Raw genomic sequence first — 230686 nt, forward strand, 5'->3', positions numbered from 1 at the left:
GGCAGCCGCCGAGTCCGCCCATGGCCGCATCGAAGTTCGCGATCCCGAGATCGAGGGCGGCGATGACGTTGGCCATGCCGAAGTTGTAGGTGTCGTGGAGGTGGAGGTTGACCGGTTTGTCGGGGAAGGCGTCGAGAACCGCTGAGGTGTTGCGGCGGACCAGCGAGGGGTTGGCGTTGCCGATGGTGTCGGCCACCCCGACGCCGTGGGCTCCTGCGTCGACGAAGGGGCGGAGGACATCGACGAGGTGGCCCGCCTCGGTGATGCCGTCGAAGGGGCAGATGAAGCTCACGGCGGTCGTGATGTCGAAGCGCAGTCCCTGGTCACGGGCGAAGTTCGCGGCGTCCATGAGGCGGTCGGACGCCTCGGCGATGGAGGCATCGGAATTCGCCTTCGAGTGCCCTTCGGACGCGGAGAGGACGAGCTTGATGTTCTTCGCACCCGCATCGACGGCGCGCTGAGCGCCCTTGAGATTGAAGACGAGGGTATAGAAATCGACACCGTCGGCTTCGTGGGGAGACAGGCGGCGGAGGAGCTCGTCGGTGTCGGCCATCTGCGGGACCTTCTTCGGATTGACGAACGACCCGACTTCGATCTGGGTCAGTCCCGCCGCGATGAGCTTCTCGGCGAGCGCGACCTTGACCTCGGTGGGCACGATGGCCTTCTCGATCTGCAGACCGTCGCGCAGGGTGGTGTCGAGGATGTCGACGGTGGTGGGCCTGGCCATGGGACTCCTTCTCGCAGCTTCCCGGTGATCGGGACGAGTCTTCCGCCGTGCAGCGATGCGCGGCTGTTCCCATTGTTACTACAGGTCGGAGTCAGTGCGGTAGGCAACCTGCCCGGTATGTGAGAACACAAGCAGTATTGAGTGTTGCGGTTCCCGACTATCGGGACTCGATGCTCGCGCGGTTCAGCTCTTCGGTCGAAACCGCAGGACCGTATGCCCGGAGGCTAGCTCGCTGCGGCCGTCGGAGACGAGGTCGACGACCTCGGCGAGGCCGGCGAAGACGTAGGGGCCGTGCCCGGCGATCATGGGGTGGACGACGAACTCGTAGACGTCGATGAGCCCGAGCTCGGCGAGCCCCCGAGGCAGCGTCACTCCCCCGACGATGAGCCCGGTCTCCGATTCCTCCTTGAGTCGGCGGACGGTACCGGCGAGGTCACCACGGATGATCTCGGTGTTCCATTGGACGGTCTTCCGGGTGGAGGAGACGAGGTATTTGCGTGCCGGATCGATGGCGGCGACGAATGGGTCGAGGTCGTCCGGCGAGGGCGGGGACTGCGCCTGCTGCGCGGATTCAGACGGCTGTCGCCACGCGTCTTCCATCATCTCGTAGGTGGTCCGTCCGAAGATCAGACCGTCGGCGCGGGCGAGGTTGTCCGCGTGGTGCCGATGCAGCTCCTCGCTGATGAGCCCGACACGGTGGTCGCAGCAGCCGTCGACGGTGACGTTGATCGAGTACATGAGCTCACCCATGAGCCCAAGGGTAGACCTGTTCGACGGCCGCCGACAGGGTCAGTTCCCGCCGCCGTCAGTTATCTCAGTCCGCGTCGAGGCCGGCACCATCAGCATCACCCTGAGCGGCCGACTTCAGCCCCAACCACCCCAACACTTCCTCGGTGTGTTCGCCCAGGTCCGGCCCGAGGTGGTCGATGGAGATGGATTCGCCGCCGATGACCGGAGTGATGCCGGGGAAGGCGACGTCTTCGAGCATCTCCTCGCCGGTGGACACGTCGTGGTGCTGGATCATGCCGCGAGCGGTCAGTTGCTCGTCGGCGACGAGGTCCTCAGCGGTATAGATCGGGCCGGCTGGGACCCCGGCCTCCTCCAGGACCGCCACCACGTCCTCAACCGAGCGTTCGGCACACCACGCCCCGATCGCCTCGTCGAGTTCCTCACGCCGATCCCAGCGTCCGGCGTTCGTCTGCAGGTCGGCATCCTCGGCGAGGTCGGGACGGTCGATCGCTGCCATCAGCCGGCCGAAGATTCCGTCCCCATTGCCGGCGATGACCACGGATTTCCCGCCGGCGCAGAGGTAGCCGTTCGAGGGCGCGATGCCCTCCATCCGACCCCCGGTGCGGGTGCGGATCTCACCGAACGCGGAATAGTCGGGGACGAGAGATTCCATCACGGAGAACATCGCCTCGTTGAGCGCCACGTCCACGGTCCGCTCGGACAGAGGGCCCTCCCCTTCGAATCCGTGCGCGGACCCGACTACCGCCTCGGCGGCTCCGGCGATCTTCTGCCGCTGTCGGTCGAAGAGCATCATCACGGCGCCGAACGCGGCCTGCATTCCGGCGATCGAATCGCCGATCGAGATGCCCACGCGCACGGGTGGGCGGTCGGGGTCGCCGACGAGTTCGCGGAACCCGGAGTATCCTTCGGCCACGGCTGCGAATCCGGGGCGGGCGGACATCGGGCCGGTCTGCCCGAACGCGGAGATCCGCACGAGCACGAGGTCGGGGTTGGCGGCTTCGAGAACGTCCGGGCCGAGCCCCCACTTCTCGAGGGTTCCCGGGCGGAAGTTCTCCAGCAGGATGTCGCTGCGGCGGACGAGTTCGAGCACGGCTTCGCGGCCTTCGTCGCTGCGCAGGTCGAGCACGACGGACTTCTTGTTGCGGTTGATCGTGCGGTAGAGCATCGAGGTGTCGCCGGCTTTGAGCCGCCAATTGCGCAGCTCATCGCCGGTGCCGGGACGTTCGACCTTGATCACCTCGGCACCGAAATCGGCGAGCATCCGCCCGGCGGTGGGCGCGGCGATGTAATTGCCGAGTTCGAGGACTCGCACACCGGTGAGGGGAAGTCGGCGCGTGCTCATAACGATGCTCCTAGTCGTGCGTGGATCGCTGTGGCGGGCAGGTCGGTCCTCCTATGGTGCCAGGTGCGGACCGCCTCGGCGCACATATTCGCATCCCCAGATCGCCGACAGACCCACCTCGCCGAGGTTGCCCACCGTCGACCTGCACCGAAACCTACGCGCGTTGACCGAGGGACTCCGCCGGTGCGTGCGTGCGGTTCCGACCGACACCGGCGCGCACGGCTTCGCAGAACGCGACGACCACGATGTTGACGCCGAGGCCGATGATGCCTTCGCTGATCGCCCAGGGCAGGGGCAGCCAGAACGTGTATGCGATGACGACGATGAGTCCCGCGGCAAGGCCCGCGATGATCGAGTTGACGCTGAGGCGGCCGCGGAAGAAGAGAGCCGCGGCGATCGCCGGAGCCAGCTGGTCGAGGCCGGAGAACGTCAGCAGCAGCAGATTCGCGAGCAGATCCGGCATGACGATGGCCAGCAGCAGCGACAGTCCGGTGGCGACGACGACGATGATCTGCGTGGCCGTGAACTGGTGGCGTTCGGACTTGATGCGGAAGACGTTGCGCGAGGCGAGTGTCGAGATGCCGATGAGCAGCGCAGCCGAGGGCACCATGGCGGTGGTGATGCCGGCGACGGCGAGGATGCCGATGACCCAGTCGGGGAACATCTGCCCGGCGAGGTGGAGCAGCGCGGAGTCGGCGTCGGTGTTGCGTCCAAGGATGACGACGGCGACGTAGCCGACGATGAGGGGCAGGACGATGAAGGTGTTGTAGATCGGCAGCCACAGGTAGTTCTGCCGCAGGACCGCGGAGCTGCGGGCGGCGAGGATCGGCGGCCACATGTGCGGCAGGGTCACGAAGGCCACGCCGATGGCGCTGATCGCCATGTTCGAGATGTACCAGGGGATGCCGTATTCCTCGGTGCCGTGGACGGAGAGCAGGTCGGGCATGGTCGCGGCGACGGTGTCGAAGACGGTGGTGAAGCCGCCGGTGAAGTGGATGGGGATCGAGATGCAGACGACGAAGAGCATGACGAGCATGAGGGCGTCTTTGAAGTACGCGGTCGTGGCGACTCCGCGCAGTCCCGACCACAGGACGAAGGCGACGACGAGGATGAAGGCGATGACCATCGACCACACTCCGGTGGCGCGATCGCCGGTGACGAGTTGGACGATGAGTCCGAGCCCGGTGATCTGCAGCTGCAGATAGGGCAGCAGGAAGACGACTCCGCAGACGCCGGCGATGACGCCGAGGGTGCGTGAGGAATAGCTGTGCTCGAGGAAGTCGGCCTGTGTCAGGTGTCCGCGGGCCTTGGCCATCCGCCAGATCTTCGGGCCGATGAAGTAGAGGACGAGATAGCCCAGGGGAACGTAGGGCATCGAGTAGAAGGCCGCGGCGCCTCCGGAGACGACGAGTCCGGCGGTGCCGAGGAAGGTGAAGGTCGTGAAGGTCTCGCCGGCCTGGAGCAGCCAGGTGGTGGCGACGCCGAAGCGTCGGCCGCCGACGGTCCATTCGGAGAGGTCGGCATTCGGCTTCTTGCGGCCGATGAAGCCGAGGATCGCGACGAGGACGATGCCTGCGAGAGCGACGATTTCGACGGTGCTCATCTCAGTCCTCCCCTCCGTTGTCGCCGCGCTTTCGGGTCGGGGCAGTCGCGTCGGTCTCGGTGGCGTCGAGCTGTTCGGCCTCTTCGAGGGCGAGATCGTCGAGGTGGCTCTGTCGTTCCAGGTCGGGACGGGTCTTTTCGATGATGAGGAGGATTCCGGTGACGAGGAGGCTGCCGGGAATGCAGGTCCACCACAGGATGGCCGGCAGGCCGAGGAACAGGTGGGGACCGTTGAAGATCGGCAGCCACTGGAGGACGAAGGCGGCGATCACCGGGATGAGGCAGAGGATCACCCACGTCGTGACGCGACCTTTCGTGACCCGTTGTGGGTCGGTGTTGGCTGTGTTCATCGTGTCCCCCGCACTCGTTCGGCCGGTCGGCTGGGCCGGTCAGCTCGGCCGGTCTGGACGGCCGGCAGTCCGACCACCGTGGTTCAGACCACATCCATCTTCTCTCCACGACCGTGTCGAGATGGCCGCGAAATGCCGCTGAAGGCAAAGTCGCGTTGAGAAGTTGGGTTGGTTGAACAGCAGCTGTGGCTTTACCAGCAGGGCGGCCAGGAACAGGGTAGCCAGCAGGGTGGATTCGACCAGAACCGCTGACCCTCATCAGCACCAGGCTCTGACGTCATCACCCTGTCGTCGATCGAGCACACGAGCGGCGCACCGCCTCGGTGCGCCGCTCGTCGCATTCACCGCCCGCATTCGCGGGAGGGACGACTTTCACTCCGTGACGGTGACAACCTGCCGGTGCCGCCCGAGGCCCTCGATCTCGACCTCGACGACATCGCCGTCGGCCAAGTATGGGTACTTTCCGGACATCGCTACGCCTTGCGGGGTGCCGGTGAGGATGACGTCACCGGGCTCGAAGGCCATCGCCTGGCTGAGCTGATGGATGATCTCTCCGACGGAGAAGATCAGGTCGCTCGTTGATGAATCCTGCCTGACCTCACCATTGACCCAACTGCGCAGTCGCAGATCACCGGGGTCCACCTCGGCGGTGGGGCTGATCCACGGCCCCAACGGGGTGAACCCGGGCAGGTTCTTGCCCTTCGACCACTGTCCGCCGGACTCCTCGATCTGGAGGCGACGTTCGGACAGATCGTTGGCAAGCACGTAGCCGGCGACGTGGTCGAGCCCCTCCTCCGCCGAGGCGACTCTGTAGGCCCGCGCGCCGATGACCACTCCCAGCTCGACCTCCCAATCGGCCTTCGTGGCTGAAGGAGGCAGCTCGATCGCGTCGGTGGGCCCGGAGATCGTCGAAGGCATCTTGAAGAAGATGACGGGGCGTTCGGGCGGTTCGGCACCAGCTTCTCTGGCATGTGCGGCGTAGTTCATGCCCACGCACACGATCGCAGACGGCCTGGTCAGCGGTGCGCCGATGCGCATTTCTGCGGCTCCGTCGAGTTCTTCCAGCTCACCGGTGTCGAGTGCGTCCCGCACCCGAGCGATGCCTCCGGCGGCGAAGAATGCCGGGTCGATGTCGTCAGTCAGTGGGCGAAGGTCGAAGCAGACTCCGTCGTCGCGGACCACCGGAATCTCGTGTTCGGGCGGCCCCAAGCGCAGCAGTTCCATACGGTTCCTCTCTACTTTCAGTCGGCCACATCGTTGTGACCTGCGGCCACGCTAACGAGTTCTCGCGCTTCAGGGCGTCGTCGTTCAAATGTCGAGCATAAGCACTCTCGAACAGGCACAGGCCCCGGTTGCACCGACCAAGTTTGTGCAGCGTCTCCAGATTCATAGCTCAATGCTGGTCAAGAGCGGCATTCATCAAGTGCATGAGGGCAAGCCCGAGCGTGATAGTCGATTCGACACCAGCTTGTAGTCTCACCGTGCCCATTCCCCGGCTCGGCGCCGATCTTTACCCAGTTTACTCACTGGCACAGTAATGTACGCCCGGCTTCCTCATCTCCGTGCGCGGCGCTCAGCGAGTTCGCGCGCCATTTTCCGCTTTGACGGATTTGCCTCGGTCGATCCTACTGTTCCACCTGCAAGTGGTGGTGCACACGCAACTGTGATCTGCTCTGCCCGTCGTAGGGAGCGTAAACTCGGTATGTTCTGGGGACGGTCAGTCGACGCGGACCTCAATGAGGCGCAGCCCTGGACGCGGATAGAGCTCCGACAGGGCTACACCGAAGGCATCCGGACTTTCTACCCTCTGAGCCCTGGCACCGAATGACTCAGCAAAACGGACGAAGTCGGGATTCACGAGGTCTGTACCGACAGTCCGGTCGGGATATCGGCGCTCCTGGTGCTCCCGAATTGTGCCGAACCGGCCGTTATTGACAACGATGACGAGAACGTCAAGATCGTACCTCGTTATCGTCGCCAGCTCCTGACCGTTCATCAGCAGACAGCCGTCACCGGCAAAAGCGACTACCGGTCGGCCCTGAGATTCGAAAGCTGCGGCGATGGCTGCGGGAATCCCATATCCCATCGCACCAGATTCGGTCCCGAGCTGGGTGTTGTGCTCCCGGTATCGGCGATACCTCTGCGCCCAGGCCGTATAGTTGCCGGCACCCACCGTGAGGATGGCGTCTGAGGCGACATGTTGATCAAAGACTCGCATGAACCTCGCCGCGGCGGTGCCATCGGCAGCGAGTTTAGCCCTAGCCGCTACGCAGGATTCACGCATTTCAGCAAACCACCGTCGACGGCCTGTGTTTACTGCAAGGCTCACCGGTAACTGGGCGATGAACTGTGCCGCCGAGCTGACGAGCCGCAGGTCGACGCGATGCCCTCGCTCGAGGACTTCGGCGCTCGGATGGACGTGGACAATTCTGCCATCTATTACACTGCCTGCAGCCGACTCGTCCGAATATAAGTTCAAGCTGGCCGTCGAGAGTGCATCCGGCCGCGTACCGAGAAAGACAATCACATCTGCGCGGGAGACGCGCTGCTCCAGTCCGGGTGTCGTATTCAAGCCCAAAGTCCCGGCATAGACTGCGGATTCATTATCGATGAGGTCCTGGCTGCGCACGGTCGTCACGATTGGAATGGAGGACCGTTCGGCAAAGTTCTGCAACAGCTCACACGCGTTGTGATCCGCCTGCCTGCCAAGAACGATAATAGGGCGTTCCGCGGACTCGAGCATCGACACTACTTCGGCGAGCCCAGTCGGGTGAGGGCCCGGCTCGGGCGGAGATTCTATCGCGTAGACCGTGTCCTCGACTTCCGTCGTGAGTACATCCTCGGGCAGAACGACCACAATTGGCCCGGGCTCTCCGCTCATCGAAGTCAGCAAGGCGCGGGAGACGATTTCGCCGGCACGTTCGGGCCTATTGATCTCGAGAACCTCCTTGGCCACCGGAGCGAACATCGACTGATAATCGATCTCTTGAAAGGCCTCACGGCCCGCAACGTAGCGCGGCACCTGTCCTATGAAGAGGATCATCGGGCTCGCGTCCTGTCTGGCGACGTGGACCCCGATCGAGGCGTTCGTGGCACCTGGTCCCCGAGTAACCATGCACACCCCTGGTCGACCGCTGATCCGGCCGGACGCAGCGGCCATCATCGCAGCACCGCCTTCTTGACGGGCTACAATCATGTCGATGGAGTCCCGATGCTCGTAGAGTCCGTCGAGCACGCCGAGATAGCTTTCTCCCGGGACACCGAAGACGCGCGTAACCCCTCCGTACGCCAGTTGTTCGACGATGGCGTGTCCGGCCATCTTCCTTGTGTGGTCGCTCATGTTCTGCCCTCTCGTGCTTCCTCCTCGCCTTCTCTGCCATCGATCTCAGAGAAGACCCCACGTCTCGAGGATCCGTGCCACCCGCTGCCTGTTCTCTGGTGACAACCGAGCCCCAGGAGGACGAACGTCCGCGCGGCCGAGTCCTAACTGGCTCAGGGCCTCCTTGACGGCGCTGACATTGTCTGCGCTGCCCTGTTCTGCTCGTACCTGCTCGAATTCGCGAACGCTGTCCCAGATTTCCATCGCGGCGGGGAAGTCTCCTTCGCGCAGGGAATCCGACATCGTACGCGACAGTTCAGGCGCGATCGATGCCAACCCCGAAGTAAACCCGTGTGCTCCCATCGCCGCATAGCCCGGGGCCGCGGGTTCGGCCAGGCCGGCGATCCAGGTGATCCTCTCGATCCCCACCTCACGGGCAACTGTGCCGAACCGCACGGGATCCGGAACTGAATACTTCACACCCATGACGTTCGGACACGCTTCGATCAGCACATTGAAATCAGTTGCTTCGAGCAGAGGGTTGCGAACATACGGTACAACTCCCAGCTCGGGCACGGCCTCGGCGATGATCCGGTTGTATGCCACCCACCCTTGCCTCGAAACGTATGGGTGAACGGGTTGGTGGATCATAATCGCATGAGCGCCATGATCTCGTGCGAAATGCGCTTGCCTTATAGCCGTGTCAATGTCGAAACCGACCCCCGCCAACAAAAGTGAACCCTCGGCCATGGCTTCGACCGTGAGTGTAACTCCCTGCTGTATCTCGGCCTCAGTAAGGGTATAGAACTCGCTCGTGTTCCCGTTCGCAGTGAGTACGGAGATTCCGCCGTCGGTCAGACGCCCGACCACGGACCGGTGAGCGTTCGCATCGATGGCGTTCTCCGAGTTGAAAGGTGTCGGCACGATCGCCACCACATCGGCCAGTCTCTGCTTGATCTCATCCAGCGTCATCGCATACCTCATTTCCATTGATTTGGTTTCTCGCCACCGGATTTCGTCGGCGAGGTGTCTCAGTTTCCGACTACGGTCGATTCGACGGGCCAGCCCCGAGCACGCTCGCTTAAATTGACTCTCAGGCCGGGACGGACCGGAATGATCATCCGACTATCCTTAATCTCGAGTCGCTCATCGAAGATTGGCTCCAGCCAGTCGAAGTGTTCGACCCACGTCTCGCGTGGATAGCATGCAGCCAGATGGGCGTGGATCTCCATGACGAAATGCGGAGCGACGTCGAGGCTCGCCTCATCGGCGAACGTCATCACCTGCAGATACTGACTGATTCCGCCAAGTCGGGGCGCATTGGGCTGCACACTGTCACATGCCTTTGCAGTGATGAGTTCCTTGAGATCAGTAACCGTACTGAGCATCGAGCGGCTCCTCACTCCACGTCAGATCGAATGCATCGAGCACACTGCCCATTCGCAGTGCCGTAGTTCTATCCCATTGCTGATTCGCGTCGACCATCCGAGGAGTCTCCTCGATGCGCCCCCGAAAGGCTTCGATCTTCTTGACGTCCTTTCGACGATCCGGCAGGCCGACCTTGCACTCGATCCCGCCGATTCCCCGCTCGATTGACTGTGAGGCAGCGTGTTTCACCTCGTCGAAGGATGAGCCGAGATAACCAACGGAAGTCTTATATGTCCGCACTAAGTCGCAGTAGGAGCCCAAGAACTTTGCCAGCGGTAGGTTGGCGCGTTTGGACTTGAGATCATAGGACGCAATATCAATCGCAGCCAGAGCCTGGGTGGCCAGTCCGGACCTTTCAACCGAAACGCCAGCCAAGAGCACCTTAGAATAATACTTCGCAGTATCATTGGGGTCCTCGCTAGTTGCGACACCGGCAACTTCTTTGGTGTAAGCGTACTGGGCCGCACCTTCCGCCCTCAGGCTGTAGGTAAAACCCAGACCGGTGGGACCCTCATTCTTGGCGATCTCGGCAACGAGCAGGTCCACGTCCCGCAGCGGCTGTTGGCGCCCTGTGATCACTTTCCCATCCGAGATAGGCCCTTGAAGTGGAACGAGAATGGATGAAAGAGTGCTCGGCCCGACTGAATCCAACTGATATGACAACTAGACGACCTCCGGGTGTGGTGTGTTCTGCCGTGTTCCGTTGCTCGAATTCTCAACAGCTCAAGAGAAGATTCCAGGCAGCGTCGCGAATCCCTGCACCGCGGCAATCGCAACTGCAACGAAGACGATGATCAGTCCGATGTTCTCGAGCCACGAGTTCCTGTTGATCCCCATAATGTCCCTCCGGTTCATCATGAGCAGCATGCCCACGACGATGACGAGGAGCATCGGCGCGGTGAGGACATGGTTAACAACAGTGAGCACGACCAGACCAGGTGCCTGGGGAAGCGACCATAGCACTGCGAGCAACCCCCAGACGGTCATCACCTTGTAGTAAGGATCCTTGTTCAGAGGTTTCCCTGAGAAGCGCTTCGCTCGCTTCGGAGTGACCACATGCAGAGCTTCGACCGACATCTTTGACAACGCGAACAGTGAACTCGCCACCGTTGACCACGCAGCTCCGAGCAAGCCCAGGTAGAAGATGATGCCACCGATTGGGCCGATCGCGGTTTCCAGCGCCGAGGCGATGTCTGCCGCGGTCTCCACCCCACCCTTGCCGTGCAGGGTCTCAGCTCCGAGCGCCCAGATGGATCCTCCGAGGAAGAGGACAACGAAGATACCGAAGAGCAGGTCCCAGCGCTGTACCTTCCGGTGGGCGGGTGTGTTCCACCCCTTCTCCTCCATAAATTGCGGATAGAAGAGATTCGCCATTGAGCCGACCATGGCGAGGACCAAGCTCGCAACGATCAGTCCTGCATCGAAAATTCCCGACTGCTGGGGCAGCTCGAAGGCGAATCCGCGGATGAGTTCTCCGAAGTTCATCCCGACGAGTACGAGGCTGACTACGAAGCAGAGCACCATGACGGCGAGGATCACCTTGAAGATGTTCTCGAGCAGCGTGTATACACCCTTGACCGTAACTACAGCGACCGTGGCAATGCCGATGAGTGAGCCTACGAAGACCGGAATAGTGGGGACCAACCCGTTAATGGCCGTGCCCAAACCGCTGATGGTGAACGACATGAGCAGATGGGTGTAGATGAAGAATGCAATGAGGATAACCCACCCGAACGCCGGATGGGTGCGAGCCAGCCCGCGCACCAAGCTGGGATCCTTTTGCAGATTGAACAAAGGATACTTCGCGAGATTGTTGACGAATATGAAGCGGAAGATCAGCGCGATCGGTAGCACCCAGATGAGCGCATAACCATAGTTGCCGCCTGCGACGGAGTTGTCGACCATATCGCCCGTGCCGACCCAGGAAAGCGCGACGACGATTCCGGGCCCGAACGACAAAAGGAACCCGAAGAACGTCTTCGGGATCGGCGCGCTCACCGTACGCGACTCTCGTTCACTCACTGGCAGTTCGTGAGGCTGCGTCTCTTTGGATGCTGACATCGTTGTCCTTCTCATTCGACGTTGAAGAGGCTCATCCGAGCTGTGTGCGTGGTCACAATTAGAATATGGTATATCATATTGCATGTCCATACCTCCACTGAAACGAGATGTTCCATGACCGTCAATGTCGCCGTGCTGCCCGAGACCACACCACTCATCGATGAAGCCATCCGCTCGGCCGGAGCCACCCAGGTCGCCCTGTCCGATGCCCGAGCACTGATCTGGACCGGGTCGAACCAGAGCGGGTTCCCCGACCAACTGCCCGAGACCCTCGAATGGGTGCAGCTCAAATCGGCCGGAGTACAGCCGTGGATCACCTCCGGCACGGTCGACTTATCCCGCCGCTGGACCTCTGCCGTGGGGGCCTATTCCGAGGACGTTGCTGAGCACGCTCTCGCCCTCCTACTCGGCTCACTACGCCAGCTCACGGTGCACGCCAGGGCAAAGACATGGCTAAAGAGCGAAACCTGGAACACTGTCCGCTCTCTGCGGGGACGGACAGTCGCAATCATCGGGGCAGGCTCGATCGGCAGGGCAGTCATTCCGGCACTGTCGACCTTGGGTGCAAGTGTCATTGCTGTCAACCGTTCGGGACGACCAGTGGAAGGGGCGAGCAGAACAGTAGCAGCCGATGGCCTTGAATCTGCCCTGCTCGATGCGGACGACGCCATCCTGGCGGGCTCTTCCACAGAGGATACTCATCGGCTCATCGGAGCCGAACAACTCAGGGCTCTGGGCTCTCATTCCGACGGACGCACTCCCGGAGTTCTCATCAATGTTGCCCGCGGTGACCTCCTCGATACAGATGCCCTTATTGAGGCACTTCGATCGGGCACGATCGCAGGGGCTGGGCTCGACGTCTTCGACCCAGAGCCACTTGAGGATGGCAATCCGCTGTGGGACCTCGACACCGTGCTCCTTACCCCGCACATTGCCAACCCGAAGCACAGTATGGAACAGAGCTTCGCACGCCTTGTGGCCGAGAATCTGCGTCGTTTCACCGCAGATGAAGAGCTTCAAGCGCTGATCGACCTCGATCGCGGATACTGACCGCTCGCCTGCGGCTGGCGCTCTACTTGTAGTCACGCGATATCCTGGAGCCCTCAACGATCACCCGACATAGTCGTCACCCACGTTCACACACCCGAGTCATTGGAGGAGATGTGACCACCGCCCTCACTCCGCTGCCCGATGTCAAAAACAGGTCAGAAACGATCGCCCAGACAATCAGACAGCACATAATCTCCGGACACTTCCAACCGGAAGACACTCTGGTTGATCGGCGCATCGCCGAGGAACTCGGTGTGTCCAAGACCCCCGTCCGAGAGGCTCTGCTGCTGCTGCAACACACTGGCCTTGTGACGACCACACCGACACGCCGGATGAAGGTTGCTTCACTGACTCGGGATGATGTGTTCCATATCTTTCAGCAACGAGCATTGCTCGAGCCCTGGGCGGTCCTTCACTCCGAAATCACTTCCGAGGCAATCGTTGCAGCACGGGCGGCGTTGACGAACGCGACACAGGCTCGCACCAACGAGGACGGTGCTGGCGCGGCACTGGCGAACCGGGACTTCCATCATGCGTTGTACTCTCAATGCACGAACCCGTATATCGTCACCTCACTGGACGGACTCCAGGATCTGACGGCACTAGCCACCGCGTCGGTCATCTGGAACGACGACGACCGAGCCGAGACCGATCATGTGGGGCATGAGGTGATCCTCGATTCCGTAGCCGCCGGGCAGCTGGAAGAGGCCGCCAAAATGCTCGAAAAGCATATCTTCGCCTGGATAGGCCCACCGCTGAAACCGCGCAGCGCCTGAGTTGCGGGGGAGCAAGTCGCTGTGGCCGACTCCAAGCGATCACCAGACCGCCGCAAGTTACTGCTACTTCAGAAGTCCGATCCACTCGACGCCGAGCTGAACCAGAACGAACAGGCAGCAGGCAAGGATCGAGAGCGTGACGATCAGACTAATGTGCTCACTGCGCAGATGACGGTCGAGAGATCGACTCATCACCAGGCCGAGCAGGGCGGGAACGAGAAGCAGACCTGCGGTCATGAGAATCGAATTGTCCAGCCTCCCGGCAAGGAGGATTCCCAACAACGAGATGACAGCCCCGATCAAAGTCGTGGCGTTGATAGTGCCGCGCATGGTACTTGGCTTGGAGCCGCGGAAGGCCAGTGCGAGGAGTGGACCGCCCACTCCGCAGGAGGTCGCCATGAAACCGGAAAGCGATCCTATGCCGAGGCGTCGCGAACCCGAGACCTTCCTGAATACAGGGGCGCCCCTCGAAGTCAGCATGAGCACGGCCACCACGGCAAGAATGCCCGCGGCGAGAATTCGTACTCCGAATTCAGGCAACACTGCCAGGAACGCGGTCGCGGCGAGCGTCCCCGGAAGGCGACCAGCTGTCAACCATAGAAACGACGAAGTGTCGACATGATGACGCTCTCGCATCAGCGATAGAGCGATGATGGGAAGCGATATCAGCAGAGGAACGGCAGGCACAAGCTCAGAATGCAGAATTAGCATGACGGGGATGCTCACCACTCCGATGCCGAAGCCCAGCACCCCCTGGAGCACCGCACCAACGAATACGGCGGCAGCCAGAAGGACCAATTCCAGGAACGGATCCAACCGTCGTATCCCTTAGTGTTGCTCCTCCCGGTTGCCGAGTCGCTCGTACTCCTCCCGCAACTGAGGCCCAGCTGGGTAGGTGTCGCGCAAAGGACTTCCCTGTTCGACCTTGCTAAGTATGAACTGTTCGAGTTTCTCCTGGTCGAAGGCGTCAGCGGCGACTTCGGCGGCGAGATGGCGAGGCAGGCAGACCACGCCGTCTGTGTCACCAACGAGGACATCACCCGGATAGACTGGGACCTCACCACACCCGATAGGCGTCTGGGTCTCGAGGACATGGTGGATGAGCAGATTCGTTACAGGGGACTTCCCTGCTACGAAAATCGGCAGATCCAGCTCCCGGAAGTCACCGGAGTCTCGGATGGCCCCATCGGTGACAATGCCTTCGGCTCCGCGCACTTTGAGCCTAGTAGCGAGGATGTGCCCGAGCGCGGCCGCTTCGGTACGACCTCGGGCATCGATAATGAGCACCTCTCCGGCATCTACGCTTTCCACGCCACGGCGCTGAGGATGGTCGTAGTCGTCATAGACGGATAGATCGTCGAGGTCCTCCCTGGAGGGGATGCACCGCATCGTGAAGGCAGTACCGACCATTCGCTCACCGGATGACACGTACTCGGAGACACCATCAAGGTAGACGTTGCGGTACCCGCGTTTGAACATCTGCGTAGTCAGCGTCGCTGTGCTGACGCTCTTAAGCTTTGCCTTCACTTCGGCGGACAACGGACACTTGCCGTGTTCACCTTGAGCCGTGGGATCGTGCGCCTCAGCACGATTCACTGTTGTCATGATTGCTCCTTCGCCAAACTAGCTTTGGAATATCATATTCCAAACTCTAGAAACTTGCACACCGCGGATGCAGCAACCCCTCATTGAAGCTCACACAAAGTTCATATAGCTCTCCTTCGCCCGGCGGGGCACGACGACGACCGGGACCGGTGAGTGCTGGAGGATGCGCATCGCATGGCTGCCCAGCGACACCCGTTTGAGTGCGCCGAGTCCCGACGACCCGAGCATCATCACCTCCGGGTGCTCCCACTCGACGGCGGTGAGCGCCGAGGCCCAGTTCGCTCCGGTGCCTACGACGACATCGGTCTCGCCCGGCTTGATGTGCAGCTGCTCGATCGAGCACAGGATCTTGTCGGTGTCTCGCCGGACGACGTTCGTCCACTCGTCGATGACGCTCGACTCCATGTCGAAGGGGACGTTCGCGGACGCGACCACCCGCGAGCGCGGGGCAAACGATGCGATGCGGAACGGCACATCCGACTGCGCCGAGACCATGGCCGCGCCGAGGATGAGGTCCGCCGAGGTGGACGACCCCGAATACGCGGCCGTGATCCGCTTCAGCCGCGCCGCCTCGGGTGCGGTGAAACCGGCTGGGGCCAGCGCCACGGGCAGGCGTGCACTGTGGAGAAGTCCGTTCGAGACCGACCCGAGGCCGATCCGACCCTGACCGCCATCGGCGGCCGGACCGACGACGAGACGATAGGCCTCAGCCTTCTCGCACATCTCGAGCAGCCCGCGGCGCGATGAACGGGATTCGTGCAGCACGATCTCGGACTCGAGGTCTGCGGGAATGAGCTCACGCGCTTCATCGAGGGCCGCCTCGGCGATCTTCCGGAATCTCTTCGCGTACTGGCCCTCGAAGTGCACGGGGGCCATCGGGAAGGCGGAGGAGTCGACGGCGGTCGCGACGATCCGGCGCTCGTAGGTGCGGGCGAGGACGATGCCGAGCTCGATGGCGGCTCGGTTGTCCTGACCTGGTGCGATGCCGACGACGATGCTCATTTCTCTCCTCCTGTGGAGTCGGAATCGGTGGGGCCGGAATCGGTGGAGTCGGAACCGGGCGGCTGAGCAGAATCACTGCTCCCAACCCCGGGAGCACGCCCGACCCCACTGGGCCCCGCCTCGGCGAGCTGCTTGCCGAGGACGGAAGACTTGCGGCCGAAGACGAAGTAGAGGCCGAGGATGAAGGCGGTCCAGATGACGAAGACGACGATGGTGATCAGCTGCAGGCTCGAGATGATCCAGAAGCAGCCGATGATCGACAGGACCGGCAGGATGGGATAGAACGGGACCTTGAAGCCGCGCTCGAGGTTCGGTTCGCGCACGCGGAGGATGATCACGGCCAAGGACACAACGACGAAGGCGACGAGGGTGCCGATCGAGGTCATCTCGGCGAGGAAGTTCAGTGGGATGAACCCGGCGAGGATCGCGACGACGAGGCTCACGGCGATCGTGCCCTTGACCGGGGTGAGTGTGCGCGGATTGACCTCGCGGAAGAGCTTGGGCATCATTCCGTCGCCGGCCATCGTGAACAGGATGCGCGATTGGCCGTAGATGGAGACCAGGGTGACGGAGAAGATCGAGATCACGGCGCCGGCGGCGACGATCGTGCCGGGCCACTGGGAGCCGACGATGGACTCGAGGATGGCGGACAGGCCGGCCGTCTGGCCTTCGAACTTCTCCCACGGCTGGGCCGACAGGGCGGCGACGGCGACGAGGACGTAGACGGAGGTGACGATGATGAGGGCGGCGATGAGGGCTCTGGGCATCGTCTTCTTCGGGTTTTTCGTCTCATCGCCGGCGGTGGCCACGGCGTCCATGCCGACGTAGCTGAAGAAGATCAGACCGGAGCCGGCGACGACGCCGGAGATGCCGAAGGGTGCGAAATCGGCGAAGTTGTTCGAGTCCCAGCCGGTCACGCCGACGCAGATGAAGAAGATGAGGACGCCGATCTTCAGGCACACCATGATCGCGTTGACGACGATGGATTCGCCGGTGCCGCGCACCAGCAGGAAGCAGCACATCGCGAGGAGGAGGATCGCCGGCAGGTTGACGATGCCGCCCTCCTCGGGAGCGTAGGCCAGGGCGTGCGGGATCTGGAAGCCGAAGAGGTTGAACAGCAGCTGGTTGACGTACTGAGACCAGCCGACGGCGACCGCGGCACCGGCGACCCCGTATTCGAGGAGGAGGCAGGCGGCCACACCCATCGCCGGCAGCTCGCCGAGCGTGGCATAGGCGTAGGAGTACGAGGAGCCGGAGACGGGGACGGACCCGGCGAGCTCGGCATAGCAGATGACCGCGAGGCCGGCGACGACGCCGGCGATGACGAACGACCAGATCACGGCCGGCCCCGCCACGGGCACGGACTCGGAGAGGATGAAGAAGATGCCGGTGCCGATCGTCGACCCGACGCCGACCATCGTCAGCGAGAAGACGCCGATCGTGCGCTTGAGGTCGGTCTCGACGTCTTCCTTCTGCCTTGGGACCGGTTTGGTCCGAAACAGCTGCTGTCGCAGGGTGGGCATCATCGTCTCCAGACTTCTTCGTCCCATTCACCAGCCGACGACGACGCTCGCGCATCGGTTCGATGCACCTGCGGCTCGCCGCTATTGAGACCATACGACAAACTTCACGCTCGGAATCGTTCTCCGCGGGAATTCATCGGTTCGAAATCGGTCGTCATCCGCCGAGGTTGAGACGTGCTTGAGAGCATCACCTCAGGTGAGGACGCGGATAGTCCGCAACGGAAATTTTATTCACCATAATGGTTGAATAAGACTTCGACGTCGGCGTATCGTTGCGATCAACCAATTGGTTGAATATGAGTTTCGATGTGCAGGAGGCTTCATGGCCGATCAGCTGTCCAAGGTCTTCGCGGCGCTGGCCGATCCGACCAGACGTGACATGGTGGCCCGGCTCAGTCTCGCCGATGCGACGGTGAACGAGCTCGCCGAACCCTACCAGGTGAGCCTGCAGGCCGTGTCGAAACATCTCAAGGTGTTAGAGGACTCCGGACTGGTCTCCCGCACCCGCGACGCCCAACGCAGACCGGTCCACCTCGAAGACAATGTGTTCGATCTGATGACGAAATGGATCGAAAGGTACCGCCAGCAGGCAGAGGAACGCTACCAACGCCTCGATTCCGTCCTCGCACAGATGGACGCGGACGAGGTAACGGACGATTCGGACCCGGGCGCCGCCTCGGTGCGGGGACCCGAAGACGATTCACCCCAGTTAACCCATGGAAGATCACGCAAGGGAGCATGACATGACCACCACCGATACCGCAGCCGACTATTCGACGCTCAAGCTCGACGTCCCCGAGGGGGTGCAGACCGTCTCGATCACCCGCGACTTCGCGGCCACCCCCGATCAGGTATTCCGGGCCCACACCGACCCGGAACTCTTCGTCAAGTGGTGCGGGCCGGACACGATCACGAACACGATCCGCGAGTGGGACGCGACCACCGGCGGGAACTGGAGCTATGTCTCGACCGACGGCAACGGCGAGTACGGCTTCTTCGGTTCTTTCCACGAGGTGCGGGAAAACGAGCGCATCGTCCAGACCTTCACCTTCGAGGGCTTCCCGGACGCGGTCAACCTCGAAATCCTCACGCTCACCGACCTCGGCGACGGACGGACTCGCCTGACCTCGACCTCGATCTTCGATTCGGTCGAATCCCGCGACGGCATGGTCGCCTCGGGCATGGAGCACGGCATCGTCGAGGGCTACAACAAACTCGACCACCTCCTCGCCACCTCCTAGTTACTACCTGACGGCGGCCCAGCAACCTCGCGCGAAGTTGCTGGGCCGCCGTCAGGTGGTTCTGGAGGTGCTTCGGCTTGGCGGCGGAGTGAAGTTTGCGGACCCGAGCGGGCCTCCGTCGATCGTCGAGGCGAGCAACAATCTCTGACCGGCCGGAACTATGATTCGACGCGCTCGCGCACCACACCGTTCCTGGCGATGCAGAGGCACAGTTCGTTGATGCCGATGAGACAGACACCGGACCCTAGTAAGACCGCACCGGGAACAGTCATCGAAATGATCAGCAGCACGACTCCCACGGCAAAAAGCGGATAGCTCAAACCTGTGAGCAGAATGGACCGATGGGCAGGCTCCTGCACCGTGATGATCACCGACCTGAAATCGTGGATTGAACAATTATCTCCATCACCCTTCGACCGCTCGTATGCGATCAACGCCTAGGTGAGACCACTCAACAGTAGCCGGACAACCAATCGGCGTCTCTCCCCTAAAAGGATGAAATTCCTCGCCCAGAACTACCTGACGGCTGCCCAGCACCCTCGCGCGAGGTTGCTGGGCAGCCGTCAGGTAGTTCTGGGGGGTTCGGCGGACATCATGGCGAAGTAGGAGTCGCGGCTGCGGCGCACGTGCCGGGCCATCACCTCGGCGGCCTTCGCCTCCTGGCCGGCGTCGATGGCCGCCATGATTTCGCGGTGTTCGGGCCAGGCCTGGGGTCCGCGACGAGTGACGTTGAGCGAGTACAGCCACTCGATCTTGCCGGAGATCTGCCGCAGCAGGCTGATGAAGGACACGCTGCCGCTGAGTTCGGCGACGGCGAAGTGGAAACGCATGTTGAGGACTGCGAGGTCCTCGAACCGCTCCTGCCCGATGACGATGTCCCCAGCATCGAGGATATCGCTGATCTCCTTGCGCAGTTCCCGCCATTTCAGGTCAGGTGTGTCGCTGGCGTTGAGCTCGGACGCACGCTTGGCCGCGCGCTTCGCGGTCGCCGATTCGAGCACGATGCGGATCTCGAAGAGATCTTCGGCATCCTCGACCGGCGAGGGCGCGACGACCGAGCCGCTGTACTTCCGCGATTCGACCAGCCCTTCGGCCTCGAGGGATCGCAGAGCCTCGCGGATCGGAATCCGCGAGACTGCGTACTGTTCGGCCAGTGCGACCTCCCGCAGCTTGGTGCCGGGAGCATGGACACCGGTGATGATGTCGGCGCGGATCCGCGCACCGACGTCCCCGCTGCTCGACGGGGCTGAAGGCGGGGCAGGCTCAGACATTGAGGAGACCGGAACCGGGCACGGCCGTCAAGAGCTTCTGGGTGTAGTCGGCTGTCGGGTGGTCGATGACCTCCCTGGTCGCGCCGGCCTCGACGATCTCTCCGCTCTTCATCACTACAACATCGTCGGCCAAGTTCGCCACGACTGCAAGATCGTGGGTGATGAACAGGCAGCTCACACCCAGATCAGTCTGCAGGTTCCGCAGCAGGTCGAGGATCTGCTCCTGCACGAGAACATCGAGCGCAGAGACGGCTTCGTCGCAGATGAGGAGCTCAGGCTCACTGATGAGCGCCCGAGCGATCGCGATCCTCTGTCGCTGCCCACCGGAGAGATCAGCGGGGCGGCGGTCGCTCATCGACGTGGGCATCGCCACGTGGTCGAGCACCTCGGCGACCTTCTTCGTCCGTTCTGCGCGGGTGCCGATCTTGAAGACGTCGAGCGGCTCGCGGACGATCCTCTCGATGCTCCACATCGGATTGAGCGACGAGAAGGGGTCCTGGAACACGGGCTGGCTGAAGCGCCGCAGGATGCTGCGCTCCGACCTCGATGTCGCATCGACATTGCGTCCACCCGCGAGGACCGTGCCGCTGGTCGCCTTCTCCAGTCCGAGGACGATCTTCGCGATCGTTGACTTGCCCGAGCCGGATTCGCCGATGATTGCGGTCGTCTTCCCCCGCTCGGCGGTGAGGCTGACTCCCTTGAGGGCGTGGACCTCCCGCCCCCGCCCACGCAGTCTGTACACCTTGTGGAGGTCATCGATCTCGAGCACATTCGCCGAGGCGGCCGCACCGTCGGACTCGCCGACACCGTCAGGCTCCCGGACTCCGTCGCGATCGACGACGATGCTCGGCGCAGCCTTGACCAGCGCCTGCGTGTACTCGTCCTGCGGATCGCCGAGCACCTGTTCGGGTGCACCGCGCTCGACGACGCGTCCTTCGTTCATTACGAGGACTGTGTCGGTCCGTTCTCCCGCCACCCCGAGGTCGTGTGTGACGAACAGCAGAGACGTTCCGCGTTCGGTCACGAGTTCCTGGAGATGGTCGAGGATCTGCTTCTGCACCGTGACGTCAAGCGCTGACGTCGGCTCGTCGGCGATGATGAGGTCCGGATCCCCGGAGAGGGCGATGGCGATGAGCACGCGCTGTCGCATCCCGCCGGAGAACTCGTGTGGATAGGACCGCCGCCGCGTCTCCGCGTCGGGGATGCCTGCTTCGGTCATCAGCCGCACCACGGTTCGAGTCACTTCACGGGAATCCGACATTCCATAGGTGCGCAGAGCGTCGGCGATCTGATCGCCCACCCGCATGCTCGGGTTGAGGCTCGCCATCGGATCCTGCGGCACCAGCGCGATCGACCGGCCGCGCAGGGTCTGCAGGCGGGCACGGTCGGCATCGACGAGTTCTTCTCCGCGATAGCGCACCGACCCCGCGCTGACCATGCCGGACCCCGGCAGCAGACCGAGGATCGCGCCGATGGTCGTCGACTTTCCCGAGCCCGACTGCCCGACGAGGGCCAGCCTCTCCCCCGGTGCAAGCGTGAAGTTCACATCGTGGAGGACAGGAGCCCCATAGGAGACTTCGAGGCCGGAGACCTCGAGCACGAATTCCTCGCTCATCGCTCTCACCTTCCTGCCGCGTACCCTTGGGACCCGCGGGGGTTCGCGCCCGCCGTCAGACGCCCGGTGTCGGGATCTCTGGTGACACAGGAGAGTCGACCGAGGTCCCAGGATCCGGCGCGGGTCACCGCATGCCCACGGGCGATGAGCCCATCAATGACATCGTCGCCGAGGCGGTCCTCGACGACCGCTCCACCGGGCACCCAGGTGCGCGGCCAGAACGATCCGGCCAGGGCCGTCGTGTGCAGCGCGGGGGCATCGATGGCCTGCTGAGCGGTGTAACCGCCGACGAGGAGACGGAGGATGAGCAGGAGCTGCCACTGCTCCTGCTGGTCTCCGCCGGGCGAGCCGAGGGCGATGACGGGGCGCCCGTCCTTCGAGATCAGCGTCGGTGTCAGCGTCGTCCGCGGGCGCTTGCCAGGGGTCAACGCCGACGGTGAGGTCTCATCGAGCCACATCATCTGCAGCCGAGTGCCGAGGCAGAATCCGAGCTCCGGGACGGTCGGCGATGACTGCAGCCATCCGCCGGACGGGGTGGCCGAAATCATGTTGCCCCACCGGTCGACGACGTCGATATGGCAGGTGTCGCCGTTGTTCGTGCCGTTCTTCTGCACGGTCGGTTCGCCGATCCCTGCTTTGATGAGCTCGTCTTTGTCCGCCCCTTCTGGCACGAGTGGCGGCTGGAAGGCGGGCTCGGCCCCGTCGCGACCGGCGCCTGGACGGAAGTCGTGCGAGGCGTCGTCGGTGATGAGTTCGCGACGGCTTGCGGCATAGTCGTCGCTGAGCAGCCAATCAAGGTCGACGTCTCCGTCACCGTAGTAGGTGTCGCGGTCGGCCATGGCGAGTTTGAGTGCTTCGAGGATCGTGTGTGCGCCGATCTCGCTCGAGGGATCGAGCCGTTCGTCGTCGAATCCCTCGAGGATCTTCAGTGTCTGCAGCAGCGCGGGCCCCTGACCCCAGGCGCCGATCTTCGCGATCTGGTATCCGCGGAAGTCGATGGTCACCGGGTCGTCGAAATAGGCGTCGAAGCCCGCGATATCGTCAGCAGTGATGACTCCGGCGTGATCGTTCCCGGTCGCATGCCGGTGCGGGGTGGTGACGAAGCGAGCGATCGCCTCGGCGACGAATCCGGACTTCCACTCCTGCCGCGCGGCCTGGATGCGGGCCTCGCGGGTTTCGGCACCGTCTCCGGCGGCGATGAGCCGGCGCAGCACCTCGGCATAGGGACGGTTGAACACGAGGTCCCCGGCGCTCGGGATCTTCCCTCCCGGCATCCATTTCTCCGCCGAACTCGGCCAGTGGTCGGTGAAGAATTCGCGGACGCGCTCGATCGTCCCGACCACACGTGCGAGCACCGGGTGGCCGTTCTCGGCGTAGTCGATCGCGAAGTCGAGCACGTCGGCGAGTTCCCACGTGCCGTGATGTTCGAGCAGGTTGAGCCAGGAGTCGACCGCGCCGGGAACGGCGGCGGCGAGCGCCCCGGAACCGGGGACCATGTCGAGTCCTTCACCACGGTAGTGCTCGATCGTCGCTGCCGCGGGCGCAGGGCCCTGCCCCATCATCACCTGCGGGTGCGCCGGGTCATCGGCGGTCGCGAAGATGCCTGTCATGTCACCGCCCGGGCCGTTGAGGTGGGGTTCGACGACGTGGAGCAGGAACGCACCAGCGACCGCCGCATCGAAGGCGTTGCCGCCGCGCTCGAGGACCGCTTGGGAGGCCGCGGTGGCCAACCAGTGCGTCGAGGCGGCCATCCCGAAGTGCCCTTCGAGCGTGGGTCGGGTGGTGAAGACGGCGGGTGGGGTGTATGACACGTCAGTGTCCTTTCTTGGAGTTCGGATCGAGGGCGTCGCGCAGAGCGTCGCCGAAGAGGTTGAAGGCCAGGCAGATGAAGAGGATGGCCAGGCCGGGGAACAGTGCTGTCGAGGGTGCACGGAAGATGTACTGCTGGGCGTCGGAGAGCATGATCCCGAGACTCGGCGAGGGCGGCTGAATGCCGAGTCCGAGGAAGGAGAGCATCGATTCTCCGATCACTGCGGTCGGCAGGATCACCGTGGCCTGGACGATGACCGCCGAGGCGGCGTTGGGCAGGATGTGCATGCCCAGGATACGAGCCTTCGAGGCGTCGGTGGCGATCGCGGCCTTGACGAAGTCCGCAGACTTCAGCCGCATCGTCTCACCTCTCACCACCCGGATCATCGTGGGCACCTGCGAGATGCCCAAGGCGATCGCGGCATTGGAAAGGCTGGGCCCGGAGATCGCTGCCAGACCGACGGCGATGATGAGGAACGGGAACGCCAGAGTCACGTCGGTCAGCCGCGAGATGACAGAGTCGAGTCCCCGGAAATAGCCGGCCAGCAGGCCAAGAGGTGTGCCGACAACGACGGCGAGCGCCACGGCCAGCAGTCCCACCTGCAGGGAGGCGCGGACGCCGAAGGCGAGCCGCGAGAGAATGTCGCGGCCCAGGTCATCGGTGCCGAAGACATAGCCGATCGTGCCGGGAACCTGGAACGGTACTTCGAAGTTCGTCTGGGCGAAGCCGTAGGGGGCGATGAGCGGAGCGAAGATTCCGATGACGAGGACGATGACGACCATGACCGAGCCGATGATCCCCATCGGGGTCGACAGGATCGAGCGCAGCAGCCACAGTGCGCGATTGCTCGAGGCGTGGAACTCGGGGGCGAGTCCTTGGGTGTTCTTGTCCGTGTTGGTGACGATGGGTGTGCTCATGAGGCATCCTCGCTGACGCGGATCTGGGGGTTGATGACCGAGTAGAGGATGTCGACGGCCAGATTGATGAGAATGTAGGAGGCGGTGATGACGAGGACGACGGCTTGGATGACCGGATAGTCACGGGAGAAGACCGCGTCGAGCGTGAGTTTTCCGATGCCCGGCAGGGCGAAGATCCGCTCAGTGACGACCGCTCCGGAGATCAGCCCGCCCAGCTGCAGGCCGACGATGGTGACGAGGACGATGAGCGAATTACGCAGTCCGTAGCGGAAGAGCACTCGTGGGCGCGAGAGCCCTTTGGCCCTGGCCATCCGCACGTAGTCGGTCCCCATGGTCTCGATCATCGAGGCTCTCGTCTGACGGGTGATGACTGCGGCGAGGCTGGTGCCGAGGATCACCGCCGGCAGGGTGAGGTAGTAGATGCCGCGGATCGGATCGGAGAGGACATCGACATACCCTGAGGCGGGGAACCAGCCCAGGCTCACCGCCAGGGCAAGGATCGCCAGGAGTCCGAGCCAGAAGTTCGGCACCGAGAGTCCCAGCAGGGCGATGAAGTTGCTGCCGATCTCCGGCCATTTCCCTCGATAACGTTCGGCGAGCATGCCCAACGCGATACCGACGACCACGGCGACGACGATGGCGTAGAGAGCCAACCACAGAGTCACCGGCAACGTGGTCGCGATCATCGACGTGACCGGCAGCCCCGTGCGAGTGGAATCACCGAGGTCGCCGGTGACGATCGATCCGAGGAACTTGAGGAACTGGACGAGGAGAGGCTGGTCGAGGCCCAGGTCCGCGCGGATCGCATCAAGCCGTTCTGGAGTCGCCTCCTCGCCGGCCATAGCCAGAGCTGGGTCGCCGGGAAGGAGACGCACACCGAAGAAGATGACGATCCCCGAGAGAACGAATGTGATGACCGCGTGAAGGATCTTGGTGAGCACGAACCGGGTCATTGCTGCCCTCCGTTCTTGAGGAAGCCGGCTCCCGAGAGATGCACGACTCCGTCGGAGTAGACGTCGATGCCGGCGACATTCTCGGTATAGGCGGTGAGGTTCTTCTGTCGATAGAGGTAGATGATCGAGTTGATCTCTGCGATCCGCCGAGAAGCCTTGCCGTAGAGTTCGGCGCGGTCGCTTTCGTCGGTGGCTTCACTGGCCCGCGTGAGCATGTCGCTGAGTTCGTCATCATCGACCCCGGTGACGTTGTTCGCTGCGCCCGGGTAGTGGAAGGTGTAGAGATTGCCGTGCGGGTCGACGCGGCCGGACCATCCGAGCTGGAGCAGTTCGTAATCGCCGCGGTCCTGGGCATCAAGGAGGGCGGTGTACTCCATCGGCTGGACCTTGATGTCGAAGCCGGCTTCCTTGGTAGCCGCCTGCACCGCCTGGGCGAATCGAAGAGTGTCTTGGGTGTTCGAGACCTTCATGTTGACCTTCAGCGGCAGCTCGACCCCAGCATCCTCGAGGAGCTTTTTCGCTCCTTCGGGATCGTAGTCGACGCAGTCGTTGCTCGCATCCGTTGCGAAGGGGCTGTCGGGGGCGATACCGGAACAAGCCGGTGAGAACCATCCGTTGAAGACGGTGTTGACCAGGGCCTTGCGATCAATGGCCATCGACAATGCTCGACGTACCTTAGGGTCCTGCCCCAACGGTGTCTTGAAGTTTTCGGGGTTGTCTCCGAAGCCCATGTTGACCGTGAGCCCTTGGTAGCCGAGCGAATTCGACTGCAGGAGGCCGATGCCGGTCTCCTCGTCGAGGGCATCGACGTCCTGCGGGGAGATCGTGTCGGCGACCTGGACGTCGCCGGATCGGATATTAGCGGCGCGGATGTTCGCGTCCGTCATGATCTGGTAGGTGATCGAGTCGAGATGGACCTTGTCGGCATCATAGTAGTTGGGGTCTCGGACCACCTTGATCGATGTCTGGGCGATGCGCTTCTCAAATTTGAACGGCCCGACGCAGACAGGATTGTCCCCGAAGTCATCGCCCTCGTCTTTCAGAGCTTTCGGCGACATGATCATTCCGGCCCGGTCGGCGAGCGCCGCGGTGAAGGGGGCGAAGGGCTTCTCAAAGGTGACTTCGAGAGTGTGGTCATCGAGTGCGGTGACGTCGTCGATGGGCCCGAGTTCGGCTGCGCGAGAGGACTCTTCGAGATTGAGGCCGCGTTCGATGGTCGTCTTGACCGCCTCGGCGTCGAAGTCGGATCCGTCGGCGAACTTCACTCCGCCTTTCAGCGGAATTCTCACAGTCTTGCCGTCCTTGGAGATCGCCGGAAGCTTGGTCGCGAGCATCGGAGTGATCTCACCGTTCTCGTCGATGTCGTAGAGCTTCTGACACATCGTCTGCATGACGTACCGGGTGTAGAGCGACGAGGAGGTCGTCGGGTCGAGGCGATCCGGTTCAGAAGAGAGGGCCATGACGAGGTCACCTCCCTCTCTGAAATCTCCCGACTCCGCGCCCACCGACTTCACGTCGGTGCGGTCGGGCGGATCGTCCAAGGGTTGGACCGGAACGCATCCGGCCAGCAGAACAGCAGAGGCAAGCGCTGCAACCATCCGTATTTTCACACGCACTCCCATGAGGGCAACAGATCGATGAGGAATATTTGCATACAATCTATACGCTGTTTAGAGTTTTGTATACAAGTATTGTGAAATTTCTGAACGTTGGGATATCTCCATGACCCGCCGACTCGACTTGGCCATGCTGTTGCTGCTGACCTTCTCGACCGGGATGGTCGACGCGATCGGCTACCTCGGGTTCGACAAGGTGTTCACCGGGAACATGACCGGCAACGTCGTCATCCTCGGCATGGGTCTGACCGGCGCCGAAGGCATCCCCGTCCTCCGCCCCGCCCTCGCGCTCGTCTTCTTCATGGTCGGCGCCGCCCTGTCGGGCCGGATCCTCGGCGACATCGGCGAGGCCTGGCATCACCGGACGACCGTGATCTTCGGCAGCGTCGCCGCAGGCTGCGCGGCGCTGTCCCTCTACGTCGCGCTCGTGCCCGATCCCGAGATCGGAGTGGCCGGCACGATCTTCACCTCCGCGCTTTCGACCCTCATGGGCGCGCAGGCGGCGGCGGCCAGAAAGATGAAGATCGCCGACGTCACCACGGTGGTCGTGACCTCGACGATCGTCGGCCTCGCCTCGGATTCCCGTTTGGCCGGCGGCGACAGCGTCCGCTGGGTCCGCCGTCTGCTCGCCGTCGTCCTCATCCTCGTCGGTGCGCTGGCGGGAGCCGCGACGCTCATGCTCAATCAGTGGATCGGCATCGCCATCGTCGCCGTCATGATCGCGGTCGCGGCGGCCATCGGCCACCTCGGTGAGAAGAAGCGCACCCGCGCCGAGGCGGCCGAAGCCCTTCCGTCGAACGCCTGAGAAGTCCGCCCCTCCGACCCTTTTCCTCGAGACAACGCCGGAGAGCCGAGACCACTGTGCACACACAGTGGTCTCGGCTCTCGACCGTGGTCTCGACGCGGCAGAAGCCGAGCAGAGCGCGGCCCGGCAGATGCCGCGTCAGCCTCACCGCACCCCGAGTCTCTTCCACACGACGAGGATCGCCGCCACACTCAGCGCACCGGCCAGCAGCACCCAGTACGCCGGTGCCTTCGCATCACCGGTGACGCCGATGAGCCACGCGGCCACCAGCGGGGTCAGCCCGCCGAACACGGCGACTCCGACGTTGTAGCCCAGGGACAGCCCGGTCCCGCGCACCTCGGTGGGGAAGATGTCGCCCATGACGCTGGCCAGGGGCCCGTAGTAGGCGGCCTTGAGCAGCGAGAAGATGACGACCACGACGATGAGCACCGACAGCGCAGAGGCTGCGACGACCCAGGTGAAGAGCACCCAGGTGAGCACCATGACGGCGAGCGCCGCGGGAAGCATGAAGGTCAGCCGTCCGACCCTGTCGCAGAGGTATCCGGCGATCGGGGTGAACAGGAGCAGCACGAGTCCGGAGACGAGCGTCGCCCAGAATCCGGCGGAGCTCGTCATGCCCAGGTTGTCGACGGCATAGGTCGGGACATAGGTGATGAAGTAATTGAGGCAGGTCGACACGGCGATCGCGCCGATCGCCAGCAGCACTGCCAGTTTGTGGTGGCGCAGCACCCCGCCGATCGCCGCGGACTCCTTCGGCTTCTCCGCTTGAGCGGCGGCGAACTCCGGGGACTCAGGAACATGCCGGCGGATGTAGAGACCGACCGGGCCGACGAGGAGTCCGACGATGAACGGCAGGCGGAAGCCCCAGGTCTCGAGCTGCTCCTGCGTCAGCCCCGTCGTCACGGCCACCCCGATGACCGAGGCGAGGATCGTCGACATCGCCTGGGAGGTGAACTGCCAGCTCGCGGCGAATCCTCGGCGATCGGGCAGATGCTCGACCATGAGCGAGGTCGCCGAACCGAACTCCCCGCCCGCGGCGAAGCCCTGGATGAGCCTGGCCAGCAGGATGAGCAGCGGTGCGGCCAGCCCGATGACGTGCGCCGGAGGCATGAGCACGATCATCAGGGTGCCTGCGAACATCAGCCAGATCGTCAGCGTCAGCGCAGGTTTGCGCCCGCGCCGGTCGGCGAAACTGCCGAGCACGATCGCTCCGACCGGACGGATGAAGAACGACAGCGCGAACGTGCCCAACGCCAACATCACCGACACCGCGTGACTCTCCGAGGGGAAGAAGGCGACGGAGATGTAGACGGAGAAGTACGCGTAGACGGAGATGTCGTACCACTCGAGGGCGTTGCCGATCGAGGCGGCGGTGATGACCTTCCACGATTTCACCCGGGTCTGCGGTGTTCGGGTCGGCGATGGCTGTGTGGTCATGGCTGGGCTCCTTTGCCTGCTGTAATGGTGGTGCTCCCGGTGCCGGTCATTTCGAAGTGAACCAGTCGCCCGGGTGGGCTCGCATGTCCCAGAACATCCCGGTCATGATCTCGGCCCCCTGAGCGAGGATCGAGGTCAGCGCGTGTTCGTCGGGAGCGTGCTGATTGCAGCCGGGGTACGAGTGCGGGACCCACACTGTCGGCAGGCCGAGCACCTCGGCGAAGACGTCGTTGGGAATGGTCCCGCCGAGGTTCGGCTCGATCGCGGCTTCACCGCCGGTGGTCTCGGCGATGGAGGCCGCGGCCGCCGCGACGACAGGGGCGCTCGGGTCGAGGCGGGTGGCGGGCATGCAGTGCTCGAGTTCGACGTCGACTCCGCGGATCCCGCGCTCCCGCAGGAAGGACCGCACCCGTTCCTCGAAATCGTCGACGTCAGTGCCGACGACGAAGCGCAGCTGCAGGGTCGCCGAGGCGGTTCCCGGGATCGCGTTGACGACCTGTCCCGGATCGCCGGCGTCGAGGGCGAGGACCTCGAGGACGTTGAAGGCGAAGACCCTCTCCGCCGGGCTCAGCCCTGGCTCACCCCAGTCCGGGTCGACCTCCGGAGCTCCCTCTTCGTCGACATCGGGCAGCTTCGCGATGGCCTCGAGCACCGAGGCGGGAGGATCGTCCGGTCGCAGTGCGGGGATGCGGATGACGCCGTTGCCGTCGACGAGTTCGGTGATCGCAGCGGCGATGACGGTGGCGGGGTTGCGCAGCTTGCCGCCCCAGTTGCCGGAATGGTGGTTGCCCTCGCGTTCGTGGGCGACGAGCCTGAAGTTCAGCGCCCCGCGTGAGCCGAGGAAGAGCGTCGGGACGTCGGCGGCGATCCTCGGGCCGTCCGAGGCGAGGAAGAGATCGGCGGCCAGCTCGTCGCGGTGGGCGGCGGCGAAGGTGCGCAGTCCCTTCGATCCTGCCTCCTCGGCGGTCTCCATGAGGATCTTCACATTGAACCCGAGCACCGCCTCGGCGGGGTTGCCGTCGGCGGCGAGCACCGTGCGCAGCGCCAGCGAGTTCACGGTGTGCTGGCCCTTGTTGTCCGCGCTTCCCCGCCCATACAGCCGGTCCCCGTCTTGGGTGAGAATCCACGGGTCGAGTCCGGCGGACCACTGGGAGTCGTGGGCGAACTGCACGTCGCCGTGGCCGTAGAGGAGGACGGTCGGCAGGTCCGGGTTCTCGATGCGGGAGGCGATGAGCAGGGGATGCTCATCGGATTCCGGATTGTCGAAGATCCTCGAGTCGAACCCGAGAGACTCGAGTTCGGGCACGATCTCCTCGCCGAGGTAGGCGTGCGCGGCCGCCCCGTTTCCGGCGGCCTGGCTCTCGGTCCGCCGTGCGACCCTGGCCGCGAGCGTTACGAAGAAGGCCGAGCTGCGGGCGAATGCTCCTGCGGAATCGGTGAGGGCGCGTCGTCTGGCGGTGCTGTCTGCCGCTTCGTCGCGGCCGGTGTGAACGTCGGTCATGGGTTCCAGCATCGTTGAGGTGGGTCACTGTGACAGCCGATTCGTGTCCGTACCCGGGTGCGGATCCCGCACCGAGGCGGTGCATTTCCTGCACCACCGGCGTAGCCTGTGGTCACGTCCACCCAGGAGGACCGCACCGTGACCGATCTCCGCAGTCTGACCACGCTGCTCGCCGTCGTCGAATACGGCTCCATCCACCTGGCCGCCCGGGCTCTGTTCGTCTCCCATTCGACGGCGAGCCGCCAGATCCGGGCGCTCGAGGAGCATTTCGGCACGTCGCTGTTCGAGCGGTCGAGCTCCGGGGTCGTTCCGACTGCGCAATGCCTGGCGGTGGCCGATTTCGCTCGGCGCACAATCGCGGAGTCGGAGCTGCTCGCCGACTCCTTCGGCGAGTATTCGGGTGCCGTCGAGACCGTTTCGATCGTCACGAGCACCGGGCTGGGTCAGACCGTGGTCGCCGATGCCATCAACGAGGTCATGCGGACCACCGATCGGGTGCAGGTCACGATCATCGACCGCGGGTCGATCGAAGCGCTGCAGGTCCTGCGCAACCGCCAGGCCGATCTGTGTGTGAATTTCTCCGTCACCGGTCACGACTTCGCGTCGGTGCACGGGGTAAGGAAGGTCGATCAGGTCGAGGCGCAGAACTTCGCCGTCCTCGATGCGAACCATGCCCTCGCCAGCCGGTCGAGTCTGCACATCCGCGACATGGTCGACTATCCCGTCGGCGCCCTGCCTGCCGGCAACACCGCGCGGATGCGCATCGAACAGGCCGTCCGCGCACAGGGTCAGGTCTTCTCCCCCACACTCGAGGCCACCTGCCCGGTGCTCATGCTCCGCGCCCTGGCCGGGACCTCGATGATCGCGATGATGGCGGGTCGGTCGATTCCCTCCACCCTCGCCGAGGCGGGGTGCACCGCCGTTCCCGTCGAGGATCCCGACATCGAGGCTCGCTACATCCAGATCCTCGAGGCCGATCCGCGGAGGGACTCAGACGGCCTCGATCTCATGATCGATGCTCTCCGGAAGCACCTGCGCGGGTGACCGGCGTACGGCGATCCGACGAGTGGTCACCGCCTCTTGCCGCCCGAGGCAGCTGCGGCGTCGACTGCAGCCTCATGTTCCACATCATGGGTCCGAGAAGGCACGAGCACAGACCGCCGACGATAATCGGACCATGAGCAATGGTGCCGACTCTCCCCGACTGATACCGCCGACCTACCCTCTCAAGGCCCCGGGGGCTGACGTCATCCACGCAGGCCCGCGCCAGGATCCGCGCATCTTGTCCGTCCCGACCCGCTGCAACGAGCATGTGATCGAGCTGTCCGAGGGCACCGATCTGTTCGCCGCGCTCGGGCAGTCACTGACCGACTTCGCGGTCGAAGGTCTCGTCGCCGAGTTCGTCTCCGGCGAGTTCGGGCGCATCGACTACGTCCACCCCGCCTACGGGCCGGATGCCGACCACCCGATGTCCTTCACCGAGACGTTCACTCTCGACGGACCCGTCCGCCTGCGCCGGGCTTCGGCGACCGTCGGCTTCCGCGACGATGCTCCGTTCTGCCACATCCACGCCTCATGGACCGAATCCGACGGCACGATCCGCGGCGGTCACCTGCTGCCGGGCGCCCTGTCGGGACCCGAGGGCCTGACGATCCGCCTGTTCGCCGTCCCCGACGTCCGGCTGGTCAGCGAGGTCGATCCCGAGACCGGCTTCTCCGCCTTCGCACCGCATCCGCTCGAGGCGACGTCGACCTCCACCGAGGCGGAATCATCCGCGACCGCCATTCCCTCACCCCCGGCAGCGGCCGATGCCGTCGTCTCCCGTATTCGTCCCGGTGAGATCCTCGACGAGGCGGTCCTCACGGTCTGCCGAAACGCTGGCTTCGAATCCGCCGAGGTGGTCGCGAGCCTCGGCAGCACGACCGGTGCCGTGTTCGACGACACCACCGCCCCGTGGCCGGCCGTCGAGTTCACCCACCTGTCGGGTACTGTCACCGGTGCCCAGTCTCTGAACCCTCGGGTCACCCTCGCCGGCGAAGTCGTCGACATCGCCGGTGAGGTACACCATGGCGCACTCGCCCCCGCGGCGAACCCGGTCGCCGTGACCTTCGAACTCTTCATCCGCCGCACGATCTGAGACGCCCCCGCTGACCAGTGGCAACAGCCGTGACCAGTGCAGACAGACGCCCCGGCGCAGTCGGCACCGGGGCGTCTCCGCAGAGGCTCAGGCCTCGCTCACGACATCACGGCGCCGCCGTCGACCCGGAGGATCTGTCCCGTCGTGAACGCGGCGCCGTCACCGGCGAGGTAGGCGACCGCCTCGGCGATCTCTTCCGGCTGACCCATCCGGTCAAGCGCCTGACCTGAGGTGTCGTACGTCTGCCCGATTGTGAGGGCGGACTCGACGGGCCCGGGCGCGACCGAATTGCAGCGGATCCCCTGACGTCCGTACTCCTTGGCCACCCACTTCGTCAGCGCGATGATCCCGCCCTTGCTCGCCGCATACGCGGGCCCTGACCGGGCTCCGGCCTCACCGTCGGAGACCGCTCCGCCGTTGATGCCCGAGATCGACGAGATGTTGATGATCGATCCTGCCCCTGCCGAACTCATGTGCGGGTGGACGGCGGCCCTGATGAAGTTGAACGTCCCGCCGAGGTTGGTTTCGATGTCACGCTGCCACTGCTCGGCCGTGATCTCATCGATGCCGATGCGTGCGGCCGTGCCCGCATTGTTGACGAGCACATCGAGTCCCCCGAAGGTCTCGACGAACGACCCCACCGCGGCAGTCACCTCGGCGGCATCGCGGACGTCGAGTGAGAAGGCGGCGAACCGCTGGTCCGGGAACTGTTCGGCCAGGGCCGCAGCGGCATCTTCGGCACCCTTGAGGTCGACGATGCCGACCGAGGCACCACGCCGAGCCAACGCGGTGGCGATCGCCAGACCGATGCCCTGCGCGGCACCGGTGACCAGGGCAGTCTTGTTCGTGAGCAGATAGGGTTCCATGATTCTCCTTCGAATAGTGAGAGTGAAGCGTCGGCCGATCCCACCGGACCCGGCCGGCCGAGCCGGGCACGGTCATCCGCCTACCCGACTCCGAGCAGGTCGGGCAGCCAGTTCGAGATCGCCGGGATGTAGGTGATGAGCAGCAGTGCGATGATCGCGCAGATGAGGAACGGCATGATCCCGCGCACGACCTCCTCGAGCCTGACCTTCCCAATGCCCGCACCCACATAGAGATTGAGCCCGACCGGCGGCGTGAACAGGCCGATCGCGAGGTTGACGGTCATGAACACACCGATCGTCGTCATGTCCACGCCCACGCCGATGAGGATCGGCACGAGGATCGGAATGAACAGGTAAAACGCGCTGATCGCGTCGACGAAGGCGCCGACGATGAGCAGGATGATCGTGATCGCCGCGAGGATGAGGTACTTGTTGTCCGTCACGCCCAGCACAGCCGTCGAAATCCGATCGGCCACGCCTTCGACGGTGATGACGTAGGAGAAGAGGCTCGCCACCCCGACGATGAACATGATGACCGCGGTCGAGACCCCGGACTCGAGGAACACCTTCGGCAGGTCCTTCCAGCTCAGCTCCCGGTAGACGAACACACCGACCACCAGGGCGTACACGGATGCGACGGCTCCCGCCTCGGTGGGGGTGAAGATTCCGCCGTAGATCCCGCCGAGGATGATCACCGGGATGAGCAGACCGGGAATGGCCTTGACCAGCGCGGTCAGGACCTCGCCGAACCCGCCGTCGACGTCGACCGTGGCCGTCGGATCCACAGATCCGACGCCTGATCCGGTGGATCCGGAGCTCGCCGAGGCGGCCTTCCCATTCGTCGTCAGCAGCTGAGTCCTGCCCGCTGCCGCACCATCGCCCGAACCGGGCGTTCCGGACGAAGCGGAGCCTGCGACCGCCTCGGCGCCGGCCTTCGCCTTCACCGGCAGACCCGCGAGCTCACGCACCCGCGGGACGAAGAGGGCCGCGATGAAGAACGCGACGGCCATGATGATGCCGGGAACGATGCCGGCGATGAAGAGCCGGGAGATCGAGATCGACCCGAACTCGGCGGCGACGACGGCGAAGATGATGAACGCGATCGACGGGGGAACGACGATGCCCATCGATCCGGACGCCGCGACCAGGGACACCGCGTGCTTCTTCTGGTACCCGTTGCGCACGAGCGCGGGGATGAGGATCGCACCGATCGCGGCCACGGTCGCCGGCCCCGAACCCGAGATCGCGGAGAAGAAGAACGCGGAGATGATCGTCACCGCTGCCAGCCCATGGCTGAACCGGCCGAAGATGAGGAAGGCGAGATCGACGAGGCGCTGCGAGATGCCCGTGTACTGCATGACGATGCCGGCGAGGACGAAGAACGGGATCGCCAGCAGCGTGCCCGAACTCATCGACGGGAACATCACCGAAGGCACCACATCGAGGACCTGCACACCATCGGTGGTGACCAGGGTGACGACGGCGGACAGCCCGAGGGCGAAGGCGACGGGGATCCCGAGGCCGAGGAAGAGGAAGAAGCTGCCGAAGAGCAGGAGCGCGATCATTTCCGGCCTCCCTGGACATCGGAGGAGACATCGGACCGTACCCCGACCGAGAATTCGGACGCATCAATGGATGGAGCGGCCTCGCTCGCGAGCCGCTCGACGACCGCCTCGGCGGAGGTGTCCTCATTCAGGGAGGTCCGCAGGGCTTGGATGCTGCGCATGATCCCGAGCAGACCGGCCAGCGGGATGGACAGGGTGAACAGCCATTGCGGGATTCCCAGTGATGGGGTCGCACGGCCGCGGATCGCCTGCGCGATCGTCATCTCGCCGCCCCAGATGAGCAGGACGGCGAGGAAGATGACGATGAGCACGGTGCCGGAGATGAGCAGGATCCGACGGACCTGGCCCTTCGCGTTCTCGACGAGATAGGTGAACCCGAGGTGCGCGCCGAGGCGGATGCCGACGACCGCACCCATCATCGTCATGACGACGAGGAAATTGATGGTCAGCTCCTCGGAGAACGCCAGCGAGGCCTTGAAGATGTAGCGGGAGAGGACGTTGACGAAGGTGACGATCACGATCACCGCGAACGAGGCGATGACGACCCAATCCTCGAAGAATCTGATGGCTCTCATCTCACAGTCCTTTCGGGATGAATGCTGAGGACATGTCGGGGCCCCAGACCTTGCGGTACTTCGCGTAGATCGGTTCGAGCTTCGCGCGGAAGGCGTCCTTCTCTTCGTCGCTGAGCTCGTTGACCTCCATGCCGGAGTCCTCGAGTTCGGCGATGAGCTTCTGCTCGCCGTCGCGATTCTTCTTGATCTGGAAGTCGTTCGTCTGTCCGGCCAGACGGCTCACGAGTTCCTGATCCTCCTTCGTCAGCGAGTCGAAGAGATCCTTGTTGATGCCGAGGACGAGAGGGTCGTAGGAGTAGTTCCACAGCGTCAGGTACGGCTGGACCTCTTGGAGGTTCGAGGAGTAGATGACGTCGATCGGGTTCTCCTGCCCGTCGATCGCCCCCTGCTGGAGTGCGGTGAACACCTCGCCGAAGGGCATCGTCGTCGGGTTCGCGCCGAGCCCGCGGTAGAGGTCGGTGTACATGCCGAAGCCGGGGATGCGGAACTTCATGCCCTTCATGTCCTCGGGCGTGTGGATCGGCTTGTGTGTATTCGTCAGCTGTCGCATCCCGGATTCGCCGAAGCCGAGCAGGTGGACACCGCGTTCGGCGAGGTAGTCGGAGTAGACGTCCCCGCCCTTGCCGGCGAGCGCCTTCTGCCCGTCCTCGACGGAGTCGAAGACGAAAGGCGCGGTGACGGCACCGAAGCGCGGGTCGACGCCGGCGTAGATGATGGGCGAGTTGTAGGAGAAGTCCTTCGCCCCGTCCATGAGCTGTTCGACCCCTGCTGTCGCCTCCCCGGCGGAGAGCCGCTCATTGGCGAAGACCTTCATCGTGATCCGACCGTCGGTGGCCTCGTCGAGGTCCTTCGCGAACTTCTCCGCGGCGAGGTACCACGTGCTCGTCGAGCCCGTGGTCACCGTCATCTTCCACCGGTAGCGCTGCTTGCCGTCGTCCGTGGTGCCGAAGTTCGTTCCGCACCCGGCCATCAACAGGGCGCACACCATGAGCACGGCGAACCAGGCGAGCGTCGCCCTCTTCGTCTGCATTGTCGGCACCATTGCCTCCTTATTGTCGTTATTTCGCTGTCGTCACCGTGGTCGGCAGGATCATCTCCGCGCCGAGGCGGCCCGCAGGTCCGCATGCGAGCGTCCCTCCGCGCTGGCCGGGTCCTCCCTCGCCGAGGCGGCTGCCGCCATCCGTTCGAACTGTGCCCTCATCGTTTCGGCATCCCTGCGTAGTGGGTCAGTCCCCCGTCGACGGGGATGAGCGTGGAGTTGATGTAGGCCGATTCGGTCGAGGCGAGGAACACCGCGAGATCCGCGACGTCCTCGGGCCGGCCCATCTTCCCGGTCGGGGACTGGGCGTGACGGGCCGCGAGCATGTCGTCGACCGAGTCGTAGTGGCCGGAGATCGACCGGTGGATGAGCGGGGTCTCGATGAGCCCGGGCGCGATCGTGTTCGCGCGGATCCCCTCGGCTGCGTACTGTGCGCCGACGACCTTCGTCAGCTCGATCAGCCCTGCTTTCGAAGCCGCGTACGCCGGGTAGTCATAGCCCATGTAGCGCATGCCGCCGACCGAGGAGACCGTGATGATCGACCCAGTTGCGGCCGCACGCATATGCGGCAGGGCGTGCTTGATCGCGGAGAAGGCGCCGGTGAGGTTGATGTCCAACGCCCGGCGGAACCCGTCGGTGTCGAGAGTGTCGACTCCCCCGTTGACGACGATGCCGACGTTGTAATGGAGGACGGTCGGTGCGCCGAGGCGGTCCGCGCAATGGGCGAAGGCCGCGGCCAGCGAGTCTTCGTCACCGACATCGGCGATGACCGTGGTCAGCTGCGATTCCAGGTCGACTGCCATCTCACCGAGCACACGGGCAGCCTCGTCGAGGGCGTTCGGGTCCCGGTCGACGATGCAGACTCGGGCACCTTCGCGCAGGAACGCGGTGGCCGCGGCGAAGCCGTTGTTGACTTCCCCGTCCGGGGTGCCGCAGCCGATGGCCATGATCGTCGTGCCGGCCAGTCTGCCTGTTGCGCCGGCTCTGCTGCCGTTCGTGCTCATCGTGCGCTTCCCCGTCCCTGCGAGTGTTCGGTCTTGAGTTCCTTGCGCGCGATCTTGCCGTAGGCGGTGACCGGCATCTCCGCGACGAAGTGGATCTCCTTCGGCACCTTGTACGCGGCCAGCCCCGACTTGCACAGCGCGATCAGGCGTTCGCCCAGGTCACCGATGTTGCTCGCACGCGGGTTGATTCGCCCGTCCACGTCGCCCTCATCGTCACTGGCGGGGATCTCCGCATCTTCGTCGGTGCGGACCTCCGCGCGTTCGATGACGGCCACTCCGATCTCTCCCCACTGCGGGTCGGGCACACCGACGACCACGGCCTGGGCCACCTCGGCGTGGGTGAGGAGGAGCTCCTCGATCTCCCGGGGATACACGTTCGAACCGCCGGAGATGTACATATCGGACTTGCGGCCGGTGAGGAACAGGTAGCCGCGGTCGTCGAGGTAACCGACGTCGCCGGTGTGGAAGACGCCCCCGGCGAAGGATTCGGCGTTCGCGTCGGGTCGGCCGAGGTAGCCGGCGCACACGGTCGGCCCGACCACACAGACCTCGCCCTGCTCACCGGCGGGCAGCTCGCCGCCGGTCTCGTCGAGGATGACGATCTCGACCCCGGTGCGGGCACGACCGCAGGTGCCGATGCCCGCCTCGTCGACGGGAATCCGGCCGTGGTCCTCGGGACGGAGGATCGTGATCGCTCCGGTCACCTCGGCGAGGCCGAAGTACTGGACGAGGCAGGGCCCGAGGCGCTCGAGCGCGCGGGCCTGATCGGCGGCGAGCATCGGGGCCCCGGCGTAGATGACCCGCTCGAGGGTGTGGTCCTCGGGGCCGCGGCCGTCGGGGTAGCCGGCGGCGATGCGGTTGAGGATGGTCGGAACGGTGAAGGCGTTCGTGATGCCGTACGCGTCGATGGCCGGCCACAGCGACTCCACGCTGGGCTTGCCACCTGGGTGGATGATCGTCGGCGTGCCGCCGAAGACCTGCGCGAGCATGTGGATGCCCGCCCCATGGGACAGGGGCGCGAGCACCAGCGATGCCCCGGTCTCATCCTCATCGGGAAAGAGGTCGCAGCGGTGGTTGGCCAGCACCGCGCCGAGGTGGCGGTGCGTGAACGTCGCCGCCTTGGGCCGACCCGTGGAGCCGGAGGTGAAGAAGTACCAGCAGGGGTCGTCCTCCTCGACCGTCGAGTCGACGGGGGCAGGTGGGGTCTCCGCGTGAGTCTCCTCGTCCGCCTCCGCCGAGCCGACCACTTCCCGCCGAGACGCCCCCTTGTCAGGGGCGGTGTCGGCGCTGAGTGGTCGGCTCGGCGAGGTGTCGCCAGTGGGCAGTTCGCCGATCCACAGCACAGGGCCGGTGAACCCTTCGGCCTGCAGGGCGGTGACGAACTCGGTGTGGGCGCGGTCGGCGATGACGGCGGCGGGGGCCACCTCGGCGCTGATGCCGAGCAGCTCCTCGGTCGACAGGGCCGCATTGGGTGGGGCGATGACCCCGCCGGAGCGCAGAATCCCCCAGAAGGACTGGACCACCTCGGCGTGGTTGGCCGAGACGAGGAGGACGGTGTCGCGACGGCCCACGCCTCCGGCCTGCAGGGCGGCGGCAAGCGCTTCGGCGCGGTCGTCGAGTTCGGCCCAGGTCCAGCGCTGCCCGCGGTCATCGTCGACGACGGCGAGACGGTCGGGAATCCGCCGGGCGGTCTGCGTGAGGAAGTGGGAGACATTGACCCCGCGCCGAGGTGTGGGGGTGAAGTCCTTGGCCGGGGATGTCTGCGAGATGGCGCGCATCAGCGGACGCGCTCGAGGACGGAGGCGAAGTTCGACACTGCGGCACCGCCCATATTGAAGACTCCGGCGAGTTCCGGGGCTGCGATCTGGAGGCCGGGTGAGCGGCCGGTGAGCTGGGCCGCAGCAAGGGCGTGCATGGACACGCCCGTCGCGCCGATCGGGTGGCCTTTGGCCTTGAGTCCTCCGGAGGGATTGACCGGCAGGCGACCGTCGACCTCGGTGGCATCGTCGTCGACGAGTGTGTGGCCTTGACCGGGAGCGGCGAGTCCGAAGGCCTCGTATTCGAGGAGTTCGGCGATCGTGAAGCAATCGTGGGTCTCGAGCAGATCGAGGTCTCCGATGGTGATGCCCGCAGACGTCAGGGCCTGATCCATGGCTGCGCGGGCGCCTGCCATCTCGAGCGGGTCGCGCTTCGACAGCGGCATGATGTCGTTGGCATTGCCCATGCCGCGCCAGGTCACGGCCTGCGGGGCGGAGGCAGCGACGTCATCGGCGGCCATGACGAGGGCGACGGCGCCGTCGGAGACCATCGAGCAGTCGGTGCGGCGCAGGGGTTCGGCGACGAAGGGGTTCTTCTCCGACACGGTGTTGCAGAAGTCGAAGCCGAGGTCCTTCTGCATGTGCGCGAGCGGGTTGTGGGAGCCGTTGGCGTGATTCTTCGCGGCGATGCGGGCGAGGGTCTCGGAGTGGTCGCCGTAGCGGTCGAAATACTGTCGGGCGATTTCGCCGAAGACTCCGGCGAAGGATTTGAAGTGCTCTTCCTCTTCCCGATAGCTCGCGCTCAGCAGCACCTCGTTGACCTCATGCCCCGAGGCTTGGGTCATGCGTTCAGCGCCGATGACCAGGGCGGTGCGGTGGCGGCCGGCGGCGATGGAGTCATGAGCAGCGAAGACGGCGGTGGATCCGGTTGCGCAAGCGTTCTCGTGGCGATGGGCTGGGGTGAGTGCCAGGTCAGGGAACTCCGTGCCGGGCAGAGCTGCTTCGAAGCCTTGGCGGGAGAGTCCGTTGTTGTAGACGCCGACGTGAATGACGTCGATATCGGCGGGTTCGAGGCCTGCGTCCGTGATGGCGTCGCGGGCGACGTCGGCCATCATCTGTGGCAGCGGGGATTCGGATCGACCGAACTTGCCGTGGGACCAGCCGATGATCGCGGGCTGAGGCATGGACACTCCTTCGGGTACCTGGCTCGTGGGCGCCAATGTGACTTCCCTCGCAATACTCGCCGCACGTTCACATCCTGGTCAAAGAAAATCCACGATATGGAACATTGGTGATGTCGCTTCCCTACTTGGCGCTCCCGCGCACTTCTTCGAGACAACGACGGAGCGCCGAGACCCCTGTGGGTGCACAGTGGTCTCGGCGCTCAACCGTTGTTTCGGCGCTGAGGCGGCAACCTCACCCCTTCAGTCGCGTCATCTCCGGATCGAAGAGCGGCTCAGCGGTGACCGTCGCCGGCAGGCGCTTGCCCAGGTACTCGACCTCGACCGCGTCGCCGACCGACAGCGTATTCGGCAGCCACGCGTAGGCGATGGACTTCCCGATCGTGTACCCGTACGCGGCCGAGGTGACGTAGCCGTCTGCCTTCCCGCCGGAAACACCGTCCGAGGCATCCGCACCGCCTCCGTCGCCGGCACCGCCCGAAGCACCACCGACCACGTACACCGGCTCCTTGCCGAGCACCACGTCGGAGGGAACATCAAGAGTCAGACACGTGAGCTTCGTCGTCGCAGCCGCCGCCCGGGATTCCAAGGCAGCCTTGCCCGTGAAGTCATCGGTCTTCGACGCCTTGACCGCGAACCCGAGACCCGCCTGCACCGGCTCGTGCTCGCTGGTCATGTCCGTGCCGAAGGAGCGGAAGCCTTTCTCCAGTCGCATCGAGTTGAAGGCCTCGCGGCCGCCGGCGATGATGCCGAACTCCTGCCCGGCCTCCCACAGCACGTCCCACAGCTTCGACCCCAGGTCAGCGGAGGTGTAGATCTCCCATCCGAGCTCGCCGACATAGGACAGTCGCATCGCCGTCACGGGCACTCCACCGAGCACGGCAGGCTTTGTGCGGAAGTACTTGAGTCCCGCGTCGCTGAAGTCCTCGTTCGTGACCTTCGAAATGACATCCCGGGCGAGCGGACCCCACAGACCGATGCAGCATGTGCCCGGGGTCGTCTCCCGCACCGTCACCCACTTCGTTGGATCGGCCTCCGACTGATGCCTGGCCGCCCGCGAGACGTACGCGAAGTCGATGTTCGAGTTCGCGCCCACCTGGTAGGTCTGCTCGTCGAGGATCGCCACGGTGATATCGCTCGTGATGCCGCCGGTTTCGTCGAGCAGCAGCGTGTAGCTGACCGCTCCGGGCTTGCGCAGCATCGACGAGGTGGTCATCCCGTGCAGGAGTTCGCCGGCTCCCGGCCCGGTGACCTCGAAGCGCTTGAGCTGAGTCATGTCGAACATCGCCACCGAGGTGCGCGTCTTCCACGCCTCGGCCGCGGCGATCGGCGAGTGGAACTGATCCGACCATGCATCCCGTTCCGGAGCCGCCCATTCGGCGGGCATCTCGGACAGCAGAGATGCGTTCGCCTCGAACCAGTGCGGGCGCTCCCAGCCGTTGGTCTCGAGGAAGAACGCCCCGAGCTCCTCCTGCTGTCGACGGAACGGACTTGAGCGCAGATCACGCGGTGAGACCCGCGGCTGCAGCGGGTGAATAACGTCGTAGATCTCCACGAAGTTCTGCTGCGAGGTCTCGCTGACGTAGTCGGGGGTGGTCAGCGCGTCCTCGAACCGATTGAGGTCGATGCCCGACAGATCCGTCCGCGACCGTCCCTCGGCGATGAGCTCGGCCACCGCGCGGGCGATGCCGGCACCATGGGTCACCCACACCGCCTCGGCGACGAAGAACCCGTCGACCTGGCGGGACTGACCGACCAGCGAGCCGCCGTCGGGAGTGAAGGAGAAGATGCCGTTGAAGCCGCGTTGGATCTGCGTGCCCGCGAGTTCGGGCAGCAGCTCCTTCGTCGCCTCCCATTCGGGAGCGAAGTCCTCGGGCGTGAACTCGAGGCTCGAAGGCATCTTCTCGGACGTGATCTCGTCAGGATCGTATGTCGGCAGCTCGTCGAGGTCGACGGGCATCGGGCGGTGCGCGTAGGAGCCGATGCCGATCCGCTCGTCCCATTCGCGGTAGTAGAGGTCCTTGTCCTGGTAGCGCAGGATCGGTGCGTGAGCACCCGCAGGCAGCTCGTTCTTCCCGATCAGGGACGGTGCTTCGGTGGTCCAGGCGAACTGATGGCCCAGCGGCAGGAGCGGAATCGTCGTTCCGGCCATCTCCCCGATCTTCGGCCCCCAGAATCCGGCACAGGAGACGACGATGTCGGCATGGATCCGCTCCTCCCCGGCCATGACGGCGGTGACCTTGCCGCCCTTCGTCTCGATGTCGGTGACCGTGGTCCGATCCCGGAACTCGACGCCGGCGGCCCGCGCCCGCTCGATGACGAGCTGCGTGCCCTTCGCGGCCAGCGCGAGTCCGTCACCGGGAGTGAGCAGACCGCCGAGGACCAGGTCCCGGTTGAGCATCGGGAAGAGACGTGCGCACTCATCGGCGTCGATGATGTCCGCCTCGACCCCGTAGGACCGGTTCCATCCTGCCCGGCGGTGGAGATCCTGGAGACGCTCATCGGTCGTCGCGATCTCGAGTCCGCCCACGGGCAGGAAGGAGCCTCGTCCGTCCGCGTCCTTGAGCGAGGTGAGCTTCTCGATCGTGTACTGCGCGAACTCGGTCATCGACTTCGACCCGTTCGAGGAGAAGACGAGCCCCGGGGCGTGCGAGGTCGATCCGCCGGGGATGTTCAGCGGACCCTGCTCGATGACGAGCGTGTTCGTCCAGCCCAGCTGGGCGAGTTCGTCGGCGAGGTTGGCGCCGACGATGCCGGATCCGATGATGACCACTCGAGGTGTTGCGTTCGGCACTGGGTTCTCCTTGCGTGGTGGTGTTGAAATCTGTGGGTGGTGTGGTCGCACGGGTTGCACGCCCGCCGCCTCACGCGTCGATGACGAGGTCGGTCGTCGCCGTCGAGCAGCACGGCAGGAACTTGCCCGCGTCGATCTCTCGGGCGCGGATGCCGCCCTGGTGGTTCATGTCGACGTCGCCGTCGAGCTTGACGATCTTGCAGGACCCGCACATGCCCTCCTGGCAGTTCGCGGGGATCTTCACCCCCGCTTTCCGCGCGGTTTCGAGCACGTTCTCGCCCTCGCCGATGCGGACGTTGAGCCCCGAGCGCACGAACGCCATCGTGTGCTCGCCCTCCCCCACAGTAGGCAGGGTGGTCGGGTCGACGACGGCGGTTTCGTCATCTTCGTCCGACACCCCCGCCGAGGCGGCCGACCCGGTCCCAGCCGGATCCGCGGCCCCAGCGCCGGACGCTGACCCGGGCCCCACCTCGGCGAGGGGGTCGTCGACGTCGTCGAGCCCGACGACCTCGATCTCGACCTCGTCTTCGACGGGCACGACCGCCTCGGCGTCCACGGCCTCGGTCGGCGCACCGATCGCCTCGATCGGTCCATCGGCGTCGTAGTCGGGTTCGTAGATGTCCAGCGCAGGCGGCTGCGCCTCGTAGTACTCCTCGGTTGACGACGCGATCTCCTCGGCGATCTCGCCGGCGATGGCGACCTCTTCCGCGTATTCCGCGCGGATCTCGCGGTCGCCGGAGAAGAACTCCATGAACACCGAGGTGTCGTCGACGCCGACACCGCGCAGCAGCTCGGTCGCCGAATTGAGGTAGCCCTCCGGTCCGCAGGCGAAGACCTGACGGCCGTTCGCGTCCGGGACGAGTTCGTCGAGCAGCTCGGTCGAGAGCCGCCCGGTCCGCCCCGTCCATGTCGACTCCGCTTCCTGCTTCCGATCGCCGAGGCAGTAGATGACCTTGATCCGGAAATCCGCCTTCGCGAGGAAGTCGAGCTCCTCGGAGAAGGCGAACGCGTCCGGAGCCGAGCCGTGATAGAGGAGGACGACATCGGCCTGGCCCGGCAGCGAGTGCACGGTGCGGACCATCGACATCAGCGGAGTGATCCCCGCACCCGCCGCGAGCAGGAGGAACCGTGCACGGCGGTCGTAGTCGGCCAGGTGGAAGGCTCCGACGGGGCCGAGCATCTCCAGGATCGTGCCGGGACGGATGTTCTCATGCGCCCACGGCGAGACCTTCCCCTTGGGATCGCGTTTGATCGTGATCGAGAACGTCCACGGCTCGGTCGGAGCGCTCGAGATCGAGTAGCTGCGCGACACCGGTTCGGCCGTCGGACCGTCGACGGGGAAGTCGATGTTGATGTACTGCCCCGACCGGAACGCCAATGGTGCACCGTCCATGCGACGGAACACGAAGACCATCATTCCTCCCGCCTCGGGGATGGTCTCCACGCACTCGGCCGTAAACTCCTGCGGGTGCCACGGCCCCAGTGCGGTGGCGGCTCCGGCAGGACCCGCAGTGCTTGAGAGCACCCTGTTCCACGGCATCTCCAGGCCGCGGATGCGCTGGGCCAAGGGCAGTGAGGGCACTGCGGAGGATCTCATTCCACATGCTCCCGCATCCGCTGCACGTACCAGTTGATGAAGGCCTCGACCTGATATTCGCTCTTCATGTACGGACCCTGCTCATAGAACGGGCTCGCCGCCCCCTGCTGGCAGAGTTCGACGAAGGCCTTGTCCTGCAGGTTCGTCTGCTTCCACGTGTGGGTGAGCGTCTCGAGGTCGTAGTCAACACCCTCGACGGCGTCATCGGCGACAAGCCAGGTGGTGCGCACGAGCGTCTTGTTCGCGCTGATCGGGAACGCTCCGAAGGTGATGACGTGGTCGCTGAGCAGGTGGAACCACGAGTTCGGCTGCAGGTGCATCGAGCACCGGCCGAGGCGGAAGTCGGGCAGATCGCCCAGCAGCTTCTTCGACAGGCGATGTCCGTCGGCGGAGAAGGATTCCCCGTCGCCGTCGAGGGATTCGCGGGAGATGCGGATGCCGCCGACGCGGGTGTCGAGTTCCTCGAAGACCTCGTAGGGCAGTCCGTAGCGGCGGCACCGGTACTCCAGGGAGGCCTGGGCCTGCTGGTTGCGATCCCACACGTCCTCGAGATGGGGCGGGATGGTCTCGTCGGTCAGACCCCAGGTCGGGAACAGCGAACACGCGAGCTCCGGGTGCCCGTCGCAGTGGTAACACTCGCGATTGTTCTCCATCACGAGCTTCCAGTTGCCCTCTTCGACGATGTTCTGCTGGTAGGCGACCTTCGTCTTCGCGATCTCGTGCGGGGCGACATAGGGCTCGAAGATCTTCGCGGTCTCGTGGAAATCCGTCGGCGGTTCCTCAGCCAGACAGATGAAGACGAGTCCGGCAGAGATCTTGCCGTGGGCCCGCTTGAGCGAGTAGCAGGACTTGTCGAAGGTCATCTCCCCCGGCGCCGAGGCGTGGATGAGGACGCCTTCGGGCGAATAGGTCCACGAATGGTACCCGCAGACGAGGTTGCCCGTCGTGCCCTTGAGCTCCGTGAGCACGCGGGCGCCGCGATGGCGGCAGACGTTGTGGATGACGTTGACATCGCCGTCGTCGTTGCGCAGCACGATGATCGAGTACGGACCGTAGTCGAGCGTGACGTAGTCGCCGGGCTCGGGGATCTCGGCGATGCTGCAGGCGAAGACCCAGTGCTGTCCGAAGATCGCCTGCATGTCGAGGTTGAAGACGTTGTCATCGGTGTAGAACGGCGCCTCGAGTGAGAAGCCGTCGCGACGCGTGCCGAGTCGAGCCCGGAGCTCATCGAGACGCTCCTCGGTGAATCCCGCGGGGAAGCCCTTCTTCGTCGGCGCCAGATTGGTAACGGTCAACTGTCATCTCCCTTGCTGTCTGCCATTCGCGGCCTCATGGTGCTGCGACGCCGGTGCTGTGGCGCCGGTGCTTCGACGCCGGTGCTGCGGGGGTCGCCACAACCACCGCTTGCGGGCTTCGTGAGCTCGATCACGGATGACACATTAGCGAGCTTCATCCTGCAGGAAAAGCGCGAGATTCTGTTTCGTATCGTGCGGTATCACTGCATAATTGTCGTCATGATCGATCCGCGCCTGACCACGCTGCGCACCTTCGCCGAATGCGGCACCATCGCGGCCACGGCCGAGCTCACCGGATACTCCCCCTCGGCAGTGTCCGGACAGCTCCGGGACCTGCAGCAGTCGCTGGGAATGACCCTGCTCGTCAAAGACGGCCGCAGCCTTCGCCTGACGTCGACCGGCCGCTATCTGGTGCGTCGCTCCGATGCCCTCGCGGCGATGTGGGAGGACATTCGCGCCGGTGCGCTCAGTGCCGGGGATCAGGCCCCGAAGCATTTCGGCATCGGCGGCTTCTCGACCGCCTCGTCGAACCTCCTCGCTCCGCTCGCGGCGAACCTGCGCAGGAGCCACCCTGAGGTCAGCGTCCACGTGGTCGAGGCGAGCCCGACCCGCTGCTTCGAACTGCTCGTCGCCGAACGCATCGATCTGGCCGTCATCGTGTCCATGCAGGGACACGTGCAGGTCGAGGAGGACACGCGCTTCGAAAGTGTCGACCTCCTCGATGACCCGCTCGACGTCATGGTGCCCTCCGACCACCCGGTCGCCGGCCGGGAGTCGCTGACGCTGAGCGAACTCGCGGGAGAGGAGTGGATCACGGCGGGCCCGGGATCGCCCTATCACTCGCTCTTCATCGCTGCTTTCACGGCGGCGGGGGTGACACCATCGGTGGCGCACGAGTCAGCCGAGTGGGAGACATCGGCAGCGCTCGTCGGGGCGGGCATCGGAGTCAGCCTGTTGCCGCGACTCGCGAGCCTCGCCGGCGAGGACAACGTCAGCCGCGTTCGCCTGACAGGATCCGGTCGACTGAGCCGGAAGATCATCGCCGCCATGCGAGCCGGCAGCCGCAGATCCCCGCTGATCAGGGATTCCCTTCAACATCTGCGCACTACCTCGCAGTACATCCTCTCGACCCGCCTGCGCGAGGATTCCTGACGCGCGCCGCTGAATGATGCGAGCGAACGAATAGCGCTCTCCGGCAGAATTCCGACACAGTCGGAAGTCATTCTGACGAAGTGCTTGACAGAGTTCGTCGACGACGGCGAGACTGCATCTACGTCTGATAACAGACTGATATTTCAGGCGGGTCGTTCGGCTCGCCTGTGTCTCGGAACTCCCGCACACTCGCGCATATGGAGGCTCAACGATGAGCAACAAGGCAATCAGCTACGCAGGTCCCGGAAAGGTCGAGGTCATCGACACCGAGTACCCGGAATTCGTCCTCAAGGACGGACCCGGGGTCAATCCCGCCAACATCGGCCGCAAGGTCGACCACGGCGTCATCCTCAAGACCGTCGCCACGAACATCTGCGGCTCCGACCAGCACATGGTCCGGGGCCGCACGACTGCCCCAGAGGGTCTCGTGCTCGGCCACGAGATCACCGGCGAGGTCGTCGAAGTCGGTCGCGATGTCGAGTTCGTCAAGGTCGGCGACCTCGTCTCGGTGCCGTTCAACATCTCCTGCGGCCGCTGCCGCAACTGCAAGGAGGGCAAGACCGGGATCTGCCTCAACGTCAATCCCGACCGTCCGGGTTCGGCGTACGGCTACGTCGACATGGGCGGCTGGGTCGGCGGGCAGGCCGAGTACGTCCTCGTGCCCTACGCCGACTGGAACGTGCTGAAGTTCCCGGACAAGGATCAGGCGATGGAGAAGATCCTCGACCTCACGATGCTCTCGGACATCTTCCCCACCGGTTTCCACGGTGCGGTCAGCGCGGGTGTCGGTGTGGGGTCGACGGTCTACGTCGCCGGTGCGGGTCCGGTCGGAATCGCCGCGGCCACCTCGGCACTGCTGCTCGGTGCCGCCGCGGTCATCGTCGGTGACCTCAACGAGGACCGCCTGGCGCAGGCGCGCGGGTTCGGCTGTGAGACGGTCGACGTGTCGAAGGGCGACCCGAAGGATCAGATCGAGCAGATCCTCGGCGTGCCCGAGGTCGACTGCGGCATCGACGCCGTCGGCTTCGAGGCCCGCGGACATGGCAAGGACGCGAGTCACGAGGCCCCGGCTACGGTGCTCAACTCGCTCATGGACATCACGCGGGCCGGCGGCAGCCTCGGCATCCCCGGCCTCTATGTCACCGGCGACCCGGGTGCACCCGACGAGGCGGCCAAGGAAGGATCGCTGTCAATGCGCTTCGGCCTCGGCTTCGCGAAGTCGCATGTCTTCGTCACCGGCCAGTGCCCGGTGATGAAGTACAACCGCGGGCTCATGCAGGCGATCCTGCACGACAAGGTCTCGATCGCGAAGAACGTCAACGCCACTCCGATCCGCCTCGAGGACGCTCCGCAGGGCTACGCGGACTTCGATTCGGGGGTCGCGAAGAAGTTCGTCCTCGACCCGCACGGCCTCATCACCGCCTGAGTGGGAGGCACTGCCCCTCGCTGCGGGTGGACGCGACTCCTGCGGGTGGCTACAACGCCTGCGGGTGGCGTGTTTGGTCGATCCACCGTGATTTCCTCGCCGAAAACGCCGTGGAATGACCAGAGAACGTCTCCCACCAGCGAGGAGGCACGGCGCACTGAGCACAGCTGCGTCGAAACAACGGTGGAGCGTCGAGACAACACGGCACACTCAGTGGTCTCAGCGCTCCACCGTTGTTTCGACGGCAGAACCGTCAGCGCACAGACTCTTCAGCACCCTCAGCTGTGCGCAGCCTCGTCAGCCAGCCGCGCAAACGCCAGATGCGCGAGCGCCGCGGACTGATCGCCGAGCAGACCGTCGTCGAAGACCACCCGCGGTGAGTGGTTCGTCTCGGCATCGGGGTCGATGCCCTCGGGCGTGGCCCCGAGGAAGACGAACGTGCCCGGAACCTTCTGCAGCACGAACGAGAAGTCCTCGGATCCCATCCGCGGGTGCTCCATTTCGACGACCCGCTCGGCCCCGAACACCGAGCCCAACCGGTTGAGCACCACCGAGGTCTCGGCGGCGTTATTCACGGTCACGGGGAATCCGACTTGGAAGTCCACCTCGGCGGTGCAGCGGTGCGCCCGGGCGATGTTCTCGGCGATCTCGGTCACTCGCTCCTGCAGCAGAACCAGCGATTCGGCGGAGAGGAAGCGGATGGAGGCGGTGAGCTTCGCGGAATCCGGGATGACATTGCTGGCCTGCGCCGCTTCGAGCTGGGTGACCGAGACGACGACGGGATCGAAGATGTCGAAGGACCGGCCGGTCATCGTATTCAGCGCCAGCACCACCTCGGCGAGCGCGGGCACGGGGTCGCGGGTCGCCTGCGGTTGACTGCTGTGCCCGCCGGCGCCGTGGATGGTCAGACTCAGGTCGGCGAATCCGGCCATAAGCGGGCCGCCCTTCGTCGTGAAGCGGCCCCGCACATCGGCTTCGACATGGACGCCGTAGGCCGCGACGACAGGGACGCCCGCAGCCTCGAGCACGCCCTCGGCGATCATCGGTTCGGCACCGCCGTCGACCTCCTCGGCGGGTTGGAACATGAAGATGATCGAGCCTGGGATCTCCTCGCGGTGCGCGGCGAGCAGCCGGGCGGCGCCGACGAGCCCGGCCGTGTGCATATCGTGACCGCACGCGTGCATGTTCCCGTTCGTCGACGCGTACTCCAGCCCGGTGTCCTCGGCGACGGGCAGCGCGTCCATGTCCCCGCGCAGCAGCACTGCCGGTCCTGGCTTCCCGCCCTTGAGAACGGCCACCACCGAGGTCAGCGACTCACCCGTGGTGATCTCGAGTCCCAGCCCGGCGAGCTCATCGAGCACCGCCTGCTGAGTGAAGGGAAGATCGTAGCCGAGCTCGGGATTCGCGTGGAGCTTTCGACGCAGAGAGATGAGATCGCCGAGGTGGCTCTGAGCTTCGGTGCGGAAATCGGGGGTGGTCATGGGGCTCCTTGTTCGATGGTGGAGTCTGGTCGATACGGACCGGTCTCGATGGAATCTCACACCAATCTATGCCCGCGACGGTGAACAGTGCACGACCCCACCCTGCGCGGGGACCTCGTCCAGCTCTTCGCTGAGTCTCGTCACCCTCTATCGCAGTTCTCACCGGGCAAGTAGTGTTGATCACCCACGTCACTCAGCGAGGAGACCGACCGTGCGCATCATCATCACTCAGAACACCACTCTCGACGGGCGCGTCGAGATGCTCGACGACTGGTTCGATCCGCAGGCCCAGGACGAGGAGCTCACAGCCGAGCTCATGCGGCAGTCCGCGAACGAGGACGTGCTGCTCCTCGGCCGGCAGACGTTCGAGGACTTCCGCAGCTATTGGCCGAACGTCACCGATGACACCACCGGGGTTGCAGACCACCTGAATCAGGTCGACAAACGCGTCGTATCCTCGACGCTGACCGAACCGGGGTGGCAGAACACACAGATCATCAGCTCCGATCCGATGCAGGCGGTCGCGGAACTGCGCGAGCAGCCGGGTCGCGATGCCATCGTCACCGGCAGCATCACCCTGGCTCACGAACTCATCGCCGAGGGCCTGGTCGATGAGTATCGGATGTTCACCTACCCGGTGTGGCAGGGCCGCGGGCGCGGATACTTCCACGACGGAGCGCACTCGGCCAGGCCGCCTCGACTGCGGCTCATCGAGTCGAAGCCCTTCCCCAGCGGGATCGTGTATTCGGCCTACGAACCAAGTGCGTGACCAGCCCTCCCCCGAGGAGGTGCCCACTTCACGCCGTGCCGAACATGACCTTCCGGCCGTCCGGGTCCTCGACTGTGACGACGACGTCGTCAACGGCCACGAGCGGAGTTCCCGCGTTCTTGATCCGTTCGAGGAACTCATCCTGATCGGGGATCCGGAAGTACAGGTGGGTGAGATTCGATTCGGCCACGGGCGGGAACGCATAGTCGGCGAACGCCTCAGCCGAATGCAGGGCAACCTGCACCCCACCGGCCTCGACGACGAAATACGTGTATTCCTCGTCGCCCTCGGTCGTCAGCGGCAGACCCGCGATCTCACGATAGAAGGCGGCGGTCGCCTCGGCGTCGGTGCAGGTGAGGAACACCCCGCGGAACGTCGATTCCATGGCCAACTCCCTTCGCGGCGGATCGCACGGACCGTGTTCCGTGCAATTCCGGTAGCCGCAGTGTACCCGCCGAGGCTGACGCGAGTCAGTGCCCGATCGACGAATCCGAGACGAACAGATGGCACATCTGAACCTCGCCGTGCCGGCCTACCGCAATCACCCTTGCCACGGGCCACACATACTCCACACATTCTTCGGTGAATCGGCTCTGTTAGCCTGACAGGCTGATCCCGAAATCAGGAGTGATTGTGCGAACCAACCGGTGGTTGCTGGGCCTGGCCATGTCCGTGTCCGTCGTGGCTCTGGCCGCGTGCGGAAGTCAGGGCGACGAAGCGGAGCCCCAGGAGTCCTCGGCAGCCGCCGAGCAGTCCCCCGGTGCCGATGTCTCCGGGCAGGACGGGTCCGGGCAGGGCAAACCGAACACGAAGGACATCCCCAAGGTCGTCGCCGAGGTCAACGGTGAGAAGATCACGAAGGACGATTTCGTCCCCCTCTTCGAGACCCAGTACCAGCAGATGCAGATGCAGGCCCAGCAGTCGGGCCAGCCGGTCGATGAGAAGGATCTGAAGAAGCAGACGGCGGAGAACCTCGTGAGCACGAAGGTGCTCACGCAGGAGGCCGACAAGCGCGACATCTCGGTCTCCGACAAGGACATCGACAAGGCCCTCAAGGAATCCGCAAAGTCCGGGCAGATGAGCCAGAAGGACTTCCTCAAGTCCATGAAGGACCAGGGCATGGATGAGAAGAAGGTCCGCTCGGAGCTGTCGAACCAGCTGAAGATCGAAGGCCTCGTCGAGGACGAATACGGCGAGTTCAAGGTCAGCGGCGAAGAGATCGGCCAGGCCTACGAGCAGGCGAAGTCCCAGCAGGAGCAGATGGCGCAGCAGGGCGGACAGCAGCAGGAGATGCCCTCGATCGACGAGATGCGCCCCCAGCTGAAGGAACAGGTCAAGAGCCAGAAGTCCAACGAGGCGACTCAGAAGTACGCGAAGAAGCTGCGCAAGAAGGCCGACGTCACGATCCACCTCTGAGCCGCTGATTCCGTCCCAACGAGCGGAACTCTGCACCGTTTCTGCACAAATCGCTGAGTATTCCTCGCATTTTCTGTGAGTGCCATCTACTCTTTAGTGGAAATTGGTCGGTCCACCGCCGACCGCATCGTCCGTCCGCTCTCCGGTGTCGACGGTGACACGAGGTACAGACAGAAAAGGACTTCCCGTGGCTTCCATTCTCACGCGCTCGGCGATCGTCGCGCCGAAGAACTTCAACCGGTGGCTGATCCCGCCGGCCGCACTGGCCATCCACCTGTGCATCGGCCAGGTCTACGCCTTCAGCGTCTTCAAGATCCCCTTCATGTCCCACTTCGACGCCGGTGAAGTATCGATCGGCTGGATCTTCTCCATCGCGATCCTCATGCTCGGCATCTCCTCGGCGGTCTTCGGACCCTGGGTGGAGAAGAACGGCCCGCGGGCCTCGATGGTCGCGGCCGGAACCTGCTGGGTCGTCGGCTTCTTCATCGCCTCGCTCGGCATCGTCACCGGTCAGCTGTGGCTGGTCTACTTGGGCTACGGCGTCATCGGCGGCATCGGTCTGGGCATCGGCTACATCTCGCCGGTGTCGACCCTGATGAAGTGGTTCCCGGACCGTCCGGGCCTGGCCACGGGACTGGCGATCATGGGCTTCGGCGGCGGTGCGCTCATCGCCAGCCCGATGTCGAACCAGCTCATGGCCCTCTACGGCGGAGGCGCCGAACCCGAGAATCTCGTCGCCGGCCTGACCCCGACCTTCATCACCCTCGGCATCGTCTACGCCGTCGTCATCGCCGCCGGCGCCTTCGTCATCCGCGTCCCCCACCCCGAATGGGTCCCCAAGGGCTTCGACCCCTCGAAGGTGACGGCCAAGCCGATGCAGACGAAGGGCAACGTCTCGGTGCGCAACGCCATCCGCACCCCGCAGTTCTGGTTCCTCTGGGTCGTCCTGTTCCTCAACGTCACCGCGGGCATCGGCATCCTCGAGAACGCCGCCCCGATGATCCAGGCCTACTTCGGCATCACTGCGGCCGCCGCCGCAGGCTTCGTCGGCCTGCTCTCGATCGGCAACATGGGCGGGCGCTTCATCTGGTCGACGACCTCGGACTACCTGGGCCGGAAGAAGAACTACATGCTCTACCTCGGCGTCGGGGCGATCCTCTACCTCCTCGTCGCGTTCTTCGGCGGCGGATCGATCATCCTCTTCATCCTCGCCACGCTCATCATCATCTCCTTCTACGGCGGCGGGTTCGCCACCATCCCCGCCTACCTCAAGGACCTCTTCGGCGTGTACCAGGTCGGCGCCATCCACGGTGCGCTGCTGACCGCATGGTCGGCCGCCGGCGTCGCCGGTCCGCTCATCGTCAACTCCGTCGTCGAGGCCGGTGAGAAGGCCGGCAAGTCCGGACCCGAGCTCTACACACCCGGCATGTTCATCATGGTCGGCGCGCTGATCATCGGCTTCATCGCCAACGCTCTGGTCCGCCCGGTCAACGAGAAGTACTTCGAACGCGAAGAGGACGTCGCGGCCAAGCAGGCCGCCGCCCTCGAAGAAGACTGAAGGAAGGGTCTCCGACAATGAATGACTCCGCCCACATCGCCCACGTCCCCGACTCCGGCTCACCGCAGTCACCCGTCGGCGGCGCCTACAAAGCCGTCGGCACGACCCTGACCGTCGTCGTGGTCGGCGGCCTCGCCTGGGGACTTGTTCTCACCGTGGTCAAAGCCGTCGCGATCTTCACCGGCTGAGCTCGACCCGGAGCGGAACGCTCAGTCCGATTCCGACGCAGCAGGCGTGGCAGGACAAATTGCCGCGGCTGCTGCGTCGTTCTCCCTGAGCATGCCGAGCCGGCTGAGCATCCGGGCCGAGTCGCGCGGAAGATTCCCAGCCGCCGCGAACTCCCGACGACTCACCGCGGCTGCGAGGTCGAGCCGCACGTCCCGGTCGACGAGGGCGTCGATGAGGAACGCGAACCGTTGGAATGCTTCCTCCCCGATCGCCTCGGGCGCCGGCAGGTCGAGCAGCGTCAATCGCTCGAGCCCCGCGGCCATCACCATGAAATCAGCCGCGGATTGCGGGCTCTCGCAGAGCTGAGCGAACGTCGCTCTCGCCGAGGTGGGGCTGAGTTGATCACGTGCGCTCGGTTCCGACGGGGTGCGGCCGACCGTCCACGTGCCCGCGCCGAATCCTGAGGTATGCCGATCATCGCCGCGATGATCGCGTCCGGCGCCGATCTCGATGACCTCACACCGCCCCTCGATGAGTGCGATCGAGGGCAGGAACGTGTCATGGAAGAGTGGATTCGGCAGCAGCCGTTCCGGCGCATAGTTCGAGGTCAGCAGCATGAAGGTCGCCTGCTCACTCATCACCTCGAGGGTGGTGTGGAGCAGTTCCCCGTCGGCGACGTCATGGACGTGGAAGTCATCGAGGAGAATGGCCCGGTATCCGGTGACGACGGAGGCGATGAGCGCGGGCGTGCTCGGTACGGACATCGGCGACTCGGCATCACCGGAGCGGCCGGCGGCTCGGCCCGCGCCCGGGATCGCCGTCACCGACTGCCGCACCCGAAGAGCGATCGCGGCGTTGATATCGGCGAGGAATTCGTGACAGTGCAACCGGCGCTTGGGACCGGGAAGCCGCGCGAAGAGCAGCTCGGCGAGCCAGGTCTTTCCACGACCGACATCACCGTGGAGATAGATCCCGCCCGGCATCTCTGCGCACGCGGCCAGACGGTCGAGGACCTCGGCCTGCCCGGTGTCGAGGACGGCTCCCGCCGCGGCGGCTGAATCGACCACGCCGGCAACAAGATCGCTCGGCACCGGAACCCGACGCGATCGCCGCCTCCAATGCCCGGCCCACTCTGCCCTCGAATCGTCGAGGGGCCGAGCCAGCAGTCGGTCGATCGCGCGGGCGGCGGCTCCGCGAACGTCGTGTCGAATTCCCATCCCGATCCTCTATAGATGTAGAGTCGCTTGCACTCTATACCCATAGAGGACACGATGTCACCATGAACCCGAACACCACCCCCGAGAGTCGGCGCGACGCCATCGCCCGTGTCGTCATCTCCCTGGCCGCGACCGGTGGCGCCCGGGCGGTCACCCACTCAGCCGTCGACCGCCGCCTCGACCTGCCGAAAGGGTCGACCTCGTATTACTTCCGCACTCGAGCCGACCTCATCGGGGCCGGAGCCGAGTCCATGCGACACGCGTCGCACACCGAATTCTCGACCCTCGCCTCACGCCCGGACGCCGCCCCCGCCGAGGTGGTCCGCGACTATCTCGTCCACCTCACTACCGCACGCCCGGAGGAGATCAGGGCCCGACTCGCCCTCGCCCCCGAGCTCGAGCCAGGGGCCCTGAGCGGCCTCTTCTTCAGCCATGATTCGGCGACATCGCTCTTTGCCGACGCTGGCGCCGACCGACCCGAGCTCATGGCCACCGGACTCATCGACCTCCTCGAAGGCTTCCTCCTCCGCGCCGCCCTCAACTCCGCACCCTCCGCCTCGACCCTCGCGCTCGACGGCGAGGCGGTCCTCGCAGCGACGAACGCCTACCTGACCGGCGCCGCCCTCGCTCATTGAGGCACTCCGAGCCACACCTCTTGCCAACTATTAACTTAAGTGCTTAACTTACTCATATGGATCTCGCTCATGAACTTCACGACCTGGTCCGCACACTCGATCGGTGGGCGGAGCAGATGCTGCGTCCAGAGGGACTGACCTACAACCAGTACGTCGCTCTCGTCATCCTCGGTCAGCACCCCGGCATCACTGGACGCACGCTGTCGAAATCGCTCGGCGTCACCGAAGCGGCCGGGTCCGGAATCGTCAAGGCGCTGCTGGCCGAGGATCTCATCACCAACGCGGCAACACCGGGATCCGGCAATCGTCGGGAACTGCGCCTCACCTCGGCGGGGGAGGACAAGAGCGCACACTGCGCGCGACTGCTCGGACACTCCCTCGACGACAATGCCCGCGCGATCGGCATCGACCCGCAGGTCCTTGCTCAGACCATCCACGACCTCCACGACGAGGTCCGCACCATCCGCACTCCCAGTGCCTCTCAGTCCGCCGACGCGGCCCAGACTCAGGAGAACTCATGACCACCGTCCTCGCCATCGCCGCTCTCATCCTCGGGCTCGCCCGCCTCGGCGTGTTCATCGCCCTCCACCTCGTTCCCAGCGGTTACACGATCGTCGGCCATGCCGTCAGCGACTATGCCGTCGGACCCACCCGCCGCCTGAGCAGCACGATGACGTGGCTGACCGCCGCGTTCTGGGCCGTCCTCGCCGTCACCGTGGCGCTCGGCCTCCCCCACTGGCGAGACGTCACCGGAGTGACGATCGCCCTGGCTGCGCTCGCACTCATCTTCATCGCACTGCCGCTCGTTCCCACCGACATCGAGGGCGAGAAGCTCACGACGATCGGCCGCCTCCACTACCTCCTGGCCATCGCCTGGTTCGCCATCAGCTATGCGTGCATGGGCAACTTCACCAGGCTCTTCACTCAGTCCGGGCCCGCGTGGCTGGCGAGTGCGCTGAGCGTCATCGCGTGGATCGCTCTGGTCTCCCTGGTCGTGAGCGTCATCGTCCTCATCATCAAGAAGCTGCGCCCGAAGGTCTTCGGCATCTCCGAACGCATCTTCATCCTCGCCGTCAACCTCTTCTACATCGGAGTGGCCATCGGCATCGTCATCACGGTCGCCTGAACCGGCCCGCCCACTGCCGGGCCCGCCGACTGCCGGGCCTGCCTGCCCCCTGCCGGACCGACCGTCCCTCCCTGAGCCGGTCTCGTCTCTCTCAGCCTCCATCTCTCTCAGCCTGCGACTGACAAAGTCGAAGCTTCGCTCCAGCTGCGCCACAGCTTGGCCACAGCGTGCGGGTACTCAATAGGAATCACAGAGCACTTCCGCAGAATGGAGAAAGGCACAGACCATGAACGAGTCGAAGCGCACGCGGTCAGCACACGAAGCGACCGGCGCTGGGCACACCGGTGAGAACGCATACGGCACCGAGACGACGGCACCGGCCGTCACCCGATCCCGCCCCCGCAGGCGTCGACTCGCCCTGGCCGTGACCGGAGCGGCAGCGGCACTGGCGCTCGGCCTCGGAACGGCCGCCGGTCTGCCCGCCGTCGCAGCCACGCACACCCGCACGGTCGCGGCCGGCACCGCTCAATCAGCCATCCCCTTCACCGGTCAGCCCACCGACCCCAGCCAGGACGGCGGCAGCCAGACCGGCAACGGTCAGAACGGCACACAGTCGCCGAACCTCGGATCGGGAGGCGGCGAACAGGGAGGCGGCAGCCAGGGCGGATACTCCGGCGGAACCACCCCGGGCGGCGGCTCGCAGTCCCCCGACACCGGCCAGGGCAGCGACGGTTCGACCCAGCAGGACGCCACCCCGGCCAGTGAGAAGGAGTCCGCCGGCGTCGTCCTCATCGACACCCAGCTCGGCTACGAGAACGCCGAGGCGGCCGGCACCGGCATGGTGCTGAGCAAGGACGGTCTGGTGCTGACGAACAACCACGTCATCGCCGATTCCACGAAGATCGCGGTCACCGTGGCCACGACCGGCAAGACCTACGAGGCCAGCGTCGTCGGTTCGGACTCGTCGAAGGACGTCGCCGTGCTCAAGCTCAAAGACGCGTCGAACCTGCAGACGGCCACGATCGACGATGACGATGTCCAGGTCGGCGACGACATCACCGCCGTCGGCAATTCCGAGGGCGGCGGGCAGCTGCAGGCCGCCGACGGATCGGTCACCGACCTCGGCGCTTCGGTCACCACGACCGCACAGGGCACGGAGGATTCGGAGACGCTCAACGACATGATCCAAGTCCAGGCCGATATCGTCTCCGGCGATTCGGGTGGGGCACTGCTCGATGACGAGGGTGAGGTCGTCGGCATGAATACCGCGGCCTCGTCCGGAACCGCCCAGGTCACCGGCTACGCCATCCCGATCGAGACCGCGCTGACCACCGCCGAATCGATCGTCGCCGGCGAGCAGACGAGCACGAACACGCTCGGCTACCCGGCCTTCCTCGGCATCGGCGTCGGCCAGTCCGACCAGCAGAGCCAGTCAGGGCAGTCAGGGCAGTCTTCGCAGGGCGGCCAGGGCAGCCAGTCCGGCCAGGGAAGCGCGAACGGTCAGTACGGCCAGTCCGGTGCCTCCTCGCAGACCGAGGGTGCTGTCGTCGCCGGGGTCTATGAGGACACTCCCGCCGCCGAGGCCGGGCTGAGCGCCGGTGACACGATCACGAAGATCGGGTCGGCGCAGATCACCGACGGCACCGCTCTCTCCGAGGCCATCGCCGAACACAAGCCCGGCGACAAGGTGTCCCTGACCTGGACGGACGCCGACGGTCAGTCGCACACCGCGAAGGTGACTCTGACTGAGGGCCCCGCCGCCTGAGCCCTGCTCACACGGTCCGTTCCCGGCCCGCTTCCTCGACGCTTCGGCCCCCGCCTGCCCTCTCTGCAGGCGGGGGCCGAGTCGCGAAACGCGGATTGCCGTCGCGCTCCTGTTCGGACGTAGGATCGGTCCATGCCCGGACACGACGATCCCTCAGCATCGAAGCGCAGATCACGCTCCGAGGGTTCGCCTGCCCGCGAATCCGACGCTTCCCCCACGGATGCCACCCGCAACCTCACCGCATCCGACGGCGACGCAGTCGGGAGACGATCCCGCCTCGATTGGCCGACGATCCTGCGCAACATCGCCCTGGCGCTGGCGCTGCTGGCCGCAGTGTGGGCGGTCTTCAACGTGCGTCTGCCCTCGATCGATGTGCTTCAGGACGATATCGCGGCCGCCGGCTTCTGGGGCTTCGCCGTCTTCATCCTCATCTACGCCGTCGTCGCCGCCACCCCCATCCCGGTGACGATCATGGCCACCGCCGGCGGCCTCATCTACGGTCTGCCCTTCGGCACGCTGTGGTCGATGATCGGAGTCGTCCTCGGCTGCTGGGGCGGGTACTGGATCGCCCGAGCCCTCGGTCGGGACACGGTGATGAAGCTGCTCGGTTCGCATGCCGAATCCGTCGAGTCCCGGCTCACCGGCGGTGGATTCTATGCGGTGTGCGCCCTGCGCCTCATGCCCGGATTCCCCTATTGGCCGGTGAATTACGGCAGTGGAGCGCTCGGCATCGACAACCGCACGTTCCTCACCGCCACCGTCATCTCATCCCTGCCGGGTCAGCTCTCACTCGTCGCAGTCGGTGCGTTCATCGGTGACCCGACGATCTTCCACGGCGTCGCCGTCGGAATCTCGTGGGCGCTGGTCATCACTCTGACGATCATCACCGTGCGCCGATGGAAGCGCACTCGCGACGCCGAGGCAGGCGAGAAGTCAGAGACGGACTGAGCCTCATTCGAAGTTCGGTTTCCGCCGCTCCTGGAAAGCACGGAATCCTTCGGCGTAGTCAGGCGTCTGGCGGGCCGATTCCTGCAGCGCGGCCTCCTCGGCGAGCACCTCGGCGAGGCTCGGACGGTCATCGGCGAGCTTCTGCACGAACCCCTTCTCCATCGCGAAGGCCTCGGCGGGCCCCGACACGATCTTCGCAAGCTTCGCTTCGACGAACTCTGCCAGCTCCGCCGCCGGGACCGCGCGGGAGACGATCCCGGTCGCGGCCGACTCGGCGCCGGTCATGAAATCGCCGGTGACGATGAGGTCCATGGTCCGGTGGTAGCCCACCCGGTCGAGGAACACGTGGTGGGCACCGGAATCGAGCATCGCGCCGATCGCGGCGAACGGGGAGCCGAACTTCGCGTCATCGGCGGCGAAGATGATGTCGGCGGCCGCGGCGATGCCGAAGCCCAGCCCGAGCGCGGCCCCCTGGACCTGCGCGATGACGGGGATCGGCAGGGCCCGGATCGCCTGGAAGACGGGAGCGAAGGTCTCGGCGAGGAACGCGTGGGCGTCGTCGGTCTCGACGTCGATGTCCCCGATGTCGCGGCCGGAGCTGAAGACTGTGCCCTCACCGCGGATGAGGAGCACGCGGACGTTCGGGATCGCCTCGGCGACCTTCGCCACGGCCGCGGCGATGTCGCGGAGGTTGTCCGCGTCGAGGGCGTTGCGGGACTCCGGGCCGTCGAGGATGATCTCGGCGATCTGGCCGCGGTTCTTCAGCTGGATGTCGGTCATGGGTGCTCCTTTGCGTGTCCTGTCAGGCGTCGTGTCTCAGCGCAGCTTTCGGAATGTCACCAAGTGTAGAAGCCCTGCCCGGACTTCCGCCCGAGGTCCCCGGCCGCGACCTTGTCGCGCAGGATCTGCGGGGGTGCGAAACGGGGCCCGAGCTCTTCGGTCAGGTGCTCGGCGATGCCGAGGCGCACATCGAGGCCGACGATGTCCGTCGTCGTCAGCGGCCCGGCAGGGTGCCGGTAGCCCAGGGTCATGGCACGGTCGATGTCCTCAGCGCTGGCGACGCCGTCCTCGACCATCCGCATGGCCTCGAGCGCCAGGGCCACACCGAGGCGGGAGGACGCGAACCCGGGTGAGTCCTTGACCGTGATCGCCGTCTTCCCCAGTCCTGCCACCCATCCCCTGGCGACCTCGACGAGGCGGGTGTCGGTGTGAGTGCCGACGACGACCTCGACGAGTCCGGACACGGGAACCGGGTTGAAGAAGTGGAGTCCGATGAGGGCCTGCGGCCTCGGCAGTGCGGCGGCGAGTTCGTCGATCGACAGCGCCGAGGTGTTCGTGGCGATGCTCGCGGCCGGCGCGTACTTCGCGATTCCTCTGAGGATCTCCTGCTTGAGTTCGACGATCTCGGGCACGGCCTCGACGACGAGGAGAGCCTGGTCGAGCAGGGTCGGGTCGCGGACGACCTCGACGGTGCCGGGCACGTCGATGCCCTTGGATTTCGACTTCTCGATCGAGGCGGCGATGCGCTGCCTGGCCGCAGCCACGGTGTCCTCGGTGCTCTCGATGACGATGACGCGGGCGCCGGCGGTGGCGAAGGCGTGCGCAATGCCCGCACCCATCCGACCGCCGCCGTAGACGCCGACGGTCTCGGGCACGCGCGGGACCGCCTCGGTGGAGGTGGCTGCCGTATCGGTCTCGCTCATTCGGTGCTGCCTCTCTCATCGGTGCGGGGTTCGCGCTGCTGGTCCATCGCCTCGGTGGCCACGGCCTGGGCCTTCGCACGCTTCTTCGCCTCCCTCTTCTCCAGGAACGCGTCCATGCGGGCGTACTTCTCCTCGGTCTCGAAGAGCACTGCCTGGGCCACATTGTCGATGAGCGGATGAGCCTCGCGGGGAGCCTGGAACGCGGATTTGCTCAGTCGCACCGCCAAGGGCGCGAAGCTCGCGATCCGATCGGCCAGGGCATGGCCGGCGATTTCGAGGTCCTCGGGGTCGACGACATCGTTGAGCAGTCCGATGGCCTTGGCCTCTTCGGCCTGCAGGGTGCGACCGGCGAGCAGGATCTCCTTGGCCCGGGGTTCGCCGACGAGTTCGCGCAGACGCCACGCGGCACCGGCCGAGGCGATGATGCCGAGTCCGGGTTCGGGATTGCCGATCTTCGTCGACGGGGTGCCGATGCGGAAGTCAGAGGCGAACGCGAGTTCGGCCCCACCGCCCAAGGCATAGCCTTCGACGAGCGCGATGACGGGCATCGGCAGGTCGTGGATGCGAGAGAAGATCCTCGAATTGATGCCGGCCAGCGCCTCCTCCCGGCCCCGATTGCGCATCTGAGAGATGTCGGCCCCGGCGGCGAAGACACCGTCCGAACCGGTGATGATCGCGACCTTGGGTTCGGCCTCGAGCTCAGCACACACGGCGTGGAGGGCCTCGACCGTATTCAGATCGATGGCATTGCGCACTTCGGGCCGGTTGAGTCGGATGATCGTCCGATCCGAGCGGCGTTCGACGATGAGCGGGGAGGCCTCCATCGCCGAGGTGGTTCCGGCCATCCCGTCGCTCGCCGAGGTGGCTCCGCCGTTCGGTGCCGAACCGTCGCCCCGGTTCGGCGCGGCGTCCCCCGCGCTCATGCGCGCTCCAGCAGCAGTGCGGATCCCTGACCGACGCCGACACACATGGTCGCCAATCCCTTCTTGCTGCCAGCCTGTTCGAGGCGGTTGAGCAGGGTGAGGGTGATCCGGGTGCCCGAGCAGCCGAGCGGATGCCCGAGTGCGATGGCCCCGCCGAAGCCGTTGACGGTTTCCGGATCGAGGCCGAGGTCGCCGATGCACGCCAGCGACTGGGAGGCGAAGGCCTCGTTGAGTTCGACGGCCTCGAGGTCGTCGACGCTCCACCCGGTGCGCTCGAAGACCTTGCGGGTGGCGGGCACGGGCCCGATGCCCATGATGTCCGGGGAGACTCCGGCGTTGGCGCCGGCGACGACGCGGGCGCGAGGGCTGAGCCCATGCCGGTTCGCGTAGTCCTCGGACACGAGGATCGTCACAGCCGCCCCGTCGTTGAGGGAGGACGAGTTGCCGGCGGTGATGACTCCGCCTTCACCGTGGATCGGGCGCAGCTTCGCCAGCTTCTCCAGAGTCGAATCGCGCGGGCCTTCGTCGACAGCCACCTCGCCGATGGGAAGGATCTCGGGATCGAACTTCCCTTCACGCTGCGCGGCCAGAGCCTTCTGGTGCGAGTTGAACGCGAATTCGTCGAGGGCGTCACGAGTGAGCTTCCACTTCTCGGCGACGCGTTCGGCAGTCTGCGGCATCGACAGGGTCGTGTCCTCGTCGAAGGCGGGGTTCGTGAACCGCCACCCGATCGAGGTGTCCCAGCTCCGGCCCGGCTTCGACCACGCGCGGGAGGGCTTCTCACTCACCCACGGCGCACGGGTCATCGATTCGACTCCCCCGGCCACGACCACCTCGGCGTCTCCGGCGGCGATCATCGCCCGCGCGGTTGTGATCGCGGTCATCCCCGAGGCGCACAGGCGGTTGACGGTGAACCCAGGCACGGATTCGGGCAGCCCGGCCAGCAGCACGGCCATGCGGGCGATGTTGCGGTTGTCCTCGCCGGCCTGATTCGCCGAGCCGAGGATGACCTCGTCGATGTCGGACGGATCGATTCCGGACCGGTCGACGACGGCCTTCAGCGTCTGAGCCACGAGGTCGTCGGGCCGCTGATCGGCGAGAACTCCCCCATACCGACCGATCGGTGTGCGCAGTCCGTCAAGAATGAATGCCTCGGGCATGGTGCTCCTCATCTGCTGTGTGCCTCAAATGTCATGTGTGTTGACGGCCATTGTGCCGCATCGTCCGCGGGCACGGCCCGGGCGGTTCCCATGCGGACGAATGCTGTCCACACGGTCGCCGTCTCCGCACGGCCGCAGTGCCGACGGCTGCAGCCCGAACGACTGCAGCGCGGACGGCGCCCGGGGCCTGTCCCGCGCCGGGCTCACGAGTCGAAGTCGACCGTGACCTCGTCGCTGACGGGGAACGTCTGGCAGGTGAGGACGAAGTTCGCGGCCACCTCGGCGTCCTCGAGGGCGTAGTTGCGGACCATATTGACCTCGCCGCCGCAGATCTTCGCACGGCAGGTCCCGCACACTCCGCCCTTGCAGGCGAACGGCAGATCCGACCGGGATTCCTGCGCGGAATCGAGGATGGTCTTGGCCTGCGACATCGCCGAGGTGGTCCTGCGTCCGTCGAGCACGACCGTGACGTCGCTGGTGGCGCCCACAACGACCTTGTCCGCGTGGACGACCTCCGGCGGCGGTTCGTCGACGTAGAAGAGTTCGAAGTGGATGGCTTCCTTGGGCACGTCGAATTCGGCGAGGACTGTGCGGGCGTCGTTGAGCATGCCCAGGGGTCCGCACAGCCACACGTGGTCCATGCTGCCGATCGGGACGATCGCCGACAGCAGTTCGCGCAGCTTGTCCTCGTCGAGGCGGCCGGAGAAGAGTTCGACCTCGCGCGGTTCGCGGGAGAGCACGTGGACGAGATCGAGCTGCTGGCTGCGGGCGTCCTTGAGGTCGGCGAGCTCCTCGGCGAACATCACGGTGTTCGTCTTCCGGTTGCCGTAGAGCAGGGTGACCGAGGACTCCGGGTTGGACAGCACGGTCGAGGCGATCGAGAGCATCGGAGTGATGCCGGATCCGGCGGCGATGCACAGGTGGCGTCCGCCCTGGTCCGGGTCGGCGCGGAAGCTGCCCGAGGGCGGCTGCACCTCGATGACGTCACCGGGTCGGACCTCGTTGACCAGCCACAGGGAGAACAGTCCCTCGGGGACTTCGCGCACGCCGATGCGCGGGTCGGACCCGGCTGGGGCGCAGATCGAGTAGGTGCGGCGGTGCTCGGCACCGTCGATGACGCGACGCAGGGTCAGCGACTGTCCCGCGGCGAAGTCGAAGAGTTCGGCATACTCGGCGGGAACGTCGAAGGTCACGGCCGCGGAATCCTCGGTGAGGTGGTCGACGGACTTCACGGTCAGCGGGTAGAAGCGTGACCGCGACGAACCGTCGGGCTGGGTGGCGGCGGCCGCCTCGGCGGGGTACGTCCCGGCGGAACCGGGCGCCGCCTCGGCGGTCTGGTCGATCGTCTGGGTCATCAGATCTCCTTCACGTGGTCGAAGGGTTCGAGGCAGTCGAGGCACTGATACATGGCCTTGCACGCGGTCGGGCCGAATTCGGAGGACAGGCGCACGTTGTGCGAGCCGCAGAGCACGCAGGTCACGGCGCGGCGGGTGGGCATGAGGGTCAGGGCCACGGGTCCGTCGCGGCGGGGCGCGGTTCCGGGTGGGGAGATGCCGGCGTCCTTGAGGGCCTTCTTCCCGCGTTCGGTGATCCAGTCGCTCGTCCAGGCCGGGGTCAGGGACACACGCACCTCGGCGTCGGGGAATCCCGCGTCCTGCAGTTCGCGCTGCAGGTCATCGCGCATCGCCGCCATTGCCGGGCACCCCGAATACGTGGGGGTGATGGTGGTGACGACGTGGCCGTCCTCGACCTGCACGTCGCGGAGCACGCCGAGGTCGAGCAGCGTGAGCATCGGCATCTCCGGGTCGGTGACGCGTTCGGCGGCGGCCCAGGCGCGGTCGATCGCGTCGGCGGCGTCGGTTGTGTCGTCGCCGTCGATCGCGGTCGCGGGGGCCGCCTCGGTGAGGTCCGCCTCGGCGAGGGCGTCGGTCGCCTCGGTGAGGGTGTGGGTCTGGAGCATCGCGGTCACCACAGTCCCTCCGGGTGTTCGCGGGCGACGACCTGCATCTCGGCGAGCAGCTTCGACAGCGCTTCGGTGTGCAGTCCGTCGCGGCCCTTCTGACCGTGCACGCCGACTCCGGCGAGTCCTCCGCGTTCGGGACGGTCGATGCCGGCGGCGGCGAAGACCTGGTCGAGGATGACCGAGGCCTCGTCGGCCACCTCGGCGGGATCGATGCCGATGCCGGCATCGGCCACGGCGGCTTCGACCGGGTGTGTCTCGAAGAGTTCGGACCACAGCGGCCACAGTCCGTCGAGGGCCGTGACCAGGCGGGACCTGGACTCCTCGGTGCCGCGGGCCAGGGTGACGACCCACCGGCCGGCGAAGTCGCGGTGGTAGGACATCTCCTTGACGCCCTTCGCGGCGATCGCGGCGAGCACGGAGTCCCGGCTGGTCGTCAGGCGTTCGAAGATCGACAGGCGCCACGTCGAGTAGATGAGGATCTTCGCGACCGCCTCGGCGAAGTCGCCGTTGGGCACCTCGGCCAGGCGGACGTTGCGGAAGGCGAGGTCGTTGCGGAAGAACGCGAGCCGGTCCTCGTCCGGTACCGGTGAGCTCTCGGGCAGCTCGGGCACGAGTGCCGGATCGGCGGCCGCAGCGCGGGCGAGCAGGAGCCGCGACTGTCCGAGGAGGTCGAGCGCGATGTTCGCCAGCGCGATGTCCTCTTCGAGGTCGGGGGCGTTCGAGCACCATTCGGAGATGCGCTGGCTGAATACGAGCGCGTCATCGCCGAGCATGAGGCAGTACGCGCCGAGGTCGCTCGCATCGACGCCCTCGGGCACGGTCGTGTCGACGCCGGCCAGGGGGTCTTCGAAGTCGGTGCCGAAGGCCCAGTGGGCGTCGTTGACGAGCAGGCCCGAGTAGGCGTTGTCGTGTTCGTCGTGTTCGACGTTGGTGCCCGCCTCGTCGTGTTCGACGTTGACGGTGGGATCGTTCGCTGTCGCGTCGCCCCGGGCGGGCGTGTGTTCGGTCGTCATGGCTCGCCCCTCCTCACATGTGGGGGACATCGGCGGGGATGTCGTAGAAGGTCGGGTGGCGGTAGACCTTGTCGCCGCTGGGGGCGAACATCGGGTCCTTCTCGTCCGGGCTCGAGGCCGTGACGTCGGAGGAGCGCACGACCCAGATGCTCACACCTTCGTTGCGACGGGTGTAGACGTCACGTGCGTGGTGGAGCGCCATCTGATCGTCGGCGGCGTGGAGGGATCCGACGTGGACATGGTTGAGGCCGCGCTTGCCGCGGACGAAGACCTCGTAGAGCGGCCATTCGCCGCGGGTCGCGCTCGCCGAGGTGGCACTCGCGTTCGTCTCTGTTCCGTTCGCCGAGGTGGGGCCGGGGTTGGTCTCGGTCATTTCACTGCCTCCTCGGCGGTCTGGTTCTCTGCGAAGGCGAGCGCAGCCTCGCGCACCCACGCTCCCTCGTCCCACGCGCGCTTGCGGTGGGCGATTCGCTGAGTGTTGCAGGGGCCGTTGCCTTTGACGACGTCCCAGAACTCGTCCCAGTTAGGGGTCGAGAAGTCGTAGTGGCCGCGTTCCTCGTTCCACGTGAGGTTCTCGTCGGGGAAGGTCACGCCGAGGGCCTCGGCCTGCGGGACGGACATGTCGACGAACTTCTGACGCAGCTCGTCGTTCGTGTGGGTCTTGATGCCCCAGGCCATCGACTGCTCGGTGTTCGGGGAGTTGTCGTCGGGGGGTCCGAACATCATCAGCGCCGGCCACCAGAAGCGGTTGACCGATTCTTGGACCATCTCGCGCTGGGCGTCGGTCCCGCGCATCATCGTCATGAGCAGTTCGTAGCCCTGCCGCTGGTGGAAGGACTCCTCCTTGCAGATGCGGATCATCGCGCGACCATAGGGCCCGAACGAGGTCCGGCACAGCGGCACCTGGTTGCAGATCGCGGCCCCGTCGACGAGCCAGCCGATCGTGCCGACATCCGTGTAGGACAGCGTCGGGTAGTTGAAGATCGAGGAGTACTTCTGCTTGCCGGCGACGAGCTTCTCGGTGAGTTCGTTGCGGGTGGCCCCGAGCGTCTCTGTGGCGGAGTAGAGGTAGAGGCCGTGGCCGGCTTCGTCCTGAACCTTCGCCAATAGGATCGCCTTGCGGCGCAGCGACGGAGCGCGGGAGATCCAGTTGCCCTCGGGCTGCATGCCGATGATCTCCGAGTGCGCATGCTGCGCGACCTGCCGGATGAGCGTCTTGCGGTAGGCCTCGGGCATCCAGTCCCGGGGTTCGATTCGATCCTTCGCCTCGATCGTCGCGTCGAACTGCTCCTGCAGCTGCGCTTCGTCAAAGCGGCTGTCGTTCATCTGAGTTGTCATGACCACTCCACCCTTGGATGTGCCCTTGTCAGGACCTGGCACGGTCAGCGGCTGCCGACTCCACGTGCGGGTCGAACCCTGTAACGGAACCCTGTTACGAGCTTCGCCCCGAGGCATCCATTTACTGACCGTTTGTTCTGTATTGTTGTCACCAGTGTCGCACACCCCCGCCCCGGGTGCAATGCAACCGCCCGCGGAGCGAATTGTTCGGTCGATCCGCGGCGGCCTGAGCGCCCAGACCGCCGCGGATCAACCAGTAACTCGCACCCCGGCGCACCCACGCCGAGCCCCAACGCCGCGCACCCCGCCGCCACACACCGCCGCCTCTCCGAAACAACGGTGGAGCGCCGAGAGCCCGGTGCACACAGCGTGGTCTCGGCGCTCCACCGTTGTTTCGGCGCCCCGGACCGTGCCACCCCACGCCGACTTGACGATGCGTGCGGATCGCCGGGGCCGCGCTCGCCGGAACTTGACAGAGACGCCGATCACAACGATATTTATTGACCAGATGGTCGTTTATTCACCGGCGTCCTCCACCAGAGGCATCGCCGGGATCGTCCGCCGTCGTCCACGCGCCACGGTCGCCGCCCACAAGGATCCGGATCGCCCACCGTGGAACCGCCCGCCCAGCACGAGCAGAGGCTCAAGCACACAGCGACTCGAGGAGGAGCCGACCATGGGTCAACCCGCCCACGACACCACGACGACCTCGGAGCCGGATGCAAGCCCACCGGCAGGTGAGGAGCTCACCGGCGCGGCGGCGATGTTCGCCAACGATCGGGCGTCCCAGCACCTGGGCATCACCGTCGACGACCACGGACCCGGATGGGCACAGTGCTCGATGAGGGTCTCCGAGATCATGACCAACGGCCATGACATCACCCACGGCGGCTACATCTTCCTCTTCGCCGACACGACCTTCGCGATGGCCTGCAACTATCCCGGCTCGATCACGGTCGCCTCGGGCGGAGACATCGACTTCCTCAAGCCGACCCACCTCGGCGACGAACTCGTCGCCCGCGGACACGAGGTCATCAAGCAGGGACGCTCGGGCATCTACGACGTCACCGTCACCCGCGGCGATGAGATCATCGCGACCTACCGCGGCCGCTCCCGCACCCTCCCACCCCGCACGTGACCCCGGCAGCGGGCCTCGCCCCGACTGGCGGCAGACCCAGCCCGGCACGCAGCCGCGCCCCCAAAGTGACCCCCACCCCAGCCACCCGCTGACGAACCGGCACCGGCAACGGAGCCCCACCTCGGCGGTCATCGGATCCGACACCGGACGGATCCGTCACGAAGAAGAATTGCGCAAGGAGACGACAATGACTGACACCGACCTCGACGCCGGCGAACGGATGAGCCTGGACGAGCTGCGCGCCGATCAGCTCGCCAACCTCAAGGCCACGGTGACCTCCGTGTACGAGAACGTGCCGTTCTACCGGAAGGCCTTCGATGACCTCGATGTGACTCCGGCCGACATCACGAGTCTCGATGACATCGCGAAGCTGCCGTTCACGAACAAGCAGGATCTGCGCGACAACTACTCGTTCGGGCTCTTCGCGGTCCCGCGCGAGCAGGTCGCCAGGATCCATGCCTCCTCGGGCACGACGGGGCTGCCGACGGTCGTCGGGTACACGACGGGCGACCTCGATCGGTGGGGCAGCCTCATTGCCCGCTCCATCCTCGTCGCCGGGGGCAAGCGCGGGCAGATGATGCACAACGCATACGGGTACGGACTCTTCACGGGCGGCCTCGGCGTGCACGGCGCCGAGCGGCACGGATTCACCGTCGTCCCGATCTCCGGTGGTCAGACCCCTCGGCAGGTGCAGCTGATCCAGGACTTCAAACCCGATCTCATCACCGCCACCCCGACGTACCTGCTGACGATCCTCGACGAGTTCCGCAAACAGGGCATCGACCCGACGACCACGAGCCTGAAGACCGCGATCTGCGGTGCCGAGCCGTGGACGGACGAGATGCGCAGGGAGATCGAGCAGTCCTTCAACATCAACGCCGTCGACATCTACGGCCTCTCCGAGGTGATGGGGCCCGGCGTGGCCTGCGAGTCCGCCGAGACGAAGGACGGCCCGACGATCTGGGAGGACCACTTCTACCCGGAGATCGTCGACCCCTTCACCGGTGAGGTGCTGCCCGACGGCGAAGAGGGCGAACTCGTCTTCACCTCCCTGACGAAGGAGGCGCTGCCGATCATCCGCTACCGCACGCACGACCTGGCGACGCTGCTGCCGGGCACCGCGCGCCCGAACTTCCGCCGCATCTCGCGCATCACCGGACGCTCCGATGACCTCATGATCATCCGCGGCGTCAACGTCTACCCCGCGAACGTCGAATCCGTGCTCTTCGAGTTCACCGGGCTCAGCCCGCACTTCCAGCTCGTGCTCACGCGTCCCGGCCGGATGGACGAGATGACCATCGAGGTCGAATCCCGCGAGGGCATCGGCGCCGTCGAACTCGACGGCCTCGATCGCCTCGTCGCCGCGCGCGTCAAGGAGCGGCTGGGCGTCTCGTGCACCGTCGACATCAAGATGCCCGGCGACCTGCCGCGCTCGGTCGGCAAGCTCAAACGCATCATCGACCGCCGCGAAGGCGTCCGCTGAGGCGGGTCGGGATGATCACCGAGGCGGTGGGTCCGGGACGCTTCCCCCCGTGACCCGCATCACGGCGCTCGCCGAGGTGGCCGATTAGACTGATGCGCATGCCCGAATCGTCCACCCCCGAGCCGACCCCCGCCGAGGCGGCCGCCCCCAAGCGCTCCCGTCGCGGGCGTCCCGGCTACGACCGGGAGACGCTCATCAACAAGGCGACCGAGGTGTTCGTCGCGCGCGGATACGACGGCACCTCGATGGACACCGTCGCCCGCGAACTGGGCATCACGAAATCCGCGATCTACCACCACGTGAAGTCGAAGGAGGAGCTGCTGCGGTTGGCGATCAACCGCGGCATCGACGCCCTCGACTCTGCCGTCGAGATCGAGAGTCAGCGTGCGGGGATGGGTGCGCTCGAGCGCCTGCGCCTGGCCGTGCACGCCAGCGTCGTCATCCTCATCGAGTACCACCACTCGGTGACCCTGCTGCTGCGGGTACGCGGAAACTCGGCCGTCGAGCGGGAGGCCATCGAGGCCCGGCGCCGCATCGACGCGAAGATCCGCGCCCTCGTCGAGGCGGCCATCGCCGAGGGCGGCCTGCGCGCGGACTTCACTCCCGGTCTGGTCACCCGCCTGCTCTTCGGCATGGTCAACTCGATCACCGAGTGGTACCGCCCCGGTTACCCCATCGAGCCGAAGGTCATTGCCGACGCGGTCACATCGCTGGCATTCGAGGGCCTGGAGAGCTGAGCGCTCCGGCCTCCCTGTGGGCCGCCACCACCTCGGCGTAGGCTCCTGCGCTGGGCTTCGCGATCCGCTCGAAGGTCACCGGATCGACGCTGTGCAGACCCAGCTTGGGCCGGTAGCCGAAGATCCATTCGAAATTGTCCAGCAGCGTCCAGTGGCAGTACCCGAGCACGGGCACGCCCTCGGCCAGCACCTCTTCGAGCAGGGCCAGCGACGCCGGAATGAACTCGGCACGCTGCCTGTCATCGGCGGTCTGGATGCCGTGCTCGGTGACGAGCACCGGCACACCCGACCGGGCATGGGCGTAGCGGACGGCGCCGGCCAGGGAGGTCGGCGCGATGGCCGTGCCCATGCCGTTGATCTCGGCGTCTGCCGCGGGAGGGACGACACCCTCGGGCCCATGCACGATGCGCTCGTAGTTCTGCACGCCGATGAAATCGTCCTCGGCGGCGACCTCGAGCCAATGGTCGTACACGGCAGCCCGCTTGGCGTCGCGGTCGGCTTCGCCGCCGGGTAGGGCGTACTCATCGCTGATGGCGATGGAGACACCCACCGGCAGTTCGGGACGGATCTCCTTGATCGCCCGTTTGGCGGCTCGGTGCACCCGGGTGAATGCGGCCTCGAATTCGGCAATCTCCTCGGGCAGGACGACATTGGCCGAGCGATAGCGCTCGACACCCAGCGTCACACCAGCAGAGGCGAGCATCCTCCGCTTCCCGGCCTGCGCCTCGGGTGGGAGGACGAAGGCGAGCATCTGCTCGAGGTTGGGCTCATTGAGGGTCACGACTGCCTCGACGCGGTCCCCGAAGCGGCCGATCACCCGGGCGCAATGGGCGGCGAAGAGTTCGGGAGCGTCCTCGGCAAGCCAGGCGCCGCGGGCGGCGAACCACTGCGGTGCGGAGAAGTGGCTGAGCGTGATGATCGGAGCGATGCCCCGTGCCCTGGCACCGTCGACCATCGCCTCATAGTGGTCGAGGGCCGCCTCGTCGATGACACCGGGCTGCGGTTCGATGCGCGCCCATTCGACGGAGAAGCGGTAGGCATTGAGGCCCATTCCCGCCACGAGATCGAGATCCGTCTCCCACAGCTCATAGCTTCTGCAGGCCGCTCCGGCGGGTTCGACGAAGATCGTCTCCTCCACCGTCTCGAGGAAGGCGGTATCGCTGACCGTGTCGCCGCCTTCGTTCTGGTGCCCCGCGGAGGCGGCACCCCAGAGGAAGTCGGAGGGGAAATTCATCATATCTCAATCCTTGCCATTCGATTTCGTTCACTCATGTCGTTCTTCGTCAGCGCGCGCCGCGGACGAAGAGGATGACCAGACCGCCGATCATCGCGGACAGCGCTCCGGCGATGAACAGCGCCGCGAAGTTCTGCCCTCCGCCGGCACCCATGCTGATGGCCAGCAGGGCCGGAGCGACGGCCGCGACGATGGTGATCGGCAGGTTGTCTGCGATCTTGATGATCCCGATGTCCTTGGCCGGATTGGCCGGATCGGGCAGCACCTGGGTGGCGAGCACCAGCTCCACCGCGAAGTACACGCCCTGACCGAATCCGACCACCGTGCAGGCGACGAGGTAGAAGGCGAAGTTCGGGGCAAAAGCGGCGAGCACCAGTCCGATGCCGAGCACCACAGCCGCGACGAGGATGAAGGGACGGCGGACTCCCAGGCGATCGCTGAGCTTGCCGACGGCCGGAGCGACGAGCAGTGTGATTCCGGCATTGACGACGACGGTGAGCAGGATGAGGAAGCCGAGCTTCTGCGCCGGCACGTGCAGGCCCTGCAGCAGGTAGATCCCCTGGTAGGCATTGATCGCTGCGACCCCCGAGAAGACGAGCATGCGGCTGGTGAAGACCCACATGAAGTCCGGGAACCGAATCGGATTGACCCAGAAGATCCCCAGCGCAGCACGCAGAGAGAACGGAGGCTTGGGCAGGGAGCTCTCCGGGTCCCGCACCATGGCCGCCAGCAGCAGCATGCCGAGCACCGCGAGGGCGGTGGGCAGGCCGACCAGGGGCAGGATCGCATCGCCGAAGGGCGAGACCATCGCCATGCCGACCATGGCGCCCACGGGTGCGCCGAGGCTGATGAGAGCCATCACCGGACCGCGCCGGTCCTCGGGCAGCTGATCCGTGGCCAGGGCGGCAATGATGACATTGGCCGTGACGAAGCCGGCGGTGATGAGCAGATGCGCGACCACCAGCAACGCAACATCGTTGGCGAGGATGAGGAGGATGCCGCCGACGAGGTAGAACAGCGCGCCCAGCGCCAGATAGGGTCGGCGCCGGCCGAGAGCCGAACGCGAGCGATCACTGAGGGCGCCGATGATCGGGAAGGCCACGAGCGTGAAGACTCCGGTCACCGCGGCCGAGATGGAAAGGATCGTCGTTGCGCCACCTGCATCGATCGAGTTGGCCTTGAGAGTCATCGTCAGCAGCGCCGCCGTCATCTGCCCGGCCCCGGCTCCGATGATGGCGAGGAGGATGAAGAACGTCAGCCCCCGCCGAGGTGCGGGCATGCGGCCGGCTGCCGGCTCTGTCACCTCTGCTGGCAGCGGAAAGCTGGCTCCGCTGGCCGAGAATGCAGTGCTGCTGAGAGGTTCGGCCGCGCGTGCGACCACTTTGTCCGAGTCGAGATCCATATCCGTTGGGCTTCCTTGCCATGGTGGGTGGAAAACTGCCGGGCCTCGTCGGGCGAGACCTGAGGTGACGCTAGCACGAAAACTTTATGGCCTCAATGTTTTTAATCCGCCCAGTCACCCGCAATCTTGAGGACGAGAATTTCGCAGCGCTTTGACCTGCGACTATTCGCATCTCGCCGGCTGCGAAAACTGAAGCCTTTCACATTTTCATTCCGCGGCCTGATAGCGTACCGGCATGGCAGGTCCACGTGGGGAGTACCGAAAGACGGCAGCGAGGCGGGAGCAGATCCTCGACGCCGCCTTCACCGTCTTCTCCACCTCCGGCTATTCCTCCAGCTCGCTCAGCGAGATCGCACGGCTGGTGGGCATCTCCCAGACCGGAGTGCTCCACCACTTCAGCGGCGGCAAGATCGCTCTGCTGCGCGCCGTGCTCGACCGCCGAGACCGGATCGCCGAGAGCATCCTCAACGACCAGCACGGCACCGATTTCCTCCGCAGCCTGCTCGAGATCTCGCGGCAGCAGTACCGCCAACGCGGCGTCGTGCAGCTCTACCGCATCCTCTCCGCCGAATCGACGAATCCGGAGCATCCGGCTCACGGGTACTTCAAGGACCGCATCCACCGCATCTGCGATGCGGTCACCGTCGCCTTCCAGGAGGTCGCCGCGGACGGCGGACTCAAGCCGGGTGTCGATCCGCGGGCGGCCGCGATCAGCACCCTGGCGATCACCGAGGGCATCGAACTGCTGTGGCTCAACGGAGTCGAGGTCGACCTCGTCGAGGACGTCCGCACGCACATGGAGGGCTATCTCCTCGCTCCGCTGTGAGCACCACCGCTTGAGCACCACCCTTTGAACGCCACCGCCAGTTCTGCGCGAATCCACCTGTTCCAGGAGCCACCATGACCTTTGCACCGCCCCGTGTCGACCCCGTCGTCATCGAGCATCACCGCAGCGCCCTCGGCATCGGCGAGAACGCGCCGCGACTCTCGTGGACCACGCAGACGAGCCGGCCGGGCTGGCGCCAGGCCGCCTACGAGATCGAGATCGGCGGCCAACGCTCGTTCTCCACCGGCCGTGTCGATTCCGCGGACCAGGTCCTCGTCCCCTGGCCGGATCTCCCCCTGCGCAGTCGCGAGCGCTGCACGGTGCGGGTTCGCGTCTGGGGGCACGGCGAGGATGTCGCCAGCGAGTGGAGCGAGGAGACGCCCCTCGAGGCCGGACTGCTCGATCCGCAGCTGTGGACGGCCGCAATGATCAGCCCGCCTGTGCCGCGGGCAGGAGAGGGCGGCGAACCGGCGATGCTCCTGCGCGCCGAGTTCAGCGTCCCCGATTCGATCGCCAGCGCCCGGATCCGCGCCACCGCTCTGGGCGTGATGACCCTGCGCCTCAACGGCCGCGCGGTCGGCGACGACGTCCTCCACCCGGGATGGACCAGCTACGCCTCGCGCCTGCGGTACCGCACCTGGGACGTCACCGACAACGTGCAGGCGGGCGCCAATGCGCTCGCGCTCGAACTCGCCGACGGCTGGTACCGCGGGTATCTCGGCTTCGGCGGCCTCCGTGAGCTCTACGGTGAGCGCACCGCAGCCCTCGTCCAGCTCGAGATCGCCCATCATGACGGTTCGATGACGATCATCGGCACCGACGAGACCTGGAAGGCCGCTCCCAGTCCGACCGCTCGGGCCGACCTGTACATGGGCGAGACCTTCGACGCCCGGGCGGCGGCCGAACTCGAGCAGACCGGCCGCGGGGATCTCGGCGGCTATGACGACTCGACCTGGTCCCCGGTGAGAGCCGTCCCCTTCGACCCGACCACGCTCACGGCCCCGACCGGACCTCCCGTCCGCGTCATCGAATCCCTCTCCCCCGAGGCGGTCTTCACCAGTCCTTCGGGGCGGACGATCATCGATTTCGGGCAGAACCTGGTCGGACGCCTGCGGCTGCGCATTCCCGCCGGTCGGGGAACCATCACCCTGCGCCATGCGGAGGTGCTCGAGGACGGAGAGCTCGGCACCCGTCCGCTGCGGAAGGCCCTAGCCACCGATGAGGTCATCCTCGACGGCGCACCGCTGACCTGGGAGCCGAGCTTCACCTTCCACGGTTTCCGCTACGCCGAGGTGAGCGGCTGGCCCGGAGCGCTCGATCCTGCAGACATCGACGCCCTCGTCATCCACACCGATATGGCTCCCAGCGGAGATTTCGCCTGCTCGGACCCGTTGCTGACTCGCCTTCACGAGAACGCCCGGTGGAGCATGCGCGGCAATTTCCTCGATATCCCCACCGACTGCCCCCAACGCGATGAGCGCCTGGGCTGGACCGGTGACCTCGCGGTCTTCGCTCCGACCGCGGCCTTCCTCTACGACGTCAGCGGAATGCTCTCCGAATGGCTGGCCGATCTCGCACTCGAGCAGCACCCAGACGGCAATGTGCCGCCCTTCGTCCCCTGGGTCGATGCCGATCCGAACCTGCCGCCCCTGGGCCCCGAGGCCGGATGGGGAGACGCCGCAACGATCGTGCCCTGGACGCTCTATCAGCGCACCGGTGACCTCGGCCTGCTGCGCCGCCAATGGACCTCGATGACGGCCTGGGTCGACGCCTTCGCGGGCCGGGCCGGTGAGGGAATCGACTTCCCCGCGGGCGGCTTCTCCTTCGGCGACTGGCTCGATGCCGGGGCCGCCGATGACCGCCCCTGGGATGCCCGCCTGCCCTGGCAGGCCGTGGCCACCGCCTACCTCGCTCAGTCCGCGGGAATCGTCCGCGATGCCGCGCGTCTCCTCGGCGAGGACGCGGCGGAGGAGCACTATGGCAAGCTCCGCGAACGTGCAGCCGAACGCTATCGCAACGAGTACATGACTCCCTCGGGGCGCTCGGCCTTCGCCTCGCAGACGGCCTATGCCCTGGCCCTGCGCTTCGATCTGCTCGCGGCCTCACAGCGCGAGCACGCGGGGCAGCTGCTTGCCGAGCAGGTCGCCGCCGACGGCTTCCACATCGGTGCGGGCTTCCTCGGCACGGGTCATGTCTGCGATGCGCTCGTCGACGCAGGTCAGAGCGACACCGCGTGGCGATTGCTCCTGCAGCGGGAGTGCCCTTCGTGGCTGTTTCCCGTGACGATGGGGGCGACGACGATCTGGGAGCGGTGGAACTCGATGCTTCCCGACGGGTCGATCAATCCGGGCGAGATGACCTCGTTCAATCACTATGCCTTCGGCTCCATCGCCGATTTCCTGCACCGCAGGGTCGCCGGGCTGGCCCCCGCGGAACCGGGCTATCGCCGCCTGCGCATCGCCCCGGTTCCCACCCCGGACCTCGACTGGGCACGAGCCTCACACGAGACGCCCTACGGCCGAGCCGAGACGCAGTGGACCCTGGGCCCGGACGGGACCTTCACGCTGCGCCTCGTCATCCCGCCCTCAACCTCCGCCGAGGTGCTCCTGCCCGATGGCAGCGCACATGAGGTCGCCGCAGGCGAGCACGAGTTCAGCTGCACCCTGCCCGCCGGGCCCTAGGCTCCCTCAGCTCTTGGCGACGAGGGTGAGCACATCGTATTTGGCTACGGGCTCGTGCCTCTGGTTGACGACCTGGGCGTCCCAGCGGACCTCGCCGTATTCGTCGGTCTCGCGCGGGGTGATGCGCTTGGCCGTCAGCGTCACCTTGAGCGAATCCCCGGGTGAGACGGGGGTGATGAAGGTCAGCCCCTCGAGGCCGTAGTTCGCGAGCACCGGGCCCGGGTCCGGTTGGACGAAGAGTCCGGCGGCGAAGGACACGATGAGGTAGCCGTGCGCCACACGTCCCGGGAAGAACGGGTTCGCGGCGGCCGCCTCCTCGTTCATGTGGGCGTAGAAGGTGTCGCCGGTGAAGTTCGCGAAGTGCTCGATATCGTCGAGCGTGACCTCCCGCCAGTCGGATTCGAGCGCATCCCCGACGCGCAGATCGCTCAGTGACTTCGTGAACGGATGATCGCCGAGGTGGCGCTCCGAACCGTTCACCCATTCCCCGCCGATCGCGGTGAGCATGTCCGGGGAGGCCTGGATCGCGGTGCGCTGCATGAAGTGTTCGACGCCGCGCAGTCCGCCCATCTCCTCGCCGCCGCCGGCCCGTCCGGGGCCGCCGTGGATGAGGTTCGGCAGGGGTGATCCGTGACCGGTCGACTCCTCGGCGTCATCGCGGTCGAGGACGAGGATGCGTCCGTGCCAGGGAGCGATCTTCCGGACGAATTCGGTGGCGAACTCGGAATCATGGGTGACGACCGACCCGACCAGGGAGCCCCGGCCACGGGCAGCCAGACGCACGGCCTCCTCGGTGTCGGTATAGGTGATGATCGAGGTCACGGGCCCGAAGGCTTCGATGTCGTGGACGGCGTCGACCCAGGCGTCATCGGCCTGGAGCACCGTCGCTGCGACGTAAGCGCCGCCGTGCTCGGCGGCCAGACGGTCGGACTCCTCACGCCCACCGGCCAGCAGGTGTGCCCCGCCGGCGAGGATCTCATCGATCGCGTCGAGGACGTCGCTGCGCTGCTTGTCGGAGACCACGGGACCGAGGCGGGTGGACTTCTCGCGCGGGTCACCCACGCCCTGGGCGGTCAGCTTCGCGATGATCGCCTCGCCGACCGCCTCGGCGTGGGCCTGCGGGACGATCGTGCGCCGGATCGCGGTGCACTTCTGCCCGGCCTTGACGGTCATCTCTGCCACGACCCCGTCGACGAAGAGGTCGAATTCCTGCGAGCCGGGACCGGCATCGGGTCCGAGCAGGGAGAAGTTCAGGGAGTCGGCCTCGGCGAAGAAGCGGGTGCCGCGCTCGGTCACGCAGTCGAGCCCGGAGAGGCGACGTGCAGTGGCCGCGGAGCCGGTGAAGGCGATCGCGTCCTGTTCGGCCAGGTGGTCGAAGAGCGGGGTGACGTCGCCGCTGATGAGCTGGATGGCACCGTCCGGCAGCAGCCCGGATTCGACCATGTCCGCGACCACGGCTCGGGTCAGGTGAGCGGTGTCGGTGGCGGGTTTGACGACGACGGGGACGCCTGCGACGAACATCGGGGCGAACTTCTCGAGCATGCCCCAGACGGGGAAGTTGAAGGCGTTGATCTGGATGGCCAGGCCCTGCCGGGAGGTGAGGATGTGACGGCCGACGAAGGTGCCGTTCTTCGACAGGCGTTCGACACCGCCGTCGAGGTGGACCGTCGAGTTCGGCATCTGCCGACGGGCGACGCCGGAATAGGTGAAGAGGGTGCCGATGCCGCCTTCGATGTCGACGAACGCGTCGCGCTTCGTGGTGCCCGTCGTGAAGGAGATCTCGTGGTAGCCCTTGGTCCGCTCCATGAGGTAGCCGCCGAGCTTCTTCAGGATCACTCCGCGCTGGTGGAAGGTGAGCTTCTGCAGTTCGGTGACGCCGGTGGTCTTCGCGTGGTCCGCGACGGCGGCGAAGTCGACGCCGGAGGAGCTGACCTCGTGGAGGAGTTCACCGGTGCCGGCGTCGCGGACGGGACGGGCCGGTGCAGCCGCCTCGGCGATGTCGGACGCAGCGGGCGTGTGCCAGGCTCCGGCCACATAGGAACTGAGGATGTCGGTCATGCTTTGCTCTCCTGGTCGAACACTGTCTCCCGGTTCACGGCGACCGCTTCCGGCACCGCTGCCGCTTCCTTGAAAATATACTAACCAATCGGTCGGTAATTGTCATCGGCGCCCCGGAGTGAAGAGCAGGTGGCGCGCGGCACATCCCTGATCTATGATCGACTAGAATTACTGACCAAGTAGTCACAATATGACCGCACTCCGCATCGGCGCGGGATCGGCCATCGTCGACATCACGAGTCAATGGAGACCCACTCATGTCCGCCACCGCATCAGACCCCACCACACCGAATCCGACCGAACCGCATTCGATCACCCGCGAGGAGCGCAAGGTCCTCGCCGGCACCCTCGTCGGCACCACCATCGAGTGGTACGACTTCTTCATCTACGCCCAGGCCGCGGGCCTCGTCCTCTCGACGCAGTACTTCGGCCCGCTCGCCTCGGACAATCCGGCACTCGGCCAGATCATGGCGTGGGCGTCTCTGGGCATCTCCTTCCTGTTCCGGCCGTTGGGCGCGATCGTTGCGGGCCACCTCGGCGATCGGATCGGGCGGAAGAAGATGCTCGTGCTCACGCTCATCCTCATGGGGGCCGCGACATCACTCATCGGCCTGCTGCCGAACTACGCGATGATCGGCGTCGGCGCACCGATCCTGCTCACCCTGCTGCGGATCCTCCAGGGCTTCTCCGCCGGCGGCGAATGGGGCGGGGCGGCTCTGCTCTCCGTCGAACACGCACCCGTCTCCAAACGCGGCGTCTTCGGCGCCTACCCGCAGATCGGGGTGCCGGTCGGGATGATCCTCGCCACCGGCGTCATCTGGATCCTCACCACCCAGCTCAGCCCCGAACAGTTCGCGAGCTTCGGCTGGCGGATCCCGTTCCTCTTCTCCGTCATCCTCGTGCTCGTCGGGTATTACATCCGCCGCCAGGTCGAGGAGTCCCCGGTCTTCGCCGAACTCGCCGAGCGCCGGGCCGAATCCTCGGCACCGCTGGGCACGCTGTTTCGGAAGAACACGAAGGAGGTCATCCTCTCCGCGCTCATCTTCATCGGCAACAATGCCGTGGGCTACATGATCATCGCGTTCTTCGCCGCCTACGCCTCACGGCCGCTCGCCGAGGGCGGGTCGGTCGGTCTCGACCGAGCACCCGTGCTGCTGGCGACGACACTGGCGAGCTTCGGCTGGCTGGTCTTCACGATGTGGGGCGGGGCGCTGTCGGACAAGTTGGGACGCGTGCGGACCTTCCAGATCGGCTACATCCTGCTCATCGTGTGGCTCATCCCGACGTTCCTCATGATCGACATGGCCAACATCTGGGCCTACGGCATCAGCATCTTCGTCCTCACCGTCGGAATGGGCCTGTCCTACGGGCCGATGTCGGCGATGTACGCGGAGATGTTCCCCGTCGAGGTCCGCTACTCGGGTGTCTCGATCGGCTACGCGCTCGGCGCAATCCTCGGCGGCGCCTTCGCCCCGACCATCGCCGAGACCCTGCTCGCCGAGACCGGTAAGTCCATCTCGATCGCGATCTACATGATCATCGTGTGCATCATCTCGCTCATCGGGGTCAGCCTCGTCAAGGAGACGAAGGGCGTCGACCTCGGCGTGGCCAAGCACCACTGAGGTGGTGCCGGGCGCTTCTCAGAGCGTCGATTCGGTGCCTCGAATCAGGCGACCGAATCGAAGCGAAGTCGCAGTCCCAATGCGCTCGTCACTTTGATGATGGTGGCGAAGCTGGGATTGCCGTCAGCAGACAGCGCCTTATAGAGTCCTTCACGACTCATTCCGACTCGGCGAGCGAGCTCACTGACATTGCCCGATCGGGCGATCGTTCCCAGCGCCTGCGCCACACTCGACGGGTCGATGCCGTCTTCGAGCACCGCCTCGAGATAAGCGGCGGCATCGTTGAGATCGCCGAGGTAGTCGGCAGCGTCATAGGCGCTGAACTGCTCAGTCTTGTCAGCCATTGCTCTTCCACTCTTTCCCGATCCTCTTCGCCTCGTTGATGTCACGCTGCTGCGTGGATTTGTCTCCGCCGCACAGCAGAAGGATCAAACGGGCGCCGTCCTGCAGAAAGTAGACCCGATATCCCGGTCCATAACGAATGCGAAGCTCGGAGATCCCGCCCCCGACTGGCTTCACATCTCCCGGATTGCCTTGAGCAAGGCGGTCGACCCTCGCGAGAACACGGGCTTTTACACGTCTATCCTTGATACTCCGCACCCAGCGGTCATAGGTCGTACTCCTGATGACTTCGACCACATGTCAACCATAGTTCACAGTTTCAACGGCGGTCAAGTGTCAGAGTCAAGGGCGACAAGGCCCTCCGATGACAATTCAGCCGGCCCCGATACCCGTTCAAGCAGAAGCGGCATCGCCGACACCGAACAGTCCTTCGATCTGATCTGCTTCGAGCTCGTCGAAATGCTCAGGAACAGTCCCGCGGCCGGAAAGGAATCCCAAGCGCTGCTCGCGCTTCTCTTCGTCGTAGCGAACGAGGCGCGCCACAGGATTCCCAGCGCGAACGATCGTCACAGATTCCCCCGCAGCAACGGCTTCGAGCAGATGGGAGAGCTGCGTCTCGGCCTCGTGAATGTTGACGAGCGTCATCGACTTCTCTCTTCCGCATCAGCCTCAGTCCGTTTGATTCAGTCTAGCCGCCATTCAAATTTTGCCGAGGCGGGGCGACGCGGACGGGCTCGAACGCATGCACTCCTCCTGCCACCGGATTCCCTGGTCGATCCGCGGTGATCTGGGCGCCTGGATCACCGTGGATCGACCAAACAATCCACCGAGGAGACGAAACCCTCAGCCGCTCTCGCCTACGCTGGTGGCATGACTGAGCTGACGTACCCCGACATCGAAGCAGCAGCAGCCCGGATCGCCGGTCGGGTGCGCCCGGTGACCGTGGCCTCGGGACAGCCGGGCACCCTCGCCGAGGCGGCCTCCCCCACGGCGGCCACGTGGACGTCCGGCCCCGGCAGCGACCCTGCCGCCTCGGGGCTGTACTTCGCCCTCGAGTTCATGCAGTACACGGGCACGTTCAAGGCCCGCGGGGCACAGAACTTCATCCAGACCCACCTCGAAGAGGGCACCTTCCCCGAGGCGGGAGTGACGATCGCTTCGGGCGGGAACGCGGGCCTGGCCTGCGCGTGGGCGGCCCGTGCCGCCGATGTGCCCGCGACGGTGTTCCTGCCCGCGAATGCCCCGGAGGTCAAGGTGGAGCGACTGCGCTCCTACGGCGCCGAGGTAGTGCTGACCGGAGACGAATACGCCGAGGCGGCCGCGGCCTGCCGCGAATTCGTCGACTCATCGGGGGCGTTGGCCTCGCACGCCTACGACCATCCGCTCATCGCCGCCGGTGCCGGCACGCTGATGACCGAGATCCTCGCGCAGATCCCCGACCTCGACACGGTCGTCGTCTCGGTCGGCGGGGGCGGGCTGTTCGCCGGGGTCGCGACGGCGGCGGCCTTCCACGGAGTGCGCACGGTGGCTGTCGAGCCGGAGAACTGCCGGGCGCTGAACGCAGCCATCGAGGCAGGACAGCCCGTGGATGTCACGGTCGATTCGGTGGCGGCGGATTCGCTCGGTGCCCGTCGGGCCACACCGCTGGCACTGGACGCGGCACGGTCGAACCTGGTCACCTCGGCGCTGGTGGGCGATGAGGCGATCATCGGTGCGCGGCAGCACCTGTGGGACGACCATCGCCTGGCGGTCGAGCACGCGGCGGCCACGGCACTGGCGGGAGTCCACGGCTCGGGCGGCTATGTGCCGGACGAGGGGGAGAAGGTCTGCGTCGTCCTCTGCGGGGCGAACACCGGCCTCGGCGATCTCTGAGAGTCGGCGGTACGTGCGTCAGCGCGTTCGGTCGCGGTCCTTCGACTTCAGCGAGGCCTTGATGAGGCCGAAGATGGCGAGCGCCACGACGACGGTGATGATGGCCTTGACGAGGAACCACGCGATGGAGAACGCGACGTTGACCACCCACCACGCGATGATGATGGCGACGATCGCGCCGATGATGCTCCACACGGTACTCATCTTCATGCTTCAAGCCTAGACGCACGCGTGTGCGCGTGCAATGACGGGGCGGCGGTCTCAGCCGACAGTCACACGGTGACGGAGCGAGCACCACGGACCGTACGCGCCGACCACCGACGGTCGGCGAAGCCGACCTCGATCGGATGGTCGAAGGCGGCGGAGACCTGCTCGGAGGTGAGCACCTCGGCAATCGGGCCCGCCGCGGTCAGTCGTCCGTCCGAGATGAGGGCGGCGTGCGAGGTGGTCTCGGGGATCTCCTCGAGATGGTGGGTGACGAGCACGGTCGCCAATTCCGGCGCACGCACGGAGAGGTCGTCGATGGTCTCGAGCAGCTGTTCGCGCGCGGCGACGTCGAGGCCGGTGGTCGGCTCGTCGAAGAGGAGGAGCTGCGGGTCGGAGATGAGCGACCGGGCGACGAGCGCACGGCCCCGCTCCCCCTGGGACAGCACCTTCCACCCGGCGTCGGCACGGGCCGTGAGCCCCACCTCGGCGATGCGGGCCTCGGCCTTGGCGAGGCCCTCGGCGCTCGGCTCCCAGCGCATGGGGCGCTCAATGGTGCCGGTCAGCCCGGTGAGGACGACTTCGGTGACGGACAGGTTCGAGCGCAGCGGGTGGCGCGGGTTGACGTGCCCGATGAGGCGGCGCAGCGCGGCGAGCTCGACCCGGCCCATGCGCTGGCCGAGGACGTCGACCGTGCCCGAGGTCGGGAACACCTGCGCCGAGGCGAAGCTGAGCAGAGTCGATTTTCCGGCCCCGTTGGGTCCGATGAGCACCCAGTGCTCGCCGGCGGCGATGCGCAGATCGATTCCGTGGAGGATCTGCGTCTGCCCACGTCGGAACGTCACACCGGCAATGTCGAGGACGGTCTCGGCCACGTCTCACTCACCCTTCGAGTCATCGGTCGGGGGCCAACCCTATGGGTGGCCTCTCGGTCCCGGGCCGCCGTCTGCGACCGGGCTCCTCGATTCTAGGACCCACCTCGCCGAGGCTGCTCCCGCCCTGCGATACCGACGTTCCACATCTTGGACTCGGGTTCGCATTCGGTGGAGGTCGGCCCGAGACCGCCGACTCAGACGGCCGCGCTGCCGACCTCGCGGTCGGCTCCGCGGTCCGACTCTCCGAGGTCCTTCGTGAAGCCGTGGATGCCGATCTCCTCGGCTTCGAGGGCAGGGTCGAAGAGCGGGGTGTAGCTGTTCTTGAGGTAGAGGCGCACGGCCTCGGGCTGGCGCGGTCCCGTGGTCAGGTACACCCTGGTGTAGCCGAGCCGGAGGGCTTCGGACTCGAGTTCGGCCAGCACACGACCGGCGAGACCGCGACCCCGGTGGTCGGCATGGGTCCAGATCCGTTTGAACTCGGCAGTGGACTCGTCGTACCGCATGAACGCCCCACCCGAGAGCGGCTCCTCGCCTTCGAGCAGGAGGATGAATGCCCCGGTGGGAGCCGCGAACGCCTCGGGAGGGTAGCGCAGGATCTCGGTGCGCGCAGGCTGTTCGTGGACGTCCCCGTAGCGAGCGTCGTACTCGCGCTCGAGGTCATCGAGCAGCGGAGCCCCGAGCGGGTCGTCGTAGGAGACGCGGACGAAGTGCTGTCGAGATTCGGGCGCCGAGGTGGTCGCCGGTACGGTCATGAGCGGATCCTTTCGCGAGTTCACCGGTGCAACGCTCGGACCGTGCCCCGGTCTTCCCGGTCGTAACGATGGTCACACGCGCTCGGACCGACACAGCTTCGGGGCGACATATGACGACGCAGAATGCCGTCATATGTCGCCCCGAGTCCGGCCACCGAGATCGCACCTACCAGTCGGTCATGACCGGTATCGACAGCGCCTCCAGCTGTCGCCGGTCCCGTGACGGATCGGCCGAGCTCACGATCTCTGTTCGACGGTCCGAGTCGTCCTCCCGCATCGAGTCCACCGGCCGGAACTCGCTCTCTCGGTTCATACTCCCTCCGGCGCGGAGATCTCGCGGCGCAGGATCTTGCCGGTCGGGCCCTTGCGGGTTTCGAAGAATCCGCCGGCCTCACCGATGTTCGAGGTCAGGGGGCCGCGGCCCTCCTTTCTGCAGGAGTTCGGCGTTGGCCGGGGTGGCGGCGGTCATGAGTGTTTCGAGCTCGGTCGTGTAGTTGAGCATGACCATGTAGTGGTCCTGCATCCGTTCGCCGACGGGCAGATCGGCGACCTTCTCGATGCCGAAGGCGTCGAGCTGGGCGGCCGGTCCGACTCCGGAGAGCAGAAGCAGGTGGGCCGAACCGTGGGCCCCGGCCGAGAGGACGACCTCGCGCTCGGCGCGGATCTCCTCGACTTCGCCGTAGCGTTCGATCTCGACGCCGACGGCGCGCTGTCCGTCGAAGACGACCTTCTTCGCGTGGGCGTCGGCGATGATCGTGAGGTTCTTCCGCTCCGCCACCGGGTGCAGGTAGGCGACAGCGGTGGAGCAGCGCATGCCGCTGCGCTGGGTCGTCTGGAAGCGTCCGACGCCGAGCAGCTCACCGGCGTTGAAATCCTCGTTGTGCGGGAAACCGGCTTCGACGGCACCGTCGACCCACGCGTCGCACAGCGGGTTCATCGACCGACTCTCGGACACGGTCAGCGGCCCGTCGGCTCCGTGGAAGTCATCCCCGCCGCGTTCATTGGCCTCGGCCCGGCGGAAGTAGGGAAGCACCTCGTCATAGGACCACCCGGTGGCGCCGTCGGCGGCCCACTGGTCGTAGTCGGCGCGATTGCCGCGAATGTAGATCATCGCGTTCATCGAGCTGGAACCGCCGAGCATCTTGCCGCGGGGAAGGTAGGCGCGGCGGCGGTGGAGCTCCGGCTCGGGTTCGGTGTCGAGGTCCCAGTCCCACTGGCTCTTGAAGAGGGAGCTGAAGGCGGCGGGGATGTGGATCTCATCCGCGGTGTCGGCGGCTCCGGCTTCGATGAGCGCGACGGTGACGTCGGGGTCTTCGCTCAGTCGTGCGGCCAGCACACATCCGGCCGATCCTGCTCCTACAACGATGTAGTCGTCCATGATGTCCTCACTGTTGCGTCATTGCTTCTGTACTCTTCGAGTGTGGTGCAGAACACAACAGGGACGCTTCGTGAGTCGACCCAGACTTCACCATCACTGGTTGTGGGCGAACCACAAACGGATCTGGAGGCAGGAGGAGTCGATGAGGGACGACTCGGCTCGGCGGGGAGAGCCGCAGCAGGCGGGAAGAGGAGTCAGCCGCCCTGCCCGTGCAGTCTCGGGCGGTAGACGAGTTCCTGGATGTCACCGTCGAGCCGTGTTGATTCGAGCAGCTCGAGGTCGAAGTCCTCGGCACCGGCGAAGACCGGCTGAGCACAGGTCTGACCTGTGATGACAGGGTAGACGGTGATCTGGAGGCGGTCGACGAGTCCGGCGGCCATGAGGGCGCGGTTGAGCGACAGCGAGCCGTGGGAGCGGATCGGAACGTCCGATGCGTCCTTCATCGCCGCCACCACGTCGGCGGCTTCGCCGCGGGCGATGTCGGCGTCGGGCCAGTCGAGCGGTTCGCTCACTGCCGTCAAGACAACTGTGGTCGGACTCTGGCACATGGCCGAGACCCAGGGGTCGAGCGCATCGGGGCCCAACGTGCGTCTCACTGCCCCCATGCCCCACGGTCCATAATGGGGATATGCACAACGGCGCCGACTCGAACGAGGAACTCCGCGAAGAGCACCGCATCAAGATGCGCGGTCGGATCCTGCGCCGTTCCGCCTCGTTCAATGTCGCCCACGCCGTCGACAGCCTCGAACCGGGCACCGGCGCTCAGAGCATCCAACGCGCACTGACTCTGCTCAACCTCGTCGGTCTCATCGCCGGAGAACGCCGCGAAGGCGCGAGCCTGTCCGAGCTCGCCTCGATCAGCGGCCGTCCCAAGGCCAGCGTCCACCGCATGCTCCAGGCGCTCATCGCGATGGGCTATGTCGAACGTCTCGAGGAGGGCGGATACCGTCTCGGCGTGCAATCGCAGATCCTCGGTCAGCTCGCGCAGAAGTCGGTGGATCCCCTGGTCACCGAGTCGGAATCGAGTCTGCTGCGTCTGGCGGAGCTGAGCCGGGACACCGTGTTCCTCACCCTGCGCACCGGCAGCTATTCGATCTGCGCCCGCCGCGAGGAGGGTTTCGGAGAGATCTTCAACAACGCCCTGTCCGTGGGCGACCGACACCCGCTGGGCATCGGGGCCGGATCGTTGGCGATCCTCTCCGAGCTCTCCCCCGCCGAGGTGGACGCCCAGTTCGAGGCCAATGCCGAGATCCTCGCCGAACGATATCCGAAGGTCTCCGTCGAGGCGCTGCGCGACATCATCGACCAGGCCCGCATCGACGGCTTCGTCCACAATCCCGGGCTCTTCGCCAAGGGCTCGTGGGCGGTGGGCGTGCCGCTGCGCATCCGCGGCTCCCGCCCCCGCGCGGCTCTGTCGATCGCTTCGATCGCCGACCGCGTCACCGGGCTCCGGGTCGAACGCCTCGTCGCTCTGCTCCGCCGCGAGGCGCGGGCCATCGCCGAGGCGCTGTCGTCCCAGTCCGATCCGACCCCGGAGACCGGCGACCTCTGAGCCGACCCCTGCTCATCCGTTCGCCGAGGCGGTCCCCCGCACCGCGGCCACCGCCGCGAGGCTCTCGCCCAACCAGGTGACCGCCGCGGGGACGGGGCCCGTGCGGGTGACGAACGAGACCCGCCGCTGCCCGAGGTCCTGAACGGCGGGGCGGAGGACGACGGCGAAGTCCGTGTCGACGGCCGCCTCGGTGCTCAATGCACAGCCGAGCCCCTCGGCCACGAGGCCGTGGATCATCGACAGATCGTCGCTGCGCATGAGCTCCCGGGGTTCGTGGCCGAGTGAACGACAGACCCTCTTGAGCACCCGCACCGAGGCTTCGGCCTCGTTGCGGCTGACGATCCAGTCGACGTCGGTCATGTCCGCGACGTCGAGGGCCTCTGAGCCGGCAAGTGGTCCGTCGGCGGCGACCATGATCCGGTAGGGCTCGTCGAGCAGCGTGCTCAGCTGCAGGTCAGGACCGGTGAACTCGGGCAGATCCGGGATGTCGTAGATGATCCCGGCATGGACTTCTCCGGCCTGGAGCATCCGCACGACCTCACTCGGCTCGGCCTCGACGACCTCGACCCGCACCGAGGTCCGCGCTCTCAGCTCCGCGATCGCCGCGGGCAGCAGCCGCGAACCGATCGACGGGAACGACCCGATGCGGACGGTGACGGCGCCCGCATCTCGCTGGGCGGTGACGATCCGCTCGGCCCGGTCGAGCCCGGCGAGCACCGAGTCGACCTCGGCTGCGAAGGACTCCCCCAGGGCTGTCAGCCTCGTTCCGTGCCGCGACCGGTCGACGAGGCGGACCCGCAGATGCGATTCGAGGGTGCGCAGATGGTGGGTGACGGTCGGCACCCCGTACCCGAGCCTCTCGGCGGCTCGATTGAGACTGCCCTCGTCCCGGATCGCAAGCAGGACGCGGAGCTGCTGAAGATTCATCATGGCATATCCACTATGTCACTGTGTGCGAGATCTTGCTATATCCTCGTCCCCCACCGATCCCTACGCTGGGACTCATGCGTGCACACGATGACATGGTCACCGGACCAACCAACTCAGCGGCCACCTCGGCGACCACCCCCGCCGGGACGGCGCCGCTCACCGCGGCCACGCTCGCGGATGATCCCTGCCATCACGCGGCCCCGTACGCCGATGCCCTGCGCAGCCTGGCCGAGCAGGACTGGCTGCGTCTCCACGTACCCGCCCACCAGGGCAGCCGCGAGCACGCGCCGGGGCTGGCGAACGTCGTCGGCGAAGAGGCGCTGGGCATCGACTTCCCGATGCTCTTCAGCGGCGTCGACCAGGAGAACTGGCGGATGATCGACCACACGCGCATCCGTCCCATCGACCGAGCGCAGGCGCTGGCCGCCGAGGCCTGGGGTGCGTCCCGGACGTGGTTCACGACGAACGGGGCTTCGGGCGGCAACCACATCGCCACGACCGTCGTGCGCGGGCTCGGGCGGGAGTTCGTCTGCCAGCGCAGCGTCCATTCCTCCGTCATCGACGGCATCACCCACGCCGACCTCCGACCGCACTTCCTCCACCCCCGCGTCGATGCCGGGCTCGGCTCCTCCCACGGGGTAACACCCGCCCAGGTCGAGTACGCGCTGAGCGAGCATCCTTCCAGTTCAGCGGTCTACCTTGTGTCCCCCAGCTACTTCGGGGCGGTGGCCGACATCGCCGCCATCGCCGAGGTGGCCCACCGTCATGATGTCCCGCTCATCGTCGATGAGGCGTGGGGATCGCACCTCGGCCTGCACCCCGGGCTGCCGGTCAACGCCGTGCGCTGCGGAGCCGATCTCGTCATCTCGAGCACGCACAAGGGCGCGGGCTCGCTCACGCAGTCGGCGATGGTCCAGCTCGGTCACGGTCGGCTGGCCGAGCGTATCGAACCGCTCGTCGATCGCGTGGTCAGGTCGTATCAGTCGACCTCGTGCAGCTCACTCCTGCTCGCCTCCCTCGATGAGGTCAGGCGGCACCTCGTCACCCACCCCGAGGCGATCGGCGAGGCGCTGAGCACTGCCGCGGACGTCCGGGCCCGTGTCCGTGCGGATGCCCGCTTCCGCGATGCGACTCCGGACATCCTCGCGGGCCGCGATGCCGTCGATGCCGATCCGCTGAAGATCGTCATCGACACTCGGGGTGCCGGGATCACCGGATCGGACGCGCAGTACCTGCTCATCCGCGATCATCGGATCTACTGCGAGCTCGCGACGCCCTCGGCGCTGCTGCTGCTCGTCGGGGCGACTTCCCCGGTCGACGTCGAACGCTTCTGGTCCGCTCTGCAGGCGCTGCCGCGTTCGGAGTCCGAACCCGAGCGTCCGATCGTCCTCCCCGGCAGCTGCGCGAAGCGGATGGAGATCGGACAGGCGTTCTTCGCCGCCTCCGAGGTCGTTTCCGCCGCCGAGGCGGTCGGTCAAGTGTCCGCGGATGCTTTGGCCGCGTATCCGCCCGGCATCCCGAACGTCCTTCCCGGTGAGGAGCTCAGTGAGGAGGCTGTGACGTTCCTGCGGATGACCGCCGAGGCTCCATCGGGATACGTCCGCGGAGCCCAGGATTCACGGATGGAGACGTTCCGCGTCGTCGCCGACCGCTCACGTCAGCGTCCACCGCACACCGCATAACTTGGCACAGTGTCGGCAACTCGAGCGGTCGGCGTTCACACGGGAGCTGAGGTGCGCGGGCGGCGGGTTCCGCTGAGTATCAGCCCCGCAGACCGGCCAGCGCCACTTTGATCCGCTCGCGGGCATCGGGGTCGGTGTCTGCCATCGGTCGCCGAGATGACCCGACCGGAACGCCGCGGAGCTCGAGGCCGGCCTTGACCGACTGGATGAACGGCTCGGAGATCATCGCGTCGATCACCGGGTAGAGCCTCGTCCACTCCTCGCGGGCCCCGGTCAGATCTCCTGCGGCGATCTTCGCAGAGACGGACACGATCTCGGCCGGCACGACGTTCGCCGCTCCGGCGACCATTCCGGCGGCACCTTCGACGAGGCCGGAGTAGATGTAGCTGTCCCAGCCGATGAATGTGCCGATGACGTCGCTGTGGTGGTGGATGAGCTTGAGTCCTTGTTCCCAGTCCGCGCTGGAGTCCTTGATGTAGCGGACATTGGGGATCTCCTCGGCGAGGGTGCGCACCGTGTCAGGGTCGAGGTTGACCCCGGTGGCTCCGGGGATGTTGTAGAGCATGACGTCGATGTCGACGGCAGCGGCCACCGCGCGGATGTAGTCGAGCGTCTCGGCCAGGGTGAGCGGCTCGTAGTAGGGGGTGACGATCATGAGGACGTCGGCGCCGGCGGCCTGCGCGGCCTGGGACTGGCGAATGGCCTCGCGGGTCGTCGTCGCACCGGTCTGTGCGACGACGGGCACGCGGCCGGCGGCGCGGTCGATGACGAATCCGACCATCTTCTCGCGTTCCTCGGCGGTCATCGTGGCGAACTCGGCGGTCGATCCGCCGACGACGAGTCCGTCGACTCCGCCGTCGATCGACCGGTCGACGACACGGCCGAGAGCGTCGAAGTCGATGTTCTCCTCGGCGTCGAAGGGGGTGGTCAGGGCGGTGAGGACGCCGCGCAGCTGGGTGGTCATGATGCCTCCGAAGTGGTGGTTGCTGAAGTGGTGGTGGACGCGTGCGGGGTGACCCCGGTCGTCGTATCCCGCGCCGAGGCAGCGGCGGCGTCGTGCCGCGGCGGTTCGTCCTCGTTCGGGTGCTGGACCGGATGGTGCCTGCGGGTCTGACGGGCGGTGACGAGGATGTTCGCGGCCTCCTGCGCGGCGGTGAAGCCAGAGCTGATCGCGGTCTCGGTATACAGGGTGCCCATATAGTCGCCGGCGAGGAAAACCCTTCCCGACAGCGAATTGAGAGTGGGCTGCAGCTTTCCGCGCCCGGGGAAGCAGTATGGGGCTCCCGTGCGCCAGCGTTGGACATGGGCCTCTTCGATCATTCCGGCGAAGCCCGGCAGCACCTCGTCGAGATCGGCGATGTACGTGTCGAGGATGTCCGCATCGTCGAGGTCGAGCAGCTTGCGGGCCAGGCTCGCCGGCGAGAAGGTCATGATGCTGCCCCCGGGTTGGCGTTCGCTCTCGGTGCCGCGGACGATGTTGCCCTGATTCATGACGACGTTGAACGACCGCTTCGGGGTCGCGATCCCATACGCCCGATCCCAGGGCTGGGGTTCGGTCTCGTTGGTGAGGAACGCCGCAGAGACATAGGGGCCGTAGACGATCTTCGACAGCGCCTCGCGCTTGTCCTCCTGCAGATCGACCGCAACCCGGTGGGCGACCGTCGCGGGAGTTGCCAGCACGACGGAGAGCGCCTCGATCTCATGATCGATGTCGTCCTGCCGGTAGCGGACGACGACGTGGTCCTTCTTGTGGACGATCTCGTCGACTTTCGCATCCAGCTGGATGTTCTCCTGCAGCGGCGCAGCAATCGACTCGACGAGGTTCGACGGACCTCCGCCGATGCTGCGGTTGAGGCCCTGGCCGATGTTCCACACGAGACTGAAGTAGCCGATTCCGGCACCGGCGGCGAGTTCGTCGGGGTCGGCTGCCGAACGAGTGATCGTCGGCCGGAACATCGCCTCGGCGTCTTCGGAGAGTTCCCCGATGTAGTCGGCGAACGAGCGGTCGTTCTCGAAGTCGTAGATGCGCTGCTGGCGCATCTCCGAGCTTTCGTTCGGGCGCAGACGCACGGCGTTGGCATAACGGAGGACATCGGCCGAGACCTTGACGCCGGCTTTGATCATCGATGCCCGGTCCTTCAGCGACATCGGAATCCGGAACGGATACGACTGCACGGGTCCGTCGATGACCAGTTTGCCGTTCATCGATACCGCCGACAGAGATCCCGGGATCTCGCTCGTCCGCGTCTCGGTCTCGGTGATGAGTTAGTTGGTCGAGGACTTGCCTCCGGCGAACATGTGTCCGCCCCAGTTGAGGAAGTAGCGACCGCGGTTCTCCGACCGGATTCGCCCTCCGACTCTGTGGTTCGACTCCAACACCGTGATATCCCAGTTCCGCAGCCGCCATGCTGCGGACAGTCCAGCGAGTCCGCCTCCGACGATGACCGCATCCTTCATGGGGAACACCCCCTCTCTCACACGCGTCGACGCTTCGTCGCATCGACTCCTGCCCACACTCTAAGATGTGATCACATTCTTCGGCAAAAGATCCGCGCGGGTGATATTCGGCGATGTCCGGCGAGCCTCTCAGCCCGGCCGATTGCCCTCCGGACGGTCGAGCACGCTGCGGATGCGCTCGATCGCGTCCGACAGCGACAGTTCGGCGGCAGTGCGGGCCGCCTCGGCGTCACCGGCGTCGACAGCCTCCATGAGGCGGCGCTGGTGCTCGAGCAGCGGCGGCAGGTCGCCGGATTCGAGTGCGCGGCGAGCGCCGACGAGCTTGTAGGCCCGGCACCGCAGCCACAGCATCCGGATCGTGTCGACGAGGACGGGATTGCCGCCGGCCGAGTAGATCGTCGCCAGCAGTTCCTCGTCGTGGTCGAGGTAGGTCGAGGCGTCGCCGGCCGCGAGAGCGGACTCCATCGCGGTGAACTCCTCATCGAGCCGCGCCCGTCCGTCCGCATCCAGTCCGGCCACACCGTTGACCGTCGCCTCGGTCTCGAGCAGCAGGCGCACGGCGTAGATCTGCAGGAGCTCCTCGGCGGTGAAGGCCTTGACGACTCCGCCGCGATGCGGGCTGGTCTCGACGAGCCCGACCTCCTCGAGCCGAGCGATCGATTCGCGCACCGGCATCACGGACGTGCCGAGCTCGGCGGCGAGCTGGCGGATGCGCAGGCGATGACCGCTGGGATACTCACCGCTGAGGATCTTCGCCTGCATCGCCTCGAACACCTGATCCCCGATGCGCACACCGGGTTCACCTGCGGTCTCAGTCATGCTCGACAGTCTAACCTCGCCGAGGCGGCCCTCCCTTCACGCTCACCCATTGCGCCGCGGTCACCCGACCGGATAATGTGATCACATTCTGCCGATGGAGTTCGGCAGCTCCCGACAGCCGAACCGAGGAAGCGGAGGCCCCATGACCGTCACCACCGAACCCGCCATCGTCCGCGGCGAATCGACGAGTCCGCTCGTCACCGCCGAGGAGTTCCCACCACTCACCCACTTCATCGACGGCGCATTCGTCGGCGGTGCGGGTGAGAGTTCGTCGTCAGGGGCCACGAGCGACGCGAGTGCCGCCCCGACGACGATCGCCGACAGAGTTGAAGAGAACGCCGATCTGCTCATCCGTCTCGAATCGCTCAACACAGGCAAGCCGCGGGTCGTGTCCGAGGATGACATCTCGATGTCCGCCGATGTCTTCCGCTTCGCTGCCGGAGCCGGCCGGGCCTTCACCGAGATGGGCTCGGGTGACTACGTCGAGGGACACACCTCGGTGATCCTGCGCGAACCGGTCGGAGTCGTGGGAGTGGTTGTGCCGTGGAACTACCCGCTGCTCATTGCCGCATGGAAGATCGGCCCGGTCCTCGCGGCTGGGAACACCCTCGTCCTCAAGCCCTCGGAGCAGACTCCGCTGTCGACGCTGAAGTTCGTCGAGCTCATCGCCGACCTCCTCCCGGCCGGCGTGCTCAATATCGTCACGGGTCTTGGGCCGAGCGTCGGCGCCCGGCTGTCGTCACACCCCGATATCGATCTCATCGCCCTGACCGGCAGCGTCCCCAGCGGTCAGGCGGTCGCCACGGCCGCGGGCCAGAGCCTCAAGCGTGTGCACCTCGAACTCGGCGGCAAGGCTCCGGTCATCGTCTTCGATGATGCCGATCTGCAGGCGGCGGCCGAAGGCGTGCGCGAGGCCGGTTTCTGGAACTCCGGACAGGAATGCGGGGCCGGCACCCGGGTGCTCGTCCACTCCTCGGCGGCCGAGGAATTCACACGGCTGCTCGCCGAGCAGGTGAGCAGCTACGTCCTCGGCGATCCCCGAGGCGGGGACGATGTCGAGCTCGGACCGATGATCTCCGAGGCACACTTCGAGAGGGTGACGAGCTTCCTCGACCGCGCGATCGCAGACGGTGCTCGGCCCGTCGTCGGCGGCGCCGCACTCGAAGGCCCGGGATTCTTCGTGGCCCCGACCGTGCTCGCCGACGTGGCCCCGGGCTCCGAGGCCTCTCAGCACGAGATCTTCGGCCCCGTCGTCACGATCGAGACCTTCGAGACCGAAGACGAGGCACTCACCCGGGCGAACGAGGTTTCCTACGGCCTGGCCGCCTCGGTGTGGACGAAGGATGCCGCCCGCAGCCTCGATGCGCCGCGCCACCTCGACTTCGGCACGGTGTGGGTGAATTCGCACCTCGCATTGGCCGCCGAGGTGCCGTGGGGAGGCTTCAAGGGCTCAGGCTACGGCCGCGATCTCTCGATCTACGCCCTCAATGACTTCACCCGGACCAAACACGTCCAGATCAACCATTCCCGGTGAGAGGAAAGTGGTGTGCCCGCCGGGCCAGCTGATGAGCTGACTCGGCGGGCACAACCTGCAGGGTCACTGACCCGGAGGCCCTCCGTTGCCGAACATCGAGGTCGACTCCTCGGGAGCCTCGGCGCTGATCTTCGACAGCGCTGACTCGATCGAGGTCACAGTGGTCTGCGTGTCCTCGTCACCGGCTGCGGCCGCCTGCTTCGCAATCTGTTCGAGGGTCGACTTCGCAGAGCCGTCCTCGATGAGGGATGAGTAGAGCTTGGAATAGGCCTTCTCATAGAGTTCGTGGAACTCGTCGTTGTCGAGGAACCGCTCCTTGAGCACTCCGCTTCCACGCGATCCTCCTCCCTTGCCGCCGCCATCGGACGATCCGGCCGGCGCGCCTTCCTGACCACCGGCACCGTCCTGACCGCCGCTGGCGTCCTGACCGCCAGGGGGACCGCCTTCCGGCATGTCCTCGCCGCCGCCGGGCATCTGCTGCCCCGCGTCCTCGGCGGCCTCGTCCTCTCCGTCGGCTCCGGCCCCGCCGGGCATTCCGCCCATGCCGCCCATGCCGGTGAGGGAGAGATTGAGGTCCCAGGACAGGACGGTGAACTTCTCCTCATCCGTGTCGTACCAGAGATAGTAGTTGTTCCCCGGCCCGTCCATGGCGTCACTGTTGGACAACAGCTCCTGCGTGGCGAGATACGTCGCAAACGATTCGACGTCGACGTGCTCATCGAGCTCGTCGGCGAATTCCTCGTCGTCGGAGTTGTTGACGAAATCGAGGAGATCCATCACCGGCTGCATATCGTAGGATCCCTCCGCGTTGATCTGCTTGAAGGCCTCCTCGTAGTCCGTCGGATCCTCGCCGAGGTAGTCGAACGATCCGCTCGCACGTCCCTTGTAGAGCACGCCGTTCCCGTAATCGTCCGCCCACTGGGCATCGGGCGCATCGAGGACGAGGCGCGCAGCCGAGTCTCCGCCGTTGACGCTGACCGAGGTGAACGAGTAGTCCTGGGTCGTCTGGCCGGAGTCCTTGGTCAGGCTGAGCGCAAGTGCCTCATTGAGCGCCGTGTCCGAGCCCGAGGCCGCCGGTCGAAGCGCAACCTCGGAGTGCCCTTGATACGCACGTCCGTCTTCGTACTCATCGAAGCTGACGAGCCACGGCAGCTCTTCAGGACTGTCCTCGGACAGCTGCACCATTCCCATTCCGCCGCCTGGTCCGTCGCCCTGCTGGTCGTCGCCCTGTACAGCCTCACCCTTCTGGCCGTCATTCTGCGCGGCCTGACTCTTCTGGGCATCGTGCTGTGCGGAATCGTTCGAGGCACCGTTCGCCTCGGCGTCGGACTGCTGGGCCTGCTGTCCGCCCTGCGGCATCCCCTGCCCATCGGGCATCTCCGGGGCGTCGGCCCCGCCGCCACCGGGCATCCCGGAGTTGCCACGCAGGGACATCAGGGTCGAATTGCCCTTGAGGCGGAGTCCGACGTCTTCGATGAGCGTGCCGTCGATCGTCATGTCCGCCTTGATGAACTGCTTCTCCCCTTCGTCCTGGAATGTGGCCATCATGTCCTCGTACTCGGACTCATCGAAGGTGATCTCGATCAAGTGGCTCTTGCCGTCGAACAGATCTCCCTTCCCGGCGATGTCGTTGGTCACTGTGTCCTCGGAGACGAGCTGCGAAGTGATGTACGGCTTGACCGTATAGCTGCCGAAGATCAGCACAACGGCGACGAATCCGGCCGTGACTGCCGCAGCTGTCTTCCAGTAGTGGCGCAGCCGCACCGGGATCCGATGCCGCAGCTTCCGCTTCTTCTTCGTGCCGGCCACGGGCGCCTCGGCCTCCGCCGGCTGCCCGTCCGGTTGGGGGTCTCGGTGCTGTTCGGCCATGTCACATGTCCGTCTGGTCGTACCCGGTCAGGACCGTCGCCTTCTGCCCGACGTTGACCGACCGGAGTCGGGCGATGAGGTCGCTGGGCTCGACGCCCTTCTTGAGCTTCGCCGTGTAGCTGTGCTCCATGAGGGATCCGCCGCGGATACTCTCGGTGCTGATGAGCTCGTATTCGTCGGTCGCCGCGATGAGGATGTCGTCGAGCTGCGCAGCATAGTCGTCTCCGTCGGCCGGGACCTGCACCTTGACGACCTGGCGCTGGACGTTGAGAGCGAAGAGGTTGAAACGGTACATGACGTAGATGACGGCGCAGATGAAGATCGTCGCAATGACAGCGAGAGTGTAGAAGCGGGTTCCGCAGGCCATTCCGATGCCCATGACGAGGAAGATGAAGCCGACATCCCTCGTCTCCTTGATCGCATTGCGGAATCTCACCACCGACAGAGCGCCGACGAGTGCGAAGGCCCTCGCGATGTTCGATCCGACGATGAGCATGATGAGGGCGACGAGCATGCCGAGGATGATGAGTGTCTGCACATAGCTCTGGCTGTAGCTGACGTTCTGGTGCGTCGCCCGGTACACGAAGGCGACGACGAGGCTGCAGACGAAGGCGAGCAGCAGGGAGAGCACGACGTCCATGACGCTGAAGGTGCCGGAGAGGTCGGTGAGGCTGAAGTCCAAATTCATTCTGGTGGTGTTTCCTTCGATTCGTTGTTGAGGTGCGGGGTGCGGCCGTGTTCAGGCAAAATGCGGCCCTGCTCAGGCTGGGAGGGCCTGCTGGTCTTCCGGTGCGTGGAAGACGGAGCGCGGAGCGAGTCCGTGGGCCTCGACGCTCTGGCAGTACTTCGAGATCCGTTGGATCTGCAGTCCGTAGCGTGCGGCCATATCGGTGACCCAGTAGGGTGCACGCTCGTTGACCTTGACCTCCATGACGGCGAGGTCGGGACGGATGATGTACCGGTTCTCGGTCTCCGCCCGCAGATCGAAGTCGCGGTCGCGCCCTCGCACACGGTGGTCGAGGGTCACGCGCAGACCGAGGTCGGCGTCGATTCCCACATAGGGTTCGCGGCGATACCCGGTCATCGCCATCGGCCGCAGGTCGAGGCGGATGATGAGGTCGAGGACCTCGTCGACGAACGGCTGATCGGATGCCGCGACGCTGATGTGCTCACGACGGTCACACAGCGCGAGCGCTTGCCCGTAGGGCAGCATGACCCGCCGCTTCTGAGTGACCCGATTCACTCTCTGTTTGATCTCGACGGAGACCGGGCTGTTTTCGTCAGCAACCTCTCCGGTGTCTCCGTAACGCCGGATGCGCAGCTTCCGGCGGAACTTCAGCCCCTCGATCTTCTCGTAGTAGAAGCGAAGATGAGAGGTGTCGTAGTAGACGCTCCACACGCCGTAGCCGCGCGGTCCGGCGTAGGCGTCACGCTCCATGCGCTCATTGAGTTCGGCGCGGATATCCCCGACCTGGTTCGAAGGCACGAGGTATTTCAGTTCGTATCTGTTGAAGGCGTGCAGGCTGCTCGGAGCGCGCAAGCGGTCGCCCTGCTCGACCGGTCGGCCAACCCCTCCTGAGTCGTCGTCGGTCTCGCTTCCACTGAATCGCATACGGCACGATCCCCTCTCGTCAGCAACTGTGTCCCTGCGAAGTTAGGTAAACAATCGGTGAACGGACTATGTCCAACCTGTGTCGCAGCTGTGCGATGCTGAGGGAGAAGATGCGGGTCCGTGTTCTGCGGAGAGAGAACGACGCGATCTCGATCATCCGGGTGTCGGCCGACGGCCCTCAGGGTCCACAACAACGAACCGCGGCGTCGACAGACGAGTTCAGAGACTCGTCTGTCGACGCCGCGGTCTGTGGATGCGTCGAACCTCGTGCACCTCAGCGCAGCACGACGGTCCTCTTGCCCGAGAGGAACACGCGGCCGTCGCAGTGCCACTTCACGGCATTCGACAGCGCCTTGCACTCGGCGTCTCGGCCGGCGGCGACAAGATCCTGTGGGCCGAAGGAGTGGTCGACCTCGACGAGCTGCTGAGCGATGATCGGGCCCTCGTCGAGTTCGCTGTTGACGAAGTGCGCGGTCGCGCCCACGGTCTTCACGCCGCGCTCCCACGCCTGGTGGTAGGGCTTGGCGCCCTTGAACGAGGGCAGAAACGAGTGGTGGATGTTGATCGCCCGTCCGGTCAGCTCCCGGGCCAGGTCATCGGAGAGGACCTGCATGTAGCGGGCGAGCACGACGAGGTCGATCTCGAACCGGTCGACGAGTTCGAGCAGCTTCGCCTCCGCCTCGGGTTTGGTCTCCTTCGTCACCGGAATCCGGAAGAACGGGATGTGGTGCCACTCGACGAGCTCCCGATGATCGGGGTGGTTCGACACCACTGCCGCGATCTCGATCGGCAGCTCGCCGATCTGGGCGCGGAAGAGCAGATCGTTGAGGCAGTGCTCGAACTTCGAGACCATGATGAGCACCCGGCGCTTCTCCCCCTGCGGCCACAGCTGCCAAGTGGCACCGAATTCCTCGCCGATCGATTCGAAGTCCGCCCGCAATGCTTCGATGCCGTTGCCCGGCTCCTCGGAGACGCTGAAATCGATGCGCAGGAACAGGCGCTCGGTGAACTGGTCGTCAAACTGTTTGAGCTCCTTGATGTCACCGCCGTGGGTGAGCAGGGCCCCGGTCACCGAGTGGAGGATGCCCGGGCGTTCGTCGCATTCGAGGGTGAAGATGTAATCCTGCATGTCCAAATCTTCCTATTCAGTGGTGTGACAGTGGGAGGGGTGGTGCACAGTCGCCGGAGGCGATCAGCATTCGACGACGTTGACGGCCAGGCCGCCGCGCGAGGTCTCCTTGTACTTCGATTTCATATCGGCTCCAGTCTGCCGCATCGTCTCGATCGCCTGATCGAGGGTGACCCGGTGAGTGCCGTCACCGTGCATCGCGAGGCGAGCGGCGTTGATCGCCTTCACCGAGGCGATCGCATTGCGTTCGATGCACGGCACCTGGACGAGTCCGCCGACCGGGTCACAGGTCAGCCCGAGGTTGTGCTCGAGACCGATCTCGGCGGCATTCTCGACCTGCTCGGGTGTCCCGCCGAGGACGGCGCACAGTCCTGCGGCAGCCATCGCACAGGCCGAACCGACCTCGCCTTGGCAGCCCACCTCGGCGCCGGAGATCGAGGCGTTGCGTTTGAACAGGATCCCGATCGCCCCGGCCGTGAGCAGGAATTTCACGACGGCGTCGTCGGACATCTCTGCGTCGGTGACGAAGCGGTCCATGTAATGGAGCACCGCGGGAATGATGCCCGCAGCCCCGTTCGTCGGGGCGGTGACGATCCGTCCGCCCGAGGCGTTCTCCTCGTTGACGGCCAAGGCGTAGAGGTTGACCCATTCGAGGGCATCGAGCGAACCGGAGGCCGTGTACTCGGCGTCCTCGAGCTTCGCCCGCAGTTCGGGAGCACGCCTGCGGACCTTGAGCCCGCCGGGCAGCGTCGTCTCCTCACGCATGCACCCGTTGTGCACGCATTCGCGCATCACCGCCCAGATCGCCAACAGCTTCTCCCGCAGCTGCGCATCAGTGCGGGTCACTCGCTCGTTGACGGCCATGAGCTCCGCGATGCTCAGACCGTGCTCACGGCAGGCGGCGAGGAGTTCATCGGCCGTGGCGAACTCGATCGCCTGGCCCGTTTCTCCCTGGCCGGCCTCCCCTTCGACGGCATCCTGTCCGGCCGCCTGCTGCCCTGCCGTTTCGGACGCCTCGATCGCCTCGGCGGCGTCCTTCTCGGCTGCGAGCTCCTCGGCGGTGACGACGAATCCCCCGCCGACCGAGTAGTACTCGCGCTCGATGACCTCATCGCCCGCCTCAGCGCGGATGACCATCCCATTGGGATGGCCGGGCAGATTCTTCCGCAGGTGGAGGACGAGGTCCGTCTCCGGTTCGAATTCGATGACCAATCGCCCGCCGAGGTGGAGCTTGCGTTGCGTTTTGACCTCCTCGACCAGCGGGCCCACCTGGTCGGGGTCGAGCGTTTCGGGATCGAAGCCGCTCAACCCCACGAGCACCGCCGAGTCCGAACCGTGCCCGATGCCGGTCGCGGCCAGCGAACCGTAGAGTCCGACACGGACCCGACGGACCCGATGCAGGAGACCCTGCCCGTCGAGCTCCTCGACGAACCGCAGCGCCGCCCGCATCGGCCCCACCGTGTGTGAGGAGGAGGGGCCGATGCCGATCGAGAAGAGATCGAGGACCCCGAGTGCCATCAGCCGGTCCCCTCCGCCGCGACCCCGACGCCTGCACCCGAGCCCGCACCCTCGGTGAGGAACTCGGCCATGCCGTCGAGCAGCCAGCGGACGGTGAAGTCTGCGAAGCTCGCCCGCGGGTAGACACGGTATTCGAGCACCGATGAGTGGTGGAGGATTACGGGCACGGGTCCCAGAGCGGTGACGATCGCAGTGCCCACGCCGAAGGCGCGCGGGTGGAGGTCGGCGCGGCAGCTCTTCTCGAGGACCTCGCGGGCCCTCGACCCGGACAGCTGGAGGATCGTGCGGTTGGCCGAGAGGTCGACGGCCTGTCCGGGCAGTCCTTCGAGTCCCGCCTCGGCGACGAGGGTCTCCCCCGGCTGCTGCTGGCGGGAGACGTCGACGGCGAGGAACTCATCGGGACTCAGCCACAGGATGTGCAGTCCTGCACCATCGCCGGTGACCTCACCGACCCGGCGCGGCAGCGGCAGTCCGAAGGCGTCTTCGAGCGCACGACCCGAGGCCGAATCCGGCTGTGCGCGCAGTCCGAGCTGGACGGAGAACGGCAGCTCGCGCAGGGCGACCCGGCGGCCGCCGGCGGCACTCGCCTCGGCCATCGTCTCGGCCAGGTGTGCAGCCGGGGAGACCCGGAGGTCATCGAGCGAATCGGTTGTGACGAGGGTGTCTGTGGAGTAGGTGGTGTCAGCCATCGCGGCGGTTCCCTTCCGGATCATAGAAGACGGGCGAGGTGATCTCGACGTCGACCAGGGTGTCCCCGAGCGGGGACTGGACGATCTCGCCGGTCCGGTTGCGGCCGTTCTCGACGAGCGCGAGCCCGATGGGCCGATCGAGCGAGGGCGAGATGTAGGACGAGGTGACGTGCCCGATCATCGGCACCGGTCCTTCGTCCGGGGTGACCGGGGTGCCCGAGGTGATGAGCTGGGCGCCTTCGGCCAGACGCGTGGTCCCGTCGACGGGCAGCACGCCCACGAGGTGCTTGCGATCCTCCCGGGCCGTGTCGACCCGGGTGTAGGAGCGTTTGCCGATGAAGTCCTTGACCTTCGAGACGATCCACTCCATACCCGCATCCTGCGGGGTCACGGTCCCGTCGGTGTCCTGCCCGACGATGATGAAGCCCTTCTCGGCACGCAGCACGTGCATGACCTCGGTGCCGTACGGGGTGATGTCGAACTCGGCCCCCGCCTCGGCGACGGCCTCCCAGACCGCGAGCCCGTAGAAGGTGTCGACGTTGATCTCGAAGGCGAGCTCTCCGGAGAACGAGATCCGGCAGATACGGGCGGGAATGCCGTTCGCCAGGGTGGTCTCACGGAAGCCCATGAACTCGAAGGCCTCGTTCGACACATCGAGGTTCGGTGCGACCTTGGCGATGACATCGCGGGACCGGGGTCCGGCCACGGCGACGGTCGACCACTGTTCGGTCACCGAGGTGAAGACGACGTCGAGGTCGGGCCATTCGGTCTGGTGCCATTCCTCGAGCCATTCGAGGACGGTCGCCGCCCCGCCGGTCGTCGTCGTCATGTAGTAGCGGTCCTCGGCCACGCGCAGGGTCACGCCGTCGTCGAAGATCATTCCGTCGGGCTTGCACATCAGCCCGTAGCGGCCCTTGCCGACCCCCAGCTTCTTGAAGCCGTTCGTGTAGATCTGGCCGAGGAACTCTCCGGCGTCCTTTCCGCGGATCTCGATCTTGCCGAGCGTGGAGGCGTCCTGGAAGCCGACGGATTCGCGTACGGCCTTGCCCTCGCGCAGCACCGCGGCCTCCATGTCCTCACCCGGTCGCGGGTAGTACCAGGGCCGCTTCCATTGGCCGACGTCTTCGAATTCGGCGCCGTGGGCGACGTGCCAGGGGTGGATCGAGGTGACTCGGGCCGGGTCGAAGAGTTCGCCCTTGCGCCGTCCGGCCAGTGCCGCGAACGGCACGGGTGCGAACGGGGCGCGGAAGGTCGTGTGCCCGACCTGTCCGAGGTCGTCGGCCTTCCCCAGCACCGAGGCGATCGCGCCGATGGCGTTGACCGCTGAGGTCTTGCCCTGATCGTTGGCCGTCGAGATCGAAGTGTAGCGCTTGATGTGCTCGACCGAGCGCATGCCCGCGCTCATCGCCCGCTGCACGTCGGCGACGGTCTGGTCACGCTGGAAGTCGATGAAGTGCGTGGTCAGCGCGTCGTGGTCGTCCTCGGCCGAGGTGACCAGCCACAGTGGGCGAGCCGGGGCGTAGGCCATCGCGGAGGCTGCCGGGACGCTGAGCGCAGCCGGGAAGCCGGTCCGGTTCGCCGCCTGGTTGCCCGCCTCGGCGCCCTGACGCAGCGCCGCTTCGAGGGAATAGTCTCCGGTGACGGAGCCCGCCGTGAACTGGTCGCGGACGGGGGTGGTGGGCACGAAGGCGGCGATATCGGCGTTCCAGTGGATCGGGCCCTTGCGCTGCCCGTGGAGGTGGATGACCGGCGAGTGTCCGCCGGACACGGCGAGCAGGTCGACGGCGATCTCCTCGCCTGCACCGGCAGCGACGCCGTCATCGTCGAGGGAGGCGACGGTGATCGCGCTGATACGTCCGTCAGCCCCCCCACCGGCGGTGCCGGTGACGGCGGCGCCGAGGATGAGACGCGTGCCCGTGGATTCGGTGACGGATTCGGCCACCGCCGAGGCGGTCGGGCGGGAATCGATGACCGCGGGGACGGTGATGCCTGCCGCGTGGAGGTCGGTCACGAGGTCGTAGGCGGAGTCGTTCGTCGTCGCCACGGCAATGTTCTGCCCTGCGGCGACGCCGTAGCGGCCGAGGTAGGTGCGCACGGCCGAGGCGAGCATGATGCCGGGACGGTCGTTGTCGGCGAAGACGATCGGTCGGTCGTGGGTGCCGGTGGCGAGCACGACCTGGCCGGCGCGGATGTGCCAGACCTTCTGGCGCACCCCGTGACCGCCGGCCGTGTCGACGGCATCGGTGCGATCTTCGAGGGCGACGAAGTAGTTCGAGTCGTAGCTGCCGAAGACCGTGGTGTTCGGTACGTAGGTGAGCTCTTCGTGCTCGGCGAATCCGGCGACGGTGGACTCGACCCAGGCGGTGGCGTCCTGACCGTCGATGGTCTCGGCCGTGGCCGGTCCCGCCGAGAGCAGGGAGCCGCCGGGCAGGGACTGGTCATCGAGCAGCAGGGTGCGGGCCCCGGACTTGCCGGCCTCCCGGGCGGCGGCGAGTCCGGCGGGGCCGCCGCCGACGATGAGGACGTCGGTGTGCACGTGCTTGTGTTCGTAGGTCAGTTCGTCCTGGCCCGGGTCGAGGATGCCGAGCCCGGCGAGGTAGTCGGCTTCGAGTCCCTCGGCGATGGCGACGCGGGTGGCGGGCAGCATCGACTCGGAGACGTCGCCGGGGAACCGGGAGTGCACGCGGACGAGCGCATTGGACTCCTCGACGCCGGCGCCGAGGATGCCGCGGGCCCGTGACAGGTAGGTCGAGTTGCCGCAGTCGATGCGGCCGGCGGCGATGAGGGCGCTGGCGATCGTGTCACCGGCGAAGCCCGAGTAGGTCGCTCCGTCGACGGTGAAGTCGATCGGGCGGCTGGTGTCGATGCCGGTGGCACCGGGCAGACGGGTGGTGTTCGTCATCGAACCTCTCCTTGCGTGTCGGGACGGGGCGAGCCGATCGGGTAGATCGCGGTGAAGTCGTAGGTGGCCGTGTCGCGGACGGCGTTGAACCACTTCCGGCAGCCGGCGCTGTGGCTCCACATCTCGGCGTAGGCACCGCGGTCGTTGGCACGGTAGAAGAGGTACTCGGCCCATTCCCTGTCGGACAGGGCGTGTGGGTCTTCGGGGTAGGGAACGTGGGCCTGTCCGCCGTAGTGGAATTCGGTTTCGTCCCGCGGCCCGCAGTTCGGGCAGTGGATGAGCAGCATGTCGGTCCTTTCAGTCCGGAGCGTCGACTCGCTCAGTGCGCCACGGCGGCGGCGCCGTGTTCGTCGATGAGGTGGCCGGTTTCGAAGCGGTCGAGGGCGAACGGGGCGTTGAGCGGGTGGGGTTGGTCGTTGGCGATGGTGTGGGCGTAGGTGAAGCCCGCTCCAGGCGTTCCCTTGAAACCGCCGGTTCCCCAGCCGCAGTTGGCGTAGAGTCCCTGAACCTCCGTCTTCGATACGATCGGTGAGGCGTCGAGGGTGACGTCGACGTTGCCGCCCCAGGTGCGCAGCACATGCGCCCGGGCGAAGATCGGGAACAGCTCGATCGCGGCGGCCAGCTGCTCTTCGATGACGTGGAAGCCGCCTCGTTGGCCGTAGCCGTTGTAGGAGTCCACGCCGGCGCCCATGACGAGTTCGCCCTTGTGGGCCTGGGAGACGTAGACGTGGACGTGGTTGGACATGACCACGGTCGGGTGCACAGGTTCGAAGAGTTCGGAGACCAGGGCCTGCAGCGGGTGGGTCTGGATCGGCAGACGGATCCCGGCCATGTCGGCGAGCACCGAGGAGTCGCCGGCCACGGCGAGGGCAACCTTTTCGGTGGCGATCGGTCCGCGGTTCGTCTGCACGCCGACGACCTGGTTGCCGATGCGGTCGATGCCGGTGACCTCGCAGTTCTGGATGATGTCGACGCCCATCTCATCGGCTTTGCGGGCGAACGCCCAGGCCACGTGGTCGTGCTTGGCGATGCCGGCGCGCGGCTGGTAGGTGCCGCCCATCACCGGGTAGCGGAGGTCATCGCCGATGTTGATGATCGGGCAGACTTCCTTGACCTGCTGAGGATCGAGCCATTCGGCGTCGACGCCGTTGAGCTTGTTCGCATTCACCCGGCGCTGGGATTCGCGCACGTCCTGGAGGGTGTGGGCGAGGTTGAGCACGCCGCGCTGGGAGAAGAGGAAGTCGTAATCGAGTTCCTCGGGCAGCTGCTCCCAGAGCTTGAGCGACTTCTCGTAGATCGCCGCGGACTCGTCCCAGAGGTAGTTCGAGCGGATGATCGTCGTGTTCCGGGCCATGTTGCCTCCGGCCAGCCACCCGCGCTCGAAGATGGCGATGTTCGTCATCCCGTGGTTCTTCGCCAGGTAGTAGGCGGTGGCCAGGCCGTGTCCGCCGCCGCCGATGATGACGGCTTCGTAGGACTTCTTCGGCTCGGGGTTGCGCCACAGGAAGTCGGGGTGTTCGGGAAGCTGGTCAGCCATCAGCGTGCTCCGATCTCTGAGATGGTGGGGTAGAGCGGGTGGTTCTGCGCGAGTGCGGTGACCCGGGCGCTCAGTTCGGCGATGGTCTCCGGGCTCGCCCCGTTGTCTTCGGTGCCGGCCTTGAGCACCTCGGCGATGATGTCGGCGACCTCGACGAAGGCCTCGGAGCCGAAGCCGCGGCTGGCCAGGGCCGGGGTGCCGATCCGCAGCCCCGAGGTGACCATCGGCGGACGTGGATCGTTCGGAACGGCGTTGCGGTTGACCGTGATCCCGATCTGCGCCAGCAGATCCTCCGCCTGCGTTCCGTCGAGCACGGAGTTCCGCAGATCGACGAGGACGAGGTGGACATCGGTGCCGCCGGTGAGCACGGAGATCCCACGGTCGCTGACATCGGGCTCGGTCAGGCGGCGCGCGAGTTCCGCAGCACCGGCCAGAGTCCGCTTCTGCTTGTCGACGAAGGTGTCCGTGGCCGCGAGCCCGAAGGCCACGGCCTTGCCGGCGATCACGTGCTCGAGAGGGCCGCCCTGTTGACCGGGGAAGACCGCGGAGTTGAGCTTCTTCGCGATGTCCGCGTCATTGGTGAGGATGATGCCGCCGCGCGGTCCCCCGAGGGTCTTGTGCGTCGTCGAGGACACGACATGGGCGTGTGGGACCGGCGAGGGGTGGAGGCCGGCGGCGACGAGACCGGCGAAGTGGGCCATGTCGACCATGAGGTAGGCACCGACTTCATCGGCGATGCGTCGGAACTCGGCGAAGTCGAGCTGCCGGGAGTAGGCCGACCAGCCGGCGACGATGAGCTTGGGCTGGTGTTCCTTGGCCAGGCGCTCGACCTCGTCCATGTCGACGCGGCCGGTGTCGTCGTTGAGCCCGTAGGGGACGATGTTGTAGAGCCGACCGGAGAAGTTGATCTTCATCCCGTGGGTGAGGTGGCCCCCGTGGGCGAGGTTGAGTCCGAGGGCGGTGTCGCCGGGACGGATGAGGGCGTGCATGACCGAGGCGTTGGCCTGAGCACCGGAGTGGGGCTGCACATTGGCGTACTCGGCACCGAAGAGGGCCTTGACCCGGGCGATCGCGATGCGTTCGATCTCGTCGACCTGCTCGCAGCCGCCGTAGTAACGGCGACCCGGATAGCCCTCGGCGTACTTGTTCGTCAGCACCGATCCCTGCGCGGCCATGACCGCTGAGGCGGTGTGGTTCTCCGAGGCGATCATCTCCAACCCCTCGCGCTGGCGGTGCAGCTCGGCATCGATGAAGCCGGCGATCTCGGGATCGAGTTCGCCGAGGTGGGTGTTCAGCTCGACGGGTTCGCGACTGGGGAACACTTCACCGTGGGGCGCTGTCGTGTCGGCGGCGTCCTCGGTGCGGGTGATGACTTGCTCTGGCATGGATCTCCTCCGATCGGCCGACGAACCCGTCACTCGGGTTGATCGTCAACTCATATATCAGATGCGTTCCTGTAGTCTAGAACGCGAAACTTGAGAAGTGCAATGCCCAGGCAGAGAATTTTTCTGCAGTCGTTTTGAGAGCACAGGCGCCAGTCGCACTGGAAGCGAACAGCGCACAGAAAGCAGTCGCGTAGGAAGCAGAGAGAGGAGATGAGTTCAGTGGCAGACACCCCCGGAGGCCGGTCCTCCCTGGCCGAGCACGCCTACGAGGTGCTTCGTCACCGACTCATCATGCTCGACATCGCTCCCGGCGACGCGATCAACGAGGCCTCACTGAGTGCCGAACTCGAGGTCGGCCGCACGCCGATCCGCGAGGCGCTCAAACGACTCGAGGGCGAACATCTCGTCAACTCGTACCCGCGGCGCGGCACTTTCGCGAGCAATGTCGACATCACGGATCTCGCTGCGATCACGGAGATGCGCGTAGCCCTCGAGCCGATCGCCGCCCGCCGGGCCGCGCGGAACATCACCCCGGAGCTGCGCGCGGAGTTCGCCGAGACGATCACGGCGATCAAGAACCTCGACCCGGAGCAGGACGCGCGCACCCTCATCGAGCGCGACCTGGGTGTCCATCGCCTCATCTATCGCGCGGTCGACAACCTCCACCTGCAGGAGACCCTCGTCCACCTCGACGATCTCGCCACCCGCATCTGGTGCCTCGTGCTGCCACGGATCCCCGATCTCATCGGTCACATCCGCGAGCACATCGGTCTGCTCGAGGGCATCCTCTCCGGCGACGAAGACCAGGTCGCCTCCTACGCGGGCGAGCACGTCCGCGAATTCGAGACCACCGTCCGCTCCGCACTCACGTAGGCGCGCACTCACCGCTCTCGCGACCCTTCTCGCGCCTGCCCAGCCTGACCCTTGTCTCCTGGGGGCGGATCCACCTCCAGGAGACACGCTTGGCGGCCAGAGCGCTCCGGTCCGCCCCGCCTCTCGCCCATGAGCCCGTTGGCTCGCGCGCGAAACAGCTCCCCGAACCCGTCCTGTGATCACAGATGTTGACGAGATCACATTCGGTCGCTAACGCTCTTGCCTGACATATCCGTTGTCGATCTGACTTATCCCTCAACGAAGAAGGAACACATGGCAGACACCACCTCGACCAAGACATCCCGCCTGGCCACCACCGAGAAAGTCAGCGTCCTCCGCGTCATCACCTACGCGGGAGCGATCATCGCCTTCCTCACCAGCCGCCGCGAGCAGTTCGAGAAACCCTCGGGCGTCTTCTATCACTACTGCGGGAAGTACCTCGGAACGTTCATCGGCGGGATCGCCCTGGCCGCGGTCGTCGGACTCACGGTCTGGTTCGGGTTGACCAGCCTCGTGGACATCATCGGCAAGATCGGACCGATCATCGTCATCGTCGCGATCACCCTGGGCATCTACGGCATCATGCGCGACCCCGAGGGCATCACGGCCGGCAATGCGATGCTGCCCCGCCTCGACGTCAATCAGGCATCGTCGAACTGGTTCCTCTCCGGCCTGTCATACGTCGGTTTCTGCATGCTCTGGCTCGCGGCCTTCCTCGCGGCACTCGGCAAGACCGTGAAGAACCGTCGCGAAGCCACCGCGGGTGGACTCGTCGGCGGCATCGCATTCTCCCTCGCCTGCATGGTCGTCGGACTCGGACTACTCGCGAACATGGCCGAGGTCTTCGACGCCGAGATCCCCATGCTCGTCCTCGCCAGCAGCCTCGGCCCCTGGGTGGGCGCACTCATCTCCGTGATGATCCTCGTCGGCATCTACACCACGGCCATCCCGCTGCTGTGGACGGTCTCGGCACGCTTCTTCGACGACAAGACGAAGAAGTTCAAGTACCTGACGATCGTCCTCGCCGCCGTCGGCACGGTCATCGGCCTCGTCCTGCCGTTCTCGCAGATGGTCAACATCGTCTACGTCATCAACGGCTACGTCGGAATCGTCCTGCTGGCCCTGATGATCATCCGCACAATCCGCCACCTCGCCACCCGCAGCAGGGCCTGACCTTTCCCCTCGCCGAGACCGCTCTTCCTCCCGCTTCCACAATGGTTGCGCCGCCGGCAGCAAACGACACCCCCCACACACGCCGAAGGCCCCGAGCGACATTCACGTCGCTCGGGGCCTTCAGCACATCACCGCGTGAACCGCGGCAGTATCGACTACTCGACGATCGCTACCTGCTCGACACCCGACCGAACAGGTTCGCGATCGGCGCCAGCAGCAGCGGTCTGGCCGCGAACCAACCGGCCACGACCACGACCATCGCCACAACGAACCAGATGAGTCCGGCCCAGCCGAGCGCATTCGTGCCAGCGAACATGTACCCAAGGTTCTGCCGCATCCCGGTCGAGAACACAAGGAACACGTGCACGAGGATGAACATCACGAAGAACAGCATCGTCGGGAAGTGGATCGCCCGAGCCAGCGGCGCCGGGTAGATCTTGTTCAGCGTCGTGGCGTTCTTCGGCCACCATTCACTCATCCGCACACCCGTGATCGCGGCCAGAGGCGCGGCGATGAACACGACGATGAAGTACATCAGCTGCTGGAGCGCGTTGTAGTTGACCCACGCGTTCTCCATCGGCCACTCCAGCGTCGCGTACTGCAGCATCGCCGACAGCGCGTTCGGGAACACCTCCCAGCTCGTGGGCACGATGCGCGCCCAATGACCGGAGGCGAAGAGGAGCACGACGAAGACCACGCCGTTGGCCAGCCACAGCAGGTCGAGACCCGTGTGCAGCCAGAGGTTGATGCTGACCTTCTTCCCACCCTTCTTCGGGGTGTAGAACGCCGGCGGCTTCTGTTGGTGACGCACCTGCAGACCCGACCGGATGATGAGCACCATGAAGAAGATGTTGAGGAAGTGCGTCCACCTCGCCCACGCTGGGAAGCCCGCGTCGACGAAGTCGGGCTGGTGGTACTCGCCCGGGTAGCGTTCGAGGAACTCCGGCACACCAGGCAGAGTCGTGACACCGCGGGCGGCGAGGATGAGAATTCCGGCCGCGACGACGAGCCCGCCGATCGACAGGCCGATGAGCTTGGCCCACTGGCCCAGCGTCTTCGAACCGATCATGACCGGTTCCTTCGTGGCAGCAGGCTTCGCCGAGGTGGCGCTGCCCGATCCCGATGACGTGGACTTCGCGGCCGGTTTCGCGGCGGCCTTCGCAGCCGGCTTGTCCGCGGTGCGGGCCGCGGCCTTGTCGTCGGCCTTCGCCGCGGGCTTGGCCATCGGCTTGCGCTGGGCGGGCTTCTTCTCCGCTGCGTCCTCGGATTTCTTCTCCGACGCCGAGGCGGCTCCCGCTGCGGCGGCACCTGCACCGGCGGCGGCTCCCGCACCTGCGGCTGCCGCACCGGCTGCGACGCCGCCGATTCCGGTGCGTCGACCCTGTGGCTTCGTGTCTGCGTCGGCTGCAGGCTTCGATTCCTGCTTCGCGGCCTCGCCCGACTGTGTGGCTGCGGCGGCCGCGCCCGCGGCAGGTTTGACCGCTCGTGCCGGGGCGAAGCCTTCCGGCGGCCAGGGGTCTCCCCCAGCGGTGCGCGGAAGTCCACGGCGCAGAGGCACATCGGACTTCTCGCCCGAAGCGCTCGACGCTGCAGCTGCGGCAACGCCGGCACCGGCTCCTGCTGCTGCGGCCGCTGGCGCAGCCGAGGACCCGGAACCCGATTCGGTCTGAGAGTCGGCCTGGGTGTCTGTCTGTTCGGATGCGGCGTCGGCCTGCTCCGTGGACGATTCCGCGGAATCGGCTTCGGCGCTGTCGTCGGCCGGGGCATCCCCGGTTGCTGACGCAGTGGAGGCTGACGCTCCCGCAGCCTTGACGCCTGCGGGCGCGAAGCCTTCCGGCGGCCAGGGCTCTCCACCTTCGACGCGCGGCAGGCCACGGCGCAACGGCACCTCAGCAGCTCCAGCCGCTGAAGAATCATCGGTAACGGCAGCGGCGGCCGGGACAGGGGAACCCGACTCCTCAGCCGAATCGTCGGCTGTGGAACCTTCGGCAGAAGACTCTTCGGGCGTCGGCTCTTCGACGAAGCCGGTCATGTCCTCGGCAGGGGCGCCCGCATCCTCGGCGGATGCAGGTCCGGGTTCGCCGCTGGCCGCGGCAGCCGCACCGGTGGCCTTCACTCCGGCAGGAGCGAAGCCCTCCGGCGGCCAAGGCTCTCCACCTTCGACACGCGGCAGACCGCGACGCAACGGCACCTCGGCCTCCGCGGCAGCGGGCACGCCCGGCTCATCCGAATCGTCGGCAGTGTCCTCGACCGAATACTCGGCGTCAGCGGAGGCGGCGGTCTCCGTCGGTTCCTCAGCGTCGGTCACATCAGGCTCGGCCACCTCGGCGGGGGAACCTTCATCCAGTTCCTCCGTGTCCGACGCTTCCGCGACGAACGTCGCGCCCTCTTCCAAGGGCTCGCCGATGGTGCCCTCCGGTGGCCAGGGGTCACCACCTTCTACTCGGGGCAGGCCCGAACGCAGTGAACTGGAATAGGTGGCCATATCAGGACTTGTTCTCTTTCAGGGTCTCGATCGCCTGCGGGACGACCTTGAACAGGTCGCCGACGACGCCGAAGTCCGCGATGTCGAAGATCGGAGCTTCGCCGTCCTTGTTCACAGCGACGATGGTCTTCGAGGTCTGCATACCGGCCTTGTGCTGGATCGCACCCGAGATGCCCAGCGCCACGTAGAGCTGCGGGGACACGGACACACCGGTCTGACCGACCTGGTGCGACTGCGCGATGTAGCCGGCGTCGACGGCCGCACGGGAGGCGCCGACAGCGGCACCGAGGACGTCGGCGAACTCGCCGACGAGTTCGAAGGACTCCTCCGAACCGACACCGCGACCACCGGAGACGACCTTCTGCGCACCGCGCAGCTCGGGTCGTGAGGAGGTCTCGACGATGGCTTCGAACGAATCGATCGCGGCGGCACGCTTACCGGAATCGGCGACCTCGAGGGCCTGCGCATTGGCCGACTGAGCCTCGGCGCGGGTCTCGATCGCACCGAGACGCACCGTGATGACGGGGGCACCGAAGGTCGGAGCCGACGACGCGGTGTAGCCGCCGCCGTAGACGGAGTGGTTGGCGACGATGCCCTCGGAGTCACGTTCGACGCCGATGGCGTCGACGCACACCGCCGAACCGGTGCGCACGGCGAAGCGGCCGGCGATGTCGCGGCCGTCGAGGGTGTTGGGCACGAGCACCGCGTCGGGAGCGGTGAGCTCGGCGGCCGAGGCCACGGCATCGACGGCGGCCGTGCCGAGGTTGCCTTCGGCGAGCTCGGCGGTCAGGGTCGCGGTGGCACCGAGTTCGGCGGCCTTTTCAGCTGCGGCATCGGCACTGCCGGAGGCGGCGAGCACGAGCGCGACGGGCGAACCGATCTCGGAGGCGCCGCCGAGCAGCTCAGCGGCAGGCTTCTCCAGCTGACCTTCGGCATCGGCGGTGAGGACGACGAGAATGGCATCCTGCGGGAATTCTGACATCACGATTCTCCTTAGGCCAGACGATTCTTGGTGAGGTATTCGGCGAGGTCAGCTCCGCCATTGCCTTCGTCGGCGACCTTCTCGCCGGCTTCACGCGGCGGCTTCTCGGCGACGGTGACCATGATCGAGCGGGCCACCGACTGATCATCCGCGTCGATCTCGAGATCGGACAGGCCGATGACTTCGAAGGGCTTCTTCTTCGCGGCCATGATGCCCTTGAAGTTCGGGAAACGCGCCTCGGGCAGAGCCTCGGTGATCGAGATGACGGCGGGCAGTTCGGCCGAGACCTGCTGCTGGCCGCCTTCGATGGCACGGGTGCCGGAGACCTTGCCGTCGGAGATCTCGACGGCGGTCAGACCGGTCACGTGCGGGTAGTCGAGGTGCTCGGCGAGCATCGCCGGCATCATCCCGCCGTTGCCGTCGGTGGAGACGTTTCCGGTGATGACGAGGTCGAATTCGCCGCGGCGGATGGCGGCGGCGAGCACCTCGGCGGTCAGGCCCAGGTCGGCTCCGGGAAGGCCCTCATCGGCCACGTGCACGGCATTGTCGGCACCCATGGCCAGGCCCTTGCGGATCGTGGCGGTCGCGGTGTCGGGCGCCATCGAGACGACGGTCACCTCGGTGTCGCCATCGCTGTCTTTGCTCGACAGCGCGACCTCGAGGGCGCGTTCACCGATCTCGTCGAGGACAGCTTCGGAGGCGCCGCGATCGGCGAGCCCGGTTTCCAAGTTCAGCTTCCGGTCGCCGTAGGTATCCGGGACCTCTTTGACCAACACCGCGATCTTCAAGGATGACTCCTAATTCGTTGAAGCAGTTCCAGCTGCAATGAGACTTCCGTCTCATAATCTACAGGTGGCTGTTTCGTCTCCGTAAGCCGGGTCCGTCCGAATCCGGCCTTGTGTCCAGTCACCATGGTACGTGGGACGCACCACAGATATCTTCGTTACTGTACGAACGATCGACAGAATTTGTCCAATGTCACGAACGCCCATCGCCGAGGCGGGGGTTGCCGGGCACGGATCACACCCGCGCCGAGGCGGGATCCGGGGATTGGGCACGGGGCCCTAGAATGGGGAGCAGATCAGGCCGCAGAGATCAATGGTGAAGGAGCGCCCCGTGGCATTCGACCTCGACGACATCGACCGCAGCATCATCGCTGCCCTCGTCGAGGATTCGCGGCTGAGCGTGCGCCAGCTCGCCGAACGCGTCCACATCTCCCGTTCGGCCGCGCACAAGCGCTTCACTACTCTCATCGATTCCGGGGCGATCCGGAAATTCACCGCTGAGGTGGACCGCAGTGCGCTCGGCATGACCGTGACCGCCGTGGTCGTCGTCAAGATCGGCGAGCGCCCCTGGCCTCAGGTCCGCGATGACCTGGCCGCGCTGCCCTTCGTCGAGAAGGTGCAGGCCGTCAGCGGTGACATCGATGCGCTCGTGACCGTCAATGCCCCGGACAACACGGCCCTGTCGCAGGTGATCCTGCGCCGCATCCACGAGGTGCCCGGGGTCGTGTCCTCCCGGTCGCTGCTCATCCTCGACGAGGCGGAAGGGCACCGACCCGGAGCCGGCTGAGCCAGCGGCCCGGTGATTCCGGGACCGGCTCAGCCACCTCGGCGAATCAGTCCTTCCGGTACTCCTTGATGGCCTTCTCCGCCATCTTCAGTCCGTATTCCGCATCGGAGTAGCCGGCGATCGTGGCCTTGCCGATCGGGTAGACATGACCGGCCTTGACCGCGGGCAGTTCCTTGAACACGGCCGAGTCGATGAGGGTCGTGGTCAGCTCGTCGTAGTCACCGCGCAGATCGGAGTTGACGAAGATGATGTCGGCATCGTCAAGGCTCTTGTCGAGGACCTCCATCGAGATCTGAGCTTCGGGCTCGACCTTTCCGGATTTGTTGCCGCCCTGCTCGGCCTCGCCGTACTTCTCGACCATCGTGTCCTCGTCGGCCGACCAGTCGAAGCCGAGCGGGGAAAGGATGGTGCCGAGCATGTTCTCACTGCCCCACAGGTAGGCGGAATTGTCCTCGAATGATGAGGCCGCGCCGATGGTCGTGCCCTTCGTGACGTCGGCGTACTCGTCGGCGATCCGCTTCTGCTCGGCTTCGAACTCGCTGCCGAGCTGTTCGAGTTCATCGGTCTGATTGACCGCGTCGGCCACTTCCTTGACGCGCTGCTTCCACTGCGCACGGTCGCCGCCGCGCAGTGTGAACTGATAGACGGGGGCGATCTCCTGCAGCTGTTCGATCATCTCGGGTTCCTGCGTGTTCGGCGACAGGATGAGGTCGGGGTCCGCCTCGGCGATCTTCTCGAGATCGGGCTCCTCCTGGGCAACCACCGGGATCTCGCCCAACTGGTCCACCCATTCCTCGGGCACGCCCGTTTCCATGAATGCACCCTGCCCTACCGGCGGGACGTCAAGGTCCATGAGCGTCTCCGTCGCCGCGTAGTGCAGCGTGACGATGTTCTGCGGGTCGGCCGGCACCTCGACCTCGGTCCCCGACGAGTCGGTGACGGTGCGCGTTTCGTTCGAGGACTCGCCTGAGGCCTCCGCGTCGCCGCCGCCCCCACAGCCGGCCAGCAGCGCCAGACCCGCGGCACAGGCGATCACGGCACGAGTGATGCGATTGATTCTCATGTCTTCTTTTTTCTTTCTGTCGGGCGAACCTTCGGCTCGATCAGCGCCGAAAGTTCGGCTCCACGGTGGAACTCTGTGGGCAGGTGCCGTCCGGTGCTCAGCGTCTGTCGGCGATGACGGCACGGCGGAAGCGTCCGAAGCCCCAACCGATGTCGACGACGTCGACGGTCGCGACTCCGAGCTCGACGAGGAGGTCTCGCACCTCGTCACTTGTCCAAGAGACGTGGCCGGTGGCGGCGAAGGTGGACACGAGCTCTTCGGCCTGGTGGTCGTCGGCTTCGGCCTCGTCGGTGAAGGGTTCGACGATGACGAGACTGCCGCTGTTCTCGATCACGCGCGCGAGCAGACCCCGGGCCTCGACACGCGAGCGTCCGGTCAGGCCCGCAAGGAGCAGGGTGGCCTCGACTCTCGGCCACGCCTGTTCGCCGGTCAGCGCTGCGGCCGCGGGCGTGTGGATGGTCCGTCCGGATTCGGGCGCCTTCCGGGTCAGGGCGGCGGCGACCTCGGCGCCGGCATCACCGGCCAAGGCGACACTCGACGCGGTCGCGAGGGGTTCGAGGTCGAGGATGATGTCGAGAACGTACTGGAGATGGTCGAGGGTGCGGCTGCGATGGGCGGCATCGAGCTTCTCATCGGCGGCACGCTGGTCGTGCCAGGTGAGCGCCTGGGTCGCCGAGGCCCGCGAGGTCCTGGCCGCGAACCCGCCCCGGAGGACGTCGATGAGGTCGACGATGGAGAAGAGATCGAGCAGCGCCGGATCCTCGAGGTCGAGGCCGTCAGCCGAGCCTTCGCTCGTGAGCACGGCACCGGTCGGGGTGTTGCGGTAGTCATCACCCTCGCGTTCGAGCAGTCCGAGTGAGCACATCGCGGTGAGGACGACGCGGACGCCGTCGGTGTCGATGCCGGTCTCGGCCGCGATCGCCTCTGCGGCGGTGATGCCTCCGGCGATGAGGTCGTTGATGCCGAAGGTCACAGCCGCACGGGTGATGATCGGCGGCAGGATCTCGGTCATCTCGTGGACCTGCTCGAGGACGTCGAGTGAGGATTCGGGGCTCGCCGAGGCGGCTGGATCGTCGGCGGCGGCGTCGACGGTGGGCGACTCACCGGAAGTGGGGGCGACCGCCTCGGCGATCGTGCTGCAATCAGCGGCTGTGCTGTCGGTGACGGCGCTGCGGTCAGCGACGGGGCGACTCTCTGCCGGAGTCTTGCGCCAGTACCCGACGACCTCGACGTCCTCCTTCGGCAGGCCGAGGTCGCGACGGAGGTAGCGGCGGATGGGGGCGATCGTCAGGGCCTCGCCGGCGCACCATGCGAAGGTGCGCCCTTCGGGCAGGCTCACATTCCGCACGGTGTCGTACATGAGGGTGGATTCGCCGGGCGGGGTCGTGCCGCGGATGAGCCAGTCGATCTCGACGTCCGCCTCGGTGGAGATGTCCTGGATGTCCTCGGCGGTGGGGACTTCGACGATGATGTGGGCCCGGGCGCCGGCGGGAGCCTCCTCGAGCCAGCGGCCGACGGCGGGCAGGGCCGTCTCGTCGGCGATGAGCAGGTGGAAGTCGACTTCCGAATTGATCCCGGCGCAGGTCTTCGGTCCGGCGAAGCTGAGGCGATCGCCGATGGAGACGGAGAACGCCCACTCCGAGGCGAGGCCGGATTCATGGCGGACGACGTCGAAGGAGAAGGATCCGGTCTCGGGGTCGACGCTGCGGACCGTGTAGTCGCGGGTGAGGGCGAGTGCCTCGCGGTTCCAGTTGAAGCGGAATTCTCCCTGCTCGCCGATGTCGAGTGTGCTGCCATCCGGCGGTGGGATGACGAGTTTCACGTGATCATCGAAACCCTCGGAGCGGAATGCCGGCCGCGGCACACCGTCGACCTCACTCGCCTCCAATTGAGCACCCGCCACAGTCAGGCGTCGCATATTGGGAGTGATATCGGCGATGCCGGTGACCTCCACCTCACGCAAAATGATCGGCAGCACCTGCATGGGCCTGGAAGTTCGCGGCACGTATTCAGCTCCGAGGGTTTCTTGACGTATGAAACAGTGAGAATCAGGGGTTCGCGACTTCAAGCAGGTGTGTCAACTGCCTTAAGGCCACACGAGTTTTCCCTAAATCTCATAGGTCAGCCTAACCTGAGATCGCGAGGGGCACAACACCGTCTCCGAAATATTTCTGACGGTGAGACGAAAGGCGCCGTTCGCGGCCCCGGCCCCAGGTCAGTCCGACCCGACCTGGACCGGACCTTTGCCCGCAGCCGCCTCGGCGAGGGCTGGGGTCAGGTTGTCGATGACGTACGGCAGGCTCAGAGGTGTCGAGAAGTAGATCGCCCCGGCGAGCACGTCGTCGGTGTAGACGACCTTCTTCGCCTGCATCGGCGTGAGCCGCTTGACCACCGGATTCTTCTCCAGCGCCGCTCGGTCCTGACGCTCCTCCGTACCCCAGATGAGGACATCGGCGGCGTCGAGGACGTCGAGCTTCTCTTCGGGGATGTAGGCCTGACCGCCGGAGGCGTCTTCGGGCGCGTACTCGTCGATCTCGGTCGGCACGACGGGGCCGAGCTGGGTGAGGAAGTCAGTGCCGAGGCCGTTCTGATAGGCGATCGCGTTTCCTTCGGAGATCTGATTCTGGAGGTAGACGACGGGCACGTCGGCGAGTTCGGGGTGGTCCTCGGCCGCCTCGGCGAATTGGTCGTCGATGTCCTCGGCGATCCCCTTGGCGTCGTCGGACTTCCCGAGCGCCTCGCCGATCTGCTCGAGCTGGACCTCCCACGGCTCGAAGTACATCGGATAGTCCGCAGAGTGCGCGACGGTCGGCGCGAGCTCGCTCAGCTGCTGATATTGGCTCTTCGTCAGCCCTGCGTTCACGCCGATGATGAGGTCGGGCTCGAGTTCGGCCACCGCCTCGAGGTCGGGTCCGTCGGTCGCTTCGAGGACGGTCGGCTCGGAATCGCCGCGCGCCTCGTCGGCCCACGGCCAGGACGCATGCGGATACTCCCCGTACCACTCGGTCACACCGACGGGATCTTCACCGAGCGCCCACAACGCGTCCTGCTCGGTGACTCCGACGGAGACGATACGCTTCGGCTCGGAGTCGATCGTCGTCGTGCCGTAGGCGTGTTCGACGGTGATGGGGAATTCCCCGCCGCCGGTCGCCTCAGGTTCGTCCGCTTCGCCTGATGAGCAGGCAGCGAGGAGAAGCAGTGAGGCGGCGCCGGCCGCGATGACGCGGCGGAGGCGCCTCATCTGCCGAGGTCCGGCAGCCGAACGGGACGGGTCGGACGCGCCGGTGCGAGCGGTCGAGTCTGTGCGGGCATTCGCATCCGTGCGGTTGAGGGCCAAGGTGGTCTCCGATGGTTGAGCGGGCGCGCGCGTCGGCGGCGATGCCGTTGCCGCGCAGGCACCTCTGCAGCGTATGAGGTAAGGCTCATCTTATCCGTCGACACACTCACATCGCATGACTGCCGTTGCGGTGAGAACTGAGGGGCGCGGCCCCAGCCGAAATCCGGCCGCAACCGCAGCCAGCATCCCGCCGGAAGCCCAACCGAAGTCCAGCCCGAAACCCACAGCCAAACGTCCACGCGACCGGCCACAGCCGACCCTTTCGTCCCGAGTTCGCGCGACGAATGGCCGCCCGTCCTCACCTGCCGCGACACCATGGAATTGTGACTCCGCTCACTCCACAATGGGGCCATGACCATTGACGTTCCCACCACAGGCCGCTCTCTGCCCCAGCTGCAGCCGATCAGCTTCATCGGCGCTGATGGGCAGCCCACCGACACCCCGACCGAGGGACTGCGGATCCCCAGCGATGCCACCCTCATCGGTCTCTATCGGCAGATGGTCCTCGTCCGTCGGTTCGAAGCACAGGTCACCCACCTGACCCGGCAGGGCAGGCTCGCGACGTACCCGTCCGCCGCAGGTCAGGAGGCCGCCGAGGTGGGGGCGACGACCGCACTGGCACCGAATGATTGGCTCTTCCCCACCTACCGTGACTCGGCAGCGCTGCTGACCCGCGGAGTGCCAGTGGCCGAGATCCTCGCCGCCTTCCGCGGCGACTGGCACTGCGGATTCGACCCGCACGAGTACCACACCTCACCTGCGGCAACACCCCTGGCCACGCAGACCCTGCACGCCACGGGCTTCGCGATGTCCGCGAAGCTCAAGGGCGAGGATGCCGCGACTCTGACCTTCCTCGGCGATGGTGCCAGCAGTGAGGGTGACACCCATGAGGCATTCAACTTCGCCTCCGTGTGGCAGACGCCGACGGTCTTCGTCCTCCAGAACAACCAGTACGCGATCTCGACGCCGCTGCGCGAGCAGACGAACGCGACGATGCTCGCCGACCGCGCTGCCGGCTACGGAATGCCGGGCCTACGCGTCGACGGCAATGATGTCGCGGCCGTGTTCGCCGCCGTCTCCGCCGCCCTCGAACGCGGCCGGGGCGGCGACGGCCCGACCCTCATCGAATGCCTGACCTACCGGATGGAATCGCACACGAACTCCGACGATCCGACGAAGTACCGCGATGCCGAGGAGGTCGAGCACTGGACGCAGTTCGATCCCATCAACCGTCTTGAGAAGTATCTGCGCTCGACCGGTGCCCTCGACGATGACGGAGTCACGGAGATCGCCGAGGCGGCCGAGACCCTGGCTGAGACCGTGCGCGACGCTATGAACACCGAGGCCGAGATCGACCCGCGCGAACTCTTCGCCCACGTCTACTCGCGCCCGCGGACTGCAATCGTCGAACAGCAGCAGGTCCTTGAGGCCGAACTCGCCGGAGCAGGGTTCGCAGCGGCAGGGCAGGCATGAGCGTCGAAGCAGCTCCCGCTCCCGCCACCGCGCCCACCTCGGTGACGATGACGAAGGCGCTCAACCGGGCGCTGCGCGACTGTCTGGCCGAGGACGATACTGTCCTCGTCTTCGGGGAGGATGTCGGCCGCCTCGGCGGGGTCTTCCGCGTGACGGAAGGGCTGCGGGCCGAGTTCGGGGCGAACCGGGTGTGGGATTCGCCGCTGGCGGAGTCGGGGATCATCGGCACCGCGATCGGGATGGCGATGAACGGGATGCGCCCGGTCGTCGAGATGCAGTTCGACGCCTACGCCTACCCCGCGTTCGAGCAGATCGTCTCACACGTGGCGAAGATGCGGAACCGAACGAAGGGGCGCATCAGCCTGCCGATCACGATCCGGATCCCCTATGCCGGCGACATCGGCGGGGTCGAGCACCACTCGGATTCCTCCGAGGCCTATTGGACCTCGACACCGGGGCTGACGGTTCTCACCCCGTCGAATCCGGCCGATGCGTATTCGCTGCTGCGCGAGTCGATCGCCTCCGACGATCCTGTCGTGTTCATGGAGCCCAAGTCGCGGTACTGGATGAAGGAGACGCTGTCCCTGCCGGTGACTACGGCGCCGATGGATCGCGCTCAGGTCATCCGAGAGGGCACCGACGCCACCCTGCTCGCCTACGGTCCGACCGTGCGCACGGCTCTCGATTCCGCCGAGGCCGGAGCCGAGCACGGACTGTCCATCGAGGTCATCGACCTGCGCACGCTCTCACCGTTCGATGACGAGACCGTATCTGCGTCTGTGCGCAAGACCTCACGGGCGGCGATCATCCACGAGGCCGCCCAGTTCGGCGGCTACGGCGCCGAGGTGGCCGCCCGCCTCACCGAACGCAACTTCACCTACCTGTCGGCCCCGATTCTGCGGATCACAGGGTTCGACGTGCCCTATCCGTCACCGAAGCTCGAGGAGTTCTACCTGCCCACCGTCGAACGCGTGCTCGATGCGCTCGAGTCCTGGGATTGGGAGCTGTGATGAGTGCTGATCTGAATACAGGCACACGCGAATTCATCCTCCCCGACCTCGGCGAGGGCCTCACCGAGGCGGAGCTGATCTCCTGGAAGGTCGCCGTGGGCGATGAGGTCCAGGTCGATCAGATGGTCGTCGAGGTCGAGTCCGCGAAGTCCGTCGTCGAGCTGCCCTGCCCCTACGCCGGGCAGATCACCGCGCTTCATGCGTCAGCTGGTGACACCGTCGCCGCAGGTCAGGCCCTGCTCTCCGTCGCCGAGGCGGCATCGAGTCCATCAGACGAAACGTCCGAATCCAGTGGTGCGAACCTCATCGGCTACGGCACATCGGAACCGAAGACCCGAACATCGAAGAAGCGCTCATTCGGCTCGAAGACGTTCAACTCATCGACCGTGAGTGCGGCGGCCACTCCCCCGGTCACCGACGAACCGGCACCCGCAGCCACCGATGTCGAATCCGGCACGATCGAGTCCGACGCAATCGCGGCAGAGACCAGCGTCTCCCCCGTGTCCTCACCGCTCGTGCGCAAGCTCGCCAAGGATCACGGAATCAGCGCCAAACACCTCGACGGAACCGGCTCCGGTGGGATTGTCACCAGGGCCGATGTTCTTGCCGCCATCGAATCCGACACGAACATCAACCTCGGTGCTGCGAACGCAGGTGTCCCTGCGGGGACGTCACCGACCGCCGACCCTCACACGGGAGCGGAACGGGGAGCCACCTCGGCGGACGTGCCTACCTCCGCCCGACAGGGCGAGCGCGACACCCGCACCCCGATCACCGGACTGCGCAAGGTCGTATCCGAACGGCTCACCCGCTCGCGTCAGGAGATCCCCGAGGCGACGATCTGGCTCGACGTCGATGCGACCGAGCTGGTCAAGACGAAGAAGGCGCTCGAGGCGCGCTCCGGCGAGAAATACTCACTGCTCTCGCTCGTCGCTCGTTTCGTCGTGGCCGGACTGAAGAAGTACCCGATCATCAACTCCTCAATCGACACGGCCGCCGGGGAGATCGTCACGCACGGCGACATCAACCTCGGCCTGGCTGCGCAGACCCCGCGCGGACTCATGGTCCCCGTCGTCCACGGCGCCGGAGAGATGAGTCTGCGGCAGCTGCGAGACTCGGTGTCCGAGACAGTCGGCAAGGCTGCGACGGGCAAGTTCGATCCGTCCGAGCTGTCGGGTGGAACATTCACACTGAATAACTACGGCGTGTTCGGCGTCGATGGCTCGGCTCCGATCATCAACCTCCCCGAGGTGGCCATGCTCGGTCTCGGTCGGATCAAGGACCGCCCGTGGGTCGTCGACGGCGAGCTCACGGTGCGCAGGGTGATGTACCTGTCCTTCGTCTTCGACCACCGGGCGTGCGACGGTCAGGAGCCGAGTGAGTTCCTCACCTTCGTCGCCGACTGCATCGAAAACCCGATCTCACTCCTGCCGGAGCTCTGAGCGCGGCCTCCAAGCCGACCTCGTTCAAGCGGTAGCGCGTCTGTCGATCGGCCCACCCATCGACAAGCGCGCTCCGCCTTGAACGACGTTGCACGAACCGTATGCCATCGTGACGATTCCACACTTCGGACTGCTCTCACATTCGTGATCCACACCACTAGCCTTGCCGAGTCCGCTCACCAGCGGACGCAAACGCAAGGAAACGAAGGTGAGCATGTCACGGAACCACAGTTCGGCACGCACGGCGGGGCCGCCTCGGCGATGGTCGCTCTTGCTCCTCATCATTCCGGTGATCCTCTACGCGCTCACTCCGTTGGTCGCGAACTCGGTCGAACCGCGCCTCTTCGGTCTGCCGTTCATCGTCACCTACACGATCATCGTCACGATCCTCACCTGGGCCTTCGTGTGGATGGCTGCTCGCGGGGACCGCTTCTACCGCGGTGACCTGCCCGAGCACGTCCCCTCCGACGTCGCATTCGGTGAGGACCATCCGATCGACCCGGTGTCCGGCGACCGACCGGCGACTGACGGGCCCCGCAACGGCAGCGAGGAGGCCGACCGATGAGCACTCCAGCGATCATCGCCTCGATCATCTTCGGCCTCGCCATGCTCGCGACCATCGGCATCGGCGTGTGGTCTGGTCGGGGGCGGGAGAAGTCCCTCGACGAGTGGTCGGTGTCCGGCCGCGGACTCGGCGTCGTCTTCATCCTCCTGCTCATGGCCGGCGAAACCTATACGAGTTTCTCGTTCCTCGGGACCGCCGGCTGGTCGTACTCCTACGGCGTGCCGATCCTCTACCTCATCGGCTACCTGAGCATCGGACTCGTCGTCGCCTACCTCGTCGGCCCGCTGTTCTGGACCTATGCGGCACGGCACAAGCTCGTCAGCCTCTCCGACATCGTCGAACATCGTTTCCGCTCACGGGGGCTGGCGATTCTCGTCGCCGTGCTCGCGACGGTGTTCATCGTTCCCTACATCCAGCTGCAGATCCAGGGCATGGGCGCCGTGGTCAACGCGATGAGCTACGGCGCGATCGACCTCAAGATCGCCGCGATCATCTCCTTCATCGTCGCCGAGGCGTTCATCCTCTTCTCGGGCCTGCGCGGTTCCGCATGGGTGTCGGTGTTCAAGGACGGGCTCGTCATCCTCGCCGTCGCGTTTCTCGCGGTCTACGTGCCGCTGCACTACTTCGACGGGCTAGCGCCGCTGCTCGACCGCCTCGTGGTGGAGAAGTCGCAGTGGCTGACCTTCCCCGGTGCCGGCGACGGGGTCTACGGCAGTGCGTGGTTCATCTCGACGATCATCCTCAACGGGATCACGATCACGGTGTTCCCGACGTCGATCGCCGGATACCTGTCGGGCACCTCGGCGAATGCGCTGCGTCGGAACTCGATCATCCTGCCCTGGTACCAGCTGCTGCTCCTCGTGCCGATGATGGTCGGCGTGGCCGCGCTCTTCGTCGTACCCGCCCTCAAGGATGCGGATCTGGCTCTGTTCTCCGTGGTCATCGACTCTCTGCCGGCACCGATCGTTGCGCTCATCGGTGTTGCCGGTGCGCTGTCTGCGATCGTGCCGATGAGCGTGTACATGCTCTCGATAGGATCGATGTGGGGCCGGACTGTTCTGGGCGGCGGTCTGGCCGGTCCGAAGGATGCGGCCTCGCTGACGAGTGAGCAGCTGGCCGCTCGAGGGCTGCGCCAGAAGACTCTGTCCCAGTGGGTGTGCCTGGCTGTCGGCGTGATCGCGCTGGTGATGAGCCTGCTCATGCCCGATGCGCTCGTCGAGCTGTCGGTCCTCAGCTATGAAGGTCTGGCCCAGGTCGTACCCGCGGCACTGCTCGCACTCTACTGGCCGCGGATGTCGAAGCAGGCAGCTGCGGCGGGCCTCATCGTCGGTTCGGTCGTCATGGTCGCTCTCCACTACACGGGCAATGATCCGCTGCTCGGCATCAACGGCGGCCTCTGGGCGGTCGCCGCAAACCTCGTGGTCGTCATCGTCGTGACGCTCGCGAAGCCGGATCCTCGCTGGGTGCCGGCGGCGGAACATCAGACCCGCAAGCGCGAAGCTCTCAGGTAACGCGAAACTCGAAAAAGTCGTCGCCGGCGGCGGCTCTTTCGAGCTTCGCGCTACCTGAGCGAGAACAGCGACAGCCGATCAAGCTGACCGCGGTTCCTGATGCACTTCCAACCGCAGATTGAGTGCTTGCGTAACCCGGAGCACTGTCGACCACCTTGGGTTTCCATCAGCGGACAGGGCTCGGTAGAGGCCGTCACGGCTCATCCCCACTCTTCGAGCGAGTTCACTCATGTTGCCGGAACGCGCAAGAATCCCCAGTGCGGCAGGCAGTGCTCCGGGATCATCCGCTGAGTCCTCGAGCGCAGTCGTCAGCAGAGCCGCCGCATCATCAGAGTCGGCAATGTAGTCGGCTGCGTCGAAAACCGGGAATTCCCCACCCACTCTGGCCACACTCACTGTTGGCCCGGGAGAGGCGACCGCATGTGGACGACATATTCAGGCCCGTGCCTCGTTCAAGCGCCAGCGCACGTGTCGACCGGCGCACGACTCGACAGGTGCGCTGCCACTTGAACGACGCCGGCCGGTGACAGCCGAACCGGGTTCGGCGCGAACGAAGCGCACGAGCGCGCCGCGCTTCACCCGTCGAGGAGTGCTGCCGCGTACATCGGGCGGGCCGCATCCGCACTCGGCGGGTGGAAGAGACCGGCCGTGGCATCGCGGAACAGACGCGAGAGTTCGTGCTTGTTGCCGAATCCGCTGCCGCTCGTGCACATGAGCGCGGTCTCCGCGCACCGGCGGGCCGCCTCGGCGGATCTGATGCGCGCCCCCACCAACCGCAGCGGCCAGCCGGCGCCGTGGTCGACGAGGTCATCGAAGTCCCGCGCGTACGCGTCGATCATCGCGGTCACGGGCATGAAGTCGAGGTGCGCGTCGGCCAGGCGCGTCCGAGCCTCCGGAACTTCGGCGAAGGTGACTCCGGCCTTCGCAGACTTCCGCTTGTGCAGTCCTGCCGCCCCGAGTTCGAGGGCCCGGGCGGCGACCCCGGCGTAGACCGCGGCGATGAGGAGCTGGAAATTCGAGGTGATGGCGAAGGTGAGAAGGTCAGGATGCTTGCCGGCGGGAATGACCCGCGAGACTCGTTCGGGCTTCATCGGCACGTTCTCAAGGACCGTCGCCCGCGACTGCGAGGCCCGCATGCCGAGCACATCCCAGTCGTCGGAGACGGTGATGCCGGGAGCCGACCGCTCGATGAACCCGTAGACGAGCTCACCCTCGGCCGGCTGATCGGCGTCCGGGCCGGCGATCCCGTCATCGTCGGCGACCACGGATCCGTGGACGATGAGCCGCGTCCACACCGGCGACAGGGAGGTGAAGATCTTCACCCCGGTGAGTTCGAAGCCGCCGTCGGCAGTGGGCACCGCCTCAGTGGTCGACCCCTGCAGAACCCAGTCGTTCGAGGGTTCGGAGATGCCGAAGGCGAAGATCTCACCGGCCATGACCTCGTCGAATACCCAGCTCAGCGTGTCGTCGCCGCGGACGTTCATCGCCTTGACCACGCCCGTGCACATGAGGTGCATGTTGATCGCGAGCGCCGTCGCCGGGGCCGCCGAGGCCAGCCGCTGCTGCAGCCGGGAGACCTCGAACAGGTTCAGCCCCGGTCCGCCGAATGACTCGGGGACGAAGAGCGTGAGGTAACCGCGCTCCTTGAGCTCGGCGAGGTCCTCGTCGAAGAACCGGTTCTCCTGGTCATAGACGTCGGCACGTTCCCGGAAGCGTTCGAGCAGGTCATCGGGCAGGTAGGTCTCGGCCAGCTCGCCGAGGCGGGTCTCACGGTCGGTCATGGTTCTCCTTCAGTGCGAGGTTGAGTTCGCGAAAGTACGGCCCGCCGCAGGATGATCGCCCCGTTGTGCCCGCCGAAGCCGAACGAGGTCGACAGTACGGTGTCCACGGCCGCCTCGGCGTCGGTCGATTTCGCACTGAGATCCCGTGCTTGACCTGCGACGAAATTCCAGCCGTCGAATTCCGGATCGGCGAGGTTGAGCGTCGGGGGCAGCACCTGATCCCTCATCGTCATGATCGCGATGATCGCCTCGACGACCCCGGAGGCACCGAGCAGGTGCCCCGTCGATGATTTCGTCGCCGCGATCGGGATGTGCCGCCCAGCCTCCCCCAGCGCTGAGTCGAACGCGGCGAGTTCCGCGCGATCCCCGGCAGGCGTGCCCGTGGCATGGGCGTTGATGTGGTCGATATCGCCGGGTTCCAGCCCTGCGTCGTTCAGAGCCTGGACCACCGCCGAGGCGGCTCCCCGTCCGCCCGGATGTGGGTTCGTCGGGTGATGAGCATCGCTGGCGGCACCGAAACCGGCGAGCTCGGCCAGCGGCATCGTCCCACGTGAGGCCGCCGAGTCCGCGGATTCGAGGAGGATCGCGGCGGCACCCTGGCTCATCACGAACCCATTGCGTCCTGCATCGAAGGGCCGGCTGGCCGCAGCCGGATCGCCTTCGAAGCCTGCGGCAAGTGCTCGCATGTTCGCGTTCGACGCGAGGTTGACCGGGCCGAGGCAGTCCTCCATGCCGACGACGAGCACGGCGTCGGCGTAACCGTGACGGATGCGGCGCATCGCCTCACCCAGGCCGATCGCTCCCGACGCGCAGGTCGCCGAGACTCCCTGTCCGGGACCGCGGAGGTCGAAGCGCTGACTGATGAGCGCGGCCGCCGAGTCCGGCGCCCCGTGGATGGCGAGAGTGAGCGGGACTCCGCGGGGACCGTCGGCGTCGAGCGCACGGGTCGCGGCCTGCATCGCATCGACAGGGCCGGAACCGGTGGCGGCGATGACGACGGTGCGATCGCGGTCCCACGGCAGGTCGTCGGCGGGGGCCGGGATTCCTGCTTGCGCGAGCGCCTGATCGGCGGCGGCGATGGCCCAGTGCTGGACGGGGCTGAGCCGACGGGCGAGCGCTCGGGGCAGGACCGCCTCGGCGTCGAAGTCTCTGATCTGCCCGCCGATCCGCACGGCAAGGTCATCGAACTGCTCACCTGCGAGAACGTCGATGGCGCTGCGCCCGGATCGCACAGACTCCCACAACGCATCGGCGTCGAGCCCGCTCGGGGTGATGGCGCCGAGGCCGGTGACGACGACCTCGCGATACCCGTCGGCCCGGCTCCGCTGTTCGTCGGGAGTGTTCACAGTCGCGTTCCCTGTCCGCTCATGATCAGCTCAACGGTTTCGGCGCGCCGAATCTTCCCACCGACGGTTCGCGGCAGCCGGTCGAGTGTGTAGAACCGACGCGGCACGAACTGCGGGGCCAGCTGCGCGCGGGCATGGGCGAGCAGTGCGGCCTTGTCGGGCAGTGCGGCCTTGTCGGGCGTGCCCTGCATGGTCGCCGCGGCGTCGGATCCGGAGCCGACCTCGATGACGAGGGCCACGATGCTGCCGAGACTGTCATCGGGCAGCGCGATCGCGCAGACTTCGCCGAGGCGGGGCCGTCCGTCGCCTGTAGACCCATCGTCGCTTGCCACCCCACTATCGACAGCGGTCCCGACCAGCGAGAACGCCTCGAACGCGCGCTCCACCTCGGGCAGTGACACCTTGTGCCCTCCGGTGATGGCGATGTCCCCAGCGCGGCCGGCCAGTTGGAGCAGTCCGTTCTCTATCCGGCCCTGGTCGCCGACGCTGGCCCATCCGTCGGGACCGCGCAGCACGTCCTCGGTCGTGCCGGTGACGTAGTCGTACGAGCACGCGGCAGCCTGGATCCACAGGGTGCCGATCTCGCCGTCGGGCAGCGGCACACCATCGTCGCCGCGCACCTCGGCTCCGATCGTGTCGTAGACGGTGATCCAGGTGCCGTCGCCGTCGCGGCTGTCGCCGATGAAACCGATCTCGGCCGCACCGTAGTAGCTGATCAGCCGGGTCTCGGGCAGCACCTCGCCGAGGCTGCTCCGGATGCTCGCCGGCAGGTTCGCTCCCCCGGTGACGACGAGGTCGAGACCTCGGAACCGCTCGGGGGAACGGCGAGCCGCCTCGGCGATGGCACGCACCACGGCGGGGACGGCGACGATGCGGGTGATGGCTTCGTCGGCGATGCGTGCGCCCATCGTGAAGGGGTCGAACTCGTCGGCGACGTGGACGCTGCCGCCGGTGGCGAGGCACTCGATGACGGCGTAGAGGGTGAGGCTGTAGGACACGGGCCCGGGCGCGAGCGTCGCGACGCCCGGGAAAGGTTCGAGGTGCGCCGAGGAGACGGCGACGTTGTCGCGGTACTGCCGGCGGGTCTTGATGAAGGCCTTGGGATTGCTCGTCGTGCCCGAGGAGAAGAGCATGAGGAACGGTTCGGCATCGTCGCGGACGGTCGGTGGGGTCGTCGTCGTTTCGCCGATGGCCGCCGTGGTGAGCGCGCCGGCAGCCACGTCAGCTTCGAGTTCGCGCAGCTGAGCGAGCGTGACGACGGTGCCCGTCCATGCGGAGGAGGCGAGCGCCTCGGCGAGGTCGGTCGAATCGCTGATGACGACGCCGATTCCGGTCGTCGTGATGACCCCTACCTGGTGGTTCAGCGGCCAGCGCGGATCGATCGTGGCCGATACCGCACGGAAGCCGGCGAGCCCGGCGATGATGCGGGAGGTCTCGAACGCCGAGGTGAGGCTGACGGCCGTGATCGGGATGCCCTCGGTCTCGGGGGCGGGATGCGGTGGTGCGGACTGCGCGCCGTGGAGGGAGTCGACGGCGGCGAACAGGGAGCGGGAGTCCGCGACGAGCTCGCCGTAGGTGAGCCGCTGATCAGCACTGACGATCGCGAGCTGGTCGGGATGGGCCTTGGCGACCTCGAGAATGCTCGACGTGATCGGCAAATCTGACCTCCCTGAGCGGTGACTTCGCTTCCACACTACATCGCCCTTCGGGCGTCACCTGCGGGCGGATCGAAGCAGACGATCGGAGCGAACAGTCAGGTGTCACAATCATGATTGCAGGTATGGACGACACCAGAGAACCGCATTCTCCCGCACCGACCACACAGCATCCCAGGTGGCGCCGCGGCGACCAGATCCTGTGGACGTACACGAACCCGGCCCATCCCGGGCTGTACGATCAGCGTCCGGTCACGGTCATCGCTGACGATGAGCGCCACCTTGCGGTGTGGCTCGAGTCAGGGACCCGCATGCTCCATCATGTCCTCGCCGACGGCTCCGGCATCCGCACCGCCGACGGGCCCGCCAGGTTCGGTGCACCCCGTGCACAGGGGCTCAAACGCTGGCAGGGTCCGGGCATCGTCGCGGTCTTCCAGCCGGGATTCGACTATTCGGTGTGGTTCTTCGAAACGCCCTCGGGCCGCCGCGACTCCTTCTACGTCAACCTCGAGGATCCCTTTGTCCGCTTCGATCGCGGCGTCCTCACCGCCGACCACGTCCTCGACATCGTCGTCGATGCTGCCGGCAACTACCAGCTCAAGGACGAGGACGAACTCGAATTCGCTCGTGAGGCCGGGATGTTCTCCGACGAGAAGGTCGCTCGCATCCGCGCCGCAGCCGATTCCGCCGTCGAGGACATCGAGGCGTGGCGCTTCCCCTTCGATTCGGACTACCCGGACTTCCACCCGGACCGAGCCTGGCCGTCGCCGGACCTGCCCGCCGAGGCGACCTGGGACTTCGAGAGCTGAGCGCCGAGGCGACACATGGGCCCCGAGACAACGGCGGAGCGCCGAGACTACGGAGCGCACACCGTTGTCTCGACGCTCCACAATGGTTTCGGCGAAAGCCGAGCTGGAAGGCTGACCCTCCAGCAACCTCAGTCGGCCACGTAGTACATCCGCTTGTTGACGAACTCGTCCATGCCGTAGGGGCCGAGCTCACGGCCGAAGCCCGAGCGCTTCGTTCCGCCGAACGGGATCTCCGCACCCTCACCGGCCGGGGTGTTGACGTTCGACATGCCGACATCGAGGCGCTGGGCGAGCTTCGCGGCCCGCTCCTCGTCCTTGGAGAACACGGCGCCGCCGAGGCCGAAGCGCGTGTCATTGGCCAGCTTGAGAGCCTCGTCGTCGCTGCCCACCTTGTAGACGGTGGCCACGGGACCGAAGAGCTCTTCACGGTAGGCGTCCATCTCCGAGGTGATCCCGGTGAGCACGGCCGGCGAGACGTAGGCCGAACCGTCGGTCGCGAGTTCGCCGCCGACCAGGGTCGCACCCTGCTCGACGGCACGGTCGAGCTGCTTGCGCAGGTTCTCTGCGGCCGAACGCGAGGACAGCGGCGAGTATTTGCCGTCCCCAGCCTCGGCGGGGGTGCCCTTCTCCCACGACTTCGCCCGTTCGGTCAGGCCGGACACGAAGTCGTCGTAGATGTCGTCCATGACGATCATCCGCTTGTTCGCGTTGCAGACCTGGCCGGTGTTGTACAGGCGGGTGCCCCATGCGGTGTCGACGGCCTCGTTCATGTCATCGGTGTCGAGGATGATGTAGGGATCGGAGCCGCCGAGCTCGAGCACGGCCTTCTTGAGGTACTTGCCGGCGGTCGCGGCCACGGCGGATCCGGCGCGTTCGGAACCGGTCAGGGAGACGCCCTCGACACGGTCGTCGGCGATGATCGTCTCGATCTGCTCGTGCGTGGCGTAGATGTTGGTGTACACGCCCTCGGGGATGCCGGCTTCCTTCATGAGTTCGGCGATCTTCGCCGAGGAGCGGGGGCAGATCTCCGCGTGCTTGAGGATGATCGTGTTGCCGAGCACGAGGTTCGGAGCGGCGAAGCGGGCGACCTGGTAGTAGGGGAAGTTCCAGGGCATGATGCCCAACAGCGCACCGACGGGGCGGCGCTGGATGAAGGCCTTGCCTCCGGACATCGACTCGATGGGCTCGTCGGCGGCGAACTTCGGGCCGTTGTCGGCGTAGTAGTTGAAGATGGCCTCGCAGAACTCGGCCTCTTCCTCACCTTCGGCGGTGGGCTTGCCCATCTCCTCGGCGATGATCTCGGCGAGTTCGGCCTTGCGCTCACCGAACAGGGCGGCGACCTTGTTGACGACGGCCGCGCGCTCTTCGATGGTCTTCTCGCGCCAGCTCAGGTATCCCTCGTGCGCGGAGCTGAGGACCTGCTGGATCTCCTCGTCGGTCGCGTTGTCGAACTTCTCGACGACTTCACCGGTGGACGGGTTCTCGACACGATAGCCGCCTGCGGCACTGCCTACGTTGCTCATTCCAGACTCCTTCGACTTCGGGCGCCTGTTGGCGCCGATTAAGCAATCGCATACCTGTTCGCCGCCGAAATCGACGGATTGCGTATGCCTGTCTCACACGCTATCAATCCGTGACCTGCGCAACAAGTGCCGGAACCTGGGGGAATCCTCAGTCCCCGATCGTCCGTGGTCCCCTCGCCGATGCGGTGCGGATTCCGAATCGGTCACAACGAAATCCGAACCGCGCTCGCGACGAGAGAACGCCGGCCTCGATCGGGGACCACCCGCCTCGGCGAGGGGTCCGCTCCGGTCCCTGTTCATCGAACCAGAAGACCGCAACGGTTCACCTCGCTTCGCGGGAACTCACCGCCCCACGAGGTCGAGTCCGGCGCGCACGATAGAGTCCGTGTCGATCCCGTGGATCGCATAGGCCTCCCCCACCGAGGATGCCTGACCGAATTCGGTGACCCCGAGGTTCCGTGTGCGGTCCCCGCGCACTCCGGAGAGGAACGCGAAAGTGTGCGGGTGCCCGTCGAGGACGGTGACCAGTGGTGCCGGATGGTCTGCGGGGAAGAGTTCATCTGCGATGGCCGAGCGGACACTCGAGCGGACCTGAGACCGATCCTGCACCGACCGGAACACCTTCGACGGTGAGCTGAGGCAGACGATCCCGGCCCGGACGCCCAGGGATTCCAGTCGAGCCGCCGCCGCGATCACCTCGGTCATGATGGCCCCGACGCCGACGAGGGTGACCTCGTCCTCGGCGGCCGGTCTGGCGGAGAGCCGGTAGCCGCCGGCGATGACCTGGTCACGGCGGCGTTCCCGCAGCAGCGGATCTTCGGGCACACCTGCGAGCTCCTGCGCTACCGGTCTCGTCGTCAGCCGGAAGTAGGCGGAGTCGCCGTCCGGGTCCGCGAGTTCGCGCAGCGCTTCGAGCAGGGTCCACTCGAGGTCCTGGGCGAAAGCGGGCTCCCAGCTCGTCAGGCCCGGGATCTCCAGAGTCACCGAAGGTGTGTTGAACGACTGGTGAGCCCCGCCTTCCGGCGCGAGCGACACACCCGAGGGCGTGCCTACCATGATCGAACGCCCACCCGCGTAGAGGCTGAAGGTCCAGGGCTCCAGGGCCCGGTTGATGAAGGGATCGTAGATCGTGGCGATCGGCAGCAGCGGCTGTCCCCAGCGCTGCCCGGTGGACCCGAGCTCTCCAGCCAGGGAGACGAGATTGACCTCGGCGATGCCGAGTTCGATGTGCTGTCCGCTCGTGCCCTCCTGCCACCGCAGCACTCGTTCCCGGTCATCGGAGAACCAGTCATGCCGGCCTGCCGGGGACCAGATCCCGGTCTTGTTGATCCATCCGCCGAGGTTCGTCGACGTCGCGACGTCCGGTGACAGGGTCACAACCCGCTGGGCCACCTCGGGGGCGACGTGCTTGAGGTCGGAGAGGAACCGCCCCAGCGCCGCCTGCGTGGAGATCTGCGGTCGCGGGGTGAATCCCAGTTCGGCAGGCACTGCGGCCACGGCATGGCCGGTCACCGGCTCCCGTCGCAGCCGCTGCGCGGTCTCGGCACAGAACCGGCCGGCCGGGGTGTCCGGAGCGAAGGTGACCCACGGGTCATCGAGGTCCATCCCCGAGGCGGCCGCGAGCTCGCGCATCTGCGCTTCGGTCAGCTGCGCGGCATGGTTGCCGGGATGGCCCTCCGTGGCCAGCCCCTTGCCTTTGATCGTGTAGGCGAAGACCACCGTCGGCCGGTCGTCGTCGATCGCGTCGAACGTCGACACGAGCTGGCCGAGGTCATGTCCACCCAGGTCACGGATGAGGGAGGCGAGACCGTCCGCGTCGAAGCCGTCGATGACCGCGGACAGGGCGGCCGCCTCGGTGTCGGTGAGACCCGAGAGCAGCCGGTCGTGGATCTCGGACGGATGGGCGCGCAGCAGCCGCTGGTATTCGGGATTGGGCATCCGCACGAGCCGATTCTTGAGCGCCTCGCCGCCGGGGGCTGCGAACACGGCTTCGAGTCGGCGCCCCCACGGGCAGGTGAGCACCTGCCACCCGGCGGCATCGAACATGCCCTGCAAACGACGGATCTGGACATCGGGAATGACCCGATCGAGCGACTGCCGGTTGAGGTCGACGATCCACACGATCTCGCCGAGGCTGCGCACCTCCGGATCGATGATCGCCTCCCAAACCGCCCCCTCGTCCATCTCCGCGTCGCCGAGCAGGGAGTAGAACCGGCCGGCTTCCGGGGTCTCGGGGAACCGGTCGGAGACGTAGCGGTGGGACAGGGCTGCCCAGATGGGGGCGGTCGCGCCGATGCCCACGGAACCGGTGGAGAAGTCCACCGTGTCCGGGTCCTTCGTCCGTGACGGGTAGGGCTGGAGTCCCCCGCGGCTGCGCAGGGTGTCGAGGAATTCCTCGCCGAGGTCTCCGAGCAGATAGTTGATCGCGTGGAGGACCGGCGAGGCATGGGGTTTGACCGAGACGCGGTCAATGGCGCGCAGTCGGGTGAACCACAGCGCCGTCATGATCCCGGTCATCGAGGCCGACGAGGACTGGTGACCGCCGACCTTGACCCCGTCCGGGTTGATCCGGCCGCGGTTGGCACGGTCGATGATCGAGGTCGCCAGCCACAGCACGCGCTGGGCGATCTCGTCGAGGATCTCATCGTCTCCCGAGGTCGAAGCCCGCAGCGGTCGGTCGTTCGTCCCGGGCGGGCTGACCTGCAGGGAGGTCTCGAATTGGTGGCGGTCCGTGTCCTGAGCCGCCGACTCTCGCGCAGTCGCCTCCTGTGCGGTGCTCATCGTCAGAAGATCGAGGAGTAGGCGTTGAGTGCGAGCTGTCCGCCGAGGTGGGCGTAGAGGACGGTGGAATCCCTGCCGATCGTGCCGTCTCCGACGAGGTCGAGGAGCCCTGCCATCGACTTGCCCTCGTAGACGGGGTCGAGGATGACGCCTTCGAGCTGGGCGGCGGTGCGGATCGCGTTCACGGTCGTCTCGTCGGGGATGCCGTAGGCCGGGCCTTCCCAGCCGGTGCGGATATCGACGTCGCCGTCGGTGATCTCACGCCCGAGGCCGATGAGTTCGGCAGTGGTGTTCGCGATCCTCTTCACCTGGTCGCGGGTCTTCTCGATCGTGGCCGAGGCATCGATGCCGATGACCTTGCGAGGGCGTCCGCCGGCGGCTTCGAGAGCCGCGAATCCGGCGATCATTCCGGCATGCGTCGAGCCGGTCACGGTGCACACGACGATGGTGTCGAAGAAGACGCCGAGCTCCTTCTCCTGTTCGGCGACCTCATACGCCCAGTTCGCAAAGCCCAGTCCGCCGAACTTGTGCTCGGAGGCGCCGGCCGGGATCGGGTAGGGCCTGCCGCCTGATTCTTCGACCTCGGCCAGGGCGTTCTCCCAGCTCGAGCGGATGCCGATGTCGAATCCGGCCGAGTCGAGGCGGACGTCGGCTCCCATGATGCGCGAGAGCTCGATGTTGCCGACCTTGTCGTTGACCGGGTCCTCCCAGTCGACCCAGCGTTCCTGCACGAGGCGCGCCTTCAGCCCCAGGTGAGCGGCGACGGCGGCGACCTGGCGGGTGTGGTTGGACTGGTAGCCGCCGATGGACACGAGGGTGTCCGCACCCGAGGCGAGGATGTCGGGAACGATGTACTCGAGCTTGCGGGTCTTGTTGCCGCCGAAGGCGAGTCCTGAGTTGACGTCTTCCCGTTTGGCCCAGATGCGGGCCCCGCCGAGGTGGTCGCTCAGTCGCGAAAGCTCGTGCACTGGGCTCGGACCGAAGGTGAGTGGGTAGCGTTCGAAGTCGGTGATGGCCATGATGTCCTCTGTTCTCTGAAACGTTCGCTTCGGGGCGATCGCTCTCTCGTGCGATGTGTCCTGGATCGCATCCAGTGATATGCAATATATTGCATTCTGCTGATGGTTACAATGGGTCAGAGTTCGAGTCCCATCCCGCGGGACGAGACCTGCCCACTCAGAGACAAGGTGACCGAGCGTGCCGATCCCCACGGATTCCCCCGCCCCGCAGCGCAGCCTGCTGCGCGATAACGTCTATCGGTCGATCCGCGACGCCATCGTCCGCGGCCAGCTCGCCCCGGGGGAACAGCTGCGCGATCAGGAGCTCGGCGCCTGGCTCCAGGTGTCCAGAACCCCCGTGCGCGAGGCGCTCCAACGGTTGGCGCAGGCCGGACTCGTCGTGGCGGAGCCGGGCCGGATGACGCGCGTGGCCCCTGAGGATCCGGAACTCATCCTCGCGGCCCGGCAGATCGCCTCCGAACTCCACGGTCTAGCGGTCGACCTCGCCTTTCCCTCCCTCGACGAGGTGGCTCTGAATGAGATGGAGCAGGCGAACGGCCGATTGAGCGCGGCCCTCGCGACCGGCGATGCCGAGGCGGCGATTGCGGCCGATGACGACTTCCACGAGGTGGCCCTCACTCGATCCGGGAATCCCCTCATTCCCGATCACCTCGAGGTCGTCACCGCCACTCTGCGCCGAGCGGAGTTCCTGCACTTCGAATCGGTGAAGGGATCAGCCTCTCCGGAGCAGCACACCGAGATCATCGCCGCCGTCGGTGCCGGCGAGCAGGCGCATGCCGTCGCACTGACAAAGGCGAACTGGTCGACCATCGAAGGGGATTCGCCGCAGAGCAACTGACGCCGACGAGCGCATACAGCGGATCGCTGCTCTTCTAGTCATCTGATGACTTGTGCTAGAGTCCTCACCACGATCACCGACGATCAAAGGACTGACGATGTCATCAATGACGAAACGCATCACGACCGCCCTGCTCGCGACCGCCGCGAGCGCTGCTCTGCTGACGGGCACAGCTGCGGCCTCAGGAATGCCCGCCACCACACAGACCGCACCTGCGCATTCTGCCGCCGCTCAAACCATCGGCAAGAAAGCATCGACGATACCGGCCGCCCCGTCGGCCGGCTGCGGCACCGAGCAGACCCCGGGCAACGACGAACGGAGCATCACCTCGGGCGGCAAGGAGCGGAGCTATCGGATCAACATCCCCCGCGACTATGACGCCTCGACCCCGCTGCCGCTCGTCCTCGGGTTCCACGGCAACGGCTCCGACGGGGCCGAGTTCCAGAACTACACGGGCCTGCCGACCCTGCCGGCGATCACCGTCTTCCCCGACGGCGATCTCAACGACGGCAAACGATCCTGGCAGGGCGCCCCCTATGCCAGCGGCGCCGATGACGTCGCATTCACTGCCGATATGCTCGATTCGATCGAATCCGAACACTGCATCGACCTCAATCGCGTCTTCGCCACCGGCAAGTCGAACGGCGGCGGCATGGTCTCCGTGCTCGCCTGCCACCTGCGCGATCGCTTCTCGGCCTTCGCTCCCGTCGCCGGCGCCTACTACCCGCAGTCGACCGAGGACTGCGACGACAAGACGCCGACACCGGTCCTCGCGATCCACGGCACCGGCGATGAGACCATGCACTACGAGGGCGGCCACCGGCAGGGCGAGGACTATCCGGGAGTGCGCGAGTGGATCCAGCCCTGGGTCGACGCTGCGGGCTGCCGCGTGATGACCGAACGCAACGTCGGGCGGAAGGGCGAGGACGTCACCCGCACGCGCTGGAAGAAGTGCGACGGACCGGCCGGGAAGCACCCGGGAGAGGCGGCCGAGGTCGAACTCTATTCCGTCGCCGACGGCGGTCACGTCTGGCCCGGTGAGATCGTCTACAGCGGCGGCGGCTACGTCACCGAACACTTCTCGGCCACAGATACGGTCTGGGACTTCTTCGACAGCCACCCGGGGCCAACACAGGGACCGACCAAGTGACCACGAAGCACCACCCCCGGAGCCGACTCGACAGCGACCATCTGGGCCGCGGCCAGAAGTGACCGTTGACACATTCGATCCCAAAGTGATTAGATGACTTAAACACTTGAAGGAGAGTGCCATGCCAGCATCCATCGGACTCGTCGAACGCCTCACCCGCGAGATCGTCGAGACCATCCGCACCGAGAACCTCCAGCCCGGCCAGAGCCTGCCTTCGGCGAAGGTCCTCGCCGAGCGGTTCGAGGTCACCGTGCCCACCGTCCGCGAGGCGCTGCGCCGTCTCGAGGCCACCGGTTCGGTCGAGCTCAAGCACGGTTCGGGCACCTACGTTCGGGAGGCGATCAACCGCCGCATCCTCGACAATCCGCACTATGTGCCCGTGGACCTCGCCGCAGCCATCGAGCTCCTCGACGCGCGCATCGCCATCGAACCCGGCATCGCCGAGCTCGCCGCCTCCGTCCAGGACTCCGACGCCGTGACCTCGATGACCTCGGCACTCGACAATGCCCTCCAGGTCGAGACCGCCGTACCGGCCGGACACTTCCACGTCGAGCTCGCCCGGGCCTCGGGCAACCGCGCCCTGCACGAGATGCTCGTGTCCCTGCTCGCGATCCACTCGCGCACTCAACAGGCGGCACGCACCACCTACGACCGCCTGCGCGACCACGACGAGCACGCCGACATCCTCGACGCGATCCGCCGCGGCGACGGCTTCGAAGCCGCCCACCGCACGCGCAAACACCTCGAGGCGATCAAGGCCACGGTCCTCGCCGACTGGAACGACGACGCCGAACCTGACACCGAACGACCCCAGGAACCTGACACAGAAGGGCCCCAGCGATGACCCGCCCCACGCTCACGGGCATCCGCCCGCACGTCCGTGACTACGCCGAACTCACCTCTCTCGAGGTCGAGGTGGCCAAGGAGCGCAGCAGCCTGCTCATCCTGCCGGTCGGCGCGACCGAACAGCACGGCGACGGCCTGCCGCTGGGCACCGACAGCATCCGCGCGGACCACGTCGCCCGCGCCGTCGTCGACCGCCTCCACCAAACAGACCGTCTCCACGAAGCAGACCTCCTCCACGAAGCGGACGGCCACGACGCAGGCGACGCGTCCGGCAGCGCCTTCGTTCTGCCGAGCATCGACTACGGCGTCTCCCCGCACCACCGGTTCCTGCCCGGCACCGTCAACATCGGGCCCCGACTCTTCGTCGACCTCGTCACCTCGGTGGCGAGCCAGCTCGCCGACGCGGGCTTCGACAAGATCCTCGTCATCACCGGCCACGGCGGAAACATGGCCGCGCTCGGAGTCGCCCAGCAGACCCTGCTCGGCACCCATCCGGATCTCGTCTTCGCCTACTCCCCCGTCTCCGCCCTGGCGACCTCGTCGACCGCAGCCCTGCCGCGCACCGAAATCAGCGGCCACTGCGGAGAATCCGAGACCTCGCAGATGCTCGCCATCGACGAACGTCTCGTCGACACCGCCCACCTGAACCCGGGGGCCACGACACTGGCCGATCTCGACCCGCGGTCACGACTGAGCAGGACGAAGTCGCCGTCGACGGCCGTGACCTTCGACCGCTACGCCGAGAACGGGGTCCTGGGCGACCCACGGACGGCCACGGCCACGGCCGGGGAAGGCATCCTCGGCGAGGTCATCGACACACTCGTCGCCTACTGCCGGGAGATGCAGAGACTCTAACCAGCCCACCGACCCGTCCGACCAGCCACCAGACCACCGATCCTTCCAGACCAATGGAGTTCACGGGCCCAGCCGAGTCCTGCCCGAAAACTCCCCCGGACCGGACCGCCAGGACCGATCCGCCGGACCCTCAGGAGCCCGCCATGGAAACGACCACACCCACCACGAAGAACTCCGAGCAGGAGAAGCTCCCGCTCGTCATCCGCGCCCTCAACGTCATCGAGGTCGTCGGCAACAAGCTGCCGAACCCGTTCTGGCTGTTCTGGATCCTCGCCGCGATCCTCGCCGTGTGCAGCCTCATCCTCTCGGCGGTCGGCGCCGGGGTGAAGGATCCGGGCACCGGCGACTGGACCCCGGTGCACAACCTTCTCAGCGGCGACGGCGTCGCAATGGCCGTGAGCACCGCGCTCGACGCCTACCAGTCCTTCCCTCCGCTGATCACGATCATGGTCGTCATCATGGGCGTGGCTCTGGCCGAACGCACCGGCCTGCTGTCGACGGCGATGAAGGTCTCGATCGCCCGGGTCCCCGCCGGACTCATCGTGTTCACCGTCGCGTTCATGGGCACGGTCTCCCACGTCGCCTCGGCGGCGGCCTACGTCATCCTCGTCCCGCTCGGCGGGATGGTGTTCAAGGCCGTGGGCCGCTCCCCCGTCCTCGGCGTCATCGTCGCCTACACCTCGATCGCCTCCGGCTACGATGCGAGTCCGATCCCGACCCCCAACGACGCGATCTTCGCGGGCATCACATCCGCCGCTGCGAACATCATCGACCCCGATTACATCGTCACTCCGATCGGCAACTGGTACTTCAACATCGCCAGTTCCATCCTGCTCGCCGTCGTCATCACCATCGTCACCGAGCTCGTGCTGACCAAGCGCGACAACCTCGAAGCCGATGAGGACGCCGAATACGAAGACCTCGTCATCTCCGACAAGGAGCGCAACGCTCTGCGCCTGGCCATGTTCGCCGTCATCGCCGCGGTCATCGCCATCGTCGTCCTCGTCGTCCCCGACGGCGCCCCGCTGCGCGGCGACGGTCCGTTCGGCGAGTCCCCGTTCCTCACCGGCATCGCCTTCCTCATCGCCCTGCTCTTCGGCATCGGCGGCATCGTCTACGGCTTCCGCGAGGGCTCGATCGAGACCTGGTCCGACGTCCCGAAGCTCATGGGTCAGGGGCTGGCGTCGATCGCCGGCGTCCTCGTCCTCTTCTTCGCCATCGCCCAGTTCCTCGAGTACTTCGAGTGGACGAACATCGGCATGCTCGTCTCCGTCTCGGTCTCCGAGCTCTTCACCGGGCTCGGCCTGCCGACCTGGGTCGTCTTCATCCTCGTCCTGCTCGTCCTCTCGGTCGTCAACGTGCTCATCACCTCCGGTTCGGCGATGTGGGCGATCATGGCCCCGGTCATCGTGCCGCTGCTCATGCTCCTCGAGGTCCCACCCGAGACCTCGCAGGCGATCTTCCGCATCGCCGACTCCGGCTCGACGGCGATCACCCCGATGAGCCCGTACTTCATCCTCGCGCTCGGCTTCATGCAGAAGTACCAGAAGAACGCCGGCATCGGCACGCTCGCCTCACACACCCTCCCGCTGGCCGTGTGCATGACGATCAGCTGGAGCCTGCTGTTCTTCCTCTGGTGGGGCCTGGGCATCCCGCTCGGCCCGGATGCGCCTGTGCGCTGATCCCCGGCAGATCGATTGCGGTCCCGACAGATCGATGACTGCCATCTGAGGTGGCCTCAGGCGCTCAGCTCCAGCGCCGCCGCGGCGAGGACCTCGACGCCGGCCCGGCAGTCTTCGGGAGTCGAGTATTCGCGCGGGTTGTGGCTGATTCCCTGATACTGCCCGCGGACGAAGACCATGGCAGCCGGGGCGATCGCGGCGATCTCCTGCGCGTCGTGGCCCGCACCGGACATCAGCCGCAGCGAGTCATAGCCGTGCTCCTTGGCCGCGGCCTCGAGCGCATCCTGCACGCCTTCGTCGAAGGGCACGGCCTTCGTCCTCGCCATCTGTGCGGTCTCGACCCGCAGGCCCGGTTGAGCCTCGGGGAGGGTGTCGAGGAAGGCAGCAAAATCCGCCTCGGCGCGGGCCATATCCGCATCGTCGGGGTTGCGCAGGTCGACGGTGAGTTCGGCCCGGTCGGGCACGACGCTCGGCAGACCGGGAGAGGTCGCGATGTGCCCGACGGTGGCCCGCAGGCGCCCACAGGCTCCGGAGTCGACCATTCGCCTGACCTCGACGACGATCTGCGCGGCGGCCAGTCCGGCGTCGATGCGCAGCTCCGTCGGGGTGGTTCCCGCGTGTGCGGCGGGTCGAGCAGCACGGGGCGGTCCCCGCGGAATCCGATGCGCATCAGTTCGTCGCCGAACCTCAGTCCGGCGGCGTCGGTGAGTCCGTAGGCGTAGTCAAGACCGAGGCGCCCCGCGGCAACGGCGGAGCCGAGCATGTCCGTGCCGAATCGCACGCCTTCCTCCTCGGTCCACGCGGCCACGACGATCGAGCGACGGGTCCGCAGGCCCGCCTCGGCGAAGGCACGGAGGACAGCCAGTCCGCCGAGGACTCCGAGGCAGCCGTCGAAGGCGCCAGCGGTGGCGACGGTGTCGATGTACGAGCCGATGAGAACCGGGGCGAGCTCGGGGTCCTCACCTTCCCGGCGCCCGAAGATCGAACCCATCTCATCGATCGTGACGTCGAGGTCGAGCTCCTCCATCCACGAAATCAGCAGCCGACGACCGGCACGGTCTTCGTCGGTCAGCGACTGGCGGTCGACGCCGACGAGGCCGGTCACCTCATCGTCGTAGGCGCCGATCGCGGCGAGTTCCGTGAGGTCGGCCCACAGGCGGTCTCCGTCGACGCGGAAGTCTGCGGAGGTGGTGTTGGCGGTCATTCACGAGTCCTTTCCTGGAAGTGTGCCGGCGGTCGGTTCGAGCCTACGGTCGCGCATTCATGTAATCGATAGAATATTTCTCACTACCATTCATGAATCTTTTCCATGTATTGACTCCGACCTCCTGATCCGGCGCCAACCCATGATTCGACGCCAACTGGAGGCATGATGCTCAGTCTCAGACGACTCCGCCTGCTGCGAGAGGTGGGAACCCGCGGCAGCCTCGCGGCGGCCGCCGCAGCCCTGGGCCAGGACCCATCATCGGTCTCCCACCAGCTCAAGATCCTCGAGACCGAGGTCGGGGCGGGGCTGCTCGAACGCGTGGGACGCGGCGTGCGCCTGACGGAAGAGGCGCAGATCCTCGTCACCCACACCGAGGTGGTCCTCCGTGAGCTCGAGGCGGCGGAGGCCGAGATCGCCGGGGTCCGGCACCGGGTGGGCGGCACCGTGCGCATCGCGGCCTTCCAGACGGCGCTGCACACGATCGTGCCGGGAGCGCTCACCCGGCTGGCTCGAAACCATCCGGATCTGGAGGTCACCACCACGCACATCCGCGCCGAGGCCGGGGTGCCGTCTCTGCTGGCCCGCGACTTCGACCTCGTCCTCCAGGAGGACTATCCCTCCAGGCCGGCTCGCCGCGACGAAGGAGTGGAGTCCAAGGCGCTCGGCGACGACGAACTCTGCCTCATCACTCCCGCCGCCGCCCGCGATTCCGCAACACGCGACTCCGCAGCCTCGCCGCCGCCCCTGGCCGAGTGCGCGCATCACTCCTGGGCCATGGAGCCGGCCGACACCCACGCGGGGCACTGGTCACGAGCCGAATGCCGGCGGGCAGGGTTCGAACCTCAGGCGACCGTGGAGTCTTCGGACAACGTCCTCCTCGTCCGGCTCGTCTCCATCGGCCTCGCCTCGGCGCTGGTTCCCCGAATGTCACTGAGAGCCGGCGCGGTCAGCGGCGGCATCGACCTCGAGTCGGTCTCGGTGAGTCCACTGCCGACACCTGCGAGCAGACGGATCTCGACGGCGATTCGACGCGGCAGCGCACGAACCCCCGGATCATCGCCCTGCGCGCCGCTCTGCACGACGAGCTCGAGCGACTCTGACGCCGGTGAGTCTGTCGACGTCCACGTTCGTGAACTCCGCACCAGCCCCGGCTGCGACCTGGGACGATACTCGCGCTTGCGTCACCCACAGGCCGGCTCCCTCCAGCGAACCCGACGCCGGAGGGCCTCGCACAGCGGGCCGGCGCGAAATTCGCGGTTGACGCGAAAACTACGGGCACGATACTGTCGGGTAATACCCCGTAGTAACATATGTCACAGTTGCCATGCCGACGCAGCCGTCGGACTCCAGAGGAGGATCAATGAAGTTCCCGAAGATTGAAGCCATCCGCAAGCTCGGCAAATCACATACAGGGCGGGTCGCCATGCTCGCGATTCCCACGGGAGTCGTTTCCGCCCTGCTCATGGGCGGGGTGGCCCAGGGCGCGGTTCCGGTGTCGTTCGCCATCTCCGGCACCCAGTTCAAGATCGCATCCTCGCAGCTCGAGGGAACCGGCTTCTCCCAGTACAGCGGCGTCGCCAAGGACGCTGATGGCAAGCAGCACCCGGTCGTCACCGCGAACATCAAGGATGCGACCCTGGAGAATCTCTGCCAGTCGGCAGTCCAGGATACTCCTCTGGGCAAGGTCGGCATCCTGATCAAGGCGGGCGGCAAAGGCACCCCTGCCTCGGCGAAGGACCTGCAGATCGGCATGACCGGCCTCAAGGGTGACGCTGAGTTCAAGAACATCCGCATCGGCGTCGACGCCTCCAAGGTCAATACGAAGGCCAAGGGCAGCAAGGGCGACTTCTCCCAGGACTCCGACACCGTCTCGATCAAGGACCTCAAGCAGGACTCGTGGTCGACCACGGCTTCGGTCTTCACACTCAAGGACATGTCTCTGAAGCTCACCGACGGATCCGAGACGTGCGACTGATGAAGGACTCAGCAGCCAACGGGCAGCCGACCGAAGAACGGGAGGCGACCGAACAGGAGGCCACCGTGCAGAAGTCGAGCCTGCTGGCGCTGTCTCGGCGGAGTCGACGCGCCAGTGAGCAGCACGACCACCCCGAATCCGACGTCGAGACGGCGGAGTTCGCCGCCGCGACGTCGGAGGCAGGGGTTGCTGACAGGAGCGAGGAAGCCGAGATGAGCGAAGGTGCCGAAGACCGCCGAGGATTCAAGCACTGGCGTCGGCAGCGTCCCTTCATCGGGGGTGTGCTTGCGGTCATCGGAGGAATCGAGCTGTTCTTCTCCGGTCAGTTGGACCTCGGCAACATGCAGATCCAGTTCGGCATCGAGGGACTGCAGGCGACGGTGCTTCCGATCGTCATCGTCGTCCTCGCTCTGCTCTCGATCTTCAGGCCCACGCACCATGTGTTCTACGGCATCATCGCGCTTGTGCTCGCTGTCTATTCGCTCATCGGAGTGAACCTCGGCGGATTCATCATCGGTATGCTGCTGTCCACCATCGGCTCGATCCTCATCGTCGCGTGGATGGGACCGCGCGAACCGAAGAAGAAGTCCGACGGCACCGAGGAGGGTTCCGGATGAGGGCACGCAGCCGCCGCACGGCCTCCCTCCTGGCGGCAGCTGCCCTCGTCGTCCCGGCGACGCTCGGAGTGGGAACGGTGTCAGCCGCGCAGGCTTCGCCGCTGTGCTTTCTGACGGACACGTGCAAGGATTCCGATTCGGGTGATTCCGATTCGGTCAAGAAGAACCCCGCACCGGCGGGGACCGTCTCGCCGGGCATGCCGACGAAGCCGACGGATGATCCCACCTCGAAGCCCTCTGAACCCGGTGAGCCGGAGCCTGGTCCCACGGACGAGCCGACCGATGAACCATCGGACTCGGCCTCGCCCGAACCCACCGATCCCGGTGGTCTGGGGCTCGGCGATCCCGACGATGACGGCGACGAGGATTCGGATAAGAAGCTCGACGGCAAATTCCCTGCGGACGCTCAGCGCGATGACAACGCTCCGGTCTTCACGAAGACGCCTGCGGCCATGGTGTCCGAGTCCCTGTCGTTCAAGGGTCTCAAGGGAATCTCCTTCGTCTCCGTGCCCACGTCAGACGGCGGGTCGATCGTCACCCTGAAGATCCAGGCCGACGAGATCTCCGTCGACGGGTTCTCACTCACGGTGAAACCGCCGGACGAGGACTCCGGGCTGGTGACCACGGCCGATAATATGACGCTCAAGGGCGATGTCACTGTGTACATCGGTTCGATCACCGCGACGACGAAGGACGGGAAGTCGCTGACCCTGGGTCCCGACACTCCGCCGGCCATGGATGACGTCAAGCCGGGCCTCCTGCGAGTCACGATGGGGCTCGTCGGAGCGACAGGAGATGGGATCTACTACACCAACACCGATCAGGAGCTCAAGGAAGCCTGATCGGTCGAGTCCGGCCGACCTCCGGGTCTCGGCCGACGACGAGGGAAGGCCGCGGTTCACTCCGCGGCCTTCCCTCGTTGTATGTGCGCCTTGTCGGGTCAGCAGTTCGTCGAATCGGTGGATCCTCGGACCCTCACCTCGAGCGGAGGAACTCCACAAACGCGGTGGCGAGTCGGCGGCCGCGTGCCTCGAGCTCACCGTCAGCGGCTTCGACCTCGACAATGATCGAATCCTCGGTCTTACCCGCTGGGAGGGCGAGGTCGTTCCCGTCGAGCCAGCGAGCGATCTGTCGCGCATCGGTCTCCGGGTGGAACTGCGTGCCCCACGCGAAGTCGCCGAGACGATAGGCCTGAACCGGCGCGTCCGAACCCGTGATCAGAAGTGCGGCCCCATCGGGCAGCGCCATCTCTTCCTGGTGGAAGAGGACCGCGGGCATCCGTTCTCCGGCCAGCGACCCGAAGACCGGGTCGGATTCCCCCGCCGAGGTGGCTCCCAGTTCGTAGATCCCGATCTGCGGGTGCGCCCGCCGAGAGATGGGGGCATCGGCGGCGAGCGCGAGCATCTCCCCGCCGAGGCAGATGTTCAGGCTCGGGAACTCTCCGCGGATCGACTCCCGCAACAGGTCCCTGACCTGCGGGAACCACGGATTGTCGGCGTCGTCGCTCGGGCCAGCGGACCCGCCGAGGACAATGAGTGCGTCGAATGCGCCGGTCCCACCGCGCTCGGCGCCCTGTGGATCGCGGACAAGCAGCTCGCCGGGGATCTCCTCGCCGAGGTACGGCCGGGTGACCACCACGTCGGCGCCGGCCTCTTCCAGCCACTGCCCGAACCTCTGCGGTCCGGTGCCGTTCTCATGTTCGATGGCAAGGATTCTCACGCTGCTCATGGCACCATTCTCACCCATCGGCTCGACTGCAAACGGGCCCCACCTCGGCGACGCCCCTCCGATAGCTCAATCAAGGAGATTCTGCCCCTCCTCCCCGCGCTGAACCTACTCCGCGGTGACATAGGCGGATGAGATTCCGCCGTCGACGGTGAAGGACGAAGCGTTGACGAAGGAGGAGTCGTCGCTGGCGAGGAAGGCCACGGCGGCGGCGATCTCCTCGGGCTCGGCGAACCGTCCTCCAGGGCAGTGGACGAGTCGGCGCTGTGCCTGCACCGGGTCCGAGGCGAAGAGTTCGCGCAACAGCGGTGTGTTCACCGGCCCCGGGCACAGGGCGTTGACCCGGATGCCGTCCTTGGCGAACTGGACGCCGAGCTCGCGGCTCATCGACAGCACTCCGCCCTTCGACGCCGAGTACGAGATCTGCGAGGTCGCGGCCCCCATGAGAGCGACGAAGGAGGCCGTGTTGATGACCGATCCGGACTTCTGCTTGACCATCTGCTCGAGCGCATACTTGCTGCACAGGTACACGGAGGTGAGGTTGACGGTCTGCACCTTCGACCACGCGGCGATATCGGTGGTGAGGATCGAATTGTCGTCGGTCGGGTTGATGCCGGCGTTGTTGAAGGCGACGTCGACACGACCATAGTGCTCGACGGTGCGCGCGAAGAGGTTCTTCACGTCCTCCTCATCGGCGACGTTGACGCGCACGAAAAGACCGCCGAGCTCGTCGGCTACCTCGGGACCGCGGACCTCGTCGAGGTCGCCGATGACGACCTTCGCACCTTCCTCGGTCAGCCGGCGGGCGCTGGCCAGCCCGATGCCGGAGGCTCCGCCGGTGATGACGCAGATCTTGTCAGTCAGTCGTGTTGCTGCAGTGGTCATGATTCTCCTGATGTTCGTGGTGGGTGTGATGGCAGGTGCAACGCGCAGCGCACCGGTCAGCGTGCTGGTCTGGTTGCGAAGAAGACGTTCTTGACCTCGGTGAATGCGGACACGGCGTCGGGACCGAGTTCACGGCCGAGGCCGGACTGTTTGAACCCGCCGAAAGGGGTCGAGTAGCGGACGGAGGAGTGCGAGTTCACCGACAGGTTGCCGGCCTCGACGCCGCGGGAGACCCGCATCGCCCGGTCGAGATCGTTCGTCCAGATCGATCCGGACAGCCCGTATTCGGTGTCATTGGCGATGCGCAGGGCATCGGCCTCGGTGTCGAAGGGAACGACTGAGAGCACGGGCCCGAAGATCTCCTCGCGGAAGTCCGCAGCTCGGACATCCGGTGGGGTGATCACCGTCGGCGGGAACCAGAATCCCGGACCTTCCGGCGCTGATCCGGTGAAGGCCACCTCGGCGGCGGCGACGTAGCCGGCGACCTTCTCCCGGTGGGCGGCGGTGGCGAGGGGACCCATGTCCGTGTCCTCCCGGCTCGGATCCGCGCAGGCGAACGAGCCGACCGACGACTCGAGCGCGGCCATGAAATCCTCGTAGATCCCACGCTGGACGAGCAGCCGGGAGCGTGAGCAGCAGTCCTGACCCGAGTTGTCGAAGACACCTCCCGGGGCGGCGGCCGCGGCGGCTGCGACATCAGCATCGTCGAAGACGATGTTCGCATTCTTTCCGCCGAGTTCGAGGGTGAGGTTCTTCACCTGCGCCGCGCAGCCGCTCATGATCGACTTGCCCACCTCGGTGGATCCGGTGAAGACGACCTTGCGCACGTCGGGGTGGGTGACGAAGCGCTCACCGACGACGGATCCCTTGCCGGGGATGATCTGCAGCACGCCCTCGGGCAGGCCTGCCTCGAGGGCGAGCTCGCCGAGGCGGATCGCGGTCAGCGGGGTGATCTCGGCGGGCTTGAGGACCACGGTGTTCCCGGCGGCCAGTGCCGGGGCGAATCCCCAGCCGGCGATCGGCATCGGGAAGTTCCAGGGGACGATGACGCCGACGACGCCGAGCGGTTCCGCGAAGGTGATGTTGACGCCGCCGTCGACGGGGATCTGACGGCCGAAGAGCCTCTCGGGCACCGCCGCGTAGTATTCGAGGACATCGCGGACGTTGCCGGCCTCCCACCTGGCGTTGCCGATCGTGTGGCCGGCGTTGGCGACTTCGAGCTGCGCGAGCTCCTCGTTCGCCGCATCGACCCTGTCGGCGAAGCGCCGCAGGATCCGGGCCCGATCGGCAGGGGCCACAGCCCGCCAGGACTCGTAGGCCCGCGCCGCCTTCGCGATCGCCCGGTCCGTCTCCTCGACATCGGCGAGTTCGACGTCCGTGATCGGCTCTTCCGTCGCCGGGTTGATGACCGTGTAGATGCTCACTTCGATGTTCTCCTCGTTGCTCTGTCTGCCATGTGCCGTCGGGCCGCCTCGACGAGGGCGCGCACGACTCGATCGTCGGTGGGGTCGTGTTCGGGATGCCATTGGACGGCGAAGAGCCAGCCCGCGTCCCGTTCCCTGTCCGGGGCTCGCTCGATGATCTCGATGAGACCTTCGGGACTGCGTCCCGTCACCCGCAGACCGGCGCCGAGGCGGTCGACCCCCTGATGGTGATAGCAGGGTGCCGTCGTCGCCTCGCCGAGGATCTCGTGGGCGAGCGACCCGGGGTCGGTCGTCACAGAGACCTGCCCGTAGACGCCGGGAGCGGGCTGGTAGTCCGAATGCCCGAGCGAGAACGGCAGATGCTGATCGAGCGTGCCGCCCGCCGCGACATTGATGACCTGGAGCCCCCGGCAGATGCCGAGCACGGGCAGGCCACGCTGCTGGGAAGCGGCCAGGAGCATGGTCTCGCTGGCGTCCCGGAACGGGTGGGACACGGTCGTCTCGTGCGGCCGCTGTCCGTACTCGGCGGCATCGACGTCGGCTCCGCCGGCGAGCAGGAGTCCGTCGAAGCGGTCGAGCACGGCCGGGGTCTGACCATGGGGAGGCAACAGCACGGGGATCGCCCCGCAGGCGGCGACCATGCGGACATAGTCGGCCGGGATGAGGGCCGCCTCGGTGTCCCACACACCCCATTGCGCCCGCTGCATATAGCAGCTGACGGCGATGACGGGCGTTGTCGGTTCGGCAGCGGGTTCAGAGTCGTTCGAAGCCACGGAGCCTCTCCCAGTCGGTCACGGTCGAGTTGTAGGCGTCGAGTTCGATGTCGGCGGCGTGCACGTAGTGGCGGACGACGAAGTCTCCGAAGGCATCCTCGGCGACCTGTGAGCCCTCCAATCGGTCGCGCGCTCCCTTGAGAGTGGTCGGCAGGCGGTCGGCACCGGCAGTGTAGGCGTTGCCTTCGGTGATCGCGGGCAGCTCGAGGCCGTTCTCGATCCCGTGGAGCCCCGCCGCGATGAGAGCCGCAGTGGCGAGGTACGGGTTGAGATCGGCCCCGCCGACTCGGCATTCCACGCGCAGGGAGGGCCCCGAGCCGACGACGCGGAAGGCGCAGGTGCGGTTGTCGAAGCCCCAGGCGACGGCAGTCGGGGCGAACGAACCTTCGACGAAGCGCTTGTACGAGTTGATGTTCGGGGCGAAGAAGTAGGTGAAGTCCTCGATGCAGGCGAGCTGACCGGCGATGAACTGCTCCATGAGAGTGGAGAACCCGTGTTCGCGGTCTCCGGCCATGACCATATCGCCTTCAGCCGAGCGGAAGCTCAGGTGGATATGGCACGAGGAGCCCTCCTTCTGGTCGTATTTGGCCATGAAGGTGATCGACTTCCCGTGCTGGGCGGCGATCTCCTTCGCGCCGTTCTTGTACACCGCGTGATCGTCGCAGGCCGTGAGGGCGGGCTGATAGCGGAACGTGATCTCATGCTGGCCGAAGTTGCATTCGCCCTTCGCCCCTTCGACGAAGAGTCCCGCACCTGCCATCGAATTGCGGATGTCGCGCAGCAGAGGTTCGACACGGGCGGTGCCGAGCAGGGAATAGTCGACGTTGTATTGGTTCGAGGGCGTGACCTCGGTGTATTTCGAGGCGAAGGCCTCTTCGTAGCTCGAATCGAAGGTGATGAATTCGAGTTCGGTGCCGACATGGGCGCTCAGTCCGTGCTCGGCGAGGCGGGCGAGCTGTCTCTTCAGAATCTGCCGCGGGGAGGGTGCCACCTCGGTGCCGGTGGTCGTCAGGAGATCGCAGTTGACCATCGCACTGCCCGGCTGCCAGGGAAGGAGGCGCAGGGTCGCGAGATCGGGTTTCATCACCATGTCGCCGTAGCCGGTCTCCCAGGACGAGACCTCGTAGCCGTCCACGGTGTCCATATCGACATCGACCGCGAGCAGATAGTTGCAGCATTCTGAACCGTGGTCCATGACGTCCTCGAGGAAGAATTGGACGCCGAGCCGCTTGCCCTGCAGGCGGCCCATGTGATCGGTGATGGCGACGACCACGGTGTCGATCGTGCCCTCGGCAGCGAGGCGGCGGAGCTCGTCGACAGAGAGCGGATCGGCTTGGATCGACCCTCGGGACGTCCTCTGCTGTGAGGTGGGCGAGGTGGGTACCGGAATCTCGGTCATGCGTGGTTCCTTTGCTGTGGGGGGGGTGATGGACTGAGCGTGTGGGCGGGTGGCGGATCCGGCGGGTTATTTGAGGTCCTTCTCCGCGGCTTCGATCTGTGCGAACTCCTCTTCGGGGGCGCTCGCGACGAGGTGGTGGCGGGAGTAGAACCAGAAGTAGGCGAGCGCGATGAGGAAGACTCCGGCGGCGATGCCCGCGGCGAGGATGTCGACGAAGAAGGTGGCGATCACTGCCACCGAGGCGAGCACGAGGGCGATGGAGGTGGTCACGACGCCGCCGGGAGTCCGGTAGCCGCGGGGCAGATCGGGCTCTTTGAAGCGCAGGCGGATGTGGGAGAGGTTGAGCAGGACGTAGGAGACCGTAGCGCCGAAGACGGCGACGTTGAGGAGGACTCCGCCGTTGCCGTCAACGGCGATCGCGAGGATGAAGCCGATCGTGCCGGGGACGATGAGCGCGAGCACCGGGGTCTTGCGCTTGCCTGTCAGGGACAGCCACTTGGGCAGGTAGCCGGCGCGGGAGAGCGCGAACAGCTGCCGGGAGTACGCGAAGATGATCGAGAAGAAGCTCGCGATGAGCCCGGCCAGGCCCGCCCAGTTGACGAAGGTCGCCAGGGCCGAGTTCTCACCGTAGATCGTACGCAGAGCCTCGGGCAGAGGATTGTCGGAGACTCCCATCGCCGAGGCGCCGGCGAGTCCCGGGACGAGCGTGAGCATGAGTGCGCCGAAGACGACGAGGATCGCCATGGCCGTGATGATTCCGCGCGGCATGTCCTTCTTCGGGTTCGCCGATTCCTCCGCGGCGAGCGGCACGCCTTCGACGGCGAGGAAGAACCAGATCCCGAAGACGAGGGAGGCGAGGAGACCGGAGATGCCCATCGGCATGAACGCGGATGAGCCGAACGAGCCGGTGGGTTCGATGTCGAAGAGGTTGCTTGCATCGAAGTGGCCGACAGCGGCGACGACGAAGACGACAAGGGCGATGACCGCGACGGCGGTGATGACGAACATCAGTCGCAGCGCCTCGCCGACGCCCCATAGGTGGATTCCGATGAAGACCGCATAGGCGACGAGGTAGATCGTCCATGTCGGCACCGATTCGGGGAGGATGCCGAGCGCCTGGACGTAGCCGGCGATGAAGGTCGAGATCGCGGCCGGCGCCATCGTGTACTCGATGAGGATGGCCATGCCGGTGGCGAACCCGCCGAGCGGGCCGAGTGCGCGGCGGGCGAATCCATAGCCGGCGCCGGCGGTCGGCAGTGTGGAGGAGAGTTCGGCGAGGCCGAAGACCATGCACACGTACATCAGCCCCATGAGGAGGAAGGCGATGAGCAGACCGCCCCAGCCGCCTTCGGCCAGACCAAGGTTCCAGCCGGAGAAGTCTCCGGAGATGACGTAGGCGACGCCGAGTCCCGCGAGGAGGATCCAGCCGGCGGCACCCTTCTTCAGCTGCCGCTTCTCGAGGTAGTGCTCATCGACATTGCCGTATTCGATGTTCTTGCTCATGGCTGCCCCTCGGTGTTCTCGATGATCGGTGAGACGGTGAACGAGACGTTCAATGGATCAAGTTCATACCATTGACTGAGATCGAATGTAATCTGGACCACAATCGACTGTCAAGGATTTTCTGCTTGGATGGCAGGAGACGAGCGGCAGAAAGCCAGTGAAGGAGGCAACAGTGGAGCACGGTGAGAGCGGCGGTGAAGAGGTGACCGCAGCGCGTGCCGAGGGGACGAACCCTGTGGCTGCGCCGTCTTCAGCCGCAACCGCCACGCCCACTTCAGGGCCCGCGGCCGCACCTTCCTCCGGGTCGGCGCCCGCCCACTCGCGGGGCAATGTCTTCGAGCACACGATCGCGGCACTCCTCCGCGCCATCCGCCTGGGCCAGTACCTCGTCGGCGACAAGCTTCCTGCGGAGCGTGATCTCGCCGCCCGGATCAAGGTCTCGCGGGCCACGCTCCGGCAGGCGCTGAGCGAGCTCCAGACCGCGGGCATCGTCACGGTCCGACGGGGTCGCTACGGCGGAACGTTCGTCACGAGGCTGCCCTCTGCCGGCGACGACGCGACCGAAGGGAGCATCGATCCCGCCGAACTCGACGATGCCGTGCGGTTCAGGCATGTGCTCGAAACCGCCGCCGCCCGAATCGTCGCCTCGAGGACTCTCCAGTCCGCCGAGGTCGAAGCGCTCACCACGGCGGAGAGCGAATGTCGGGAAGTGTTCGGGGCACCAGGTGAGAGCGCCGAGAAGTTCCGCGCTCTCGATGCCCGCTTCCATCTCAGCATCGCCGAGCTCACGCGGATCCCCTCGCTTGTGGCCGCCTCCGCGAGCACCCGTGACCGGATCAACGCCCTGCTCGATCGGATTCCGTTCATCGAGACCAATGTCGAGCACTCGTGCGCCCAGCACGGTGAGATCCTCGATGCCGTCCTCGCCGGAGATCCCGAGCTGGCCGCGGAACTCGCCGCTCAGCATGCGGAGGGAACGGAACAGCTCCTGCGCGGATTCCTCGAGCACCAGTGACCGCCGCGCTTGCCCCCGGCACTCGACTCTGCACTGACATTCGCTCTTGCATCTGACACTGTGGCAGGTGGGTAGATGGTGTTGACGGCGAAGGAGTGGGGACTTTGAAGATCGGTGACTTCTCTCGGTTCGGGCAGGTATCCGTGCGGATGCTGCGCCACTACGAGTCGCTCGGCCTCCTCACCCCAGAGACGGTCGATGAGTTCACCGGCCATCGACGCTACGGTGCGGCGCAGCTGACGCGGCTCAACCGCATCATGGCGCTCAACGCCCTCGGGATACCGCTGCGGTCGATCGCCGGAGTGCTCGACTCCGAACTGAGTTCGGATGCACTCATCGAGATGCTCCACCGACGTCGTCATCAGCTGCTGGCCGAACAGTCGGCGGCAGTCTCCGCGCTGGCCGAAGTCGATTTTCGGCTGGCCCTCATCGAAAGGACGACCATGGACCACCCAGACTGCATCATCAAGGACCTGCCCCCGGAGAGGACCCTCGGACGCACGGTCCTCCTCGGCGAACCTCCGTTCGACACGGCCGAGATCGGCCCGCTGTTCGACTCTGCGGCAGACGCGATCACCGAGGCGGGAGGGGTGCCGACCATGGCGGTCGGCATCTACGCTGAAACGGAGTCGGGAACCGAAGTCACCTGCGGATTCCGCACCAGCACTCCAACAGCGGACAGCGCTTCCGTGAGCGGCGACAGCGGCAGTGGACCCGAGCTCGACATCGGCGAGCTGCCGTCGTGCACCGCGGCGACGCTCATCCACGAAGGTTCGATGAACCGGATCGGCGCCAGCTGGCAGCATCTGGCCGAATGGGCCCTCGCTCGGGGCTGGGAGCTCGTCGGACCATGCCGCGAGGTCTACCTCGAAACCGGTCCTGACTGGATCGTCGAGCTGCAACAGCCGGTGACCCGATAGCGGCGGAACCTCTCTGCTCGCTCGTTCAAGGCGAAGCGCACCCGTCGACCGGTGCACCGATCGATGAGTGCGCTTCGCCTTGAACGCCCCTGTTATCACCCTGGACCCGGGCCGCCTCGGCGAAGGTGTTCCCCTCGGCGAAAGTCCCGACTCACCGAGCTGCCGGAAGATTACAGGGCAGCCGCAGCCTCGATGCTGGGCGCTGCCGGTTCGGCGGCGCCGACGACCTTCCTGCGCAGGGCGAGGAAGAACAGGACGAGGCTGACGGACAGGGCGATGTGTCCGAGTCCTGCGATGCCGGCGATCATGGCATTGGACTCTTCGCCGAGGACGGTGAGCGAACCGTGCTAGACCATCATGCCCGCCGTCAGGACGACGCCGGCGTTGTAGAGTCAGAAGAACCACGAGAAGAGCTTCGTCCCGGACAGTCCGAACACCTTGTCGAGCGCAAGGACGATGAGGAGGACGATGAATCCGAGCGTGAGCACGTGGGTATGCACCACGCCGAGCTGAGTGAAGTCGCCTTCCGGGAAGTCGTTGGCCTTGGTGAACTCGCGGTAGAACAGACCCGCGAGGACACCGATAATCATGTATGCGCATGCCGCGTTGAATATCTTCTTCATGCTTCTACTTCATCAGGATCCGCCCCCCCCGCTTTCCTGACCCGCAGGATTGAACTCCGTCCCCAACTTTCGATTGACGTTCGGCCTCACACCCGCAGAAGCGCCGAATCAGGCGGAATCCGGACCGTTGCAGGGTTAGCCTGAAGTCATGTCCATGGAGAATCTGTTCTCGAAGATCGACCGCATCGCCGGCGGCAGCAAGGCCGGCATCATGGTCCCGGCCGAAGGCCTGTCGCATCCGAAGACGAAGCGGGCATTCGCCTGGATCACGTGGCTGCTCGTGTTCGAACTCGTCCTCGGCTTCGGGGCCGTGGTCTACGCGATCATCATCGCCAAAGCCGGACAACCCGTCCCGTTCGCCGTGTGGATGCGCACGATCGTCGTTCTCGGCATGACCGCCACCCTGTTCTACTTCTTCTGGCGCGCGACGAAGGGTCTCTACTGGGGCTACCAGCGTCTGCGCCTGTTCACGCAGATCTTCCCCGTCATCACCCTCGTCATGGCCGCGATCCCCGGACTCTACCCGGTGTGGATGGTCACCGAGCAGATCGTGTTCAGCCTCGTGATGATCGGCGTCGGCGACTTCCTCACCGGCGATCACCTGCGCGAAGTGTTCAAGAAACCCGAAGACTGAGCGACCGCGCTCCACCTCTGCGACGAGGCCTCTCAGCCCGCAATGAGGCGGCGTGCCTCCTCCTGGTGGGCGGCGATGAGGGCATCCTTGTCGAGTTCGACCCCGTCCGCACCGATCGCGTGGCCGTCGAGGACCCGCCATCTGCCGCCGACCATCACCCGGTCGGCTTTTTCCGCACCGCAGAGCACAAGCGCGGGGATCGGATCGTGCGCACCGGAGAACGCGAGACCGTCGAGGCGGAACATCGCGAGGTCGGCCTGCCGCCCGATGCCGATCGTTCCGATGTCGTCGCGACCGAGCGCGGCCGCCGATCCCTTCGTCGCCCAGTCGAGGACCCGATCGCAGTTGACCGCCTCGGCACCGTAGCGCAGACGCTGGATATAGAGGGCCTGGCGGACCTCGCGGATGAGGTTCGAGGCATCGTTCGAGGCCGAACCGTCGACGCCGAGGCCGACAGCCACTCCCGCGTCTTCGAGCTCGACCGCGCGCGCGATGCCTGAGGCCAGGCGCATGTTCGAGGTCGGACAGTGCGCGACGGAGGCTCCGGCGGCGCCGAGGCGGCGGATCTCCTCGTCGTCGAAGTGGACTCCGTGGGCCAGCCACGCACGATCACCCAACCAGCCGACGGATTCGAGGTAGTCGACGGTGCGCAAGCCGAAGCGCTCCCGGCAGAAGTCCTCTTCGTCGATGGTCTCGGCCAGATGCGTGTGGAGGCGGACATCGAGTTCGGCCGCCAGCGTCGCACTCTCGCGCATGAGTTCGGTGGTCACGGAGAACGGCGAGCAGGGGGCGAAGGCGATCTGGATCTGCGCGCCGGCACCGCGTTCGTGATGGGCCTCGACGAGGCGGCGGGAATCGGCGAGGATCACCTCGGCGTCCTGCACGGTCTGCTGCGGAGGCAGGCCGCCGTCCTTCTCACCCAGCGACATAGATCCGCGGGTGAGCATCGCCCGCATGCCGAGTGCGCGGACGACCTCGACCTGGATGTCGATGGCCTCGTCCATGCCCGTCGGGAACAGGTAATGATGGTCGGCAGCGGTCGTGCACCCGGATTCGAGGAGTTCGGCCATGGCCACGGTCGTCGCGAGCTCGAGGGCGCGCGGGGTCAGCCTCGCCCACACCGGATAGAGGTTCTGCAGCCACCCGAACAGCGGCAGATCCGCGACCGGGGCCCAGGCCCGGGTGAGTGTCTGATAGAAGTGATGATGCGTGTTGATCAGGCCCGGAGTGATGACGTGCTCGGAGGCGTCGACGATCTCGGAGACCGATTCCGCTCCGCCTTGGGGTTCGCCGCCGGCCGGGATGAGTTCGACGATGGTTCCGGTGGTGCGATCGACGACGATCCCACGCGCGGCGAGATTCGGATCGGCACCCGCGCCGAGGTGGACGACCAGAGGATCACGCAGCCACAGCCGCGCGGCCGCCTCGTCGGATGGGATACCATCCTGGGTCATGTCATTGCTGGTCATTGTGTCGCCTTTCGCTGCTCGAACCGTACGCTTCCGGTGAGTGGCGACAGGACTGGGGCCGACCGCCACCAGCTCAGGTTTTTCGGCGTCTGCTGCTCCGCCGTTCGATGACTCGAAGACCCGCCTCGGGATCGATAAGCTACCCCCGGGTACGAGTCGCATCGACAGACGTGTACTCTAGCATGTGCCCCAGGTCACGAAAATACCTTGCGGTGAGAATGGTATTCCTTTAGAGTTTTGCGATAAGGAAAATACTTTTCACATATTGGAAGATCGATCCCTCGGTCGCCGCGGTGCCCACTCACCGACACTGATGCTCGACAAGTCAGGCAGAGTGCACGAGAGCACAACCATCACCCGAGGATGAGCTCAACGGAGAGATAGATGTCGGTATCCCAGCAGTCACCACAGAACAAGCGGGCGTCGTCGGCCGCGAGGAAGTCGCGCAGGCCCGAGGACGAGCGGCTGCCCGTCGGCAGCTCGTTCGCCTACGGGCTGCAGCACGTCCTCACGATGTACGGCGGCATCATCGCCGTGCCGCTCATCATCGGCAAGGCCGCGGATCTCGATGGCAACGGCATCAGCGTGCTCATCGCGTCGTGCCTGTTCATGGGTGGTCTGGCGACCATTCTGCAGTCGGTGGGAGTGCCGTTCTTCGGTTCTCAGCTGCCGCTCGTCCAGGGCGTCTCCTTCGCCGGCGTCGCCACGATGACGTCGATCCTGGCCGGCGGTGACGGATTGCCAGCGGTCTTCGGTTCGGTGTTGGTCGCCTCGGTGATCGGTCTGATAGTGGCACCGGCCTTTGCGCTCATTGTGAAGTTCTTCCCTCCTGTGGTGACGGGTACGGTCATCACGACGATCGGCCTGTCACTCATGCCCGTCGCTGCGGGCTGGGCGATGGGCGGGGATGCGGAGGCCGCCGACTACGGCAGCATGCGCAACATCCTCATCGCCGTCGGCACGCTGGCCGTCGTGCTCATTCTCAGCCGAATTCCGGTCGCGATGGTCTCAAGACTGTCGATTCTGCTGGCCATCGTCATCGGCACGATCGGCTGCCTCGTGTTCGGCTGGGCCGACTTCTCGCATGTGCTCGATCGTGGTGTCTTCGCTTTCCCACAGCCGTTCGCCTTCGGCATGCCGACGTTCTCGGCAGCTGCGATCATCTCGATGTTCATCGTCATCATCGTCACCTTCGCCGAGACGACCGCGGACATCATCGCCGTCGGCGAGATCGTGAAGACCAAGGTCGATTCGAAGCGCATCGCGTCCGGGCTTCGCGCCGACATGCTCTCTTCAGCGGTCTCGCCGGTCTTCAATTCGTTCACGCAGTCGGCGTTCGCTCAGAATGTCGGTCTGGTCGCGATCACCGGTGTGAAGTCACGCTTCGTCGTCACAGCCGGCGGTGCGATCCTCGTGATCCTCGGTCTGCTGCCCGTGATGGGCGGAGTCGTCGCAGCGGTGCCGTCGCCTGTGCTCGGCGGAGCGGGCATCGTTCTCTTCGGAACCGTTGCCGCCTCGGGCATCCGCACGCTGTCGAAGGTCGAATACGAGGGCAATCTCAACATGATCATCGTCGCGGTCTCGCTGGCGTTCGGCATCATTCCTGTCGTCGAGCCCGACTTCTACAACTCATTCCCGTCGTGGGTCGGCATCATCCTCCACTCCGGCATCTCCTCGGCCACGCTCATGGCCGTGCTGCTCAATCTGGTCTTCAACCACATCGGCGTGAAGGCCAAGGACCGTTCGGATCGTTCGGTCTTCGTCGCCGGGACCGGTCGAGTCATCCGCAAGGAGGAGCTGCAGAGGCTGATCGACAACGAAGCCATCCTCACCGAGGGCGACACCGTCAAGGACGGCCGGATCATCGACGGCAACGGCGAAGAGGTGCCGGTCGTCACCGACGAACAGCATGAGAAGGTCATCGAGGCGGCGAAGAAGGGCGAGGTCCGGAACCAGGACGACGTCCGCCGCCTGATCGAGGAGGACGAAGGCTAGCCGCCGAAAGGTGCTGGCTGGGCAGACCGGTGCCACCTGTCAGAATGGCGGCGGTTCGTCCCGATCCCATCGGGGATCCTGATTCTCGTCGGCCGCTCTCTGCGACCGCTGTGCCCGTCCCGTCTCGTACTCCTCGACGGAGCCCACGTCGGCCACGGCATCGTTGTCGGGGCACATTTCGGCTCCGAACCCGTCGTCTGCGGCAAGCAGATCGGGCAATTCGGCATAGTTCTCCACCTGCCGTGCATGCTCGGCGTTGATCGGGTTGTCCGGCGGGTGCATCTTTGTCACGACACCGTGGCGGAAGGCATACTCCACCGCTCCGTCATCGGTCGACCTGACCGAGAACCTGCGGTCGGTCTTCCTCTGGTGGTCGGCTTTGCACAGCGGGTGCGTGTTCTCAAACGTCGTCTGCCCGCCCCGTGCCGGATCGTCGTGATCGAAGGGGATGATGTGGTCGATTTCCGAGGTCTCGGCGCGACGGGTGCATCCGGGAGCCGAGCACGACTGCCATTTCGCCGTCAGTGGCGCGCGCACGTCGGCTGGAATGTAGTAGCTCTTCGAGCGGGCGTCGATCGGTGTCCCCGTCGCCGGGTCCGTAAGGATCCGGTGCCAGGTCGGACTCTGAGCGGCCAGAACTCGCGCCGCTTCAGGCGGCACCGGGGAGCCGTCCGAGAACGTTCCCGGCAGCTCCGAGCGACCGATCGCAGTGAGGTAGGGCACCGACACCATCATCTTCGCTTGTTCCCTCACCCACTGCCCGTGAGTGGGCATGACGAGCTTGATGATCGTCTTGACCTCGGCACCGGCAGCTGCTACGGCCTCAGCTTCGCGCTGTGTCGTCCGCGCCGTGGCGTCGACCGCGTCCGCCGTGATGAGGTCGGTGGAGTCGGTCGCATCGAAGGCGAACTCCTTGGTGGTGGTCTCGCCGGTGGTCGTATCGTGCGCGGTCACCGCGATGGCCATCTGCGGGGTCGCACGCGTGGCGATGTCGAACATCAGGGCGGCGACGCTGTCCTGCTCGTCCATTTCGGTGCCAATGAGGTCCACGTCGGTGAATGCTGATATCTGGCCGTTGCGGATCGCGCGAGCGAAGGCTTCGATGCGCAGGTAGAACGCCTTGAGTTCCACGGCCGGGCCCATGAGGGTCACCGAGGCGGTGCCGTCGGAGTACGTGGTGATGTCGACATGGCGACGCTTGGAGGCGAGTTCGGTGCGATCGTCGACCGGGACGATCGCCGCGATCTTCAGGTTGAGAGACTTCCTGAAGGTCTCGAGGGTGATGTCCGCGCGACGCTCGGCCAGGTAGGCATCGAGGCGGGGAACGTGTTCGAAGCTGACGTCCTTAACGGCTCGAGTCGCGGAGAGCACGTGCTCGATGGTGAACTCGCCCTGGAGGCAGCGGTCAAGGAACTTCGGCAGCCCGAACACGAGCGTGATCGCGTTCGTGATCTCGTTGTAAGCGCCGTCGCTCGTTGCCCCGAGGACAGCGGCCAGCTCGGTGACTTCCTCGCGGGCGGTCAGCTCGTGAGCCCAGCTGTTGAACGACTTGTGGAGCTGGAACTTCGGGAAGTTCGGAAGCGGTTCCGCCAGTGCGCCCGTAGTGGGCTCGGTCCCGGCCGGATCGGTCGTGCTGCCCGAGTCCGCACCTTCGGAGCGAGTCTCGTCGGAATCGACGACGGCCGAACCAGCGGCGGACGCGCCTGAGGCATCGGTGTCGGCAGTGGTCTCAGCTTCGGCGTCGTCGACAGCGTCGGTTGCGACCCAGGGATCGTCTTCGTCGCGCTTGTTCGTCCGGCCTCCGTCGCGGACCGCGAGGAACCGTTCGGCCGTCTGGGTGAAGGTCGCGTGGTAGTAGATCTCGTCGGCGGGGGCGTAGCGCAGACGATCGAGGACTTCGGCCAGGAACAGGCCGGCGACGGCCTGGTAGTCGGCGATCTTGGCGCCTGAGCTCAGGCGGGCGATGCTCGCGACCACAGCCATGGGCGAATCAGGGTCGACGTCGAGGCGGCGCGGCGAATCGGAGCCGACCACTGGACGGGCGGAGGGCGAAACTGTGGCCTCGTCAGCCTCTCCGGCGTTGTTGGAGGCAGGGTCGAGACCGTCGTCGTTCGGGTTATGGGGGTCCGGGGAATCCTTCATCGGTCTCACCGCCTTTCACGTCGATGTGAATGCCTTAGATCAATTCTGCCTCTGAATCGAAGAAATGAATGTCACAATTCGATTACGAACAGAACTGTCTTTTTATTGAATTGTGTTTGCTGTTATTTGATGATTTGAAAACCAGGACAGATTCGAATGATCGAGCAGTGCGAGGCATCAAACGATTCGCTTCATCAGACGCCTCGTTTCATCGGACGATTCGAAGTCGAATCAGCATCCCCGGCGACCCCAGCATCCGGCGGCAATGCCAGCACCATCTGTCGCGTAGACACCAGCACCACCAGTTGCAGACACCCCGGTCACCAGCCACCAGGCGTCAGCACCAGCCGCCAGGTACCAGCGACCGGGCACCAGCGGCCAAGCACCGGCACCGGCACCGGCACCGATGAGAACTACTCGACCAACAGCCCTGACAGCTGCTCCATCGACGTGAAGACCTCGGCGGCACCGGCCGACAGCAGCGTTTCGGGGGTCTGATGTACGGGTGAGTCCGGACAGAAACCGAGCACATGGGATCGTGCGGCGGCACCGGCGATCACGCCGGTGGGGGAATCTTCGATCACGGCCGCCTCGGCGGGGTCGATGCCCAGCGCATCGGCCGCTGCCAGATAGACGTCGGGGGCGGGTTTCGAGCGTGGAAGCTCCATGCCGGAGAAGATCCGACCGTCGAAGGCGTCGAAGAGGCCGATCTTCCGCAGCTGGAGTTCGATCTTCGGTCGGTCCGCACTCGAAGCGCAGGCGATCGCTCCCGGATAGACCTCGGCGATCCGATGGACGGCGCCCAGTACACCCGGGATGGCCTGGAGCGACGCTGCAAGCTCAGCGTTGCGCCTGCGGCGGAACTCGTTCATCCACTCGTCGTCGATGCGATAGCCCGAGTGCTCCTCGATGACGTCGGCCTCATCGCGGAGCATCTTGCCGACGAAGCGCGCGATGCACTCATCCGGCGTGAGCTGCCACCCGAGCTCGACGAGCATTCCGTGCAGGACACCGTTGGTGATGCTCTCGGAATCGACGAGCACGCCGTCGCAGTCGAACAGAACGGCGGAGAATTTCGGGTGTGCGGCCATACTCCGATTGTGCCATCCGCCCCTGACGCAACATCACGACCGGCCGCAGCCGACCGACCCCGCACGAGCGGGCCGACCTCGACCGCCCGAGCGGGCTGACCCCGCCCGAGCGCGCCGGCCGCAGCTGCCTGGGCGGGCGCACGCCGCCTACACCGCGCCGACCGTGACCGCCGTGTACAGCACCCGGGCGGAGGCGAGCGCGCAGAGAACGATGACCAGCGCGAACAGCGTCAGCCAGCCACCGGCAGGCAGGCTTGACCCCTGCGCGAGGATGAAGGCGTCCGACTGCTGCACATGGCGTCGGCGGGTGTGGACGCGGATGACCTTGACGAGGTCTTTGAGCGAGCCGATCGCCAGCCCCGTGCCGAGGGCCGCGACGAAGACCGAGATCCATTCGAGGGGCAGGAACACGACGACGAGCTGAGCGGCCAACGCCGTGACCACCGCGATCACCGCGCCCGCGAGGTTGCGGATGAAGATGAGCGCCACCAGCAGAATGAGCGCCCCCACCGACAGCGCCAAGGGCGCCCAGCCGTAGACCGCCGACGTGATGAGCACGAGCCCGAGCACGCCCGGTGCCGGATACCCCCAGAACCCCGCCCACGTGGCCGAGAAGCCGACCCGCCCGAACGAATTCATCTGTCCGGAATGGTCGAAATTGAGCGAGATCCCCTTGACCACGCGCCCCGTCATCAGCGCCGCGAAGGCGTGGCCGAGTTCGTGGACGAAGGTGACGAAGAGGCCGAAGAACCGCCAGATCCCCGGGGTCAGCGTGACGAGGAGGGGGACGCCGATGACGAGCAGGAGCCGCAGAACGTCGAGCTCGAGCCCGTCCTGCCGCCCGAAACCGGAGGTGATCGCGTCCCACCACGTCGCCGCTGCCTGGTTGAAGTCCATAGCGGATCAGTGTACGAAGAGACCCTGAGCGACGCCCTCAGCCGATCGCCAGAATCACCTCAGGAGCGATCGCCGCACTGCCTGCCTGACGCAGCACTAACGGACCAGCTGTTCGGTTTGGGTGTCGAAGACGTGGACGAGCCGGGGATCGACCCGGAAGGTCATCCGATCCCCGCGCCGAGGCGTCCCGCCCTTGGTCAGGCGCGCGACGACCGGCTTCTCCCCGATCCGCAGGGGGTCCTGGTCGGGCGTGATCCCGTACACGAAGGTGTCCGACCCGAGCTCTTCGACCAGCGAGATCTCGATCTCGAGCAGGTTCTCCCCCGCCGAGGCGGCTGTGACTTCGTCGTCCACGACGAGATCCTCCGGACGGATCCCGAGGACGATGTCCTCGCCGGAATCCGGCAGGCCGTCGGGCAGGGCCACCGAGATCCCGGCGCCGACGGCGGTTCCGTCGGGCCGCCTCGTCGCGGGGATGAGGTTCATCGTCGGTGAGCCGATGAACGCGGCGACGAACAGGCTCGCCGGGGAATTGTAGAGTTCGCGCGGGGTGCCGACCTGTTCGACCCGGCCTTCATTCATCACCACCACGCGGTCGCCCATCGTCATCGCCTCAGTCTGATCGTGAGTGACGTAGACGGTCGTCACGCCGAGCTTGCGCTGCAGCGCCGAGATCTGCGCACGCGTCTGCACGCGCAGCTTCGCATCGAGGTTCGACAGCGGCTCATCCATGAGGAAGACCTGCGGGCGACGGACGATCGCACGCCCCATCGCCACCCGCTGCCGCTGCCCGCCGGACAGCGCCTTGGGTTTGCGATCGAGGAGCTCGTCGAGCTCGAGCATGGCGGCCGCCTCGGCGACGAGCTCACTGCGGCGGTCCTTGGCCACGCCCGTGTTCTTCAGCGAGAACTCCATGTTCTCCGACACGGTCATATGCGGGTAGAGGGCATAGGACTGAAAGACCATCGCAACATCGCGGACTTTCGCCGAGACGTCGGTGACGTCCTGCCCGTCGAAGAGGATGCTGCCCTCGGTCGGGAACTCGAGCCCGGCGAGCATCCGCAGGGTCGTCGACTTCCCGCAGCCCGACGGCCCGACGAGGACGAGGAACTCACCGTCGGCGATCTCGAGGTCGACCTCGGACACGGCGGGCCGATCCGTTCCCGGATAGTTCAGCGCCACGTCCCGCAGAGACACATCAACCATGTTCGCCCTTCACCCTCTTCGTCGTCCTCGACACCTGCAGACTACCGCAATTGAGCATAATAATGACCGTGTAGCCGATAAATACGGCAATCCGATGATCGTTATTCAATCAATTACTGCACAAACACGATCTGACGCTTGACCTTGTGACTGCACTCACACCATACTTTCATTCATCACACAGTTCTGGTCAACGCTGACCGGCGGAACCCGGAACGCCGAGAAGACGGGAACAGAGAACAGACCATGAGAAGAACACGCACCCTCGCCGCCATCGCCGCCACGGCAGCACTGACGCTGACCGTCTCCGGCTGCGGTTTCGGCGGGTCCGGATCCGACTCCGATTCCGGCAAGACCACCCTCGACTTCCTCGTGCCCACGTATTCGGACGCCACGAAAGGCCTGTGGCAGGACGTCATCGACGGCTTCGAGAAGGAGAACGAGGACATCTCGGTCAACCTCGAGGTCCAGTCCTGGGACAACCTCGAGAAGGTCGTGTCCACGAAGATCCAGGCCGGTGAGGCCCCCGACATCTACAACGGCGGTCCCTTCGCCGGCTTCGCCTCCGACGAGCTGCTGTACAAGACCGAAGACGTCACGAGTCCCGAGACGTACAAGAACTTCGACGAAGGCTTCCTCGACAACGAGACCCTCAAGGGCACCGCCTACGCCCTGCCGCTCATCGCCTCGACGAGGGCGCTGTTCGTCAATAACGAACTCCTCGACAAGGCAGGGGTGAAGGAAGCCCCGAAGGACTGGGACGAACTCCTCGACGCCTCGAAGAAGGTCTCCGAACTCGGCGGCGGCGTCGCCGGCTACGGCATGCCGCTGGGCTCCGAGGAGGCGCAGGCCGAGGCCGCGATCTGGCTCTGGGGCGCCGGAGGCAGCTTCGGCGACGAGAAGGAGATCACGATCGATACGCCCGAGAACCTCGAGGGTGCGAAGCAGATCAAGAAGATGATCGACGCAGGTGCCACCCAGGACGATCCGGGCTCCTCCCAGCGCACCCCGCTGCTCGACATCTTCGTCCAGGGCAAGATCGGCATGCAGGTCGGCCTGCCTCCGACGGTCGGTCAGATCGAGGACTCGAACCCCGACCTCGACTACTCGGTCGTGCCGATCCCGACGAAGGACGGCAAGCCGATGACCCTCGGCGTCGGCGACCAGCTCATGGCGTTCCAGAACGACGGGGACAAGGCCGAGGCGATCACGAAGTTCTTCGACTACTACTACGCCGATGACAACTACCTGCCCTGGGTCGAGGCCGAAGGCTTCCTGCCGGTGACGAAGTCCGGTGCGAAGGAACTCGCCGACGACGAGGACCTCAAGCCGTTCCTCGACACCATGCCCGACGCGCAGTTCTACCCCTCGACGAATTCGAAGTGGTCGGCCACCGACGGCGCCTTCAAGTCGACATTCGGTCAGCTCGAATCGAAGTCCGCCGAGGATGTGCTGAAGTCGATCCAGGATCAGGTCGACCAAGGGTGAGCCCACGGGTGGACCCAGAGGTGAATCCGGGCAGGAAGCCGGATCCCGGCAGGGCTGAGGGCGAGCGCCGCAGGACGGGCGGTCGCGGGTCGACGACCCGCGACCGCACCACGACCACGTGGCGCGACACGCTCAAGGCCCTGCCGTGGCTGGCCCCGGCGCTGATCCTCATCGTCGGGGTCGTGTTCTTCCCCGCCGGGCTGATGATCTTCAACTCGACCCGGGACATCTCGACGTCCGGTCTCGACAAGGGCTCGGTCGGCTTCGACAACTACGTCTCCCTATTCGCCTTCGACCAGTTCTGGCCGATCATCGTGCGCACGATCATCTGGGTCGTCGCCGTCGTCGGCCTCGCCGTCGTCATCTCCTTGGGACTCGCGCAGATCCTGAACAAAGCCTTCCCCGGTCGGCAGCTCGTCCGGCTGGCCGTGATCATCCCGTGGGCCGCCTCGGTGGTGATGACGACGATGGTCTTCTACTACGGGCTCGAGCCGTACTTCGGGGTGGTGAATAAGTTCCTCGTCGACATAGGACTCATCGACAATCCGGCCGGCTACGGCTGGACGAAGAATCCGACGACGGGCTTCCTGTGGTCGATCGTCATCGCCGTCTTCGTGTCCCTGCCCTTCACCACCTACACCCTGCTCGCGGGTCTGGCCACGATCCCCCGGGAGACCATCGAGGCCGCCCGGATGGACAGCGCGGGACCCTGGCGCACCTACTTCGCCGTCATCCTCCCGCAGCTGCGCGGAGCGCTGAGCGTGGCGGTGCTCATCAACATCATCAACGTGTTCAACTCGCTGCCGATCCTCAAGGTCATGACGGGGTCGATCCCCGGCTACGGCGCGGACACCATCATGACGATGATCTTCAAGTACATCGAGATCCAGCACAAGGTCGATGTCGCGAGCGCCCTGTCGGTGATCGGCTTCCTCATCGTCATACTCGTCGTCATCGTCTACGTCAGAGTCGTCAAACCCATGCAGGAGGTCTGATGGCCACGGACACGACCCCGGCCGCCGCCCCGCCGCCAACCGCACGTCCTCACGCGAACGGTGCGCCGCCTCGGCGACGGAAGCGCTACACCGCCGACAAGGTGCCCATGGGCACCGTCATCGGGCGGATGATCGTGGGACTCATCGTCTTCGCAGTCTTCGTCCTGCCCTACCTCATCATGTTCTTCGGCTCTGTGAAGACGAAGTCGCAGATCAGGTCCGTGGAGCCGACGTACCTGCCGCAGGAATGGCACTGGGAGAACTTCGTCGACATGTGGTCGACGCCGGAGACCCCGCTGGTGCAGAACATGATCTCGACGGTGATCATCGCCGTGTGCGCGACCCTGCTCGTGCTCGTCGTGGCCCTGCCCGCCGCCTACTACACGGCACGGTTCAGGTTCCCGGGCCGGATGGTGTTCATGTTCTTGGTCATCGTCACCCAGATGCTGCAGCCGGCTGTGCTCACCTCCGGCCTGTTCCGGCAGTTCTCCCTGCTGGGGATGAATGACACGTGGGCGGCGATGATCGTCGTCAACGCCGCGTTCAACCTCTCCTTCGCCACCTGGATCATGCACTCGTTCTTCGCCGGCATCCCCAAGGAGATCGACGAGGCGGCCCGGCTCGACGGGGCATCCCAGCTGTCCGTCCTGTTCCGGATCAACCTCCCCCTCGTGTGGCCGGGGATCGTCACGGCGATCGTGTTCACGTTCGTCGCCTGCTGGAACGAGTTCGCCGCCTCGCTCGTCATCCTCTCCACGGCCGGCAATCAGCCGATCTCCGTGGCGCTGACGAAGTTCGTCGGCCAGTACGAGACGAGCTGGCAGTACGTCTTCGGCGTCTCGATCGTCGGCATCCTGCCCGTCGTCATCCTCTTCATGCTCATCGAGAAGCGCCTCGTCGGCGGGCTGACCGCAGGCAGTGTGAAGTAGGAACGACGTGAAGCGGCGTCAGGGTGGAGTGGGATCTCCCCGCTCACACCTGATCGACGTCGACCCAGGACCGGGTCGCGGCCGATTCCAGTACCGCCTCGGTGACGAGGACCGCGCGGACTCCGTCGCGGAGGGTAGGCAGACCCTCGGGTCGGTCGCCTGCGAAATGAGCGTAGGAGTCGGCGACGAAGGAGTTGAAGGCGTCCTGGTAGCCCTGCGGGTGGCCGGTCGGCACCGCGCACAGTCGGGCGGCGTCGGCGGTGAGTGCATCGGGGTCGCGGACGAGGAGGCGGCTCTCGGCCCGGCGGCCGAGCCATAGCCGCTCGGGCTGCTCCTGGTCGAAGCGCATGCTCGCCTCGGTGCCGGCGATCTCCACGGTCAGGGAGTTCTTCCGGCCGGGAGCGGCTTGGGAGATGAGCAGCGAGCCGATGGCGCCGCCGGAGAACTCGGCGGTGATGGCCACGGTGTCCTCCGTCGTCACGGTGGCCCCGCCTCGGCGAGGGTGGACGGTCCGCGTCGTCGCCACGAGCGAGGCGATGCGGTCGCCGGTGATGAATTCGATGAGGTCGACGAGGTGGGAGCCGATGTCGGCGAAGGCGCGCGACGGTCCGCCGCGGGCGGATTCGACGCGCCAGTTCTCGTCCTCGGGTCCCAGCAGCCAGTCCTGGAGGTATCCGGCGTCGACGGTGAGCAGCCGGCCGGCCTCGCCCGCGCGGAAGCGGGCGCGGGCCTCCCGGACCATCGGATGATAGCGGTAGACGAAGGGGACGGTGCCCATCAGTCCGGTCTCCTCGGCGCGGGCGAGGACGGCGCGAGCGGCCTGAGAGTCGGTGGCCAGGGGCTTTTCGCAGATGAGCGCCGAACCGGAGTCGAGGACCCGCAGCGACTGCTCGGCGTGGACGTCGTTGGGGGTGCACACGTGGACGACGTCGAGGCCGCGGTCGATGAGGTCGTGCGCGGTCGCGGAGTGTGCGAATCCGAGTTCGGCCGCCGCCCGGGCGCTGGACGCCGGCGAGGAGGTGGCCACGGATTCAAGGACGGCACCGGCCGAGCGCGCGGCTCTGCTGTGGACGCGGCCCATGAATCCGCCGCCGAGGACACCGATGCGCAGTGCGCGACCGTCTGCTGAGACTTCTTCGACCATGCCTCATTATGCAGTCGCGGATCGGACCGGGTCGAGCCTGCGCCTGCCCGAGCCTGCACCTGCTCGCCTCGGCTGTGCCGACCCTGCCGCATCGTCCCTGTGGCGCGCCCGCGCCGCCATGGGGCAATCCACGGCCGTTCCCGCCTGGCCCTTTACACTGGAAGACAGTGGTCGCGCAATCCCCCATTCGCAGCGCGTGCCACAACTCGCGAAGGAGTGTCATTGCCTCAACTACGACGATTCGCCCAGGTGGACGTCTTCTCCGCCGTTCCCTTCCGCGGCAACCCCGTCGCCGTCGTCCTCGAAGCCGACGGCCTGTCTGACGAACAGATGGCCCGGATCGCGAACTGGACCAACCTGTCCGAGACCACTTTCGTCCTCTCCCCCACCGATCCTGCCGCCGACTACCGGCTGCGGATCTTCACCCCGCGCCGCGAGCTGCCCTTCGCCGGCCACCCCACCCTCGGTTCGGCCGCGGCCTGGCTCGATGCCGGCGGCTCCCCGGCCCAGGATGGTCGGATCGTCCAGGAATGCGGTGCCGGGCTCGTCGATATCCGCCGAGGCGGCCCCGCCTCCCCGTCGGCGGATCCTTCTGTCGCCCCGTCGGCGGATCCTTCTGTCGCCCCGTCGGCGGAAACGCCCGAGACCCTCGCCTTCGCCGCTCCGAAGCGGCTGCGCACCGGGGAGCTCGACGAAGCGTATGTCAGCGACATCGCCCGCGCCCTCGGCATCGAACGCAGCGAGATCCTCGACCATCAGTGGGTCGACAACGGTCCCGGTTGGGCGGCCGTACGCCTGGCCGGCGCCGAACAGGTGCTCGCACTCACGCCCGACTTCTCTGCGATCCCCGAGGCCAAGCTCGGCGTCTTCGGAGCTCACCCACAGGGCTCGGAGCACGAATACGAGATCCGCGCCTTCGTTCCCGGCGTCGGCGTGGGCGAGGACCCGGTCACCGGCAGCCTCAACGCCTCGGTCGCGCAGTGGCTCATCGGCGCGGGGCTCGCCCCCGACTCCTACACGACGACTCAGGGCACCGCGATCGGTCGGGCCGGGGTCGTCTCGATCTCGACGGAGGGATCAGCCTCGGCGGACCCAATCGTCTGGGTCGGCGGCGCCACGAGCGTCTGCATCCGTGGGACGGTGACCGCATGAGTCGACATCTCACGAGCGTGGACAAGCCGAAGAAGCGGCTGCGGATCTTCCACGGTCGCATGTACTTCGCCCTCCAGGCTCTCGCCGGTGCGGCATGGTGGCTGGGCACCGCGACGATTCCCGCGGTGCAGTCGGCGACGCTCGGCGGCATCGACCCGCTCCTGATCGCCGTCGTCGACATCCCGCTCTTCGTCATCGCTTCGGCGCTGGCGGCCATGAACTTCCGCTGGGCCGTATGGATCGCTGCGGGCTGGAGCGTGCTCGTCGGCCTCGGCATGGTCATCTATGCCACCGTCACCACCGAGGCGGGACTCGGTGCCGTGCTCATGATCCTCGCAGCGGTCGGCAGTGTGATCGCGGGTGCGCTCGTTCTGCTCGGTCGCGTTCCCTCGGACTGGCTGCTCATCGGGCCGTTCGCCTTCCACAGTTCGCATACGCGGGTGCGTTCGCGCCTGCTCGTGCACACGACGATTCAGATCGTCGTGTTCTGGGGCGTGTTCCTCGTCATCATTCCGCTGCTCATCAACTCCTTCGAGGACCGGTGGCAGCTGTCCTACAAGTTCCCGATCCTGCTGGCCGTCGCAGGCTTCGCCCTGCTCGCGTTCTCGAGCGTCATCGGTGTGTGGTCGGCCCGGGCGATCGCGAACTTCGGTTCGGGCACCCCGCTGCCGTCCCAGATGGCGCACCACCTCGTCGCCCGCGGGCCCTACGCCTTCGTCCGCAATCCCATGGCCATCGCCGGCATCGCCCAGGGTGTGGCGATGGGCCTGCTCATCGGCTCGTGGCTGGTCGTCGTCTACGCGCTCATCGGCTCGCTGCTGTGGAACTGGCTGATCCGCCCCCACGAGGAGGCCGACCTGTACGAGCGCTTCGGCGATGAGTACCGCGAATACGCCAGGCGGGTGGACTGCTGGTGGCCGCGGTTCTCCGGGACCTCCGGTTCCGCCCTTGCCGACGAGGAGTGATCGGCCTACGCTCGAGCGATACCGACCACTCATCGAGGAGTCCCCATGGTCACGTTCACCACTGAACTGCTCAGTCTGGGCAACAACGTCGGCATTGAGGTCCCCGAGGACGTCGTGCTCGGCTTCGGCAAGCGGGTTCCGGTCATCGTCACGATCGAAGGGTATTCCTATCCGTCGACGACGGCGGTGATGGGCGGGAAGTACCTGCTCCCGCTGGCCAAGGAGCACCGCGAGAAGATCGGAGTGGCCGGCGGCGAGACTTACGACGTCACGCTCACCCACGACACTTCGAACCGGGAGACGCCCGTCCCCGATTCACTCGCCGAGGCTCTCGCCGCCGCCGGCAGGCGCGATGCCTTCGACGCGCTCGCTCCCTCGAAGCGCAAGGAACATGTGCGGCAGGTGACCTCGGCGAAGGCCGAGGAGACCCGCGATCGCCGGATCAGGAAGATCGTCGACTCGCTGGGGTGAGCGCCCGTCGGCCGGCCGGCTCAACCACGTTCGGTCGTGGTGATCTCGCTGCCCTCACCCTGCATCGTGCATCGTCACCGCATAGCCGTCGAGGTCGACCAGAGTGAAGGTCAGCCCGAAGGGGCTGGGAGCCGGCGCGCGGAGGATCTCCACCCCCGCTTCGGCAAGGAAATCGTGGAGAGCCTGCGCGTCATCGCACTTCAGCCACAATGCCACCCCATTTCCCGGGCGCTGCCCGGATTCGAGATCGACGCCGGGCAGCGGCTCGCGCACCGCGAAAGGGATCGGCGAGGTGGTGAAGACGACCGCTCCGGGAGGTGCGGCCGGAGCGCGGGTGAGCCCGAGCTTCGATTCGTAGAACCGGGCGGCCGCTTCCACATCGCGCACCTGCAGGGCGATGAAGTCCGGACCGCTGACGGAACCGACTGATTCATTCATGATGTTCTCCTTCTCATGGCATCTCCTCATTCGATCGGATGCCGACTCTCTTAATGTCAGCATACTGACATAAATGAATGTATGTCAGAATTCTTACATGAGTCAAGAGCAGAGCGGTCGGGCGCCGAAGGGGACTGGGGTGGAGGGCAAGGAGGTGGAGGACCTCGAGTCTCTCCTCGGATATCAGCTCAAGCATCTGCAGACGACCCTCCGGTCTCGGATGGACGCGACGCTGCGCCCACTGGACCTGACCACGCCGCAGTACAACTGTCTCGAACAGCTGCGCCGATCGCCGGGGGCGTCGAATTCCGAGCTCGCGCGCGGTGCCTTCGTCACCCGGCAGACGATGAATACGCTGGTGCGCGGATTGCAGGAGCGGGGGCTGATCACGAGGCCGGCGAAGGCCGACTCCGGGCGCATCCTGCCCACGCGCCTCACTCCGGCGGGCGAACGACTCCTCGATCAGGCGGTGTCCCGGGTCGAGGCGATCAGCGCCCGCATGGTCTCGCCGCTCGACGACGAGACCCGCACGAAGGTCACCGAGGCGCTCGGCCTGTGCATCGCGGCCCTCGAGGAGTCAGAGGACGGCTGAGGCGGGCCGGGCCGATGAGCGGCGGGAGGACCGTCACACTGCTGCGAGCCGCCGACCCGAATCGCTCCTCGTCCTCCGCGACGGCCACATCACCATGGCCGCCAGGCCGAACAGCGCACCGAGGCCGGCGCCGAGGGTGTTCGTCACCAGGTCGCTGAGCGTGGCGAAGCGGGTCTGCGTGAGCACGGTGCCCTGGAAGATCTCGATGGCGGCACTGAGGCTCGCGCCGACGGCGAACCCGAGCCACCAGCGCCTGCGGCCGAAGTGGAGGGCGGCGAGGAATCCGAAGGGAATGAACATCGCCACATTGCCGAGCTTCTCGACCCGCTCATACGTCAGCCAGGATGTCTCCCGGTGCGCGGCGAAGAGGTCGAGCGCGTGCCCGATGAGAGTGTCAGGGCCGGTCCCCAGCTGCTGCGGGGTCAGCGTGATCGCGGCGATGAAGAGGGTGTAGAGAACAAGAAGGGCCAGCGGCGCACCGATCGTGCGCTGATCTCGATCTGTCATCACGACCAACCTACGTGGCAATCCTTGGCGCATCCTCAGCCGCGGATGCGAATCCGATCAGGGATCACCGGACTACATGGTCGATGGGGACGTCGTCCCGCCTCGGCGGCCAGATGATCATGGCGATGAGCGCAAGGACGGCACCGATGCCCGCGCCGAGGCTGTTCGTCACGAGATCGCTGATCGTGGCGAAGCGTGTGGGTGAGAGCAGGGTCGCCTGCGTACCCTCGATGAGGCAGGTGAAGGCGATGCCGGTGACCCAGCCGAGCCACCAGCGGCGGCGTCCGGCCTGGAGGGAGACGAGGAAGCCGAACGGGACGAACATCCCCACGTTCGCGAGCTTCTCGAGGATGTCGTAGTCGATCCAGGCCGTGAGGCGGTGAGAGGCGAGGAAGTCGAGCAGCCCGGCGATGAACGAACCGGGGCCCGTGTCCAGCTGCTGGGGTGAGAGGGTGACGAGACCGATGAAGATCGTGTAGAGGATGAGCAGGGCCAAGGGCACCGTCCGCACACTCCTCCGCCTACCTGTCATCGGTCTCGTCACCTCATCTCAGTTCACGGCCTGCCTCAGACGGCTTCGACCTCGTCGAAGCTCGCGGTGTCGATGACGACGCGGAACTGCACGTCTCCGGCCACGACTCGATCATAGGCGGCGTCCGCCTCGGTGACGGGGATCGTCTCGATCTGTGCGGCGATGCCGTGCTCGGCGCAGAAGTCGAGCATCTCCTGGGTCTCGGCGATGCCGCCGATGTTCGATCCGGCGATCGCCTTGGCGCCGCCGATGACCGAGCCGAAGGAGAACTGCTGCTTCTCCGGCGGCAGGCCGACGACGGCCATGACACCGCGCGGCTTGAGCAGGCGCAGGTACTTGTCGACGGTGATGTCTGCGCTGATCGTGTTGAGGATGAGGTCGAACTCGCCGCGGTGGGAGGAGAAGAAGTCGTCCTCCGTGGTTGCGAGCATCCGCGTCGCGCCGAGACCCAGTGCCGCCTTCTCCTTCTTCAGGGTGCGCGAGAGCACGGTCACTTGCGAGCCCATGGCCGCAGCGATCTGCACGCCCATGTGGCCGAGTCCGCCGAGGCCGAGCACGGCGACCTTCTTCGGCGCACCGTTCTTCTGCTCACCCGCACCCCAGCGGTTGAGCGGGGCGTAGGTGGTGATGCCCGCGCACAGCAGCGGGGCGGCGACGTCGAAGTCCAGCGCATCCGGGATCCGGCAGACGAAGCGTTCGTTGACGACGACCTTCTGGGAGTATCCGCCCTGCGTGATCGTGCCGTCGACGTCTTCGACGTTGTAGGTTCCGACGCTGCCGTTCAGGCAGTTCTGCTCCTGTCCGGCCAGGCATTCCTCGCATTCGCCGCACGAGTTGACCATGCAGCCGACCCCGACACGGTCGCCGATCTTCCAGTCGGTGACGTTGTCACCGACGGCTTCGACGACGCCGGCGATCTCGTGGCCGACGGTGAGCGGGAAGTGGGCCTCGCCCCATTCGTTGCGGATGGTGTGGATGTCGCTGTGGCAGATGCCCGCCGCCTTGATGTCGATGACGACATCGTCGGGTCGCGGATCCCGACGTTCGATCGTGGCCACGCGGAACGGCTGGTCCGGTCCGGTCTTCTGCAGTGCCTTGACGCTGATGCTCATGTGATCTCCTTGGATTCCGATTCCGAGCTGGGCCACATCGTCCAGCGCTTGCGGCAGGCAGTCTATTCCATGCACATGCACTTATCCTTCAGATCACATTCAGGCGTGCTGGGTCTGTCGGCTCCTGGTCGTACACAGTTCCTGACCGCTCGGTCGCGTTCACTCCTTGATCGCTCGTTCACCGATGCTGAGGTCGAGAGGGAAGTCGACGGGGGCATCACCGAAGAGCAGTCGGCCCGCCGAGGCGGCCGCCGCCCTGATCTCCTCCGCCGCCTGATCGGCCTGTTCGGCCGGGGCATGGACGATGACCTCGTCATGGAGGAAGAAGACGAGGTGAGCACGGCGGGAGAACACCGGCCCCGAGGCGGCCGCCGGGCGGGCGCGGGACTCTCCTCCGTCATCGATCGTGGGCAGCCTGGCCAGGCGCAGCCGCAGGTCGGCCAGCCACGCCAGTGCCCATTCGGCAGCGGTGCCTTGGACGACGAAGTTGCGGGTGAATCGTCCCTGGTCACCGGCGGCCCGCCGCGCCCGCTGCTCATCGGCACCGCTGGCGTCGAAACGGTTCGCCGCCTGCTGCAGACGCTGCCAGCCCTCACTCGGGGCCGGGGAGGTCCGCCCCAACCAGGTGGACACGACCCCGCCGCGGCGCCCCACCTCGGCGGCGGTGTCGACGAGGTGCATGGCCGCGGGGAAATTCTGGCGCAGGCGGGGCACGAGGGCCCCGGCCTCACCGGTCGTCGAGCCGTACATCGCCCCGAGCACGGCGATCTTCGCCTCCTGCCTGGTGGCGACGACACCGGCGTCGACGAGTCCGGAGTAGAGGTCACGGCCCAGACCGGCCTCGGCCATCGCCCGGTCCCCGGACATCGCCGCGAGCGCCCGGGGTTCGAGCTGGGCGATGTCGGCGGACACGAGCCGCCAGCCGGGATCGGCGCGCAGTGCCGGGCGCAGCTGCCGCGGGATCTGCAGGGCTCCTCCCCCGCTGGCCGCCCACCGGCCGGTGACGACTCCGCCGGGCACATAGACAGGTCGGTATCTTCCTTGATCGACCCATTCGTCGAGCCAGTGCCAGCCGTTGGCGCTGAGCAGTCGGGCCATCTTCTTGTACTCGAGCAGCGGTGCGATCGCCGGATGCTCAACGCCTGCCAACTCCCATTTCGATGTCGAGGCGACGTTGATGCCGGCATTGCGCAGGGAGGAGAGCAGCCGGTTCGGAGAGTCGAGGTTCGCTCGCGGATCCTCGAGGGCCTCGCGCACCCGGTCGGCCAGCGCAAGCATCTTCGCCGGCTTCCCGTCGCGGATCGGGCGGGGTCCGAGGATGTCGGTGAGGATGCGGTCGTGTTCGACCTCGTCCCAGGGGACACCAGCTGCCCGCATCTCCGCGGCGACGAGTCCACCGGCCGATTCGGCGGCGAGCAGCAGCCGCAGCCGCCCCGGATCGCTCGCGGACTCGAGTACGGCATTCTGCCGGTCATATTCGGCCAGAGCGGACTCGAGATCGTGGGGCACCTGTCGGATATACCCGCGTCCGGAATCGACCTCGAAGAGCGCGGCCGCCTGCGCCTCGCCTTCTGAACCGGTGGGTGCGGCATCCCAGTCCGTTGCGGCACGAAGCGGGTCCGGGTCGGTGACGAGCTCGGAGCGGGTGAGGATCGCATGGGTCAGGCGCAGATCGTGGCAGCGTTCGATTCCCACTCCCGCGGCCAGCAGCTGTGGGTACCACTTCGGGGTGTCACTGAGGATCCACCTCGGCGGTTGTGATGTGTCCGTGCGGGCGCCACCGGCGGCATCTGCCCGGGCGAGCTCAGCCGCGCCCTCCCGGTCGCGGACGAATTCGGGCAGGGCCTCCTCGGCGAGGTCGATCAAATCGATCTGCGCACCCGAGCGATCGAGCGCGACCACGCCCACCTGCCCGCCGTCGCCGCGCGGACCGGGAACGGTCCCGAGCACGTAGGCGGCGGGCGGCGCATCGGTCATGACCCCCACAGTACTGCGCGGGACTGACGCGGATCCTCTGCGCCCCAGCCGACGCCTCCTCCGCACCCTGGACCGGGGCCGCATCGCCGAATGTGATCCTGGTAACGTCGAGCGCATGGATGTTGTCTCCTCACTCACCTTCGCTCTGCCGGATGATGCGGTCATCACCGACCCCGATTCGATGGACGCCTACCGCTGGGACCGCGCGAATGATCCTGATGCCGGAGTGCCGGCCGCGGTCGTCCGAGTCACGTCCACCGAGGAGGTGCAGACGGTGGTCCGCATCGCCGCCGAGGCGAAGGTCCCGATCGTGCCTCGCGGGGCCGGCTCCGGTCTGTCGGGCGGCAGCTCGGCGATCGACGGCAGCATCGTGCTCTCGCTCGACCGGATGCGCGAGATCACCATCGACCCCGTCACCCGCATGGCCACCGTCCAGCCGGGCGCCTTCAACGCCGAGGTCAAGGCCGCGGCCGCCGAACACGGCCTGTGGTACCCGCCGGACCCATCGTCCTTCGAGTTCTGCTCGATCGGCGGCAACATCGCCACGAACGCCGGCGGCCTGTGCTGCGTGAAATACGGTGTGACCACGGACTATGTGCTCGGCATGACAGTCGTCCTCGCCGACGGCAGGGCGGTCAAGCTCGGCGGACCGAGGCTCAAGGACGTCGCCGGTCTGCCCCTGACGAAGCTCTTCGTCGGCTCCGAGGGAACGCTGGGCGTCATCACCGAGGTGACCCTGCGCCTCATCCCCGCCCAGCTGCCCCCGACGACCGTGGTCGCGATGTTCGGCAGGCTCGCCGACGCCACGCAGGCCGTCCTCGACATCGCGAAGGCCATGCGGCCCTCGATGCTCGAATTCATGGACAAGCCCTCGATCAACGCCGTCGAGGACGAACTGAAGATGGGACTCGACCGTGAGGCCGAGGGCATGCTCGTCATCCAGTCCGACGAACCCGGGGAGCATTCGGGCGTGCAGGCGGCCGTGATCGAGGAGATCTGCTCGCTCAATGCCGCCTCCGAGTGCTATCTCACCACCGACCCCGAGGAGGGCGAAGCCTTCGTCACCGCCCGGCGGATCGCGATCCCCGCCGTGGAGAAGAAGGGCGCGCTGCTGCTCGAGGACGTCGGGGTGCCGCTGCCGAAGCTCGGGGATCTGGTGCTCGGCATCGAGAAGATCTCCGCCGACCGCGGTGTCACGATCGCGGTCATCGCCCACGCCGGGGACGGCAACACCCACCCCCTGCTCGTCGTCGATCCGAAGGATGATGAGCAGCAGAAGCGGGCGCAGATCGCCTACGGGGAGGTCATGGACTTGGCCACCGGGCTCGGCGGGACGATCACCGGCGAACACGGCGTCGGCCGGCTCAAGGCACCGTGGCTCGCACCGTACCTCGGCGACGACGTCATGGAACTCAACCACCGGATCAAGCAGGCGCTCGACCCGGACAACATCTTCAACCCCGGAGCCGTCTACACCGGCATGGTGTGAGAGTCGAGAGTGTGAGGGCTGCGCGGGTCAGTTCTGCGTTCCGCCCTGCCTGTGGTCTCTTCCACCTCGTCCGGCTCGGCGCAGCAGCGGGGCGATGATGAGGACGGGGATGATCACGGCCATCGGGATGAGCAGGGCCATGCGCAGGCCCCAGTGCTCGCCGACGAATCCGAGGGAAGGTGGGCCGACGAGGAAGGCGAGGTAGCCGATCGTCGAGACCGTGGCCACTCGGGCCGCCGGGTTCGGGCCCGAATCCCCGGCCTCGGACAGTGCCACGGGGAAGCCGAGCGAGGTTCCGAGCCCCCACAGCAGCACGGCGATCGCCGCGACGATCTGCGAGTCGACGAGTGAGACGAGGCCGATGCCCACCAGCCCGAATGCCGCACTGATCGCGAGCACGGCCGGTCGGCCGAACCGGGCGACGATCGGACCGCCGATGAACCGGCCGAGCGTCATCGCGGCCGCAAAGATCGCATAGATGCTCGAGCCGAGCGCTGCCGCGAAGCCGTGCCCGTCGACCATGACCAAGGGCAGCCAGTCATTCGCCGTGCCTTCGGCCAGCGCCATCCCGAGGACGATGACCCCGATGGCGATGAGCCGGGAATCGCGCCATACCGGGGTCGACGGTGACTGCACGGCCGCCTCGGCGGGGATGGTCTGTCTCTCACGGGGAACCCGTCCTGTCCCGGCGGGGACGTGGCGCATGGCGGGAATGAGCACGATCGCGCCGAAAATGCCGACCGCCAGCAGATGGACGAGCACGGAGAACTCGGCGGCCGTGGCGAGGATGCCGAGCATCCCGCCGATGACCGTGCCGAGGCTGAAGAAGCCGTGGAGCAGCGGCAGGAACGGCCGGTCGAGGTGCTTCTCGAGTTCGGCGCCCTCGACGTTCATGGCGACCTCGCCCGTGCCCATGCCGAGCCCGAAGACGACGAGCCCCGCAGCCACGACGAAGGGCTGGGCTGCAGCGGCGCCGAGGCCGACGATCGGCATGCTCGCAATGATCCCGATCGTGCCGGAGAGGATGACGGGTCGAGCTCCCCACCGGCTCACGAGCGGACCGGACCCGAGGATGCCGATCATCGATCCGATGGAGAGGCCGAAGAGGACGAGGCCCATCTCGGCGGTCGAGGCGCCGAGGGCGTCGCGGATCGACGGCGTCCGGGTCACCCACGAGGAGATCGTGATGCCGGGGAGGAAGAAGAGAGCGAGGAGTGCGAGGCGGCGAGCGCCGAGCGGACTCGAGGCGGCCGACCATCGAGACTCCGCCGTCCGTCGCGATCGATGCGCTCCCGCGTGGGCGGCATCGTCAAGGGGTTCTGACCTGCGCATCGAATCATCTCCTTCGTGGGCAGTCGGGGACGGTCACGCACGGCAACTAAAGCACTGGTACGTTCGTACACACTCCACGAACGTGTACAAATGTACACTCTGTGGTGTCGGAAGCGCCAGAGCCCGGGAACGAGAGCTCGGCCACGAATGCATGGCTACCAGGTCACGAGTGCCAGTAGACGAGAGAAGGAGAAGCCGATGAGTGCACGCAGCGGGATACCCAACGATCCCGACCGGCGCCAGCGGATCATCGACGCTGCCCTCGAACTCATCCTCGACGACGGCACAGCACGGGTCTCCCATCGCGCGGTCGCCGCCCGCGCCGGCGTTCCGCTCGGGTCGATGACCTACCACTTCGGCGGCATCGACGAGGTCGTCACCGAGGCGTTCACTCTGCTCGTCACCCGACTCTCCGACCGCTACCGGCAGGGACTGGCGGCTGCGACCACACCCGCCGAAGCATGCGAGGCTGTCGTCGAGATCATCTGCGGGGACACCTTCGCCTCTGTGCGGGAGATGGCGGGGATCTTCGAGCTCTATTCCTATGACCGGAACTCCCCGGACTCGGCGAGGCTCGCAGCCGACTGGATGGGCATCAGCGAGGATGCCCTGACCGAGCACTTCTCGCTCGATGCCGCCCGCGCCGTCGATGCGCTCATCGAAGGCTGGACCATTCATTGCCACCTCGACGGCCATCCGCCCGACCGCGACCTCGTCCGCGCGGCCGTCGCCGCACTCACCCGGATCGATACCGAGAATTCCACCCCGCGCGGCGCCCATCGGGAATAATCTGTGCCACGGTGTCGAATCGACGAGGATTCGATCGTCTTCCCTGTGAGCGACCGAAATCCGGCCGCCGCAGACCGATTGGAGCACAGCCATGCGCTACTCACTGATCTTCCACGCCCCCGAACCCGGCGCCGACGGCCCGGCCCCGACCGAGGAGAACATCCAGGAGATGATGCGCCTCATGGACGACTTCGGCCAGACGCTGACCTCGGCGGGAGTCCTCATCGCCTGGGAGATGCTCACCCCGGCCGAGACCGCGACGACCGTGACCCGCAAGACCGGAGAGGTCGTCATCGAGGACGGTCCCTTCGCCGCTGCGAAGGAGGCCCTGGCCGGGGTCGTCGTCATCGACGTCGCCGACAAGGAGGCCGCCCTGGCCTGGGCCGAGAAGTTCCCCGGCACGAGCTACGGGACCATCGAGGTCCGCCCCGCGGCCACCTCATTCGTCGACGGCCGGTGGACCCGTCCGTGACCGACCCTGCCGATCGGGCGATGATCCTGTCCCGGGATGGCTGGGGCCGGATCATCGCCCTCATCGCGGCGGCGGACGGCGACATCTCCGGCGCCGAGGATGCGCTGGCCACCGCGCTCGAACGTGCCGTCACCGCGTGGCGGGCCGAGGGTCCGCCCGGCAATCCCGAGGGCTGGCTCTACCGGGTGGCGCTCAATGCCCGCCGAGACGTGTGGAAGTCGGCGGCGACACGGACGTCGACCGCGCTCGACGACGAGGTCCTCGACCACCTCGACCACGCCGGCGCCCGGGGCGACGACGACGGGGGCCGCCTCGGCGTTGATCCCGCCGATCACGACCCCGATGCCCTGCCCGACCGTCGTCTCGAACTCCTTGCCGTATGCGCACATCCGGACATCGATCCGCCGGCGCGGCCGCTGCTCATGCTCTCGGCGGTGATGGGGATGACCGCGAAGGCGATCGCCTCGGCGATGGCACTGCCGGCCGCCACCGTTTCGGCACGTCTGACCAGGGCGAAGAAACGGGTCGCAGCGCTCGGCGTGGGCTTCGGCGATCCCGATCGCCTCGACCTCGAATCCCGCCTGCCGGAAGTGAAGGAGGCCATCTACGGGGCCTTCGCGATCGAATGGGCGCATGCGGCGCCCACCCCGCGCGCTGGGATGGTCGGCGAGGCCGTCTACCTCGCCGGACTGCTCGCCCGCCTGTGCCCCGGCGACGGCGAATCGCACGGGCTCGCCGCGCTCATCCACCTCTCGGCCGCACGCTTCCCCGCTCGCCGAGGTGGGGCCGGAGAATTCGTGCCCCTGACCGAGCAGGATCCGGCGCTGTGGGACCGGTCGCTGACCGAATCCGGCGAACATCACCTCAAGGAGGTCTACCGCTGCGGGCATGTCGGCCGCTTCGGCCTCGAAGCCGCAATTCAGCTCCTCCACATGGCCGGGGTGAGGACCGGGATGACGGACTGGCCGATGCTGCTGCGCCTCCACGACGACCTCGAATCGCTTGCGCCGAGCATTGGCGGATCGGTCTCCCGGGCGGCCGTCCTCGCCGAGGTGGACGGTCCCGAAGCGGGCCTCGCCGCCCTCGATGCGCTGAGCCTCGGCACCGGCAGCGGGGACGGCCTCGACGACAGGGGCGACAAACGCGTCACCGCATTCCAGCCGGCCTGGGTGCTGCGGGCACATCTGCTCGACCGCCTCGGTCGGACGTGCGACGCTGCCGAGGCGTACCGGCGTGCTCTTGAGCTCACGACCGACCCCGCCGAGCGGGCGTATCTCGAGGCACGACTGCGCTGAGGCGAGCGCCCCGCCCGAAGGCAACTTTGACCATTCATGGACGTCCTATTGCCGAATCACTGCGCTTAGCCTACCCTTAGTTACTGGCATCAACTTTGATGCTCACGACTGGCAGGAGGACCCATGCGCATCGGCGGCAGACCGCGGCAGATCGAGCTTGATGACATCATCGCCGCCGGTCGTGACATCGGGCTGCGCGAACTCAGCCTCGGTGCTGTCGCGTCACGCCTCGGCGTGAGCTCCACGGCCCTGTACCGCCATGTCGAGAACCGGTGGGGGCTCGAACGCGCCGTCGGTGAGAGTCTGCTCGCCGACCTCGTCCTCCCCGACGACCCCGATCACGACGTCCCCGCCCAGCTGCTGGCCTTCGGCATCGCCCTCTACGACTTCGTCGTCGCCCACCCCGGACTCGTCACCTACGTCCAGACCCTCTTCCCTCGCGGCGAAGGCGGACGCGCACTCCTGTCGGCAGAGACCGCCGCTCTGGAGAGGCGCGGCTACTCCATCGACGCCGCGATCGTCCTCTCCAGCTCCGTCGCCACCCAGGCGATCGGCCACGCCGCCGCCGAGGACGCCCAACGCGCCAGGTCAGCCGGCTGGGACGCCGAGCGCGAAGAGGCGATCGACGGCATGCGCGCCGACGAACGCCTGTGGGAGGCCCACCATCGTCTGCCGCAGCTGGAGACATCCCATTACTCCCGACTCATGCTTGCCGTCACCGTCCGCAGCATCGTCGACCTCCTCCCACCCGGTCGAGACGTCGCCGAGGTGATCGCCGAGCTCGACTCGGCCGTCATAGCGGCGAGCGCTCCCTCCCTCGCAACAGCATCCCCAACCACGACAGCTGAGGACCACTGATGGCCAAACGCGGTTTCAACGGCGCGATCATGTCCGCCTTCGGTCTGCGCGACCACGAGGCGGAAGTCATCGAGGTCGAACGCCTCGCGCCGAAGTTCATTCGCGTGCGCATGACCTCGCCGACGGTCTTCACCGACGCCGAGCTCGGACCCACCGCGTGGCTGCGCTTCTGGTTCCCCGACCCCGCCGACCCCGACTTCGAACATCAGCGCGGGTACACGATCACCGAGGCAGACCCTGACGCCGGCACCTTCGCCGTCGACTTCGTCCTGCACGAACCCGCGGGTCCCGCCTCGGCGTGGGCGGAATCCGTCAGCGCGGGCGACCGGGTCGAGGTCGCCTCGATGGGTTCGACCGTGTTCACTGTGCCCGATGAGCTGCCCGCCGGCTACCTCCTCATCGGCGACTCCGCGTCGATCCCGGCGATCAACTCCATCCTCGAGGCGGTCCCCGCCGAGGTGCCCGTCGAGGTCTACCTCGAAGAGCACGAGGCCACCGACCGGCTCATCCCGCTGGCCGACCATCCCCGCGCCGCCGTGCGCTGGGTCCCCCGCCGAGGCGAATCCTCCCTGGCCGCGGACATCGAGTCCCGCGACTGGTCGGATTGGCGGGTCTGGACCGCCCCCGAGTCCGGATCGCTCAAGGCCATCCGCGCCAGGCTCAAAGACGACTTCGGCTTCCCGAAGTCCGAGATCACCGCCCGCGCGTACTGGTACGAAGGCCGCGCCTTCGGCAAGATGCGCGGAGAGAAGAAGGACGACACCCCCGCCGAGGCGGCCGAGCAGACCCCGGCCGCACCCAAGGGATCGTGGCGGGCGAACGCGGGAGGGCGGCTCATCGCCCCGCTCAAGGCCACCCTGTGGATCGCGGGGATCCTCCAGGCGATCGTCACCCTCGTCGAACTCGCCCCCTACGTCCTCCTCGTCGAACTCTCCCGGCAGCTGCTCACCGGCGCGGGCTCCGCGACCCTGTGGGCGACGGGGATCTGGGCGGTCGTACTCATGGGCTCCGGTGTCGTGCTCTCGGCGGCGCTGCTGTTCTGGCTCCACCTCGTCGACGCCCGGTTCGAACGCGACCTGCGCCGGCGTCTGCTCACGACGATGGCCAGGCTGCCGCTCGGCTGGTTCGTCGATCGCGGGTCGGGCCGGATCAAACAGCTCGTCCAGGACGACACGCTGGCCCTGCACTACCTCGTCACGCATGCCGTGTCCGACGCTGTGCAGGCCGTCGTCGCTCCGGTCGCGGTCCTCGTCTACCTCTTCATCGTCGACTGGCGGATCGCGCTCGCGCTCCTCGTGCCCGTCCTCGTCTACGTCGTGACGATGTACATCATGCTCATCCAATCCGGGACGAAGCCGAAGCAGGCGCTGACCTGGGCCGAGCAGATGAACGTCGAGGCCGGCAGCTACCTCGCCGGTCAGCCCGTCATCCGTGTCTTCGGCGGGGCCGCGGCCTCACGCTTCCGCTCCCGGCTCGACGAGTACGTCCGCTTCCTCACCGACTGGCAGCGGCCCTTCACCACGTTCAAGACGGTCATGGACCTCGTCAACCGTCCGGCGACCTACCTGCTCATCATCGCAGCCCTCGGCACCTGGCTGACGGTGTCCGGTTCCATCGACCCGATCGACCTGCTGCCCTTCCTGTTCCTCGGCACGACCTTCGGCGCGAGGCTGCTCGGCATCGGCTATGGCCTGTCCGGGCTGAGCACCGGGCTGCTCGCCGCCCGCCGGATCCAGAACACCCTCGACGAGGAGGAGCTGGAGGTGGTGCACCCGCACGAGAAGGACACACCCGCCTCGGCGCGGGAGGCCTCCCCTGCCCCCGGCCTCGTCGAGTTCGACGATGTCGGCTTCGCCTACCGCGTCGGCGTGCCCGTCATCGACGGCGTCTCGCTGCGCCTCGAACCCGGAACGGTCACCGCCCTCGTCGGCCCCTCGGGCTCGGGCAAGTCCACACTCGCCGCACTGCTCGCCCGGTTCCACGACGTCACCGAGGGCGCCGTGCGCATCGGCGGCCGTGACCTCCGGACTCTGCCCGGCGACGAGCTCTACACACGTGTCGGCTTCGTCTTCCAGGACATCCAGCTCGTCCACGGCACCGTGGCCGAGAACATCGCCCTCGCCGTGCCCGAGGCCAGCGAGGACGCGATCATCGCCGCGGCCCGGCAGGCACAGATCCACGATCGGATCCTGCGTCTGCCGGATGGCTATGACACCGTCATCGGCGCCGAAGCGGCCCTGTCCGGGGGCGAGCGCCAGCGGCTCGCGATCGCCCGGGCCATCCTCGCCGACACTCCCGTCCTCGTCCTCGACGAGGCCACAGCGTTCGCTGATCCCGAGTCCGAGCACCTCGTCCAGCAGGCGCTCGGCAGGCTCGCGGTCGGGCGCACCGTCCTCGTCATCGCGCACCGGCTGCACACGATCACCGACGTCGATCGCATCGTCGTCCTCGACCACGGAAGAGTCGCCGAGTCCGGCACGCACACCGATCTCATCGCCGCAGACGGCCGCTACCGCAAGCTCTGGGACGCCCGCGAAACCACCCCGGCACCCACCTCGGCGACCGCCCCGCGCACCCAAGGAGCCGCCCGATGATCCGCACGTTCTTCGCGATCCTGCCGGCCGAGCGGCACCGTGGGATGTACCTCCACCTCACCCTCACTCTTATCAGCGTCATCCTTCGTGCGCTCGGCACGGTCGCCCTCGTCCCCCTCATCGGCGCCCTCTTCGGTCCGAACCCGGCGGACGCCTGGCCGTGGCTCGGACTCCTCGCCGCCGCCACGGCTGCCGGCTGGGCGATCGACGCGGTGATCTCACGCATCGGCATGGATCTCGGCTTCGCCCTCCTCGACTCCACCCAGCACGCGGTCACCGACCGCCTCTCCCGGATCCGCCTGAGCTGGTTCACGCCCGCGAACACGGCTACGGCCCGGCAGGCGATCGCGGCGACCGGGCCCGACCTCGTCGGCATCGTCGTCTACCTGCTCACCCCGCTGCTCTCGGGCGTCCTTCTGCCCATCGCGATCGCGATCGCGCTCATCCCGATCTCCGGTCCGCTCGCGCTCGCCGCGCTCATCGGGGTCCCGATCCTGCTCGCCGCGTTCGTCGGCGGGGCACGGATCGGCCGCCGCGCCGACCGTGTGGCGGCGGAGACGAACTCCGCCCTGACCGAACGCGTCGTCGAATTCGCCCGCACCCAGCAGGCCCTGCGCGCCTCCCGTCGCACGGAGACCGAGCGCAGCCTCGTCGGCACCGCACTGAGCCGCCAGCACGGGGCAGCCATCCGCGTGCTCCTCCTCCAGATCCCCGGCCAGGTCCTCTTCGGCCTCGCCTCCCAGCTCGCGCTCCTCGTCCTCGCCGGCACCACCGCGTATCTCACGGTGACCGGGACGGTCTCCGTGCCCGAGGCGATCGCGCTCATCGTCGTCATCATCCGCTACCTCGAGCCGTTCACCTCGCTCGCCGGCCTGTCCGCCGCGATCGAGTCGACGACCGGGGTCCTGCGCAACATCCGCACCGTCCTCGACGCCCCCACCGTCGGGGCGGGCTCGATCGTTGGAGCCGTCACCCCCACGGAAACCTCCCCTGCCCGGGATCGGTCCCAAACGCAGGGATCGGCCGCCTCGGCGCCGGGGATCACCCTCGCCGAGGTGGCCTTCCGGTACGCTCCCGACTCTCCCGAGGTCGTGGCCGGCCTCGACCTCGAGTTCGCACCCGGGACGACGACGGCGATCGTCGGCCCCTCGGGATCGGGGAAGTCGACGATCCTCTCGCTCATCGCCGGACTGCAGGAACCCAGCACCGGGCGCGTGCTCGTCGACGGCGTCGACCTCGCCGATCTCGATGTGACCGCCCGGCATGCGCTGGCCGGGGTCGTCTTCCAGCACCCGTACCTCTTCGACGGGTCGCTGCGAGACAATGTGCTCACCGGACATCCGGACGCGACCGAGCAGCGCATCGACGAGGTGGCCCGGCTCGCCCGCCTCGACGAACTCCTCGACCGGATCCCCGGCGGCTGGGACGCCGAGGTCGGTGAGGGAGGCACCGCCCTGTCCGGGGGCGAGCGCCAGCGGGTCTCGATCGCCCGGGCGCTGCTCAAACCGGCGCCGATCCTCCTCGTCGACGAAGCCACGAGTGCGCTGGACACAGAGAACGAAGCGGCGATCGTCGCGGCACTCACCGCCGATCCGACCCCGCGGACCCGGATCGTCATCGCCCACCGCCTCGGCAGCATCCGCACCGCCGACCGGGTGATCTTCCTCGACGACGGTCGGGTCGTCGAGGACGGCACCGTCGATGAGCTGCTGACCGCCGGGGGCCGCTTCGCCCGCTTCTGGCACGATCAGGATGCCGCGGCCGGATGGACGCTGGGACGTACAAGCCAGACGCTGGGACGTACTCGTCAGTAGGTGTCGCACGGCACAGTTGCCTCAGACCGCACAGTGGCGTTGGCAACACTGACCCACCTGAGATGCCCCTCGTCTTCGGCCGTGGCGGGGGTTCGGCATATGATGGGACGGTCATGACCGAAACGCAGAACCGCACCCGATTCCCGGCTGCGTCGAATCTAGGCGGCTCCACCCACGCCGCGCCCCGACCCCGGAACTCATCTGCATGCCGAATCCTCCACTGACCGAACCCGGCCCTGCCGACGGCCCCACGACGCAGACTCAGCCGATCGTCACGATCCCCGATGCGCAGGGTCACTCGCACGCGAAAGCGATCCTCTTCGGTGAGCATGCCGTCGTCTATGGTGCCCCTGCGCTTGCGGTTCCGCTCCACGGCCTCGGCGTCCAGGCGGACCTGTTCGAGATCTCCGGGCCCGAATCGCGCATCGAATCCCAACTGTTCTCCGGCACCGTCTCGACCGCCCCGGCCGGCATGGGCCCGGTCGTCGCCGCCCTCGAGGCGGCGTTCGCGGCCACCGCCGACGCAGACGGCGAAACGAAGAACGGTGCTGACTCGACGAACAACGATTCTGAGTCCGGTCACGCGCACCCTGTTGTCGAGCTGCGCATCCGCAGCGGCATCCCCCACAGCCGCGGCCTGGGCTCCTCGGCCGCCGTGGCCACCGCCATCGCCCGCGCCGTCGCGAATCTGCGCGGAGTCGACATCGATGCGGCGGCACTCCACGGGATCGTCCAGACGGCTGAGACCGTCGCCCACGGCCGGCCCAGCGGCATCGACGCCTGGGCGGTGGCCGCCGATTGGCCGATCCGGTTCCAGAACCACTCCGCCCGTCCCATCGAGGTCGGCTCTCCGCTCGTCTTCGTCCTCGCCGACTCCGGTCGGCCCGGTTCCACCGCGCAGGCCGTGGGAGGGGTCCGGGCCCGGCACGACGCCGATCCGGTGCGCGTCGGTGCGATGATCGACCGTCTCGCCACACTCAGCGAGGCCGCCGTCGACGACATCCGCGCCGGTGATCGGGTGACGATCGGCCATCACATGCTCGAGGCGCACGAACTGCTCGGCAGCCTCGGCGTCTCGACTCCGACGCTCGACTCTCTCGTCGACGCCGCCACCGCGGCCGGAGCCAAGGGCGCCAAACTCACCGGCGGCGGTCTCGGCGGCTGCGTGCTGGCCCTGGCCGACGGCGACGAGGAGGCCGAGAAGCTCGCGGATGCGATGCGCGCCGCGGGAGCACCACGCACCTGGACGACGGAGGTCAGACCGACATGAGAGCGACGACGGCGCGGGCCTATCCGAACATCGCCCTGGTCAAGTACTGGGGCAAGGCCGACGAGGACCTCATCCTGCCCGCAGCGGGCAGCCTCTCGCTGACCCTCGACCACTTCGAGACCACGACCACGGTCGTGCCCGCCCCCGACGCCGAGGCTGACGTCCTCGAGCTCGACGGCGCAGTGGCCGATGGCGGACAGACCTCACGGATCTCCGTCTTCCTCGATCACGTCCGCGCCCTCGCCGGACGCGAGGACCGCGTCCTCGTCCGCTCGCGGAACTCCGTGCCCACGGGTGCGGGCCTGGCGTCCTCGGCCTCGGGCTTCGCGGCCCTGGCGACCGCGGCCGCCGCGGCCTTCGACCTCGATCTCGACGCCAGGGACCTCAGTCGTCTGGCCCGCCGGGGTTCGGGATCGGCCTGCCGGTCCGTGGCCGAAGGCATGGCTGTGTGGCATGCCGGCGACGACGCCTCCTCCTTCGCCGAATCGATCACGGCACCGGACATGCGGATGATCATCGTCACCGTGAACCGCGCCCGGAAGGCCGTGTCCTCCCGCGAGGCGATGCGTCTGACCGCCGCGACCTCACCGTTCTACTCCGGGTGGGTGTCCTCGACGGAGGACTATCTCACGCAGATGGTCGCCGCCTGCGCCGCCGAAGACTTCACCCGCATCGGCGAGATCACCGAGTCCCACGCCCTGCGCATGCACGGGCTCATCCAGTCCACGGTTCCCCCGATCCGGTTCCTCAACCCGACCAGCCACGCGATCTTCGACGCCGTGGCCGAAGCCCGTGAGTCCGGGATCGAGGCCTATTCGACCGCCGATGCCGGTCCGAACGTCGCCGTCATCGTCCGGCCCCATGAGGCCGAGGCTCTGGCCGGGCAGCTCTCCGCGTTCGGCGATGTGCGGGTCGTCGGTCCCGGGCCCGGCGCCCATCTGCTCACCGATGCCGACGAAGTCCCTGCCGCAGGAGACAACGCTGCCGCAGCAGACAGCCCTGTCGCGGGCGAAGGCAGCCGGGCATGATCGAGACCCGGGCGCCCGGAAAGCTCTACATCGCCGGTGAGTACGCGGTCGTCTCCCCTGGCCAGCCGGCGGTCCTCGTGGCCGTCGACCGGTGCATCACGGTGCGCCTGACCGAGAGCGAAGGCGCCGGACGGATCCATTCGAGCGAATACGGGCAGGCCCCGCTGGTGTGGCGGCGGAAGGAGAACGGCGAGGCCATCGTCCTCGAACACCGTCCTGCCGACTATGTGCTCTCCGCGATCGCCGCCGTCGAGGAGCTGCGGGCTGCCCGCGGTGCGGCACCGCGCTATTTCGATCTCAACATCTCGAGCGAACTCGACGACGCCGACGGTCGCAAGTTCGGCCTCGGCTCCTCGGGAGCGGTGACGGTGGCCACGATCGCCGCTCTCGACCGGTTCTACTCCCTCGGGCTCACGCCCACCGAACGCTTCAAGCTGGCGCTGCTCGCGACTATCGCGATCTCCCCGAACGCCTCTGGCGGCGACCTCGCCGCGAGCACCTTCGGCGGGTGGATCCGCTACTCGTCCCCCGACCGGGCAGCACTGCGCGCCCACCGCGAGGCCCACGGCCTCGTCTCGGCGATGACCGGACAGGGCTGGGCAGGCTGCTCGGCCAGACGGCTCACCCCGCCGAGCTCGCTCGACCTCCTCGTCGGCTGGACGGGTTCGCCGGCGTCGACCGAGCACCTCGTCGAACGCGTCCACACCCCGAAGAACGAGAGGCCGCGCCCCTTCGCGTCCTTCGCCGCCGAGTCGCATACGCTCGTCGACGACCTCACCGCCGCCTGCGATGATGACGATGCCGACCGCGCCCTCTCTACCATCCGCGCCGCCCGGGCCCTGCTCCAACGCCTCGACGAGACCTCGGGCCGACTCATCGAAACCGACACGCTGCGTCGACTCTGCGAGATCGCCGTCGACCACGGTGCGGCGGCGAAGCCCTCGGGAGCCGGCGGCGGCGACTGCGGCATCGCACTGACGAAGAAGGACGAGACGGCGGCGACCTCCATCCTCACCGGCTGGGAGGCCGAGGGCATCCGTCCCCTGCACCTCGGAACGCACCGAGAGGAAGGCGAGATCGATGACTTCTGAGACCCCCGACTCTGGGACCCCGGCAACCGAGTCGCCCGCGACCAAGGCCTCCCGCGCCTCCCGCAAGGACGACCACGTCCGCCTCGCCTCGGCGCAGCAGACCGAGGGCCCGCGGCGGACCGACTTCGACGACCTCGAGTTCGTCCACCATGCGCTCTCGGGCACCAGTCCGGAGCGCGTGGACCTGAGCGTGAACTTAAGCGACTGGACCTGGCCGACCCCCTTCTATGTCAACGGCATGACCGGCGGCACCGAGACCACGGCGAAGATCAACCGGGAGTTGGCCATCGCCGCCGCCGAGACCGGTCTGCCCATGGCCTGCGGCTCGATGAGCGTGGCCCTCGACGACGCCGAGGCGGCGAAGGGCTTCACCGTCATCCGTGAGGAGAACCCGGAGGGCTTCGTCATGGGCAACCTCGGTGCCGGGCGCAGCGCCGATGACGCCCGTCGCGCCGTCGAGCTGCTGGGCGCCGATGCGCTCCAGCTGCACATCAACCCGGTGCAGGAGACCGCGATGCCCGAGGGCACCCGCGACTTCTCCACCTGGCTGTCAGGGCTCGAGGAGATCGTCGCCGCCTGCCCCGTCCCTGTCGTCGTCAAGGAGGTCGGCTTCGGGCTGAGCCGACGCACCCTGATCCAGCTCGCCGAGATCGGCGTGCGCTTCGCCGATGTCTCCGGCGCCGGCGGCACGGACTTCCTGCGCATCGAGAACGACCGCTCACCGGCCGAGGACTTCTCCATGCTCACCGGCTTCGGCCAGTCCGCCCTGGCCTGCCTGCTCGACGCCCCGCCCGAATGGACGGGCGAGCGGGCAGACGCCGACGCGGGAGACGACGCCACCGTGAGCGACACCGTCTCATCCCGCGTCCTCCTGGCCTCCGGAGGGGTGCGCAACCCCTATGATGTCGTCAAGGCACTGGCCTGCGGGGCTCGCGCCGTCGGCGTCGCCGGCACTTTCCTGCAGACGGTGCTCGACCACGGACCGGACGGACTCGTCGAACTCATCCGCACCTGGCAGACTCAGACTTCGGCACTGTTCGCGCTGCTCGGGGCGCAGCGGTCCGCGGATCTCACGGCCACGGACGTGCTCACGCGGGGCCGCCTCGGCGAATTCTGCCGACTGCGCGGAATCGACGTCACCGCGCTGTCGCACCGCTCCGATGCCCACCCGAGCGCCGATGACCATTCGAGGAGGAATCAGCTGTGAATCAGCAGATCACGACCACCGGGATCCCGACCAGCTGGGTCGGTCCCCTGCGGGTCAGCGGTGATGCGCTGGCCCCGGCCGGCACCCACACCGAGGTGGCCGTGCCCCTGGCGACGTACGAAACCCCGCTGTGGCCCTCCGTCGGCCGCGGGGCCTCGATCTCGCGCGAGATCGACGGCGGCATCCGCACCGTCATCGTCGACGAGCGGATGACCCGGTCGGTCCTCTTCGTCGCGGAATCCGCGATCGGCGCCGAGGCGGCCGCGCAGGCCATCCGGCACCGCATGCCCGAACTCGAGGACGTCGTCGCCGCCGGTTCCAACCACTGCCGACTCATCGAGATCCACCCGGAGATCGTCGGCAACCTCCTCTTCGTCCGCTTCGCGTTCCGCACCAACGACGCCTCGGGCCACAACATGGTCACGCAGGCCTCGGACACGCTCATGGAGCGGATCCTGTCGTGGCGGCTCGGGCTCGACTACGGCTCGGTGTCGGGCAACTACTGCTCGGACAAGAAGGCCACCGCCGTCAACGGGATCCTCGGTCGCGGGCGCAACGTCGTCGCCGAGATCCTGCTGCCCCACGAGGTCGTCGAGCGCCGCCTGCGAACGAGCGCGGAGAAGATGACGGAGCTCGTCATCCGCAAGAACCTCGTCGGTTCGACGATCGCCGGTGCGCTGCGCTCGGCGAATGCGCACTACGCGAACATGCTGCTCGCGTTCTACCTGGCCACGGGTCAGGATGCGGCGAACATCGTCGAGGGCTCGCAGGGCATCACGTATGCGGAGGCCCGTCCCGAGGGCCTGTACTTCTCGACCACGCTGCCGCACCTCATCGTCGGCACCGTCGGCAACGGCAAGGACCTGCCGCACGTGGACGAGGCGCTGGAGCGACTCGGCTGCCGCGAGGACCGCGAGCCCGGTGCGAACTCGCGCCGCCTGGCCGCGCTCATGGCCGCGACCGTGCTCTGCGGGGAGCTGTCCCTGCTGGCCGCGCAGACGAACCCGGGTGAGCTCATGTCCACCCACTTGGATATGGAACGCAAGGCTGACATGGAACGAGGAGAGGAAGGCGAAGCCGCATGAGACCGATCGGCATCGACGACATCGAACTGGCCACCGCGCACCACGTGGTCGACCTCTCCACCCTCGCCGAGGCGACCGGAACCGATCCGAACAAGTTCCGCCTCGGACTCGGCCAGGATCAGTTCAGCTTCCCCGCCCCCGACGAGGACGCCGTCACGATGGGTGCGGCCGCGGCTGCCCCGATCATCGAACGATGCGGCACCGAGGGCATTCGCACTCTGCTCTTCGCCACGGAGTCGGGAATCGACCAGTCGAAGGCCGCGGGGATCTCCGTGCACAAGTTGCTCGGCCTGCCCTCGCAGGTCCGGGTCACCGAGTTCAAGGAAGCCTGCTTCGCGGGAACCGCCGCGCTGCAGGCGGCGATCGGCATCGTCAGCCGCAACCCGGGCGAGCGCGTGCTCGTCATCGCCTCCGACGTCGCCCGCTACGAACTCGACTCCCCCGGTGAGCCCACGCAGGGTGCCGGTGCCGTGGCGATGCTCGTCTCCGCCGATCCGCGGCTGATCGAGATCGAGCAGGTCTCCGGTCTCTTCGCCGCCGACGTCGACGATTTCTGGCGACCCAACGATTCGACGACGGCGATCGTCGACGGCGGACTCTCGGTCACCGCGTACCTCGACGCTCTGTCCGGGGCGTGGGACGACCTGCAGGAGCAGGGAGGACCGGCACTTGCCGAGATCGACCGGATCCTCTACCACCAGCCGTTCACGAAGATGGCGAAGAAGGCCCAGCTCCACCTCGGGCAGCATGCCGGCGAGGAACTCAGCTGCGACCTCCCGGAGATCGGTGCCGACGGCGTCGCACGGGTGGGCTCGCAGGACGCCGCATCGGCCGATCGACAGGGCGCCGCCGGGGAGGCGCCCGGCACGCCCCGCGATACGGGCCTGGCGACGAGCACGCTGTACAACCGCCGTCTCGGCAACACCTACACCGCCTCGGTGTTCGCAGCGCTTGCCGCCCTGCTCGATCACGATGACGACCTCGAAGGGCGTCGGATCGGGTTCTTCAGCTACGGTTCGGGCAGCGCGAGCGAGTTCTTCACCGGACGCGTCCTGCCCGGCTATGCCTCGCGGTCGCGCCGCGATGACGTCGCGGAGGCCCTCGATGCCCGCGTCCCGCTGAGCGTCGAGGCCTACCGTGCGCTGCACTCCACGGTGCTCGGAAGCGCCGACGATGTCGAGACCCCGCGAGTCACCTCGGCGCCGTTCCGCTTCGCCGGGGTCAAGGGCCGCGCTCGCGTCTACGAACGCAGCTGAGGCCGAACTCAGGTCGGTACAGTGCCAGCCACCGCGCCAGATCCAGCCCCCTCGTCGTCACTTCACGCACGATCTCCCGTCATTCAAGGCGGCGCGCACTTTTCGAGTCGTACACGGCTCGAAAAGTGCGCTCCCGCTTGAACGACGAGTTTCGACCGCGCTCCGCTTCGATCGACGCGCCCCGGCTTGAACGAACACTTCTCGCACACGGTGGCTCTCCCCCGCGAGCGCCACGCATTCCGGCACACTTGAGGCCGAGCAGCCCAGGTTCGGAACTGGGCTCCTCGGCCGAAAGTGTGCCGAAACCACAGAGAACTATCCGCGAACACGAAACAGCCCCTCACCGAACCCTGTGCGGGTCCCAGTGAGGGGCTTGTCGTTCGCTGTGCGCGAGGGGGGACTTGAACCCCCACGACCTTGCGGCCACTGGCACCTGAAGCCAGCGCGTCTACCAATTCCGCCACTCGCGCGAACAAGAGAAAACTCTAGCATCGAGGGCGCCGAAACAGGAAACCGAGGCGACCGATCGGACGAAAACGTGTCCACCTTCACATTTCGGCACCGTCTCTCACGGCAGGAAGGCACCGGTCGCTGCCGACGGACGAACACACCACACGTCCGCAATCGCCCAGCGCGCCCCTGCCCCAGACGCCGTCCCAACCTCCTCATTCCTGCCTGGACGTGCGCCGGGAATCCCAGCACATTGTGGCCCCGAGAACATGCGTGACGTGAGTTGAGAGCCTCACCGCGTTAGGATTGGGTGTTGATGTGCCCAGACTGTGCTCGGCCGGGACTTCCTGGTCAGAGGCGACAGACTTGCGTGGCGAAGAGTTCGCCTACGACCGGCAACACCTGATGAGGAGGTGCCATGGGGATACTCGATCGCTTCGAGAAGGGGCTGGAGAACGTCGTCAACGGCGCCTTCGCCAAGGCCTTCCGATCACAGGTCGAGCCCGTCGAACTCGCCGGAGCTCTGCGCCGCGAGGCCGACAACAAGGCAGCCGTGGTCTCCCGCGGCCGGACCCTGACGGCCAACCACTACACCATCGAACTCTCGCCGACCGATTTCGACCGCCTCTCCGGTCTCGAGTCCGAGCTGCGCTCCGACCTCCGACAGGTCATCGGCGATCACGCCGTCGAGCAGGCCTACAGCTTCGTCGGCCCCGTCTCCGTCGACTTCTCCCTGGCCGATGACCTCGACACCGGCATGTACCGTGTCGTGTCCTCGACCGAACGCCCCGACGGCTCCCCGGCGGCCCAGCCGGCCAACCGCGGCGGCTACGACCCGGTCTCGCGTGCCAACCCGATCGTCGGCGAGTCCCCGAATTCCGGTTCCCGTCCCGTGACTCCGCGCCGCACCCCGGAACCCGCCCGGTCGGCACAGGTCGCCCCCGCGCGGTCGAATCCCGCGGCCCGTCCGGCCCCGGCACCGGCACCCGCCCGAGCCATCGAGGCGAGCGTGACCATCGACGGTCGCTCCCAGATGCTGCGCCAGGGCACGAACACCTTCGGCCGCTCCTCGTCGAGTTCGGACTTCGTCATCGATGATCCCGGCGTCTCCCGTCGCCACTTCGAGATCATCGTCGAAGGCGACCACGCCACCGCCAACGACCTCGGCTCGACGAACGGCACACTCCTGCACGGACGCAAGCTGACCTCGGCGAACCTCTCCGACGGCGATGTCCTCCTCGCCGGTGAGGCCGAGGTCCACTATCACGAGAGCGAGCGGGACGCCCAGTGAGCGAATTCACCGTCACCGTCTTCCGGTTGGCCTTCTTCGTCATCCTCTGGCTCTTCGTCTTAGGCGTCGCCGGGGTCCTCCGCCGCGACATCTTCGGGCCCCGGCGCGCAGGTGCGAAGCGGGGAGGCCGGAAATCTCGCCGAGGCGGCTCCGCGTCCGCCCCGACACCCCCGCCGACTCCGGCTCCCGCATCCCGGCAGGCTCCCGCGCCGGCCGCACATGCGCACCCGGGCACCATCCGCGTCACCGACGGCCCTCTGGCCGGTCAGTCCCTCATGCTCTCCGGGGCACCCGTGACCTTCGGTCGCGCCCCCGACAACACGATCGTCATCAACGACGACTTCGCCTCCAGCCACCATGCCCGCATCTCCGCGAAGAACGGCGCCTGGCTGCTCGAGGACCTCGGATCGACCAACGGCACCATCGTCGACGGCTCACGCATGACCGGACCCATCCAGCTGCGCATCGGCACGCGGATCACCATCGGACATACGACCCTGGAGACCCAATCGTGACGACCGGCGGTACCATCACCCTCCGTTCCGCAGCCCGGTCGCACACCGGGCTCGTGCGTAAGAACAACCAGGACTCCGGCTACGCGGGTCCGAACTTCCTGCTCATCGCCGACGGTATGGGCGGGCACGCCGGAGGAGATGTCGCCTCGGCGATCACGGTGGCCAGGCTCGCCGAACTCGATCGCGAACCCGGCGGCGAGGACGCCCTGGAGATCCTGCGCACCTCGATCCTCGACGCGAACGACCGCATCGTCCGCGGCGTCGGGGAACAGCCCGAACTCGCGGGCATGGGCACCACCGTCACCGCGGTGCTGCGCGCACCCGACAACCGCTTCGCACTCGCCCATATCGGCGACTCCCGCGGCTATGTGCTCCGCGATGACAAGCTTCAGCCGATCACACACGACCACACCTTCGTGCAGATGCTCGTCGACGAGGGCCGGATCACCGCCGAGGAGGCCGAGACCCACCCGCAGCGCTCCGTGGTGATGAAGGTCCTCGGTGACGTCGGCGCCTCCCCCGATCTCGATCTGTCCCTGCGCGAGGCCCAGGTCGGCGACCGCTGGCTGCTCTGCTCCGACGGGCTGACCGGCTTCGCCGACCTCGACGACATCACCCGAGTCCTCACCGAGGTGGCCGACCCCGACGAGGCCTGCCGCCAGCTCATCGACCTGGCCCTGGCCGGCGGCGGGGCCGACAATGTCACCGTCGTCGTCGGCGACGTGCTCGAAGGAGAGGTGGAGACCCCTGCCGGTGTCTCCGTCGGATCCGTCCACCTCAATCCCCGCTATGCCGCGATCGGAGCCGACACCGAGGCGGAGGCACCGACCGAGGCCCACCCGAACTACGGGGACGGCGACATTCCCACCGACACCGTGCCCCTGCAGGCAGTGTCCGGTGACGACGACGATGAGGCCCGCGACGGAACGACTCAGCCGCTGCACACCGGTTCCGCCGACGCGGCCGCCGGCACTTCGGAAGATGAGGAGGACGACCTCGAAGACGAGGTCGAGAAAAGGTCCTACCTCGGCTGGATCATCACGGGAATCGTCATCATCGCCCTCGCCGTCGGCGGATTCTTCGCCTACAACTATGTGAGCAACCAGTACTACGTCGCCGATGACGACGGCAAGGTCTCCCTCTACCGCGGCCTCGACACGACCCTGGGCCCCATCGAGCTGAGTCGCCTCGAGGACACCACCGACATCGAGGTCGGCAGCCTCAACACGTATTCGCAGGATCGTCTGCGCGGCTCCATCCCCGCGAACTCCCGGGACGAGGCCGAACGCATCATCGACAATCTGCGCAAGGAAGCCGAGCGCACCAGCGGAGTCTCGGGCAACGTCGAGGACTCCACGAGCCCGACCGATCCGGCTCCCTCACCGCCGAACTCGAAGTCAGCAGACCCCAGTGATGCCATCACCCGGGAGTCGCAGTGATGTCCCAGGCCCCCTCGCAGACCGCGCGTCCCAGGCCCTATCGTCTGGCCGAGCTCGGTCTGCTCATCCTCGCCATCGCCATCGCCACCGTCGCCTATGCGCTCGTGGGGCTCGGCGTCGAAGGCACGATCCCGGCCAACGTCTACGGCTACGCAGGATGGCTGGCCGCACTCGGACTCACCATCCACATCGTCGTCTGGATCAAAGCGAAGTACGCCGACCCCGTCCTCGTGCCCATCGCGGTGCTGCTCAACGGACTCGGTCTGGCGATGATCTACCGCGTCGACCTCGGCCGCAAGGAATACCTCGGTTCGGGCATGACTCAGCTGATCTGGATGACGCTCGGCGTGGGCCTGGCGATCGCCGTGATCTTCATCGTCCGTGACCATCGCTGGCTGCGCCGCTACACCTTCGTGTCCGGCTTCGCAGCCCTCCTCTTCCTCCTCCTGCCGCTCATCCCCGGTCTCGGAAAGACCATCAACGGTGCGCGCATCTGGATCGGCGTCGGATCGATGTCCTTCCAGCCGGGCGAGATCGCGAAGATCCTGCTCGCGATCTTCTTCGCCGGCTACCTCGTCAGCTACAAGGATCAGCTCGTGGCCGCCGGACCGAAGATCCTCGGCATCCGATTCCCCCGACTGCGCGACTTCGGACCCATCGTCATCGCCTGGGTCGCCAGCGTCGGCATCCTCGTCTTCGAGAAGGACCTCGGCACCTCACTGCTGTTCTTCGGCCTCTTCGTCGCGATGCTCTATGTGGCCACCTCCAAGGTCTCGTGGATCATCCTCGGCCTCGGCTTCTTCGCCGCCGGTGCGGTGGCCGCGACCTTCCTCTTCACCCACGTGCAGCAGCGTGTGGACGGTTGGCTCAATGCCCTGACCGCGGAGGAATACAACAAGGAGTTCGGCGGCTCGTATCAGCTCGTCCAGGGCCTGTTCGGCATGTCCAACGGCGGGCTCGTGGGCACCGGCTTCGGCGAGGGTCGGCCGAACATGGTCCCCTACGCCGAATCCGACTTCATCTACGCGAGCTTCGGCGAGGAGATCGGCCTGGCCGGCCTCTTCGTCATCCTGCTCTGCTACCTCTTCATCTTCCAGCGCGGCATCCGCACCGCCCAGCAGCTGCGCGACGGCTTCGGCACCCTGCTGGCCACGGGACTGTCGTTCACGATCGCCCTGCAGGTCTTCGTCGTCGTCGGCGGCGTGACCCGCCTCATCCCGCTGACCGGTCTGACCACGCCGTTCCTTGCCCAGGGCGGCTCCTCGCTGATTGCGAACTGGATGATCATCGGCCTTCTGCTGCGGATCTCCGACAACGCCCGGCGCCCCGTCGAGGACTTCCACACCGGCGTCCTCAGGATCACCGAAGACCCGGAGCCGGCGAAGAAGACCGCACCGGCCGCGGTCGGAACCGGGGCTGCGGTCGGATCGGCCGCCTCGGCGAACCATACCGACGAGGATGCGCCCACGACGAACCTCAGTCGCGCCGATCGCGAAGCACCGACGACCGACCTCACCTCCGCGGACGACTACGACCCTGCCGACCACCACTCAGCCGAACCGAACCACACTGGCCGACGCAACAACGGAGGTGAACGATGAAGAAGCCATTGACGCATATCGCCGTCGTCGGATTCGTCATGTTCGCGCTCCTGTTCGGATCGACGAGCTGGGTCCAGTACGTCACCGCGGATTCGCTGAACAACAATCCGCTGAACAACCGTCGGATCCTCGATCAGCTCGCCCGCGACCGCGGCCCGATCCTCGTCGACGGCACCCCGATCGCCTATTCGGAGCCCGTCGACGACAAGTACAAGTTCCAGCGCAAGTACGGATCGGAAGGCCTCGACCCCTCGGCGTACGCGGCCATCACCGGGTACTACTCGGTGGTGTCCGGAGCCTCGGGCATGGAACGGGCCACCGGCGACTACCTCTCCGGTGACTCCGACGCCCTGTTCTACGACAAGGTCGGCAGCTTCTTCACCGGCGAGCAGCCCCGCGGCGCGGCCGTGGAGCTGACGATCGACCCGAAGGTCCAGAAGGCCGCGGTGGACGGACTCGGCAACCAGAACGGCGCGGCCGTGGCGATCGACCCGAAGACCGGGAAGATCCTCGCCCTGGCCTCGACGCCCGGCTGGGATCCCAACGCGCTGGCCAACCACGACACGACCGAAGCCGCCCAGGCGTTCAAGAACCTCGAAGCCGCCGACGGCAAGCCCGCGTACAACCGCGCGATCGGCGGCAACCTCTACCCACCCGGCTCGACCTTCAAGGTCATCGACGCCGCGGCTGCGCTGGAATCCGGGGACTACACGCCGGACACGGAACTCAACGGACCCGCGAGCCTTGACCTTCCGCAGACGACCTCGACGATCGGCAACTCCCATCCGGGGGCCTGCCGAAACGGCGGCAAGCCGACTCTGGCCCAGTCACTCGCCGAATCCTGCAACACCTCGTTCGCCTCCCTGGGCATGGACCTCGGTGAGGACGCGATCAAGAAGCAGGCGGAGAAGTTCGGCTTCGGCCAGGATCTCGAGATCCCACTCAATGTGACTCCGTCCTCGTTCCCCTCCGATCTCAATCCGCCCCAGCTGGCGCAGTCGGCGATCGGCCAGTACGAGGTCCGATCGACCCCGATGCAGATGGCGATGGTGACGGCGAGCATCGCGAACGGCGGAAAGATGATGAAGCCCCAGCTCGTCGACCGGGTGCTCAACGCGAACACTCTCGAGCCGATCGAAGAGACGCGTCCGAAACAGCAGTCCCGGCCGATCTCCGGTGACACCGCTGACCAGCTGACCGAGATGATGGAGGGCGTCGTCACCGACGGCACCGCCTCGGTGGCGAAGATGGGCGACACGAAGGTCGCCGCGAAGACCGGCACCGCCCAGCATGCCTCGGGTGCGGCACCCCACGCCTGGTTCATCTCCTTCGCCCCGGCCGACGATCCCAAGATCGCGGTCGCGGTGGTCGTCGAGAACGGCGGAAACGCGGGCAACGAAGCTTACGGAGCGACGGTCGCCGGACCGATCGCCAAGAACATGATGGAAGCGGTGGTCGAGAAATGAGACCCGTTGAAGGCACCCTGTTGGGCAACCGATACAAGCTCACCTCCCGAATCGCCGTCGGCGGCATGGGCGAGGTCTGGAAGGGTGTGGATTCCGTGCTCGGCCGTGAGGTCGCGGCCAAGATCCTCAAGGACGAATACCTCTCCGAATCGACGTTCCTCGCCCGCTTCCGCGCCGAGGCGCAGAACATGGGGCGGGTCTCCGATCCCGGCATCGCCGGCGTCTACGACTACGGCGACGAGCAGGGTTCGCCCTACCTGGTCATGGAGTACGTTCCCGGTGAGGCGCTGTCGGCCATCATCGAACGCAGCGCACCCCTGTCCGAGACGGATACCCTGAGCATCGTCTCCCAGGCCGCGCAGGCGCTCGGCGCCGCGCACAGGGTCGGGGTCATCCACCGCGACATCAAGCCCGGAAACATCCTCATGACCCCGGACTTCCGGGTCAAGATCACCGACTTCGGCATCGCCCGCGTCACCGATCAGGCCCCACTGACGAAGACCGGTCAGGTCATGGGCACCGCCCAGTACCTCGCCCCCGAACAGGCCACCGGCAAGGGGTCGGGCCCCGGATCCGACCTCTATGCGCTCGGCATCATCGCCTACGAGGCACTCGCCGGACAGCGTCCCTTCACCGGGGACTCGCAGGTCGCCATCGCGATCGCGCAGGTCAACCAGCAGCACCCGCCGCTGCCGGACACGGTCTCCGAACCGCTGCGCCGCTTCGTCGACTGCCTGCTGGAGAAGAAGCCCGACCGCCGGCCCGCCGACGCCATGAAGGTCGCCAAGGCCGCTGAGGCGCTCTCGGCCGGCGACGTCGCCGGTGCCGAGGAGCTCGTCCCGCAGATGCGGCACGGCAATGCCGCCTCCGAGGCGCTCACCCAGGTCTTCAACAACCCCGAGCCGGTGCCCACGACCAAGGCGATGCCCGTGACCGCGGCCAACGACGCCACCCAGGTCTACCCGAACAACCAGGCCGCCGGTTTCGCGGGAGCGGCAGGAGCCGCCGGTGTGGGGGAACTCGACCCGAACGACCCGCAGAACACGGACGCGCTGAGCACGGACCCGGACAAGGACAAGCAGTCGAACAAAGGCCGCGTCCTCATCTGGATCCTCGCGATCATCGCACTCATCGCCGTCGGCTCTCTGCTGTGGTTCTTCCTCGGCGGCGGCAATGCCGAACCCGAACCGGAGCCGTCCACCTCGGCGCCGACCTCTCAGGCCCCGAAGACCATCGAGATCGACAAGAACGACTACATCGGACTGAGCGAATCCTCGGCCACACAGAACCTCGAGAACAAGGGCCTGAAGGTCGAGACCACGGAGATCGATTCCGATCGGACCGAGGGCACCGTCGCCGACGTCGGCGAGGGCGACAACGGCTACACCTTCGAAGAGGGCGACACCGTGACCCTCTACATCTCCGCCGGTCCTGCCGACGCGCCGGAACCGACCACAGACACGGGATCCGATCCGGGTCTGGGCAATGACTCGGAGTCGAGCTCCGATTCGGACTCCTCGAGTTCGTCGAACTCCTCGAACGGCAGCGGCTCGAGCTCCGATGAGAACGGATCGAGCTCCGATCAGGACTCATCGAGCTCCTCGGACTCAGACCAGAGCAGCAACGACAACGGCAATGACTCCGGATCGGACAACGACAATGGGTCGAACGACTCCGCGAACTCGAACTCGAACAGCAACGGGTCGAACTCCGACAACGGCTCGGACAACGGCTCGTCCAGCAACTCGGGCTCGGACAACGGAGGCTCGAGCAACGCGAATTCGAACGACAGCGGGAACGGGGACAATGGCAACTGAACTCGGACGCCACCGGCGATTCCGCTGGGAACAGCGGCGATGAGCAGATCCTGGCGATGAGCAGACACTGAACGCGCAAGAGAAGCGAAGAGTTTGAAATACTGAGAGCTCAACCCGGTTCGGGTGAGAATGAACCCACCGAACGGGTGAGATTAGCGGAGGACATCAATGACTGAACCCAAGGTGCTGTCGGGGCGTTACGAGATTCGTGCGCTCCTCGGCCGTGGGGGCATGGCGGAAGTGCACGAGGGCGTCGACAACCGACTCGGTCGTCGCGTCGCGATCAAACTTCTGCGGTCCGATCTCGCCCGCGATCCCTCGTTCCACACTCGCCTCAAACGTGAAGCGCAGTCAGCTGCCGGACTCAACCATCCCGGCATCGTCTCCGTCTACGACTCCGGTGAGGAGGAATTCGTCGAATCCGGCGGCTCATCCGTGTCCGTGCCCTTCATCGTCATGGAATACGTCGAGGGCCAGACCCTGCGCGAGGTGCTCAACGAGCACGGCACTCTCACCGTCGACGAGGCGCTCAACGTCATCGCCGGCGTCCTCGCCCCGCTCGAGTACTCCCACCGCAACGGCATCGTCCACCGGGACATCAAACCCGCGAACGTCATGCTCACGCCCGAGGGCGACATCAAGGTCATGGACTTCGGCATCGCCCGAGCACTCAAGGACAATTCGGGTCTGACGCAGACCCAGTCCGTAGTCGGCACCGCACAGTACCTCTCCCCCGAGCAGGCCCGCGGCGAGGTCGTCGACGCCCGCTCCGACCTCTATTCGACCGCGTGCCTGCTCTATGAGCTGCTGGCCGGTCGTCCGCCCTTCGTCGGCGATTCGCAGCTGGCCGTGGCCTACCAGCACGTCGGCGAGACCCCGCAGCCGCCGAGCTTCTACAACCCGAACGTTCCCCCGGCCGTCGACCGGCTCGTCCTCCACGCGCTGCTCAAGGACCGCGACGCCCGCTACCAGGACGCCTACACGTTCCGTGAGGACGTGCTCGCCGCCCGCGACGGCCGCCCCATGAGCTTTGACGACGACGCGGACGCCACCCAGGCCTACCCGATGATGGCCCCGCCGATGACCGGGCAGATGGCGCATGCCGAAGCCGAGCCGGCTCCCGAGACCGGTCCCGTGTCCGCGATCATGACGAACCAGGAGGAGCGTCCGCCGCAGAGGCGGTCGAAGGCCTGGGTGTGGATCGGCAGCATCTTCGTCCTCCTCGCCCTGGCCGCAGTGGCACTGTGGGTCTACGAGATCAACAAGCCGCCCGAGATCGTCCAGGTCCAGGTCACGGATGTGGCCAACATGGATGCCGACGAGGCGGAGGCCGCGCTCATCAAACAGGGACTGAGGGTCGACACAGATGAGAAGTACAGCTCCGAGGTCGACGAGGGCAAGGCCATCGAAACCGATCCTCCGGGCGGTCAGACCGTCGACAAGGACAGCATCGTCAAGCTCATCGTCTCCTCGGGTCCCGAATCCGTGAAGGTCCCCGATGTCTCCGGCAAGACCGAGGAAGACGCGCGGAAGATCATCAACGATGCGAAGCTCCAGGCCGGCACCCACATCTCTCAGAACTCACCGGATGTGGAGCAGGGCGTGGTCATCGAGACCAAACCCGGAGACGGGCAGGAGGTCGATGTCGACTCGAACGTCGATCTCGTCGTCTCCTCCGGCATGGTCGAGGTCCCCGACGTCACCGGCAAGTCCGCTAAGGAGGCCTGCAAGACCCTCGAGGGCGATGACTACCAGCTCAAATGCAAGACCGAAGAGGTCGAGACCGACGAGCACGATGAGAAGAAGGTCTTCGAGCAGTCCGCCACCAGCGGCAGCGAGGTCAAGCAGGGATCGGAGATCACCGTGAAGGTGGCCAAGAAGCCGCCGGAGCCCTCACCGTCGATGCCCTCGATCCCCGGTGGAATCCCGACCTCGCCGTCCGATGACGGTGACAGCGACGGCGGAGGCGACAACGGAGACAATGGCGACGACGGCGAGAAGGACACCGATTCGATGGGTGACCCGGGCGGCTTCTTCGACGGCTGGTCCGACGCGTCCGGCAACTGAGCAGCCACGTCGCCTACGCGACGACCAGCCTCACTCGAGGCTGAGGAAGAGGTCCGTGCGCATGCTCGCGGGGTCCGCCTCCGGGCTGGGTTCGGTGACGTAGATTTCGATGAACGGCAGGCCCGGATGATGCCCGGCAGATACGGAGTCCTGGAGCAGCTGAGCCCAGGCCTCACCGAGTGCGTCATAGCCGCCGAGGTGGCTGCGCACGGCCATGGAACCGGCCGGCAGTTCGGAGGGGATGACGATATGTCCCCCGGGAATCGGCTGCGCGTTGGTCAGTCCCGCCGAGGTGGGGATCCCCACCTGCAGATCCACCGTTTCGCTCGGCTGCTTCGTGTATAGGGCGAAGGCCGGCCCCGCGGGTTCGAGTCCCGCCTCGGCCAGGGCCGGGAAGAGCCCGGAGAACGTCTCGTCGAACAGGGTAGGCAAATCGTCCATGGCCACGTCTCTGCCCTCGACGACGGCGGCCGGTGCCGCCGGCACTTCGATGACGGTGAGTTCGGTGAAGGGCTCGGACCTCTGGTAGCTCGGTTCTGACATCGTTGGTTCCTCCCGATTGCTGTGCACACGATCCTAACGAGGAACCACTTCGGCGAACACCCCGAAGAACGAGGTCGGCGGGAATTCTCAGGCGATCGCGGTCGCCAGCGGGGACATTCCGGCCGCCGCTTCGGCGGCACCGGTCAGTCCGCACACCTCGAGCCAGTTGCCGAGCATGAGGTAACCGCATTCGGTGAGCACGGATTCGGGGTGGAACTGGACGCCGAACAGCGGCTTCTCCCGATGTTCGATGGCCATGACGATGCCGTCCTCGGTGCGGGCGGTGACGGTGAACCGCTCGAGGTCGAGGGTCTCGTCGACGATCGCCAGGGAATGGTACCGGGTCACGGTCAGCGGGCTCGGGCAGCCGAAGAAGATGCCTTCGCCGTCGTGAGTGATCACGGAGGTCTTGCCGTGCATGAGGACCGGCGAATGGGTCACCTCGGCGCCGAACACCTCGCCGAGTGCCTGATGGCCCAGGCACACGCCGAACACAGGCATGCCCGCACCCTCGGCCCACGACAGCAGCGACGGGCAGACTCCGGACTCGGCGGGCACACCGGGCCCGGGCGAGAGGAGGACGCCGTCGTAGGCGCTTGTGGTGGTGGCCACCTCGGCGGCGGGGATGTCGTCATTGCGGACGACGTCGACGTCCGCCCCGAGCTCACGCAGATAGGACACGAGCGTGTAGACGAAGCTGTCGTAGTTGTCGATGACGAGGATCTTGGTCATTGGCCACCATCTGTCACGGTTGCGTTGTTGAAGGGCATGTAGGGGGCGATGACGGGGAAGACGTACTGCATGAGCAGGAGGACGACCGCCGCGATGAGGATGAGGGCGAAGATGAGCTTGACGAACCAGTTGCCGGGGAGCAGTCGCCAGATGAATCCGTACATGTCAGGCACCACCGTTCTTGCTGACCTTGTCGTAGGCCTTGGAGTCCTTGATGCTCTTCGGCGGACCGTCCTTGGCCGGAGTCCAGTCCGTGAGCTCCGAGTAGGCGACATAGCGTTCCCGGGCCGAGAACATCGGGTTGCACGCCGTCATCGTCAGGATCCGGTCCTTGCCCTTGTAGTCGGGTTCGTCGGGCACGGGTGAGAGCACTTCGACGGCGTCGGGGAGGATGATGTCGAAGTTGCGGAAGGTGTAGGTGTAGAAGCCGTCCTTCGTCTGGACGATGATCTCGTCGCCCGGGCGCAGGTTCGCGATCTTGTTGAACGGCTTGCCGTAGGTGACGCGGTGGCCGGCCACGGAGAAGTTGCCGACCTCTCCGGGCATCGCCGAATTCGGGTAGCGGCCGACGCCCATCCGGTTGAGCACGGGTTCGAGGTCGACGCCTTCGGCCACCGTGCGGTAGTAGTCGTCGCCGAATCGCGGGATGTAGAAGATCCCGAAGGCGCTGTTCTTGTCCACCGGGTCGGCGACGACGGGTTCGTCCGGGTCATCGGGCAGTTCGTTGGGGTCCTGGTTCGCCCAGTCCTCGGTGAGCTGGTCGGCGAGGTTCTCGTTGTCACGGTTGGCCTCGATGTCGGTCCACCACAGCTGCCAGACGACGAAGAGGATGAGCACGAGACCGGCGGTGATGCACAGTTCGCCGAAGGTGCGCACTGTGCCGCGGACGGGACCGAGCGGTTCCCGCTCGACCGGCTGACGCTTCCGTCGCGTGGCGGCCTGTTCCCGTCGGGTGGGCGGTGGTCCCTGATGAGCGGGCGGCATCGCCTGTGTCGCCTGCCCGGATTCCACGCCTGAGTAGTCGGGATCCGCGTACATGTCCGAAGCGTCGGAGTAGTGGGCGGTGGGCTGTCCCTGTGCCGCGGCGGCCTCTGCCTCACGGCGGCGCAGTTCACGGCGGCTGGGCAGGGGCTGGTCGCCGGAGCCCGCGGTATCGACCGGGCCGGGGTAGGGGGAGTTCCCGGGGGCCTGTGGTGCGGGGTGCTGTCTCTGCGCAGGACGGATAGTGGGTCGCGAGGGCGGATTTGCGCCCGGCTCGTTACCCGAGGAGGAACTATTCACCACTTCTGCTCCGTGACTGTCACTGCGTTGTCGGGGCTTGTCCGAGGGACGAGCGGGGACACCCCTTGCACCTTATCCTATGAGAATCCCCGTTCGGAGCGCTCTCGGGGCGCTTTCAGGGTAGTCGGAGTTTTTCGCAGTGACCCACGTCCCGAGTAGACTGGTCAGCGACTGTCCCCAACCATTCACTCGGCGACCCCAGCGGAGGTCGGCCGTCAAAGGAGTACTCGTGGCCAAGTCCAAAGGACGGACCCAGCGCCCTCAGCGCACTTCGCGCACGTCGTCGGCGGCCAAGAGCAAACAGGCCGAGACCATCGACGAAGCAGTCGAGACAGAAGCCGTCGAGACCGAGGCTGTCGAGACGGATTCCGTGGATGTTGCGACCGAAGAGACGGTCGACGAGTCGTCGAACGACTCCACCGCGGTCGAGGCCAACGCCGACGATGCTGCTGACAGCGTGGACGATGCCGACACCGAGGGTGCCGAGAAGTCCAAGGGCACCGCCGCCGCTGGCAAGACGTCCACGTCGAAGTCGGCCAAGAAGGCCGACACGAAGTCGTCCGAGGCCAGCGACGCGAAGAGCAGCGACGCGAAGTCGTCGAAGGGTTCCTCGGCCAAGGGTTCATCAGCGAAGCGCACCTCGCGTTCGGGCAACCCGGCCAAGCGGCCGCAGGGTCGCAAGACCGCGAGCTACACCTCGACGTCGGGTCAGCAGACGATCAAGCCGAACCCGAGCTGGTTCCTGCCTGTCCTCATCGGCCTGCTCCTCATCGGACTCATCTGGCTCGTCACCTTCTACGTCTCCCAGGGCGCCTTCCCTGTCGAAGCGTGGGGCAACTGGAACATCCTCATCGGCTTCGCGTTCTTCGTCGCGGGACTGATCATGTCCACCCGCTGGCGGTAGTCGGACTCCCAGCCGCAGTCACCTCTCCATCCACAATCCACAAGCGACGAGTTATACCCAAGCCGGGAGCGTCGCTTGTGGAAAACTTATTTTGAGCTTCTGACCTGCTTAAACACACGTGTGTAAGTTATCCACCATGTGGATATCTCCTGTGGACAACATTTCTTCCACCGTGAAGTGCACACAAATCACCCTTTATCTGGTAGAAGTCGCACCCTCGAACAGAGGGGCCTACAGCCCCACGCCGAACAGCCTCCAGGCACCGGCCAGCACCATGAGGAGGACGAGCCCGATCGCGGTCAGGAAGAACACCGTGTTCCGCGCTCGCTTCGGGACCAGCAGCGCGGCGCAGCCGAGCACGAAGCCGGTGAGCAGTCCGCCGAGGTGGGCCTGCCAGGAGACTCCCTCGACGAGGAGTCCGTACCCGAAGTTCAGCGCCACGAAGACCACGACGCCGGTGAGGTTCCTATCCAGGCGCCGAGTCGGTGCGAGCAGGACGCCGACGATGGCGAACACCGCGCCCGAGGCCCCGATGTGGTTGGTCACCCAGTCGCTGCTGAAGGGTTCGGCGAGAACGAGCACCATCGCCGATCCGCCCATCGTGCCGATCAGGTAGACGATGAGGAACCGCCAATGGCCCAGGGCACGTTCGACGAAGGTCCCGAAGAAGAACAGGCCGATCATGTTCGCAAACAGGTGGAACGGTGAGGGCTCCTCATGGACGAGGGCGACTGTGAGGACCCGCCACGGCTGGTCGAGGGTGAGTGCCGGAACGAAGCTGAGTCGGTGGAGCAGGCTGAGGCCGGGCACCAGTTCGGCGAGGAACGCAACGACCGTGACGATGAGGATCGTGCGGGTGACCAGGGGTGGGGACAGGGAAAGGGCCCGGCCGGTTTCCCGTGCCGAGCCCTCTTCCGGTGTGTCCATCACACCATGGTACCCATGTCGATTCTCAGACCGCGCGGATACTCACGGCCGGTGAGTTCACTTCGAGGTGATGTCGACCTTCTCGAGGACGACCGGCTCGACCGGCTTGTCCATCGCAGCGGTGCGCACGCCTTCGATCTCGTCGACGACGTGCTGCGAGGCCTCGTCGGCGACCTCGCCGAAGATGGTGTGCTTGCCGTTGAGCCACGGGGTCTCAGCGGTCGTGATGAAGAACTGCGAACCATTGGTTCCGCGACCCATCTGCTTGCCGGCGTTGGCCATGGCCAGCAGGTACTTGCGGTCGAACTGCAGCTCCGGGTGGATCTCGTCGTCGAAAGTGTAGCCGGGGCCGCCGGTTCCGGTGCCCAGCGGGCAGCCGCCCTGGATCATGAAGTTCGAGATGATGCGGTGGAAGCCGAGACCGTCATAGAAGGGGCGCTTGGTCGGCTCACCGGTCGAGGGATCGGTGAACTCACGCTCACCCTGGGCCAGTTCGACGAAGTTGGCCACGGTCTTCGGCGCGTGGTTGCCGAAGAGGTTGATGGTGATGTCACCGTGGTTGGTGTGCAGGACAGCTGTGTGCGTTGAGACTGTAGTCATGGCTTCATTCTTCCACGACGTGGTCTCGATTGCAGTCTCACACCGGAGCGTGCTCAAGTCTGTCAGCTGATCTGCAGACAATTCGATGACGCCGCTGACCATGGGCTTGCACGTAGGCCGTAGACTGGGCAGTGATCACTTGACCACCGACATCTAAGGATTGGGAAGTTTTATGTCGAAGAAGCCAACTCGAGATCAGCTCACTTCGAAGCTCGATTCCGCGAAGCAGTCGTCGCTCCGAGTCCTCGCCGATGCCAGCGAGACCGCGGCCCCGAAGCTGCGCGAGGCAGCCGACAAGGCCCGCCCGCAGGTCGAAGCCCTGGCCGAACGAGCCGAAGAGTTCGCTGAGAAGGCACGTCCCCAGGTCGAGGCACTGGCCGACAAGGCCAATGATCAGGTCCACGCCTGGGCCGACAAGCTCGAGTCCTACCGCCCCGAGGCCACCGAACGCGCCGGCAAGTTCGCCTCGAACGCCGCCAACTCGCTGGCCGCCGTCGAGACTCCGAAGCTCGTCGATGACCTGGCCGTGCGCCTGACCGGTGACAAGAAGGCGATGAAGAAGGCTCGCAAGGCCCTCGGCAAGGCCGGCAAGCGGATCCAGAAGGACACCGCACGCAAGTCCGGCGGTGGGAAGGCCGCCCTCGTGTGGACCCTCGTGATCGGCTCGGCCGCCGGAATCGGGTACTACGTGTGGAAGAAGGCGCAGCCCGTCGAGGATCCCTGGTCGACCCCGCTGCCGAACAACCGCCCCGCCGATGCTCGTCCGGTCGGTTCGACCCCGGCCTCGCGCCAGGCCACCAGCGCTCAGGTCTCGCAGACCGCGGTGCCCTCGACCAAGGCCGAGTCCGCGACTGAGGAGAAGGACGAGGTTCCGGCTCCGAAGCCGGCCGTCAAGCCCGCCGAGGCTCAGTCCGGAACAGCGAACGAGGACAAGAACTCCAAGCACTGAGTCCGCCGATCCCACCGCCGAGGCGGCCCATCGTCACGATGGGCCGCCTCGGCGTTTGTGTGACTGACCATCGGCACAGAGCAGTCTGCCCAGCCGTATCCGGGATCGTGCCCGGGAATGCACCCGCGACCGTGTCGGCGGGTGTTCAGTCGTCGTCGAGGACTTCGCGACCGGCGCCCCCGCGCGGGATGCGTCCGGCACGACGGGCCGCGAGCAGACCCGTGATCGTGAATGCCAGGGTGGCGGCGAGGATGAGCATCAGCGGCGCCGTCCATCCCCCGGTGACCGTGTTGAGCCACCCGGCGAACGGCGGCGCCAGGGTCGCGGCCAGGTAGCCGCCGCCCTGCACCCGCGCCGAGGCGGACGCGGTCTGGGCGTCGCTGCCGGCGGTGCGGGCGATGATCGAGAAGATCGCGGTGAAGCCGCCGCCCTGGGCGATGCCGCCGGTGATCGCCCACAGGCCGTAGGCGCCGGGCGCCAGCAGCAGACCGACCGGCAGGGACAGCCAGAGGACGGCGACGATCGCCACGGGCGCCCACGGCTTCGACTTCGCGGCCAGCAGCGGCACCCCGAAGGCGCCGAGGATCGCCGCGATCTGGAACAGGGAGGCCGTGCTGCCGGCCGCGGCCGGGGCGAGTCCGATCGTGTCGGCGAGGTAGCTCGGCAGCCAGGTCGTCGTCGTGTAGTAGGCGATCGACTGGCCGGAGAACGTGACGATGAGCAGGGCGATGATGCCGCGGAAGGCGGCGGGCGCCTGACTCCACGGCACCTTCGCTGCGGGGGCGGCCGCCTCGGTGCCGGTCGATTCATCGGTGCCGGTCGAATGCTCAGCAGCCTCGGTAGCCCGCCGGGCCGCGCCCTCACGGCGTACGCGGGTGCGGATGAGCAGCATCCAGAAGCCGAGCCCGATGAGCGCGAGCACACCCCAGACCGCCAGCGCCCACCGCCAGCCGAAGGCGGCGGCCATCGGCCCGGTGCCGATGAGGGTGGCCATCGAGCCGATGTTCATCATCGCCGAGTACAGCCCGGTGACCATCGCCACCTGTTCCCACGGCACCTCGCGGCGGATGATGACGGGCACGACGATATTGCCCAGCGTGATCGCCAGGCCGATGATGCCCGTGCCGACGAGCACCAGCCAGCCGGGGCCGACGGAGCGCAGCACGGTGCCCACGAGCACTCCCGTCAGGCAGGAGAGGACTGTGGCCTCGGCGCCGAGGCGGGTGATGAGTCGTCCGGCCAGCGGGGTGGCGAGTGCGAAGAGGAGGACCGGCAGGCCGGTGAGCATGCCCAGTCCGGCCGTGCTGAAGCCCGTCCCCTCCTGGATCCTGGGCAGGATCGCCGTCGGGGCGATGATCGGGGTGCGCAGGTTGAGCGCGAGGATGACGATGCCCAGGATGATCCAGGGCAGCATCCGCTTCGGCGAGGTGCGGGGCGGCGTGCTCACATGCGCTCGGGCACGCGGATGCCGAGCACCCCGAGACCGGCGACGAGGACCTCGAGGACGATCGCCGACAGCCGCAGGCGGGAGGCCCGCAGCTCAGGGGTGTCCGCGATGAGCACGGGACACTGCTCGTAGAACGAGGTGAAGGCCTGGGCGAGATCGAAGAGGTACGTGCACAGTCGGTGGGGCTGGGAGCCCGCGGCCGCCTCGGCGATGACGTCGGCGAAGCCGAGGATCGACAGGGCCAGCTCACGTTCGGCCGGCTGCTCGAGGCTGATCGCCGCGTTCGCGACCTCGGCGGCGTCGACGCCTTCGGCCTCGGCCTTGCGCCCGATCGAGCGGATGCGGGCGCCGGCGTACTGGAGGTACGGGGCGGTGTTGCCGATGGGGGCGAGCATCCGGTCGAGGTCGAAGGTGTATGAGGTGTCGTGGGCGACGGAGAGGTCGGCGTACTTCACCGCACCGATGCCGACGATGCGGGCGACCTCCTCGGCCTCCTCGTCGGTGAAGTCGACGGTCGACTCGGCCACGGTCGCCTTCGCCCGGGACACGGCCTCCTCGAGGAGTTCGGCCAGGCGCAGCGGGGCACCGGAGCGGGTGCGCAGGATCTTGCCGTCGGAGCCGAGCACATTGCCGATCTTCACGTGTTCGGCGCTGACCGTCTCGGGCAGCCAGCCGGCCTCGCGGGCGACGGTGAAGACCATCTCGAAGTGCATGGCCTGCGGGGTCCCGACGACGTAGAGGGCCCGATCGACGCCGAGGTTGATCGCACGGTTGCGGATGGCCGCGAGGTCGGTCGTGGCGTAGCCGTAGCCGCCGTCGGACTTGCGGATGATGAGCGGCAGGGGCTCGCCCTCGCGGCCGGTGAAGCCGGCGGGGAACACGCACAGGGCACCGTCGGAGACCGTCGCCAGCCCCTTGGCCTCGAGTTCGTCGCAGACCTCGGCGAGGACGTCGTTGTACGTGGACTCGCCGGCCAGGTCGTCATCACGCAGGGTGACGTCGAGGAGGGAGTAGATGCGGTTGAAGTAGTCCCGGGAGTAGCCGACGAGCCTCGTCCACAGTCCGAGTGTCTCCTCGTCGCCGCCCTGGAGCTTGACGACGCGGGAGCGGGAGCGGGTGGCGAAGGCTTCGTCGGCGTCGAACTTCGACCGGGCGGCCTGGTAGAACGCGTTCGGATTCTCCGACACCTCGGCGGCGGCCTCCGAGTCGACTCCGACGTCGAGGAGGTGTTCGATGAGCATGCCGAAGGGCGTGCCCCAATCGCCGATGTGGTTCTGGCGGATGACCGTGTTTCCGAGGAATTCGTGCGTCCGGGCCAGGGCGTCGCCGACGACGGTGGTGCGCAGGTGGCCGACGTGCATCTCCTTGGCGACGTTCGGCGCCGAGTAGTCGATGGCGATCCGCTGCGGATCGGCGTTCTCCGGTGCCGCTGCCGCTCCGCCGGCCTCGAGGGTGCGGGCGAGGAATTCAGGGGTGAAGGTGAGGTTGATGAACCCGGGCCCGGAGATCTCCGGCGGTTCGCAGATGTCGGAGACCTCAAGGTTGTCGATGATCGTGGTCGCGATGTCCCGCGGCTTCGACTTCAGCTCCTTCGCCAGCGGCAGGGCGATATTGGCCTGGAAGTCCGCGAACTGGCTGCTGCGGATGACCGGATCGCGATCTGCGAAGTCCTCGCCGAAGGCGGCGGTGAGGGCAGCGGCGAAACGATCGGTGAGCGTGGCAGTCAGAGATGGCATACGGCTATTCTATTGCCGCGTGCAAGTTGCCTGGGCATCGGTCTCGGGGCGGGGTACGCCGGCACGTCAGCTTGTAATGTGGGTCACGTGACTTATCTTCGCTATCCCCACATCCATGCCGATCTCATCACCTTCACCGCCGACGACGACGTCTGGCTCGTCGGGGCCGCGGGCGGCCGCGCCTGGCGGCTGACCTCGGACCATGCCCGGGTCCGTTCACCGCGGATCTCCCCGGACTGCGCGCACGTCGCGTTCGTGTCGTTCGCCACCGGCCAGCCCGAGCTCATGGTCGCCGAGGTGGCCACCGGGGTCCTGCGTCGGCTGACCTGGCTGGGTTCGTCGGCGATGACGATGCTCGGCTGGGCCGATGAGACGCATGTCCTCGTCGGTGCGAACGCCGGGGAGTTCGAGGTCCGCAACCATGTCGTGCGGTCTGTCGGCCTCGACGGTTCCGTCGCTCGCCTCCGGCTCGGCCGCGCCTCGGGCCTGGCCCGCCATCACGCGGGCGTCACGGCATTGTCGACACCGTTCTCCCGTCCCCCGGCACATTGGAAGCGCTACCGCGGAGGCACGGCGCCGAGGCTGTGGATCGATCGTGCCGGTGACGCCGACGGCACCGGGGCGAAGTGGCAGCGGCTGCTGCGCGACGACGCCGCCTCGCTGACCGATCCGCTGTGGGTCGGTGATTCCCTCGTCTTCACCTCCGACCGCGCCGCGACCTTTCCTCATCATGCCTCGGAGCAGGCGAACCTCTGGATCATCGACGGCCTGGCCACAACCGCCTCGGCGACGGCAGACGGAGCGGGCGGTCACGGCACCGGCGGGGCCGGCGAACCCCGTCAGCTCACCCATCAGGCCGAGGCCGACGGGTACGTGCGGGATGCCACCACCGACGGCACCCGCATCGTGTGGCACAGCCGTGGTGAGATCAAGATCCTCGACAGCCTCGACGCGCAGGTGCGCACGCTGTCGGTGACCCTGCCGGGCACCCAGGTGCAGCCGCTGCGCCTCGACCCGAGCACCGGGATCAACCGGATCAGCCCCGATCAGGGCGGCAATGCCTCGGTGATCGAGTGGCGCGGGAAGACCTTCTGGCTGGCTCACCGCGAGGGACCGGCCCGGGCGCTGTGCGCGGATTCGTCGATCCGCACTCGCGAGCCCGTCGTCCTCGGCTCCACCGGACTGGCCGCGTACGTCACCGACGTCGACGGGGAGGACGCGATCGAGGTCGCCTCCGTGACCAGGGAGAAGCCGCCTCGGCGGATCGGGGCCGGTGCCTTGGGTCGGGTCCTCGACCTGCGCGCGGACCCGGCGGGGAAGACGCTTGCCACGATCTCCCACGACGGATCGATCCGGCTCATCGAGGTCGGCAACGGCCGCACCCGGCTGGTCGGGCATTCGGGCTTCGGTGAGGCCAGGACCCCGAGGTTCTCCCCCGACGGGAAGTACCTCGTGTGGTCGCAGCCGACGCAGGGCGAGGAGCAGCTGGCGCAGCTGATGATCGTCGAGGTGAAGTCGGACCGGGACGCGCAGCCGCTGACCAGCGGCAAGTTCAACGACGCCTCGCCGGCGTTCACCCGCGACGGGAAGTACGTCGCGTTCCTGTCCGACCGCACCTTCGACCCGGCCTACAACCAGCATTCGTTCGACCTGTCCTTCAACGGCGTGACCCGTCCGTGGCTGCTGCCGCTGGCCGCCGACGAACCGGCCCCGTTCGGCCCGAGCGCGAGCGGATGGGCGATCGGCGAGGTGGTCGAGGAATCGAAGTCCGAACGCGGCCGCGGTGAGAAGCCGGTCACCACTGCCGAGGTCGAGCTCGAGGGGGCGGAGGAACGGATCCTGCCGTTCCCCGTGGCCTCCGGGGTGTTCGAGCATCTCGAGTCGGCCGATGGCGGGCTGCTGTGGATGCGCACCGGGGATGCCGAGGACGGCGAGCTCGGCACGAAGCGGGCCGGGGATGCCGGTGAGAAGCCGAAGCAGGCCGTCCAGTTCTTCGACTTCGCCAAACGGAAGCTGGTCACCGTCGTCGACGCGGCCGACGAGTACGAGGTGACCGGGGACGGCAAGCTCATCGTCGTCCGCACCGACGGCGACATCTCCGTGGTCCCGGCGAATCGGAAGGTCGAAGCCGATGACGACGCGTTCGTCTCCGTCGACACCTCCCGGCTGCGCTTCGAACTCGATCGTCGCGCCGAATGGCTGCAGATGTTCGAGGAGAACGCTCGGATCATGCGCGACCACTACTGGCGCGAGGACATGAATGGGGTCGACTGGGAGTCGGTGACCCTGCGCTGGCGTGCCGTGGCCGCGAAGGCGCTGACACATGACGATCTCGTCGACATCCTGTGGGAGACCGTGGGCGAACTCAACACCTCGCATGCCTATGTCACCCCGCCTTCGGGGCCGGGCAATGGGTCGGACGATTCGTCGACGAAGCTCGGCTTCCTCGGCGCGGATCTGGAGAGGGCCGCCGGCGGGTGGACGATCACCCGCATCCTGCCAGGTGAGAGCAGTGAACCCGCCGCCAGGTCGCCGCTGCGGCAGGCCGGGGTGGCAGCCGCTGTCGGTGATGTCATCGTCGCCGTCAATGGTCAGCCGGTCGACGAGGTGGCCGGTCCGGCCGCTCATCTGCAGGGGGCCGCGGATTCGATCGTCGAGCTCACGCTGCGGCGGGGACGGCGCAGGGATCGCACCGTCGCGGTCATCCCGTTGGCCAGCGAGGAGAAGCTGCGATATCAGGACTGGGTGCGCTCCCGGAGGGAGTACGTGGCGGAGAAGTCGCAGGGACGCGTCGGCTATGTGCACGTGCCCGACATGATGTCGAACGGGTGGGCGCAGCTGCACCGCGATCTGCGGCAGGCCATGGGATGCGAGGGGGTCATCGCCGATGTCCGGTTCAACCGGGGCGGGCACACGAGCGCGCTCGTGGCCGAACGCTTCGCCGACCGGGTCATCGCGTGGAACGCCGCCCGGAACTACGATGCGATGGTTCCCGATCCCGAGGATGCCAGGCGGGGACCGGTGGCCTTCGTGGCGAACGAGTTCTCCGGCTCCGACGGCGACATCATCAACGCCCGCGTCCAGGCCAAGGGCATCGGCCCGGTCATCGGCGTGCGCACCTGGGGCGGGGTCGTCGGCATCGACGGCCGCTATGACCTCGTCGACGGCACCGGGGTGACCCAGCCGCGCTATGCGTTCTGGCTCGAGGGCAAGGAGTGGGGCGTGGAGAACCACGGTGTGGATCCCGATATCGAGGTCGAGCACGATCCGGGTCAGCTCTTCGCCGACGATGACCCGCAGCTCGATCGTGCGATCGCCGAGGTGCTCGACCGTTTGGAGGCCCGTCCTGCCGCTGCGCCGCCGGAGTTCCCGCCTCCGCGCGTACAGTCGCCGAAGAAGGACGGCCCTGCCGAGGGGGCCGACGCCTGATAGGGAGGACGACGCCGGACAATTAAGTGGGTGAAACCGCCGGCGCAGGCGTCGGTGCCGCGTCGGGTAGAGGCTCACCGCTCGACCGGCACCAGGGCCCACATCGCGAACGCGAGCAGCACGAAGCCTGAGATGACTCCGCTGATGACCGGGATGAAGGCGGGCGCGGCCGCGAAGAAGGCGATGAACCCGCCGATTCCGCAGAGGGTGACGACGGTCGCGAGCACATGGAAGCGATCGAGTCCGAAGACCTTTCCGAGGGCGAAGAAATGGGTGCCGACGACCACGGCCACCCAGGCCACTCCGAGTTCCGGGTGGCCGAAACTCGCCAGCAGGCGTGCCCCCGCGAACAGAGCGATCGCCTCGATGAGGACGATGATCCAGTAAGCGCGACCGAACGGAGGTTCCCGCCGCGCTCTGTCCTCCCGGGAGTCTGCGCCACGGCGCTGCACGAGGCCCCGCACGGCGAAGACGAGGATGCCCGCGAACACAACAGCTCCGAGCGCGATGACCAGAGTGCGACCCAACGCAGAGAACTGCGAACTGTTGATGATGAGGAACAGCAGTCCGAACGCTCCTCCGATGAGGGCGCCGATCTCCGCCCCTGTCGCGGGCGTACGGCCGGGAGTCGAAGGGGTGGTCGGTTCCGGTGCTTCCGAAGTCATCGTCGTCCATTCGTCGGTGAACTCCGTCCTTCTTCGGAGGAGCTCCACGGGTTCATTCTTGCACCATCCCGGCCGCATGAGGTGATTCTGACCTCTTGACCTCTTCTGTGAACTGATGTTCACTGGGTGTGAACACAGATTCATTTTTCATCGAGGAGGCACCGATGCCGACAGACACGACTACGACTCAGCAGGCCGCGACCGACGAGTTCGAGGACATCCTCTACGAGGTCGAAGAGAACTTCGCCGTCATCACCATCAATCGCCCCGAATCCTTCAACTCCTTCCGTTCGCAGACCGTCGACGAACTCATCGAGGCCTTCACCCTGGCGTGGGGCGACAATCGCGTGCGCTCGATCATCCTCACCGGGTCCGGGCAGAAGTCCTTCTGCGCCGGCGGCGACGTCAAGCAGAAGGCCGAGACCGGTGACTACGGCCCCAGCCGCTACGGCATGTTCCGCATCTCCGAGCTGCACAAGGTCATCCGCTCGGTGCCCAAACCCGTCATCTCCGCAGTCAACGGCGTCGCCGTCGGCGGCGGCAATGTGCTCTCCACCATCTGCGACATCACGATCGCCGCCTCCCACGCCCGCTTCGGGCAGGCCGGTCCGAAGGTCGGCTCCTTCGACGCCGGCTACGGTTCGGCGTTCCTCGCCCGCGTCATCGGCGAGAAGCGCGCCCGCGAGATGTGGTACTTCTGCGAACTCATCGACGCAGAGAAGGCCGAATCGTGGGGGCTGGCCAACGAGGTCGTCGAGGCCGATGAGCTCATCCCCCGTGCCAAGGAGCGCGCCCGGGCACTCGGGCTCAAGGCACCGACCGCTCTGCGCTTCCTCAAGCAGTCCTTCAACGCCGACTCCGAGATGCAGACCGGCTTCACGAACCTCGCCATGAGCGCCCTCGACCTCTACGCACACTCACCCGAATCGCACGAAGGTGCCGCCGCCTTCGCCGAGAAGCGCGACCCCGACTTCAGCCGCTTCGACGGCGCCTACTGAACCCCGAAGACCCGACAATCGCAGAAGGATCACCGTGGACGTTTCACTCTCCCCCGAGGCCAAGGCCCTCCTCGAGGCGGCGGCCGGATTCGAGGACAGGCTCATCAGCGAGGCACGCGACCGTGAGGCCGCCGGTCGCATCGGCGCCGACGTGACCCGGGAGATGGGTCAGTCCGGGCTCATCGCCCCCGAACTGCCCGACCACCTCGGCGGGCAGGGCCTGGGCAAGGTCACGGCCGGCCTCGTCACCGAGGCCATCGCCCGTGGAGACCTCCCCGTCGCCTACATCCAGGTCGTCGGGTCCCTCATCGGGCAGGTCATCGCCCGCAATGCCGACGCCGAGGTGGCCGCCCACTACTGCCGCCAGATCACTTCCGGTGACGCGACGGTGGCCATCGGACTCTCCGAGCCCGATGCCGGTTCGGACGCGGGCAACCCGTCGACCACCGCCCGCCGCGACGGCGATGACTGGATCGTCAACGGCACGAAGTCGATGTCGCTGGCGATGACCTCAACGGCCACGGTGATCTTCGCCCGCACGGATCCCGATGCCAAGCGCGGCAAGGGCATCTCGGCCTTCCTCGTCGATCTCGACGCACCCGGGGTGACCCGCACACCCATCGTCGACATGGGGCAGGCCGCTGTCGCCCGCGGCAGCGTGGACTTCGTCGATGTCCGAGTGCCGGCCGACCACCTCCTCGGCGAGGTCGGAGGTGCGTTCACCCAGGTCATGCAGGGCTTCGATTTCTCCCGCGCCCTCATCGGACTGCAGTGTGTGGGCACCGCGTCACGAGCGATCGACGATGCCTGGGCCTATGTGAAGAACCGGCAGGCCTTCAACCAGCCCCTGTCGAAGTTCCAGGGCGTATCGTTCCCGCTGGCCGAGGCCGAGACGAAGATCGCCGCCGCCCGGCTGCTGTGCCTGGACACGCTCCGCCTCGGCGATGAGGGTCTGCCGCACACCTCTCAGGCGGCCATGTGCAAATGGTGGGCTCCGCTCGAGGCCTACCATGCGATCCACCAGTGCCTGCTCCTCCACGGCCAGAACGGGTACAAGCAGGACCGGGACGTCGAGAAGCGGCTGCGCGATGTGCTCGGCATGCAGATCGGCGACGGCACCGCACAGATCATGAAGCTCATCATCGCCCGGGAATCCGCCGGCCGCGAATTCGCTCCCTGAACCCGGCGGACTCATCGGTTCCGCCCACTCCACGCTCCACAGGAAGGACACCACCATGTCAGACAACACCTCCGCAACCGCACCTCTGACCGACCGCATCGTCATCGTCACCGGAGCCGCCTCGGGCATCGGCAAGGGCATCGCCGACCGTCTCGCCGCCGACGGTGCCACCGTCGTCGTCGCCGACCTCGACGCACAGAAGGCCGGGGACACCGCCTCGACGCTGGGCAATGATTCGATCGGCCTGGCCGTCGACGTCACCGATCGGGCGGCCGTGGACGCTATGACCGCCGAGGTGATCGAGCGTTTCGGTCGCATCGATGTCCTCGTCAACAACGCCGGGTGGGACAAGGTCGAACCGTTCATGGATTCGACGCCGGCAACCTGGCAGAAGGTCATCGCGATCAACCTCCTCGGCACGCTCAACTGCACGCAGTCGGCGGCCGAGCACATGATCGCCGCCGAATCCGGTGCCGTCATCAGCATCGGATCCGACGCCGGTCGCGTCGGATCGAGCGGCGAGGCGGTGTACTCGGCGGCCAAGGGCGGGATCATCTCGTTCACGAAGACCTTCGCCCGCGAGGTCGCCCGGCACGGGATCACAGCCAACTGCGTGTGCCCGGGACCTGCCGACACCCCGCTGTTCGCCGAGATCTCGGCCGACAACCCGAAGCTGCGCACCGCGCTTGAGAAGGCCATCCCGATGCGCCGACTCGCCCACCCCGATGACCTCGCGAACGCCGTGGCGTTCTTCGCCCGGCCCGATTCCGCCTACGTCACCGGCCAGACCCTGTCCGTCTCCGGCGGACTGACCATGGCCTGAGCACCACGGCCCAAGCACCACCAGAGCAAAGGAGCCCTGACATGCCCACACGATTCGAGAACACCCTCACCGACGCCCTCATCGACAAGCACACCACGGCGGGCGACTGGAAGAACCAGACGCTGCTCGACCACCTCGAGCATTGGACCCGACAGAGTCCGGATGCCGTCGTCACCCGGGACCCCTACGGAGCGCATACATATGCGGATCTCTCTGCCGACGTCGAGACCTGTGCCAGAGCACTCGTCGACATCGGGATCACACCGGGCGACGTCGTGGGCATTCACCTGCCGAACTGGTACGAATGGCTGGTCATCCACCTCGGCGCCATCAAGGCCGGGGCCGCGACGAACGGTCTCATTCCGATCTACCGCGACCGGGAAATCGGGTACATGGCGAAGAAGGCGGGTGTCTCCGTCCTCTTCGTGCCGAACCGGTTCCGCAAGTTCGACTACCCGGACATGGTCGACAGGCTGCGGGCGAACCTGCCGGAGCTCACGCACACGATCGTGCTCGACTCTCCGGGTGAGACTCCGTTCGACGCGCGGGACGGCTTCGAACGGTGGCAGGATTTCCTCGGTCGCGGTACGGCCGCCTCGCCGCTGGAATCGATCGATTGGGCCGAACGCCGTCCCGATCCGAACGATGTCGGACTCATCCTGTTCACCTCGGGCACCACGGGCGACCCGAAGGGCGTGATGCACACGCACAACTCGGTGCTTGCGGCGGCCCTGCCCTGGCCGGACCATCTGGGGCTGGGTCAGAGGTCGGTCATCCACATGGCTTCGACGTTCGGCCATCTCACCGGGTACATGTACGGAGTGTGCCTGCCGCTGCTCATCGGCGGGACCGGAGTGTTCCAGGATGTGTGGAACGGTGAGGACTTCGTCCGCCTCGTCGCCGAGTACGGGATCGAGCACACCTCCGGGGCGACCCCGTTCCTCCACGACCTGCTCGAAGCCGCGAAGACGACCGAGCACGATCTGTCCTCGCTCAAGCACTTCTGCTGCATGGGTGCCCCGATCCCGCGTGTGATGGTCAATGAGGCGCGCGAACTCCTGCCGAGGCTCAGCGTGTTCGGCGGCTGGGGGCAGACCGAATGCGGTCTGGTCACGATGACCGCCCCGGGCGATTCGGAGGAGAAGGTCACGGGCACCGACGGCCGGGCTCTCGGGTCCATGGAGGTGCGTGTGGTCGACCCGCTGGGTGCACCGGTGCCCGCAGGCGAAGAGGGGAAGGTGCAGGTCAAAGGCCCGTTCCTGTTCGTCGGCTACCTCAGGGAACCCGGACTGACGGCGGAGGCGTTCGACGGCGACTGGCTCGATACGGGTGACCTGGCGGAGATGGACGAGGACGGCTTCATCCGGATCGCCGGACGGTCGAAGGACATCATCATCCGCGGCGGTGAGAACATTCCGGTGGCCTACGTGGAGAACGTCCTCTACGAGCATCCGGCGGTGTCTCAGGTCGCGGTCGTCGCGGTGCCGCATCCGCGGCTGCAGGAGATCGCGTGTGCGGTCGTCACCCTGGTCGAGGGCCAGAGCCTGGAGATGGACGATCTGCGTGAGTTCTTCGAATCGAAGGGAGTGGCAAAGCAGTACTGGCCCGAGGCTCTGCAGGTCCTCGACGAGTTCCCGCGGACTCCGAGCGGTAAGATTCAGAAGTTCAAGCTCAGAGAGGAAGTCGCCGCCGACCATGTCAGCTGAATCCGCAGATCTCAACGCCATCGTCCGTGGTGCCCGGGCGGAGTTCCGGGAACGGCAGATCGTCGATGCCGCGGTGCGCCTGATGCAGGAGAAGGGCACTCATTCGGTGTCGATGCAGGCGATCGCGAAATCCGGTGGGGTCAGCGTCGGACTGCTGTACAAGTACTTCTCCGATAAGGAGCAGATCGTACTCGCCGCGATCACCCGGGTGCTCGAAGAGTTCCGGCTGCGCGTTCCGTCTGCCATCGCCGAGGCGGCTGACCCGGTGGACAAGGTCATCGCCGCGTTCTCCGAGTTCTGCCGGATCGTCGGCGAACAGCGGCACGCTGTCGTTCTCACCTATCAGGCCTCGCGGTCGCTGTCGAAGGATGGGCTGAGTTCGATTCAGGAACAGGAGCTCGAGACCCTGCAGCCGCTCATCGATGTCGTGTCCGGGGCGGTGGAGACCGGTCATCTGCGCGATGTCGATGCGCAGGCTCTCGGGCACGACCTCATGTCGATCGCACACATGTGGGCACTCAAGCACTGGTACTTCCAGAAGATCGGTCTCGACCTCGACACCTATATCGACCGGCAGGTGCGCACCCTCATACTCAGCAACCTCAGCGCCGGGACCGACTCGAGCTAGCAGCTCACGGTTCGGACGGATCGATGCATTCAGAAGGGTGGGGGCTCGCACGCATTCCAGTTGATGTTCGCGGGCCGCTGCCCCGACCACGGGTCGACCTGCTCTTCCGTGGTGGATACTCTGCCTCTCTGGTCCTTTCTCTGTTGGCTCCTGCGGCGCGGCCGGTCGGGCAGATGGTTCGCGCTGGGGCTTTCGCGGTCGTTCGCGAGACCGGCCGGTGCCGGTTGTCTCCGTGGCCGACCCAGCGCCTCCTCCGGAGACGTGCTCGGAGCGACTGGGGGCGGGCTCGGGGAGGGTTTCAGGGGCGGGTCCGGCCTGTTCTGCTGTGAGTCCGGTGGGCTGCCGAACTCGGTGAACAACTCGGCGTGCCGAGCATTGATCGGGTTGTCCGGCGGCATTGCCTCGGCGGTCACTCCGTGTGCGAAGACATACTCCACCGAACCGTCCGAGGTTCTGCGGATACTGAATTTCCGGTCGGTCTTCGCCTGGTGGTGCGGGCGGCAGAGGTAGTGCCCGTTCTCGAAGGTGGTCTGTCCGCCCGCTGCGGGATCGTCGTGGTCAAAGGGGATGATGTGGTCCAGTTCAGACGTCTCCGCCCGACGGGCGCACCCCGGCACCGAGCATGCCTGCCACTTCGCGGCGAGCGGCAGCCGGACATCTGCGGGGATGCGGTAGTTCTGCGATCTCGCGTCCAGCGGAGTCCTGGTCACCGGATCGGTCATGATCCGAGTCCAAGTCGAGCACTCCCCAGCAATCGCGCGTGCGACGGTGGCGGGAATCGGAGAACCGTCGGAGTAGATTCCAGGCAGCCGTGACTCGCCTGCCAGCGTCAGGAACGGCACTGTGACCAGAAGCTTCGCCTGTTCGCGAAGCCACTGGCCGTGAGTCGGCATCACCATCTTGATGACGGTCGAGACCGTGGTGGAACCAGCGGTCGTCGCGGCACGTTCCGCTTCCTCCTGTGCCCCGTCGGTTGCATTGTTGACCGTGTTGACGATCGCCGCCGCGGTGGGAACTCCCTGATCGGGCAGGTCCAAGGGGATCTGGTTGACGGTGGTTGTTCCGTTCTGCGTGTCATTCGTTGTGACTTCAATGGTCAGCTGCGGGGCCACGCGAGTCGCAATGTCGTACATGAGCGAGTCGATGCTGCCGAGTTCGCTGACGTCGACATCATTGACGTCGGTGGCGACGAGGGATGCGAAGTTTCCGTGTCTGATCGCACGGGCGAAGGCTTCGAGGCGCTGGTGGAACGCCTTGAGTTCCGCTGCGGGTCCGCTCAGCACCACCGAGGCGGTTCCGTCCTTGTAGGTGGTGATCGACACCCGACGGCGCCGTGACGCCAGGTCGGAACGGTCGTCTTCGTCCTGCATGGAGGTGGCCTTCATCGACAGTGATTTCCTGAAGGTGTCGATGGTGACATCGGCCCGTCGCTGACCTAAGTACTCGTCGAGCTCAGGCAACGACTCGAAGGACAGGTCCTTGGCCGTCCTGGCCGCGGCGTTCACGTGTTCGATGGTGAACTCGCCGGCACAGCAGCGCGCGAGGAACTTGGGCAGCCCATGGACGATGGTGACAGCCGTGACGATCTTGCCGAATGTCTGCCCGGAGGTCGAGCCCAACACTGCGGCCAGTTCGGCCACATCCTCAATCTCTGCGAGCTTGTGGACCCACCTGTCGAAGGTCTCTCCGAGGTGGAAGCCGGGAAAGTCGGGTCGCGACTCAAGTGCTGCCTGCAGCGCGGATTCACAGCTCACCGGGGCGACGACTTCGTCCGTTCCGGACTTCGCACTCATCTCGGTTTCGGCTGCGGCAAGAAAGCGCTCGAGCGTCTCGCCGAAGGTCGCGTACTCGGAGATATTCTTGTCGACATTCGGCCTGAGATTGAGGCGTTCGACCGCCTCGGTGAGGAAGGCCTTGGCAATGGATCGCAGTTCGGCCAGCTGCACGCTCGTGCTCACTCCCAGTACCCTGACCACGGGCAACAAGGGGGAATCCTCGGCGACGTCGAGTCGCCTCGGTGAGTCGGGTCCGATGCTCGAGGGGCGCTGCACGTATCCGATCTGCCCCGAGTCCGGCAGGACTTCAGAGGACGAGGAATTCGAGACAGGATCGAACTCGTCATCATTCGGATCCTGTTGATCCTTCATCGGTCTCCCCTGCCTTTCACGTCTCTGTGAATGCTTTCCCCTATTGTACTCCGCAGTCGTATTCATTGTCCATAGCTTTTCGCAATTGAATCGAACATATTTCTCTATAGACATATTAGCCAAGAGATTTCGAGTGTCCGTTCGAACAGGTTCAGCCCTCCGCCGAGCGACACCTCTCATCCCGGCCCAAGGGACAGTGATCAGTCGCGCGGAAGGCGATAGAGCAGATAAAGACAACCGTCATCGCCCGTATACAGCGATGCGAGCTCTGCGTCGATGGGCGGTTCGAAGTCGTCGCCACGGACGATGGGCGGAACGCTGCCTCCGACGAGCAGGGGACGCGCTGCGATCAGACCTCACAACAGTGTCATCGGGGAAGGCGAATGCCTCGGACAGCGCCGAGGTGACTGCAGGCTCCGGCAGCAACCGCCGGACCCGCAGCTACGCTTGGTCATCACTCACAGTGAGACTGCGTCACACGCTGCAGGCCCGCGTCACTCACAGCAGGTCGATCAGGAATGCAGCGGCACGCTGGACTCGTCGGTCAGCGCGAGGAATCCGAAGGTCTCCTGCAGGTAGAGGTCGACGGTCTCACGGTCGTGGCCGAGGTAGCCGATGGACAGGTCCTGGCCGAGGTGGAGCTCGTAGTCCCCGCCGCGCGTGGACACGAGGAGGGCACCGTCGAGGGCCGGAGCCCAGACGATCTCGCCGGCGCCGAGCTGGCGGGAGAGGTGATCGCGGATCGGGAAACCGTGGTCGGTCGATTCGGACACCTTCGTGTACTCGTCCGAGGACAGCAGCAGGCTGTAGGGCCCGTCGACTCCCGCCGTGCGCAGGCTCGACAGGGCTTGGGCCACCGCGTCCGCGTAGTCCTCGACAGCGTCGGGGAGCGCGATAGCGGCGTTCGAGGAGTTCGGGACGATTCCGCCGATGCCCGCCGAATCGAGCCCGTGGAGGATCGCCCTGTCCTCTGCCATGGCGATGGTCGTGGCCGCGTTTTTGACCGGCTGCCAGTCCGAATCACCGGAGCCCCGGGCGACGTCGTCGATGGCCTGGCGGGTGACCGTGAATGGGGCCCGAAGCTCGACGAACTCCTGGACGATGCGCTGCCGGATGTTCAGCCCAGAGGAGTGCGACTGGACGTCGCGGATGTGTCCGGTCGTCACCGAGGAGGTCTCGAAGCCCGTCGGCCCCTCGACGTCGACGACGCGACGACCGGCGATATTGCGCTTGAATGTGCGCCTGGCCTCCTCCTCGATCTCCGCCCAGGCAGGGCCGGTGATGGGAGCGAGGTCGCGATAGAGGTTGTTCACTGTCTTCTCCTTCTCAGGCTGCCGATTCCGAGGCTGCCGTCGTCCGCTTGTGGTTCGTCAGTGCTCGGCTCGTCCGCCGCGTCCACAGAATCATCGTCAGGATCGACCGAGGCCGGTCCTCCCGGTGCGGCGACGCCCGCGGCTTCGGGACCGGCGTCTCCGGTCACGGCCGCATCCGCCGCGGTCAGCTGACCGTCGGGATCGTCGAGGAAGTCCTGGGCCGGGACGAAGAACAGGCCCCCGGTCTCCGCTGTGGAGAAGTCGAGGATCCGATCGTAGGTCCCGCGCGGTTTGCCAATGAACATGTTCTCGAGCATCTGCTCGGTCACCGAGACATCGGCCGCGTACCCGATGAAGTAGGTGCCGAATTCACCGGACTCGACGGAGCCGAAGACCATGTTGTCGCGCACGATCTTGTGTTCCGTGCCGTCGGGGCTCTCCACGGAGTTGAGGGTGAGATGCGAGTTCGACGCCTTGTCCTCGTCGGGGAACTCCATGTCGGAGAGTTTGTGCCGACCGAAGGCGGCCTCCTGTTCCTCGACGGGCAGCGACTCCCATGCGGACAGGTCATGCGTGTACTTCTGGACGATGACGTAGGTGCTGCCCTCGAACTCCTCCCCCTCGGGGCCGAGGAAGACCGAGTCCACGGCCTCCTGGTCCTCCGGGTTCTCGGTGCCGTCGACGAAGCCCATGATGTCGCGCTCGTCGAAGTACCGGAATCCGTGCACCTCGTCGACGACGGCGACCGCATCGCCTAACGAGGCGATGAGCTGTCGGGCGAGTTCGAAGCACAGGTCCTGCCGCCGGGCACGGATGTGGAACAGCAGGTCACCGGGTGTCGACGGGGCGGTGTGCACATCTCCGCGCTGTTCGATGAAGGGGTGGAGCTGCGCCGGTCGAGGGGCGTGGAACATCCGATCCCAGAGTTCGGCGCCGATGCCGGTCACACAGCTGAGGTGGTCCTCCCGTGCCCGGAATCCGACGGACCGGACGATCCCTGCGATATCGCCGAGGAAGTCCTTCGCCGTCTCCTCTGCTCCGGGGCGAACCGTGAGGACGAGGAAGATCGCCGAGGGGGCCGGCGGACCGAGCACATGCTGGGGATTCGCACCGTTGGGAAACGCCTCGCTCCGGACAGTCACTGCATCATCTCCTCGAGTTGCAGATTCGCCATCGGCCCATCGCAGACCGCTTCATCGTGCTTGGGATGCCCACTATACGCTCGGGGTGTGACGCGAAGGCAAGGAGCGAATCCGCCCCGCGTCCTACACTGGGAGACAAGCGAGCGGAGGGAGTGAACGACCATGACCACCTCGGACGATCCACGGATCCGGGTGCGCCGCATCTATGACGATCCCGAAGCATCCGACGGCGCCAGAGTCCTCGTCGATCGGGTCTGGCCACGGGGAGTGAGCAAGGAGCACGCCCACCTCGACGAGTGGCTCAAGGACGTGGCCCCTTCGACCGAGCTGCGCCAGTGGTACGGGCACGACCCCGACAAGTTCGACGAGTTCGCCCGCCGCTATCGCGACGAACTCAAGGACGACACCCGCACCGAGGCGCTCGACCGGCTCAAGGACATCGCCGCGAAGGGCGCGCTCACCCTGCTCACGGCCTCGAAACGCGACGACATCAGCCAGGCAGCGGTGCTGAAGAAGACCCTCGACAGCGGGAGACACGGATGAGCGAGATCGAACCGAACACGAAGGACTGGGCCGAGGTGCTCGACGCCGGGTGCACCGAATGCGGATTCACCGGGGACGGGGACCTGCTCAGCGCCCGGATCGCGATCGACGAGGCGGCCGCCTCCTGGGCGCCCGTGCTCGCTCGGCCCGACGCCGCCGACCGGCCACGCGTGGACCGATGGTCGACCGTCGAATACGCCGCACACCTCCGCGACGTCCTCACCGAATTCGGTGGACGCACGCTGCTCGTGCTCGCCGAGGAGGCTCCGACCCTGCCGAACTTCGACGGCGATGCCGTCGCCCTCGAATCCGACTACCGGGCACAGACTGCCCCCGAGGTGCTCGCGGGCCTCGAGCGCGCCGCAACCGTCTACGCCGCGACGCTGTCCGACCTCGAGGAGGATCAGTGGCAGCGGACCGGCCTGCGTGCCGACGGGCGTGAGTTCACGATCGCCTCACTGACGCGATACGGACTCCACGAGGTCCGTCATCATCTGCACGACGTGGAAGGCTGAAGGACCGGCGAGTCGACTTTCTCCTGGAGCACCGGTCTCACGCCGTGGACAGCACGAGGGGACGGGCGCGGTCACTCGTCCGATCGGTCGACGTGCTCACCGAGACGCTGGGTCCATTGGACGAGCAGCTGAGTCTCCGTCGAACCGAGGATCTCGGGGTGCGCGACCGCGTACTCGATGACCGAATGACCGAGTCTCTCGTCCCTCCGGTCGGTCTTCGCGATGCCCGTGATCGAGGAGAGCACCCC

At 66.4% G+C, this 230686-nt stretch carries 202 protein-coding genes, 1 tRNA gene and 3 pseudogenes (2 of these 206 only partly in view); 87 read left to right on the forward strand and 119 right to left on the reverse strand.

Going from position 1 to position 230686, the window contains the following annotated elements; translation table 11 throughout:
• The 10 genes and pseudogenes from HK401_RS07540 to HK401_RS07585 all read right to left on the reverse strand — a co-directional run.
• On the reverse strand, positions 1-727 hold the 5' portion of the coding sequence (locus HK401_RS07540; protein WP_181274054.1) for a hydroxymethylglutaryl-CoA lyase. The gene continues 221 nt to the left of window position 1, outside the view; 727 of the gene's 948 nt are visible here — the first part of the coding sequence; it begins with the start codon at positions 725-727; its stop codon lies off the left edge, out of view.
• 183 nt (positions 728-910) lie between these two features.
• Positions 911-1477, reverse strand: a complete 567-nt coding sequence (locus HK401_RS07545; protein WP_181274055.1) for a dihydrofolate reductase family protein — start codon at positions 1475-1477, stop codon at positions 911-913.
• Between the two features lie 64 nt (positions 1478-1541).
• A complete protein-coding gene (locus HK401_RS07550; RefSeq protein ID WP_181274056.1) occupies positions 1542-2819 on the reverse strand; it encodes a CaiB/BaiF CoA transferase family protein in 1278 nt (425 codons plus the stop codon).
• A gap of 154 nt (positions 2820-2973) precedes the next feature.
• Complete coding sequence (locus HK401_RS07555) at positions 2974-4422, reverse strand: sodium:solute symporter family protein (RefSeq protein WP_181274057.1); 1449 nt, start codon at positions 4420-4422, stop codon at positions 2974-2976.
• Between the two features lies 1 nt (position 4423).
• Entirely contained in the window at positions 4424-4771 is a 348-nt protein-coding gene (locus HK401_RS07560) for a hypothetical protein (protein WP_181274058.1), read from the reverse strand.
• Positions 4772-5143: 372 nt separating this feature from the next.
• On the reverse strand, positions 5144-5995 hold the full coding sequence (locus tag HK401_RS07565) for a fumarylacetoacetate hydrolase family protein (protein WP_181274059.1): 852 nt from the start codon (positions 5993-5995) through the stop codon (positions 5144-5146).
• A gap of 493 nt (positions 5996-6488) precedes the next feature.
• Positions 6489-8111 (reverse strand): thiamine pyrophosphate-dependent enzyme, encoded by a 1623-nt coding sequence (locus HK401_RS07570; RefSeq protein WP_181274060.1) that lies wholly within the window; start codon positions 8109-8111, stop codon positions 6489-6491.
• A 45-nt stretch (positions 8112-8156) separates the two neighbouring features.
• A complete protein-coding gene (locus HK401_RS07575) occupies positions 8157-9062 on the reverse strand; it encodes a dihydrodipicolinate synthase family protein (protein WP_181274061.1) in 906 nt (301 codons plus the stop codon).
• Between the two features lie 59 nt (positions 9063-9121).
• A pseudogene (locus HK401_RS07580) lies at positions 9122-10181 on the reverse strand (mandelate racemase/muconate lactonizing enzyme family protein).
• A gap of 60 nt (positions 10182-10241) precedes the next feature.
• Positions 10242-11516 (reverse strand): Nramp family divalent metal transporter, encoded by a 1275-nt coding sequence (locus HK401_RS07585; protein WP_181274062.1) that lies wholly within the window; start codon positions 11514-11516, stop codon positions 10242-10244.
• A gap of 84 nt (positions 11517-11600) precedes the next feature.
• Between HK401_RS07585 and HK401_RS07590 the strand changes: the two genes are divergently transcribed.
• Positions 11601-12629: a D-isomer specific 2-hydroxyacid dehydrogenase family protein gene (locus HK401_RS07590; RefSeq protein ID WP_258234069.1), complete on the forward strand. Its 1029-nt coding sequence runs from the start codon at positions 11601-11603 to the stop codon at positions 12627-12629.
• Between the two features lie 113 nt (positions 12630-12742).
• Entirely contained in the window at positions 12743-13405 is a 663-nt protein-coding gene (locus tag HK401_RS07595) for a GntR family transcriptional regulator (protein WP_181274063.1), read from the forward strand.
• Positions 13406-13468: 63 nt separating this feature from the next.
• On the opposite strand, the gene HK401_RS07600 is transcribed toward HK401_RS07595, so the two are convergent.
• From HK401_RS07600 to HK401_RS07615, 4 genes are all read right to left on the reverse strand, one after another.
• Positions 13469-14221 carry a sulfite exporter TauE/SafE family protein gene (locus HK401_RS07600; protein ID WP_181274064.1) on the reverse strand — a complete coding sequence of 251 codons (753 nt, stop codon included), beginning with the start codon at positions 14219-14221 and terminating at the stop codon, positions 13469-13471.
• Positions 14222-14233: 12 nt separating this feature from the next.
• Positions 14234-15010, reverse strand: coding sequence for a ribonuclease activity regulator RraA (locus tag HK401_RS07605; RefSeq protein ID WP_181274065.1), 777 nt, complete (start codon positions 15008-15010; stop codon positions 14234-14236).
• Between the two features lie 90 nt (positions 15011-15100).
• Positions 15101-16012, reverse strand: coding sequence for a universal stress protein (locus HK401_RS07610; protein WP_181274066.1), 912 nt, complete (start codon positions 16010-16012; stop codon positions 15101-15103).
• Positions 16009-17535 (reverse strand): APC family permease, encoded by a 1527-nt coding sequence (locus HK401_RS07615; RefSeq protein WP_181274067.1) that lies wholly within the window; start codon positions 17533-17535, stop codon positions 16009-16011. The genes HK401_RS07610 and HK401_RS07615 overlap by 4 nt, the downstream gene beginning before the upstream one ends.
• Before the next feature lie 322 nt (positions 17536-17857).
• On the opposite strand from HK401_RS07615, the gene HK401_RS07620 reads away from it, so the two are divergent.
• Complete coding sequence (locus HK401_RS07620) at positions 17858-18277, forward strand: ArsR/SmtB family transcription factor (protein WP_181274068.1); 420 nt, start codon at positions 17858-17860, stop codon at positions 18275-18277.
• A gap of 1 nt (position 18278) precedes the next feature.
• The gene (locus HK401_RS07625; RefSeq protein ID WP_181274069.1) at positions 18279-18776 is read left to right on the forward strand and encodes an SRPBCC family protein; all 498 of its coding nucleotides are present in this window, start codon (positions 18279-18281) and stop codon (positions 18774-18776) included.
• A gap of 158 nt (positions 18777-18934) precedes the next feature.
• Here the strand turns inward: HK401_RS07625 and HK401_RS07630 are convergent, their stop codons facing one another.
• The 7 genes from HK401_RS07630 to HK401_RS07660 all read right to left on the reverse strand — a co-directional run bounded on the left by HK401_RS07630 (position 18935) and on the right by HK401_RS07660 (position 26940).
• The gene (locus tag HK401_RS07630; protein WP_181274070.1) at positions 18935-19147 is read right to left on the reverse strand and encodes a hypothetical protein; all 213 of its coding nucleotides are present in this window, start codon (positions 19145-19147) and stop codon (positions 18935-18937) included.
• Positions 19148-19339: 192 nt separating this feature from the next.
• On the reverse strand, positions 19340-20047 hold the full coding sequence (locus tag HK401_RS07635) for a GntR family transcriptional regulator (RefSeq protein ID WP_181274071.1): 708 nt from the start codon (positions 20045-20047) through the stop codon (positions 19340-19342).
• The gene (locus tag HK401_RS07640; protein ID WP_181274072.1) at positions 20040-21662 is read right to left on the reverse strand and encodes a dipeptide ABC transporter ATP-binding protein; all 1623 of its coding nucleotides are present in this window, start codon (positions 21660-21662) and stop codon (positions 20040-20042) included. Before HK401_RS07640 ends, HK401_RS07635 begins: the two co-directional genes overlap by 8 nt.
• Positions 21663-21667: 5 nt before the next feature.
• On the reverse strand, positions 21668-23473 hold the full coding sequence (locus HK401_RS07645; protein ID WP_181274073.1) for a gamma-glutamyltransferase family protein: 1806 nt from the start codon (positions 23471-23473) through the stop codon (positions 21668-21670).
• Between the two features lies 1 nt (position 23474).
• On the reverse strand, positions 23475-24389 hold the full coding sequence (locus HK401_RS07650; RefSeq protein ID WP_181274074.1) for an ABC transporter permease: 915 nt from the start codon (positions 24387-24389) through the stop codon (positions 23475-23477).
• The gene (locus HK401_RS07655) at positions 24386-25342 is read right to left on the reverse strand and encodes an ABC transporter permease (protein WP_181274075.1); all 957 of its coding nucleotides are present in this window, start codon (positions 25340-25342) and stop codon (positions 24386-24388) included. The genes HK401_RS07650 and HK401_RS07655 overlap by 4 nt, the downstream gene beginning before the upstream one ends.
• Entirely contained in the window at positions 25339-26940 is a 1602-nt protein-coding gene (locus tag HK401_RS07660) for an ABC transporter substrate-binding protein (RefSeq protein ID WP_181274076.1), read from the reverse strand. Before HK401_RS07660 ends, HK401_RS07655 begins: the two co-directional genes overlap by 4 nt.
• Before the next feature lie 124 nt (positions 26941-27064).
• Between HK401_RS07660 and HK401_RS07665 the strand changes: the two genes are divergently transcribed.
• The gene (locus HK401_RS07665; RefSeq protein ID WP_181274077.1) at positions 27065-27763 is read left to right on the forward strand and encodes a YoaK family protein; all 699 of its coding nucleotides are present in this window, start codon (positions 27065-27067) and stop codon (positions 27761-27763) included.
• Positions 27764-27907: 144 nt separating this feature from the next.
• Here the strand turns inward: HK401_RS07665 and HK401_RS07670 are convergent, their stop codons facing one another.
• Positions 27908-29200, reverse strand: coding sequence for an MFS transporter (locus HK401_RS07670; protein ID WP_181274078.1), 1293 nt, complete (start codon positions 29198-29200; stop codon positions 27908-27910).
• 46 nt (positions 29201-29246) lie between these two features.
• Positions 29247-30701, reverse strand: a complete 1455-nt coding sequence (locus HK401_RS07675) for a M20/M25/M40 family metallo-hydrolase (protein WP_181274079.1) — start codon at positions 30699-30701, stop codon at positions 29247-29249.
• A gap of 138 nt (positions 30702-30839) precedes the next feature.
• On the opposite strand from HK401_RS07675, the gene HK401_RS07680 reads away from it, so the two are divergent.
• Positions 30840-31745 carry a LysR family transcriptional regulator gene (locus HK401_RS07680; protein WP_181274080.1) on the forward strand — a complete coding sequence of 302 codons (906 nt, stop codon included), beginning with the start codon at positions 30840-30842 and terminating at the stop codon, positions 31743-31745.
• 133 nt (positions 31746-31878) lie between these two features.
• Positions 31879-32838, forward strand: a complete 960-nt coding sequence (locus HK401_RS07685) for a PCC domain-containing protein (RefSeq protein WP_181274081.1) — start codon at positions 31879-31881, stop codon at positions 32836-32838.
• A 98-nt stretch (positions 32839-32936) separates the two neighbouring features.
• On the opposite strand, the gene HK401_RS07690 is transcribed toward HK401_RS07685, so the two are convergent.
• From HK401_RS07690 to HK401_RS07735, 10 genes are all read right to left on the reverse strand, one after another.
• On the reverse strand, positions 32937-33704 hold the full coding sequence (locus HK401_RS07690; protein ID WP_181274082.1) for an SDR family NAD(P)-dependent oxidoreductase: 768 nt from the start codon (positions 33702-33704) through the stop codon (positions 32937-32939).
• An 80-nt stretch (positions 33705-33784) separates the two neighbouring features.
• A complete protein-coding gene (locus HK401_RS07695; RefSeq protein WP_181274083.1) occupies positions 33785-35269 on the reverse strand; it encodes a TRAP transporter large permease in 1485 nt (494 codons plus the stop codon).
• Positions 35266-35844: a TRAP transporter small permease gene (locus HK401_RS07700; RefSeq protein ID WP_181274084.1), complete on the reverse strand. Its 579-nt coding sequence runs from the start codon at positions 35842-35844 to the stop codon at positions 35266-35268. The genes HK401_RS07695 and HK401_RS07700 overlap by 4 nt, the downstream gene beginning before the upstream one ends.
• 1 nt (position 35845) lies before the next feature.
• Positions 35846-36886: a DctP family TRAP transporter solute-binding subunit gene (locus HK401_RS07705; RefSeq protein ID WP_258234070.1), complete on the reverse strand. Its 1041-nt coding sequence runs from the start codon at positions 36884-36886 to the stop codon at positions 35846-35848.
• Between the two features lie 155 nt (positions 36887-37041).
• Complete coding sequence (locus HK401_RS07710) at positions 37042-37887, reverse strand: SDR family NAD(P)-dependent oxidoreductase (RefSeq protein ID WP_219921796.1); 846 nt, start codon at positions 37885-37887, stop codon at positions 37042-37044.
• Positions 37884-39665, reverse strand: a complete 1782-nt coding sequence (locus HK401_RS07715) for an AMP-binding protein (protein WP_181274085.1) — start codon at positions 39663-39665, stop codon at positions 37884-37886. The genes HK401_RS07710 and HK401_RS07715 overlap by 4 nt, the downstream gene beginning before the upstream one ends.
• Entirely contained in the window at positions 39665-40828 is a 1164-nt protein-coding gene (locus HK401_RS07720; RefSeq protein ID WP_181274086.1) for a thiolase domain-containing protein, read from the reverse strand. The genes HK401_RS07715 and HK401_RS07720 overlap by 1 nt, the downstream gene beginning before the upstream one ends.
• 232 nt (positions 40829-41060) lie before the next feature.
• Positions 41061-43619 carry a GcvT family protein gene (locus HK401_RS07725; protein ID WP_181274087.1) on the reverse strand — a complete coding sequence of 853 codons (2559 nt, stop codon included), beginning with the start codon at positions 43617-43619 and terminating at the stop codon, positions 41061-41063.
• Positions 43620-43689: 70 nt separating this feature from the next.
• Positions 43690-45216: a flavin reductase family protein gene (locus HK401_RS07730; protein ID WP_181274088.1), complete on the reverse strand. Its 1527-nt coding sequence runs from the start codon at positions 45214-45216 to the stop codon at positions 43690-43692.
• On the reverse strand, positions 45213-46511 hold the full coding sequence (locus HK401_RS07735; protein WP_181274089.1) for an aromatic ring-hydroxylating oxygenase subunit alpha: 1299 nt from the start codon (positions 46509-46511) through the stop codon (positions 45213-45215). The genes HK401_RS07730 and HK401_RS07735 overlap by 4 nt, the downstream gene beginning before the upstream one ends.
• Before the next feature lie 219 nt (positions 46512-46730).
• On the opposite strand from HK401_RS07735, the gene HK401_RS07740 reads away from it, so the two are divergent.
• Entirely contained in the window at positions 46731-47663 is a 933-nt protein-coding gene (locus tag HK401_RS07740; protein ID WP_181274090.1) for a LysR family transcriptional regulator, read from the forward strand.
• 211 nt (positions 47664-47874) lie between these two features.
• On the forward strand, positions 47875-49089 hold the full coding sequence (gene fdhA / locus HK401_RS07745) for a formaldehyde dehydrogenase, glutathione-independent (protein ID WP_181274091.1): 1215 nt from the start codon (positions 47875-47877) through the stop codon (positions 49087-49089).
• Positions 49090-49367: 278 nt separating this feature from the next.
• Here the strand turns inward: fdhA and HK401_RS07750 are convergent, their stop codons facing one another.
• Positions 49368-50570 (reverse strand): M20 metallopeptidase family protein, encoded by a 1203-nt coding sequence (locus tag HK401_RS07750; protein ID WP_181274092.1) that lies wholly within the window; start codon positions 50568-50570, stop codon positions 49368-49370.
• 211 nt (positions 50571-50781) lie between these two features.
• Between HK401_RS07750 and HK401_RS07755 the strand changes: the two genes are divergently transcribed.
• Entirely contained in the window at positions 50782-51339 is a 558-nt protein-coding gene (locus HK401_RS07755) for a dihydrofolate reductase family protein (protein ID WP_309135930.1), read from the forward strand.
• Between the two features lie 28 nt (positions 51340-51367).
• Here HK401_RS07755 and HK401_RS07760 read toward each other — a convergent pair whose 3' ends face one another.
• The gene (locus HK401_RS07760; protein WP_181274094.1) at positions 51368-51724 is read right to left on the reverse strand and encodes a VOC family protein; all 357 of its coding nucleotides are present in this window, start codon (positions 51722-51724) and stop codon (positions 51368-51370) included.
• A 248-nt stretch (positions 51725-51972) separates the two neighbouring features.
• Between HK401_RS07760 and HK401_RS07765 the strand changes: the two genes are divergently transcribed.
• The 3 genes from HK401_RS07765 (at position 51973) to HK401_RS07775 (ending at position 54501) form a co-directional block, all read left to right on the forward strand.
• Complete coding sequence (locus tag HK401_RS07765) at positions 51973-52755, forward strand: SurA N-terminal domain-containing protein (RefSeq protein ID WP_309135931.1); 783 nt, start codon at positions 51973-51975, stop codon at positions 52753-52755.
• A 187-nt stretch (positions 52756-52942) separates the two neighbouring features.
• Positions 52943-54313 carry an L-lactate MFS transporter gene (locus tag HK401_RS07770; protein ID WP_181274095.1) on the forward strand — a complete coding sequence of 457 codons (1371 nt, stop codon included), beginning with the start codon at positions 52943-52945 and terminating at the stop codon, positions 54311-54313.
• Between the two features lie 17 nt (positions 54314-54330).
• A complete protein-coding gene (locus HK401_RS07775; protein WP_181274096.1) occupies positions 54331-54501 on the forward strand; it encodes a hypothetical protein in 171 nt (56 codons plus the stop codon).
• A 21-nt stretch (positions 54502-54522) separates the two neighbouring features.
• Here the strand turns inward: HK401_RS07775 and zapE are convergent, their stop codons facing one another.
• Positions 54523-55698: an AFG1/ZapE family ATPase gene (gene zapE, locus HK401_RS07780; RefSeq protein WP_181274097.1), complete on the reverse strand. Its 1176-nt coding sequence runs from the start codon at positions 55696-55698 to the stop codon at positions 54523-54525.
• Positions 55699-55760: 62 nt separating this feature from the next.
• Between zapE and HK401_RS07785 the strand changes: the two genes are divergently transcribed.
• The 5 genes from HK401_RS07785 to HK401_RS07805 all read left to right on the forward strand — a co-directional run bounded on the left by HK401_RS07785 (position 55761) and on the right by HK401_RS07805 (position 60112).
• Positions 55761-56333: a TetR/AcrR family transcriptional regulator gene (locus tag HK401_RS07785; RefSeq protein ID WP_181274098.1), complete on the forward strand. Its 573-nt coding sequence runs from the start codon at positions 55761-55763 to the stop codon at positions 56331-56333.
• A 56-nt stretch (positions 56334-56389) separates the two neighbouring features.
• A complete protein-coding gene (locus tag HK401_RS07790; protein WP_181274099.1) occupies positions 56390-56854 on the forward strand; it encodes a MarR family winged helix-turn-helix transcriptional regulator in 465 nt (154 codons plus the stop codon).
• Positions 56851-57459, forward strand: a complete 609-nt coding sequence (locus HK401_RS07795; RefSeq protein WP_181274100.1) for a DUF998 domain-containing protein — start codon at positions 56851-56853, stop codon at positions 57457-57459. Before HK401_RS07790 ends, HK401_RS07795 begins: the two co-directional genes overlap by 4 nt.
• Positions 57460-57685: 226 nt before the next feature.
• Entirely contained in the window at positions 57686-59164 is a 1479-nt protein-coding gene (locus tag HK401_RS07800) for a S1C family serine protease (RefSeq protein WP_181274101.1), read from the forward strand.
• Positions 59165-59296: 132 nt separating this feature from the next.
• Positions 59297-60112, forward strand: coding sequence for a TVP38/TMEM64 family protein (locus HK401_RS07805; protein WP_181274102.1), 816 nt, complete (start codon positions 59297-59299; stop codon positions 60110-60112).
• A gap of 3 nt (positions 60113-60115) precedes the next feature.
• On the opposite strand, the gene HK401_RS07810 is transcribed toward HK401_RS07805, so the two are convergent.
• The 9 genes from HK401_RS07810 to paaA all read right to left on the reverse strand — a co-directional run bounded on the left by HK401_RS07810 (position 60116) and on the right by paaA (position 68212).
• Complete coding sequence (locus HK401_RS07810; protein ID WP_181274103.1) at positions 60116-60892, reverse strand: enoyl-CoA hydratase/isomerase family protein; 777 nt, start codon at positions 60890-60892, stop codon at positions 60116-60118.
• Between the two features lie 56 nt (positions 60893-60948).
• Positions 60949-61815, reverse strand: a complete 867-nt coding sequence (locus HK401_RS07815) for a 3-hydroxyacyl-CoA dehydrogenase family protein (protein WP_181274104.1) — start codon at positions 61813-61815, stop codon at positions 60949-60951.
• A complete protein-coding gene (locus tag HK401_RS07820) occupies positions 61812-62660 on the reverse strand; it encodes an enoyl-CoA hydratase/isomerase family protein (protein ID WP_181274395.1) in 849 nt (282 codons plus the stop codon). The genes HK401_RS07815 and HK401_RS07820 overlap by 4 nt, the downstream gene beginning before the upstream one ends.
• A 74-nt stretch (positions 62661-62734) precedes the next feature.
• Positions 62735-63898, reverse strand: a complete 1164-nt coding sequence (locus HK401_RS07825) for a thiolase family protein (RefSeq protein WP_181274105.1) — start codon at positions 63896-63898, stop codon at positions 62735-62737.
• Between the two features lie 203 nt (positions 63899-64101).
• Positions 64102-65253, reverse strand: coding sequence for a 1,2-phenylacetyl-CoA epoxidase subunit PaaE (paaE, locus tag HK401_RS07830; RefSeq protein WP_181274106.1), 1152 nt, complete (start codon positions 65251-65253; stop codon positions 64102-64104).
• Complete coding sequence (gene paaD / locus HK401_RS07835) at positions 65253-65858, reverse strand: 1,2-phenylacetyl-CoA epoxidase subunit PaaD (protein WP_181274107.1); 606 nt, start codon at positions 65856-65858, stop codon at positions 65253-65255. The genes paaE and paaD overlap by 1 nt, the downstream gene beginning before the upstream one ends.
• Before the next feature lie 5 nt (positions 65859-65863).
• Positions 65864-66874, reverse strand: coding sequence for a 1,2-phenylacetyl-CoA epoxidase subunit PaaC (gene paaC / locus HK401_RS07840; RefSeq protein WP_181274108.1), 1011 nt, complete (start codon positions 66872-66874; stop codon positions 65864-65866).
• Between the two features lie 13 nt (positions 66875-66887).
• Entirely contained in the window at positions 66888-67247 is a 360-nt protein-coding gene (gene paaB, locus HK401_RS07845; RefSeq protein ID WP_258234073.1) for a 1,2-phenylacetyl-CoA epoxidase subunit PaaB, read from the reverse strand.
• The gene (gene paaA / locus HK401_RS07850; protein WP_219921797.1) at positions 67244-68212 is read right to left on the reverse strand and encodes a 1,2-phenylacetyl-CoA epoxidase subunit PaaA; all 969 of its coding nucleotides are present in this window, start codon (positions 68210-68212) and stop codon (positions 67244-67246) included. Before paaA ends, paaB begins: the two co-directional genes overlap by 4 nt.
• A gap of 676 nt (positions 68213-68888) precedes the next feature.
• On the opposite strand from paaA, the gene paaI reads away from it, so the two are divergent.
• The 3 genes from paaI to HK401_RS07865 all read left to right on the forward strand — a co-directional run bounded on the left by paaI (position 68889) and on the right by HK401_RS07865 (position 71570).
• Positions 68889-69350 carry a hydroxyphenylacetyl-CoA thioesterase PaaI gene (paaI, locus tag HK401_RS07855; protein WP_181274109.1) on the forward strand — a complete coding sequence of 154 codons (462 nt, stop codon included), beginning with the start codon at positions 68889-68891 and terminating at the stop codon, positions 69348-69350.
• A gap of 187 nt (positions 69351-69537) precedes the next feature.
• On the forward strand, positions 69538-70833 hold the full coding sequence (locus HK401_RS07860) for an AMP-binding protein (protein WP_181274110.1): 1296 nt from the start codon (positions 69538-69540) through the stop codon (positions 70831-70833).
• A gap of 98 nt (positions 70834-70931) precedes the next feature.
• Entirely contained in the window at positions 70932-71570 is a 639-nt protein-coding gene (locus tag HK401_RS07865; RefSeq protein ID WP_181274111.1) for a TetR/AcrR family transcriptional regulator, read from the forward strand.
• On the opposite strand, the gene HK401_RS07870 is transcribed toward HK401_RS07865, so the two are convergent.
• Both HK401_RS07870 and HK401_RS07875 read right to left on the reverse strand, forming a co-directional pair.
• A complete protein-coding gene (locus tag HK401_RS07870) occupies positions 71536-72807 on the reverse strand; it encodes a glycoside hydrolase family 1 protein (RefSeq protein WP_181274112.1) in 1272 nt (423 codons plus the stop codon). The two genes, HK401_RS07865 and HK401_RS07870, sit on opposite strands and share 35 nt — an antisense overlap.
• A gap of 46 nt (positions 72808-72853) precedes the next feature.
• Complete coding sequence (locus tag HK401_RS07875; protein WP_181274113.1) at positions 72854-74206, reverse strand: MFS transporter; 1353 nt, start codon at positions 74204-74206, stop codon at positions 72854-72856.
• Positions 74207-74441: 235 nt separating this feature from the next.
• Here HK401_RS07875 and HK401_RS07880 point away from each other — a divergent pair, with 235 nt between their 5' ends.
• Complete coding sequence (locus HK401_RS07880; RefSeq protein WP_181274114.1) at positions 74442-75032, forward strand: TetR/AcrR family transcriptional regulator; 591 nt, start codon at positions 74442-74444, stop codon at positions 75030-75032.
• A 74-nt stretch (positions 75033-75106) separates the two neighbouring features.
• Positions 75107-77713 (forward strand): family 78 glycoside hydrolase catalytic domain, encoded by a 2607-nt coding sequence (locus tag HK401_RS07885; protein WP_181274115.1) that lies wholly within the window; start codon positions 75107-75109, stop codon positions 77711-77713.
• Positions 77714-77719: 6 nt separating this feature from the next.
• Here HK401_RS07885 and paaZ read toward each other — a convergent pair whose 3' ends face one another.
• Positions 77720-79771: a phenylacetic acid degradation bifunctional protein PaaZ gene (gene paaZ, locus HK401_RS07890; RefSeq protein ID WP_181274116.1), complete on the reverse strand. Its 2052-nt coding sequence runs from the start codon at positions 79769-79771 to the stop codon at positions 77720-77722.
• Between the two features lie 257 nt (positions 79772-80028).
• Here paaZ and HK401_RS07895 point away from each other — a divergent pair, with 257 nt between their 5' ends.
• On the forward strand, positions 80029-81393 hold the full coding sequence (locus HK401_RS07895; RefSeq protein ID WP_181274117.1) for an MFS transporter: 1365 nt from the start codon (positions 80029-80031) through the stop codon (positions 81391-81393).
• A gap of 44 nt (positions 81394-81437) precedes the next feature.
• On the opposite strand, the gene HK401_RS07900 is transcribed toward HK401_RS07895, so the two are convergent.
• The 3 genes from HK401_RS07900 to HK401_RS07910 form a co-directional block, all read right to left on the reverse strand.
• Complete coding sequence (locus tag HK401_RS07900) at positions 81438-81737, reverse strand: addiction module antidote protein (protein ID WP_181274118.1); 300 nt, start codon at positions 81735-81737, stop codon at positions 81438-81440.
• Positions 81730-82032: a type II toxin-antitoxin system RelE/ParE family toxin gene (locus HK401_RS07905; RefSeq protein ID WP_181274119.1), complete on the reverse strand. Its 303-nt coding sequence runs from the start codon at positions 82030-82032 to the stop codon at positions 81730-81732. The genes HK401_RS07900 and HK401_RS07905 overlap by 8 nt, the downstream gene beginning before the upstream one ends.
• A 96-nt stretch (positions 82033-82128) precedes the next feature.
• Positions 82129-82380 (reverse strand): type II toxin-antitoxin system Phd/YefM family antitoxin, encoded by a 252-nt coding sequence (locus HK401_RS07910; RefSeq protein WP_181274120.1) that lies wholly within the window; start codon positions 82378-82380, stop codon positions 82129-82131.
• Between the two features lie 225 nt (positions 82381-82605).
• Here HK401_RS07910 and HK401_RS07915 point away from each other — a divergent pair, with 225 nt between their 5' ends.
• Positions 82606-83607, forward strand: coding sequence for a serine/threonine dehydratase (locus tag HK401_RS07915; RefSeq protein ID WP_181274121.1), 1002 nt, complete (start codon positions 82606-82608; stop codon positions 83605-83607).
• 18 nt (positions 83608-83625) lie between these two features.
• Here HK401_RS07915 and HK401_RS07920 read toward each other — a convergent pair whose 3' ends face one another.
• From HK401_RS07920 to HK401_RS07940, 5 genes are all read right to left on the reverse strand, one after another.
• Entirely contained in the window at positions 83626-83817 is a 192-nt protein-coding gene (locus HK401_RS07920; protein ID WP_181274122.1) for a hypothetical protein, read from the reverse strand.
• Positions 83818-83879: 62 nt separating this feature from the next.
• Complete coding sequence (locus HK401_RS07925) at positions 83880-84686, reverse strand: ABC transporter ATP-binding protein (RefSeq protein ID WP_181274123.1); 807 nt, start codon at positions 84684-84686, stop codon at positions 83880-83882.
• Between the two features lie 194 nt (positions 84687-84880).
• Positions 84881-85438 (reverse strand): GNAT family N-acetyltransferase, encoded by a 558-nt coding sequence (locus tag HK401_RS07930; protein ID WP_181274124.1) that lies wholly within the window; start codon positions 85436-85438, stop codon positions 84881-84883.
• Positions 85439-85829: 391 nt separating this feature from the next.
• Positions 85830-86816, reverse strand: coding sequence for a GMC family oxidoreductase (locus tag HK401_RS07935; RefSeq protein WP_219921798.1), 987 nt, complete (start codon positions 86814-86816; stop codon positions 85830-85832).
• 194 nt (positions 86817-87010) lie between these two features.
• Complete coding sequence (locus HK401_RS07940) at positions 87011-87421, reverse strand: dihydrofolate reductase family protein (RefSeq protein WP_181274125.1); 411 nt, start codon at positions 87419-87421, stop codon at positions 87011-87013.
• Positions 87422-87444: 23 nt separating this feature from the next.
• Here HK401_RS07940 and HK401_RS07945 point away from each other — a divergent pair, with 23 nt between their 5' ends.
• A complete protein-coding gene (locus tag HK401_RS07945; RefSeq protein WP_181274126.1) occupies positions 87445-88368 on the forward strand; it encodes an IclR family transcriptional regulator in 924 nt (307 codons plus the stop codon).
• Between the two features lie 12 nt (positions 88369-88380).
• On the opposite strand, the gene HK401_RS07950 is transcribed toward HK401_RS07945, so the two are convergent.
• Positions 88381-89298 (reverse strand): LysR family transcriptional regulator, encoded by a 918-nt coding sequence (locus HK401_RS07950; RefSeq protein ID WP_181274127.1) that lies wholly within the window; start codon positions 89296-89298, stop codon positions 88381-88383.
• Between the two features lie 74 nt (positions 89299-89372).
• Here HK401_RS07950 and HK401_RS07955 point away from each other — a divergent pair, with 74 nt between their 5' ends.
• The gene (locus tag HK401_RS07955; RefSeq protein WP_258234075.1) at positions 89373-90980 is read left to right on the forward strand and encodes an aminotransferase class I/II-fold pyridoxal phosphate-dependent enzyme; all 1608 of its coding nucleotides are present in this window, start codon (positions 89373-89375) and stop codon (positions 90978-90980) included.
• A 79-nt stretch (positions 90981-91059) separates the two neighbouring features.
• Here HK401_RS07955 and dapA read toward each other — a convergent pair whose 3' ends face one another.
• The 4 genes from dapA to HK401_RS07970 form a co-directional block, all read right to left on the reverse strand.
• A complete protein-coding gene (dapA, locus tag HK401_RS07960) occupies positions 91060-91944 on the reverse strand; it encodes a 4-hydroxy-tetrahydrodipicolinate synthase (RefSeq protein ID WP_181274128.1) in 885 nt (294 codons plus the stop codon).
• Positions 91941-93185, reverse strand: coding sequence for an FAD-dependent oxidoreductase (locus tag HK401_RS07965; RefSeq protein WP_258234076.1), 1245 nt, complete (start codon positions 93183-93185; stop codon positions 91941-91943). Before HK401_RS07965 ends, dapA begins: the two co-directional genes overlap by 4 nt.
• Positions 93186-93245: 60 nt before the next feature.
• The gene (locus tag HK401_RS20655) at positions 93246-93437 is read right to left on the reverse strand and encodes an FAD-dependent oxidoreductase (protein WP_258234077.1); all 192 of its coding nucleotides are present in this window, start codon (positions 93435-93437) and stop codon (positions 93246-93248) included.
• 129 nt (positions 93438-93566) lie between these two features.
• Positions 93567-94256, reverse strand: coding sequence for a GntR family transcriptional regulator (locus HK401_RS07970; protein ID WP_181274129.1), 690 nt, complete (start codon positions 94254-94256; stop codon positions 93567-93569).
• 142 nt (positions 94257-94398) lie between these two features.
• Between HK401_RS07970 and HK401_RS07975 the strand changes: the two genes are divergently transcribed.
• On the forward strand, positions 94399-95790 hold the full coding sequence (locus HK401_RS07975) for an aldehyde dehydrogenase family protein (RefSeq protein ID WP_181274130.1): 1392 nt from the start codon (positions 94399-94401) through the stop codon (positions 95788-95790).
• Between the two features lie 63 nt (positions 95791-95853).
• Here HK401_RS07975 and HK401_RS07980 read toward each other — a convergent pair whose 3' ends face one another.
• From HK401_RS07980 to glyA, 10 genes are all read right to left on the reverse strand, one after another.
• Positions 95854-97659 carry a CotH kinase family protein gene (locus HK401_RS07980; protein ID WP_181274131.1) on the reverse strand — a complete coding sequence of 602 codons (1806 nt, stop codon included), beginning with the start codon at positions 97657-97659 and terminating at the stop codon, positions 95854-95856.
• Position 97660: 1 nt separating this feature from the next.
• Positions 97661-98347 carry a DUF4956 domain-containing protein gene (locus tag HK401_RS07985; RefSeq protein ID WP_181274132.1) on the reverse strand — a complete coding sequence of 229 codons (687 nt, stop codon included), beginning with the start codon at positions 98345-98347 and terminating at the stop codon, positions 97661-97663.
• A gap of 72 nt (positions 98348-98419) precedes the next feature.
• The gene (locus HK401_RS07990; protein ID WP_219921799.1) at positions 98420-99199 is read right to left on the reverse strand and encodes a polyphosphate polymerase domain-containing protein; all 780 of its coding nucleotides are present in this window, start codon (positions 99197-99199) and stop codon (positions 98420-98422) included.
• Between the two features lie 346 nt (positions 99200-99545).
• On the reverse strand, positions 99546-100400 hold the full coding sequence (gene purU, locus HK401_RS07995; RefSeq protein WP_181274134.1) for a formyltetrahydrofolate deformylase: 855 nt from the start codon (positions 100398-100400) through the stop codon (positions 99546-99548).
• Positions 100401-100463: 63 nt separating this feature from the next.
• Positions 100464-101918, reverse strand: a complete 1455-nt coding sequence (locus HK401_RS08000; RefSeq protein WP_181274135.1) for an L-serine ammonia-lyase — start codon at positions 101916-101918, stop codon at positions 100464-100466.
• The gene (locus HK401_RS08005) at positions 101918-102607 is read right to left on the reverse strand and encodes a sarcosine oxidase subunit gamma (protein WP_181274136.1); all 690 of its coding nucleotides are present in this window, start codon (positions 102605-102607) and stop codon (positions 101918-101920) included. Before HK401_RS08005 ends, HK401_RS08000 begins: the two co-directional genes overlap by 1 nt.
• A complete protein-coding gene (locus HK401_RS08010; RefSeq protein WP_181274137.1) occupies positions 102600-105509 on the reverse strand; it encodes a glycine cleavage T C-terminal barrel domain-containing protein in 2910 nt (969 codons plus the stop codon). The genes HK401_RS08005 and HK401_RS08010 overlap by 8 nt, the downstream gene beginning before the upstream one ends.
• Positions 105506-105796 carry a sarcosine oxidase subunit delta gene (locus tag HK401_RS08015; protein WP_181274138.1) on the reverse strand — a complete coding sequence of 97 codons (291 nt, stop codon included), beginning with the start codon at positions 105794-105796 and terminating at the stop codon, positions 105506-105508. Before HK401_RS08015 ends, HK401_RS08010 begins: the two co-directional genes overlap by 4 nt.
• A gap of 32 nt (positions 105797-105828) precedes the next feature.
• The gene (locus tag HK401_RS08020) at positions 105829-107046 is read right to left on the reverse strand and encodes a sarcosine oxidase subunit beta family protein (protein WP_181274139.1); all 1218 of its coding nucleotides are present in this window, start codon (positions 107044-107046) and stop codon (positions 105829-105831) included.
• Complete coding sequence (gene glyA, locus HK401_RS08025; RefSeq protein ID WP_181274140.1) at positions 107046-108431, reverse strand: serine hydroxymethyltransferase; 1386 nt, start codon at positions 108429-108431, stop codon at positions 107046-107048. Before glyA ends, HK401_RS08020 begins: the two co-directional genes overlap by 1 nt.
• 210 nt (positions 108432-108641) lie before the next feature.
• Here glyA and HK401_RS08030 point away from each other — a divergent pair, with 210 nt between their 5' ends.
• Both HK401_RS08030 and HK401_RS08035 read left to right on the forward strand, forming a co-directional pair.
• Entirely contained in the window at positions 108642-109304 is a 663-nt protein-coding gene (locus HK401_RS08030) for a GntR family transcriptional regulator (RefSeq protein ID WP_181274141.1), read from the forward strand.
• Positions 109305-109577: 273 nt separating this feature from the next.
• Positions 109578-110477 carry a YkvI family membrane protein gene (locus tag HK401_RS08035; RefSeq protein ID WP_181274142.1) on the forward strand — a complete coding sequence of 300 codons (900 nt, stop codon included), beginning with the start codon at positions 109578-109580 and terminating at the stop codon, positions 110475-110477.
• A gap of 169 nt (positions 110478-110646) precedes the next feature.
• Here HK401_RS08035 and HK401_RS08040 read toward each other — a convergent pair whose 3' ends face one another.
• Genes HK401_RS08040 through HK401_RS08050 form a run of 3 tightly spaced genes read right to left on the reverse strand, consistent with a single transcriptional unit; the run spans position 110647 to position 114732 of the window.
• Positions 110647-112962, reverse strand: a complete 2316-nt coding sequence (locus HK401_RS08040; protein ID WP_181274143.1) for a cytochrome b/b6 domain-containing protein — start codon at positions 112960-112962, stop codon at positions 110647-110649.
• Position 112963: 1 nt separating this feature from the next.
• The gene (locus HK401_RS08045) at positions 112964-113944 is read right to left on the reverse strand and encodes an electron transfer flavoprotein subunit alpha/FixB family protein (RefSeq protein WP_181274144.1); all 981 of its coding nucleotides are present in this window, start codon (positions 113942-113944) and stop codon (positions 112964-112966) included.
• An 11-nt stretch (positions 113945-113955) separates the two neighbouring features.
• Entirely contained in the window at positions 113956-114732 is a 777-nt protein-coding gene (locus HK401_RS08050; RefSeq protein ID WP_181274145.1) for an electron transfer flavoprotein subunit beta/FixA family protein, read from the reverse strand.
• Positions 114733-115060: 328 nt separating this feature from the next.
• On the opposite strand from HK401_RS08050, the gene HK401_RS08055 reads away from it, so the two are divergent.
• On the forward strand, positions 115061-115516 hold the full coding sequence (locus HK401_RS08055) for an Lrp/AsnC family transcriptional regulator (protein WP_181274146.1): 456 nt from the start codon (positions 115061-115063) through the stop codon (positions 115514-115516).
• A 46-nt stretch (positions 115517-115562) separates the two neighbouring features.
• On the opposite strand, the gene HK401_RS08060 is transcribed toward HK401_RS08055, so the two are convergent.
• The 3 genes from HK401_RS08060 to HK401_RS08070 all read right to left on the reverse strand — a co-directional run bounded on the left by HK401_RS08060 (position 115563) and on the right by HK401_RS08070 (position 119820).
• Positions 115563-116579 (reverse strand): ABC transporter substrate-binding protein, encoded by a 1017-nt coding sequence (locus tag HK401_RS08060; RefSeq protein ID WP_181274147.1) that lies wholly within the window; start codon positions 116577-116579, stop codon positions 115563-115565.
• A gap of 97 nt (positions 116580-116676) precedes the next feature.
• A complete protein-coding gene (locus HK401_RS08065) occupies positions 116677-118563 on the reverse strand; it encodes a siderophore-interacting protein (protein WP_219921801.1) in 1887 nt (628 codons plus the stop codon).
• A gap of 231 nt (positions 118564-118794) precedes the next feature.
• Entirely contained in the window at positions 118795-119820 is a 1026-nt protein-coding gene (locus HK401_RS08070; RefSeq protein ID WP_181274149.1) for an ABC transporter substrate-binding protein, read from the reverse strand.
• Positions 119821-120267: 447 nt separating this feature from the next.
• Here HK401_RS08070 and pdhA point away from each other — a divergent pair, with 447 nt between their 5' ends.
• The 5 genes from pdhA to HK401_RS08095 all read left to right on the forward strand — a co-directional run bounded on the left by pdhA (position 120268) and on the right by HK401_RS08095 (position 125917).
• Positions 120268-121389 carry a pyruvate dehydrogenase (acetyl-transferring) E1 component subunit alpha gene (gene pdhA / locus HK401_RS08075; protein WP_181274150.1) on the forward strand — a complete coding sequence of 374 codons (1122 nt, stop codon included), beginning with the start codon at positions 120268-120270 and terminating at the stop codon, positions 121387-121389.
• Positions 121386-122399, forward strand: coding sequence for an alpha-ketoacid dehydrogenase subunit beta (locus HK401_RS08080; protein WP_181274151.1), 1014 nt, complete (start codon positions 121386-121388; stop codon positions 122397-122399). Before pdhA ends, HK401_RS08080 begins: the two co-directional genes overlap by 4 nt.
• Positions 122399-123841 carry a dihydrolipoamide acetyltransferase family protein gene (locus HK401_RS08085; protein WP_181274152.1) on the forward strand — a complete coding sequence of 481 codons (1443 nt, stop codon included), beginning with the start codon at positions 122399-122401 and terminating at the stop codon, positions 123839-123841. Before HK401_RS08080 ends, HK401_RS08085 begins: the two co-directional genes overlap by 1 nt.
• 214 nt (positions 123842-124055) lie before the next feature.
• Positions 124056-124406, forward strand: coding sequence for a hypothetical protein (locus tag HK401_RS08090; protein ID WP_219921802.1), 351 nt, complete (start codon positions 124056-124058; stop codon positions 124404-124406).
• Positions 124403-125917 (forward strand): sodium:solute symporter family protein, encoded by a 1515-nt coding sequence (locus tag HK401_RS08095; protein ID WP_181274153.1) that lies wholly within the window; start codon positions 124403-124405, stop codon positions 125915-125917. Before HK401_RS08090 ends, HK401_RS08095 begins: the two co-directional genes overlap by 4 nt.
• A gap of 78 nt (positions 125918-125995) precedes the next feature.
• Here the strand turns inward: HK401_RS08095 and HK401_RS08100 are convergent, their stop codons facing one another.
• From HK401_RS08100 to HK401_RS08115, 4 genes are all read right to left on the reverse strand, one after another.
• A complete protein-coding gene (locus HK401_RS08100; protein ID WP_309135932.1) occupies positions 125996-126313 on the reverse strand; it encodes an addiction module antidote protein in 318 nt (105 codons plus the stop codon).
• Positions 126314-126492: 179 nt separating this feature from the next.
• A complete protein-coding gene (locus HK401_RS08105; RefSeq protein ID WP_181274155.1) occupies positions 126493-127698 on the reverse strand; it encodes an acyl-CoA dehydrogenase family protein in 1206 nt (401 codons plus the stop codon).
• On the reverse strand, positions 127695-129044 hold the full coding sequence (locus HK401_RS08110; protein ID WP_181274156.1) for a beta-ketoacyl-[acyl-carrier-protein] synthase family protein: 1350 nt from the start codon (positions 129042-129044) through the stop codon (positions 127695-127697). Before HK401_RS08110 ends, HK401_RS08105 begins: the two co-directional genes overlap by 4 nt.
• Entirely contained in the window at positions 129041-130702 is a 1662-nt protein-coding gene (locus HK401_RS08115) for a class I adenylate-forming enzyme family protein (protein WP_181274157.1), read from the reverse strand. The genes HK401_RS08110 and HK401_RS08115 overlap by 4 nt, the downstream gene beginning before the upstream one ends.
• 122 nt (positions 130703-130824) lie before the next feature.
• Here HK401_RS08115 and HK401_RS08120 point away from each other — a divergent pair, with 122 nt between their 5' ends.
• Positions 130825-131508 (forward strand): DUF402 domain-containing protein, encoded by a 684-nt coding sequence (locus tag HK401_RS08120; RefSeq protein WP_181274158.1) that lies wholly within the window; start codon positions 130825-130827, stop codon positions 131506-131508.
• Positions 131509-131636: 128 nt separating this feature from the next.
• Here HK401_RS08120 and HK401_RS08125 read toward each other — a convergent pair whose 3' ends face one another.
• The 3 genes from HK401_RS08125 to HK401_RS08135 all read right to left on the reverse strand — a co-directional run bounded on the left by HK401_RS08125 (position 131637) and on the right by HK401_RS08135 (position 136831).
• Complete coding sequence (locus HK401_RS08125) at positions 131637-133031, reverse strand: NAD-dependent succinate-semialdehyde dehydrogenase (RefSeq protein ID WP_181274159.1); 1395 nt, start codon at positions 133029-133031, stop codon at positions 131637-131639.
• A gap of 342 nt (positions 133032-133373) precedes the next feature.
• Positions 133374-135812: a thiamine pyrophosphate-binding protein gene (locus tag HK401_RS08130; RefSeq protein WP_181274160.1), complete on the reverse strand. Its 2439-nt coding sequence runs from the start codon at positions 135810-135812 to the stop codon at positions 133374-133376.
• Positions 135813-135814: 2 nt separating this feature from the next.
• The gene (locus HK401_RS08135; RefSeq protein ID WP_181274161.1) at positions 135815-136831 is read right to left on the reverse strand and encodes a 1-aminocyclopropane-1-carboxylate deaminase; all 1017 of its coding nucleotides are present in this window, start codon (positions 136829-136831) and stop codon (positions 135815-135817) included.
• A gap of 178 nt (positions 136832-137009) precedes the next feature.
• Between HK401_RS08135 and HK401_RS08140 the strand changes: the two genes are divergently transcribed.
• The 5 genes from HK401_RS08140 (at position 137010) to HK401_RS08160 (ending at position 142202) form a co-directional block, all read left to right on the forward strand.
• Entirely contained in the window at positions 137010-137669 is a 660-nt protein-coding gene (locus tag HK401_RS08140) for a GntR family transcriptional regulator (RefSeq protein ID WP_181274162.1), read from the forward strand.
• A gap of 106 nt (positions 137670-137775) precedes the next feature.
• Positions 137776-138819, forward strand: a complete 1044-nt coding sequence (locus HK401_RS08145; RefSeq protein ID WP_181274163.1) for a CE1 family esterase — start codon at positions 137776-137778, stop codon at positions 138817-138819.
• 121 nt (positions 138820-138940) lie between these two features.
• On the forward strand, positions 138941-139663 hold the full coding sequence (locus HK401_RS08150; protein WP_181274164.1) for a FadR/GntR family transcriptional regulator: 723 nt from the start codon (positions 138941-138943) through the stop codon (positions 139661-139663).
• Positions 139660-140520: a creatininase family protein gene (locus HK401_RS08155; protein WP_181274165.1), complete on the forward strand. Its 861-nt coding sequence runs from the start codon at positions 139660-139662 to the stop codon at positions 140518-140520. The genes HK401_RS08150 and HK401_RS08155 overlap by 4 nt, the downstream gene beginning before the upstream one ends.
• Before the next feature lie 143 nt (positions 140521-140663).
• Positions 140664-142202, forward strand: coding sequence for an AbgT family transporter (locus tag HK401_RS08160; protein WP_181274166.1), 1539 nt, complete (start codon positions 140664-140666; stop codon positions 142200-142202).
• 56 nt (positions 142203-142258) lie between these two features.
• On the opposite strand, the gene HK401_RS20450 is transcribed toward HK401_RS08160, so the two are convergent.
• Both HK401_RS20450 and HK401_RS21155 read right to left on the reverse strand, forming a co-directional pair.
• On the reverse strand, positions 142259-142744 hold the full coding sequence (locus tag HK401_RS20450; RefSeq protein ID WP_373563645.1) for a M20/M25/M40 family metallo-hydrolase: 486 nt from the start codon (positions 142742-142744) through the stop codon (positions 142259-142261).
• 221 nt (positions 142745-142965) lie between these two features.
• Positions 142966-143406 (reverse strand): annotated as a pseudogene (locus HK401_RS21155) (M20/M25/M40 family metallo-hydrolase); the annotation flags it as partial.
• A gap of 165 nt (positions 143407-143571) precedes the next feature.
• Here HK401_RS21155 and HK401_RS08175 point away from each other — a divergent pair.
• The 4 genes from HK401_RS08175 to HK401_RS08190 are packed head-to-tail and all read left to right on the forward strand — an operon-like array spanning position 143572 to position 146843.
• Positions 143572-144789 carry a LysR substrate-binding domain-containing protein gene (locus HK401_RS08175; RefSeq protein ID WP_219921804.1) on the forward strand — a complete coding sequence of 406 codons (1218 nt, stop codon included), beginning with the start codon at positions 143572-143574 and terminating at the stop codon, positions 144787-144789.
• Positions 144770-145384, forward strand: coding sequence for a DUF6230 family protein (locus HK401_RS08180; protein ID WP_181274169.1), 615 nt, complete (start codon positions 144770-144772; stop codon positions 145382-145384). Before HK401_RS08175 ends, HK401_RS08180 begins: the two co-directional genes overlap by 20 nt.
• Entirely contained in the window at positions 145384-146001 is a 618-nt protein-coding gene (locus tag HK401_RS08185) for a DUF6114 domain-containing protein (RefSeq protein WP_181274170.1), read from the forward strand. Before HK401_RS08180 ends, HK401_RS08185 begins: the two co-directional genes overlap by 1 nt.
• Positions 145998-146843: a hypothetical protein gene (locus HK401_RS08190; RefSeq protein WP_181274171.1), complete on the forward strand. Its 846-nt coding sequence runs from the start codon at positions 145998-146000 to the stop codon at positions 146841-146843. The genes HK401_RS08185 and HK401_RS08190 overlap by 4 nt, the downstream gene beginning before the upstream one ends.
• Positions 146844-146976: 133 nt before the next feature.
• Here HK401_RS08190 and HK401_RS08195 read toward each other — a convergent pair whose 3' ends face one another.
• From HK401_RS08195 to eat, 6 genes are all read right to left on the reverse strand, one after another.
• Positions 146977-147729 (reverse strand): type 1 glutamine amidotransferase, encoded by a 753-nt coding sequence (locus HK401_RS08195; RefSeq protein ID WP_181274172.1) that lies wholly within the window; start codon positions 147727-147729, stop codon positions 146977-146979.
• Positions 147730-147834: 105 nt separating this feature from the next.
• Positions 147835-148611, reverse strand: coding sequence for a 3-oxoacyl-ACP reductase (locus HK401_RS08200; protein ID WP_181274173.1), 777 nt, complete (start codon positions 148609-148611; stop codon positions 147835-147837).
• Between the two features lie 56 nt (positions 148612-148667).
• On the reverse strand, positions 148668-150035 hold the full coding sequence (locus HK401_RS08205) for an aldehyde dehydrogenase family protein (protein WP_181274174.1): 1368 nt from the start codon (positions 150033-150035) through the stop codon (positions 148668-148670).
• Positions 150032-150808 (reverse strand): gamma-glutamyl-gamma-aminobutyrate hydrolase family protein, encoded by a 777-nt coding sequence (locus HK401_RS08210; protein WP_181274175.1) that lies wholly within the window; start codon positions 150806-150808, stop codon positions 150032-150034. Before HK401_RS08210 ends, HK401_RS08205 begins: the two co-directional genes overlap by 4 nt.
• Positions 150789-152207 (reverse strand): glutamine synthetase family protein, encoded by a 1419-nt coding sequence (locus HK401_RS08215; protein WP_181274176.1) that lies wholly within the window; start codon positions 152205-152207, stop codon positions 150789-150791. The genes HK401_RS08210 and HK401_RS08215 overlap by 20 nt, the downstream gene beginning before the upstream one ends.
• Positions 152208-152273: 66 nt before the next feature.
• Positions 152274-153710, reverse strand: coding sequence for an ethanolamine permease (gene eat / locus HK401_RS08220; protein ID WP_181274177.1), 1437 nt, complete (start codon positions 153708-153710; stop codon positions 152274-152276).
• Positions 153711-153882: 172 nt separating this feature from the next.
• Here eat and HK401_RS08225 point away from each other — a divergent pair, with 172 nt between their 5' ends.
• Together HK401_RS08225 and HK401_RS08230 are read left to right on the forward strand one after the other, a co-directional pair.
• Positions 153883-154725 (forward strand): FadR/GntR family transcriptional regulator, encoded by an 843-nt coding sequence (locus tag HK401_RS08225; protein ID WP_246490538.1) that lies wholly within the window; start codon positions 153883-153885, stop codon positions 154723-154725.
• Positions 154726-154829: 104 nt separating this feature from the next.
• A complete protein-coding gene (locus tag HK401_RS08230) occupies positions 154830-155645 on the forward strand; it encodes a MerR family transcriptional regulator (protein ID WP_181274178.1) in 816 nt (271 codons plus the stop codon).
• Positions 155646-155815: 170 nt separating this feature from the next.
• On the opposite strand, the pseudogene HK401_RS08235 reads toward HK401_RS08230, so the two are convergent.
• A pseudogene (locus tag HK401_RS08235) lies at positions 155816-156268 on the reverse strand (DUF2871 domain-containing protein).
• 148 nt (positions 156269-156416) lie between these two features.
• Here HK401_RS08235 and HK401_RS08240 point away from each other — a divergent pair.
• A complete protein-coding gene (locus HK401_RS08240; RefSeq protein WP_181274179.1) occupies positions 156417-156902 on the forward strand; it encodes a hypothetical protein in 486 nt (161 codons plus the stop codon).
• 32 nt (positions 156903-156934) lie between these two features.
• On the opposite strand, the gene HK401_RS08245 is transcribed toward HK401_RS08240, so the two are convergent.
• Positions 156935-158371: an 8-oxoguanine deaminase gene (locus HK401_RS08245; RefSeq protein WP_258234078.1), complete on the reverse strand. Its 1437-nt coding sequence runs from the start codon at positions 158369-158371 to the stop codon at positions 156935-156937.
• Positions 158372-158755: 384 nt separating this feature from the next.
• Between HK401_RS08245 and HK401_RS08250 the strand changes: the two genes are divergently transcribed.
• Positions 158756-160366, forward strand: coding sequence for a nucleobase:cation symporter-2 family protein (locus tag HK401_RS08250; RefSeq protein ID WP_181274180.1), 1611 nt, complete (start codon positions 158756-158758; stop codon positions 160364-160366).
• 39 nt (positions 160367-160405) lie between these two features.
• Here HK401_RS08250 and HK401_RS08255 read toward each other — a convergent pair whose 3' ends face one another.
• The 4 genes from HK401_RS08255 to HK401_RS08270 form a co-directional block, all read right to left on the reverse strand.
• Positions 160406-162508: an HNH endonuclease signature motif containing protein gene (locus tag HK401_RS08255; protein ID WP_181274181.1), complete on the reverse strand. Its 2103-nt coding sequence runs from the start codon at positions 162506-162508 to the stop codon at positions 160406-160408.
• A gap of 413 nt (positions 162509-162921) precedes the next feature.
• A complete protein-coding gene (locus tag HK401_RS08260) occupies positions 162922-163599 on the reverse strand; it encodes an HAD family hydrolase (RefSeq protein ID WP_181274182.1) in 678 nt (225 codons plus the stop codon).
• A gap of 147 nt (positions 163600-163746) precedes the next feature.
• Positions 163747-164496: a M50 family metallopeptidase gene (locus HK401_RS08265; RefSeq protein WP_181274183.1), complete on the reverse strand. Its 750-nt coding sequence runs from the start codon at positions 164494-164496 to the stop codon at positions 163747-163749.
• 96 nt (positions 164497-164592) lie between these two features.
• Positions 164593-165702, reverse strand: coding sequence for an ABC transporter ATP-binding protein (locus HK401_RS08270; protein ID WP_181274184.1), 1110 nt, complete (start codon positions 165700-165702; stop codon positions 164593-164595).
• Positions 165703-165948: 246 nt separating this feature from the next.
• Here HK401_RS08270 and HK401_RS08275 point away from each other — a divergent pair, with 246 nt between their 5' ends.
• The 3 genes from HK401_RS08275 to HK401_RS08285 are packed head-to-tail and all read left to right on the forward strand — an operon-like array spanning position 165949 to position 169114.
• Positions 165949-167190 carry an extracellular solute-binding protein gene (locus HK401_RS08275; protein WP_181274185.1) on the forward strand — a complete coding sequence of 414 codons (1242 nt, stop codon included), beginning with the start codon at positions 165949-165951 and terminating at the stop codon, positions 167188-167190.
• A gap of 8 nt (positions 167191-167198) precedes the next feature.
• Positions 167199-168185 (forward strand): carbohydrate ABC transporter permease, encoded by a 987-nt coding sequence (locus HK401_RS08280; protein ID WP_309135933.1) that lies wholly within the window; start codon positions 167199-167201, stop codon positions 168183-168185.
• Complete coding sequence (locus HK401_RS08285; RefSeq protein ID WP_181274186.1) at positions 168185-169114, forward strand: carbohydrate ABC transporter permease; 930 nt, start codon at positions 168185-168187, stop codon at positions 169112-169114. Before HK401_RS08280 ends, HK401_RS08285 begins: the two co-directional genes overlap by 1 nt.
• A 43-nt stretch (positions 169115-169157) precedes the next feature.
• On the opposite strand, the gene HK401_RS08290 is transcribed toward HK401_RS08285, so the two are convergent.
• The gene (locus HK401_RS08290) at positions 169158-170258 is read right to left on the reverse strand and encodes a Gfo/Idh/MocA family protein (RefSeq protein ID WP_181274187.1); all 1101 of its coding nucleotides are present in this window, start codon (positions 170256-170258) and stop codon (positions 169158-169160) included.
• A gap of 222 nt (positions 170259-170480) precedes the next feature.
• Here HK401_RS08290 and HK401_RS08295 point away from each other — a divergent pair, with 222 nt between their 5' ends.
• From HK401_RS08295 to HK401_RS08305, 3 genes are read left to right on the forward strand one after another with little or no spacing between them, the layout of a single operon-like run.
• Positions 170481-171410, forward strand: coding sequence for a PhzF family phenazine biosynthesis protein (locus HK401_RS08295; RefSeq protein WP_219921806.1), 930 nt, complete (start codon positions 170481-170483; stop codon positions 171408-171410).
• Entirely contained in the window at positions 171407-172375 is a 969-nt protein-coding gene (locus tag HK401_RS08300) for a methyltransferase family protein (RefSeq protein WP_181274189.1), read from the forward strand. Before HK401_RS08295 ends, HK401_RS08300 begins: the two co-directional genes overlap by 4 nt.
• A gap of 45 nt (positions 172376-172420) precedes the next feature.
• Positions 172421-172846, forward strand: a complete 426-nt coding sequence (locus tag HK401_RS08305; protein WP_181274190.1) for a YdeI/OmpD-associated family protein — start codon at positions 172421-172423, stop codon at positions 172844-172846.
• A 54-nt stretch (positions 172847-172900) separates the two neighbouring features.
• On the opposite strand, the gene HK401_RS08310 is transcribed toward HK401_RS08305, so the two are convergent.
• The gene (locus tag HK401_RS08310; protein ID WP_181274191.1) at positions 172901-173284 is read right to left on the reverse strand and encodes a VOC family protein; all 384 of its coding nucleotides are present in this window, start codon (positions 173282-173284) and stop codon (positions 172901-172903) included.
• 97 nt (positions 173285-173381) lie between these two features.
• Between HK401_RS08310 and HK401_RS08315 the strand changes: the two genes are divergently transcribed.
• Positions 173382-173876, forward strand: a complete 495-nt coding sequence (locus HK401_RS08315; protein ID WP_181274192.1) for a MarR family winged helix-turn-helix transcriptional regulator — start codon at positions 173382-173384, stop codon at positions 173874-173876.
• 33 nt (positions 173877-173909) lie between these two features.
• Here HK401_RS08315 and HK401_RS08320 read toward each other — a convergent pair whose 3' ends face one another.
• From HK401_RS08320 to HK401_RS08335, 4 genes are all read right to left on the reverse strand, one after another.
• The gene (locus HK401_RS08320) at positions 173910-174383 is read right to left on the reverse strand and encodes a VanZ family protein (protein ID WP_181274193.1); all 474 of its coding nucleotides are present in this window, start codon (positions 174381-174383) and stop codon (positions 173910-173912) included.
• A 64-nt stretch (positions 174384-174447) separates the two neighbouring features.
• Positions 174448-174885, reverse strand: coding sequence for a VanZ family protein (locus tag HK401_RS08325; protein ID WP_309135934.1), 438 nt, complete (start codon positions 174883-174885; stop codon positions 174448-174450).
• A 65-nt stretch (positions 174886-174950) separates the two neighbouring features.
• Entirely contained in the window at positions 174951-176027 is a 1077-nt protein-coding gene (locus HK401_RS08330; protein ID WP_181274194.1) for an NAD(P)-dependent alcohol dehydrogenase, read from the reverse strand.
• Positions 176028-176186: 159 nt separating this feature from the next.
• Positions 176187-178004 carry a bifunctional 3'-5' exonuclease/DNA polymerase gene (locus tag HK401_RS08335; RefSeq protein ID WP_181274195.1) on the reverse strand — a complete coding sequence of 606 codons (1818 nt, stop codon included), beginning with the start codon at positions 178002-178004 and terminating at the stop codon, positions 176187-176189.
• Between the two features lie 115 nt (positions 178005-178119).
• Here HK401_RS08335 and HK401_RS08340 point away from each other — a divergent pair, with 115 nt between their 5' ends.
• Positions 178120-179493, forward strand: coding sequence for an FAD-binding oxidoreductase (locus tag HK401_RS08340; RefSeq protein WP_181274196.1), 1374 nt, complete (start codon positions 178120-178122; stop codon positions 179491-179493).
• Positions 179494-179520: 27 nt separating this feature from the next.
• On the opposite strand, the gene HK401_RS08345 is transcribed toward HK401_RS08340, so the two are convergent.
• Complete coding sequence (locus tag HK401_RS08345; protein ID WP_181274197.1) at positions 179521-180825, reverse strand: MFS transporter; 1305 nt, start codon at positions 180823-180825, stop codon at positions 179521-179523.
• A gap of 198 nt (positions 180826-181023) precedes the next feature.
• Here HK401_RS08345 and HK401_RS08350 point away from each other — a divergent pair, with 198 nt between their 5' ends.
• The 12 genes from HK401_RS08350 (at position 181024) to HK401_RS08405 (ending at position 195584) form a co-directional block, all read left to right on the forward strand.
• Complete coding sequence (locus tag HK401_RS08350) at positions 181024-181614, forward strand: TetR/AcrR family transcriptional regulator (protein ID WP_181274198.1); 591 nt, start codon at positions 181024-181026, stop codon at positions 181612-181614.
• Positions 181615-181705: 91 nt separating this feature from the next.
• Positions 181706-182086, forward strand: coding sequence for a YciI family protein (locus HK401_RS08355; RefSeq protein ID WP_181274199.1), 381 nt, complete (start codon positions 181706-181708; stop codon positions 182084-182086).
• Positions 182083-183381 (forward strand): RNA polymerase sigma factor, encoded by a 1299-nt coding sequence (locus tag HK401_RS08360; protein WP_309135935.1) that lies wholly within the window; start codon positions 182083-182085, stop codon positions 183379-183381. Before HK401_RS08355 ends, HK401_RS08360 begins: the two co-directional genes overlap by 4 nt.
• Before the next feature lie 123 nt (positions 183382-183504).
• Positions 183505-184239 (forward strand): TetR/AcrR family transcriptional regulator, encoded by a 735-nt coding sequence (locus HK401_RS08365; protein WP_219921808.1) that lies wholly within the window; start codon positions 183505-183507, stop codon positions 184237-184239.
• A complete protein-coding gene (locus HK401_RS08370) occupies positions 184239-186833 on the forward strand; it encodes an ABC transporter ATP-binding protein/permease (protein WP_181274200.1) in 2595 nt (864 codons plus the stop codon). Before HK401_RS08365 ends, HK401_RS08370 begins: the two co-directional genes overlap by 1 nt.
• Positions 186830-188647, forward strand: coding sequence for an ABC transporter ATP-binding protein (locus HK401_RS08375; RefSeq protein WP_181274201.1), 1818 nt, complete (start codon positions 186830-186832; stop codon positions 188645-188647). The genes HK401_RS08370 and HK401_RS08375 overlap by 4 nt, the downstream gene beginning before the upstream one ends.
• A gap of 205 nt (positions 188648-188852) precedes the next feature.
• Positions 188853-189917, forward strand: coding sequence for a mevalonate kinase (gene mvk / locus HK401_RS08380; RefSeq protein WP_181274202.1), 1065 nt, complete (start codon positions 188853-188855; stop codon positions 189915-189917).
• On the forward strand, positions 189914-190945 hold the full coding sequence (gene mvaD, locus HK401_RS08385; protein WP_181274203.1) for a diphosphomevalonate decarboxylase: 1032 nt from the start codon (positions 189914-189916) through the stop codon (positions 190943-190945). Before mvk ends, mvaD begins: the two co-directional genes overlap by 4 nt.
• Complete coding sequence (locus HK401_RS08390) at positions 190942-192036, forward strand: phosphomevalonate kinase (RefSeq protein WP_181274204.1); 1095 nt, start codon at positions 190942-190944, stop codon at positions 192034-192036. The genes mvaD and HK401_RS08390 overlap by 4 nt, the downstream gene beginning before the upstream one ends.
• A complete protein-coding gene (locus HK401_RS08395) occupies positions 192026-193243 on the forward strand; it encodes an isopentenyl-diphosphate delta-isomerase (protein ID WP_181274205.1) in 1218 nt (405 codons plus the stop codon). The genes HK401_RS08390 and HK401_RS08395 overlap by 11 nt, the downstream gene beginning before the upstream one ends.
• Positions 193240-194328: a hydroxymethylglutaryl-coenzyme A reductase family protein gene (locus HK401_RS08400; RefSeq protein WP_309135936.1), complete on the forward strand. Its 1089-nt coding sequence runs from the start codon at positions 193240-193242 to the stop codon at positions 194326-194328. Before HK401_RS08395 ends, HK401_RS08400 begins: the two co-directional genes overlap by 4 nt.
• Entirely contained in the window at positions 194325-195584 is a 1260-nt protein-coding gene (locus HK401_RS08405) for a hydroxymethylglutaryl-CoA synthase family protein (RefSeq protein ID WP_181274206.1), read from the forward strand. Before HK401_RS08400 ends, HK401_RS08405 begins: the two co-directional genes overlap by 4 nt.
• A gap of 386 nt (positions 195585-195970) precedes the next feature.
• Here the strand turns inward: HK401_RS08405 and HK401_RS08410 are convergent.
• Positions 195971-196054, reverse strand: a tRNA-Leu gene (locus HK401_RS08410).
• 398 nt (positions 196055-196452) lie between these two features.
• Here HK401_RS08410 and HK401_RS08415 point away from each other — a divergent pair.
• The 7 genes from HK401_RS08415 (at position 196453) to pknB (ending at position 206230) form a co-directional block, all read left to right on the forward strand.
• Complete coding sequence (locus HK401_RS08415; RefSeq protein WP_181274207.1) at positions 196453-197325, forward strand: DUF3662 and FHA domain-containing protein; 873 nt, start codon at positions 196453-196455, stop codon at positions 197323-197325.
• Complete coding sequence (locus HK401_RS08420) at positions 197322-197840, forward strand: FHA domain-containing protein FhaB/FipA (RefSeq protein WP_181274208.1); 519 nt, start codon at positions 197322-197324, stop codon at positions 197838-197840. Before HK401_RS08415 ends, HK401_RS08420 begins: the two co-directional genes overlap by 4 nt.
• Positions 197837-199279: a PP2C family protein-serine/threonine phosphatase gene (locus HK401_RS08425; RefSeq protein ID WP_181274209.1), complete on the forward strand. Its 1443-nt coding sequence runs from the start codon at positions 197837-197839 to the stop codon at positions 199277-199279. The genes HK401_RS08420 and HK401_RS08425 overlap by 4 nt, the downstream gene beginning before the upstream one ends.
• Positions 199279-200880, forward strand: coding sequence for an FtsW/RodA/SpoVE family cell cycle protein (locus HK401_RS08430; protein WP_181274210.1), 1602 nt, complete (start codon positions 199279-199281; stop codon positions 200878-200880). The genes HK401_RS08425 and HK401_RS08430 overlap by 1 nt, the downstream gene beginning before the upstream one ends.
• The gene (locus tag HK401_RS08435; protein ID WP_181274211.1) at positions 200877-202346 is read left to right on the forward strand and encodes a peptidoglycan D,D-transpeptidase FtsI family protein; all 1470 of its coding nucleotides are present in this window, start codon (positions 200877-200879) and stop codon (positions 202344-202346) included. Before HK401_RS08430 ends, HK401_RS08435 begins: the two co-directional genes overlap by 4 nt.
• A complete protein-coding gene (locus HK401_RS08440) occupies positions 202343-204163 on the forward strand; it encodes a protein kinase domain-containing protein (protein WP_181274212.1) in 1821 nt (606 codons plus the stop codon). The genes HK401_RS08435 and HK401_RS08440 overlap by 4 nt, the downstream gene beginning before the upstream one ends.
• 168 nt (positions 204164-204331) lie before the next feature.
• A complete protein-coding gene (gene pknB / locus HK401_RS08445; RefSeq protein ID WP_181274213.1) occupies positions 204332-206230 on the forward strand; it encodes a Stk1 family PASTA domain-containing Ser/Thr kinase in 1899 nt (632 codons plus the stop codon).
• Between the two features lie 30 nt (positions 206231-206260).
• On the opposite strand, the gene HK401_RS08450 is transcribed toward pknB, so the two are convergent.
• The 4 genes from HK401_RS08450 to HK401_RS08465 form a co-directional block, all read right to left on the reverse strand.
• Positions 206261-206773, reverse strand: a complete 513-nt coding sequence (locus HK401_RS08450; RefSeq protein WP_181274214.1) for a GyrI-like domain-containing protein — start codon at positions 206771-206773, stop codon at positions 206261-206263.
• An 87-nt stretch (positions 206774-206860) separates the two neighbouring features.
• Positions 206861-207505, reverse strand: coding sequence for an anthranilate synthase component II (locus HK401_RS08455; protein ID WP_181274215.1), 645 nt, complete (start codon positions 207503-207505; stop codon positions 206861-206863).
• Positions 207502-207669 (reverse strand): hypothetical protein, encoded by a 168-nt coding sequence (locus HK401_RS08460; protein ID WP_181274216.1) that lies wholly within the window; start codon positions 207667-207669, stop codon positions 207502-207504. Before HK401_RS08460 ends, HK401_RS08455 begins: the two co-directional genes overlap by 4 nt.
• Position 207670: 1 nt before the next feature.
• Positions 207671-208789, reverse strand: coding sequence for a class E sortase (locus HK401_RS08465; RefSeq protein ID WP_309135937.1), 1119 nt, complete (start codon positions 208787-208789; stop codon positions 207671-207673).
• 226 nt (positions 208790-209015) lie between these two features.
• Between HK401_RS08465 and HK401_RS08470 the strand changes: the two genes are divergently transcribed.
• Positions 209016-209690, forward strand: a complete 675-nt coding sequence (locus HK401_RS08470) for a cell division protein CrgA (RefSeq protein ID WP_181274217.1) — start codon at positions 209016-209018, stop codon at positions 209688-209690.
• Positions 209691-209921: 231 nt separating this feature from the next.
• Here HK401_RS08470 and HK401_RS08475 read toward each other — a convergent pair whose 3' ends face one another.
• Positions 209922-210617: a rhomboid family intramembrane serine protease gene (locus HK401_RS08475; RefSeq protein WP_181274218.1), complete on the reverse strand. Its 696-nt coding sequence runs from the start codon at positions 210615-210617 to the stop codon at positions 209922-209924.
• 57 nt (positions 210618-210674) lie between these two features.
• The gene (locus HK401_RS08480; protein WP_181274219.1) at positions 210675-211217 is read right to left on the reverse strand and encodes a peptidylprolyl isomerase; all 543 of its coding nucleotides are present in this window, start codon (positions 211215-211217) and stop codon (positions 210675-210677) included.
• A gap of 172 nt (positions 211218-211389) precedes the next feature.
• Between HK401_RS08480 and HK401_RS08485 the strand changes: the two genes are divergently transcribed.
• Positions 211390-212166, forward strand: coding sequence for a hypothetical protein (locus HK401_RS08485; protein ID WP_258234079.1), 777 nt, complete (start codon positions 211390-211392; stop codon positions 212164-212166).
• A gap of 145 nt (positions 212167-212311) precedes the next feature.
• On the opposite strand, the gene HK401_RS08490 is transcribed toward HK401_RS08485, so the two are convergent.
• Positions 212312-213580 (reverse strand): MFS transporter, encoded by a 1269-nt coding sequence (locus HK401_RS08490; RefSeq protein ID WP_181274406.1) that lies wholly within the window; start codon positions 213578-213580, stop codon positions 212312-212314.
• A 29-nt stretch (positions 213581-213609) separates the two neighbouring features.
• Entirely contained in the window at positions 213610-215349 is a 1740-nt protein-coding gene (gene argS / locus HK401_RS08495) for an arginine--tRNA ligase (protein WP_181274220.1), read from the reverse strand.
• Between the two features lie 87 nt (positions 215350-215436).
• On the opposite strand from argS, the gene HK401_RS08500 reads away from it, so the two are divergent.
• On the forward strand, positions 215437-218778 hold the full coding sequence (locus HK401_RS08500; protein WP_309135939.1) for a S41 family peptidase: 3342 nt from the start codon (positions 215437-215439) through the stop codon (positions 218776-218778).
• 74 nt (positions 218779-218852) lie between these two features.
• Here the strand turns inward: HK401_RS08500 and HK401_RS08505 are convergent, their stop codons facing one another.
• Positions 218853-219491, reverse strand: coding sequence for a hypothetical protein (locus HK401_RS08505; protein WP_309135940.1), 639 nt, complete (start codon positions 219489-219491; stop codon positions 218853-218855).
• 116 nt (positions 219492-219607) lie between these two features.
• Between HK401_RS08505 and HK401_RS08510 the strand changes: the two genes are divergently transcribed.
• Genes HK401_RS08510 through HK401_RS08530 form a run of 5 tightly spaced genes read left to right on the forward strand, consistent with a single transcriptional unit; the run spans position 219608 to position 224778 of the window.
• Positions 219608-220441 carry an enoyl-CoA hydratase-related protein gene (locus HK401_RS08510; RefSeq protein WP_181274222.1) on the forward strand — a complete coding sequence of 278 codons (834 nt, stop codon included), beginning with the start codon at positions 219608-219610 and terminating at the stop codon, positions 220439-220441.
• Between the two features lie 34 nt (positions 220442-220475).
• Positions 220476-221621 carry an acyl-CoA dehydrogenase family protein gene (locus HK401_RS21030; RefSeq protein WP_181274223.1) on the forward strand — a complete coding sequence of 382 codons (1146 nt, stop codon included), beginning with the start codon at positions 220476-220478 and terminating at the stop codon, positions 221619-221621.
• A gap of 55 nt (positions 221622-221676) precedes the next feature.
• Complete coding sequence (locus tag HK401_RS08520) at positions 221677-222444, forward strand: SDR family NAD(P)-dependent oxidoreductase (protein ID WP_181274224.1); 768 nt, start codon at positions 221677-221679, stop codon at positions 222442-222444.
• Between the two features lie 41 nt (positions 222445-222485).
• Positions 222486-224150 (forward strand): AMP-binding protein, encoded by a 1665-nt coding sequence (locus tag HK401_RS08525; protein WP_181274225.1) that lies wholly within the window; start codon positions 222486-222488, stop codon positions 224148-224150.
• Positions 224140-224778 (forward strand): TetR/AcrR family transcriptional regulator, encoded by a 639-nt coding sequence (locus HK401_RS08530; protein ID WP_181274226.1) that lies wholly within the window; start codon positions 224140-224142, stop codon positions 224776-224778. Before HK401_RS08525 ends, HK401_RS08530 begins: the two co-directional genes overlap by 11 nt.
• Positions 224779-224807: 29 nt before the next feature.
• On the opposite strand, the gene HK401_RS08535 is transcribed toward HK401_RS08530, so the two are convergent.
• The 3 genes from HK401_RS08535 to HK401_RS08545 all read right to left on the reverse strand — a co-directional run bounded on the left by HK401_RS08535 (position 224808) and on the right by HK401_RS08545 (position 229380).
• Positions 224808-226925 carry an HNH endonuclease signature motif containing protein gene (locus HK401_RS08535; RefSeq protein ID WP_181274227.1) on the reverse strand — a complete coding sequence of 706 codons (2118 nt, stop codon included), beginning with the start codon at positions 226923-226925 and terminating at the stop codon, positions 224808-224810.
• A 512-nt stretch (positions 226926-227437) separates the two neighbouring features.
• Positions 227438-228238 carry a family 1 encapsulin nanocompartment shell protein gene (locus HK401_RS08540; RefSeq protein ID WP_181274228.1) on the reverse strand — a complete coding sequence of 267 codons (801 nt, stop codon included), beginning with the start codon at positions 228236-228238 and terminating at the stop codon, positions 227438-227440.
• Positions 228235-229380: a Dyp-type peroxidase gene (locus tag HK401_RS08545; protein ID WP_181274229.1), complete on the reverse strand. Its 1146-nt coding sequence runs from the start codon at positions 229378-229380 to the stop codon at positions 228235-228237. Before HK401_RS08545 ends, HK401_RS08540 begins: the two co-directional genes overlap by 4 nt.
• A 162-nt stretch (positions 229381-229542) precedes the next feature.
• Here HK401_RS08545 and HK401_RS08550 point away from each other — a divergent pair, with 162 nt between their 5' ends.
• Both HK401_RS08550 and HK401_RS08555 read left to right on the forward strand, forming a co-directional pair.
• Positions 229543-229923, forward strand: coding sequence for a DUF488 domain-containing protein (locus tag HK401_RS08550; RefSeq protein WP_181274230.1), 381 nt, complete (start codon positions 229543-229545; stop codon positions 229921-229923).
• A complete protein-coding gene (locus HK401_RS08555) occupies positions 229920-230438 on the forward strand; it encodes a DinB family protein (RefSeq protein WP_181274231.1) in 519 nt (172 codons plus the stop codon). The genes HK401_RS08550 and HK401_RS08555 overlap by 4 nt, the downstream gene beginning before the upstream one ends.
• Before the next feature lie 71 nt (positions 230439-230509).
• On the opposite strand, the gene HK401_RS20670 is transcribed toward HK401_RS08555, so the two are convergent.
• Positions 230510-230686, reverse strand: partial view of a TetR-like C-terminal domain-containing protein gene (locus HK401_RS20670; protein ID WP_258234080.1) — the end only. It continues 255 nt past the right edge of the window; 177 of the gene's 432 nt are visible here — the last part of the coding sequence; the start codon falls outside the window, past its right edge; it ends in the stop codon at positions 230510-230512.

Source organism: Brevibacterium oceani (assembly GCF_013623835.1).
GTDB lineage: Bacteria > Actinomycetota > Actinomycetes > Actinomycetales > Brevibacteriaceae > Brevibacterium > Brevibacterium oceani.

Excerpts from the sequence above, each read along its gene's own strand:
- HK401_RS07545 (WP_181274055.1), bottom strand. The coding sequence starts at position 1,477 with ATGGGTGAGCTCATGTACTCGATCAACGTCACCGTCGACGGCTGCTGC.
- HK401_RS07550 (WP_181274056.1), bottom strand. The coding sequence starts at position 2,819 with ATGAGCACGCGCCGACTTCCCCTCACCGGTGTGCGAGTCCTCGAACTC.
- HK401_RS07555 (WP_181274057.1), bottom strand. The coding sequence starts at position 4,422 with ATGAGCACCGTCGAAATCGTCGCTCTCGCAGGCATCGTCCTCGTCGCG.
- HK401_RS07560 (WP_181274058.1), bottom strand. The coding sequence starts at position 4,771 with ATGAACACAGCCAACACCGACCCACAACGGGTCACGAAAGGTCGCGTC.
- HK401_RS07565 (WP_181274059.1), bottom strand. The coding sequence starts at position 5,995 with ATGGAACTGCTGCGCTTGGGGCCGCCCGAACACGAGATTCCGGTGGTC.
- HK401_RS07570 (WP_181274060.1), bottom strand. The coding sequence starts at position 8,111 with ATGAGCGACCACACAAGGAAGATGGCCGGACACGCCATCGTCGAACAA.
- HK401_RS07575 (WP_181274061.1), bottom strand. The coding sequence starts at position 9,062 with ATGACGCTGGATGAGATCAAGCAGAGACTGGCCGATGTGGTGGCGATC.
- HK401_RS07605 (WP_181274065.1), bottom strand. The coding sequence starts at position 15,010 with ATGACAACAGTGAATCGTGCTGAGGCGCACGATCCCACGGCTCAAGGT.
- HK401_RS07610 (WP_181274066.1), bottom strand. The coding sequence starts at position 16,012 with ATGAGCATCGTCGTCGGCATCGCACCAGGTCAGGACAACCGAGCCGCC.
- HK401_RS07615 (WP_181274067.1), bottom strand. The coding sequence starts at position 17,535 with ATGCCCACCCTGCGACAGCAGCTGTTTCGGACCAAACCGGTCCCAAGG.
- HK401_RS07620 (WP_181274068.1), top strand. The coding sequence starts at position 17,858 with ATGGCCGATCAGCTGTCCAAGGTCTTCGCGGCGCTGGCCGATCCGACC.
- HK401_RS07625 (WP_181274069.1), top strand. The coding sequence starts at position 18,279 with ATGACCACCACCGATACCGCAGCCGACTATTCGACGCTCAAGCTCGAC.
- HK401_RS07635 (WP_181274071.1), bottom strand. The coding sequence starts at position 20,047 with ATGTCTGAGCCTGCCCCGCCTTCAGCCCCGTCGAGCAGCGGGGACGTC.
- HK401_RS07640 (WP_181274072.1), bottom strand. The coding sequence starts at position 21,662 with ATGAGCGAGGAATTCGTGCTCGAGGTCTCCGGCCTCGAAGTCTCCTAT.
- HK401_RS07650 (WP_181274074.1), bottom strand. The coding sequence starts at position 24,389 with ATGAGCACACCCATCGTCACCAACACGGACAAGAACACCCAAGGACTC.
- HK401_RS07655 (WP_181274075.1), bottom strand. The coding sequence starts at position 25,342 with ATGACCCGGTTCGTGCTCACCAAGATCCTTCACGCGGTCATCACATTC.
- HK401_RS07660 (WP_181274076.1), bottom strand. The coding sequence starts at position 26,940 with ATGGTTGCAGCGCTTGCCTCTGCTGTTCTGCTGGCCGGATGCGTTCCG.
- HK401_RS07665 (WP_181274077.1), top strand. The coding sequence starts at position 27,065 with ATGACCCGCCGACTCGACTTGGCCATGCTGTTGCTGCTGACCTTCTCG.
- HK401_RS07670 (WP_181274078.1), bottom strand. The coding sequence starts at position 29,200 with ATGACCACACAGCCATCGCCGACCCGAACACCGCAGACCCGGGTGAAA.
- HK401_RS07675 (WP_181274079.1), bottom strand. The coding sequence starts at position 30,701 with ATGACCGACGTTCACACCGGCCGCGACGAAGCGGCAGACAGCACCGCC.
- HK401_RS07685 (WP_181274081.1), top strand. The coding sequence starts at position 31,879 with ATGAGCAATGGTGCCGACTCTCCCCGACTGATACCGCCGACCTACCCT.
- HK401_RS07690 (WP_181274082.1), bottom strand. The coding sequence starts at position 33,704 with ATGGAACCCTATCTGCTCACGAACAAGACTGCCCTGGTCACCGGTGCC.
- HK401_RS07695 (WP_181274083.1), bottom strand. The coding sequence starts at position 35,269 with ATGATCGCGCTCCTGCTCTTCGGCAGCTTCTTCCTCTTCCTCGGCCTC.
- HK401_RS07700 (WP_181274084.1), bottom strand. The coding sequence starts at position 35,844 with ATGAGAGCCATCAGATTCTTCGAGGATTGGGTCGTCATCGCCTCGTTC.
- HK401_RS07705 (WP_258234070.1), bottom strand. The coding sequence starts at position 36,886 with ATGGTGCCGACAATGCAGACGAAGAGGGCGACGCTCGCCTGGTTCGCC.
- HK401_RS07710 (WP_219921796.1), bottom strand. The coding sequence starts at position 37,887 with ATGAGCACGAACGGCAGCAGAGCCGGCGCAACAGGCAGACTGGCCGGC.
- HK401_RS07715 (WP_181274085.1), bottom strand. The coding sequence starts at position 39,665 with ATGCGCGCCATCTCGCAGACATCCCCGGCCAAGGACTTCACCCCCACA.
- HK401_RS07720 (WP_181274086.1), bottom strand. The coding sequence starts at position 40,828 with ATGCCTCAGCCCGCGATCATCGGCTGGTCCCACGGCAAGTTCGGTCGA.
- HK401_RS07730 (WP_181274088.1), bottom strand. The coding sequence starts at position 45,216 with ATGAGATCCTCCGCAGTGCCCTCACTGCCCTTGGCCCAGCGCATCCGC.
- HK401_RS07740 (WP_181274090.1), top strand. The coding sequence starts at position 46,731 with ATGATCGATCCGCGCCTGACCACGCTGCGCACCTTCGCCGAATGCGGC.
- fdhA (WP_181274091.1), top strand. The coding sequence starts at position 47,875 with ATGAGCAACAAGGCAATCAGCTACGCAGGTCCCGGAAAGGTCGAGGTC.
- HK401_RS07750 (WP_181274092.1), bottom strand. The coding sequence starts at position 50,570 with ATGACCACCCCCGATTTCCGCACCGAAGCTCAGAGCCACCTCGGCGAT.
- HK401_RS07760 (WP_181274094.1), bottom strand. The coding sequence starts at position 51,724 with ATGGAATCGACGTTCCGCGGGGTGTTCCTCACCTGCACCGACGCCGAG.
- HK401_RS07775 (WP_181274096.1), top strand. The coding sequence starts at position 54,331 with ATGAATGACTCCGCCCACATCGCCCACGTCCCCGACTCCGGCTCACCG.
- zapE (WP_181274097.1), bottom strand. The coding sequence starts at position 55,698 with ATGGGAATTCGACACGACGTTCGCGGAGCCGCCGCCCGCGCGATCGAC.
- HK401_RS07785 (WP_181274098.1), top strand. The coding sequence starts at position 55,761 with ATGAACCCGAACACCACCCCCGAGAGTCGGCGCGACGCCATCGCCCGT.
- HK401_RS07790 (WP_181274099.1), top strand. The coding sequence starts at position 56,390 with ATGGATCTCGCTCATGAACTTCACGACCTGGTCCGCACACTCGATCGG.
- HK401_RS07795 (WP_181274100.1), top strand. The coding sequence starts at position 56,851 with ATGACCACCGTCCTCGCCATCGCCGCTCTCATCCTCGGGCTCGCCCGC.
- HK401_RS07800 (WP_181274101.1), top strand. The coding sequence starts at position 57,686 with ATGAACGAGTCGAAGCGCACGCGGTCAGCACACGAAGCGACCGGCGCT.
- HK401_RS07805 (WP_181274102.1), top strand. The coding sequence starts at position 59,297 with ATGCCCGGACACGACGATCCCTCAGCATCGAAGCGCAGATCACGCTCC.
- HK401_RS07810 (WP_181274103.1), bottom strand. The coding sequence starts at position 60,892 with ATGACCGACATCCAGCTGAAGAACCGCGGCCAGATCGCCGAGATCATC.
- HK401_RS07815 (WP_181274104.1), bottom strand. The coding sequence starts at position 61,815 with ATGAGCGAGACCGATACGGCAGCCACCTCCACCGAGGCGGTCCCGCGC.
- HK401_RS07820 (WP_181274395.1), bottom strand. The coding sequence starts at position 62,660 with ATGGCCGGAACCACCTCGGCGATGGAGGCCTCCCCGCTCATCGTCGAA.
- HK401_RS07825 (WP_181274105.1), bottom strand. The coding sequence starts at position 63,898 with ATGCCCGAGGCATTCATTCTTGACGGACTGCGCACACCGATCGGTCGG.
- paaE (WP_181274106.1), bottom strand. The coding sequence starts at position 65,253 with ATGACCCAGACGATCGACCAGACCGCCGAGGCGGCGCCCGGTTCCGCC.
- paaD (WP_181274107.1), bottom strand. The coding sequence starts at position 65,858 with ATGCTCCAGACCCACACCCTCACCGAGGCGACCGACGCCCTCGCCGAG.
- paaC (WP_181274108.1), bottom strand. The coding sequence starts at position 66,874 with ATGACGACCGAACACACGCCCGCCCGGGGCGACGCGACAGCGAACGAT.
- paaB (WP_258234073.1), bottom strand. The coding sequence starts at position 67,247 with ATGACCGAGACCAACCCCGGCCCCACCTCGGCGAACGGAACAGAGACG.
- paaA (WP_219921797.1), bottom strand. The coding sequence starts at position 68,212 with ATGACAACTCAGATGAACGACAGCCGCTTTGACGAAGCGCAGCTGCAG.
- paaI (WP_181274109.1), top strand. The coding sequence starts at position 68,889 with ATGGGTCAACCCGCCCACGACACCACGACGACCTCGGAGCCGGATGCA.
- HK401_RS07860 (WP_181274110.1), top strand. The coding sequence starts at position 69,538 with ATGACTGACACCGACCTCGACGCCGGCGAACGGATGAGCCTGGACGAG.
- HK401_RS07865 (WP_181274111.1), top strand. The coding sequence starts at position 70,932 with ATGCCCGAATCGTCCACCCCCGAGCCGACCCCCGCCGAGGCGGCCGCC.
- HK401_RS07870 (WP_181274112.1), bottom strand. The coding sequence starts at position 72,807 with ATGATGAATTTCCCCTCCGACTTCCTCTGGGGTGCCGCCTCCGCGGGG.
- HK401_RS07875 (WP_181274113.1), bottom strand. The coding sequence starts at position 74,206 with ATGGATCTCGACTCGGACAAAGTGGTCGCACGCGCGGCCGAACCTCTC.
- HK401_RS07880 (WP_181274114.1), top strand. The coding sequence starts at position 74,442 with ATGGCAGGTCCACGTGGGGAGTACCGAAAGACGGCAGCGAGGCGGGAG.
- HK401_RS07885 (WP_181274115.1), top strand. The coding sequence starts at position 75,107 with ATGACCTTTGCACCGCCCCGTGTCGACCCCGTCGTCATCGAGCATCAC.
- paaZ (WP_181274116.1), bottom strand. The coding sequence starts at position 79,771 with ATGACCGACATCCTCAGTTCCTATGTGGCCGGAGCCTGGCACACGCCC.
- HK401_RS07895 (WP_181274117.1), top strand. The coding sequence starts at position 80,029 with ATGTCCGCCACCGCATCAGACCCCACCACACCGAATCCGACCGAACCG.
- HK401_RS07900 (WP_181274118.1), bottom strand. The coding sequence starts at position 81,737 with ATGGCTGACAAGACTGAGCAGTTCAGCGCCTATGACGCTGCCGACTAC.
- HK401_RS07910 (WP_181274120.1), bottom strand. The coding sequence starts at position 82,380 with ATGACGCTCGTCAACATTCACGAGGCCGAGACGCAGCTCTCCCATCTG.
- HK401_RS07915 (WP_181274121.1), top strand. The coding sequence starts at position 82,606 with ATGACTGAGCTGACGTACCCCGACATCGAAGCAGCAGCAGCCCGGATC.
- HK401_RS07920 (WP_181274122.1), bottom strand. The coding sequence starts at position 83,817 with ATGAAGATGAGTACCGTGTGGAGCATCATCGGCGCGATCGTCGCCATC.
- HK401_RS07930 (WP_181274124.1), bottom strand. The coding sequence starts at position 85,438 with ATGACCGTACCGGCGACCACCTCGGCGCCCGAATCTCGACAGCACTTC.
- HK401_RS07935 (WP_219921798.1), bottom strand. The coding sequence starts at position 86,816 with ATGGACGACTACATCGTTGTAGGAGCAGGATCGGCCGGATGTGTGCTG.
- HK401_RS07940 (WP_181274125.1), bottom strand. The coding sequence starts at position 87,421 with ATGGGGGCAGTGAGACGCACGTTGGGCCCCGATGCGCTCGACCCCTGG.
- HK401_RS07945 (WP_181274126.1), top strand. The coding sequence starts at position 87,445 with ATGCACAACGGCGCCGACTCGAACGAGGAACTCCGCGAAGAGCACCGC.
- HK401_RS07950 (WP_181274127.1), bottom strand. The coding sequence starts at position 89,298 with ATGATGAATCTTCAGCAGCTCCGCGTCCTGCTTGCGATCCGGGACGAG.
- HK401_RS07955 (WP_258234075.1), top strand. The coding sequence starts at position 89,373 with ATGCGTGCACACGATGACATGGTCACCGGACCAACCAACTCAGCGGCC.
- dapA (WP_181274128.1), bottom strand. The coding sequence starts at position 91,944 with ATGACCACCCAGCTGCGCGGCGTCCTCACCGCCCTGACCACCCCCTTC.
- HK401_RS07965 (WP_258234076.1), bottom strand. The coding sequence starts at position 93,185 with ATGAACGGCAAACTGGTCATCGACGGACCCGTGCAGTCGTATCCGTTC.
- HK401_RS20655 (WP_258234077.1), bottom strand. The coding sequence starts at position 93,437 with ATGAAGGATGCGGTCATCGTCGGAGGCGGACTCGCTGGACTGTCCGCA.
- HK401_RS07970 (WP_181274129.1), bottom strand. The coding sequence starts at position 94,256 with ATGACTGAGACCGCAGGTGAACCCGGTGTGCGCATCGGGGATCAGGTG.
- HK401_RS07975 (WP_181274130.1), top strand. The coding sequence starts at position 94,399 with ATGACCGTCACCACCGAACCCGCCATCGTCCGCGGCGAATCGACGAGT.
- HK401_RS07980 (WP_181274131.1), bottom strand. The coding sequence starts at position 97,659 with ATGGCCGAACAGCACCGAGACCCCCAACCGGACGGGCAGCCGGCGGAG.
- HK401_RS07985 (WP_181274132.1), bottom strand. The coding sequence starts at position 98,347 with ATGAATTTGGACTTCAGCCTCACCGACCTCTCCGGCACCTTCAGCGTC.
- purU (WP_181274134.1), bottom strand. The coding sequence starts at position 100,400 with ATGCAGGATTACATCTTCACCCTCGAATGCGACGAACGCCCGGGCATC.
- HK401_RS08000 (WP_181274135.1), bottom strand. The coding sequence starts at position 101,918 with ATGGCACTCGGGGTCCTCGATCTCTTCTCGATCGGCATCGGCCCCTCC.
- HK401_RS08005 (WP_181274136.1), bottom strand. The coding sequence starts at position 102,607 with ATGGCTGACACCACCTACTCCACAGACACCCTCGTCACAACCGATTCG.
- HK401_RS08010 (WP_181274137.1), bottom strand. The coding sequence starts at position 105,509 with ATGACGAACACCACCCGTCTGCCCGGTGCCACCGGCATCGACACCAGC.
- HK401_RS08015 (WP_181274138.1), bottom strand. The coding sequence starts at position 105,796 with ATGCTGCTCATCCACTGCCCGAACTGCGGGCCGCGGGACGAAACCGAA.
- HK401_RS08020 (WP_181274139.1), bottom strand. The coding sequence starts at position 107,046 with ATGGCTGACCAGCTTCCCGAACACCCCGACTTCCTGTGGCGCAACCCC.
- glyA (WP_181274140.1), bottom strand. The coding sequence starts at position 108,431 with ATGCCAGAGCAAGTCATCACCCGCACCGAGGACGCCGCCGACACGACA.
- HK401_RS08030 (WP_181274141.1), top strand. The coding sequence starts at position 108,642 with ATGAGTTCAGTGGCAGACACCCCCGGAGGCCGGTCCTCCCTGGCCGAG.
- HK401_RS08035 (WP_181274142.1), top strand. The coding sequence starts at position 109,578 with ATGGCAGACACCACCTCGACCAAGACATCCCGCCTGGCCACCACCGAG.
- HK401_RS08040 (WP_181274143.1), bottom strand. The coding sequence starts at position 112,962 with ATGGCCACCTATTCCAGTTCACTGCGTTCGGGCCTGCCCCGAGTAGAA.
- HK401_RS08045 (WP_181274144.1), bottom strand. The coding sequence starts at position 113,944 with ATGTCAGAATTCCCGCAGGATGCCATTCTCGTCGTCCTCACCGCCGAT.
- HK401_RS08060 (WP_181274147.1), bottom strand. The coding sequence starts at position 116,579 with ATGAGAATCAATCGCATCACTCGTGCCGTGATCGCCTGTGCCGCGGGT.
- HK401_RS08065 (WP_219921801.1), bottom strand. The coding sequence starts at position 118,563 with ATGCAGGTGCTGCCGATCATTTTGCGTGAGGTGGAGGTCACCGGCATC.
- HK401_RS08070 (WP_181274149.1), bottom strand. The coding sequence starts at position 119,820 with ATGAGGCGCCTCCGCCGCGTCATCGCGGCCGGCGCCGCCTCACTGCTT.
- pdhA (WP_181274150.1), top strand. The coding sequence starts at position 120,268 with ATGACCATTGACGTTCCCACCACAGGCCGCTCTCTGCCCCAGCTGCAG.
- HK401_RS08080 (WP_181274151.1), top strand. The coding sequence starts at position 121,386 with ATGAGCGTCGAAGCAGCTCCCGCTCCCGCCACCGCGCCCACCTCGGTG.
- HK401_RS08085 (WP_181274152.1), top strand. The coding sequence starts at position 122,399 with ATGAGTGCTGATCTGAATACAGGCACACGCGAATTCATCCTCCCCGAC.
- HK401_RS08090 (WP_219921802.1), top strand. The coding sequence starts at position 124,056 with ATGTCACGGAACCACAGTTCGGCACGCACGGCGGGGCCGCCTCGGCGA.
- HK401_RS08095 (WP_181274153.1), top strand. The coding sequence starts at position 124,403 with ATGAGCACTCCAGCGATCATCGCCTCGATCATCTTCGGCCTCGCCATG.
- HK401_RS08105 (WP_181274155.1), bottom strand. The coding sequence starts at position 127,698 with ATGACCGACCGTGAGACCCGCCTCGGCGAGCTGGCCGAGACCTACCTG.
- HK401_RS08120 (WP_181274158.1), top strand. The coding sequence starts at position 130,825 with ATGGACGACACCAGAGAACCGCATTCTCCCGCACCGACCACACAGCAT.
- HK401_RS08125 (WP_181274159.1), bottom strand. The coding sequence starts at position 133,031 with ATGAGCAACGTAGGCAGTGCCGCAGGCGGCTATCGTGTCGAGAACCCG.
- HK401_RS08130 (WP_181274160.1), bottom strand. The coding sequence starts at position 135,812 with ATGAGCACCGCACAGGAGGCGACTGCGCGAGAGTCGGCGGCTCAGGAC.
- HK401_RS08135 (WP_181274161.1), bottom strand. The coding sequence starts at position 136,831 with ATGGCCATCACCGACTTCGAACGCTACCCACTCACCTTCGGTCCGAGC.
- HK401_RS08145 (WP_181274163.1), top strand. The coding sequence starts at position 137,776 with ATGACGAAACGCATCACGACCGCCCTGCTCGCGACCGCCGCGAGCGCT.
- HK401_RS08150 (WP_181274164.1), top strand. The coding sequence starts at position 138,941 with ATGCCAGCATCCATCGGACTCGTCGAACGCCTCACCCGCGAGATCGTC.
- HK401_RS08155 (WP_181274165.1), top strand. The coding sequence starts at position 139,660 with ATGACCCGCCCCACGCTCACGGGCATCCGCCCGCACGTCCGTGACTAC.
- HK401_RS08160 (WP_181274166.1), top strand. The coding sequence starts at position 140,664 with ATGGAAACGACCACACCCACCACGAAGAACTCCGAGCAGGAGAAGCTC.
- HK401_RS20450 (WP_373563645.1), bottom strand. The coding sequence starts at position 142,744 with ATGGTCGACTCCGGAGCCTGTGGGCGCCTGCGGGCCACCGTCGGGCAC.
- HK401_RS08175 (WP_219921804.1), top strand. The coding sequence starts at position 143,572 with ATGATGCTCAGTCTCAGACGACTCCGCCTGCTGCGAGAGGTGGGAACC.
- HK401_RS08180 (WP_181274169.1), top strand. The coding sequence starts at position 144,770 with ATGAAGTTCCCGAAGATTGAAGCCATCCGCAAGCTCGGCAAATCACAT.
- HK401_RS08185 (WP_181274170.1), top strand. The coding sequence starts at position 145,384 with ATGAAGGACTCAGCAGCCAACGGGCAGCCGACCGAAGAACGGGAGGCG.
- HK401_RS08190 (WP_181274171.1), top strand. The coding sequence starts at position 145,998 with ATGAGGGCACGCAGCCGCCGCACGGCCTCCCTCCTGGCGGCAGCTGCC.
- HK401_RS08195 (WP_181274172.1), bottom strand. The coding sequence starts at position 147,729 with ATGAGCAGCGTGAGAATCCTTGCCATCGAACATGAGAACGGCACCGGA.
- HK401_RS08200 (WP_181274173.1), bottom strand. The coding sequence starts at position 148,611 with ATGACCACTGCAGCAACACGACTGACTGACAAGATCTGCGTCATCACC.
- HK401_RS08215 (WP_181274176.1), bottom strand. The coding sequence starts at position 152,207 with ATGACCGAGATTCCGGTACCCACCTCGCCCACCTCACAGCAGAGGACG.
- eat (WP_181274177.1), bottom strand. The coding sequence starts at position 153,710 with ATGAGCAAGAACATCGAATACGGCAATGTCGATGAGCACTACCTCGAG.
- HK401_RS08240 (WP_181274179.1), top strand. The coding sequence starts at position 156,417 with ATGTCCATGGAGAATCTGTTCTCGAAGATCGACCGCATCGCCGGCGGC.
- HK401_RS08245 (WP_258234078.1), bottom strand. The coding sequence starts at position 158,371 with ATGACCAGCAATGACATGACCCAGGATGGTATCCCATCCGACGAGGCG.
- HK401_RS08250 (WP_181274180.1), top strand. The coding sequence starts at position 158,756 with ATGTCGGTATCCCAGCAGTCACCACAGAACAAGCGGGCGTCGTCGGCC.
- HK401_RS08255 (WP_181274181.1), bottom strand. The coding sequence starts at position 162,508 with ATGAAGGATTCCCCGGACCCCCATAACCCGAACGACGACGGTCTCGAC.
- HK401_RS08260 (WP_181274182.1), bottom strand. The coding sequence starts at position 163,599 with ATGGCCGCACACCCGAAATTCTCCGCCGTTCTGTTCGACTGCGACGGC.
- HK401_RS08265 (WP_181274183.1), bottom strand. The coding sequence starts at position 164,496 with ATGGACTTCAACCAGGCAGCGGCGACGTGGTGGGACGCGATCACCTCC.
- HK401_RS08270 (WP_181274184.1), bottom strand. The coding sequence starts at position 165,702 with ATGGTTGATGTGTCTCTGCGGGACGTGGCGCTGAACTATCCGGGAACG.
- HK401_RS08275 (WP_181274185.1), top strand. The coding sequence starts at position 165,949 with ATGAGAAGAACACGCACCCTCGCCGCCATCGCCGCCACGGCAGCACTG.
- HK401_RS08285 (WP_181274186.1), top strand. The coding sequence starts at position 168,185 with ATGGCCACGGACACGACCCCGGCCGCCGCCCCGCCGCCAACCGCACGT.
- HK401_RS08290 (WP_181274187.1), bottom strand. The coding sequence starts at position 170,258 with ATGGTCGAAGAAGTCTCAGCAGACGGTCGCGCACTGCGCATCGGTGTC.
- HK401_RS08300 (WP_181274189.1), top strand. The coding sequence starts at position 171,407 with ATGAGTCGACATCTCACGAGCGTGGACAAGCCGAAGAAGCGGCTGCGG.
- HK401_RS08305 (WP_181274190.1), top strand. The coding sequence starts at position 172,421 with ATGGTCACGTTCACCACTGAACTGCTCAGTCTGGGCAACAACGTCGGC.
- HK401_RS08310 (WP_181274191.1), bottom strand. The coding sequence starts at position 173,284 with ATGAATGAATCAGTCGGTTCCGTCAGCGGTCCGGACTTCATCGCCCTG.
- HK401_RS08315 (WP_181274192.1), top strand. The coding sequence starts at position 173,382 with ATGAGTCAAGAGCAGAGCGGTCGGGCGCCGAAGGGGACTGGGGTGGAG.
- HK401_RS08320 (WP_181274193.1), bottom strand. The coding sequence starts at position 174,383 with ATGACAGATCGAGATCAGCGCACGATCGGTGCGCCGCTGGCCCTTCTT.
- HK401_RS08330 (WP_181274194.1), bottom strand. The coding sequence starts at position 176,027 with ATGAGCATCAGCGTCAAGGCACTGCAGAAGACCGGACCGGACCAGCCG.
- HK401_RS08335 (WP_181274195.1), bottom strand. The coding sequence starts at position 178,004 with ATGACCGATGCGCCGCCCGCCGCCTACGTGCTCGGGACCGTTCCCGGT.
- HK401_RS08340 (WP_181274196.1), top strand. The coding sequence starts at position 178,120 with ATGGATGTTGTCTCCTCACTCACCTTCGCTCTGCCGGATGATGCGGTC.
- HK401_RS08345 (WP_181274197.1), bottom strand. The coding sequence starts at position 180,825 with ATGCGCAGGTCAGAACCCCTTGACGATGCCGCCCACGCGGGAGCGCAT.
- HK401_RS08350 (WP_181274198.1), top strand. The coding sequence starts at position 181,024 with ATGAGTGCACGCAGCGGGATACCCAACGATCCCGACCGGCGCCAGCGG.
- HK401_RS08355 (WP_181274199.1), top strand. The coding sequence starts at position 181,706 with ATGCGCTACTCACTGATCTTCCACGCCCCCGAACCCGGCGCCGACGGC.
- HK401_RS08365 (WP_219921808.1), top strand. The coding sequence starts at position 183,505 with ATGCGCATCGGCGGCAGACCGCGGCAGATCGAGCTTGATGACATCATC.
- HK401_RS08370 (WP_181274200.1), top strand. The coding sequence starts at position 184,239 with ATGGCCAAACGCGGTTTCAACGGCGCGATCATGTCCGCCTTCGGTCTG.
- HK401_RS08375 (WP_181274201.1), top strand. The coding sequence starts at position 186,830 with ATGATCCGCACGTTCTTCGCGATCCTGCCGGCCGAGCGGCACCGTGGG.
- mvk (WP_181274202.1), top strand. The coding sequence starts at position 188,853 with ATGCCGAATCCTCCACTGACCGAACCCGGCCCTGCCGACGGCCCCACG.
- mvaD (WP_181274203.1), top strand. The coding sequence starts at position 189,914 with ATGAGAGCGACGACGGCGCGGGCCTATCCGAACATCGCCCTGGTCAAG.
- HK401_RS08390 (WP_181274204.1), top strand. The coding sequence starts at position 190,942 with ATGATCGAGACCCGGGCGCCCGGAAAGCTCTACATCGCCGGTGAGTAC.
- HK401_RS08395 (WP_181274205.1), top strand. The coding sequence starts at position 192,026 with ATGACTTCTGAGACCCCCGACTCTGGGACCCCGGCAACCGAGTCGCCC.
- HK401_RS08405 (WP_181274206.1), top strand. The coding sequence starts at position 194,325 with ATGAGACCGATCGGCATCGACGACATCGAACTGGCCACCGCGCACCAC.
- HK401_RS08415 (WP_181274207.1), top strand. The coding sequence starts at position 196,453 with ATGGGGATACTCGATCGCTTCGAGAAGGGGCTGGAGAACGTCGTCAAC.
- HK401_RS08430 (WP_181274210.1), top strand. The coding sequence starts at position 199,279 with ATGTCCCAGGCCCCCTCGCAGACCGCGCGTCCCAGGCCCTATCGTCTG.
- HK401_RS08435 (WP_181274211.1), top strand. The coding sequence starts at position 200,877 with ATGAAGAAGCCATTGACGCATATCGCCGTCGTCGGATTCGTCATGTTC.
- HK401_RS08440 (WP_181274212.1), top strand. The coding sequence starts at position 202,343 with ATGAGACCCGTTGAAGGCACCCTGTTGGGCAACCGATACAAGCTCACC.
- pknB (WP_181274213.1), top strand. The coding sequence starts at position 204,332 with ATGACTGAACCCAAGGTGCTGTCGGGGCGTTACGAGATTCGTGCGCTC.
- HK401_RS08450 (WP_181274214.1), bottom strand. The coding sequence starts at position 206,773 with ATGTCAGAACCGAGCTACCAGAGGTCCGAGCCCTTCACCGAACTCACC.
- HK401_RS08455 (WP_181274215.1), bottom strand. The coding sequence starts at position 207,505 with ATGACCAAGATCCTCGTCATCGACAACTACGACAGCTTCGTCTACACG.
- HK401_RS08460 (WP_181274216.1), bottom strand. The coding sequence starts at position 207,669 with ATGTACGGATTCATCTGGCGACTGCTCCCCGGCAACTGGTTCGTCAAG.
- HK401_RS08475 (WP_181274218.1), bottom strand. The coding sequence starts at position 210,617 with ATGGACACACCGGAAGAGGGCTCGGCACGGGAAACCGGCCGGGCCCTT.
- HK401_RS08480 (WP_181274219.1), bottom strand. The coding sequence starts at position 211,217 with ATGACTACAGTCTCAACGCACACAGCTGTCCTGCACACCAACCACGGT.
- HK401_RS08485 (WP_258234079.1), top strand. The coding sequence starts at position 211,390 with ATGTCGAAGAAGCCAACTCGAGATCAGCTCACTTCGAAGCTCGATTCC.
- HK401_RS08490 (WP_181274406.1), bottom strand. The coding sequence starts at position 213,580 with ATGCTGCCCTGGATCATCCTGGGCATCGTCATCCTCGCGCTCAACCTG.
- argS (WP_181274220.1), bottom strand. The coding sequence starts at position 215,349 with ATGCCATCTCTGACTGCCACGCTCACCGATCGTTTCGCCGCTGCCCTC.
- HK401_RS08510 (WP_181274222.1), top strand. The coding sequence starts at position 219,608 with ATGCCGACAGACACGACTACGACTCAGCAGGCCGCGACCGACGAGTTC.
- HK401_RS08520 (WP_181274224.1), top strand. The coding sequence starts at position 221,677 with ATGTCAGACAACACCTCCGCAACCGCACCTCTGACCGACCGCATCGTC.
- HK401_RS08525 (WP_181274225.1), top strand. The coding sequence starts at position 222,486 with ATGCCCACACGATTCGAGAACACCCTCACCGACGCCCTCATCGACAAG.
- HK401_RS08530 (WP_181274226.1), top strand. The coding sequence starts at position 224,140 with ATGTCAGCTGAATCCGCAGATCTCAACGCCATCGTCCGTGGTGCCCGG.
- HK401_RS08535 (WP_181274227.1), bottom strand. The coding sequence starts at position 226,925 with ATGAAGGATCAACAGGATCCGAATGATGACGAGTTCGATCCTGTCTCG.
- HK401_RS08550 (WP_181274230.1), top strand. The coding sequence starts at position 229,543 with ATGACCACCTCGGACGATCCACGGATCCGGGTGCGCCGCATCTATGAC.
- HK401_RS08555 (WP_181274231.1), top strand. The coding sequence starts at position 229,920 with ATGAGCGAGATCGAACCGAACACGAAGGACTGGGCCGAGGTGCTCGAC.